Annotated in this window: 190 protein-coding genes, 4 tRNA genes, 1 pseudogene and 1 riboswitch (1 of these 196 cut by a window edge); of the genes and pseudogenes, 87 read left to right on the forward strand and 108 right to left on the reverse strand. The window is 39.0% G+C overall.

From position 1 onward, the window contains the following. A partial coding sequence (locus tag CZ809_RS11475) for a retention module-containing protein (RefSeq protein WP_144396187.1) occupies positions 1–2,218 on the reverse strand: 2,218 nt, incomplete at its 3' end. 363 nt (positions 2,219–2,581) lie between these two features. On the opposite strand from CZ809_RS11475, the gene CZ809_RS11480 reads away from it, so the two are divergent. From CZ809_RS11480 to CZ809_RS11510, 7 genes are all read left to right on the forward strand, one after another. Further along, complete coding sequence (locus tag CZ809_RS11480) at positions 2,582–3,976, forward strand: HlyD family type I secretion periplasmic adaptor subunit (protein ID WP_080157782.1); 1,395 nt, start codon at positions 2,582–2,584, stop codon at positions 3,974–3,976. A gap of 4 nt (positions 3,977–3,980) precedes the next feature. Beyond that, the gene (locus CZ809_RS11485) at positions 3,981–5,291 is read left to right on the forward strand and encodes a TolC family outer membrane protein (protein WP_080157783.1); all 1,311 of its coding nucleotides are present in this window, start codon (positions 3,981–3,983) and stop codon (positions 5,289–5,291) included. 11 nt (positions 5,292–5,302) lie between these two features. Continuing rightward, on the forward strand, positions 5,303–5,893 hold the full coding sequence (locus CZ809_RS11490; protein WP_080157784.1) for an OmpA family protein: 591 nt from the start codon (positions 5,303–5,305) through the stop codon (positions 5,891–5,893). Between the two features lie 24 nt (positions 5,894–5,917). After that, entirely contained in the window at positions 5,918–6,562 is a 645-nt protein-coding gene (locus tag CZ809_RS11495; RefSeq protein ID WP_306341425.1) for a transglutaminase-like cysteine peptidase, read from the forward strand. A gap of 13 nt (positions 6,563–6,575) precedes the next feature. Beyond that, entirely contained in the window at positions 6,576–8,504 is a 1,929-nt protein-coding gene (locus tag CZ809_RS11500) for a bifunctional diguanylate cyclase/phosphodiesterase (protein ID WP_080157785.1), read from the forward strand. Between the two features lies 1 nt (position 8,505). Beyond that, complete coding sequence (locus tag CZ809_RS11505; protein WP_080157786.1) at positions 8,506–10,629, forward strand: type I secretion system permease/ATPase; 2,124 nt, start codon at positions 8,506–8,508, stop codon at positions 10,627–10,629. 102 nt (positions 10,630–10,731) lie between these two features. After that, a complete protein-coding gene (locus CZ809_RS11510; protein WP_080157787.1) occupies positions 10,732–11,211 on the forward strand; it encodes a LabA-like NYN domain-containing protein in 480 nt (159 codons plus the stop codon). Between the two features lie 50 nt (positions 11,212–11,261). On the opposite strand, the gene CZ809_RS11515 is transcribed toward CZ809_RS11510, so the two are convergent. Then, the gene (locus tag CZ809_RS11515) at positions 11,262–11,948 is read right to left on the reverse strand and encodes a cation efflux transmembrane domain-containing protein (RefSeq protein ID WP_080157788.1); all 687 of its coding nucleotides are present in this window, start codon (positions 11,946–11,948) and stop codon (positions 11,262–11,264) included. A 168-nt stretch (positions 11,949–12,116) separates the two neighbouring features. Here CZ809_RS11515 and CZ809_RS11520 point away from each other — a divergent pair, with 168 nt between their 5' ends. Next, a complete protein-coding gene (locus CZ809_RS11520; RefSeq protein WP_080157789.1) occupies positions 12,117–13,001 on the forward strand; it encodes a LysR family transcriptional regulator in 885 nt (294 codons plus the stop codon). A gap of 487 nt (positions 13,002–13,488) precedes the next feature. Next, entirely contained in the window at positions 13,489–14,193 is a 705-nt protein-coding gene (aqpZ, locus tag CZ809_RS11525; RefSeq protein ID WP_199190742.1) for an aquaporin Z, read from the forward strand. A gap of 98 nt (positions 14,194–14,291) precedes the next feature. On the opposite strand, the gene ydiJ is transcribed toward aqpZ, so the two are convergent. Both ydiJ and CZ809_RS11535 read right to left on the reverse strand, forming a co-directional pair. Further along, positions 14,292–17,351 carry a D-2-hydroxyglutarate dehydrogenase YdiJ gene (gene ydiJ, locus CZ809_RS11530; protein ID WP_080157791.1) on the reverse strand — a complete coding sequence of 1,020 codons (3,060 nt, stop codon included), beginning with the start codon at positions 17,349–17,351 and terminating at the stop codon, positions 14,292–14,294. A 241-nt stretch (positions 17,352–17,592) separates the two neighbouring features. Continuing rightward, on the reverse strand, positions 17,593–19,041 hold the full coding sequence (locus CZ809_RS11535; protein ID WP_080157792.1) for an NAD-dependent succinate-semialdehyde dehydrogenase: 1,449 nt from the start codon (positions 19,039–19,041) through the stop codon (positions 17,593–17,595). Between the two features lie 282 nt (positions 19,042–19,323). On the opposite strand from CZ809_RS11535, the gene CZ809_RS11540 reads away from it, so the two are divergent. Then, on the forward strand, positions 19,324–20,163 hold the full coding sequence (locus CZ809_RS11540) for a pirin family protein (protein WP_080157793.1): 840 nt from the start codon (positions 19,324–19,326) through the stop codon (positions 20,161–20,163). Positions 20,164–20,344: 181 nt separating this feature from the next. Next, positions 20,345–21,649 (forward strand): sensor domain-containing diguanylate cyclase, encoded by a 1,305-nt coding sequence (locus tag CZ809_RS11545; protein ID WP_080157794.1) that lies wholly within the window; start codon positions 20,345–20,347, stop codon positions 21,647–21,649. A gap of 52 nt (positions 21,650–21,701) precedes the next feature. Here CZ809_RS11545 and CZ809_RS11550 read toward each other — a convergent pair whose 3' ends face one another. Further along, positions 21,702–22,175 carry a DUF2947 domain-containing protein gene (locus CZ809_RS11550; protein ID WP_080157795.1) on the reverse strand — a complete coding sequence of 158 codons (474 nt, stop codon included), beginning with the start codon at positions 22,173–22,175 and terminating at the stop codon, positions 21,702–21,704. Between the two features lie 151 nt (positions 22,176–22,326). Then, a complete protein-coding gene (locus CZ809_RS11555; RefSeq protein ID WP_080157796.1) occupies positions 22,327–22,545 on the reverse strand; it encodes a hypothetical protein in 219 nt (72 codons plus the stop codon). A 375-nt stretch (positions 22,546–22,920) separates the two neighbouring features. Here CZ809_RS11555 and CZ809_RS11560 point away from each other — a divergent pair, with 375 nt between their 5' ends. Continuing rightward, positions 22,921–23,751 (forward strand): DUF3108 domain-containing protein, encoded by an 831-nt coding sequence (locus CZ809_RS11560; RefSeq protein ID WP_080157797.1) that lies wholly within the window; start codon positions 22,921–22,923, stop codon positions 23,749–23,751. Positions 23,752–23,803: 52 nt separating this feature from the next. Here the strand turns inward: CZ809_RS11560 and CZ809_RS11565 are convergent, their stop codons facing one another. The 5 genes from CZ809_RS11565 to CZ809_RS11585 are packed head-to-tail and all read right to left on the reverse strand — an operon-like array spanning position 23,804 to position 27,069. Continuing rightward, entirely contained in the window at positions 23,804–24,055 is a 252-nt protein-coding gene (locus tag CZ809_RS11565; protein ID WP_080157798.1) for a hypothetical protein, read from the reverse strand. Positions 24,056–24,071: 16 nt separating this feature from the next. Further along, positions 24,072–24,647: a gamma-glutamylcyclotransferase family protein gene (locus tag CZ809_RS11570; protein ID WP_080157799.1), complete on the reverse strand. Its 576-nt coding sequence runs from the start codon at positions 24,645–24,647 to the stop codon at positions 24,072–24,074. A 36-nt stretch (positions 24,648–24,683) separates the two neighbouring features. Beyond that, positions 24,684–25,622, reverse strand: coding sequence for a 5-oxoprolinase subunit C family protein (locus CZ809_RS11575; protein ID WP_080157800.1), 939 nt, complete (start codon positions 25,620–25,622; stop codon positions 24,684–24,686). Beyond that, positions 25,604–26,299 (reverse strand): 5-oxoprolinase subunit B family protein, encoded by a 696-nt coding sequence (locus CZ809_RS11580; RefSeq protein ID WP_080157801.1) that lies wholly within the window; start codon positions 26,297–26,299, stop codon positions 25,604–25,606. Before CZ809_RS11580 ends, CZ809_RS11575 begins: the two co-directional genes overlap by 19 nt. Before the next feature lie 26 nt (positions 26,300–26,325). Further along, positions 26,326–27,069: a 5-oxoprolinase subunit PxpA gene (locus tag CZ809_RS11585; protein ID WP_080157802.1), complete on the reverse strand. Its 744-nt coding sequence runs from the start codon at positions 27,067–27,069 to the stop codon at positions 26,326–26,328. Between the two features lie 156 nt (positions 27,070–27,225). On the opposite strand from CZ809_RS11585, the gene CZ809_RS11590 reads away from it, so the two are divergent. Next, entirely contained in the window at positions 27,226–27,405 is a 180-nt protein-coding gene (locus tag CZ809_RS11590) for a DUF3012 domain-containing protein (RefSeq protein ID WP_080157803.1), read from the forward strand. Between the two features lie 55 nt (positions 27,406–27,460). Here CZ809_RS11590 and CZ809_RS11595 read toward each other — a convergent pair. The 5 genes from CZ809_RS11595 to CZ809_RS11615 all read right to left on the reverse strand — a co-directional run bounded on the left by CZ809_RS11595 (position 27,461) and on the right by CZ809_RS11615 (position 29,160). Next, a tRNA-Leu gene (locus CZ809_RS11595) sits at positions 27,461–27,547 on the reverse strand. A 108-nt stretch (positions 27,548–27,655) separates the two neighbouring features. Next, positions 27,656–27,742, reverse strand: a tRNA-Leu gene (locus CZ809_RS11600). Between the two features lie 173 nt (positions 27,743–27,915). Next, positions 27,916–27,991, reverse strand: a tRNA-Gly gene (locus CZ809_RS11605). Positions 27,992–28,002: 11 nt separating this feature from the next. Further along, positions 28,003–28,076 (reverse strand) — tRNA-Cys (locus tag CZ809_RS11610). Positions 28,077–28,236: 160 nt separating this feature from the next. After that, complete coding sequence (locus tag CZ809_RS11615) at positions 28,237–29,160, reverse strand: PfkB family carbohydrate kinase (protein ID WP_080157804.1); 924 nt, start codon at positions 29,158–29,160, stop codon at positions 28,237–28,239. Between the two features lie 465 nt (positions 29,161–29,625). On the opposite strand from CZ809_RS11615, the gene CZ809_RS11620 reads away from it, so the two are divergent. Beyond that, positions 29,626–31,503, forward strand: coding sequence for a DUF294 nucleotidyltransferase-like domain-containing protein (locus tag CZ809_RS11620; RefSeq protein ID WP_080157805.1), 1,878 nt, complete (start codon positions 29,626–29,628; stop codon positions 31,501–31,503). A gap of 15 nt (positions 31,504–31,518) precedes the next feature. After that, positions 31,519–32,268: a 3'-5' exonuclease gene (locus CZ809_RS11625; protein ID WP_080157806.1), complete on the forward strand. Its 750-nt coding sequence runs from the start codon at positions 31,519–31,521 to the stop codon at positions 32,266–32,268. Between the two features lie 109 nt (positions 32,269–32,377). Here CZ809_RS11625 and CZ809_RS11630 read toward each other — a convergent pair whose 3' ends face one another. From CZ809_RS11630 to CZ809_RS11640, 3 genes are all read right to left on the reverse strand, one after another. Beyond that, on the reverse strand, positions 32,378–33,949 hold the full coding sequence (locus tag CZ809_RS11630; protein WP_080157807.1) for a BCCT family transporter: 1,572 nt from the start codon (positions 33,947–33,949) through the stop codon (positions 32,378–32,380). A 567-nt stretch (positions 33,950–34,516) separates the two neighbouring features. Continuing rightward, positions 34,517–34,723 carry a hypothetical protein gene (locus tag CZ809_RS11635; RefSeq protein ID WP_080157808.1) on the reverse strand — a complete coding sequence of 69 codons (207 nt, stop codon included), beginning with the start codon at positions 34,721–34,723 and terminating at the stop codon, positions 34,517–34,519. A 73-nt stretch (positions 34,724–34,796) separates the two neighbouring features. Beyond that, positions 34,797–35,114 carry a glutaredoxin domain-containing protein gene (locus tag CZ809_RS11640; protein ID WP_080157809.1) on the reverse strand — a complete coding sequence of 106 codons (318 nt, stop codon included), beginning with the start codon at positions 35,112–35,114 and terminating at the stop codon, positions 34,797–34,799. 371 nt (positions 35,115–35,485) lie between these two features. Here CZ809_RS11640 and amrA point away from each other — a divergent pair, with 371 nt between their 5' ends. Continuing rightward, on the forward strand, positions 35,486–36,106 hold the full coding sequence (gene amrA / locus CZ809_RS11645) for an AmmeMemoRadiSam system protein A (RefSeq protein WP_080157810.1): 621 nt from the start codon (positions 35,486–35,488) through the stop codon (positions 36,104–36,106). A gap of 157 nt (positions 36,107–36,263) precedes the next feature. Further along, a complete protein-coding gene (locus CZ809_RS11650) occupies positions 36,264–36,719 on the forward strand; it encodes a DUF2541 family protein (RefSeq protein ID WP_080157811.1) in 456 nt (151 codons plus the stop codon). Positions 36,720–36,760: 41 nt separating this feature from the next. On the opposite strand, the gene CZ809_RS11655 is transcribed toward CZ809_RS11650, so the two are convergent. After that, on the reverse strand, positions 36,761–37,897 hold the full coding sequence (locus CZ809_RS11655; protein WP_306341424.1) for an endonuclease/exonuclease/phosphatase family protein: 1,137 nt from the start codon (positions 37,895–37,897) through the stop codon (positions 36,761–36,763). 103 nt (positions 37,898–38,000) lie between these two features. Then, positions 38,001–38,492: a hypothetical protein gene (locus tag CZ809_RS11660; RefSeq protein ID WP_080157812.1), complete on the reverse strand. Its 492-nt coding sequence runs from the start codon at positions 38,490–38,492 to the stop codon at positions 38,001–38,003. Between the two features lie 267 nt (positions 38,493–38,759). Here CZ809_RS11660 and mobB point away from each other — a divergent pair, with 267 nt between their 5' ends. Continuing rightward, a complete protein-coding gene (gene mobB / locus CZ809_RS11665) occupies positions 38,760–39,284 on the forward strand; it encodes a molybdopterin-guanine dinucleotide biosynthesis protein B (protein ID WP_080157813.1) in 525 nt (174 codons plus the stop codon). A gap of 80 nt (positions 39,285–39,364) precedes the next feature. On the opposite strand, the gene CZ809_RS11670 is transcribed toward mobB, so the two are convergent. Further along, entirely contained in the window at positions 39,365–40,384 is a 1,020-nt protein-coding gene (locus CZ809_RS11670; protein WP_080157814.1) for an META domain-containing protein, read from the reverse strand. A gap of 232 nt (positions 40,385–40,616) precedes the next feature. Between CZ809_RS11670 and CZ809_RS11675 the strand changes: the two genes are divergently transcribed. Further along, a complete protein-coding gene (locus CZ809_RS11675; RefSeq protein WP_080157815.1) occupies positions 40,617–41,945 on the forward strand; it encodes a rhodanese-like domain-containing protein in 1,329 nt (442 codons plus the stop codon). A gap of 66 nt (positions 41,946–42,011) precedes the next feature. Here the strand turns inward: CZ809_RS11675 and CZ809_RS11680 are convergent, their stop codons facing one another. From CZ809_RS11680 to CZ809_RS11690, 3 genes are all read right to left on the reverse strand, one after another. Next, on the reverse strand, positions 42,012–42,920 hold the full coding sequence (locus tag CZ809_RS11680; RefSeq protein WP_080157816.1) for an aldo/keto reductase: 909 nt from the start codon (positions 42,918–42,920) through the stop codon (positions 42,012–42,014). A 144-nt stretch (positions 42,921–43,064) separates the two neighbouring features. Next, positions 43,065–43,991 (reverse strand): M15 family metallopeptidase, encoded by a 927-nt coding sequence (locus tag CZ809_RS11685; RefSeq protein ID WP_370738020.1) that lies wholly within the window; start codon positions 43,989–43,991, stop codon positions 43,065–43,067. A gap of 75 nt (positions 43,992–44,066) precedes the next feature. Further along, positions 44,067–44,519, reverse strand: a complete 453-nt coding sequence (locus CZ809_RS11690) for an RNA-binding S4 domain-containing protein (RefSeq protein WP_080157817.1) — start codon at positions 44,517–44,519, stop codon at positions 44,067–44,069. A gap of 408 nt (positions 44,520–44,927) precedes the next feature. On the opposite strand from CZ809_RS11690, the gene fusA reads away from it, so the two are divergent. Both fusA and CZ809_RS11700 read left to right on the forward strand, forming a co-directional pair. Further along, positions 44,928–47,015, forward strand: a complete 2,088-nt coding sequence (gene fusA / locus CZ809_RS11695) for an elongation factor G (RefSeq protein WP_080157818.1) — start codon at positions 44,928–44,930, stop codon at positions 47,013–47,015. Between the two features lie 189 nt (positions 47,016–47,204). Then, the gene (locus CZ809_RS11700; RefSeq protein WP_080157819.1) at positions 47,205–47,666 is read left to right on the forward strand and encodes a GNAT family N-acetyltransferase; all 462 of its coding nucleotides are present in this window, start codon (positions 47,205–47,207) and stop codon (positions 47,664–47,666) included. A 52-nt stretch (positions 47,667–47,718) separates the two neighbouring features. Here CZ809_RS11700 and torS read toward each other — a convergent pair whose 3' ends face one another. Continuing rightward, positions 47,719–50,634 (reverse strand): TMAO reductase system sensor histidine kinase/response regulator TorS, encoded by a 2,916-nt coding sequence (gene torS, locus CZ809_RS11705; RefSeq protein WP_080157820.1) that lies wholly within the window; start codon positions 50,632–50,634, stop codon positions 47,719–47,721. Between the two features lie 148 nt (positions 50,635–50,782). Between torS and torT the strand changes: the two genes are divergently transcribed. From torT to CZ809_RS11720, 3 genes are all read left to right on the forward strand, one after another. Further along, positions 50,783–51,853 carry a TMAO reductase system periplasmic protein TorT gene (gene torT / locus CZ809_RS11710; protein ID WP_080157821.1) on the forward strand — a complete coding sequence of 357 codons (1,071 nt, stop codon included), beginning with the start codon at positions 50,783–50,785 and terminating at the stop codon, positions 51,851–51,853. A gap of 159 nt (positions 51,854–52,012) precedes the next feature. After that, complete coding sequence (locus CZ809_RS11715; protein ID WP_080157822.1) at positions 52,013–52,471, forward strand: methylglyoxal synthase; 459 nt, start codon at positions 52,013–52,015, stop codon at positions 52,469–52,471. A gap of 133 nt (positions 52,472–52,604) precedes the next feature. Continuing rightward, positions 52,605–53,585: an alcohol dehydrogenase catalytic domain-containing protein gene (locus CZ809_RS11720; RefSeq protein ID WP_080157823.1), complete on the forward strand. Its 981-nt coding sequence runs from the start codon at positions 52,605–52,607 to the stop codon at positions 53,583–53,585. Between the two features lie 73 nt (positions 53,586–53,658). Here CZ809_RS11720 and helD read toward each other — a convergent pair whose 3' ends face one another. Further along, positions 53,659–55,740: a DNA helicase IV gene (gene helD, locus CZ809_RS11725; protein WP_080157824.1), complete on the reverse strand. Its 2,082-nt coding sequence runs from the start codon at positions 55,738–55,740 to the stop codon at positions 53,659–53,661. 313 nt (positions 55,741–56,053) lie between these two features. Between helD and yccS the strand changes: the two genes are divergently transcribed. Next, positions 56,054–58,225, forward strand: a complete 2,172-nt coding sequence (gene yccS, locus CZ809_RS11730; RefSeq protein WP_080157825.1) for a YccS family putative transporter — start codon at positions 56,054–56,056, stop codon at positions 58,223–58,225. 86 nt (positions 58,226–58,311) lie between these two features. Here yccS and torC read toward each other — a convergent pair whose 3' ends face one another. Next, positions 58,312–59,484: a pentaheme c-type cytochrome TorC gene (torC, locus tag CZ809_RS11735; protein WP_080157826.1), complete on the reverse strand. Its 1,173-nt coding sequence runs from the start codon at positions 59,482–59,484 to the stop codon at positions 58,312–58,314. A 577-nt stretch (positions 59,485–60,061) separates the two neighbouring features. On the opposite strand from torC, the gene CZ809_RS11740 reads away from it, so the two are divergent. Beyond that, on the forward strand, positions 60,062–62,701 hold the full coding sequence (locus CZ809_RS11740; RefSeq protein WP_080157827.1) for a molybdopterin-dependent oxidoreductase: 2,640 nt from the start codon (positions 60,062–60,064) through the stop codon (positions 62,699–62,701). A 99-nt stretch (positions 62,702–62,800) separates the two neighbouring features. On the opposite strand, the gene CZ809_RS11745 is transcribed toward CZ809_RS11740, so the two are convergent. Both CZ809_RS11745 and CZ809_RS11750 read right to left on the reverse strand, forming a co-directional pair. After that, positions 62,801–65,062, reverse strand: a complete 2,262-nt coding sequence (locus CZ809_RS11745) for a peptidase U32 family protein (RefSeq protein ID WP_080157828.1) — start codon at positions 65,060–65,062, stop codon at positions 62,801–62,803. Between the two features lie 116 nt (positions 65,063–65,178). Continuing rightward, positions 65,179–66,171, reverse strand: a complete 993-nt coding sequence (locus tag CZ809_RS11750; RefSeq protein ID WP_080157829.1) for a LacI family DNA-binding transcriptional regulator — start codon at positions 66,169–66,171, stop codon at positions 65,179–65,181. A 177-nt stretch (positions 66,172–66,348) separates the two neighbouring features. Here CZ809_RS11750 and nhaC (CZ809_RS11755) point away from each other — a divergent pair, with 177 nt between their 5' ends. The 5 genes from nhaC (CZ809_RS11755) (at position 66,349) to CZ809_RS11775 (ending at position 71,777) form a co-directional block, all read left to right on the forward strand. After that, entirely contained in the window at positions 66,349–67,806 is a 1,458-nt protein-coding gene (gene nhaC / locus CZ809_RS11755) for a Na+/H+ antiporter NhaC (RefSeq protein WP_080157830.1), read from the forward strand. 58 nt (positions 67,807–67,864) lie between these two features. After that, complete coding sequence (locus CZ809_RS11760; RefSeq protein ID WP_080157831.1) at positions 67,865–69,034, forward strand: MalY/PatB family protein; 1,170 nt, start codon at positions 67,865–67,867, stop codon at positions 69,032–69,034. A 167-nt stretch (positions 69,035–69,201) separates the two neighbouring features. Beyond that, complete coding sequence (locus CZ809_RS11765; protein WP_080157832.1) at positions 69,202–69,393, forward strand: hypothetical protein; 192 nt, start codon at positions 69,202–69,204, stop codon at positions 69,391–69,393. A gap of 264 nt (positions 69,394–69,657) precedes the next feature. Beyond that, positions 69,658–70,308: a LysE family translocator gene (locus tag CZ809_RS11770; RefSeq protein WP_080157833.1), complete on the forward strand. Its 651-nt coding sequence runs from the start codon at positions 69,658–69,660 to the stop codon at positions 70,306–70,308. Positions 70,309–70,610: 302 nt separating this feature from the next. Further along, positions 70,611–71,777 carry a Card1-like endonuclease domain-containing protein gene (locus tag CZ809_RS11775; RefSeq protein ID WP_080157834.1) on the forward strand — a complete coding sequence of 389 codons (1,167 nt, stop codon included), beginning with the start codon at positions 70,611–70,613 and terminating at the stop codon, positions 71,775–71,777. A 111-nt stretch (positions 71,778–71,888) separates the two neighbouring features. Here the strand turns inward: CZ809_RS11775 and CZ809_RS11780 are convergent, their stop codons facing one another. The 9 genes from CZ809_RS11780 to CZ809_RS11820 all read right to left on the reverse strand — a co-directional run bounded on the left by CZ809_RS11780 (position 71,889) and on the right by CZ809_RS11820 (position 83,371). Then, a complete protein-coding gene (locus CZ809_RS11780) occupies positions 71,889–72,119 on the reverse strand; it encodes a hypothetical protein (RefSeq protein ID WP_080157835.1) in 231 nt (76 codons plus the stop codon). 193 nt (positions 72,120–72,312) lie between these two features. Next, positions 72,313–73,080, reverse strand: a complete 768-nt coding sequence (gene udp, locus CZ809_RS11785) for a uridine phosphorylase (RefSeq protein ID WP_080157836.1) — start codon at positions 73,078–73,080, stop codon at positions 72,313–72,315. Positions 73,081–73,470: 390 nt separating this feature from the next. After that, positions 73,471–76,041: a zinc/cadmium/mercury/lead-transporting ATPase gene (locus CZ809_RS11790; protein ID WP_080157837.1), complete on the reverse strand. Its 2,571-nt coding sequence runs from the start codon at positions 76,039–76,041 to the stop codon at positions 73,471–73,473. 144 nt (positions 76,042–76,185) lie between these two features. Next, positions 76,186–76,659: a response regulator gene (locus CZ809_RS11795; protein ID WP_080157838.1), complete on the reverse strand. Its 474-nt coding sequence runs from the start codon at positions 76,657–76,659 to the stop codon at positions 76,186–76,188. Positions 76,660–76,671: 12 nt separating this feature from the next. Further along, positions 76,672–77,997 carry an ATP-binding protein gene (locus tag CZ809_RS11800; protein ID WP_080157839.1) on the reverse strand — a complete coding sequence of 442 codons (1,326 nt, stop codon included), beginning with the start codon at positions 77,995–77,997 and terminating at the stop codon, positions 76,672–76,674. A gap of 30 nt (positions 77,998–78,027) precedes the next feature. Continuing rightward, positions 78,028–79,443, reverse strand: coding sequence for an SLC13 family permease (locus tag CZ809_RS11805; protein ID WP_080157840.1), 1,416 nt, complete (start codon positions 79,441–79,443; stop codon positions 78,028–78,030). Positions 79,444–79,766: 323 nt separating this feature from the next. Then, positions 79,767–81,218, reverse strand: coding sequence for an MATE family efflux transporter (locus tag CZ809_RS11810; protein ID WP_080158155.1), 1,452 nt, complete (start codon positions 81,216–81,218; stop codon positions 79,767–79,769). A 169-nt stretch (positions 81,219–81,387) separates the two neighbouring features. After that, positions 81,388–81,804, reverse strand: coding sequence for a CBS domain-containing protein (locus CZ809_RS11815; protein ID WP_080157841.1), 417 nt, complete (start codon positions 81,802–81,804; stop codon positions 81,388–81,390). 250 nt (positions 81,805–82,054) lie between these two features. Beyond that, positions 82,055–83,371, reverse strand: coding sequence for a DUF945 family protein (locus tag CZ809_RS11820; RefSeq protein ID WP_080157842.1), 1,317 nt, complete (start codon positions 83,369–83,371; stop codon positions 82,055–82,057). A 239-nt stretch (positions 83,372–83,610) separates the two neighbouring features. Here CZ809_RS11820 and CZ809_RS11825 point away from each other — a divergent pair, with 239 nt between their 5' ends. Beyond that, positions 83,611–84,603, forward strand: a complete 993-nt coding sequence (locus CZ809_RS11825; protein WP_080157843.1) for a 2-hydroxyacid dehydrogenase — start codon at positions 83,611–83,613, stop codon at positions 84,601–84,603. Between the two features lie 67 nt (positions 84,604–84,670). Here the strand turns inward: CZ809_RS11825 and dsdC are convergent, their stop codons facing one another. After that, positions 84,671–85,579, reverse strand: a complete 909-nt coding sequence (gene dsdC, locus CZ809_RS11830) for a DNA-binding transcriptional regulator DsdC (protein ID WP_080157844.1) — start codon at positions 85,577–85,579, stop codon at positions 84,671–84,673. 103 nt (positions 85,580–85,682) lie between these two features. After that, complete coding sequence (locus tag CZ809_RS11835; RefSeq protein ID WP_080157845.1) at positions 85,683–86,282, reverse strand: TfoX/Sxy family DNA transformation protein; 600 nt, start codon at positions 86,280–86,282, stop codon at positions 85,683–85,685. A 272-nt stretch (positions 86,283–86,554) separates the two neighbouring features. On the opposite strand from CZ809_RS11835, the gene CZ809_RS11840 reads away from it, so the two are divergent. The 3 genes from CZ809_RS11840 to CZ809_RS11850 all read left to right on the forward strand — a co-directional run bounded on the left by CZ809_RS11840 (position 86,555) and on the right by CZ809_RS11850 (position 89,351). Next, on the forward strand, positions 86,555–87,151 hold the full coding sequence (locus CZ809_RS11840) for an LON peptidase substrate-binding domain-containing protein (protein WP_080157846.1): 597 nt from the start codon (positions 86,555–86,557) through the stop codon (positions 87,149–87,151). 114 nt (positions 87,152–87,265) lie between these two features. Further along, the gene (locus CZ809_RS11845) at positions 87,266–88,183 is read left to right on the forward strand and encodes an HDOD domain-containing protein (protein WP_080157847.1); all 918 of its coding nucleotides are present in this window, start codon (positions 87,266–87,268) and stop codon (positions 88,181–88,183) included. 268 nt (positions 88,184–88,451) lie between these two features. Next, positions 88,452–89,351 (forward strand): LysO family transporter, encoded by a 900-nt coding sequence (locus CZ809_RS11850; protein ID WP_080157848.1) that lies wholly within the window; start codon positions 88,452–88,454, stop codon positions 89,349–89,351. A gap of 80 nt (positions 89,352–89,431) precedes the next feature. Here the strand turns inward: CZ809_RS11850 and CZ809_RS11855 are convergent, their stop codons facing one another. The 5 genes from CZ809_RS11855 to CZ809_RS11875 form a co-directional block, all read right to left on the reverse strand. After that, positions 89,432–89,884 carry a YidB family protein gene (locus CZ809_RS11855; protein ID WP_080157849.1) on the reverse strand — a complete coding sequence of 151 codons (453 nt, stop codon included), beginning with the start codon at positions 89,882–89,884 and terminating at the stop codon, positions 89,432–89,434. A gap of 50 nt (positions 89,885–89,934) precedes the next feature. Next, positions 89,935–90,363, reverse strand: a complete 429-nt coding sequence (gene lysM, locus CZ809_RS11860; RefSeq protein WP_080157850.1) for a peptidoglycan-binding protein LysM — start codon at positions 90,361–90,363, stop codon at positions 89,935–89,937. A 374-nt stretch (positions 90,364–90,737) separates the two neighbouring features. Further along, positions 90,738–91,205: an RDD family protein gene (locus CZ809_RS11865; RefSeq protein WP_080157851.1), complete on the reverse strand. Its 468-nt coding sequence runs from the start codon at positions 91,203–91,205 to the stop codon at positions 90,738–90,740. An 8-nt stretch (positions 91,206–91,213) separates the two neighbouring features. After that, positions 91,214–92,833, reverse strand: a complete 1,620-nt coding sequence (locus tag CZ809_RS11870) for a PTS transporter subunit EIIC (RefSeq protein WP_080157852.1) — start codon at positions 92,831–92,833, stop codon at positions 91,214–91,216. An 810-nt stretch (positions 92,834–93,643) separates the two neighbouring features. Then, complete coding sequence (locus CZ809_RS11875) at positions 93,644–95,167, reverse strand: PTS transporter subunit EIIC (protein WP_080157853.1); 1,524 nt, start codon at positions 95,165–95,167, stop codon at positions 93,644–93,646. Positions 95,168–96,032: 865 nt separating this feature from the next. Here CZ809_RS11875 and CZ809_RS11880 point away from each other — a divergent pair. Then, positions 96,033–97,352, forward strand: a complete 1,320-nt coding sequence (locus CZ809_RS11880; protein WP_235865930.1) for a hypothetical protein — start codon at positions 96,033–96,035, stop codon at positions 97,350–97,352. 375 nt (positions 97,353–97,727) lie between these two features. Next, positions 97,728–98,285: a hypothetical protein gene (locus CZ809_RS11885; protein ID WP_080157854.1), complete on the forward strand. Its 558-nt coding sequence runs from the start codon at positions 97,728–97,730 to the stop codon at positions 98,283–98,285. A gap of 91 nt (positions 98,286–98,376) precedes the next feature. Here the strand turns inward: CZ809_RS11885 and CZ809_RS11890 are convergent, their stop codons facing one another. After that, positions 98,377–98,646: a hypothetical protein gene (locus tag CZ809_RS11890; protein ID WP_144396189.1), complete on the reverse strand. Its 270-nt coding sequence runs from the start codon at positions 98,644–98,646 to the stop codon at positions 98,377–98,379. A 291-nt stretch (positions 98,647–98,937) separates the two neighbouring features. Between CZ809_RS11890 and CZ809_RS11895 the strand changes: the two genes are divergently transcribed. Further along, the gene (locus CZ809_RS11895) at positions 98,938–100,593 is read left to right on the forward strand and encodes a hypothetical protein (protein WP_080157856.1); all 1,656 of its coding nucleotides are present in this window, start codon (positions 98,938–98,940) and stop codon (positions 100,591–100,593) included. Positions 100,594–100,888: 295 nt separating this feature from the next. Here the strand turns inward: CZ809_RS11895 and CZ809_RS11900 are convergent, their stop codons facing one another. From CZ809_RS11900 to yceD, 15 genes are all read right to left on the reverse strand, one after another. Then, positions 100,889–101,665: a hypothetical protein gene (locus CZ809_RS11900; RefSeq protein ID WP_080157857.1), complete on the reverse strand. Its 777-nt coding sequence runs from the start codon at positions 101,663–101,665 to the stop codon at positions 100,889–100,891. Continuing rightward, a complete protein-coding gene (locus CZ809_RS11905; RefSeq protein WP_080157858.1) occupies positions 101,658–102,776 on the reverse strand; it encodes an AAA family ATPase in 1,119 nt (372 codons plus the stop codon). The genes CZ809_RS11900 and CZ809_RS11905 overlap by 8 nt, the downstream gene beginning before the upstream one ends. Positions 102,777–103,251: 475 nt before the next feature. Beyond that, on the reverse strand, positions 103,252–104,028 hold the full coding sequence (locus tag CZ809_RS11910; RefSeq protein WP_080157859.1) for a TatD family hydrolase: 777 nt from the start codon (positions 104,026–104,028) through the stop codon (positions 103,252–103,254). A 68-nt stretch (positions 104,029–104,096) separates the two neighbouring features. Further along, positions 104,097–105,059, reverse strand: a complete 963-nt coding sequence (gene holB / locus CZ809_RS11915) for a DNA polymerase III subunit delta' (RefSeq protein ID WP_080157860.1) — start codon at positions 105,057–105,059, stop codon at positions 104,097–104,099. A 2-nt stretch (positions 105,060–105,061) separates the two neighbouring features. Further along, positions 105,062–105,691, reverse strand: a complete 630-nt coding sequence (gene tmk / locus CZ809_RS11920; protein WP_080157861.1) for a dTMP kinase — start codon at positions 105,689–105,691, stop codon at positions 105,062–105,064. Next, entirely contained in the window at positions 105,688–106,704 is a 1,017-nt protein-coding gene (gene mltG / locus CZ809_RS11925; RefSeq protein WP_080157862.1) for an endolytic transglycosylase MltG, read from the reverse strand. Before mltG ends, tmk begins: the two co-directional genes overlap by 4 nt. After that, positions 106,698–107,507, reverse strand: coding sequence for an aminodeoxychorismate lyase (gene pabC / locus CZ809_RS11930; RefSeq protein WP_080157863.1), 810 nt, complete (start codon positions 107,505–107,507; stop codon positions 106,698–106,700). Before pabC ends, mltG begins: the two co-directional genes overlap by 7 nt. Positions 107,508–107,612: 105 nt before the next feature. Beyond that, complete coding sequence (gene fabF, locus CZ809_RS11935) at positions 107,613–108,851, reverse strand: beta-ketoacyl-ACP synthase II (RefSeq protein ID WP_080157864.1); 1,239 nt, start codon at positions 108,849–108,851, stop codon at positions 107,613–107,615. An 88-nt stretch (positions 108,852–108,939) separates the two neighbouring features. Next, positions 108,940–109,173, reverse strand: a complete 234-nt coding sequence (gene acpP / locus CZ809_RS11940; protein WP_027697107.1) for an acyl carrier protein — start codon at positions 109,171–109,173, stop codon at positions 108,940–108,942. Between the two features lie 158 nt (positions 109,174–109,331). Further along, positions 109,332–110,066 carry a 3-oxoacyl-ACP reductase FabG gene (gene fabG / locus CZ809_RS11945; RefSeq protein ID WP_080157865.1) on the reverse strand — a complete coding sequence of 245 codons (735 nt, stop codon included), beginning with the start codon at positions 110,064–110,066 and terminating at the stop codon, positions 109,332–109,334. Positions 110,067–110,089: 23 nt separating this feature from the next. Further along, a complete protein-coding gene (fabD, locus tag CZ809_RS11950) occupies positions 110,090–111,019 on the reverse strand; it encodes an ACP S-malonyltransferase (protein ID WP_080157866.1) in 930 nt (309 codons plus the stop codon). 135 nt (positions 111,020–111,154) lie between these two features. Continuing rightward, complete coding sequence (locus tag CZ809_RS11955; RefSeq protein ID WP_080157867.1) at positions 111,155–112,111, reverse strand: beta-ketoacyl-ACP synthase III; 957 nt, start codon at positions 112,109–112,111, stop codon at positions 111,155–111,157. Between the two features lie 5 nt (positions 112,112–112,116). Continuing rightward, a complete protein-coding gene (plsX, locus tag CZ809_RS11960) occupies positions 112,117–113,142 on the reverse strand; it encodes a phosphate acyltransferase PlsX (protein WP_162494756.1) in 1,026 nt (341 codons plus the stop codon). A gap of 9 nt (positions 113,143–113,151) precedes the next feature. Beyond that, positions 113,152–113,322: a 50S ribosomal protein L32 gene (gene rpmF / locus CZ809_RS11965; protein WP_006231206.1), complete on the reverse strand. Its 171-nt coding sequence runs from the start codon at positions 113,320–113,322 to the stop codon at positions 113,152–113,154. 20 nt (positions 113,323–113,342) lie between these two features. Continuing rightward, a complete protein-coding gene (gene yceD / locus CZ809_RS11970) occupies positions 113,343–113,861 on the reverse strand; it encodes a 23S rRNA accumulation protein YceD (protein ID WP_080157869.1) in 519 nt (172 codons plus the stop codon). A 391-nt stretch (positions 113,862–114,252) separates the two neighbouring features. Here yceD and CZ809_RS11975 point away from each other — a divergent pair, with 391 nt between their 5' ends. Next, positions 114,253–114,834, forward strand: coding sequence for a Maf family protein (locus CZ809_RS11975; protein ID WP_080157870.1), 582 nt, complete (start codon positions 114,253–114,255; stop codon positions 114,832–114,834). A gap of 212 nt (positions 114,835–115,046) precedes the next feature. Here the strand turns inward: CZ809_RS11975 and rluC are convergent, their stop codons facing one another. Beyond that, positions 115,047–115,991: a 23S rRNA pseudouridine(955/2504/2580) synthase RluC gene (gene rluC, locus CZ809_RS11980; protein WP_080157871.1), complete on the reverse strand. Its 945-nt coding sequence runs from the start codon at positions 115,989–115,991 to the stop codon at positions 115,047–115,049. A gap of 439 nt (positions 115,992–116,430) precedes the next feature. On the opposite strand from rluC, the gene rne reads away from it, so the two are divergent. The 4 genes from rne (at position 116,431) to CZ809_RS12000 (ending at position 122,835) form a co-directional block, all read left to right on the forward strand. Next, complete coding sequence (rne, locus tag CZ809_RS11985; protein ID WP_080157872.1) at positions 116,431–119,715, forward strand: ribonuclease E; 3,285 nt, start codon at positions 116,431–116,433, stop codon at positions 119,713–119,715. A gap of 245 nt (positions 119,716–119,960) precedes the next feature. Further along, positions 119,961–121,517, forward strand: coding sequence for a SulP family inorganic anion transporter (locus CZ809_RS11990; RefSeq protein WP_080157873.1), 1,557 nt, complete (start codon positions 119,961–119,963; stop codon positions 121,515–121,517). 122 nt (positions 121,518–121,639) lie between these two features. Beyond that, the gene (gene cobO / locus CZ809_RS11995) at positions 121,640–122,245 is read left to right on the forward strand and encodes a cob(I)yrinic acid a,c-diamide adenosyltransferase (RefSeq protein WP_080157874.1); all 606 of its coding nucleotides are present in this window, start codon (positions 121,640–121,642) and stop codon (positions 122,243–122,245) included. Positions 122,246–122,400: 155 nt separating this feature from the next. Further along, positions 122,401–122,835, forward strand: coding sequence for a phosphate-starvation-inducible protein PsiE (locus CZ809_RS12000; protein WP_080157875.1), 435 nt, complete (start codon positions 122,401–122,403; stop codon positions 122,833–122,835). A 106-nt stretch (positions 122,836–122,941) separates the two neighbouring features. On the opposite strand, the gene CZ809_RS12005 is transcribed toward CZ809_RS12000, so the two are convergent. The 6 genes from CZ809_RS12005 to apbC all read right to left on the reverse strand — a co-directional run bounded on the left by CZ809_RS12005 (position 122,942) and on the right by apbC (position 130,849). Beyond that, a complete protein-coding gene (locus tag CZ809_RS12005; protein ID WP_080157876.1) occupies positions 122,942–124,264 on the reverse strand; it encodes an anaerobic C4-dicarboxylate transporter in 1,323 nt (440 codons plus the stop codon). A gap of 413 nt (positions 124,265–124,677) precedes the next feature. After that, positions 124,678–125,619: an inner membrane protein YhjD gene (gene yhjD, locus CZ809_RS12010; protein WP_235865954.1), complete on the reverse strand. Its 942-nt coding sequence runs from the start codon at positions 125,617–125,619 to the stop codon at positions 124,678–124,680. Positions 125,620–125,865: 246 nt separating this feature from the next. Then, entirely contained in the window at positions 125,866–127,977 is a 2,112-nt protein-coding gene (locus tag CZ809_RS12015) for an AsmA family protein (RefSeq protein WP_080157878.1), read from the reverse strand. A 209-nt stretch (positions 127,978–128,186) separates the two neighbouring features. Continuing rightward, positions 128,187–128,780: a dCTP deaminase gene (dcd, locus tag CZ809_RS12020; RefSeq protein ID WP_080157879.1), complete on the reverse strand. Its 594-nt coding sequence runs from the start codon at positions 128,778–128,780 to the stop codon at positions 128,187–128,189. Between the two features lie 186 nt (positions 128,781–128,966). Beyond that, positions 128,967–129,611, reverse strand: coding sequence for a uridine kinase (gene udk / locus CZ809_RS12025; protein ID WP_080157880.1), 645 nt, complete (start codon positions 129,609–129,611; stop codon positions 128,967–128,969). A gap of 149 nt (positions 129,612–129,760) precedes the next feature. Further along, positions 129,761–130,849 (reverse strand): iron-sulfur cluster carrier protein ApbC, encoded by a 1,089-nt coding sequence (apbC, locus tag CZ809_RS12030; RefSeq protein WP_080157881.1) that lies wholly within the window; start codon positions 130,847–130,849, stop codon positions 129,761–129,763. Positions 130,850–131,108: 259 nt separating this feature from the next. On the opposite strand from apbC, the gene metG reads away from it, so the two are divergent. The 4 genes from metG to CZ809_RS12050 all read left to right on the forward strand — a co-directional run bounded on the left by metG (position 131,109) and on the right by CZ809_RS12050 (position 138,044). Continuing rightward, positions 131,109–133,151: a methionine--tRNA ligase gene (metG, locus tag CZ809_RS12035; RefSeq protein ID WP_080157882.1), complete on the forward strand. Its 2,043-nt coding sequence runs from the start codon at positions 131,109–131,111 to the stop codon at positions 133,149–133,151. A 348-nt stretch (positions 133,152–133,499) separates the two neighbouring features. Continuing rightward, complete coding sequence (locus tag CZ809_RS12040; protein ID WP_080157883.1) at positions 133,500–134,900, forward strand: L-cystine transporter; 1,401 nt, start codon at positions 133,500–133,502, stop codon at positions 134,898–134,900. Between the two features lie 72 nt (positions 134,901–134,972). Further along, complete coding sequence (locus CZ809_RS12045) at positions 134,973–136,301, forward strand: CoA-disulfide reductase (RefSeq protein WP_080157884.1); 1,329 nt, start codon at positions 134,973–134,975, stop codon at positions 136,299–136,301. A 423-nt stretch (positions 136,302–136,724) separates the two neighbouring features. Then, positions 136,725–138,044 (forward strand): dicarboxylate/amino acid:cation symporter, encoded by a 1,320-nt coding sequence (locus tag CZ809_RS12050; RefSeq protein WP_080157885.1) that lies wholly within the window; start codon positions 136,725–136,727, stop codon positions 138,042–138,044. Between the two features lie 170 nt (positions 138,045–138,214). Here CZ809_RS12050 and nadS read toward each other — a convergent pair whose 3' ends face one another. Continuing rightward, the gene (nadS, locus tag CZ809_RS12055) at positions 138,215–138,508 is read right to left on the reverse strand and encodes a NadS family protein (protein ID WP_080158158.1); all 294 of its coding nucleotides are present in this window, start codon (positions 138,506–138,508) and stop codon (positions 138,215–138,217) included. Further along, a complete protein-coding gene (locus CZ809_RS12060) occupies positions 138,501–138,875 on the reverse strand; it encodes a type II toxin-antitoxin system RelE/ParE family toxin (RefSeq protein WP_107274914.1) in 375 nt (124 codons plus the stop codon). Before CZ809_RS12060 ends, nadS begins: the two co-directional genes overlap by 8 nt. Before the next feature lie 266 nt (positions 138,876–139,141). Here CZ809_RS12060 and CZ809_RS12065 point away from each other — a divergent pair, with 266 nt between their 5' ends. Further along, the gene (locus tag CZ809_RS12065) at positions 139,142–140,467 is read left to right on the forward strand and encodes a PIN-like domain-containing protein (protein WP_080157886.1); all 1,326 of its coding nucleotides are present in this window, start codon (positions 139,142–139,144) and stop codon (positions 140,465–140,467) included. Between the two features lie 371 nt (positions 140,468–140,838). Here the strand turns inward: CZ809_RS12065 and CZ809_RS12070 are convergent, their stop codons facing one another. Then, a complete protein-coding gene (locus tag CZ809_RS12070) occupies positions 140,839–141,636 on the reverse strand; it encodes a hypothetical protein (protein ID WP_080157887.1) in 798 nt (265 codons plus the stop codon). A 696-nt stretch (positions 141,637–142,332) separates the two neighbouring features. On the opposite strand from CZ809_RS12070, the gene CZ809_RS12075 reads away from it, so the two are divergent. Then, a complete protein-coding gene (locus CZ809_RS12075; protein WP_080157888.1) occupies positions 142,333–142,890 on the forward strand; it encodes a sugar O-acetyltransferase in 558 nt (185 codons plus the stop codon). An 81-nt stretch (positions 142,891–142,971) separates the two neighbouring features. Here CZ809_RS12075 and CZ809_RS12080 read toward each other — a convergent pair whose 3' ends face one another. The 7 genes and pseudogenes from CZ809_RS12080 to lrp form a co-directional block, all read right to left on the reverse strand. Then, complete coding sequence (locus CZ809_RS12080) at positions 142,972–143,889, reverse strand: DMT family transporter (RefSeq protein WP_080157889.1); 918 nt, start codon at positions 143,887–143,889, stop codon at positions 142,972–142,974. A gap of 366 nt (positions 143,890–144,255) precedes the next feature. Then, positions 144,256–146,028: pseudogene (locus CZ809_RS12085) on the reverse strand (bifunctional metallophosphatase/5'-nucleotidase); the annotation flags it as partial. A gap of 474 nt (positions 146,029–146,502) precedes the next feature. Further along, complete coding sequence (gene serS / locus CZ809_RS12090; protein WP_080157891.1) at positions 146,503–147,810, reverse strand: serine--tRNA ligase; 1,308 nt, start codon at positions 147,808–147,810, stop codon at positions 146,503–146,505. 126 nt (positions 147,811–147,936) lie between these two features. Continuing rightward, the gene (locus tag CZ809_RS12095) at positions 147,937–149,283 is read right to left on the reverse strand and encodes a replication-associated recombination protein A (RefSeq protein WP_304589990.1); all 1,347 of its coding nucleotides are present in this window, start codon (positions 149,281–149,283) and stop codon (positions 147,937–147,939) included. A gap of 67 nt (positions 149,284–149,350) precedes the next feature. Further along, complete coding sequence (lolA, locus tag CZ809_RS12100) at positions 149,351–149,968, reverse strand: outer membrane lipoprotein periplasmic chaperone LolA (protein ID WP_463510155.1); 618 nt, start codon at positions 149,966–149,968, stop codon at positions 149,351–149,353. 107 nt (positions 149,969–150,075) lie between these two features. Further along, positions 150,076–153,162, reverse strand: a complete 3,087-nt coding sequence (locus CZ809_RS12105; protein ID WP_080158159.1) for a DNA translocase FtsK 4TM domain-containing protein — start codon at positions 153,160–153,162, stop codon at positions 150,076–150,078. Between the two features lie 479 nt (positions 153,163–153,641). Further along, positions 153,642–154,136: a leucine-responsive transcriptional regulator Lrp gene (lrp, locus tag CZ809_RS12110; RefSeq protein ID WP_005368765.1), complete on the reverse strand. Its 495-nt coding sequence runs from the start codon at positions 154,134–154,136 to the stop codon at positions 153,642–153,644. Between the two features lie 646 nt (positions 154,137–154,782). On the opposite strand from lrp, the gene trxB reads away from it, so the two are divergent. From trxB to infA, 6 genes are all read left to right on the forward strand, one after another. Beyond that, positions 154,783–155,748: a thioredoxin-disulfide reductase gene (trxB, locus tag CZ809_RS12115; RefSeq protein ID WP_080157894.1), complete on the forward strand. Its 966-nt coding sequence runs from the start codon at positions 154,783–154,785 to the stop codon at positions 155,746–155,748. Positions 155,749–155,858: 110 nt separating this feature from the next. Next, entirely contained in the window at positions 155,859–157,631 is a 1,773-nt protein-coding gene (cydD, locus tag CZ809_RS12120) for a heme ABC transporter permease/ATP-binding protein CydD (RefSeq protein WP_080157895.1), read from the forward strand. Beyond that, entirely contained in the window at positions 157,624–159,348 is a 1,725-nt protein-coding gene (gene cydC, locus CZ809_RS12125; RefSeq protein WP_080157896.1) for a heme ABC transporter ATP-binding protein/permease CydC, read from the forward strand. Before cydD ends, cydC begins: the two co-directional genes overlap by 8 nt. A gap of 127 nt (positions 159,349–159,475) precedes the next feature. Continuing rightward, the gene (gene aat / locus CZ809_RS12130) at positions 159,476–160,180 is read left to right on the forward strand and encodes a leucyl/phenylalanyl-tRNA--protein transferase (protein WP_080157897.1); all 705 of its coding nucleotides are present in this window, start codon (positions 159,476–159,478) and stop codon (positions 160,178–160,180) included. A gap of 11 nt (positions 160,181–160,191) precedes the next feature. Next, positions 160,192–160,893, forward strand: coding sequence for an arginyltransferase (locus CZ809_RS12135; protein WP_080157898.1), 702 nt, complete (start codon positions 160,192–160,194; stop codon positions 160,891–160,893). A gap of 208 nt (positions 160,894–161,101) precedes the next feature. Then, entirely contained in the window at positions 161,102–161,320 is a 219-nt protein-coding gene (gene infA / locus CZ809_RS12140; RefSeq protein WP_005368778.1) for a translation initiation factor IF-1, read from the forward strand. 160 nt (positions 161,321–161,480) lie between these two features. Here infA and clpA read toward each other — a convergent pair whose 3' ends face one another. Together clpA and clpS are read right to left on the reverse strand one after the other, a co-directional pair. Next, positions 161,481–163,751 carry an ATP-dependent Clp protease ATP-binding subunit ClpA gene (clpA, locus tag CZ809_RS12145; RefSeq protein ID WP_080157899.1) on the reverse strand — a complete coding sequence of 757 codons (2,271 nt, stop codon included), beginning with the start codon at positions 163,749–163,751 and terminating at the stop codon, positions 161,481–161,483. 47 nt (positions 163,752–163,798) lie between these two features. Continuing rightward, positions 163,799–164,119 (reverse strand): ATP-dependent Clp protease adapter ClpS, encoded by a 321-nt coding sequence (clpS, locus tag CZ809_RS12150; protein ID WP_080157900.1) that lies wholly within the window; start codon positions 164,117–164,119, stop codon positions 163,799–163,801. Between the two features lie 220 nt (positions 164,120–164,339). On the opposite strand from clpS, the gene cspD reads away from it, so the two are divergent. Beyond that, positions 164,340–164,561 (forward strand): cold shock domain-containing protein CspD, encoded by a 222-nt coding sequence (cspD, locus tag CZ809_RS12155; RefSeq protein ID WP_080157901.1) that lies wholly within the window; start codon positions 164,340–164,342, stop codon positions 164,559–164,561. 522 nt (positions 164,562–165,083) lie between these two features. Here cspD and icd read toward each other — a convergent pair. After that, entirely contained in the window at positions 165,084–166,337 is a 1,254-nt protein-coding gene (gene icd / locus CZ809_RS12160; protein ID WP_080157902.1) for an NADP-dependent isocitrate dehydrogenase, read from the reverse strand. Positions 166,338–166,480: 143 nt separating this feature from the next. Here icd and CZ809_RS12165 point away from each other — a divergent pair, with 143 nt between their 5' ends. The 6 genes from CZ809_RS12165 to CZ809_RS12190 all read left to right on the forward strand — a co-directional run bounded on the left by CZ809_RS12165 (position 166,481) and on the right by CZ809_RS12190 (position 174,328). Further along, entirely contained in the window at positions 166,481–167,131 is a 651-nt protein-coding gene (locus tag CZ809_RS12165; protein WP_080157903.1) for a pseudouridine synthase, read from the forward strand. Positions 167,132–167,508: 377 nt separating this feature from the next. Then, complete coding sequence (gene mnmA, locus CZ809_RS12170) at positions 167,509–168,624, forward strand: tRNA 2-thiouridine(34) synthase MnmA (RefSeq protein ID WP_080157904.1); 1,116 nt, start codon at positions 167,509–167,511, stop codon at positions 168,622–168,624. Between the two features lie 14 nt (positions 168,625–168,638). Then, the gene (hflD, locus tag CZ809_RS12175; RefSeq protein WP_080157905.1) at positions 168,639–169,256 is read left to right on the forward strand and encodes a high frequency lysogenization protein HflD; all 618 of its coding nucleotides are present in this window, start codon (positions 168,639–168,641) and stop codon (positions 169,254–169,256) included. A gap of 88 nt (positions 169,257–169,344) precedes the next feature. Beyond that, positions 169,345–170,712: an adenylosuccinate lyase gene (purB, locus tag CZ809_RS12180; protein ID WP_080157906.1), complete on the forward strand. Its 1,368-nt coding sequence runs from the start codon at positions 169,345–169,347 to the stop codon at positions 170,710–170,712. 447 nt (positions 170,713–171,159) lie between these two features. After that, positions 171,160–172,734: an EAL domain-containing protein gene (locus CZ809_RS12185; RefSeq protein ID WP_235865932.1), complete on the forward strand. Its 1,575-nt coding sequence runs from the start codon at positions 171,160–171,162 to the stop codon at positions 172,732–172,734. A 103-nt stretch (positions 172,735–172,837) separates the two neighbouring features. After that, positions 172,838–174,328: a sensor domain-containing diguanylate cyclase gene (locus tag CZ809_RS12190; protein ID WP_159447950.1), complete on the forward strand. Its 1,491-nt coding sequence runs from the start codon at positions 172,838–172,840 to the stop codon at positions 174,326–174,328. A gap of 40 nt (positions 174,329–174,368) precedes the next feature. Here the strand turns inward: CZ809_RS12190 and oppF are convergent, their stop codons facing one another. The 10 genes from oppF to moaA form a co-directional block, all read right to left on the reverse strand. Continuing rightward, positions 174,369–175,355: a murein tripeptide/oligopeptide ABC transporter ATP binding protein OppF gene (gene oppF / locus CZ809_RS12195; protein WP_080157909.1), complete on the reverse strand. Its 987-nt coding sequence runs from the start codon at positions 175,353–175,355 to the stop codon at positions 174,369–174,371. Continuing rightward, positions 175,352–176,320 (reverse strand): ABC transporter ATP-binding protein, encoded by a 969-nt coding sequence (locus CZ809_RS12200; RefSeq protein ID WP_080157910.1) that lies wholly within the window; start codon positions 176,318–176,320, stop codon positions 175,352–175,354. The genes oppF and CZ809_RS12200 overlap by 4 nt, the downstream gene beginning before the upstream one ends. A gap of 153 nt (positions 176,321–176,473) precedes the next feature. Beyond that, entirely contained in the window at positions 176,474–177,385 is a 912-nt protein-coding gene (oppC, locus tag CZ809_RS12205) for an oligopeptide ABC transporter permease OppC (protein WP_080158160.1), read from the reverse strand. Between the two features lie 16 nt (positions 177,386–177,401). Continuing rightward, the gene (oppB, locus tag CZ809_RS12210) at positions 177,402–178,322 is read right to left on the reverse strand and encodes an oligopeptide ABC transporter permease OppB (RefSeq protein WP_080157911.1); all 921 of its coding nucleotides are present in this window, start codon (positions 178,320–178,322) and stop codon (positions 177,402–177,404) included. A 76-nt stretch (positions 178,323–178,398) separates the two neighbouring features. Next, entirely contained in the window at positions 178,399–180,030 is a 1,632-nt protein-coding gene (locus tag CZ809_RS12215) for an ABC transporter substrate-binding protein (protein WP_080157912.1), read from the reverse strand. A 468-nt stretch (positions 180,031–180,498) separates the two neighbouring features. Next, a complete protein-coding gene (locus tag CZ809_RS21270; protein ID WP_162841603.1) occupies positions 180,499–180,660 on the reverse strand; it encodes a hypothetical protein in 162 nt (53 codons plus the stop codon). 523 nt (positions 180,661–181,183) lie between these two features. Further along, positions 181,184–181,630 carry a molybdopterin synthase catalytic subunit MoaE gene (gene moaE / locus CZ809_RS12220; RefSeq protein ID WP_080157913.1) on the reverse strand — a complete coding sequence of 149 codons (447 nt, stop codon included), beginning with the start codon at positions 181,628–181,630 and terminating at the stop codon, positions 181,184–181,186. A 1-nt stretch (position 181,631) separates the two neighbouring features. Then, positions 181,632–181,877 carry a molybdopterin synthase sulfur carrier subunit gene (gene moaD / locus CZ809_RS12225; protein ID WP_080157914.1) on the reverse strand — a complete coding sequence of 82 codons (246 nt, stop codon included), beginning with the start codon at positions 181,875–181,877 and terminating at the stop codon, positions 181,632–181,634. Next, complete coding sequence (gene moaC, locus CZ809_RS12230) at positions 181,874–182,353, reverse strand: cyclic pyranopterin monophosphate synthase MoaC (protein WP_045027816.1); 480 nt, start codon at positions 182,351–182,353, stop codon at positions 181,874–181,876. The genes moaD and moaC overlap by 4 nt, the downstream gene beginning before the upstream one ends. 91 nt (positions 182,354–182,444) lie before the next feature. After that, on the reverse strand, positions 182,445–183,434 hold the full coding sequence (gene moaA, locus CZ809_RS12235) for a GTP 3',8-cyclase MoaA (protein ID WP_080157915.1): 990 nt from the start codon (positions 183,432–183,434) through the stop codon (positions 182,445–182,447). Then, positions 183,423–183,597: riboswitch (molybdenum cofactor riboswitch) on the reverse strand. It overlaps the preceding gene by 12 nt. A gap of 184 nt (positions 183,598–183,781) precedes the next feature. On the opposite strand from moaA, the gene CZ809_RS12240 reads away from it, so the two are divergent. The 3 genes from CZ809_RS12240 (at position 183,782) to yvcK (ending at position 185,784) form a co-directional block, all read left to right on the forward strand. Next, entirely contained in the window at positions 183,782–184,009 is a 228-nt protein-coding gene (locus CZ809_RS12240) for a hypothetical protein (protein ID WP_080157916.1), read from the forward strand. Positions 184,010–184,202: 193 nt separating this feature from the next. Continuing rightward, positions 184,203–184,781 (forward strand): LON peptidase substrate-binding domain-containing protein, encoded by a 579-nt coding sequence (locus CZ809_RS12245; protein ID WP_080157917.1) that lies wholly within the window; start codon positions 184,203–184,205, stop codon positions 184,779–184,781. Positions 184,782–184,887: 106 nt separating this feature from the next. After that, the gene (yvcK, locus tag CZ809_RS12250) at positions 184,888–185,784 is read left to right on the forward strand and encodes a uridine diphosphate-N-acetylglucosamine-binding protein YvcK (protein ID WP_080157918.1); all 897 of its coding nucleotides are present in this window, start codon (positions 184,888–184,890) and stop codon (positions 185,782–185,784) included. Here the strand turns inward: yvcK and CZ809_RS12255 are convergent. From CZ809_RS12255 to pepE, 4 genes are all read right to left on the reverse strand, one after another. Further along, positions 185,746–186,105 carry an Hpt domain-containing protein gene (locus tag CZ809_RS12255; RefSeq protein ID WP_080157919.1) on the reverse strand — a complete coding sequence of 120 codons (360 nt, stop codon included), beginning with the start codon at positions 186,103–186,105 and terminating at the stop codon, positions 185,746–185,748. The genes yvcK and CZ809_RS12255 overlap by 39 nt on opposite strands. Beyond that, entirely contained in the window at positions 186,105–187,589 is a 1,485-nt protein-coding gene (gene luxO, locus CZ809_RS12260) for a quorum-sensing sigma-54 dependent transcriptional regulator LuxO (RefSeq protein ID WP_080157920.1), read from the reverse strand. Before luxO ends, CZ809_RS12255 begins: the two co-directional genes overlap by 1 nt. A gap of 385 nt (positions 187,590–187,974) precedes the next feature. Then, positions 187,975–190,002 carry an excinuclease ABC subunit UvrB gene (gene uvrB / locus CZ809_RS12265; RefSeq protein ID WP_080157921.1) on the reverse strand — a complete coding sequence of 676 codons (2,028 nt, stop codon included), beginning with the start codon at positions 190,000–190,002 and terminating at the stop codon, positions 187,975–187,977. Between the two features lie 1,102 nt (positions 190,003–191,104). Continuing rightward, complete coding sequence (gene pepE / locus CZ809_RS12270; protein WP_080157922.1) at positions 191,105–191,842, reverse strand: dipeptidase PepE; 738 nt, start codon at positions 191,840–191,842, stop codon at positions 191,105–191,107. 407 nt (positions 191,843–192,249) lie between these two features. On the opposite strand from pepE, the gene rsxA reads away from it, so the two are divergent. The 7 genes from rsxA (at position 192,250) to nth (ending at position 199,138) form a co-directional block, all read left to right on the forward strand. Continuing rightward, a complete protein-coding gene (gene rsxA, locus CZ809_RS12275) occupies positions 192,250–192,831 on the forward strand; it encodes an electron transport complex subunit RsxA (RefSeq protein ID WP_080157923.1) in 582 nt (193 codons plus the stop codon). Further along, positions 192,831–193,415 (forward strand): electron transport complex subunit RsxB, encoded by a 585-nt coding sequence (gene rsxB, locus CZ809_RS12280; RefSeq protein WP_080157924.1) that lies wholly within the window; start codon positions 192,831–192,833, stop codon positions 193,413–193,415. The genes rsxA and rsxB overlap by 1 nt, the downstream gene beginning before the upstream one ends. 2 nt (positions 193,416–193,417) lie before the next feature. Continuing rightward, positions 193,418–195,952 (forward strand): electron transport complex subunit RsxC, encoded by a 2,535-nt coding sequence (rsxC, locus tag CZ809_RS12285; RefSeq protein ID WP_080157925.1) that lies wholly within the window; start codon positions 193,418–193,420, stop codon positions 195,950–195,952. A 2-nt stretch (positions 195,953–195,954) separates the two neighbouring features. Further along, positions 195,955–197,001, forward strand: coding sequence for an electron transport complex subunit RsxD (gene rsxD / locus CZ809_RS12290; protein WP_080157926.1), 1,047 nt, complete (start codon positions 195,955–195,957; stop codon positions 196,999–197,001). Between the two features lie 14 nt (positions 197,002–197,015). Then, entirely contained in the window at positions 197,016–197,648 is a 633-nt protein-coding gene (rsxG, locus tag CZ809_RS12295) for an electron transport complex subunit RsxG (RefSeq protein WP_080158161.1), read from the forward strand. 2 nt (positions 197,649–197,650) lie between these two features. Next, positions 197,651–198,355 carry an electron transport complex subunit E gene (locus CZ809_RS12300; RefSeq protein ID WP_080157927.1) on the forward strand — a complete coding sequence of 235 codons (705 nt, stop codon included), beginning with the start codon at positions 197,651–197,653 and terminating at the stop codon, positions 198,353–198,355. A gap of 147 nt (positions 198,356–198,502) precedes the next feature. Beyond that, positions 198,503–199,138: an endonuclease III gene (gene nth, locus CZ809_RS12305; protein ID WP_080157928.1), complete on the forward strand. Its 636-nt coding sequence runs from the start codon at positions 198,503–198,505 to the stop codon at positions 199,136–199,138. Between the two features lie 79 nt (positions 199,139–199,217). On the opposite strand, the gene CZ809_RS12310 is transcribed toward nth, so the two are convergent. Further along, complete coding sequence (locus CZ809_RS12310; protein WP_080157929.1) at positions 199,218–199,667, reverse strand: hypothetical protein; 450 nt, start codon at positions 199,665–199,667, stop codon at positions 199,218–199,220. 92 nt (positions 199,668–199,759) lie between these two features. Then, positions 199,760–200,656 (reverse strand): flagellar protein MotY, encoded by an 897-nt coding sequence (gene motY / locus CZ809_RS12315; RefSeq protein WP_080157930.1) that lies wholly within the window; start codon positions 200,654–200,656, stop codon positions 199,760–199,762. A 201-nt stretch (positions 200,657–200,857) separates the two neighbouring features. Between motY and rnt the strand changes: the two genes are divergently transcribed. From rnt to CZ809_RS12335, 4 genes are all read left to right on the forward strand, one after another. Beyond that, complete coding sequence (rnt, locus tag CZ809_RS12320; protein ID WP_080157931.1) at positions 200,858–201,520, forward strand: ribonuclease T; 663 nt, start codon at positions 200,858–200,860, stop codon at positions 201,518–201,520. 239 nt (positions 201,521–201,759) lie between these two features. Next, positions 201,760–203,022, forward strand: coding sequence for an outer membrane protein transport protein (locus CZ809_RS12325; RefSeq protein ID WP_080157932.1), 1,263 nt, complete (start codon positions 201,760–201,762; stop codon positions 203,020–203,022). 34 nt (positions 203,023–203,056) lie between these two features. After that, positions 203,057–205,465 carry a VolA/Pla-1 family phospholipase gene (locus tag CZ809_RS12330; protein WP_080157933.1) on the forward strand — a complete coding sequence of 803 codons (2,409 nt, stop codon included), beginning with the start codon at positions 203,057–203,059 and terminating at the stop codon, positions 205,463–205,465. Positions 205,466–205,731: 266 nt separating this feature from the next. Beyond that, positions 205,732–207,054 carry a Na+/H+ antiporter family protein gene (locus tag CZ809_RS12335; protein WP_080157934.1) on the forward strand — a complete coding sequence of 441 codons (1,323 nt, stop codon included), beginning with the start codon at positions 205,732–205,734 and terminating at the stop codon, positions 207,052–207,054. A 91-nt stretch (positions 207,055–207,145) separates the two neighbouring features. Here the strand turns inward: CZ809_RS12335 and CZ809_RS12340 are convergent, their stop codons facing one another. After that, on the reverse strand, positions 207,146–207,484 hold the full coding sequence (locus CZ809_RS12340) for a Grx4 family monothiol glutaredoxin (RefSeq protein WP_080157935.1): 339 nt from the start codon (positions 207,482–207,484) through the stop codon (positions 207,146–207,148). A gap of 330 nt (positions 207,485–207,814) precedes the next feature. Here CZ809_RS12340 and sodB point away from each other — a divergent pair, with 330 nt between their 5' ends. After that, positions 207,815–208,405, forward strand: coding sequence for a superoxide dismutase [Fe] (gene sodB / locus CZ809_RS12345; protein ID WP_080157936.1), 591 nt, complete (start codon positions 207,815–207,817; stop codon positions 208,403–208,405). Between the two features lie 73 nt (positions 208,406–208,478). On the opposite strand, the gene asd is transcribed toward sodB, so the two are convergent. Continuing rightward, positions 208,479–209,594: an aspartate-semialdehyde dehydrogenase gene (gene asd / locus CZ809_RS12350; protein ID WP_144396193.1), complete on the reverse strand. Its 1,116-nt coding sequence runs from the start codon at positions 209,592–209,594 to the stop codon at positions 208,479–208,481. Positions 209,595–210,303: 709 nt separating this feature from the next. Here asd and nhaC (CZ809_RS12355) point away from each other — a divergent pair. The 4 genes from nhaC (CZ809_RS12355) to CZ809_RS12370 all read left to right on the forward strand — a co-directional run bounded on the left by nhaC (CZ809_RS12355) (position 210,304) and on the right by CZ809_RS12370 (position 214,589). Beyond that, positions 210,304–211,755: a Na+/H+ antiporter NhaC gene (gene nhaC / locus CZ809_RS12355; RefSeq protein WP_080157938.1), complete on the forward strand. Its 1,452-nt coding sequence runs from the start codon at positions 210,304–210,306 to the stop codon at positions 211,753–211,755. A 429-nt stretch (positions 211,756–212,184) separates the two neighbouring features. Further along, entirely contained in the window at positions 212,185–212,916 is a 732-nt protein-coding gene (locus tag CZ809_RS12360; protein ID WP_080157939.1) for a nucleoside recognition domain-containing protein, read from the forward strand. Next, on the forward strand, positions 212,916–213,377 hold the full coding sequence (locus CZ809_RS12365) for a YjiG family protein (RefSeq protein WP_080157940.1): 462 nt from the start codon (positions 212,916–212,918) through the stop codon (positions 213,375–213,377). Before CZ809_RS12360 ends, CZ809_RS12365 begins: the two co-directional genes overlap by 1 nt. A gap of 87 nt (positions 213,378–213,464) precedes the next feature. Then, positions 213,465–214,589, forward strand: a complete 1,125-nt coding sequence (locus tag CZ809_RS12370) for a M20 family metallopeptidase (RefSeq protein WP_080157941.1) — start codon at positions 213,465–213,467, stop codon at positions 214,587–214,589. A gap of 143 nt (positions 214,590–214,732) precedes the next feature. On the opposite strand, the gene CZ809_RS12375 is transcribed toward CZ809_RS12370, so the two are convergent. Then, positions 214,733–215,101, reverse strand: a complete 369-nt coding sequence (locus CZ809_RS12375) for a nitrous oxide-stimulated promoter family protein (protein ID WP_080158162.1) — start codon at positions 215,099–215,101, stop codon at positions 214,733–214,735. A 296-nt stretch (positions 215,102–215,397) separates the two neighbouring features. Next, the gene (gene yejK / locus CZ809_RS12380; RefSeq protein WP_080157942.1) at positions 215,398–216,411 is read right to left on the reverse strand and encodes a nucleoid-associated protein YejK; all 1,014 of its coding nucleotides are present in this window, start codon (positions 216,409–216,411) and stop codon (positions 215,398–215,400) included. A gap of 76 nt (positions 216,412–216,487) precedes the next feature. On the opposite strand from yejK, the gene CZ809_RS12385 reads away from it, so the two are divergent. Next, on the forward strand, positions 216,488–216,706 hold the full coding sequence (locus CZ809_RS12385; RefSeq protein ID WP_045027757.1) for a YejL family protein: 219 nt from the start codon (positions 216,488–216,490) through the stop codon (positions 216,704–216,706). A gap of 52 nt (positions 216,707–216,758) precedes the next feature. After that, positions 216,759–218,627, forward strand: coding sequence for a DUF3413 domain-containing protein (locus CZ809_RS12390; RefSeq protein ID WP_080157943.1), 1,869 nt, complete (start codon positions 216,759–216,761; stop codon positions 218,625–218,627). A 62-nt stretch (positions 218,628–218,689) separates the two neighbouring features. Here CZ809_RS12390 and CZ809_RS12395 read toward each other — a convergent pair whose 3' ends face one another. Continuing rightward, positions 218,690–218,947, reverse strand: a complete 258-nt coding sequence (locus CZ809_RS12395; protein ID WP_235865934.1) for a hypothetical protein — start codon at positions 218,945–218,947, stop codon at positions 218,690–218,692. Between the two features lie 306 nt (positions 218,948–219,253). Here CZ809_RS12395 and CZ809_RS12400 point away from each other — a divergent pair, with 306 nt between their 5' ends. The 3 genes from CZ809_RS12400 to CZ809_RS12410 all read left to right on the forward strand — a co-directional run bounded on the left by CZ809_RS12400 (position 219,254) and on the right by CZ809_RS12410 (position 221,757). Continuing rightward, positions 219,254–220,879, forward strand: coding sequence for a GGDEF domain-containing protein (locus CZ809_RS12400; RefSeq protein WP_080157945.1), 1,626 nt, complete (start codon positions 219,254–219,256; stop codon positions 220,877–220,879). 104 nt (positions 220,880–220,983) lie between these two features. Beyond that, positions 220,984–221,532 (forward strand): DUF2975 domain-containing protein, encoded by a 549-nt coding sequence (locus tag CZ809_RS12405; protein WP_080157946.1) that lies wholly within the window; start codon positions 220,984–220,986, stop codon positions 221,530–221,532. 9 nt (positions 221,533–221,541) lie between these two features. Continuing rightward, positions 221,542–221,757 carry a helix-turn-helix domain-containing protein gene (locus CZ809_RS12410; protein WP_065168142.1) on the forward strand — a complete coding sequence of 72 codons (216 nt, stop codon included), beginning with the start codon at positions 221,542–221,544 and terminating at the stop codon, positions 221,755–221,757. Between the two features lie 105 nt (positions 221,758–221,862). Here the strand turns inward: CZ809_RS12410 and CZ809_RS12415 are convergent, their stop codons facing one another. The 5 genes from CZ809_RS12415 to CZ809_RS12435 form a co-directional block, all read right to left on the reverse strand. Continuing rightward, the gene (locus CZ809_RS12415; protein ID WP_080157947.1) at positions 221,863–223,815 is read right to left on the reverse strand and encodes a DNA topoisomerase III; all 1,953 of its coding nucleotides are present in this window, start codon (positions 223,813–223,815) and stop codon (positions 221,863–221,865) included. A gap of 216 nt (positions 223,816–224,031) precedes the next feature. After that, positions 224,032–225,120: a tRNA 2-selenouridine(34) synthase MnmH gene (gene mnmH, locus CZ809_RS12420; protein ID WP_080157948.1), complete on the reverse strand. Its 1,089-nt coding sequence runs from the start codon at positions 225,118–225,120 to the stop codon at positions 224,032–224,034. Next, positions 225,120–226,154, reverse strand: coding sequence for a selenide, water dikinase SelD (selD, locus tag CZ809_RS12425; RefSeq protein WP_080157949.1), 1,035 nt, complete (start codon positions 226,152–226,154; stop codon positions 225,120–225,122). The genes mnmH and selD overlap by 1 nt, the downstream gene beginning before the upstream one ends. Positions 226,155–226,412: 258 nt before the next feature. Then, positions 226,413–226,961 carry an NAD(P)H nitroreductase gene (locus CZ809_RS12430; protein ID WP_080157950.1) on the reverse strand — a complete coding sequence of 183 codons (549 nt, stop codon included), beginning with the start codon at positions 226,959–226,961 and terminating at the stop codon, positions 226,413–226,415. A 76-nt stretch (positions 226,962–227,037) separates the two neighbouring features. Continuing rightward, positions 227,038–229,050, reverse strand: coding sequence for an FAD-dependent oxidoreductase (locus tag CZ809_RS12435; RefSeq protein ID WP_080157951.1), 2,013 nt, complete (start codon positions 229,048–229,050; stop codon positions 227,038–227,040). A gap of 218 nt (positions 229,051–229,268) precedes the next feature. On the opposite strand from CZ809_RS12435, the gene sppA reads away from it, so the two are divergent. After that, positions 229,269–230,686: the 5' portion of a signal peptide peptidase SppA gene (gene sppA, locus CZ809_RS12440; protein ID WP_080157952.1), read on the forward strand. Its footprint extends 430 nt past the window's final position; only the first 1,418 of its 1,848 coding nucleotides appear in the window; its start codon is at positions 229,269–229,271; its stop codon lies beyond the right edge, outside the window.

Genomic DNA, 230,686 nt, shown 5'->3' on the forward strand with positions numbered 1-230,686 from the left:
GACCGCCCACCGTACCGGTGATCGCAATGCTCTGCTGATGGCCTTCTTGTTGAGTAATGACGTTATCGCCAGTGATCTTATCGATATCGATAGTCGCGTTAACATCCACCGTATAATTATGCTCAGCTGTGGCGGTTTTGCTGTTGCCTGCGGTATCAGTGGTGGTCACTGTTGCGCCAACATGATCCGTATTCGCATCCAACAAGGCCTTGCCATCAACAGACAAACGCCATGACTTATCCGCTTGTACTTCGGCGGTGCCTAACGTTTTTCCATCAAGGGTCACTGTTACCCAATCCCCCGCTTTCACATCGCCGCCAACCGTACCGATGATCGCTTGGGACTGTTCAGAATCAGGTCCGGTTACATTATCATCGGTAGCAATCGAGGTAATAGTGATCGTTGCCGCAATGTCAGTATCAACGGTGTAAATATGATCATCTGTCGCAGTAGCGCTATGACCTGCTTCATCATGAGTTGTCACGGTAGCGGTGACATTATCGGTGGTGGCGTTATCTAATACGCTGCCGTCAACCTCTGCCGTCCACGTTAACTTGCCATTGTGATTTTCTACTGTGGCCGTACCTACCGCTTTACCATCTACAGTGATCGTAACGGTATCGCCAACTTTGACATCACCACCAACGGTACCGGTTACAGGCACTTTGCCGTGGGACTCATTCTCATTGATTACATTGTCACCACCAATGGTGGTGATGGTGACACCCGCATTGATGCCAACCTGATAATTTTCTTCACTGTTTGCGGTGTCATTATGTGAACTGTATGACGTTGTGACTGTGGCAGTGGCTTTATCTGCATGCAACACATCCTTGCCCGTGACATTCACTGACCATGTGTTACCCGCCTCAACCTGGGTGTTGTAATCGGTGCCATTGATCGTCACCACGACCTTGTCACCCACTTGCACCTGACCGCCAACCGTACCGGTGATCGCAATGCTCTGCTGATGGCCTTCTTGTTGAGTAATGACGTTATCGCCAGTGATCTTATCGATATCGATAGTTGCGTTAACATCCACCGTATAATTATGCTCAGCCGTGGCGGTTTTGCTGTTGCCTGCGGTATCGGTGGTGGTCACTGTCGCGCCAACATGATCCGTATTCGCATCCAACAAGACCTTGCCATCAACAGACAAACGCCATGACTTATCCGCTTGTACTTCGGCGGTACCTAACGTTTTACCATCAAGGGTCACTGTTACCCAATCCCCTGCTTTTACATCACCGCCAACCGTACCAATAATCGCTTGAGGCTGTTCAGAATCAGGGCCGGTCACCTTATCATCGGTAGCAATAGAGGTAATAGTAATCGCTGCCACAATATCAGTATCAACGGTGTAAATATGATCATCTGTCGCAGTCGCGCTATGGCCCGCTCCATCATGAGTTGTCACGGTGGCGGTGACATTATCGGTGGTGGCGTTATCTAATACGCTGCCGTCAACCTCTGCCGTCCATGTTAACTTGCCATTGTGATTTTCTACTGTGGCCGTACCTACCGCTTTACCATCTACAGTGATCGTAACGGTATCGCCAACTTTGACATCACCACCAACGGTACCGGTTACAGGTACTTTGCCGTGGGATTCATTCTCATTGATCACATTGTCCCCACCAATGGTGGTGATGGTGACACCCGCATCTAACGTAGAGTGCGATATATCACTACTCTCTTCTATATGGCTTTTTTTAATACTTGGCTCGTAAGCAGTATCAAAACCAGCCTTTGCTAGCATTGAATCATTATCATAATTAATTGTGATAAAACTTGCTGTCGCTGACGAACCATTTAATCCCGTACGGCCAGCTGCTAATTCATTACCTGCTGCGGTTGCTTCAAATAATGTAGTCGGATCTTGTCCGGTTAAAATAGCATTATGAATGGCATTAATGTCGTTATCAGAGAACGCAGCATTCTTAATACCATTACTATTAAAATCAATACTATTATCTAAATTAACAACTTTGATTTCATCAACAGATAACATTGAACAAGTGGGCACTGACTGTTCAATAACTTGTTCAATGCCATCTTTTTTAAAAATCATTTTAGTGTTGCTATTTGCAACAATAATTTCATCAGGTTGCAATTGATGATTATCAACAATAGCTAAAACATCCTTATTATTTTTAATAACAAAACAGGTACCATCAATAACCTTTAACTCATTCGTATTATTTTCGATTTTAGCCATAAAAAATCCAACATTTAACCTTACAATTAATAACAATTAACAACCATTAACGTCATTAAATTAGTTATTATCATTAATGCATATTTAACATGTGCATGCCGCTGTATATTCTTACACCGCATTAAACAAAAGATATCACTTTACGTCAATACATTAGATGATTATCATTCACGGATGTGATAATTAATCAACCCATCACGCATAATAATTAGCGATACTTAATATTAAAAATATTAATATAATGAGGAAGGCTATAATATTCATTATTATGATGCATTTTAATAACAACAATTAATAAAGATATCATTCAAAACAAAACATTAACGTTACTACAAGCCTTTATTTTTGAGACATAGGTTTTATATGAGCAAAAAAAACATCTCGATATCAACCAATGATCTCGATTTTATTGATGATAAATCTGCTGCGTTACTATTAAATACCCCGAAGAATGCCAGAGTCATTTTATGGGTAATGGTGTTATTTTTCTTGCTTGCCTTTATTTGGGCTTATTTTGCAAAACTTGATAAAGTTACAACAGGCTCTGGTAAAGTTATTCCATCATCTCAGTTACAAGTAGTACAAAATCTTGAAGGCGGAATTGTTAAACAAATTTTAGTTAAAGAAGGCCAAGCAGTAAAAAAAGGGCAAACTTTATTACTCATTGATGACACTCAGTTTAAATCTGATTTTGAAGAAAAAACACAGAGTCTTGCAGCAACGCATGCGGATTCATTACGTCTTAACGCCTTACTTGCCAGTGTTACCATCAATAAAAACACGAAGAATACCCAATGGAGAAAAAGTGTTAATGTCACTAGATTACCTCCAGTTTTCAGTGCTGAGTTTAAGAAAAAACATACTCAATTAGTACAGCGACAACTTAACCAATTTTCAGGCAAATTAAATAATTTAGAAAACCAACTATCCGTTGCCTCACAACAAGCATCACAAAAAGAACGAGAACTAACAGAAACTCGAGCTCGAGTATCTAATCTTCGTGATAGTTATAATATCGCCTTAAAAGAATACAACATTACTAAGCCATTAGCCGATGAAGGTGTTGTTCCTCGTATTGAATTATTAAAGTTACAGCGATCTCTAAATGATACTAAACGTGATTTAAATTCAGCTAAACTACAAATCCCCGTGACCCAAGCCGCTATTCAAGAAGCTGGATTTAAATATATAGATATTGCTTTGCAATTCCGCTCAGAAATTCAAGCTAAATTGAACGAAACCAGCGATAAATTATCCAGTATGACTGAAACACAGGTGGGTCTAAAAGATCGCGTGAAGCGTACCACTGTCATCTCTCCAGTTAATGGCACCATTCAAAAAATATACGTCAATACCGTTGGTGGCGTTATTCAACCAGGAATGCCACTAATTGAAATAGTGCCCACTGAAGATTCACTATTAATTGAAGCAAAAATAGCCCCACAAGACATTGGTTTTTTAAGGCCGGGGTTACCAACAATCATAAAATTTAGCGCCTATGATTTTACTAATTATGGGGGGCTAAAAGGAACAGTAGAAACAATTAGTGCAGACACAATCCAAGATAAAAAAGGCAATAGTTTCTATCAAGTAAAAATTCGTACCGATGCAAGCAGCCTTAAAGGTCCTAATGGCGAAGCATTACCAATCATTCCTGGAATGACGGCATCAGCAGATATCATTACAGGTAAACGTTCTGTACTTGATTATTTACTAAAACCAATCCTCAAAGCACGTCAAACGGCATTAAGAGAATAAAATAATGACCAAAAAACATGTAGTAAAGAAAATCACTCTATTAATTGGCCTTCAATGTTTGGCAACGCCAGTCATGGCGCAATCTTTAGAGCAAGCTATTGCAGAAACATTATCAACTAACCCTGATATAAAAAGTGCTTACAATGAATTTCAAAGTAAGCATCAATTGATTAATGCGGCCAAAGGCGATTATTTGCCATCCGTAGATCTAGAAGCAGGTATTGGGCATGATGATTACAAAGATAACAGTCCTTCAGGTCAGTACAACCCTCAAAGCGCTCAAATTAATATTCGTCAATTAATTTGGGATGGCTCAATTACGTATAACGATATTCAACGTAATAAATCAGAAACAGAAGCTCAACGCTATCAGTTATTATCTGATGCGCAAGACAAAGCACTTAAAGCAACAGAAGCTTATCTTGATGTTCTACATGCTCAAGATGTATTAACCCTGTCACAATCAAATCTTAAAGTTCATCAGAAAATGTACGTTGATATCAAAAAACGTGCAGATGCAGGTATTGGTTCAACCGCGGATTTAGCGCAAGTAGATGGCCGTTTAGCCAGCTCTAATACTAATTTATTAGCTGCTGAAAGTAATCTTCAAGATAAGATCACCGCTTTTGTTCGAGTTATTGGCGTTTACCCTACCGATTTAGTAAAGCCTGAAGTTGATAGTAATTATCTACCAATATCTTTAGATGATGCATTGGCTAAAGCGAATAAAAGTAATCCGGTGGTTTATATTGCATCAAATGATATTAATGCCGCTGAATATCAATATAAGCAAGCACAAGGTACGTTCTACCCTTCTTTTAGCATTGAAGCATCACAAGAATGGGGACAAGATCTTAACGGTTCAACTGGGGATACAGATGAACTAAAAGCCATGTTAAAAATGCGCTATAACTTATTTAATGGCGGAAGCGACGTCGCTAAATCACGTCGAGCGGCTTACCAAATCAATAAATCCAAAGATATTCGTGATCGCGCCCATCGAATGTTAGAAGAAGGTACTCGCCTTTCATGGAGTGCATTAACATTATCGAAAAAGCAAAAATTATTCTTACAAGAACACGTTGATGCCTCTGCTCGTACCGTTATTGCTTATGAAAAACAATTTAAGATAGGTCAACGTTCTCTACTAGATGTTCTAAACACTGAAAACGAATTATTTGAAGCGCGTAAAGCTTATTTAACAGCGGAGTATGATGGCATATTGGCAAAATACCGCGTGTTAAATGCTACGGGATTAATTCTTAGTGAGATGCGAGTTGAAATACCTCAATCTTGGGCGCAGTCAGTTAAATAAAGGAACAAAATATGAAATACATCGTTATAGGGTTATTTGCACTATCATTATTTGGCTGCTCACTTTCAGTGCCTCAACCACCCATTGCTAAGCAAACCAAAAATTTGTTTGATAACGACAGTGATGGCGTTATCAATCAACGTGATCACTGCCCTAAGACACCACTTGATGCAGTCGTCAATAATGATGGTTGTCCAACCTATGTCGACAGCTCTGAAGAAAATAAAATTCATGTATTGTTTGCTAATGATTCTTCAGCTATTCCGGAAAGCTACATGAAGAACATAAAAGATATGAGTGGATTCTTAACAAAATATCCAAAAACTCATATTGAACTCAAAGGTTATGCAAGCCCAGTGGGTCAAGCTGCTTACAATATTGCTTTATCAGAACGTCGTGCCAACGAAATTCGTCAAGCATTAATCAATGATGGTGTTACACCTTCTCGTATTAAAACAGTTGGCTTTGGCGATAGTGATCCAGTTAAAGCATATGATGTTGAAGAAAGTAATACATTAAGTCGTCGAGTTATTGCACAAGTCATTGGATCTCAGGAAAATGTAGTGAAAGAATGGACGGTATATACCGTTCGTGAAAACTAAACAGAAAACTGCCCATTGAAGAAGATAACTTTTTGGTTACTTTGTTGTTTACTGGCAGCAAATGTTTTTGCTGCCAGTAACACACAACAAATAGAAAAAATAACACAATTTTATGGTGATCGAGCAGGAAAACGAGCAACAGCTTGGCGTCAGCTTATTAATACTTCACAAGATTTGTCTGAATCACAAAAATTAAAGGTTATTAATGATTTTTTTAACCAATTTGTTTTTATCAGTGACCAAAAACTATGGAATCAAGAAGATTATTGGGCTACACCTTATGAATTTGTTGGTATTGGCGCTGGGGACTGTGAAGACTTTAGTATTGCTAAGTATCAGGCACTGCTTGAACTAGGTATTGATGACAATAAACTCAGATTAGTGTATGTAAAAGCGCTTGAACTTAACCAGTTCCATATGGTTGTTACTTATTATCCCACACCATCAGCAATACCTTTGATATTAGATAATCTCAAAGGGAATATTTCACTGGCTACTGAACGTAATGATTTATTACCGATATACAGTTTCAATGGTAGTAAATTATGGCTTATGAAACAAAAAGGACAAGGAGAAATAGCAGGTAATGCTTCACGTTTAAGTCTTTGGAATGATTTACGTAACCGTTCAAAAAAAATAAAACTCAATCACCCACGAAACATTTTTTAATGAGTAAATAACAATGACTCTTTACCGACAACTTCTACTGTGGATGCTAGTTATATTATTTTTACTAACTAGTGCTGTGTTTGCGATTCAATTTAATACCACTAAAAATTATTTAATAGAGCAACAATCAACAGAACTTAATAATGTTGTCAGCTCAATTGGATTTGCATTATCGCCATACATCAAAGCAAAAGATTTTGTTGCTGCAGAGTCCGTTATCAATGCAACTTTTGACTCTGGCTATTACAGCCAAGTAAAACTAACATTATTAGACTCTAACAAAGAGATTATTCGTCATTATCCACAAATCACGAATAATGTTCCTTATTGGTTTCAATCTTTAGTGCATATTAAAAGCATATCTCAAACAAGAACCTTAACCAGTGGTTGGTTACAACTTGCCAATATTTCAGTTACTAGCAGCCCTATATCAGCCTATATCCAATTATGGAATGCAACTATTCAATTAGTGCTTGGATTTATAGCTTGCCTATTATTCGGTGCAATTGTGCTGGCATTCGTTCTCAATAAAGTACTAAAGCCTCTAAAACAAATTCAAAAAAGTGCACAAGAAATGGCGCTTAACCATTTCACAGATCCGCTACCAGAACCTCACACTCGTGAATTAATTGATCTGGTTACCGCTTTTAATTCAATGAATGTTCAGTTGCAGCAGCATTTTGAACAACAAGCCCAAGAAGCCGATTCATTACGAGTTCGTGCCTATCAAGATCCTGTTTCTGGATTAGCTAACCGTAGCTATTTAATCACTAAACTTCAATCATGGTTACTTGGTAAGCCAAGTGGTGGCATCATTTTATTAAAGTCCGACACCATAGAAAATAGTTACCAACAATCAGGTTATGAGTCAGGTGATCAGCTCGTATTAAAACTTGCAGAACGCTTAAAAGAATTGTCAGCGGATGATGTTACGATCGCCCGTTTAAATCAATCTGAGTTTATCCTTATTGCCCCTAATGCTTCTGAAGATGACCTTATGGAAACGGGGCGATGCATGCTCTATATGACATCAGAACTAAACTCAGATCCTCTGGGTATTGCGCCGCTTCAAGCTGCCGTTGGTATTGTCGTTTGCTCTGCTACATTAACTATTACCGCATTACTTGCTCATGCTGACAACGCCCTAAATAAAGCACGCCAACAAGTTAAAGAGCCGATTGCGCTATTAGATAGTAATAAGAACAAAACAATACCAGCAATGGGTAAACAACAATGGAAAACATTAGTTGAAGAAGCGATTGCAAATAACCTACTTCATTTTACGTTCCAAAAAGCTATTGATAGCAATAATAATGTCATTCATAAAGAGATGTTTGCTTACATTAAAAAAGGTCAGCACCGTTTTAATGCCGGGCAATTTTTATCTGCAATAGAAAAACTCAATGAAGGCACTAAATTTGACTGCTATGTCATTGATTCTATTTTTAATCAATTAACCAAACAAACAAAATCAGTCCCTGTCGCCATTAATATTACTCAAAGTAGTATTAATGACACCGGTTTTATTCGTTGGCTTAACCGAAAACTTCAGTCTTACCCACAAATGAAACAATCCATTTTATTTGAATTACCTGAAATTTGTTTTATTAAAAATATCGATAACACTAGCTTACTTTGTGAAATAATTTGCAAAAATGGGTTCCAATTTGGTATCGATAATTATGGTCATAATTTTAGCTCTCTGGGTTATCTCAATAAATTACGTCCTAACTATGTGAAGCTAGATTTTGCGTACACGTCACAATTAGACGATCAAATGAAAACTGATGTTTTAGAGTCAATAACACGTAGTGCCAATAACTTATCAATACTGACAATTGCTTCTCGTGTAGAAACGATTGAACAAAAAGAAAAGTTAACACAACTAAAGATCCAAGGTTTCCAAGGTTATATCACAGCTCAGTTAGTTAATGGGAAATAACATGAAAGATCCATTACTTCAATCACTTGTTTATATTAGTCGTTTCTACGGCCAAGCAAATTCACCAGATGCATTAATTGCAGATCTGCCTCTCACTGACGGATTACTTACTCCATTTTTATTACCTCGAGCAGCAGAAAAAGCCGGTCTTCAAGCCAAACAAACACGGCTAGATCTTACTCAACTATCACCATTACTCTTTCCTATCATTGCATTACTAAAAGGTGGAGATGCTTGTGTCATCCTCAGTATTGATAAAGAAAAAAGAGAAGCTGAAGTTGTATTGCCACAAAATGATGGCTCAGAACAATGGCTTAATATTGATGAATTAAATGCGCAATACAGTGGCCATTTATTCTTAATAAAAAAACGTTTTCGTTACGATGAACGCTCACCCGAGATTCTAAAAACACGTCAAGGCCATTGGTTTTGGAGCACCTTGTGGGAATCACGCAGTATTTATCGTGATGTCTTTATTGCCTCTATTTTAATTAACATGTTCGCCATTGCTGCACCATTATTTACTCGTTTGGTTTATGACAAAATCGTACCCAATCTTGCATTTGATTCTTTATGGGTGCTTGCTATTGGTATTACCATTATTTTTATTTTTGATTTCGTTTTAAAAATATTAAGAAGTTATTTTATTGATTTGGCAGGAAAAAAATCAGATCTTTTAATTTCAGCAAAAATATATAGCAAAGTAATGGGCATCCGTATGGAAGCAAAGCCAGCTTCCGTTGGTGCTTTTGCTCGTCATTTACAAGAATTTGAATCTATTCGTGAATTTTTCACCTCGGCGACGGTTTCATCATTAATCGATTTACCATTTGCACTACTGTTCTTATTTATAATCTATGTTATGGCTGGACCCCTAGCATTAGTTCCACTTATTGCAGTCTTAATCTTGGTTATCTATAGTTATCTTATTCAACGTCCATTACGACGTACAATTGAGGAAGGATCGCGTTTAGCTTCCCAAAAACACGCTAACTTAATTGAAAGTTTATCTGGTTTAGAAACCATCAAAATGTTTGGGGCACAAAGCCAGTTTCAATATCGATGGGAAGAAGCCGTTACCCATATTTCAAACTGGGGACTAAAATCTCGTCGTTTAACAGATTCAGTTCAAAATACCGCAGGATTTTTACAACAATTTGTATCAGTCGCAATGATTGTTGTTGGTGTGTATTTAATCGCTAACGGTGATCTAACCATGGGTGGATTAATAGCATCAACGATGCTAAGTGGTCGTGCTGTTGGTCCGATGGTACAACTCGCACTACTATCAACCCGTTATAATCAAGCTAAATCAGCCATGACCATTATTGAGCAATTAATGGCAATGCCACTAGAGCAAGAAGAAGGTAAACGCTATATTCATCGTCCAATTATTCGAGGAAAAATAGAATTTGATAACGTCACATTTAGTTATCCAAATGCAACCCAAGCGGCATTAAAAAATATCAGTTTCACAATCAACCCTGGTGAAAAAGTGGCCATTATCGGTCGTATTGGTTCAGGAAAAACCAGTCTTGAACGTATATTAATGGGACTATATCAACCTCAACAAGGATCTGTTCGCGTTGATGATACGGATATAAACCAATTACATCATATTGATATTCGACGTAATATTGGTTGTGTGCCACAAGATATTACTCTCTTTTTTGGTTCAATTCGCGATAACATTATACTTGGACGGCCATTAGCAACAGATAAAGAAATTTTACTTGCGGCAGAACGTGCAGGAGTAACCGCATTCACTCAGCATGATGCTGCGGGTTTAGAAAAACAAGTGGGTGAAGGTGGTCATGCCCTTTCCGGCGGCCAACGTCAAGCCATCGCTATAGCGCGTGCATTTCTTAGCCAGCCCCCAGTACTTATTATGGATGAACCAACAAGTAGTATGGATAATCGTTCAGAAATGTACATTAAACAGCAGTTACGTCAAATGAAGCAAGATGATACTTTAATCCTGATCACCCATAAAACAGGAATGCTGGATGTAGTGGATCGATTAATCGTTATGGAACATGGTCATATTGTTGCTGACGGACCGAAAGAACAGGTATTACAAACATTACGCAATGGCAATATTAATCAATCATCAGCCAATAAATAGTGAGAATAGTCATACATATGATTATTTAATTAATAATAGTTGTAATGTATAGCCAGTTTGTCCACCATAACAAACTGGTTATTTAAACTCTTTAGGATTCTCGTGGAAAAAGTTGCTATTTTTGTCGATGTCCAAAACATCTATTACACCGTTAAAGAAAAGTACCACTGTAATTTTGATTACAATGCTTTTTGGGCAGAAGTATCACAAGGCCGCGAAATTATTGCAGCTTATGCTTACGCTATTCATAAAGGTGATGAAAAACAGCGCCAATTCCAAAATATCCTACGGGGAATTGGTTTTGACGTTAAATTAAAGCCATTTATTCAACGCAGTGATGGCTCAGCGAAAGGTGACTGGGATGTTGGAATCACTATTGATGTGTTAGAACATGCTGCAGATGTTGATCGTATTATTTTATTATCTGGCGATGGTGATTTTGATTTATTGGTTGATAAAGTACAGACCAAATACAATACCATCGTAGAAATATATGGAGTGCCTGGTTTAACTGCAACCTCATTAATTAATACAGCACAACATTATCGAGAAATAGAAAATACTCTATTACTGGGACGTTAATATTATAAAAAAGGCCAACAATTATGTTGGCCTTTTTTATTCATCAAATTTTATTTAATATGCTGAGCATGAACAAGATCTGGATGACTATAAATATCCATGAGTTCACTGGTTGCTTGACGTACCATTTTCACAGGAACAATAATGAAATAAATAGACGCTAAAATCACCATTGTAGGATCTGCATAAACAGCTAAATGTGCATATTGAGTCATCATTAAAATTTTCGCGACCACAAAACCCATTAATACAGCAGCACTGATCACGGTATCCATGACCCACTGTTTAGCTTCGGCATCAGCTAATACTGATGAGATATTTTTACTTTTGATTTTGATATAACGATATGTGCCATAACAACCCACAACACTGATCATACCAAAAGCTAAAGCAACACCCGCATTAATATCACGACCACCAGCCAAAATAGCTTCAACAGCTGAATAGAAAGACCAAATACACATTAAAGCAATAACTGAGCCTTTAATCGCAATAACAGCTGGTGCTATCATTGCTACTTGCGAACTATCTTTATTTATTTCAGGTTTATGAAGATAATGCGCGGCACCCAGAGATAACATGGTTAACGCCAAGCTTACTAAAGAATATGCACCATCAAAAATAATCACTAAAGAACCAACAAGTGACCCAAGCACAATCCCTAAAATAGCAAAAGTAAACGATGACACGGTAGACAACAGGAGTAAACCGCGCTCTTGTTGCATTGAACTAGACATATAGACCTCAATCGACAAATTTTTCGTCGTTTTTTGTTTAATTGTGAAACTAATAAGATGATACAACCACTTCTATTAATACTATAATCACTGAGCGTCGAATTTATCGTCGCTAATAAGCGTTATTATACTTCCCATATCACAACATTTATTACATTGGTGCCATCAATGAAAATAGCTCAGATTGAAATGTTTTTATCAACGATAAAAACAGGCTCAATTGCCGAAGCCGCTCGTCGACATGGAAAAAGTCGAACTACAGTCAGTGCAGCATTAAGTTCATTAGAAGATAGTTTAGGCGTTGAATTGTTAAACCGCAGTGGTAACCGCATTACTCCAACCGTTATTGGCGAAGCGACTGTTAATGATTTTGAACGTATTATCTTAATCGCTAGAGATATTCATACACGATGTGAACAATATAATGTAGGAGTAGAAGCCAGTATTCGTATTGCACGCGATGATTCATTACCAGAATCATTATGGCGTCAATTATTACGCCAAATACGCACTCAATTTCCACAAACAAGTGTGTCAATTTATAGTGCGCCAACACAAGAATTAGAAGAGATGGTGGCGCAAAATCTTGTTGATGTCGCTTATGGTTTATTACCTAATACACATCTTTTTTCACGACTACAACAAACAGATCTTGGCCAAATACGGATGATGTCTGTCGCTCACAAAGACCACCCTCTAAGCCAACTTCGAAAAGTAAATGATGCAGATCTCGAGCGTTACACTGAAATTGCTGTCGCTTATTTTGATGAAGAAAGCTTACGTATTGTAACCCCTAAGGCTGGGAAATATATCGCTTTATCTTTTTACGAACACTTACGTGATGCCGTACTTGATCAAACGGGTTGGTCATCTTTACCTGCAATTCTCATTAAGCAACACCTACGAGAAGGCACCCTTCAAGTGATTAAGTATAATAAAGCCATGAATTGGCAATCATATGGTGAAGTTGTTGAAAATGAGTCTCGACGCGGAACAGTTGTAAAATGGTTATCCGAACAATTAGAAAGCTATTTATTTGATGAAGGCGATTAATGTTGAATATTCACATTTATAACAGCAAAATTAATCACATAAATACAACCTAAGCATAGATCTATAAAACACTCACATTTTAAGCATAATATCTAAAATAATGGTAAATATACCTAACAAAAAGCCATTTATTGCTAGACTTATTCCCATCTATAAATAAATTTTCAGAAAAAAACCAACACCTATGAGAATAAATTATTATTTAATAAGATAATTTATAGTTAAATCTTCAACTACAGGCTAGATTGCACAGCGTTTTTAATTCAATATGTGCGCCGCAAATAAGGTCGTCTAACACCAGTGTCATTAATGATACTAAATAACGATTAAAAACGACCTAGCATATATGTAATAACGTAACAATAGCAGTGACGGACTAAGTATAACCATTCAGCCGTTACAAGAGTAAAGAAGAAAGTTATATCATTCGTTGTTTATCTTTTCTAACGTACCCTTAATCGTAATTTAAAAGGAAATAAGCTTTATGATGAGAAAATTAGTTGCTGAATTTATTGGCACCGGTTGGTTAGTACTCGGTGGCTGTGGTAGTGCAGTATTAGCTGCAGCATACCCTGATTTAGGTATTGGCTTTTTAGGTGTTGCTCTAGCATTTGGTTTAACTGTTGTGACAATGGCATACGCAATTGGTCATATCTCAGGTTGTCACTTAAACCCTGCCGTTACTGTTGGTCTATGGGCTGGCGGTCGTTTCCCTTCTGGTGACGTTATTCCTTACATTGCATCACAAGTACTTGGTGGTATTGCTGGTGCTGGTGTGCTTTATATTATTGCAAGTGGTCAAGCTGGTTTTGATCTTGCCAATGGTTTTGCTTCTAACGGTTACGGTGCCCATTCTCCTGGCCATTACTCTTTACTATCAGCATTTGTTACTGAAGTAGTAATGACATTCATGTTCTTATTCGTAATTTTAGGCGCTACACATAAACTTGCTTCACCACAAATGGCTGGCCTTGCTATTGGTCTAGCACTAACACTGATTCACTTAATCAGTATTCCAGTAACAAATACTTCAGTTAACCCTGCTCGTAGTACTGGTCCTGCATTATTTGTAGGTGATTGGGCAACATCACAGCTATGGATGTTCTGGGTAGCTCCTCTTATTGGTGCGGCAATTGCGGGTGTTGTATACCGTTGGTTATGTCCTGACAACGAATACCGTTCAGTAAGCTAAGCTTACGAAGCCAACACTGAATATAAAAAAGCGAGCTTAATCATTAAGCTCGCTTTTTTTATGGCTTATAATTTATACGGTGCTCATCAACTTCACATTTAGAGATCAACCAACTGTAACAACACTTGTACTGGATGTTTAAATTGAATATGTTCTAGTCGCTTAACTTGACTACGGCATGAATAACCAGTCGCCATACAGCGAGTGGGATCATACTGATCAATCTTCTCTTTCCAACTTAAATTAAACACGCTCTTTGACGCTTCTAATTTATCGCTTTCATGACCGAATGTACCCGCCATTCCACAGCATCCCACTGGCACCGATTCCATGACACCACCCAAATGGGTAAAAATAGCCCCCCACTGCTTTTCCGCATTAGGTAGTTTAGTTTTTTCCGTACAATGGGCAAATAGGTACCAGGGCTTATCATTTAATGCTGGCCTTTGAGATACTTGTTGTAATAATGGCAATAACCATTCATGTGCGGTTAAAACTGTAAATTTACCTCGGCCTTGCTGTAGCACTTCAGTGTATTCATCGCGATAACACAGCACTAAAGCAGGATCGACACCTACCATAGGTATATTTAATACCGTTAATTGATTTAAAAAATCAGCCGTTGATGTCGCCGTTTTTGCAAACGCTTTTAAAAACCCTTTTACGTGTTGTGCTTTTCCATTGGGTTTAAATGGCAATAAAATCGGCTTTTTACCCAACTTTTCAATTAAATGGATGAAATCACGTACAACTTGCGCATCATAAAAGCTAGTAAAAGGATCTTGAACTACCAAAACGTAATTTTCTCGCTCATGATCTGATAAAGCTTGTAACCATAACATGTCAAAACATAACACATGATGACCACTTAAACTTTCAGCTAAAGTTGGCACTGACAATAAAGGCATATCAACATAACCAATAGTCTTTAAGGTTAACTTTTTCGACCATTGTGGCCTGATCACACTGTTTACGATGACTGGTGCTTTCGCCATTAGTGGTAAAATATTTTCAACATATGCCACTAAATAATCTTTTACCGGACGTTGATAACGGCTGTAATATATATTCATAAATCGTGAGCGAAAGCTTGGTACATCAACTTTAATCGGACATTGACTAGCACACGCTTTACACGCTAAACAACCATTCATCGCTTCCATGACTTCATGAGAAAAATCATAGCGATGACGATTAGAACCATAGGTATTTTTTAAACGATCAATAATCTGTTTGATTGTTGGAGATGTGGTTAATAACTGTTGTTCTAGTTCATCAGCATTGATTCCCTGCTCAGCTAATTGCCTTAGCCATTCACGTACTAACCCCGCTCGTCCTTTAGGTGAATGGCGACGATCAGCTGAAATCTTCATTGAAGGACACATTGGTGAACTGGTGTCATAGTTAAAACACAAACCATTACCGTTACATTCCATAGCTTGTTTAAAACTATCTCGTGTTGTGACCGCTATTTGACGATCATAAAAACCCCGTTTCACACTATCAACTTTTACTAATTCACTGTCGTTACCAAGTGGTGTACAAATTTTACCTGGGTTCATACGATTATGGGGATCAAACGCCGCTTTAATTCGACGTAGCTCGGTAAATAATTCTTCACCAAAAAAAGCAGGACCATATTCAGAACGGAATCCTTTACCGTGTTCACCCCACATTAGACCACCATATTTAGCGACCAATGTAACCACCTGATCTGATACTTCTTTCATTAACAATTCTTGTTGAGGATCGCACATATCCAATGCAGGACGGACATGTAAGACGCCTGCATCAACATGACCAAACATGCCGTAATTAAGCCCTTTCTCATCCAATAACTGTCTAAACTCAGCAATAAAATCGGCTAAGTTTTCAGGCGGTACACAAGTATCCTCAGCAAATGCTATCGGCTTTTTAGTGCCTTTTGCAGCACCTAATAGACCCACGGCTTTTTTTCGCATGGTATACATTTTTTGAATACTGGCTAAATCATCACAAACTTGATAACCAATAACACCTGCTTGTTGATTTGCTATTAGTTGGTCAAGTCGCTGACACAATGCCGCAACGTGTTGCTGGTTCTCAACAATGTCATTGCTTGCATATTCCACCATGTTAATACCTAACATGGTTTTTCCTTCAACATCGGTTAATAAACTTTCAACAGTATTCCAAACAATATCTTGTTTCGCTAAATTCAAAACTTTGGAATCAATGGTTTCAACAGACAATGCAAGAGCATCTACCATCATAGGAGCATTACGTAATGCCGAATCAAAACTATCATATTTAATATTCACTAAAGTACGAGACTTTGGAATCGGTGTAATATTTAATTTTGCTTCTGCTATAAAAGCTAAAGATCCTTCAGCGCCACATAATAACCGTGCAATATCAAATTTTTGAAGTTGGTCATCATAAACATTTTTCAAATCATAGCCGGTAAGAAACCGATTAAGTTGTGGAAACTTATCAACTACTTGTTGGCGTTTATTTCGACAAATTTGAGCTGTTGTCTGAATCGCATGATCAACCAATGCAGAATTGTCCAATGCTTGTATTTGTTCATCATTCAATGGCTCAGTATTGAGTACAGAGCCATCAACTAATACCGCGGTCAATGCCAAGACATGATCAGACGTTTTGCCATATTTCAATGAGCCTTGACCAGAAGCATCAGTATTAATCATGCCTCCAATAGTGGCACGATTACTGGTTGAAAGATCGGGAGAGAAGAAATAGCCATGTGGTCGTAAAGCATCATTAAGTTGATCTTTAATGACACCACTTTGAACACGTACCCAACCTTCCGTAATATTAATCTCTAATATTTGATTTAAATAACGGGAAAGATCAACCACAATTCCTGATGTTAGTGATTGTCCATTTGTACCCGTGCCGCCACCGCGAGGAGAAAATGTAACACTCTGATAATCATCATGACAACCAACCTTCCCAATAAGAATAAGATCATCAATATTACGAGGTAATACCACAGCTTGAGGTAACTTCTGGTAGACACTATTATCAGTTGCAACCGCTAACCGGCTAGCATAACTTTGTTCAATATCACCTTGAAAACCAGCATCGAATAATGCGGTTAAATACGATAGTACGCTATTATCAATACTACTTTGATAGGTTAATGCAGGTAACATATTTTTTACTCTCCCTTTTCCAGTGATTACGCATTCATGCGTTGCCATATCCAATAGCACTGGATTTACTCTTCATTATTAGTAACTTTAACAATACGTTAAATGTATATAGTTGCACTTTACTCTACCTAGAAACTAAACAAAACAATTTATAACGTGTATATTACTTATACTACGAGTTAATAAAATAAAGCCCTAATAATAGAGCTTTATTTTAATAGGACTTAATGTACAAAGATCCCTAAATGCCGCCCATCAACGTATATTTCATTTCAGTGTATTCTTCTAGCCCTTGGTGTGCGCCTTCACGTCCTAACCCAGACTCTTTAACGCCACCAAAAGGAGCTAATTCTGTAGAAATAAGGCCTTCATTCACACCAACCATGCCATATTCTAATGCTTCACTAACGTTAAATGCGCGCGATAGTGATTGTGTATAAATGTAAGCTGCCAAACCTGAATCAGTATTATTAGCACGCTCAATCACATCTTGATCGTCGTCAAAGCTAAAAATAGCCGCTAATGGTCCGAAAGTTTCTTCCGTCGCAACTAACATGTCATCTCGAACATCACGAATAATCGTCGGCGTAATAAAGCAATCACTTGATGCTTGTTGACTACCTAGCACTAAATGAGCACCTTTTAACATCGCATCATGAATATGACGTTCAACTTTTTCAACCGCCGCTCGATTAATCAATGGACCAATAGTCACACCATCATCAAGTCCATTACCGACCTTTAATAAAGCGACTTGTTGACGTAGCCGATCAATAAATTGATCGTAAATACTATGATGTACATAAATACGATTAGCACAGACACACGTTTGGCCTGCGTTACGAAATTTAGCAATCATCACACCTTCAATGGCGCGATCAATATCAGCATCATCAAAAATAATAAAGGGTGCATTACCGCCTAATTCTAATGACACTTTTTTCACACTTGCCGCAGCTTGCGCCATCAACAATTTACCAATCGCTGTAGAGCCAGTGAAGGAAATCTTCTTAACCTTCTTATTACCCGTAAGCTCTGCACCAATTTTAACCGCATCCCCCGTTACAACACTGAATAAGCCATCAGGAATACCGGCTTCTTGCGCTAATGCTGCAAATGCCAATGCTGTAAAGGGAGTATCAGGTGCAGGTTTCAATACCACGGCACAACCTGCGGCAAATGCAGGGCCACATTTACGCGTGATCATTGCCGCGGGGAAATTCCATGGGGTAATAGCAGCCACAACCCCAACAGGTTGGCGTGAAACCAAAATTCTTGCGTCAGCTTTATGGCTTGGAATTATTTCACCATTCATCCGCTTAGCTTCTTCGGCATACCATTCAACAAAGCTTGCCGCATAGGCTATTTCACCTTTAGCTTCATTCAGTGGTTTACCTTGCTCTAAGGTCAAAATAGTCGCTAATTCAATAGAATGATTGATAATAAGCTCATACCATTGACGTAATACGGTCGCTTTATATTTAGCCGTTGTTTTTGACCAACGTCGATATGCATTATCAGCACAATCTATTGCTACACGTGTTTCTTCAACTCCCATTAAAGGAACATTTCCAATAACCTCACCGGTAGCAGGATTAGTGATAACCGTGTGTTTTCCTGAATATGCGTTTACCCATTCGCCGTTAATAAACGCTTGTTGCTTAAACAAACCACCTAAAGATAATGTCATTACGATACCTTGCTTTATTTTTTCAATGCACGAATAGCCAGAAGAACCCCCGTTAAACTGTACATTGAAATAAATAACTGACTGATTACATTATTATATTACAACCTTACCAATATAACAGCTTAGGAAGCTATTCAGTAACATGTTATCGATAGAAATAAAATCGCAAAAATTAGGCTATTCATCTGCAAATAATTATTATCGCGACTACGCTTTAAATAACATAGATATTAAGAATGAACGATAGCTTTACTTTTATTTTAAAGTGGACATAAATATCTTATGCAGAAAAGTAGACAACTTACTCATATTCGTCATGGCATTAAAAAAGGCATTACTACTTCTTTCATCCATGAACAACATTTTCCTACCACAAATCCATTCGTTTTATGGGAACATTTCACGTCAAAATCCCCCACGAACCATGGTTTGAGTTTTCATGGCCACTCAGGAATAGAAGCTATTAGCTACCCCCTCACTGGCACTATTTTACATCATGATTCAACACAACAGCATCATATCGTGAAAAGTGGTGATATCCATATGATGACGAGCGGTCAAGGTATTATTCATAAATCAACCACATTACCTCAGCAATCAACAACAGAATCATTCCAGTTATGGATGGCATTACCAGCAGCAAATAATAATGAAATGTGCCAACCAAAAAGCCAACTATTTAAGAAACACCACCTTCCCTTAGTAGAAGATAATCATTCAACAACAAAAGTATTGGTTGGTGATTACCAGCAACACACCAGCCCAATTAAAAGTCATTGTGAGTTAATATTGCTCGATATTATTATGACATCTTACAGTACATGGTGCTTTACCCCGCCCCAAGATTATCACTCCTGCTTTATTTACTTAAAATCTGGTATTTCTTATAGTGCTAATAATAAATTAATGCCGTTTCAAATGGGATTTTTCGAATCATCATCAGCACCAATAATAATAACCACAACAGATCATAGTTCACGTTTTTTCATTGCTTGTGCCGTTCCATTAAAACAGCCATTAATAACAAATCAACATTCCGTTCACTCTTGTGAGAATAATATGAGTAAAAGTGAGGTAACAATTAAAAATTTAATGGAAACTATTAAAAATAAAAATGAATAGTTAACTATGATTATATATATATCAATAAAAAATACTTATAAGTTTAATATGCATGATTGCGCTCATACCATGATATTATTTAAAACTATTCCTATACTAAAAATAATGCATTAATGCGTAATAAATAACATGGCTAGTGTTGTAATTGCGCCATCATAATTAATGTCACAAGGTATTTTTTATGCTAACCTTCAAAAGGTTTTCTTCAAATTACTCAATATATATAAAAATAGCATTACAGTTGCTCTTGTTCCTTGCTTCAATTTACATTATTTTTCAAGCACTTATTAAGATTGGCTTCTTTGATAAAGATACTTTGAATGTCATTCACAACCATCATGTAAAATTAAATATCTTACTAATCTGTACTCTTTTTTTTGTTTTTTTCTATATTTTAAACCGTATTAACAAATGGTTTATTAAACCATTACATCAATTAAAAAACACAACCAATAACCAATACAGTATATATAACAATGAAAATATTCATGAGAGTGATATTTTTAAATGTTATCAAGTAATGATTCGTAACGCTACCGAGAAAGATACTAATATAGATTTAGAGATCTCAACTCTGACCAAAGAAAAACAAACAGATATACATCAGCAACAATTAACATCAAGTATATTTAATAACAGCCAAGATGTAATTATCTTTCTTGATAGCAATGGTATCATTACTCGTGTTAACCCTATCTTCTGCCGCCTTATTGGTCTTAATTATGAAAATATCATTCACCAACCTTTGATTAATTTCATTCATACTCCAGCATATGAAAAAATTAAAGCATCCCTTTCTCATGGGCTTAATAACTCACATCAATGGCAGGGTGAATTTAATATTCAACACATGGTAAGCAAAAAGAACATTCCTTTATATGTAAAGGTAAATAAATTAATTGACATTAAAAACAATCATATACAATATTCAATTATCGCAACTGACCTTACAACCATAAAAGAAATTGATCGATTAGTATATATCAATCACCATGACCCATTAACAGAGCTACCCAATAGAATAGCACTGACTAATCGTTTAAATGATGAACTAAAAAATCAACTTACTACCCATCATATATTCGCTGTCCTTTTTATTGATTTAGATAGTTTTAAAATCATTAATGATAATTATGGCCACCAAATAGGTGATAAAGTGTTAAAAATCACAGCCAATAAATTACGTAATGCTGTAAAAAAAAGTGATATGGTTGCGCGTCTTTCTGGTGATGAGTTTATCGCAATAATTAATCCCGCCACAAAACATACCGATGTCATCAAAACATGCAAACGTATACTAAAAATACTTCAACAACCGATAATTATAAATCAACATCATTTAGCCATTAACGCAAGTATCGGATGTTATTATGTGCATCCAAATATGCAACAGACTATTGATGATATTTTATTCCAAGCAGATATTGCGATGTATCAAGCCAAAATGGCCGGCAAGGGATGCCTTGTAGAATGTAATTCGTTTTGATGAAAATGCCGTATCTGCCAGAACAGATACGGCATTTAAAATGAATATCAATTTATGGGCGTGTCGCTAATTGAAAAGTACCATTTGATTGGAACCAAATGGCTTGTTTTTGTTTGCGTCCAAGTAATAAAGGACCGTCATCAAAAAACAAAAAATTCTTCCAGTTGCGTTTAAATACACCCCATTTAGTTTCGATAATATTGTATTTTTCATAACAGAAAAAAATGGTTGTGTTATCTTCCCACTTTATATCAGCCAACAGCTCTGCTGGTAACTCAGGTTCATCACTGTCCCAAGCTTGCTGCCAGTCTATTGCATCCGACCAAATTTTTTTATCAAAGGCCCAATCACCTTTTTCAAAATGATCTGCATCAGGACTCTGACTACTCACGTGTTCACACCACAATTGCGCCGAACGAGCTTGAGTAAATGGTTTTATTTGTACTAAATCAGCTTCAGCCACAGGCATTGAAGCATGAGTGAAAATCCATTTACGCGCGTAACTATCAAATTCGGTATAATTCATTTGTCAGCCTAAAAAAATAAAGACGACGCAATGTACATCAGTGATGATATTTGTTCCAGTATCTCACCCATAATTTTTATATCTATTCTTTCTGATATAAAAAGGTACAACAAAAAATTGCACCCATTTATGGTATTAGAAATGTGTTTATTTACTTATTCTGTCCCCATAAATCACTGACCCAACCACCGATATGATCATCATAATGATTATCTGAAAAAGTCGGCGATGCTTTTATAGGGCCATCATGATGACATTCAAGAAGTTCAGATATATGCCTCGCCATCGGATCATCGGTGGACTGCATTTGCCTTTTTTGGGCAATTTCCTTAATAATCTGTAATCGATATGACGAGTTCATCTTTTTCATCTTTAACTCCTCTAAGTAAAATACACAAATAACAACCAAATAAAAATAGGCTTCTCCAAGGATTACGTCAAATAACCAATATCAAATCGTCATATCACTAGCGCAGAAAAGTTAACTTTAATTACTTAAAAAACAATACCTTAATATTAATCACATTATTTTTAAAAAGGCCCTCACCTGATAATTAATTTAACCATATGATTCTCATGAACTTTTAAATAAATATTTTTTTCTTAATTCTTAATTATTCATACGCTAATCTCATTATTACATCACAATTAGCTACGTTAATTTTATGACACATCTGTTAGACTATTAAACAGCTATAATTAACATCAAGTAACACGGTTATTTGTAATTATTCTAGGAGTATTCGTGCGTTTATTACCTATTATGACTTTTTCTTTAGTGGGCTTACTCAGTATCACTATTAATGCTAACGCAGACACATTGGCACCCTCTTCTACTATTAGCAGTGTGCCAATTCAAAAAAATAATACTCCAACAAATATAGAGAGTAATTTAGAGCAATCATTACCGAGAAAAAACAACCAATGCAACAAGACATTGAACTATAAGGTTTTTTTTGAAGGGCATGATATCGGCAATTATCAACGTAATTTGGTATGGAATGGTACTCAAGCAGATATTTATACAAAGAGTACTGTTAATGTATTAATCACTACAGCAAAATTAAACCAACATTCAAAGCTGCATTGGTCACCACCACGTCATAGTTTTGTGACAGATTCTTTTGAACGTAATATAAAAGGATTAATGACAGGCAACGTTTCTGCTACTTTTACTGATAACGGTGCAAAATCTACCGTGATTGAAGATGGTAAATCACATCAATTTAGTGAAAATTTATTACCAATTCTTGATGGCGATACGATTGGTGCGCAGATGCGATTAGATATTATGCAAGGTAAGAAGAGTTTTGACTTTATACTGCAAAATAGTGACGACACTAGCCATTACTACTTTAAGGTTATCGGAGAAGAAACAATCGCAACTAATTTTGGTGATATAAAAGCAATTAGAGTTGATCAAATAAAGAAAAAAGATCGTAAACTCTCATTGTGGTTTGCACCTTCAATTGACTATCAACTCGTACGAGCAACTTACAAACGTAAATTACTCGATCTAAAAGCAGTATTAGTCAGTAAAAAAATAATCTGTCCTAACCCTGTTCTAATAAAATAACACGACTATTACGGTATTAAACAGTTATGTAATCACTAGCTGTTTATTGCCGTTATTTTGCTACCGCTTTACTGCCAATAATTTTATAGGCTGGTGTGCCACGAACCAATGTTTCACGGCCAAATACCATCTGACATTCAGGACAAACACAGGCTTGCAGAGTAAAATCTTTACTTATTCTCTCTTTAAAACATTTTACTAATGCGCCCTTTCCACCTTTGCGATATTTAAATAATAACGTTTTACAACGGCCACATATTACATCAACCGTTTTAACCGGCCCTTTTTTATTGGGTTTTGCCATTATATTTATATTCTTATTACGATTGATGAGAACGTATTATTGCAAACTTCACCAATTGATCAATAATTAGCCTGTCCTGTTTAAAAACATGTGCTAGATTACCATATTTAGGTTGGTGGCGATCATTTTCATAAGCATGTTGCCACCCCTTTGTCGTTGATATAAATAACTCAGCAAACTGTGGTGAAATCATTAAACACCCAGCAAGCACTGTATCAACATAAGTTTGAATAATCGGTTTTTTAGGACAGGGGGTACAAAAATTATTATTTGTATACACCCAAACAGTACCTTCTCTTTTGAGTGATTGATCGTCGATAAATGTAATATCTTGCCATGCAATCTCTACTCGTTGATAACCATGCTCACGTTTATCAAACTCAACTAATGCCACAGCATCAATTTCAACTAACACACCGTTACATTGGCCTTGTTCTTGAACAACGACTAATGGCGAAATAGGGTAACTCCCTTCTATCTTACCCCAATATCGCTGTAATCCTTCAACTAACACTGGTATTGCAGCACCGGTGTTTCCCGTTCGTTGTCGTGAAAAGGTATTAATTAAACTACCATAACCAAAAATATACATAACACTCCATATTATAATGACGTTATTGATTAAGAGCTAAAACGGTAACGAAAAAAAATCACTAAAATCCATCCACTGCTGTTGATACCACATTAACGATTTATCATCCATAACTCTAAATTGAATCCCATCATTAGGCTTTACTTGAGCAAGACGGCATAAATCCATTCGCGCAATACATCCTAAAATAGGGTATCCCCCTAATGTTTGACGATCATTTAACAATATAATGGGTAATCCATTCGCTGGAATTTGAATCGCGCCAATAGCAATAGGCTGTGAAATCACTCCTGAGATTACACCCTCAATTTTTGTCCCTTGCAAATGACAGCCCATACGATCAGATGCCGGTGTTACTTGATATTGCTGTTGATAAAAAATATTTTTTTGCGAGAGTGAAAAGCATTCAGCTTGATAACCTTCAATAACATGCAATACAACCTCTGTACTGTAATCTGGAATATAGAGACAAGGTACCGTTGAATATGTCGGTAATAATGGTGCAGCATAAGCCTCAAGAATATCGTCTTTAGCCACAGATTGACCAAATTGTAATCCTCCTAAATGCTCTCGCATAACCGTTGATACACTGCCAAGTACTACCGGAACTTTAAAACCGCCACGAATAGCAAGATAAGTGCGTAACCCATATTTAGCCACACCAAATTGTAATCTTTGCCCTTTATGAAGTAAAAAACTTTGCCATGGCGAAATAGGCTGGCCATCAATCGTTGCTGCCATATCCGCTCCGGTTAATGCACACTGGCAATCTTCTAACGCTTCAAAACAAGCTAAACCAACCGTCAATTCTAATTGGGCGGCATTACTATCATTAGCTAATAAATGATTTGCCCAACAAAATGCATGCAAATCCATTGCTCCACCTTGAGTAATACCTTGTTGAGCAACACCATAACGACCAAGATCTTGTATTAAGGATAATATGCCTGAATTTATTACGACCAAGCCGAGCATATTACACCTCCAAGATCCAAAAATTGCGAGCGCTCAATTGGATCAAATTTCACTTTATCGCCGATCTTAAAACAAGATTGTGGATAAGTGTCGGCTTCAAATACCGACTGTGGGCAATTACCAATAATTTGCCACCCACCAGGACTGCATTGTGGATAAATAGCGGTTTGTTGATCAGCTATCCCCACACTACCAGCAGGAATACATTGCCGCGGTGTAGCATGACGAGAAATAGCGATCTTAGGTTCAACAAGAGATAAAAAAGCAAAGCCCGGCGTAAATCCTATCGCCCCAACATCATAAATTTGGCGACTATGTACTTCAATGACAGCCTCTATCGACAAATGTTTTAATGCCGCTAATACAGGTAAATCAGGACCAACTTCAATATCATAATACACCGATAAATGGTGAACCGTTGCAATAGAAGATCGCTGTTGATACTCATAATCTTGAGACCATATCAAAATAGTTTGTTGTAATTGTTCAAAATCACAGGTACCCAATTTATATTGCAACAACACCTTGGTATATGACGGAATAATCTCAATAATATAAGGAGCATATTGCTGCTGAATATAGACAATAAAATCAGCAATACATTGAGTGATTTCTGGTGCAATAACGGCGCTAAATTCAACCATTAGCGTCCCTTCTGAAATCGGGGTAATTTCCATATGTTTCCCCATTATATTAATGATAATCAATTGATTTTTATGAGTGCTGCTAATTTCTTAATGAGCCTCATTGCTTGCGGATTATCGCCATGTACACACACAGTATCAACATCTAATATTAACCATTCTCCAGTATGTGTTTGTACTTTCCCTTGCAGTAATTGTTGCATCTGTTGTTGAACCTCTGCCACCGAACTTAATACTGCCTGTGGTTGATCTCGTGGCATGAGCATACCCGATGCCAAATATGTTCGATCAGCAAAAGCTTCATAGATTAATGTCACGTTATAACGTTTAGCTATCATTTTATAACGGTGATTATCTTTTCGAGAAAGTACCACCAAAGCCAATGGATGAAGACGATTACAATTGAGTTGACTTAATGTCTCTACAATAACAGTAAAGATCTGGTCATCCTTCATCATATCGTGATAAAGCGCACCATGAGGTTTCACGTAATATAAACAAGAATGATGTAATTGACATAAACTGTCTAGCGCACCAATCTGGTATGCAACCAAATTAGCAATTGAGGTTAAAGAGTGAACAATATGGCGTCGACCAAAACCTAACTTATCATCATAGCTAGGATGAGCACCTAACATAACATCATATAAGTTAGCTAAGTGGATAGTTTCAGCCATCGTATCAGGATCGGATGCATGAAACCCACAAGCAATATTTGCCATTGAAATCATAGCCATTACATCACTATCATTGCCCTTTTTCCATGCACCAAAACTTTCTCCCATATCACAATTTAATTTCATTCGCCCTCCTAGCGCCAACACTATAGCTGTAAATATAATGTCGTTATTCCCTACTGAGTGTAGTATTAAATAACACGAATAATGATTTAAATTATCTACGCTATAACCATGATCAAATAATAAAAAGATAAAAATTCACATGAAGAAGGGCTACCAATGAAAACAATGTTAGTTTTAATCAGTATGGTATTTTTATTATCAGCATGCTCACCCACTATAGGTAGTGAAAAATGGTGTAACCAGCTAAAAGAAAAAGCGAAAGGAGAATGGAGTGCGAATGAAGCCGTACAATTCACCCAAAACTGTATTCTTCGTTCAGATGATGATAAGAATTAAGGCAAATATAATAGGCGAAAAAAAAGCTCATCAAATGATGAGCTTTTTTAAAAGATGGTGCCCCGGGCCGGACTTGAACCGGCACAGCGCGAACGCCGAGGGATTTTAAATCCCTTGTGTCTACCAATTCCACCACCAGGGCACGCAATTCAATGCGATGGGTAAGACACCATCTATAGATACCGCTATCTTAGCCATATCTTTTAATTCTGTTGTTACTATTTCATTTGCAAATAAGCAAATAAAAAGATGGTGCCCCGGGCCGGACTTGAACCGGCACAGCGCGAACGCCGAGGGATTTTAAATCCCTTGTGTCTACCAATTCCACCACCAGGGCACGCAATTTAATGCGATGGGTAAGACACCATCTATAAATATCGCTCTTAAGCCATATTTTTTAATTTTTAGCGATACATGAGGTTCCTGATCTTGTAAAATCAGGCGTGACCTCAACCTTGTTGAGTCACCTCTTGTATTGCTGAACACTGACAATGTCAATATTCTTAAAATTGGAGCGACACACGAGGTTCGAACTCGTGACCTCAACCTTGGCAAGGTTGCGCTCTACCAGCTGAGCTAGTGTCGCAAGAGGAAGTATGGAGGCGCGTCCCGGAGTCGAACCGAGGTACACGGATTTGCAATCCGCTGCATAGCCACTCTGCCAACGCGCCATATTTCCTAACCGATGAAACGTTGTTGTTTCGCGGTATGGGGTGCATTCTACGGATTACTGTAGATGAGTCAACTGCATTTTTTGATTTTACGATCGTTTGATTATTTTACATACAAAACAAGCCATTCCGATCACATGCTGCACAATGAATTATCTATCTACATAATATCGCGCATTGAATCAGACGGAATAATCGCATCAGAACATGTTGTTACTCGATGACTGAGTTTTTGTGCCAACAATAATGACTGTGAAATCGATTGTTGGTTAATTCGAGCAGCAAGGTAACCAGCAACAAAAGCATTATCTACTATCTGATCGCCATACTGCACCGCTAGCTTGATACTTGCGACCCGTAATAGTGCATCAGAACGAATCACTAAACTGCACACCGTACATTCTGTTCTATTCGCTTGTTTAAATACAACCTCGCGACAACCCCATTTGATATAACGCTGAGTTAAATAACGTGAGCTTCCCCAAATTCTCATTTCATCATTTAAATCAACAAACGCGATATCAGCATAAGAAAATAGTTTTTCATACCAATACTGTGCTTGTTTCGTTGACCAAAGATCAGCACGGAAACTATTATCTAAGTAAACTTTACCGCCTTCTCTCTTATGTATTTCAAGTAAACTTAATAGCAATGTTTTATCATCATCAGTCAAAGCCGCAATGCTACTACCACTTATATAAATCGCTCCATAATCATTATTCGTCAGGGCTCGATTTAATAATGCTGGGCCATAAGTAAAATAATATCGCATCGCATTATCTTTATTCCAATAATGATGATGTTGCAGACCATGGCTATCTGTTTCAATAAAACATAAATTAGGAAATTTTGTTGCTAAACATTTTACTAAGCTTGTATCAATATTTTCTCGTTGCCAACATTGCAGCATGCTCATTGATATTTTTTCAATACCAATACATGTCGCATAACTAACACTAATAGCACGCGAACCGCCTAATCGAGCCAAATATAAAGCTCGATTAACCACATTACCACCATATGTTTGATATCGAGGTGAATGGTTAAGCTCAACTAATGCTTCCCCAAAAAAAACAATCTTCATATTTTCCCTCGCTAGAGATAGCGATAAATAATAATACGCCGATTAACATTGACTCATTAAAAGCGTAATACATTCCGTTTTATCTCTACCCTCACAATACTCTAGATTTAAGTTTTTTTTAGATGATAATAGGGCTTATTTAATAATAACAAAATATCCCTAATTATTAATATTTTGGCACTATTTTATGCTACTCATTAATGTTTATATTTATGATCAGTATCTCTTAAATCACTAGGGGCTATTGATTGACAATATCAAATAATCATCAATGCTTACTTATCAATAAATATTAGTATTAACAATTACAGCTGTAATCGTTAATACTAACAATATGTGATTTCCACTCTGGCATAGGTTACAATTCCAAGAGTGATAGGCTATTTAAGTACCAATAAGATCTATCGCTCTCTAATTATTATCTGCGGAGCCTTGCTCCTGTTTTTTATTGATATGGACTGAGATATGGAAGCAGAACAAACAGAAATACTTAATTTTATCAGCCAATACCCACCTTTCGACTTGCTACCAGAAGAACAATTGAATGAAATAGCAATCGAAATTGAAGTGGCTTATCACCGCGCAGACAGTATGATTTTAAATCTCGGTGATAGCATTAATGATTTATTTCTTATTCGTAGTGGTGCTGTTGAAGTTTATCGCCGTAAAGGGGAATTATATAACCGTCTAGATGAAGGTGATATTTTTGGGCAAATGGGATTATTAATGAATAATCGCGTAAGAATGCCAGCCAAAGCATTAGAAGACACCCTACTCTATTGCGTGCCAGGTACTCTTTTTACCAAACTCTGTGACGATTATGATAGTTTTGCCGACTTTGTTGAAGTCGATGATGGCTCTCGTCTACGGCATGCAGTATCACGTCAAAATGATGAAAATGACTTAACCACATCAAAAGTGCGCACCCTACTCACACGTGATGCGGTGATCCTTGATCAAAATGCAACCATTCAAGTTGCCGCTCAAACAATGGCAGAAGAAGGGATCTCTGCCCTGCTCATCTGTGATGAAAATATCACTGACGATGATGATGATAATGACTTAATCGTTGGCATTATTACTGATCGTGATTTGTGTACCCGCGTTTTAGCGCTTGGTGTCTCAACCGCCGAGCCTGTTTCGACAGTAATGTCAGCAGAACCAATTACTCTTGATCATAATGCTTATGTGTTTGAAGCCATGTTAACCATGCTACGCTCTAACATCCATCACTTACCCGTCATGCGCAATAAACATCCAGTGGGTATTATTAGTGTCTCTGACATTGTGCGCTATGAATCACAAAATAGCTTATTACTCGTCAGCAGCATTTATCAGCAACAATCAGTAGAAGAATTAGCTGTTCTCTCAACTCAAGTTAAAGATTGTTTTGTACGAATGGTCAATGAAGATGCTAACTCTCATATGATTGGTAGCGCGATGGCTGAAATCGGGCGTAGCTTTAAACAACGTCTACTTGAACTTGCAGAAGAAAAATATGGCCCCCCCCCTGTGCCTTATTGTTTTCTTGCTCTCGGTTCAATGGCACGTGATGAACAACTGATTGTGACCGATCAAGATAACGCTATCATTCTTGATAACAACTTCAATTATGACAAACATAATGCTTATTTTGAGCAACTATCTAAATTTGTTTGTGATGGATTAGCTGAATGTGGCTATACCTATTGTACTGGCGATATTATGGCAACCAACCCAGAATGGCGTAAAACGCGTCAACAATGGGAAGATTGTTTCGCTGAATGGATTGATAACCCTAAGCCAGTCGCATTACTTAACAGCTCAATCTTTTTTGATCTTGGTGGTGTATGGGGCAAAACTAAATGGGCCAAACAATTAAATGGCTTCATTGTTCGTCGAGCACGAAATAGCTCTCGTTTCTTGTCCTGTCTTGCACGTAACGCTTTAAACCGCACCCCTCCATTGGGATTTTTTAAAGATTTTGTTATGGAAAAAGATGGTCGACATAATAACTCAATCAACCTAAAGCGCCGTGGTACGGCACCATTAGCTGATTTAATTCGTGTCCATGCACTTGCGGTCGGTTCTCGTTCACAAAACTCACTTGAACGTCTTGATGATATTATCGATAGCGGTATTTTACCGCCAGGTCGAGCACAAGACTTACGTGATGCAATGGAATACATTTCTTTAGTGCGTATTCGCCACCAAGCATTAGATATTGAAGCAGGTATTGAGCCAGATAACAGCATTGAGCCTGAAAATATGTCTGATTTTGAACGTAGAAATTTAAAAGACGCATTCCAGATATTGAGTAAAGCGCAAAACTTTGTGAAGTTTCGCTATCAATCAGCCCGATAATAAAAAGAGCCGTTCATGTTTCATCACGGATCAAAACAACCTACTTCTGCACACTTTACACGTAATATGCCAGTACCAGACTGGCATTTACGTTTTAAAACATTAGCGCAAGAAGCACAAGATAGCCGCATTAAATCTTATTATGAGACAGGTATTGTCTCTGAAGATACGCCACTGAGTGAGGTGCCTTTTGTTGCTCTCGACTTTGAAACAACAGGACTCAACTCAGAAATAGATGACATTGTTAGTATAGGATTAGTCCCTTTTGACTTACACCGTATTTATTGCCGCCAATCGCAACACTGGGTGGTAAAACCTAAGGTAAAATTAGAAGAAGACTCGGTTGTTATTCATGGTATTACCCACTCTGATGTGCAACAAGCACCTGACTTACGCCGTATCCTTGAATCAGTGCTAGACGCTTTGGCTGGAAAAGTGGTTGTCGTTCATTATAAAAATATTGAACGCCAATTTATGGATCGCGCCTTAGACATTCGTTTAGGCGAAGGAATTCAATTTCCAGTTGTTGATACTTTAGCTATTGAAGCAACCATTCAGCAGCAACAAATTAGTGGTTTGTGGAATAAATTAAAAGGTAAACGCCCAGGTTCAGTACGACTAGGTAAATGCCGTTCCCGTTATGGCCTTCCAGCCTATCAGCCACATCATGCGCTAACCGATTCTTTAGCGACTGCTGAATTACTTCAAGCACAAATCGCTTATCATTTTACACCTGAGACACCTATTGGATACCTTTGGGAATAAACAACACCTTTTCTATTCTCTTTCCATAAAAAAGCAGCCATTCAGTAAATATTCTGAATGGCTGCTTTTTTTATAACATTAACTTTATTACAACGAATGAACGAAAAGGCTATTTACGCTCAGTCCTAAAGCCCATCAATAAACTGACACACATAAGTAATAAAATAAATGTAAACGGTAATGCTGTCGAAATCGTACCGGCTTGTAATGCTTCAATAGCTTGAGTACCACCGACCCATAATAAAGCAATAGCAATAACACCTTCAACGGCTGCCCAGAAAATACGTTGAGCAACAGGGTTATCAACTTTACCACCAGCGGTAATACTATCGATTACCAATGAACCTGAATCTGATGATGTTACAAAGAACACCAGAATTAGAATCACTGAAATGAACGATAAAATAGTACCAAATGGTAATGCGTCGTACATTTCAAACATCGCTAATGGTACTTGAGTAATACCTTTAGTACCTAATGTACCAATATGATCCATAATTTGGTGAATAGCTTGGCCACCAAATACTGACATCCAAACAATCGTTACTACTGTTGGAATAATCAATACTGCAATTAAAAATTCACGAACAGTACGACCTTTTGAGATACGCGCAATGAATGAGCCTACAAATGGTGACCATGAAATCCACCAAGCCCAGTAAACAACCGTCCAAGCATGCATCCATTTTTCATCAGTACGATCATAAGGGTTACTTAGCGGAATAAAGTTTTCAATATAGCCCATTACTGTTTTTGGAATCGTATCAATAGAAATAGCAAAACCAACCAGTGCAACAAATATTAATAAGACAACAGCAACCATCATATTAATGTTACTGAGTAATTTAACACCTGAATCGATACCTTTCGCTACAGAAAAAATAGCGACACAAGTAACTACAATGATAATACCAATTTGCAGTTCTAAACCGCCATGAGTACCAAATACATGATTAATACCACTTGCCGCTTGTTGTGCGCCTAAGCCTAATGACGTAGCTAAACCAAATAGTGTTGCCAATACAGCAAGAATATCGATGATGTGGCCAGCCCAACCCCAAGTGCGATCACCAAGAATAGGATAAAACACAGAGCGAATAGAAAGTGGTAATCCCTTATTGTAAGCAAAATATGCCATTGATAAGGCAACAACACCATAAATAGCCCAAGGGTGGAGACCCCAATGGTACATGGTTGCACCCATCGCGACTTTAAATGCTTCAGGTGTTTCAGGGGTAACGTTCAAAGGTGTTGAACCGCCCCAACCTGTGAAATATGCAGCAGGTTCAGCCACACTCCAAAACATCAAGCCAATACCCATACCTGCGGCAAATAGCATTGATAGCCATGATAATGTTGTATGCTCAGCTTCAGCATCTTTACCGCCGAGACGGATACGTCCATACGGTGAAACAATTAATGCTAAACAAAAGAAGACAAAGAAATTACCAGCCCAAATAAATAAAGAGGCGAATTGGTTAACAATGGCACCTTTTACACTGTCTAATGTTGCTTTTGCGGTGGCTGGATCTGAAATTAAAATCGCAACTAAAAAAATGACTATTAATCCAGCGCTCACACCAAAAACGGCGTTATGTACATCGAATCCCCACTTTTGGACATTATCTTGGCCAATCGTGTAATCCGTATTATTTATACTATATTTATCGTGTTTACTCATTATTACGTCCTGTTAGATATCGCCCCAATCATAATATTTAGTCATGTAAATAAAAATTAAAGCGCCATTATATAACCACTAGTAGACAAGAACTGTCAATAGAGAGACAAAACAACCAAATAGCCTAAAATGGCTGATTTTCAGCCTAAAATAAAGCAATTACATTGACTATTTTTAGTCGCAACAATAGTTTTTTCTTTCGTACTCTAACCATCTATTGCTACAACTTTAGTTCATTTGAAATTTTTAACTACTTTTTATAAGTGATTATAGTAAATTACATTAGGTTTTATTATTTTTAATCAATGAATTAGAAATAATATTTACCAAAAATAAAAGAAACCATTATCAATACAAAGAAACAAAGAATATGGGTGTTAACTTACTATTTTATAAAAATGAAGAAGCCCATAATTGACTAATCGCTTTTGCAGTAAATAATAAAGCTTATTGATAGAAGAAGACGACCTAAAAACAACATATATTTAATTAGTAAGTTTTCAAAAATCAATCAATTTAGGTTATTTTTTGACCAATAAAGACATGAATCACGACGAATATTCGCGATTAAGCAAACTCAAGTGAGATAAAAGTACACCCTTTTAAACAACCAATACCTGGTTTTTCACTCTGTTCAGGTGTAATAAGTACCAATGGTTGTCTGCATTGTTCACAAGCCACAACTTTACCCTGCATCACTTTTTTTATCACCGCATGTTGGTCACTAAATGACTGTTTAGTTTGTTTATTTAATTGCGAAAAATCTAATTTCATCGTCTATTACTCTAAGATTAATATAAAAAGGGGAAGCTTTCTCCCCCTCTTTGATAACTATATGATGGTAATTTTATAACTCAAAATCATCAAAACTAGTCTTATCTACCTGACGCTCAAGAAAGGCAACCAAATCGTCATGCCCGCCAATGTAATGACCATCTAAAATAATTTGTGGCACTGTACGTACGCTAACATTCGCAATATGTTGAATAAAATCCACCATAACGGTTTTTGTTAACTCTTGACCTAATACTAATGTTGAATACTCAGTACCTTGCTGATCCAATAGTAGTTTTGCTTTTACACAATATGGGCAATTAGGCTGAGTAATGATTACATTTTTGTATTCACTTAATTGTTCAATCGTCAAACCATGGTCGCTATTCATAGACTTATCTATCTTCAGTATTAAAAATGGCATTAACGATAAAACAATCTACGTTACGAGTAAAATCTATAAACAGCACAACCCCAAAAACAATCAAAAAAGTACAAATATCACTCAATTATTGCAATTTAATAACACTCAGATAGAAAACTTACAAACAGCATAAGTTTGACAAACAAGTTAACACTTTTTACTTAAGCACATATTGAATAATCAATGAAAATAGATGATATTAATCAGATATAGAAATAAGTTATTGCCTATAAAACATTTTTTATCACTGCCAATATTTTATAAATACACGTTTTCGACATTCATTATTTATATACGGACGTATTGATAATTCATAAGATTCAAAAAGGAGAACACTGGTGGATATTTCAGCTGTCACACATCAAACATACAATAAAGGTGAACTTACGCAGCTATTGGATATTGCCCGTGACGCCATTCGAGGTCATTTTTCAGAAAAAGCAATTTCAACATCAGCACCTAAACTTGAGCACTATACGCGTAAAATGCTGCAACCTGCAGCATGCTTTGTAACATTAGAAGTCAAAGGTCAACTGCAAGGCTGTATTGGCTCTACAATTGCGACTAAACCTTTAATATTAGAAATGCACAATAAAGCCATTGGCAGTGCTTATGAAGATCGCCGCTTTATGCCTCTAGCAGAAGATCAACTTGATGATTTAAGCATTGAGGTAGAGGTACTATCGCCGTTAGTTATACAGCCATTCACTACTGAAGCTGAATTAGCCGAGTATTTATCTCATAACAAGCAAGGTGTACTGCTGACAGATCGACATGTACAAACAATTGTATTACCTAGTGCTTGGCGTCGAGGGTTATCAACCCCTCAATTTATACAATTACTCAAACAAAAAGCCGGTTGGTCTGCTAATTATTGGTCTGACACTATGGTAATTAAAACATTTACTACCTGCGCACTTAAAGAGAATTTCAACACTATCCGCGGTAAATATTTTTAAGCAATCATGTAAAATAGTATCAATATAAAATGACTAAAATATTTAGTCATTTTATCATTGCCATAACATTACACTCATAAAATATGGCATACTTTACGTAAATTCAACTTTAATTAAAAATACACGCTGTATTTTATTATGACTTTAATGGGGTTTTATGCGTAAATTTTTATATCCATTTTTAACCGGATTTATTCTATTAATAACACTAAGTGGCTGTAATAGTACTCCCAAAGAAACCACTAATGGTTGGGTTAAGCTAGCAACTAAAACAGCTAACTTTCAAACAGATACTGATAAAATAACAATCAATTCACTATTTAATTCAAACCATTATGATTCTCTTAAATTAACCTGCACTCAAGGTTCGGTACAAATAGATTCTATTCAAGTTAATTATGCCGATGGCCATGTTCAAAAACTATCGACATTAGGATTACTCACGAGTAATAGTTCTACACGCGCAATGTCTCTTGATCGCGATCAAAATAAAATAAAATCGATTGAATTGACATATAACAGTATCGGTAATGCAACGCTAAATTTAGCGGGTGTAACAAAAAAAGCCAAGCTTGAAATTTGGGCAAAAAAATCGACTGAAACCAATAAATAAAACAGATATAAAGTGGAACAATCGTTATTGTTCCGCTTTTATTATAATGCTGGTTTAGTCAGTTTTATATCTACCCAAACAAGTCGATGGTCAGACCCGGCGGTAGGTTTTTCTCGCCCTTTCTCATCGAGCATTAATTGTCGTAATGGGTGATCTTTTTCAGGCCAAAATACACCGCTTTTAACTACCGTTAAATTAGATGATGGCAAAACATAATCTAAACGCATGCCACCTAAATGCGTCCATTCATTATTACGCCCTTTACGTCGCTGCCATGGGCGATGTTCACATCCACCGACACTTTTAGGTGTCAATGGTCCATGGCTTACCTGTTGATGGATCCGTGGGTGATTAAGCAAGTATTTAATGGGTGTTTTTAAACCATCGCCATCAATAACATCAGCATTTAAATCACCTAACACTACAAACGGCTGCTCAGAATGTAGCCCACCAGCCATGCCTATATCATCTTTTAAATAATCAGCGTCATCAATAATATCGCAAATTAATTGGATCTCATCATGGTTACGTTTAGCATTACGACGTTCAGGTCCATCAAAAACAGGGGGCGTCGGATGACAACATACAAGGTTTATTACTTGTTGCTCGATTTGTATTGGTACACAAAGGTGATTTTTAGACGATAACCGCAATATACTTACCGCTTCAGGACTGTAAAAATCACGCGGAATCAATGCGTTTGGCATAGTGTTCCACAGCAGATGTTGCCATGAACGGACATTATTATCTTGAATAGGGTATTTAGATAATAATACAAAACCAAAATTACCGTGAAAATGTCCAAATCCCATTCCATCAGCTGGCAATGAAATCATACCGTCCTGATTAAGATCAAGCTCTGTTAATAAACCTGTATTGGTTGCTGGGCACAAATGGTATGGGTACTCAATAGGCTCCTGCCCATATTGAGAAACCGCTAAATAATTATCACAGAAGTGAGCCAAAGCACCATCGTCTCCCCCTTCTCCGAGATGATCAAACTCACACAACAATATCACATCAGGTGCGACATGTTGAATAGTGGCTGCGAGACGCTGTAAACGAGTAATATTAGGATTTGCTGTTAATGCTAATATTTTTCCCGGTTCACTGTCTGACATCGAAATATTAAACATTGCCACACGCAGTGATTGATTACGATTAGACGCAGATTTCACTCAAAATTCTCATATACATATGCTTTTATGCTGAGCATTGTAATCGTCATTAACTATACCGCCAATAATAAACACCAAATTTATAAATAAAGCAGATTACCTATTACCTATTACCTATTACCGTATTCAATGCTAACCGAATCTGTTTAGCATCATAACTTGCTCGATGTTTAACGGAACCTTGGCGATCAAGAGCTAATTGAAAACACGCACGATCAATACCATTATGTTGTTTTAACCAACAACAAATTTCTGTCAGCATAAATGACGGCCGCATATGAGCGGCATGATATAGCCGACCTAACCAAAATAAATCCCACTCACTATCACAAAACACCAATTCATACTGCCCTAAAACAGCATTAAGATGCTGGCAAACATCGACAACTTGTTTGCCATCTCGCTCTAGTTCATCGCGTGTAATGCCATGAATGTGTGATTCTGAAAAGGTATCCCAATGCACCCACTCATCACTCGCTGATAATGGATTAATTAATAAACTATTATCAACACCACTTGGTAATGAATAACCTACCTCTATTGGATAAGAAAATTCGGAGAGTCCTGATGCTTCAAAATCTAACGTCGCCCACATTACACACTCCCGCTTAGGAAAGATTATATTAATTGTCGCATTTATGATTTTTGTAGCACTTATTAATGACAATAAACTCAATACAAATTAAATGTAGACAGTTACATAATAATTACCAAAAAATAGGAGTTTTGTTTTTATGCAACTAAGAAAGAATTAAGTTTATTTAAATAAATCCCTTATATATCAATAAATACACTCTGTAGATAGGTGTTCACTTTTGTTAGGTATATAATAGCAAAAGAATCAATATCAACGGGTCTCATAATGATTACATCACCTACACCTATACTTGGTTTCGCTGGTTTTAGTGGTTCAGGAAAGACGACACTTCTTGAACAACTGATCCCTCTTCTTAAACAACACAACTTACAAATAGGGTTACTCAAACACAGCCATCATGATATTGATCCAGACACACCAGGAAAAGATAGCTACCGTTTACGTCATGCGGGTTGTAGTCAAACCTTACTTGCCACTAAATCTCGCCACATGCTGTATTTTGAATACCCACAAGCAGAACGCCAAGATCCTGAATTAAATCATTGTCTAAGCCAACTTAATCATGATCTATTAGATCTTATTTTAATTGAAGGCTTTCGTGACCAACCCTTTCCAAAAATAGAGATTCATCGCCCAAGTTACGGTAAACCTCTGCTCTATCCTACAGACAATACAATTTTAGCCTTTGCCAGTGATCAGCCAGCACCTGCAAACTGTGCATTACCACAGCTAGATTTAAATAACCCTCAGAATATTTGCCAATTTATTATTGAATGGTTGGCACTATAACTATCAACAAATAATATCGATATAAAAATACCGCCACTGAGATATGCTAAATGGCGGTATTTTTGTATTTAATTTATTTTCTAACTGATATTACGACTGTATTTTTTAGCAGCAAAGATCATCACTCCAACATGGTTATCATGCCGATAAGTGAGCGCCAATTTCCCTGCAAAATACGTAAACTGAGTCACATTAGCTAACTGTTCAAAATAACGCTTTTGACGATGTACTGATAAAGGGTCATCACATTTACGATTCGTAATTGCCGCATGTTGTTCTAATACATCAATAAAACCTGGTCGTAATAGTGCGTTCACCGTAACGGTATAATTATTACAATCGACCATACCAACAAAATGGCCATTAATATAACGCAAGCTAATTTTACTGTCGTCAGTGACAGGATCACCATAGCGCCAACTTTCAAGACGCCAATCCGTATTAGCTAATATTGCTGGAGTTAATCTAACAATGGCTTGATTACTCGGAACCTCAACCAATTTATTATGATTTAAATGCCAAATTCGCCGCGCAATATCCCCAGGACAACACGCAGGATCTTGTTTTCCAGCTTGAATAACATCTAAAATTAGAGCGTTATTTTTAATCGTTAAATCTTTAACGCGTACCCTATCGCCCACATATTGAGTCGCAATGTTAACTAATTTACCATGCTGATAAGCCATTATAGCTAAATATAAAAATTGACCACTTCCACCAGGAGAATAATTTAACAGTACTACCGCCATAGGATCTTTATGAGCATCCAATTGACCGATTGCACTTAAATCACCTAATAACATCACTTGTGGCATGACGTTTCCCCCTGGTTGATAAGGATCGCCAGCCCATAAGCCCTGTTGCAAATGAATAGTACTATCAATACCATCTATTCCACGATAATAGGCCTGTTGTAATGCTGATAATGAATAATCGAATGAATGAGCCGTTGCCGTTAAAGAAGATGTTTTTGAAGTTAATATCAAGCTAGAGGAGGCAGGTGAACTTGCATCAGGGGTTATTGTTGTCATCTCTGCTGCCATTAACGTTGAACTATAAATCGTTAATAAGCTTATAAATGCAGAGAGCAAACGTTTCATATGTGTTCCTCATTAATGCTTCAAATCAATGTCTAATAATAAGATCATGTCGTAATACTTTTCTGACATAAAACCTGCGTAATAGTTCCTCACAAATACGGATATAGCACTTCTTTAGCGAGTATTAATCATTAAGTCGCTTAAAAATTAGTGAACTCCAATTGTATTACATTTTGAAGCAGTTAGAATGCACGCTTGTTTTTAACTATCACTGAGGTGATTTGATTTAATTATGCTCATTAAAACAACAGCTATGGTTACACTATTATTGACCTCTGGCTCTCTCTTTGCCGCGCCCTCGATATTATCGCCAACCACAGCAACATTTGAGCAATTAGCTCAACAGCAAGCACATAACACACCATTACAAATTATTGATTGCCGTGACAGTAATTTTTATAACGGCTGGCCTGAACCCCAACAACAGCAAGGTGGCCATATTGTAGGTGCCGTTAATATTGACGCTAGCTGGCTAAAAACATTAGATACCTCTGCATTGCAAGCTCTGCTGCATGAAAAGCACCTTAAATCGACGTTACCGACTTATTTATATTGCGCGACAGATAAAGCCCAACAACTCACGACTGCTTTACAAGCTCAAGGCTATCACTCAATAACAACGATTGATCAGTCACTTAATCACTACCATGGTAAACTTAGTGCTTTACCTAATTTTCAACAATTAGTACCTGCATCATGGCTATATGCGCTAATCAATAATAAACATCCTCGTTATGCACCAAAACATGGTTATAAAGTAGTTGAAGTTGAGTGGGGTCCACCTGCAAAATATTTACTCGATCATATTCCAGGTTCGCTATACGTTAATACCAATACTATTGAATCAGAACCTTGGTGGAATAAAGTCAGTAATACGGCATTAGCCAAAGTCATTGCAAATCTTGGTATTCGTTATGACACCACGGTTATTCTGTATGCACGCAACAATATGTCGGCAGCACGTTTTGCTAACTTCTTAATGTATGCTGGCGTTAAAGACGTACGGTTATTAAATGGCGGTTGGACAGCATGGAGTAATGCGAATTACCCCACAGAGAACTTACCTAATTACAATAAAAAACCAGTGGCATTTGGCAAGCCAATTCCAGCTAATCCTCAATATATAATCGATACGGCTCAAGTAAAATCGTTATTAAAAATGCCAGCAGATAAACAATCCGTTGTCAGTATTCGTACCTGGCCTGAATATATTGGCGAGACCAGTGGCTATGATTATATTAAGCCCAAAGGACGTATTGAGGGCGCAAAATGGGGACACGCAGGTTCTGATTCTTACCATATGCAAGATTTTCTTAACCCAGATCAAACAATGAAAAGCGGTAATGAAATTGCAGCACAATGGGCTAAATGGAATATTAAACCGCATCAAGATGTCACTTTTTTCTGTGGTACTGGCTGGCGAGCATCAGAAGCCTTCTTTTTCGCGCATGTTCTCGGTTGGAAAAATATCAGCGTATACGATGGTGGTTGGTACCAATGGAGTGCCAATAAAAATAACCCTATCGCGGATGGGACGATAACTCCTGCTAACGTGCACTAACAACACCAATGGCAGCAAGCTATCACGATCCTAATTCACGATAGCAGCTGCCATTCTTAAATTCCGTTATGGCACACCGTGACCTTTTGCAGCTACCCATACTCGGTAAAACTGCTCTCGTGACAATGAAAAATCAAGGGCAGCAACAGCCGATCTTACACGTTCAATATTTCCCGAACCTATAATCGCTAACGGCTTTGATGGTAGGCATCTGATCCAAGCATAAATCACTTGATCAAGACTATCAGCACCGATTTCAGCGGCTATTTCACTTAAGGTTTCACGTACACGAACATGTTGCTCAGAGCTACCAGAGAAAATACTCCCTCCAGCTAAGCATGACCATGCCATTGGATGAATGCGCTTCATTTGTAATTGATCAAGCGTACCATCATGTGCTACTTCAAAATTAAGTGGATTAATTTCAACTTGATTGGTAACCAGAGGCTGCTCTAAACGAGATTGCAATAACTCAAATTGAGCAGGTGAAAAATTCGACACTCCAAAATGATTCACTTTTCCTTGTTGTTTTAACTCAGCAAAAGCGAAAGCAACCTCATCAGCATCCATCAGTAGATCTGGGCGATGAATTAATAACACGTCAATATTGTCAACGCGCAAGTTTGCCAATGAATTATTTACAGACTCAACAATATGCTGCTTACTGGTATCGTAATGATTAATACGGCGTTGAGGGTATTTAGCATTACACAGATTAATATCACACTTCGTCACCAACTGTAGCTGCTGACGTAGACTAGGTTTTAATGCTAAAGCTTCACCAAATAACGTCTCGCATTGATAGCCACCATAAATATCAGCGTGATCAACTGTTGTGATCCCTAATTCAAGATGCTGCTCTATAAAGGATAATCGTTGTTGCGCAGTCATACCCCACTCAGCTAAACGCCAATAGCCTTGCACTAACTCTGAAAAATGTAATTGTTGTGCAACCATTGTGACCTGACGAACCATTGAACCATCCTTTGTAAGAGTAAAACGAATTACTCACCATCCTAAGAGCCTCAAATCATTGCCGCAAATGAATTAATTAAAAACAAAGTATGCAGACTAAAAACTATGACTTAGATTACAACTTATCAATAAACCCCTTGCCAACTAACGCTTTACACAAATAGCTGAACGTACAGGCTGAAGTTTAATTGCATCCATTACCCGTTGAGGGTTGGCACTATAGGCTGTATGCAATGACTTAACAGATAACTGATGCTTGAGGTATTCGACGTAATCGTTAAATTTATAGTGGCTATATGCTGTTGGGTACATCTTGCTACAGCTGTCATACCAAGCAACATAACGTTGAAAAAACAATGTTGCTTGAGCTGGCGTCATTTTACTCATGGTTAACGCCATATCTTTGGTCAATTGAAAATGCTGATAATCAATCGGTGAATCCCAAAAGCCACCCCAATATTGAAAACCATGACGAGCAAAGATTGCAATCACAGTTTCAGCCATACCTCGACTGTCAGGTTTACCAAACCGATATTGAGCTCGATTTGCATAACGCGTCCCTTGTACTGGGCTAAATTTAACATTGCCATTACTACCAAAAGTCACAAATGGATTTTGTAATGGATTAATATCGATTGCCGCTCCATAGGCATGCAACGATAAACTATTGCTACCGGCGACCGGGCGGTAATTGAATGCTGAAGTATTATTAGCCGTCATCGAACGGGTATCATCACCATCATACATTTCAATGGGTACCGCTTTATGAATAGGAAACCCTTCTTTATATAATTCATCAAAAATTTTCCCCACATAAGGTGCTACGGCATCCATTACCACTAACTTTCCATTGGTATGTGCTTTACCTGCAAAATCACGGTAATTAAAGGTAACTTTTCTCAATCGTTGACATGGCACAGGCGCGGTTACCGAAATAACGCCAGCCTTAGTCATTAGTTGGCACTCTCCCGTTGATAACGTACTAATTTGAGCAGCATTAACGGGTAATGTCACCGCACCAGCAGAAAACAAAAATAACGAAACCCACATATTACGAGAAGCAGTTATCATCCTAATTCGTCCTATCTCAAAAAATAGTAATAAAAAAGACGTGCAATCGCACGCCTCTGTCATTTAATTCATCATCTAAAAGCTTATTGGCTTACGTCCAGTTGCAGTGTCTGCTTTATTCTCTGTTTTTAGTGCTTCTTTTTTGGTTACAGATCGGTTTTTACTGGTCGCTGGTGCCGATTTATTTTTCTTTGCTTTTGCTGTTGGTACTTTTTTATCTTTTTTAGGCGCTTTTGCTGCAGGGGTTACTTTGGTTGCTTGCTGATCGCGGGGGACGGCTTCTTGTACTGGTTGGTCACAAATAACCACAAAATACTCACCGTTAAACTCAATCACGTCACCATCATAGATTTTACAGCGCTTACGTAATTCAATTTCACCATTAACAGCAACATAACCATCAGAAATGGCATACTTTGCTTCACCACCACCACTCACTAAATTGGCAATCTTTAGCACTTTATACAGTTCAATCGGTTGAACTGAGACTTCCACTTCCAGTGCTTCTACTTCTATTTCTTCAGACATCTTGCACACTCAAATAACAAAACAGGACTTAGTTGAATTCTACCTCACTAACAAACAGAAAGTGAAACAAATGACAAATTCCAACTGACTTACTATTTTTTAACGCCTAACCCGCTAAAAAATCAGTTTTGTCCATTTTTATGGACACCTCATAACAACACATATTCAACATTGTGACCTTAAAATATCACTAAAATATCCTTTAATGGGCTTACAATAATAACTAACCTCGACTAATCTTGGTTTTTATCACCGTTATTTGCTCGGATCTTCGTCAACAGGTATGCTACCTAGGGCAAAAAGCAAGCGAATAACTATTTTATTACACATGACTATGTTCTGATTAGCACAAGTAGTGCTATAATCCGCGACCTCACATGTGACAGTAATTGTTTATAGAGAAAAACAATGACAGATTTATCTAAATACAGAAACATTGGTATTTTCGCGCACGTTGATGCGGGCAAAACTACTACAACAGAGCGTATCCTTAAGCTAACTGGCCAAATCCACAAGATTGGTGAAGTTCATGACGGTGAGTCAACAACTGACTTCATGGAACAGGAAGCTGAGCGCGGTATTACTATCCAGTCTGCAGCAGTAAGCTGTTTCTGGAAAGATCACCGTTTTAACGTTATCGATACTCCGGGACACGTTGACTTCACAGTTGAAGTTTACCGTTCTCTTAAAGTACTTGATGGCGGCATCGGTGTATTCTGTGGTTCTGGTGGTGTTGAACCACAATCAGAAACTAACTGGCGTTACGCGAACGAATCAGAAGTTGCTCGTATCATCTTCGTTAACAAACTAGACCGTATGGGCGCAGATTTCTTCCGCGTTACAGATCAAGTTAAGAAGGTACTAGGCGCTACTCCACTAATCATGACACTTCCAATCGGTCGTGAAGATGATTTCGTTGGTGTTGTTGACGTTCTAAACCGTCAAGCATTCGTATGGGATGACTCAGGTCTTCCAGAAAACTTCGAAGTTCTACCTGTTCCTGAAGACATGGTTGACGACGTTGAAGCTTACCGTGAAGAAATGATCGAAACTGCTCTTGAGCAAGACGATGATCTTCTAGAAGCTTACATGGAAGGTGAAGAGCCTTCTATCGAAGATATCAAGCGTTGTATCCGTGCTGGTACTCGTACTTGTACTTTCTTCCCAACGTTCTGTGGTTCAGCATTCAAAAACAAGGGTATGCAACTTGTTCTTGATGCGGTAATTGATTACCTACCTTCTCCAACAGAAGTAGACCCACAGCCGTTAACTGATCCAGAAACTGGTGAACCAACTGGCGAAGTTGCAACTGTATCTGTTGACGAACCATTCAAAGCGCTAGCATTCAAAATCATGGATGACCGCTTTGGTGCTCTAACATTCGTTCGTATTTACTCTGGTAAGCTAAACAAGGGTGACACCATCCTTAACTCTGCTACAGGTAAAACTGAGCGTATCGGCCGTATGGTTGAGATGCAAGCGAACGACCGTAACGAACTTACTTCAGCACAAGCTGGTGATATCATCGCTATCGTTGGTATGAAGAACGTTCAAACTGGTCACACTCTTTGTGATGTTAAGCACGAGTGTACTCTTGAGCCAATGATCTTCCCAACTCCAGTAATCTCAATTGCTGTAACGCCTAAAGATAAAGGCGGTTCTGAGAAAATGGGTATCGCGATCGGTAAAATGGTTGCAGAAGATCCATCTTTCCAAGTTGAAACTGACGAAGAAACTGGCGAAACAATCCTTAAAGGTATGGGTGAACTTCACCTAGACATTAAGGTTGATATCCTTAAGCGTACATACGGCGTAGACCTAATTGTTGGTCAACCTCAAGTAGCTTACCGTGAAACAATCACGAAGCCAGTTGAAGATAGCTACACGCATAAGAAGCAATCTGGTGGTTCTGGTCAGTTCGGTAAGATCGACTACATCATGAAACCAGGCGAAGTAGGTTCAGGCTTTACGTTCACATCATCAGTAATTGGTGGTAACGTTCCTAAAGAATTCTGGCCTGCAATCGAGAAAGGCTTCAAGGGCATGATGGATACTGGTGTTCTAGCTGGTTTCCCTGTTCTTGACGTTGAAATCGAGCTTCTTGATGGTGCATTCCACGCAGTCGATTCATCTGCAGTAGCATTTGAAATCGCAGCGAAAGGCGCATTCCGTCAATCTATGCCTAAAGCTGGTGCGCAACTTCTTGAGCCAATCATGAACGTTGACGTATTTACTCCAGAAGATCACGTTGGTGATGTTATCGGTGACCTTAACCGTCGTCGTGGCATGATCAAAGACCAGATCGCTGGCGTAACTGGTTCTCGTATTAAAGCTGACGTACCACTTTCAGAAATGTTTGGTTACATCGGTACTCTACGTACTATGACTTCTGGTCGTGGTCAGTTCTCTATGGAGTTCTCACACTACGCACCATGTCCTGCTAACGTTTCTGAAAAAGTTATCGCTGAGCAGAAAGAACGTAACGCTAAGAAGTAATTTTTAAATTACTCTAAGTGATACATTAACCCCGAGGACTTTGTTCTCGGGGTTATTTTTTATCTGTCCTCTGCTCTACTACACCCGTAACATGCTTTTTTGCATTATAACGATCGTAATTACCGCTAAAATAACTAGATAACCCCCCTATTTAAACGTAAAGTACTGCTTTTATTAATGACAATATACATGAATATTATTATTGATGATTTGCAAGGACACGCCATACAAGCGTTATTACAAGCACACTTGATAGACATGAATTCTACCGCTCCAGCAGAGAGCGTTCATGCCTTAGATCTAACCGAACTGCAACAACAGAGTGTGACTTTTTGGTCTATATGGCATCAAAATCAATTGGCAGGATGCGGCGCAATAAAGTGCTTAAATACAACCACAGCTGAAATAAAATCAATGCGAACCGCTGATACATTTCGCGGCCAAGGTGTGGCATCACAATTACTCCAACATATTATTTCTTATGCCAAAACACAGGGCTATCAACAATTAAGTTTAGAAACAGGTTCTATGGACTTCTTTGCTGCGTCACGCGCTCTTTATGCAAAGCATGGGTTTATCGAATGCCCGCCCTTTGCTGATTATCAACCCGATCCTCATAGCACTTTTATGACATTGGATCTGCAGGCATAAAAAAAGAACGCCGAAGCGTTCTTTTTTATTATAACGACTACATTACTAACCATTAATCATTAAGAAAAGTCGTTGCTAACGCCGCGACAGAATCATCAAACACTTGCTGTAATGGTGCAACCTCAAGCCCCTCAATAGAGCCTTCTTGGGCTGCTTTCTCAAACGTTAAACATAATTGATGTAACTGCATTAACCCCATCGTACCAGCAGCACCTTTCAATGTATGAGCTTGCTTAGCGATATCCGGTAAATCATTATCAGCAATAGCTTGATGCAACATGGCAAGTGTCTTACTGGCAGAATCACCAAATAAATTAATCAGTTGTTTTACTTGCGCTTCGCCTAGTACTTGTAAATCACTGCCTAAAACAGATTCTTTCACTAATGGAAATAACTCATCATTCTCAACAAATTGCGGTTTTTCCTCACCCGCCCCTTTCTCAATAACCACGCGTTTATCTCCTTTTAAAATACTGCTTATCGTATCAATTAATTGTTGCTCAACTAAAGGCTTAGGTAAGAAACCTGCAAACCCTGCATTTAAGTAAATTTCCACTTCTTCTCTAAACACATGCGCAGAAAAGGCGACCATCGGCGTTGGTTCTTGCCATGTATCTTTACGATGACTATCAATACGGCGTAATTGATGTAATAGCGTTACACCATCGGTATCGGGTAAATTAATATCAAGTAACGCTAAATCAAACTGTTCATTTTGATAAAGCCGTTCAGCTTGAGCCCCATCTTCTGCAATAACAACACTATGTCCTAGCCGTTTAAGAAACCCTTCCGCAACCATGCTATTTACAGGATTATCTTCAACTAATAGAATGTGCGCAGCAGGAACTAATACTTGATCAACATCAGTATTTAATCTCACTTGCCCATGTTCTAGCGGTAATGAAAACCAGAAACAACTCCCAGTGCCAACAACTGAATCAACACCGATTTCACCATCCATTGCAGCAACAATGTGCTTACTAATAGCCAAGCCTAAACCAGTACCTTCAATTGATTTACGGCCAGCTTCCGCTTGTTGGAAGGCACTAAATAGCAGTGACTGTTCGTTGTCATCAATGCCAATCCCCGTATCTTGCACTGAAAATAGTATTTCATCAGGCATATCAGGATGAAGTTGAACATTAATAGTGACTTTACCTTTATCAGTAAATTTAATCGCATTCCCAACCAAGTTGACTAACACTTGTCGAATACGGCTTTCATCGCCAAACCAAATCGCATCCGCATTAGGTTCAATATAATATTCAAACCCGATCCGTTTCGCCATAGCACGACCTTGAAGCATATTAAATACATCAACAACCATACGTTTTAAAGCAAAGTCATTCGGTCTTATATCCAAGTGTCCCGCTTCTATTTTAGAGTAATCTAGAATGTCATTTAAAATATCCAATAATGTTTCACCACTGCGATTAATCACATCTAAATAGCGTTTTTGTTGTGTACTTAACGCAGTATCAGCCAATAATGACGCCGTACCTAACACACCATTCATTGGGGTTCTAATCTCATGACTCATGGTTGCTAAGAATGCAGACTTCGCACGGTTTGCTTTTTCTGCTTCATCGCGTGCTTTATAGTGGTTATAGACTTCTTCATTGAGGCGACTATTGATACTCTCTAGCTCACCCGTTCGTTTAGCAACCAACCGTTCTAAACTTGCTTTGTGTTGCTGTAATTCCTGGCGAATTTTAGCTTCAGCTTGTGCTAATCGATGCCGTTCACTCGCGGTATCACGTGCCACTAAAATAGCCCGACCCATTTGTGCTAATTCATCATCACCATCAACATCTAATTGAATACATAAGTCACCACGCGCCAGTGATAACAAAGCACGACTGTAGTGATTAATACGGCAAATAACGCGAACATAAACAATACGCCACATAATTAACACTAAGGCGAGTAATCCAATACCTGAAATCACAATCAGTGTATTACGCGCAACAGTCAATGTTTGATCGACCTGCTTAACGGCTTGTTGAGTATTGGCATTAGCCGCTGCAATAATATTATCAACCGTGCTGTTTAACTCTTGAAATAAGACCAAGTTCTGTTGATCTAATCGCTGTACATCTTGTTTTGCATAAATGAGCTGTTCACTAACACCAAACAATACATTGCCGCGCTCAAGTTTCGCCGTTTGTTTCATTAATTGTGCTGAACGACTCGGATCTTCAACAGACTTTACACGATGACTAATAATATTAACCGCATTATTAAACCGTTTTTTTAGCGCCACCAGCGATTTAATATCCATGATACGTTCAGAATCATCGAGCATATTAATCACTTGTAATGATAGGAAACGTAACTCAAATAAACGCTCGGATAAGTCCATATCAACTTCAACCAAGCTATCTAACGCGTTATAGACCGCAGGTTTATTATTTTCAGCTACAAGATCATAAATGCGAGACACGTTTGCGACGGCAATGGTATTCGCATTCGCCACTTGAGATTGTGACAAACTGTCAATTTGATGTGTGGCTTTGGTCATCGCTGCAATTATTTCATCGAGTTGACTTTGCAAATCGATTTGTCGACCAACAAGTAATCCAAGTAGGGCTAAATTATCAACAATACGTTTTACATCATCTTCTAATTTCAACATTAGCGGTTGATCAAACGAATATTGCTCAAGTGCATGCAGGCTACGGGTTAAAGCCTCAATATGCACAGTCAATGCTCGCCCTTGCTGCATTCGTTCTGATTCAAGTTTCGATTTAGCAAGAACTTGAGCATTAAAGATAATACGTGAGCTTAAATCTGATAATTTTCGCGCTTCAGCTAATGAAGGTACCGCAGAATTAATAACAGTACGCTCGGTTTTAGCAACTAACGAAAAGCCTGCTACACCAATCATCACCGCAATGATCATCAAACCAGCCATGGCAGAAAAGGCTAATAACAGTTTGGCTCCGATACCTTTTCGGGTAAACGTCATAAATAGTCTCTATCTCAAAAATCTTGTTTAGAACAGTTCATAATCAGCATAAATATGCCTTGTTCGATACTGGCTATTTCACCAGACACAATAAAACGGTACTATTTTGCCAGCGATATGGCTTTAGACCTAAATAATGTTGGTAATAATGCGCATTTTATTTTTTATATTAATGATTTTCTCTACTCAATCCGCGTTTGCGCTTGAGGTGATTTCATATCAACCCCCTTTTCAAACGGATAAAAAACCGACAAAAATTCAATATTCTTTTTTAACCTCGGTTTCTAAACCGTGGAAAGTATGTGCAGTGTACCCACATTTAAAAGATTCTTATTGGTTATCGATCAATTATGGAATGGTTGAACAAGCAAAAAAGCTGGGTATTACATTAAAAGTGCTTGAAGCTGGCGGCTATAGCAACCTTGATAAACAACAAAGCCAACTCGTTGCTTGTCGTCATTGGGGGGCAGATGCCATTATTTTAGGCACCGTCGATGCTCAAGCTTATAATGGTAAACTATCTAAATTAATCGGTAATATTCCCGTCTTTTTGATGACCAATGACATCGATTTTTCTGATCCTGATATTCGTCAACATGTAAAAGCAAAAGTTGGTGTCGATTGGTATGAAATGGGCAAAGCTGCGGGAGCCTACCTCGCAAAACACCACCCTAAAGGCTCTGGTAAAGTCCGCATTGCTTGGCTACCAGGGCCACAGTTACGTGGTGGAACTAAACCTGTTACTAAAGGTTTTAAAGCTGCTATTGCCAATAGTGATGTCGAAATTATAACGACCTTATGGGGTGATAACAGTAAAGAACTCCAACGTAACCTATTACAACAATTATTTACCGACTATAAAAACATTGATTATATTGTCGGTGGCGCAGTCGCAGCTGAAGTTGCCATCAGTGAATTACGCACCAACCATATTACCGACATAAAAATAGTCTCAACCTATCTTAGTCATGGTGTTTATCGTGGTTTACGTCGCCATAAAATTCTATTTGCACCAACCGATAAAATGGCAGAACAAGCACGACTTTCAATAGATCAAACTGTACGTTATCTAGAGAAGAAACCTGTTGTTCTTGATATTTCACCATTAATTGTTGATTTAACACCACAGCATTTACCAGCAGTAGTTATTGGTAACTCGTTATCACCAGCAGAATTTAGACCTTCATTCTACGTTAATAATCATCATATCAGTAGATAAGCCATACTTAAATGGTGCCTATAAAGATGAAGGTCAATAATTTATGGGCTACCACAAATTTTTAGTCTAATTTGATTTACACTATGCCCAGTCTTTGTTACTTATAAACATCGTCACCATGTTTTATCAAGATGAATTTGAGAGATAAAAAGGAAGAGCATGATCACTACAACACGCAAAATGGCAGCGAAGAAAAATATCGCTTTAGTTGCTCATGATAATTGCAAAACAGCTTTACTGCGTTGGGTGAAAGAACACCAACATAAGTTAGCAAATCATGCACTCTATGCAACCGGTACTACTGGGCACCTACTCACCAAAGAAACTGGCTTACCCATCACTTGTTTAATCAGTGGCCCTATGGGTGGCGATCAACAATTGGGCGCTTTAATTTCAGAAAGCAAAATTGATATCATGATCTTCTTTTGGGATCCACTTAATGCGGTACCACATGACCCTGATGTAAAAGCATTATTGCGTATATCTGCTGTTTGGAATATTCCCGTTGCGACTAACCGTGCAAGTGCTAACTTTATTGTTACGTCACCATTACTTGATAAAGAAATTGATATTGAAATTCCAGACTATGATGCTTACCTTAAAGAACGTCTTGATTAAGCATCAATAGCTTTTGTTATTTCAATCATAAGCCTTCGTCATTATCGAAGGCTTTTTATTATTTAGACATAATATTTAAGGCAAAAAAAATAATTCATTATATGGTTATAAGTAGTACCTCAAGGAGTCGCCTATGCAAGCGTGGATTTTACAACAGCCAGATGGGCTTCAAGCCTTATCACTCACAACTACCAATAAACCAGTACCAACCGCAGATGAAATGTGCGTCAAAGTTGCCGCCGTTGGATTAAACCCTATTGATTACAAACTAACTGACTGGGGGTATGCAACATGGCATTATCCACAGATTATCGGATTAGATGTTACCGGTAGCATTGAAAGTGTTGGTGAAAATGTTCACCACTTTAATATAAACGATAGAGTTATGTTTTTTGCCGATCCCCGCACAGCAGGTGGATTTGCAGAATATATATGTGTAAAAGCTATTGCTGTTAGCCGTATTCCCGTTACATTATCGTTTACCGATGCCGCAGCTCTGCCCTGTGCTGGGTACAGTGCATGGATAGCAGTACATGATAAGTTACAGATTACAGCAGGACAGCACATTGCAATCACAGGAGCAGGAGGTGGCGTTGGTGGATTTGCGGCACAATTAGCCAAACTTGCAGGCGCGCATGTCTATGCCATTGCTGAACGACAACACCATGCTCGATTACTCAGCTATGGTATTGATGCGGTTATTTGCCCGCAACAAAATGTGGCACTTGAGCTTATAAACCTGACAGAAGATAGATTATTGCATGGTGTGATTGATTGTATCTCAGCCAAATCAGGTAGCATAATGAGTGCATTGATTCGTTATAATGGCCATATTGTTATGGTTGCGAATCAGTTTGACCAAGTACCGATGCTTGCCACAACTAAAGCCCTCAGTATTCACGAAGTCGCCCTTCATGGCACCTATGCCCATGGCGCTCCTGAACACATTTCTCATCTAGCCGATATTGGAAACAACCTCAGCGAGTGGGTCGCTAATGGTCGTTTACACAGCATGGTCGAAAAAATCGTTCCCTTTGATAAACTTGCCGTTGCCCTAGCAGAACTAAAAAACAATACCCATTCAGGTAAAATCGTCGTTCACGTCGGCTCATAAGGTGAAAATTGAGCAACAAAAAGCCCTGTACTATTTATTGCTATAATAACAGGGCTTCAATAACTAATAATATTTACTTAGTCCGTTTGATTTTATTATTGACGGGGTATTTATCTTCAATTAATTCATTAATAAACGGTGAAGTTTTATCAGGATCAGCACATACCCACACATGCTTTTTAGCACGCGTTAATGCAACATAGAATAAACGGCGTTCTTCTGCGTCATTATATGTTTCAGTACGCGATTGCATGATAGCGGCTAACCCTGTTTCACGATCGGGTGATGGGAAAATACCTTTATTCACATCAACGATAAACACATAGTCAGCCTCACGGCCCTTACTTGAATGACACGTCATGTATTCCAAGTTAAGCTGCGGCCACTGATTTTTCCACGTTTCAAATTTTTCAGGTTTTTGCTTATTATTACGCCCAAGAATAAGTACTTTTGTCGCCTTTTTCTCGTAATGTTTGCTCAACCGAATTAACTCTTGTGGTAACAAATCTGTCGCCAATAAGGTAACTGCTTTTTTACTCTGCTTAGTAAAACTGGTTAATTGCTTTTTAACTTGGAATGGATTTTGTTGTATAAATACATTCGCCACTTCACCAATCATACTATTAAAGCGGTATGTGGTTGAAAGCTCAGTAATACGACTATTACTAAAACGGCTTTCAAAATCAGTCGTTAAATTAACATCAGCACCAGCAAAATGGTAAATGGCTTGCCAATCATCGCCAACAGCAAATAATGTCGGTGTTGCATGTCCGGCAATTTTTTGATGACATAAGGCTTCAATCAATGCTAATCGTTGTGGCGAAATATCTTGGTATTCATCGACCATAACATAACGCCATGGTGAGATAAATTTACCCGTTTTAACATACTCAGTGGCCACTTCAATCATACTGTTGAAGTCAATTTGCTTCTTCACTTTTAAGTGCTGCAAATAGGCCTGATAACAAGGCCATAACAATGTTAACTCACTTTTCATACGTGGTCGCATTGCGGGATTATTATTATTTTGAATGGCCTCAAGCAGCGATTCTTTATTCATCCCTGATTGACCTAACAACTCAATATGACGCCATACCCAAGCTTGTAATTGTTCATTTTCAGCTTGTTGTTCCATTGAGTTTTCTTTACTAAAACCAGGAACTCGCCACTGTGTAAGATGACGCTGCCACTTATTTGCTGACGTTGAATTATTCCATTGCTCAATTAACATACGAGCAAGCCATGCACTACGGGCACGCGTGTCTAAGGTAATCGAAGCCACATTGGGTTTATCAAGTTCAACATCACGAATAATCTGCGAACCCAAGCTATGGAACGTCGCTACTTTGACGCGATCACTGACTTTAGCTTTCAGTCTATCAGACATCTCATCGGCTGCTTTACGTCCAAACGATAGCATAAGAATATCTTCAGGTACCGCCGCTTGACTCGCAATTAAGTAACCTGCACGTGCGATTAAGACACTAGTTTTACCCGTACCCGCCCCGGCAAGAACCAAATTATAATCTTGGTTAATTAAGCTAGCTAAACGTTGTGATTCGTTTAACGGTGATTTTTCAAAACTATCAAACCACGAACCCCATTTTTGGGTTTGTTGTGTTAACCATTGCTGGTTATGCTCTTCAACCCAGGCTTGATGCTCACCAAGCCAAGGTGATATTTTTTCAAAGCTACGCGGTCTAAATGTCGCTGCAAGTTCTGGTGTTAAGTCTGAATCAGTTAAACCATCATTAAGAAACTGATGTAATTCATGATGTTCAGAATGACGTAAATACCCAGATTTATTAGAAAATAATGCTATACGTTGCAGCATTTCTGGCAACATAGCATCTAATTTATCAACACGGCTTTGCGCCCAATCTTGATAACTGCGGACTAAAAATGCCGCGAAAGATTTACATTCGTGCCAAGGTAAACCATGAACTGTCCAACAGTATTGTTGATTTGAAGACGTAAGCTCAAGCGCACCCCATAATACACCGCGATGGATTTCAATCGAACCATCCCAATCATCAAAAGAGATAACATCAGAAGAAGTCTGACTATCTAATACCAAGCTATTACCGTCTAAAGCGATACTGTAATAATCACCTTGAACTAGCCATTGTGCTAGTCGACTGGCACTTAATTGCATTGTGATTCCACCAATTGTTCCATGCTTTAATTAGGCTGTAACACTCATTACCGGCTGATAACTATTGTCATCAACCTCAATTGAATCATTACTTGTCACCCGCTTATCGGGATAATGTTGCTTAGAGTATCAATAACTCTCGTGTAGCCATAGTATTGAAACGTCTATTTGACTAAATATTATTCCACGAGCTAAAAGTTTATTTTTTTGATCGGCAATAACAAGATATCTGTTATCTTTAGTCACGTTTTTATAACGTTAGTTGATTCTATCGTTTTCTCCATTCCTTATTATCAGAAGATTGTTAATATCCATGCAAACTAAAGAGTTACATGTAAAATTCCGCAAATACTGGGTTAATGACCGAATCAATTATTCAATTCGAGTATTGATTGCTTTAGTTGGTGTTGTATTACCCTGTTGGTATCTTGGCGCTAATCATGCCGTAACCCCACTTGTACTTGGTATTATTGCAGCAGCACTGGCTGAATCTGATGATAATTTAACGGGCCGAATTAAAGGCTTAACCATTACTTTAATTTGTTTTTTGATTGCTTCTCTTTCTATAGAAATTCTATTTGATTACCCCATTTTATTTGCAATCGGCTTATTTAGTTCAACCTTTGGCTTTATTATGTTGGGGGCAATGGGCCCACGTTATGCCAACATCGCTTTTGCCTCATTATTATTAGCGGTTTACACTATGCTTGGTGCAAATAGTAGTGCCGATCTTTGGTATCAACCGATGTTACTTTTAGCGGGTGCTTGTTGGTATGGGATCTTATCATTGCTATGGCATATTTTATGGCCCAATCAACCAGTTCAACAAGGATTAGCCAATGTATTCACTGAGTTTGGTTACTACCTTGATAATAAAAGTAAGTTATTTGAGCCAGTGGTTGATCTCACTTCACATCCATTTCGAATTCAAGCAGCCAAACAAAATGCGAAAGTCGTTAATGCGTTAAATGCGGTTAAAATGACATTGCTACATCGTGCTGGTCGCGGACAAAGTGATAAATTCCTTAAAATTTATTTTATGGCGCAAGATATCCATGAACGTGCCAGTTCATCACATTATCGTTATCGAGAACTGGCGCAGGCCTTTCAACGCAGTGATGTCTTGTTTCGCTTTCAACGCTTATTACATGTACAAGCACAGGCTTGTCACGGCATTGCTGATGCGTTAAAACAAGGTAAGCCCTATCATCATGGTTCTGATTCCATCAGTGCGTTAGATGAACTGCAACAATCACTGAATTACCTCAAACAACAAAACAACCCGCAATGGCGTTTGCTGCTGAATCAATTGGATTATTTATTTAATAATTTAGCAACAGTAGAACGTCAACTACAAAATATTAATAATCCAGATGCAGAACACATTGAACAACAAATTGATATTGAGTTAGTGGACACTGAAGCGCACAGCATCAAAGAAATGTGGAAGCGTATTAGCAGTCAACTTAATACTGATTCAATGCTATTTCGTCATGCCATCCGCTTAGGGATTGCATTAATAGTAGGCTATGGCTTTATTCAAGCTCTGGATCTACAACGCGGATACTGGATCTTATTAACAACCCTCTTTGTATGCCAACCAAACTACAGTGCAACCCGTCAAAAGCTTGTGCAGCGTGTTATTGGGACATTGGGGGGCTTGCTGGCAGGCATACCGCTGCTGTATTTATTTCCCGGCCAAGAAGGCCAATTGGTATTAATGGTTATAATGGGCGTACTGTTCTTTGCCTTTCGAGCAGTTAAATATGACTGGGCAACGGCTTTTATCACACTATTAGTGCTGTTTTGTTTTAACCAATTAGGTGAAGGATTTGCGGTTATTTTACCGCGCTTAGGCGATACATTACTTGGCTGTCTGTTAGCAGTATTAGCCGTTAGTTTCATCTTACCTGATTGGGAATCTAAACGATTACATAAAGTAATGGCTGAAGCCACGTTAGCAAATAAAGATTATTTAGCGCAAATTATTGCTCAATACCGTATTGGTAAACGCGATAATATGAATTATCGTATTGCACGTCGTGAAGCCCATAATAAAGATGCGCAGCTAAGTACAGCTATCAATAATATGTTAGCAGAGCCGGATAAATACCAAATAGATACGGATAAAAGCTTTCGTTTTTTGACATTAAACCATGCCATGTTGAGCTATATCTCTGCACTGGGTGCGCATCGTACTCAACTTGAAGATAATCAAACCCATCAGTTAGTATCAGAAGCTCATCGTATTATTCACAATCATTTAGAGTGTATATCATCACAACTAAATGGTTCTCTGATTGAGACATCACAACCATTAAACCTCAATCTAGAACAACGTCTAGGCCAATGGCGAGATGAAGATTGCACCTCAACTCGAATGGTATTACAACAACTGCATTTGATTCATTGCATGCTACCAGAACTTCATGCGTTGGGTGATAATCTTTCACCGCAAACACATGCAATTACTGTCACTAAATAAAAGAAAGTAGAAACAATTACGTACAAAAAAGCCTGCGCTAAACGCAGGCTTTTTATTACTCAATAATAGCGTTTATATCTCAATAATTATTGAGCTACTTGAGATGACGCAGCGGGTGCATCTTTCGCATTATCTTGAAGATACTTAAGTAACGTACGTTCTTCATCTTTATTAAGCATGTAGTATTGTTGCATCGCTTTAAGACCCTGAACCCAACCATTTGCTGTTAGGTGTTTTGGATCTGGAATAGCGTGACATTGATTACAACTTGCATCTAAGATCTCTTTACCGTAAGCCCAAATAGGCTTCATGCTTGCTAGCATATTACGCTGAGTGATCCACGCTGATACTTGCTCTTGCTGCCATGTCTGACCATCTTCAGCTTTTACTGTATTAAGAATAGTTGCTGACTTTTGTAGATCTGCATTTAGAGAAACAGTTTGAATTTGTTTCGCCATGTCTTGTACTAACATACCTGTTGTTGAGCCTTGTTGCTGCCAACCTGTAATTTGTACTTTGATCATGTCGCCACTAGTACCTAACACTTCAACTTTTGATGCTGGGTATAGTTGACCTTGTGCATCACCTGATGCTGAGTCAGTGGTATACAATTTTTTAGATGCTAATGTATAAAGAGTCTTAGCCGTAGGTGCTTCACCAGCATTAACTGTTAATTGCTTGAACGTTGCTTGGAAGTCGTTATTGATATGTGGCAACTGGTGCGCAATACCTTTATGACATTCAATACAGTTCATATTTTTTGCAGCTGCTGTCGTCATTGCCGCTGCTGCTGCTGGAGATTGCTTCGCGTGATCCATTGCAGTGTATGAGTGACAGCTCTTACATGTTGCTGAATTTGTTTCAGCCATCATACGCCATACGTTTTGAGCCATACGTAAACGGTTTGCTTCAAACTTAGCTGGAGTATCAATATCTTTACTAATAAATTCGCTGTAGATATCGCCAACACCGCCTAGTTTTGCTTTCATGAAAGCAATCGGATCATTTTCTGGAATATGACAATCACGACATTCAGCACGTACACCGTATGCGTTTTTGTAGTGGATGCTAGTTTTATATTCGTTGTAGTTTTCTTTCATTGTGTGACATGAAGTACAAAACTCAGTAGTCGAACTAAACTTTATCGATTCGTGAAAGGTAAATACGCCTGCCAATGTTATGATCACACAGACAACTGCAATCGCTAATACTGAATAACGACTACTTGGCTTTACTAAAAAACGCCATAGTTTCTTCATGGATGGTCCAAAATGAATTAAACGTCAAAACAACGTTAAAAAAAGAGTTGCGCACAAACTAACATTTGAATATTAACAGGGCAACGTCATTGATTCATATAAATAAATATTCCAAACACAACTGAACATATAATTGTGTTACAATTTGTAAAAATCATTATTTCATTAGATCTCTAATTATATTTAATCTGTAAATAATGTTTTTCTTTAAATACCATAATGTCTACTTTATAAAATCACAACCAAGCAAACCAATATAAATCAATAAGTTAACTATTTATAATACCGACATTCATACGGTAAGCAAGCTTTGTGATCATTCCTATCGAGAATAGTTATCAATCACTTTTTAGTTGCAGTGCTAAGTGTTTTTTATTTATATAGAGCATTAAACATTACTTATTATAGTGTCTTTTTGTGGTAACTTATTTTCCATTTAGCAGCCTAATATATTTTATATTTCCGTGTAGCCTATCAAGAAATAAGTCAAATAATAGATCACTATACCGATTAATATTAAAATGCTTATTATGTCATTTAAATGCTTACTTATTCGGTTTGTCTTCGGAATATAAACATGACCCTATCACGTCGTAACTTTTTAAAAGGTTCAGTAGCAACGGCCATCGCTGCTAACGGACTCACCCTTTTTCCTGCTGGAAAAGTATTTGCTTCAGATACAATTACCATTCCATCAGCTACTCACTATGGTCCGTTTAAAGCAGTCGTTAAAGGCGGTACATTAATTGGTGTTCAACCGATTAATGATGTCGACCCTTTCCCAACAGAAATGTTAACCAAAGGTGTATTAAGTCGTACTTATAGTGATACACGTATCAAATATCCAATGGTACGTAAGTCATTGTTAGAAGATCCATTGGGCGATCACAACCCACATCTTCGTGGTAAAGAACCTTTTGTTCGCGTTGATTGGGACACAGCAATCGCATTAACCGCATTCTGCATCGCGCGTACTGTTGAAAAACACGGTAACGAAGCTGTATTCAGTTCATCATACGGTGGTTGGTCACACTGTGGTGTTAACCGCCCTCAAACATTACAAGGTCGCTTCTTTAACCTTATTGGTGGCCAAAGTATTTGTGCTGGTGACTACTCTGCTGGTGCTTCTGAAGTTATTCTTCCGCATGTTATCGGTGATATGGAAGTATATTCACCACAAACTGCATGGGAAATTGTTGAAAAAAACACTGAAGTTGTTCTTTTCATCGGTTGTGATCCATGGAAAACCAACCGTGTAGAATTCCGTGTTGCTGATCACTCTATGCAAAAACACTGGGAAGCGTTTAAGGAAAAAGGGATTAAGTTTGTCTCTATAAACCCTCAACAAACCCAAACAGATAAAGCAGTTGGTAGTGAAATGATCAATATCCGTCCTAATACGGATACGGCTTTATTTACTGCAATGTCTTATCATTTGTATAAAACAGGTCAACACGACAAAGCTTACATCGATAAATACACAGTTGGCTTTGATAAATACCTAGCTTACTTAATCGGTGATGAAGATGGTGTTGTTAAAACACCTGAGTGGGCTGAAGAAATCACAGGTTTACCTGCAGCTAAAATTAAAGAACTTGCTGAACTTTGTGTGACTAAACGTACCCAAATTGCAGCGGGTTGGGCACTACAACGTGCTGACCATGGTGAAATGATTCACTGGTCTATCATCAACTTTGCTGCAATCGCAGGTAAAATTGGTAAGCCAGGTGAAGGTGCAGGCTTTAGTTGGCACTATGGTAATGGCGGTATGCCTGCATCTGGTAAGCGCATGCCTATCGGTTTATCACAAGGTCGTAACCCTATCACTAAGACATGCCCTGTGGTTATGGTTTCAGATATGCTGAAAAACCCAGGTAAAGCTTATACTCGTGATGGTTCAAACCTTACGCTACCAAAAGCAAAACTTATCTATAACGCAGGTAATAACTTACTGTCTCACCAACAAGACACTAACGAATTAATCAAAGCGCTTAACGATAATATCGATACCATCATCTGTCACGAACCGTGGTGGTGTGCAACAGCGAAATATTCCGATATCGTTCTGCCAACAACCACCACACTTGAGCGTGATGATATTTCATCTGGCGGTACTTACAGCAACAATAAAATCTACGCAATGCGTCAGGTTATTGAGCCTGTTGGTGAAAGTCTTGATGACTACGAAATCTTCTCACGCCTTGCTTTCATGTTTAACGTACATAAAGAATTTACCGAAGGTAAAACTATGTACCAACATGTTAAAGCCTCTTATGAAGCATCTGATGCAACGGATGATTTCAAAACATTCTGGCAAAATGGTATCGCTCACGTATCAACACCTGCGGCAGCAAATAGCTTTGTACGTCATGGTGATTTCTACGCTGATCCGATTAAGAACCCACTGCATACACCAAGTGGTAAAATCGAATTATATAGCTCAACTATTGCTGGATTTAAAGCCAATAGTTGCCCACCAATGCCACAATGGATTCCACCATTTGAATGGCTAGGTAATGCTAAGAAAGGCCAAGTACACGTATTAAGCCCACACCCATGGATGCGTTTGCACTCACAAATGGCGAATGCGGATGTAAACAGCTACGAATCTGTTGATGGTCGTCAAATCGTACTTATCAATAAGAAAGACGCTGAAGAACGTGGCGTAAAAGATGGCGATGTAGTTGAAGTTTACAATGATCGTGGCGTACTACTAGCTGGTGCTCGTATCACTGATGAAGCAATGCCGGGTGTTATTTACATCCACGAAGGCGCATGGCTACAACTTGATAGCAAAGGCCGTTGTAACTCAGGCTCAATCAACATGTTAACAAGTAGCCAACCAACCAGTGGTTTAGCCCAAGCAACCAGTGCGAACACTTGTTTGGCTTACTTTAAGAAATGTACTGACGTAGAAACACCAAACCAGGCTTACACACCACCAAAAATTGTTAAGACTGATTATCAAGTTGATATCTGGTCGCTACAATTAGGTAAACGCTTAAAAGCCGTTGCAGCAGAGCAAGGTCCAGAGCAATCTCCTGGTGAGAAATTATTCTACGGTAGCTGCACCCTTTGTCACGCAGCACCACACCCAAGTGACTTCACTTACAAGCAGTGGAAAGGTATTACTAACAGTATGTTCCCACGTGCAGGTCTAAATGCGACAGACCGTAAACTTGTACTTGATTTCCTACAAGAAAATGCTAAAAAATAATTAATAGTCCGCTATTATTTAAATAACAAAAAGCCCCGCTGGTTAATCTCCTGCGGGGCTTTGTTATAGCAATGCGTTGCTTTTATTTACTGCTCGCTGTTACAAGCCTTTGGTGTATTGATTACAGGTATTACCAATAATAACCGCTTCAATTTCACTACGCGTAAGTTCATTATTACCCGTAACATACTGATTAAATAACGCCGTTAATTCCGCTTTAGTTACTGTCACTTGGGTGTCAGTTTTAATGTCGCGCAAATCAACCATAAACCCTGAGAACTTATTCTTAATCTCATCAACAATATCAAGATTTAAGAAGTTCTTCGGGTTATATAACGCATTATGATCACCGCGCTGTTTATCCACCACAAATGACGCTTCAGTAAGATTAATGATCGATGCTGACTTATCACATTTACGTAAGCACTTATCATCAAAACGCTTTTTCTTACAACCTACTGTTTGATGGAATAAGCATTGACGGCTCATTAATAGCATCATCGGGTGATAAATGCTGTAATACAATTCAAATCCAGCAGGTGCTGCAATGGGTTTAATTTGTGAACGTTTGATCTCATTAGAAATAAACGCCCCAACACAACCAAACTCTTGCTGTAAGCATTCAAGGCTCAAACTGTTACTGATATTCATTTGAGGGCCAGCCACCCACGCTAAACCTAATTGATGCGCCGCATAACCGACACCGCTATTATTGGTTACAATACGTGACGGCTTAACGTGTTCAAGGAACGTCACTGCTGCTTGATAATTATCGCCAATTAAAATCGCAGGGAACCAAGGAATAAGCTGTGGATTTTCTTGGAACAGACTAACTAATTTTAACCCTTCCATTGCCATCGCTTCTGGCAATTGATAATACACTGCGGTATCTGGCTGGCTCACAGCTTCAATATCTGCAGGATTAGCAATTAATACTGATAACCGTGGCATCATCGCAGCGAGAGGCTTACGGACAGCTTTAGGTAACTCAACCGGCTCAACTAATGGTTGATCACCGTTTAACACACGGGCAATTTGATCTCGCATGATAGTTAATTCTTTAAACGGCACCACTACGTCTGTCACGAGTTGACTCAAATCTATTGGTGCTAATAAATACTCACCATTATTTAAACTACGGAAGCGTTTATCAAAACAATCGCTATCAAGCACTGTATTATCTGATCGACGTAATAACGAGGTTGATGTGACTTCAAACTGTTGTAACGGTGTCGTTACTTGAATAATTAGCGGCTGTCCAACCTGACCGATAATCGTCAGCTCTAATGCTAATAAACTAATGTCTAAATCTGCAATTCGTTCTTCAACGGTTTGGATAATAGTGGTTTTATCATCATATAACTTTCGTTTAACCGCTTGAATTTCTGTCTCAGATTTAGCATCAGCAATTTGTGCAAAGTGATCGACAGAGTTATCACGTGGATTGTCGATAAACATCGCTTTATTAATATCACCCATTAAATATGAGTTAGAGAAATCGCGATTAAAGACAGTATATAACTCACGTGTATCCGCTAATAATGGCTTTTGATTACAATAGTTATCTAATTGACGACTCCAATTATCTACCACGGTATAAACGTAATGTGATTTTTTGATGCGTCCTTCTACTTTTAATGAATACACCCCAGCATCCGCTAAGGCTTCTAAATTTGAAAACGCAGAATTGTCTTTCATATTGAGCGGATAATCTTTACCAACGGCGGTAGTTTGGTATTGATCTCGACAAGGCTGACTACAACGACCACGGTTACCTGAGTTACCATTTTTAGCCGAACTGATATAACACAAACCGGAAAAACCAATGCAGTATGAGCCATGGACAAACACTTCCATTAACACATTATGTTGATGTCCAAACTGTGCTAAATGTTTTATCTCTTTGATATTAAGTTCACGCGATAAATTCACACGGCTCGCATTAAGCTGCCCCATAAATAAAATTTGGCCTTCATTGTGACTATTAACTTGAGTTGATGCATGCACATCAAGGGTTGGAAAATGCTGTTTAATAAGATGAAACAGCCCTAAATCTTGCAGGATCACACCATCAATTTTAGTGTTAACTAATTTATTTAATAATCGAATAACCGCTGGAATTTCACTTTCAAGGATCATGATATTAAGCGTAAGAAAAATCTTACAATCGCGTTGATGGGCAACACGGACAATGCCATTTAAATCTTCAAAAGTAATATTGGTTGCACGATTACGGGCATTAAAATTATCTAAGCCGCAATAAATAGCATCCGCACCCGCAACGATAGCCGCTTTAATCGACTCTATATCGCCACCTGGAGCTAACAACTCAAAATTACTTCTCATCGCGTTATTACCCATTTATAACCGTGCCTTAAAAAAACGTACCAATATTGTGAGCGGCTATTCTACTCATGAGGGCGATTAAGTCCAATTTTGGAAGATAAATCACAGCTTATATTACTCGTTGAATACCATTACTCAAATGGCGCTTGTACCGAATCACGCTTAATTAGCAACGGATGAAAGGCGTTTGATACTGGTAAATTTTCACCTTCTAAAGATAACCTTGCCGCATTAATAGCCATACTCTCAATTGGATTACGAATTGTTGTGAGCTTAGGACTAAAATAACATTGTGGTAAAACGTCATCAAAACCGACAATAGATAACCGTTGTGGGATTTCAATACCGTGTTCTTTAAATACTTGCATCGCAGCGGCCGCATAAAAATCATTAAATGCCACTAAAGCTGTCACTGGCAACCCTTTATTGAGTAAGTTAATTGCCGCTTCAGCCCCCCCTGGTTCACCAAAAGGAACTTCTTCTATCCAATCATGGTTAAGCTCAATGCCCGCTTCTATTAATGCTTGTTGATAACCATTAAAACGATCAAATTTATCATCTACCTCCATCTCGCACGAAAGATAAGCAATTTTACAATGCCCTTGTTCAATCAAATGTTTAGTTGCTAAATAGGTTCCAGCGCTGTTATCTAACCACACACACTGAGATTCTATTTCACTAACATGGCGATTAATCATGATGATTCCTGAATGCTGTTTTGCATAATGGATCAACATATCATCAGTCATCGCTTTACTATGTAAAACAATATTACGGCAACCTTTACTTAAAATAAATTTAAGCGCTTCCTCTTCACACTCCATATCATAATTACCACTCGCAACAATCAGTTTACGGCCATGCTTTTTAGCCACTTTTTCAACGCCTTGCGTTAATAAACCATAAAAAGAGGAGTGAAAGCGGCTAACAATCAACCCAATCGTATCTTGCCCTTGGTTTATCGTAAGCCTTTGATTATCTTTTATTTGATAGCCAATCTCAGCCATTACCATTTCAACTTTAGCCACTGTTTCTGGCAGCACACTATTCGATTTATTAATAACACGAGAAACGGTTGCAGTTGAGACATTTGCCGCTTTTGCTACATCTTTAATTGTTGCCATATGAGGTAGAGATCCCACTTTTTAACCATGTAATTTACATATGATACTAATATGTTACATCAGTGAATTCCATCACAGAATGATAGATATTTAGTATTTATCCTAAGAATGTGAATCAAAACAGATAAAAATAATTAATAACCCTTGCCCTTTAAATGACGTGTGGATGTAAATTACATGAAAAATAAATCTATAACGACACCACCAGTAGGATTAGCCCTGCTGCCATTAATCGCAATGATCGGATTATTAGTCATTGGATATGGAGTGTATGGCCTTCCAATTGAAAGTCTTTTATTAACATCAGCAATCATTGCCGCAGTTGTAGCATGGAAAATTGGCTATAGCTGGAATGATATTCAAAATGCCATTATCGAACGTTTAGCAAAAACTCTACCGGCTATATTTATTCTGGTATTAGTTGGCGGTTTAATCGGCAGTTGGATGGTCGGTGGTACTATCCCAATGTTGGTTTACTATGGCCTGAAAATTATTAGCCCTGAATACTTAGTACTGACTTCATTTTTAGTAACCTGCATGATCTCACTTTGTACTGGTACCTCATGGGGCGCGGCGGGTACCATTGGTGTTGCTCTAATGGGTATAGCAACGGGTATGGACGCAAACCTTGCAGCGGTTGCAGGTGCTGTTGTTTCTGGAGCCTATTTTGGTGATAAGATTTCACCATTATCGGACTCAACTAACTTTGCCCCCGTGGTTGCGGGAACAGATCTCTACTCACATATTCAACATATGCTATGGACGACTGTTCCAGCATTTATCCTATCCTGTGTCGTGTTTTTCTTTGTTGGTAACCATGAAGTAACAGCCGCTACACCAGAAAAAGTTATTGCTATGTTGGCAAATATTGAACAATTATTTTCACTTAACGTTTTCTTATTACTCCCACCAGCTCTAATTTTATGGGGTGCTATCCGTAAACTACCAACGATTCCTTTAATGCTCTTAGCCATCATTATTGGCATTTTTAACTCAGTAGTATTCCAAGGCTTTAGCTTAGTGACGGCGTTAAATGCAATGCTTAATGGCTTCAATGCGAGCATGTTTGCTGATGCAGGTTTAGGCAACATTACTGTTGTTAGTGATGTTCTAACATTAGTCAATCGTGGCGGCATGACATCCATGATGGGTGTCGTATTATTGGTTTTCTGTGCTTTCTCATTTGCAGGAGCATTAGCACTCACTGGCGCACTTAATGTTCTGGTAGATTTACTTAGCAAAGGCATTAAAGGAACAGCAAGCCTTATAGGTGCAACAATTATCACGACGATTACCGTGGTATGTACCACCTCTGATGGTAAATTAGCACTGCTTATTCCATCTGAGTTATTCCGTGATACTTATAAGAAAATGCAGTTAGATCCTAAAAACTTATCTCGTACAATCGAAGATGCTGGCACCATTATTGAGCCTCTCGTTCCTTGGACTAATGCTGGTGTATTTATGGCTGCTACATTAGGAGTATCAACACTTGACTATATGCCTTGGGCAATTCAAAACTATTCTGCCATTTTCTTTGCCATGCTATGGGCAGTAACCGGCATTGGTATTGCTAAAGCAGTAAAAGATGTAAAACAAACAAAAACAACCACTCAAAATAAAGTAACAATCTAAATAAACTATTTTTGGAAAGTCCGTCAATTTGGGGCTTTCCTGCCTACGAGAGGAAATTATGGCACACGAACTTGATACAATTATTAATCGCTATGGTACAGACAGCTTAAAATGGGATTATATGGAAAAATGGCTTGGTGTTCCGAAAGGAGAAGCTTTACCAAGTTGGGTCTCAGACTGGGATTTTAAAGCCCCTACATTTATTACTGATGCGCTACAAGCGCGCTTAGATCATGGCATTTTTGGTTATTCTGAGCGCGGTGATGAATACTTTAATTCTGTCATTGATTGGTGGGCTGAACGTCATCAAGTGACATTACAAAAAGAATGGTTCCATACAACACCAGGTAGCCTACCCGCTATAGCAATGCTAGTAGAACAATGGTGTCATGTGGGTGATAAAGTCTTGGTTTTAAGCCCTGTGTATCATGCTTTTTATCGTACTATTGAAAATACAGGCCGCACTATTGCTGAATCCAGTTTAATTAATAATGACGGTTACTACACCATTGACTTTACTGATCTTGAAACGCAATTTCAAAGTGGCGTCAAGATTATGATTTTCTGTAATCCACATAACCCAGGAGGCAGAGTCTGGACAGAACAAGAAGTCAATAAGGTCTGCCAACTTTGTCATCAATATGGTGTGTATCTTATCTCTGATGAGATTTGGGCTGATATCGTCTTCACTGGCAGTAAGTTTTACAGCTGTTTGCGCGTAGACTCTAAATATTTTGATAAATTAGCAGTATGTATCGCTGGCACAAAGACATTTGGCTTACCGTCAATGCGCTTAACAAATACCATGATCCCAAATGAGAAAGAAGCCCAAGCATTAAAAACTAAATTACTTGCCTATGGTATCGATGTGTATAGCGCATTTAGCATTATTGCCAATCAAGCAGCATACCGTAATGGTCACGCATGGGTAGATGAAACAGTTAAGTATTTAGAAGAGAATAACAAAATTCTTGAAGCCTTTGTCCGTAATGAGCTTAAGCAAGTAACCTATCGAGTTCAAGAATCGACTTACTTAGCATGGCTAGATTGTCGAGCAATGGGATTAGATGATCAAACCCTAGAAAATACACTACATCAAGCAGGTGTTATTCCAACAATGGGATATGGCTTTGGCCGAGATGGTAGTGGATTTATTCGTCTAAATCTTGGTTGTCCAACATCTATTTTAGAAGAAAAAATTAATCGACTACGTACCGTACTAAAGTAAAAAGCACACCAGATACATCCTCAAAATATGCATTAGGGTAAGTCTTATAACCCTAATGCATTATGCTTACCCCATAAAAGTAATCTCTAATTACAATCATTTCAGTCGTAAAATATTAACGATATAATAAAAATTAATCATATCGTTATATTTCAAGGAAACACACCATGACAACTCAACAAACGCAACTAACAGAAGCACAAAAATCCGCCATCGAAGAAATGGTTATCAACCGTGTAAATGCAATGAATAATGATGCTGTACTGTGCGATGCGATTGATAATAAAGTTCACAATATGGAAGAGCATCTAAAAGCTTACTTTCATGAGCGTTTTCATTTCCACAGCAAGAAAGCATAATCAACGTTAGTCAAAAATAGACCAACAAAGCCAATCATTCACTGATCACATCAACGGTATTTTTTATTGTTAGTGATCAGTCCTATACCTAGCTTCATTTCCAAAAAAACCATCACCATTAACAACTCAATAACGTAAAACAGACGATTAACATACATAATCAAGTCAAAGCAGTAAAAAACACCCTCTATTGCTTGTAACTCATGGATTGGAACTATTTATTGTGTAAAATATAGACTTCTACACTATAACGTTGTTTTTACCATGATTGATTTAAATGTATTACCTCTTTACCTCACCGCTGTGATTGCTCTACTACTCATTCCAGGACCTGACATGCTACTTATTGCCAGCTCAAGCTTAACTTACGGTCGCAAAGTCGGTATTTATGCAAGTTTAGGTAATGCAACCTCTGGTATTTTATTAACTATTTTAGCGGCTCTTGGTGTCTCTGCGCTTATAGCAATGAATCCAATCGCTTTACATGTTTTACGTTTAGTTGGCGGCGCGTATTTATTGAAAATGGGTTGGGATTGCATGCGCACTCATCCAGATGACGCCCCTCAAGAATTAGAGCATTCAAATAAAATGGCATCGACACTTTATCGTCGAGCTGTTTTTACTAATCTACTTAATCCTAAAGCACTCATTTTCTTTGTTTTGTTTTTACCGCAATTTGTTTCAACCCATGTTACAACATCATCGGGGGAACAAATGTTAGTACTTGGATTATTACTTAATGTCTTAGGGTTATTATTTAATTTATTTCTCGTGACGACCATTGGCGTATTCGGCCAGTCATTGCTTAAAAATGAAAAATTCCGAAATAACCAACATAAATTTATGGGTTTAATCTTCTTCATACTGGCTATTTGGCTATTAGCCTCGCAATTACCAACCCCACCAAGCATGTAATTTAATATTGGTAACTATGTTTTCAACAAAAAAAACGCCATTAATAATGATGGCGTTTTAGAAATTATCGATATTTAAGTAAAAAAAACGATTAAAAATAGACTATTAGACAAAATAACTGAATAAGTAATATTTTCGCCTTATATGTGAATTCTTAGCCTTTAAATTTTGACTTGAATTTCACACTAAAAAACCTCATATACTTACCTTATAGATGTGTGCGCACGCTTACTTTTGCATTTCTTTTATTTAATGCGCATCACAACATTACGCCCAGTATGTCGGGCGCATTAAGGATTATTATGATTACTCACGTTGGCATTATTGATCAGGATCCAGTCCGCCTGATCACTCCATTATTAGACGAAGCCGTACCTGCCGATAAAATGATATTTATTGGTACTGAAAAACAACAAGAACAATATGATCGACTCGCTTCTATTTTAACTTCACGTAATATTATTGTTGAATTTTTCATTATTCCCGACATTATCAATGTCACTCAAATTAGACAACGTTTGAACCAACTTGCCGACCAATTAAAACAAGACAGCCGTGATGTTTGGTTTAATGCAAGTTGTGGTTTACGTCACCGTTTATTATCCGCTTATGAAGTTTTCCGCTCTTTTCATTGGCCAATCTATGTCATTGAACCATTCAGTGATGAAATGTGCTGGTTATTCCCCAATGATCGAGAACAACAACAAGTACAAGATCGTATTCAAATTTCTGATTATTTAACTATTTTTGGTGCGCGTTGTGAGTTATCTGATAATCCAATGCCAGAATCTCTTAACGATCAGTTATGGGAACTGGGCCAACGTTGGGCGAGTTCTGCATTAGAATTAGGCCCAGGCTTAGCAACGCTTAACTACCTAGCAACTACATGTCGTAAAGAACAAGTGCTAACTGTTGAGTTAAGTGAAAAACAGCAAGGTTATAAAGAACTTGGTACACTTCTAACCGATCTCGAAGAAACAGGCCTTGCAACATATCACGATGGTATTTTGACATTTAAACATGAAGAGGCACGTCGATTTGCTAATGGCGAGTGGTTAGAAAGCCTTGTTCACAGTACAGTTCGTGCGATTCAAAATGAGTTACCCACTATTCAAGATCACTCTTTAGGTGTGCAGGTTTACCGTAAAATTGGTGAGCGTGAAGTACGTAATGAACTTGATGTAGCAACTATCGTCAATAATAAACTGCACATCATTGAATGTAAGACCAAAGGTATGCGCGATGATGGCGATGATACCTTGTACAAACTAGAATCTTTACGTGACTTGCTAGGTGGCCTACAAGCACGTGCAATGCTAGTAAGCTTCCGTCCTTTACGTCACCATGACCTCGTTCGAGCTCAAGATTTAGGATTAGCGATCATTGGTCCAGATCAACTAGGAGAGTTATACACTCATCTACATGATTGGCTTAAAGGTGCTGGTGGTCAAGCTCATAACCCAGCCTAAATCGCGAGCCATCTTGCATTAGTAAAAAAGAGTAACGATCAAAAAAGGCCTTCTTAAAGGCCTTTTTATTTCATCAAATTTTGAGAATCGCTTAATGCTGTTTGGCGTGAATTATCCAAGTCGATTAAAAACAATTCCTGCAGCTTGTGGCTTCTGTGTATGGTGCTGACCCTCATCTAAGACAAGTGTTACCGTGGTCATATTTTCCCCTACAGTTGCAATAATATCTCTTACAACAAACACATCATCTAAGTAAGCAATCTTCATCTGTAATACAGGAGAGATAGGTAATGCTATGGTCGCTTGATGTCCATTTGGAAATATAATTTTATAATCAATCATGTTTATAACTTCACTAAGCTCAACGAAATACTATTCTACAACAAAAACAACCTAATGGTTAAACTCCCCCACTGACTCATAGCATTATCGTATTGTTTTCATTATACCTGTGTGCTTTTAATGCAAAAAAGCCGACAGTAATCTATCGGCTTTCTAATATACATATTAAATAAATCGCGTTATTGAAAACGGATTATTTAGTTAGCATCTGACGTGCAGCTTCAACAACAATCTTAATTGAGCGCGCTTCAGTTGCTTTTAATGTTGCGTGATCAGGAATTTCTTTTTGAGTACGGTTAATAATAACGCCCGCAACACAACCTGCACGTAAACCAGAACTTGCACACATAGTTAATAGTGTTGCAGATTCCATTTCAAAGTTCAGCACACCCATTTCCTGCCACTCTTTCATAGAGCCTTGGAAACGACGTACTACACGGCCTGAGAATGTGTCGTAACGCTCTTGACCTGGGTAGAAAGTATCGCTAGAAGCGGTAACGCCAGTATGCACTGTCGCACCAGCATCATCACATGCTTGCTTCATTGCTGTTGCAACAGTGAAATCAGCAACCGCAGGGAATTCCATTGGTGCAAAGTGAAGGCTTGCACCATCAAGACGTACAGAACCCGTAGTTACAATCATATCACCAGGGTTAATGTTTGGTTGAATAGCACCTGTTGTACCTACACGAAGGAAAGTATTAACACCCAATTGTGCTAACTCTTCAACAGCGATAGATGTTGATGGGCCACCAATACCAGTAGAACAAATAACAACTGGCTTACCATCTAACTGCGCGCGGTATACTGTGTATTCACGTGCACTTGCTAGGAATTCAGGGTTTTCCATTAGGTTGGCAATTTTTTCTACACGAGCAGGATCACCAGGAATAATTGCTAACTCAGCACCGTTAAGATCCGCTTTATTAACACCTAGGTGGAACACTTTATTGTCAGACATAATGATACCCTTTAAATTTAATCGCTCTGATTGTAGGAACAGAGATGGATAATTATCGTTAATTATTGTGTTTTTTGACAGCAAACGTAATACGCAACATAACAACAACGTCTGTCAAAATCTAATGTAAAGATAACGGAAGCTGAGACTGTTTTTAGTGAGTTAAATCACATTAAACAAAAGCAATATAATTTTTAGTTACAAAATAATTGAACCGATATCACAACAAAACGTTTTCCTATCGAGCCCATCACAAAAAAAATCGTAACTTCAGCATAACGTTTACCGCTTTTATTGGTATTCAATAATAACCATAAATAAAAAAGCAGAATGGTGTTGAAACCATTCTGCTCTTCGTTATTCAGCGAATAATATTATTTATTCACCCAATTATTGCTTAGGTTTAAAACGTAATAAGCGTAACGCATTTAAAGTCACTAATGCTGTTGCACCACTATCCGCTAATACCGCGACCCACAGTCCTGTTACACCCAATATCGTTGTGACAAGGAAAACACCTTTAAGCCCAAGAGCAAGGCCAATGTTCTGACGAATATTATTTAACGTTGCACGTGACAGCTCAATCATTATAGGTAATTCAGCCAAACGATTATGCGTAATCGCTGCATCAGCAGTTTCCAGTGCAACATCAGTACCGCCGCCCATCGCAATACCGATAGTTGCAGTTTTCATTGCCGGCGCATCATTAATACCATCACCAATCATGGCAACACTATGTTCGTCATTCAATTTACGAATTTCAGTGACTTTATCAGCAGGTAATAAGCTGGCACGAAAATCAATATTGATCTCTTTCGCAATTGCAGCGGCAGCCCGAGTATTATCACCCGTTAGCATTACGGATTTAATACCAAGCTGTTTAAGTTTTTCAATCGCAACTAATGCATCGTCACGTAAATTATCTCGCCATGCAACAAGACCAACAGCTTGTGCATTACGCACCGCAACCACCAACGTTTTGCCTTCATTTTCTAACGCTGTTGCTTGTTGCTGTTGAGCCGGTGTTAAAACAATAGCCACGGGCAAACGATCAGCGGCACATAATAAGAACTTATCACCTTCGGTAATACCTTGAATACCGCGACCTACTAAGGTTTCACGTTCGGTCGCTTCAACTACTGATAACTGCTTTTCTTTAGCACGATTAACCACCGCTTTTGCTAATGGGTGCAATGATCCCGCTTCAATAGCAGCAGCTTGACGTAATAATTTCTCGTCGTCGTTATCCCAACAAATCATATCGGTTACAACAGGTTTACCTTCAGTCAGCGTACCTGTTTTATCAAACGCAACCACTTCAATATGACCCAGTTGTTCTAACGCCGCTCCCCCTTTAATTAATGCACCACGACGTGCCGCCGCAGCCAAACCTGATGTAATCGCAGCGGGAGTAGAGATAACTAGTGCGCACGGACAAGCAATCAATAATAACGCTAACCCTTTGTAAATCCATTCATCCCAAGATTGACCAAATACCAGTGGTGGAATAATAACCACCAGCGCAGCCAATAAAATCATACTTGGCGTATACCAACGGCTGAATTTATCCAAGAAACGTTCTAATGGTGCTTTACGTGATTCAGCATCTTCAATCATATGCAAAATACGATCGATGGCATTATCGCCTTGCGCTGAAATAATGGTTAATCGCACCACTTTATCGGATGCCATGCTACCCGCCATGACTTTTTCGCCCGGTGTACGTTCAACAGGCACGGACTCCCCTGTTAACGCACTTTCATCAAAACTGGCGATAACATCCAACACTTGACCATCTGCGGGTAAACGTTCACCCGGTACCACTTCAATCACATCACCGGGTTTTAACTCCGCTGCTGATCGTTTGGTTTTAGTACCATCAGCCAAAATAACAGTGGCTTCTTCTGGTACTAAATCCATTAATGCTTTGACGCCACTACGCGCACGAGAAGCCGCATAACCTTCAAGTTGTTCGCCAATAAGGAACAAAAAGATAACCATTGCCGCTTCTGCAGTTTCACCAAGGTACAAAGCGCCAATAGCGGCAACCGACATTAATGTTTCAATTGAAAACGGTGTTCCTGATTTAGTTAAAATAATCGCTTTTTTCAAAATAGGGAATAAACCAACAATGGTCGTCAACGTAAACGCTAACAACCCTGCTTCTGCCGAAACCGTTTTATTTAAAATAAAGGCAATCACCATCATCATTGCAATAACGATCACAGAGAGATGTTGATGTAAAAAAGATTGAGTAGGTAAATCTGCGGTTTTTGTAGCAGTAGAAACTAAGGTAAAACCTGTCTGTTGTGATTTATTTTCGATCTCAGATTTTAAGCTTTCAATATCTGCTTGTTGATTATCATGAATATTTACAATCAACTTTTCAGTCGCAAACATCACTTTAGCCGTGTCGACTGAAGTTAATGACATAATGGACTTTTCAAGCTTAGCTGCGCAACTAGGGCAATCCATGCCTAGTACTTTCCAGCTAAAGGTCTTGCCATGAGCGCTATTGGTTAGAGAGGCTTCTAACGCTAATTCTTGTTCTTTACTCATCGCTGGTGTTGAACAACACTGTTTCGTATGAACATGTTCGCTATGATCATGAGTATCATGGTGGTGCGTACGCGTGGCATCTACACCATGATCATGGTGTGTATTATTTTGGGCAGGCTTATCACAATCAGAAATATGCGTACCTGTAATGGTAAAGCGGTTTTTCTTGGCTACCGGATGGATCGCATCATGTGTTGTCGCTGAACAACAACCACCTGCCGCAGGACCTTCAGTGTCATTATCACCATACCCTTCAGAATCTTTATTGGTCGAGCAACAATCAGCACTGACACTGGAACAGCAATCCGTTGTTGCTGCAACCATAGTAACCGTTGCTTTATTTGCAACGGTTGATTTTGCAGTATGAATATGATCTTTTTTATTATTACATTGAGCACACATCATCGTTCTCCTTGGGTGCTATTCGATTTTACTATTTTTGATTATAAACCTTTGAGTTAAGACCAAGGTCAAGCAACTCATCACAGTTAAGTGATAATAATTATCATAAATAAGTAAAAATACTGTTGCACCCTTAGAGATAAATTAACGTAAACGACGTAAAACTATTGTATTATCAAGCACATCACCCCAAAGTGTATAATCTAACCCCATATCAAAAATATATTCTGTCACTAATGTTCGTACACAGTTAACCAATACCTCTGTGTCCCATGGCTTTTCAAAATAGCTTTCAATACGGGCTTTATTGATCGCGGCAATAGTATCTTGATGGGTTGCTTGACCGGTTAATAACACCTTTTTAGTATGAATAAAGCGGTTATCGTTAGCCACTGCGGTTAACAATTCAACGCCACTTTTACCGGGCATAACATGGTCAGAAATAATTACCCCAATAAACTGACCGTCAGCATCCAGTTCATCCATCAACGCTAATGCTTCATCGGCTGATTCACACTCTTCCAATAAAAAAGATGGCTCAAATTCAGCTAAATCTTTTAATACTGCACTTAACACTTCACGTTGATCATCAACGCAAATAATAGTGATTTTTTCCATAATAACCGTCCCTTACGTTATCGGTAGCTTAATTCTAAATGTCGTATGTTGGTGATCACTTTTAACAACTATTGTGCCGCCATAGCTATTCACAATACGTTGAACAATGGCCAATCCCAATCCTAATCCAAATGATAATCCACCCTTTTTGGTACTAAAATTGGGATTAAATATTTTACGTCGTGTGGCTTCATCGATTATTGGTCCATTATTAGTGATTGTAACTAACAACTTATTCTTTACACTTCGAGTCGCGATTTCAATTTGTGGATTGTTAGTGTGCTCCATTGCATCGCATGCATTCTTAATCAAGTTAACCCAGATCTGCACCAACTCAGTAACGCTTGCGGTTACTGGTGGTAAAATTGCAGGTCTAAGCACAACCTCCACCGCTCGCAAATTACTTTGTAATAACGCTAATGATTTATGAAGCGTATCATTGATATCAACATTAGGTATGCGGGCATGATCACCGCCACCAAGTTGTTTTACCGAACGTACAATACTTGCGGCATGGCGAGCCGCCAATCGAATATCACGTAAATCACGTCCCGTGTCCCAACATTCAAGTGCGGCATTAATATCTACAAGCCAATTAGCAGGTACATCCCCACTCGGTAATGCTCGAGCAAGGATACGTGCTTGTTCTCGGCTCAAATGATATTGCTGCTGTAAAACCTTGGTACGCTCACGAACTTCTGCCGAGCTTATACTTTGACCATGATCGATACCATGTTGTAAAAATGGCATCATTTGTGGCTGGTTATCACCAACAAACTGACTAATCGCGGTTTGGATATTTTCCGTTTTACTGCTAATAACACCAATAGCATTATTAAGTTCATGGGCAATACCAGCGGCTAATTGCCCTAAAGTCGTCATTTGTTCAGTGGCATACAGTTTCTGCAACGCTTTTTCTTTTTCTAGTGCTGCAATTCCCGTTAGCATTTGCCGCATTGCCAATTCATGCACCATCACTGGCATAAATTGTTCCGCTAATGGGCCATAATGTTCAGGTTCAATCGCTTGAGTTGATAAATCAATCCAAGCAATTTCACTGTCTTTTTCTGCAACAACTGTCGTTGAAGCGACACGTGTTTGTGCAAAGAAACTGTGAACACCAAAAAACATCCCTTCCTTCACGACAAACACTTGGGCACTTAAATCATTTTCTTCACTTTTTAAATACCCCGATAGCTCACCTTGTTTTACCCAATATAAGCGATCGTTATACCCATCTTGGCGTAACACCTCTGTGCCCGCGACAACAGCCATAGTCATGGTTGGATCTTGAAAATAGGTATCGATGATTCGGCGCAATGCTTTTGGTTGATTCATGCCAGCATCCTTGAATTAAGTTCATTATCCTTAAATATGATCGATGACCTGTAGTCCCCAAATCATCACAAAACTCAATAACACCCCCACAACACCAATAATAACGCCAACGCGAGCCATCTGATTACTTTCAACATGCCCTGTAGCATGCGCTAACGCATTCGGCGGTGTACTTATAGGTAATGACATACCAAGCGATGCTGCAAAAGTAACCACTAAAATCAATGTCACTTCACCACCTAAAGGCGTTAACGACACCATCGATGTTCCTAATGCCGCCATAATTGGCATTAATAAGTTTGCCGTTGCGGTATGTGACATAAAGTTAGCCATCAATAAACACAATATCGCCGCCCCAAGCAAGACCACATAAGGAGAGAAAATATCAAATGGAATACTATGTACGACTAATTTTGCTAAACCGGTTTTATCCAAGGCTAAACCAAGCGCAATACCCCCTGATACCAGCCATAGAACATCCCATGATATTTTCTTAAGATCTTCTTTATTGATGATCCCCGTTAACGAGAAAATAGCTACTGGAATTAATGCAACAGTATAAGAGTTCATGCCATGCATTGAACCCATTAACCATAGAATAATGGTGACAGCAAATGTCACATAAACCGTGATCGCTTTTGGCGTTTTAAGAAACTTACCTTGAATAGTCAGTTCAATTGATTGCTGAGTGGCAGGATAAAGTTTATTAATCAACCACCATGCAAATACCAATAACACCGCTACAAATGGCACACCAAAGAACATCCATTCACCAAAAGTAATCAGATTTTCTCCGGTCAGGTATTTCAACGCAATCGCATTTGGAGGAGTACCAATAGGCGTGCCAATACCACCAATATTAGCCGCAACTGGAATACATAAAGCAAACGCTATTTTGCCTGGGTCTTTCGCACCAAACAACGTAATAACTGGTGCTAAAATAGAAAGCATCATCGCTGTTGTTGCGGTGTTTGACATAAACATAGAGAAGATAGCTGTGATCAGCATTAAGCCAAACATGACATATTTAGGTTGGTGCCCAAAGGGTTTTAATAACACTCGCGCTAAGTTGACATCTAAACGGTATTTCGTTGCCGCCATGGCTAAAAAGAAACCGCCTAAAAATAACATAATAATAGGACTCGCAAAGGTCGCCATTATTTCGCTATAACTCATTAAATTGCCAAAATGAGGCTGTCCTTGATCAAGCCGAAACAGATACAAGCTTTTATCTGACAGTAATAATAATTCCAGCACAATAATCACAACAGACGTTGCATAAATAGGAATCGGCTCCATTACCCAACACAATGCAGCTAATAAAAAAATAGCAATAACACGTTGTTGAATAACCGTTAACCCTTCAAGAGGAAAGGCAGATGCGGGCAACAATAAAATCAGTAATGGAATTAAAATAGGTATGATATAGCGAAGATTTTGACGCATAGAGCATTATTCCCTTAAACAATAAATACGCCATCACCTTTATTTTCCTTAACCTAAAGGTGAAGTGTAATGGCTAAACTAACATTACTGACAATGGCAAATAGCGGCAGTCGCTATAAACATTCATCTACAAGCTAATAATTGTTAGTATTATTATTGTCGCTGGCTATAGCTCTTATTTCATCGAGTTAGATCAATAAAGTGATGAAATAATCACTCATTAGATAAAACAATGATCACATTTCGACAAAAAAATATCCTATCTCTATCAAAAACATAGCTGCATGTGAGCCACTTCACACAACCTATATCACCTCAATTACCTACTTTTTTAGCTCAGTGGTATTACGACTATGATCAATATCAGCCGCTAATACTTCTTCTAACACATCTTCCGTTCCCATGTAGGTGCGTGAAGAACAAAACGCCGTAACAGGAACCGATGGGGTCAGAATATCATTGTCATCCAATAGTTGTTGTTCGTGTGTCAGTCCCATCTTCTTAACTTGATGAATAACCAAACCAAAACCGATAATACCAAACACTACCGAACCAACAGCCTGCCCCATTAATACCCCCCCCGCACCCGCCAAATGTCCGCCAATTAACACAAAAGGTATGGTTCCTAAGGTTGCTTTTCCCATATTTAATGCTGTTGACCATGTTGGACGATTAAGATTATTAAAGGCGGCATTTGCCACAAATAATGCACCATTAAAAATGAAGGTCACGGCAATAAAGCTACAGAATATACCGACAATTTCAGCCGCATCACCCGTCAGGCTAAACATCGCAATTAATATATCTTGTCCAAACCAAAGTAACAGCGAAACACCAACGCAATAAACCGCCGTAAATAACATTGCATCACGTAAGATTTGATTAATTCTACCCCACCGTTCAGCACCAAAATTTTGACCAATAATCGGCCCAACAGCACCAGATAAAGAGAAAACCAACGCAAAACAAACTGGCATAATGCGCCCAATAACCGCATAACCTGCGACAAAACTTTCACCAAAATGGGCTATATTACTGGTCACAACAGCGTTACCAATAGGGGTTGCAGTGTTGGTAAGTATTGCCGGCAAGGCTATTTTAGCCACTGTTGGTAATGCCAGTTTAAAGCTCGTAAGATCAGGTTTGGCTATTAATTGATGCTTATAGACCACGGCATACAAGGAAAAACACATAACAGCTAATCGTGCAAATACAGATGCAATTGCAGCACCTTGCATGCCCATTGATAAACCGAAAATAAACAGAGGATCTAAGACCGCATTAACGCCCCCGCCAATAAGTGTTGCGATCATTGAACGTCGAGCATCGCCAACCCCGCGTAATGCCGCCCCCGCAGACATAGAAATCGCAATAAATGGTGCGCTGGGCAATAGAATCACTAAATATTGAGTAGCGGCTTCAGCTACAGCCCCTTTCGCGCCAATTAAATCAAGCAAGAGCGGCAACTGCCATAGCATCAAGCTCACGACAGTAATGCTGATAATAACGGCAAAAATCATTACATTGCTGGCCATCATACGTGCTTGTTGACGATCATTTTTACCTAATGCACGTGAGACTAATGCCCCCGCAGCAATCGATGTACCGATAGAAATAGAAGTAGAAAAAAACACCAAGGTTCCAGCAAAGCCAATGGCAGCAGCAAGTTCAATTTGCCCCAACATGCTAATAAAAAACATATCGAGCAAATCAACTAAAAACAATGCCATTAAGCCAATCGCACCCGTTCCTGACATCACCACAATGTGGCGCATAATAGAACCAGTTAAAAATTTAGCTTGGCTATTCTCTGCTGTATTTTCTTTGTTCACAACATCTCCAAATCGGCATTATGACACTCGAAAATAAGGCCATAACAATCAAAAAGAAAGGCGCTCTGAGCGCCTTTTTTGTTACTAATCTACAAATATGTTTATATATTGATCACAATGGATGCTTAAAGCAAGCCCCAATCTGATTACTAATTGCTGTTAGCACATCACGACGTGTGATAACCCCCACTAACCGACCATCATCAACAACAGGGTATATTTTAGGTTTTTGCCCAGTCATGGTTTCAGCTAATACAATGATTGTGTCATCCCCAGACACGGTTAACACATCAACGCGCATACACTCACTAACAGTATGACTATCTTGGCAGTGATAACCTACTTTAAGGAGTTTATGGATCATATCTTGTTCCGATATAAAACCGACCACTTGCTTATGCTCATTAACAACCGGTCCACCAATCTGTTTCGCTGTTAGTAATTTATCTAGTGCTGCGGATAACGACATACCTTCAGTAAATGTAACCGGACGAATATTCATATAGTCTTTTACTTTTAGTGATTCCATAGCTTCCCCCCACCATACTGTATCCTGCTGTGGATCAGATTTAATCCTTTGATATGCTGTTTAAAATAAACCTGTACCTATAACATTAAGTTAAGTCTAAATATCTGGTTTTACTAAATATCAATGTTCCATTTTAAACATATTTATCAAAAAAAATGGTAACAACATGATAATTAACACTTTTACACATCAAAAAAAACGCTTACTCAAAAGGTAAGCGTTTTATTATCTCTAACCCACCCAAATTAAATTAGTGCAGGAATAATGCCATCATTGCTAATGGTAGTTTTGCACCAGAAGAAAACTCCAATTGATCAGCAATAATTTTTACCTGTAACTGATAATTACCATCTTTCTTAGTGACAATTTTTTGATTCACTAATACAGGCAATTTCGCCGCTAATAACGGCTCTTTAGCCACAAGTGCTGCAGGAATTACTATATTGATATTACCGCTCACTTGATCAGTCACTGCCGTCAAATTGGTCGACGCATGTTCTAACCCTGATTTAATATTAAGCAGCAATTGTGCATTAACCGTGCCTTCTGGCGTTTTTACACTTAGTTGTGATAAATCAACTGTTGCACCATGAGCGATCAATAAATCTAACGCTACCATTGCTTGCTTAATCTGTGCTGGATCTTGAGCTGCTTGTGGAGATTGCTCCATCGCAGCTAACTGACTAATGGCTTTATAATTTAAATCTTTTAACGCTAACTTAAAGGCAATGTCTTGATAATGTTGGCCATCAAGCGTCGTTAATGTTGCCACTTGGATGGTATTAGTATTGGTAACTTGTTGGGTATCTTCTGTTGGTGTCTTTTCACCGCTTGGCTGACTTAAGGCGTTATTCATTGCAACATTAACACCATTAATAGCAATAAACTGGTTTTGATCAGCAGCGGTAAATTTGGCATGTTCTAAACTAAAGGTTTGATGTCCAATCCAAAAATTACCTTGCATTTGGCCTTTGCCTTCACCATTAATACCTTTGACGACCATACTTTCTTTATCAGGGGTCGCTATGGTTAATTGTGGTAAATTATAGCTAAATTGACTCTTACCATTTTCAGGGTCAAATTCACCTTTCACCAGTAATGTTTTACTGATCGCCGTCATACCGCCATCATGGGTGTAATCCATTGGATTAATTGTCATCACAAAATGGGTTGTCCCCGTAAAACCGGAGTCTGTGACAATTTGCATTGGTGCAACATTCTTGCCCCAAATTTTGTTAACTAACGGTGCTAACTGCTTATCGATCACGAATTCACTGGTTGATTTAACGCCTAAAAAGCCATTATCAATATGATGACTAACTAACCATACAGTCGGTAAACCTTGTTCTGCAAACTCCGCTTTTAATTGATTTTTAAGCTCAATACGCGATACCGCATTTGACGATAAGTAGCCTCGTTCAAAACTTTTATTGGTAATAGACAGATAAGGGCTATGGTAGTTTTCAACCGCCCCCATGTAGATACTCTGCCCGATTTGACCTGTTGCCAATGGGCCACATGCAATGATCGCAACAGCGCCTGCACTGGCAAGAATTTTTTTCAACATATTGAATCCCAAAAATAAAGTAAGTTGCAACGAACAATCTAAATCATAACATGAACCACTTCGTCACAGCAGCATAACCATAACCGTTATTTTAGTACGGTTATTTTGTCATACAAATGATTTGCTATTTACAACAGAGTTGTTATCTTGATCACATAATAACCGTGTAAGTTAGTCAGATATTAAGACTTTATACTTAATAATGACTGAATAACAGACTGTGTTTTTGGAGTGATATTATGAAAATAGCTGTGTTTAGCACCAAAGGGTATGACCAAAAATCATTTGCTCATACTAATAAACAATTCCATCAACAGCTCACTTATTTTGAATTTCAACTCAATCATCACACGGCAAAAATGGCTGAAGGTTTTGATGCTATTTGTGCTTTTGTTAATGACGACCTAAGCGAGCCTATTCTCAAAATATTAGCCGAGCAAGGGGTGAAAATTATCGCGATGCGTTGTGCAGGCTTTGATCGCGTTGATCTTGAAGCCGCAAAAGCACTCAATTTACAGGTCGTTACTGTTCCCGCTTACTCTCCAGAATCCATTGCCGAGCATACCCTCGGACTGATGTTAAGCCTTAACCGTCGTATTCACCGAGCTTATCAGCGAACGCGTGACGCCAATTTCTCATTAGAAGGCTTAACGGGTTACAATTTCCATGGTCGTACTGTTGGTGTTATTGGTACAGGAAGAATTGGTATTGCGACAATTCGTATTTTAAAAGGTTTAGGCATGAATATTCTTGCTTATGACCCTTACCCAAATCCCATTGCACTAGAGCTAGGCGTTACCTACTGCACGCTTGATGAAATTTACGCGCAAGCAAATGTAATCACCCTTCATTGCCCAATGAGTAAAGAAAACTATCACATGCTAAACCGTAAAGCGTTTGCAAAAATGCGTCGAGGAATGATGATAATTAATACCAGTCGTGGTGGTTTGCTCAATTCTAGTGATGCAGTTGAAGCATTAAAAAGTGGTATTATTAGTTCATTAGGTGTTGATGTTTACGAAAATGAAAAAGATTTATTCTTCCAAGACAAATCAAATGACATTATTCAAGATGATGTTTTCCGTCGTTTATCATCGTGCCACAATGTGCTATTCACTGGCCACCAAGCCTTTTTAACCGAAGAAGCACTGGGCAGTATTGCGCAAACAACATTAGAAAGCTTATCTAGCTTTGAAAAAGGTGAGCTATCAGGTAACGAGCTCATTAAATAAAAAATAAAGAATATGTTTCACCCCAAAGGCGCACCATGCGCCTTTTTTGATCATGGTGATTAGAATATTAGCTATTAATCTCACTAAATAACCAATCTTTAAATGCTTTTATCTTGGACGAAGTTTGCATCTCTTTGCGGCAAACAACATAGTAGCTATGGGCTGAGTTCATCGTCATATCAAAAGGTGACACTAAACGAGATGTAGCAAGTTGTTCGGCAACAAATGATTGTCTTGCCATTGCCACCCCCATCCCCGTAGTTGCTGCTTTAATCGCTAAATCTGCGCGATCAAACGTACAATTATTATCAGGTAATGCGACATTGAAATATTGAGCCCAAAATTGCCACTCATCATTTCTACCCGCCCTCGCCCATGGCGCAGCATCGTGTAATAATAAGCAATGCATCAAATTCTCAGGCTGGTCATACAGTTTATTTTTTAAGGCGTAATCATGACTACACACAGGGAACATGGTCTCTTCAAGTAACTTATCTACCGCGAGATTAGGATAAATACCATTACCAAAATAAATCGCACAATCATAACTTTCGATCTGAAAATCAACTAAATCATTTCTCGTACGTAAATGAATACGTAAGTTTGGGTATTTTTCAATAAAAGACGTTAAACGAGGCACTAACCATGTTTGGGCAAAAGTCGGAGGAGCTGAAACGGTTAAATCGCCACATAGCTCCGTACTTTTTAAATCACGAATTTCATGAATAATATTGCCAAAATTAGACGCTAAAACTTGCTTTAATCGCTGACCTTCATCGGTCAAGACTAATTTTCGATGCTGTCGAATAAATAACTGAACATCTAAACTGTCTTCAAGATTCTTAATCTTATGACTGACTGCACTTTGCGTTAAACACAAAATTTCAGCAGCACGAGTAAAACTCATTTGATCTGCTGCAATCAAAAAACAATGTAATCCAGAAAGAACAGAACCTGACAACTTAGATAATTGCATACTTTAGCCACGACAACATAATTGTTGCAAGCATAGCAAAAAAATCACTGATTCTCAGCTACATCATCTTAAATAGACTTACATTATCAATTAGCTATCTCTATTAATGTGTTTGTTGACGATATTCATCAAGTAAGCGTCGCTTATGATCTTCGCTTAATAGCTGCCAGTGACCACCTTGAATAGCACCTGCAAATATCCATAACAGTTTATGATCTAATTCTTGGCCATTATGTTCGCACACACGCCTAAACACATTAACGGCACCCGCATTAAAAAAAGTATCTACATCCAAAACACCAGCCTTTTTTACCATTCGCTCTAGTGTTAAGCGCATATTAGGTAAATCACGCAAACGACGATTTGATTCAGAAGATCTGAAATTTTTATCTCGACAAGAAAAAGCAATTGATTCTTCGACAAATGAATCACATTGAGATTGATCCGTTAAAAATAGGGTTTTAATTTCATAATAATTAACGGTAGCTGTTTTACTTTTTTTTATATGTCTAAACTTTTCGCAACCAGATTTAATTAATTTCTCGTCAAGGTCATTCCCTCCACGAATATACATTGACGTCGGTGTAACAATGGCAAACATGGCACTATTAATAAAAATACCCGTACCACCAAACATTGATCTTTTTTCTTGTTGGCCAAATTTAGATAAATAATTCAAGTAATCATCTTTTATTGACGTCATAACTTATGCTCCAGATATTATCCATAACAACTAAAAACACACCAAATATTTACCATTAACAATGTCAATCATTTGACGAGCTATTTTATGCTCATAGCAACAACAGATGATACAACTAGCATTCGAATATGAGATTGCTCCCATATTTTTAGTCGAAAATTTATGAAACAAATTAACAATTAATCATTTTTTATACTTACTCTCAGTTAAATATATAGTGCTAACCTTAATAAGGTTTCTTGTAAGCGACATAAAGACGACAAGGATAAACTATGAATACCATCGCATTATTACCTCATAATGGACATTTATTACCCGGAGGACGGTTAAAAATTATTATTTCAAGAGTCTGTGATATTCGAATGGTAACCGAGGCAATCGCAAATAATGAGGCATTCGCCTTAGGGATGATAGACCGAAATACCGCACCAGAAACAGTGACTAATATTCCAGCTATTGCAACAACGGCAATAATTCGAGATTTTAATACGGTAGCTGGAGGATTCTTGGAAATAATCGTTGAAGGTACGAATAAAATATCAATTTTAGATCTTACAATGGCACATGATAATTTACTAACAGCAACCTATGAACCTCATTATAATTGGCCAAGTATTAGAATAAATGCCGAGAACCAAATACTCACTGACAAGCTAAAATTGTTGTTTCTATCAATGCCAGAAATAAGCCAATGTTATCCACAACCTAACTATCAAGATGCAACTTGGGTTTGCCAACGTTGGTTAGAAATATTACCAATCGGAATAAAACAAAAGCAAACGTTAATCCATCATCCAACCGCAGAGATTACAATTAACTTCTTATTACAGCTGCTACAAAACCATGACTTAATTAATAATTTAAAATAACACCTTTATTAAATGAGCCAAGCGTTAACTGTGTCAAAAAAATAGCAGCTTATACTTTGTACATGAAGTAACAATGCGTACACTCATAACACCTCTTTCCACTGTAATATTTCAATGTCACATTTATCTTTTTTTTGGCTAGAAGCTAATAACCAGCATTATATTCGTGCTATTCAGTCAGATCTTTGCCATTCAATAAAAAAAGCAGCACGTTATAACAAGTTAACTTTACCATCCATTCCTGATACGCTATTAAAATTGAATATATTGTGTAAAGATCCCGAAACAACAGTCCATGATGTTGCTACCTTATTACTGGACGATCCTGTACTAACTGCAAACATTATTCGAACCGCAAACTCCGCAATATTTAATCGTCGTAATATTATTTGCCACGATATTCTCACGGCAGTATCCCGCTTAGGTATTATTCGAATTAGAGATATTATTACAGCTCAAATAATTTATTCTTTAAAAAATACCTCTATAGAAAATATTGAATGTAATTTATTGCTTAAAAATAGTGCTTTCCATTCACGTCAATTCGCTGCAACGATGGCGCTTATTTGCCAAAAGATGCATCTATACAGTAGTAAGCCCTTTAAACTTGAACCCGATAAAGCATTATTGACAGGTTTGCTAGCCGACATTGGCTTATTTGGCTTGATTAATGAATACTCACAATTTATTAAACAAGGTAATTATCTTGATTTTAATATTGCTAAATATATCTTCCAAGATAACTGTGCATTAACCAGTAAAATCGTCCTCAAACAATGGGGATTTGATGAAGATTATATTGCGGTCGCAACCAATACCATATCTCCTCATCATGATAGTAAGATCAATTATTTAACTATCGCTCGAATGGCACATCACTTATTACTGTTTAAAACCAATGATGCCGCTATCAATGAGCATGAAATAGAATTAGATCTTACTGGGGCTGAAGTGATGTATGAGTTAACCAATATGCCTGAAATTGAATTTGAAAAGCAGCTGCAACAAATAACCCATAGCAGCGGTATTTAACACGTTTAACAGAACCCCCTATCACTTCTCTACGTTCGTCTAATCTTCCTATTAGACGATACGTTTTGACACATATACATACACTTTTAAGATAATTTCACTAGTTCTTTCCTGTTGAAATATATACTCTTTCTATTCTTCTATGTTATATTCGTCACAAAATAAACGCTTAATCTTTAATCACTTATTATGATGTTGTTACAACAATCTTGTATTAAGATATTCAGCGAGTCACTTTCAGCGCAGTTTTATACATATAAGGATGAATATGTTATCGGGGATCCTACTCATTTTTTTACCTTTGGTCTTGGGATATTTAATTCCTATAAAAAAAGCCAATATTCTTGAGTTTATCAACACACAAACAAGCCGTTTGGTATTGGTGATTCTCGCGTTAATGGGATTAAGTTTAGCCGGACTCGATAACCTCAGTCAGAATTTAGGTCAGATTCTGCTGTATACCTTTACTTTTTTTATCTCTATTTCAGTCTGTAACCTACTCGCTTTACCATGGCTCGACCGTTTATGGCCAACACCCACATCACATATACATCGAAAGTTACCGCTAACAAAAATGATGCTTGAATCAGGAAAATTAGTTGTGGTGGTGGCGCTTGGTTTAATTGTTGGATTGTTATTAAACCTTGATCTGTCATGGGTAGAACAAGCCAGCGAACACATTTTATTATTACTGTTATTTTTTGTTGGTATTCAACTTCGTAATAGCGGCATGACACTGCGACAAATTATCCTCAATAAAAAAGGCGTTATCATTGCTGCGGTCATTCTCGTGACATCCTTATTAGGCGGTATTATCGCCGCACTGTTACTTGGCATTCCAATTAATAACGGCTTAGCAATGGCATCAGGCTTTGGTTGGTATTCATTAGCTGGAATATTAATTGGTGACGGTTTAGGCAGTATTTATGGTGGGGCGGCATTCTTAAATGAGCTTCTACGTGAAATGTTAGCGTTAATAATGATTCCACTACTTATTAACCGTTATCCAAACACCGCAATTGGTTATGCTGGCGCAACAGCTATGGACTTTACCTTACCTGTTATTCAGAACTGTGGTGGCATTCGTTGTGTGCCTATCGCCATTGTTAGCGGGTTTATTCTAAGTATGTTGGTGCCTATTTTAATTCTCTTTTTCCTATCACTATAAAAATAAAAACCTCAGCCAATTAAGCTGAGGTTTTATATCAAAGTGCTCATTATCAATCACAGTGATTGAGTTAATTTAGCTTATTTTTTACCGAATAAACTTGCAGCCATATTGAACAAACCAGACACACCACCAACGGCATTTAATAGTTCACCGGCAACTTCACCAGCAGGGCTCGCGTTATCAACCATAGCAGGCAGCGCTTCACTTAGGCCGGTTTTAGCCTCTTGTTCTGGAATATTCAATTCATTCGCAAAATCAGACAGCTGAGAACCTGAAAAAATATTACCAATATCATCGGCTGAAATCGCACTGTTCTCACCATTGCCAAGCCAGCTCTGCAATACATTAGCAAGACCGGCACCATCAATAGATGACAATAGTTGTCCTAAATTTGCACCTTGACCGTTCTCATCACCACCAAGTAAACGAGACAGTGCTGAGACAATAGAACCTTGGCTTAATCCACCGGTATTTGCTTGTGACTGACTAAATAACTGTGCACCAATTTCTAATATTTTTGCAATATCCATGTATATCCTCATTTACTTATTAATGTGAAGTGACAAATGTTTATGCTTTATTATGCCTGAGTAATACGCAGCTTTTGTCCAGCGAAAATCAAATCTGGGTTTTGAATAACTTCTTTGTTTTCTTCAAAAATTTGCTCGTACTTAGCACCATTGCCTAGTGTTTTCTCGGCGATTTTCCATAAGCTATCACCCTCTTCAACAACATAATAAGTTACATTGCTTGTCTCTTCTGGCGCTGAAATATTATCAACAACACTTGCAATACCTTGAGTGTTACCTGCCATTAAAATAGCTTTTTCGCGTGCAGCAGCTGAATCAGCAGCGCCCGACAAGGTAGCAACGCCATCTTCCACACTTACCTGTAGATCACTGATACCCGGATTATTATCTTCAATATGTTGAGTAATTTTTGTTGGTGCTTCATCTTCATTAGAAAATAATTTATGGCCAATATCACGAGCAAAATCTAATAAACCCATTTTTTTCTTCCTTTATTAACTGCTTTATTTTTAATGCAGATTATTTGTATAGACGCTAAAAGAGTAATGACCCAACCTATTAAAAGATAGCACTCAGCAGTGCAAGCTATCTTTCCAATAATGAAAAATAGACGATATTTAATAAACAAACAGAACTATTTACTCAAAAATCACGCGCAAACATCAATTAATGAGCAAAAAACAATCAATCAAACACAGGCATAATCAAACAAAAATATAAAACACTGTTTAAATAAAGCGCCAATAATTGCTTAAAAAAACAACGTTATTATACCTATCAACAACTGTAGATTAAAAAATGCAAAAAAAAAGCCACAGCGTAATGCTGTGGCTTTCGTATTTATGGTGATAACTTAATGCAATACAACAGTCGTATGGTTGGTACGATCATGCCAAGGCAAATGTGAGAAAGCTAAATATTGAGCTCCACAATAGAGTGGATATAACCCTAACGTTGCGACACAAAGGTAAATTTTATTAAACTCACGCTTTAAGTAACGTTGCTTCGTCAACGGTTGATCATCTGTCGTTACAACCTGAACGCTTAATAAGTAACGTGATAGTGACGTTCCTAATAAACGGTAACAGATCCATTGATAGCCCATAAAGACACCAATAAATAACAGCATTAATCCCATAAACAATAACAATAATGCGGGTAATGCCATGGTATCGTTTAACGAAAGCGTCGCGCCAGTACCATTGGAGATATATGCAATAATACTAAGGTAGATGTTACGACCAACCATCGCGAACATCTGCACAATTGCCATATCTATCATGAAGGTACCAATACGTCGGTATTTCAATTTAAAGCTCATTAGCGTTCTTACTTACCTAGTTTCGCGTTAATCTGTGCTTTAAAGCCAGCAGCTTGTGCACCATAGATAGCTTGAATACCTGTATTACCAATCTTCACTAAACCCTTTGCACCTAAATGCTCAGTCCAATATTGATTGTCTTTTACTAAATCACCATCTTTAACAGTGATACGTAAACGAGTGATACATGCATCTACATCAACGATATTATCTTTACCGCCAAGTGCATCAATCATCTCATCAGCTTGAACGTCATTTTCGCCACCCGCTGCTTTTGATGCGTGGTAATCTTTCTTACGTACAACGGCAACAGCACTACCCTTACGACCAGGTGTTTTCACATCAAACTTCAGAATAAACCAACGGAACAAGAAGAAGTATACAGGGCCGTAAATTAGACCTAGTAATGGAATGTAGTACCAATGGTTTTCAGTACCTGTAAGACCTGGCAACATACCAAATAAAGCGAAGTCAATGAAACCACCACTGAATGTCATGCCCACTTTAACCTGTAGCAAGTCCATGATCATAAATGATAGGCCGGCTAGTGGCACGTGGATAAAGTAGTAAAGTGGCGCAGATAAGAATAGGAATGTAAATTCGATTGGCTCAGTAATACCGGTTAGGAACGCTGTTAGCGCAACAGAAAACAGTAGACCACCAACCGCGGTTTTATTTTCTTTATCTGCAACAGTGTACATAGCGTAAGCGGCTGCTGGTAAACCAAACATCATGAATGGGAATTTACCCGTCATAAAGTTAGTTGAAGAGAACTGTGAGTAATCACCATTCGCTAAAGAACCAAAGAAAATGTTTTGCGTACCCTTAAATACTTGACCTGCGATTTCAGCCGTACCACCAATTTCTGTCTGCCATAATGGAAGATAGAACACATGGTGTAGACCAACAGGAATCAATGCACGCTCAATAATACCGAAGATAAACGAAGCAATGTAACCATGACCAGACGCAGTCATTTCACCTAGCGTTGCACCGATAGAACCAAATGCAGCACCGATGTAAGGCCAAACAAATACTAATGCGATACCGTAAAATAATGCAGAGAATGCACTAATAATTGGTACGAAACGTGCGCCACCGAAGAAGCCTAAGAATTCAGGTAACTTAATAGCGTGGTATTTATTGTGAAGCACAACAGTAATACCACCAGCAATAAGACCACCAAATACACCCATACTGAGTGTATTATGAATACCAAGCACATCAGCAAGTACGCCAGCATAATGGGTACCCATTAATATCACTGTGTTGTTGGTAGTATCAACCATACCTGCAACAGTCAGTGTTTTTGCAATCGCAACGTTCATTACAAGGTATGCAATAGTAGCAGCAAGTGCTGCTGCACCCTTTTCTGCACGCGCAAAACCGATAGCAATAGCAAGTGCGAACATTAATGGTAAGTTTGCGAAGACGATACCGCCAGCTGCGGTCATAACCTGTAGGAAACTATTTAAAAGTGTTCCGTCTTGCAAAATACCGATTTGGTACGCTTCAATCATACTTTGGTTAGTAAAACTACCACCAAGCCCCAGCATAATACCAGCGGCTGGTAGCAAGGCTATCGGTAGCATTACTGCTTGGGATAACTTACTGAAAAAGGCTTTCATTACCTTGTCTCCTCGAGATGGACTCTACACTTGTCGATGAAATAAATATAAGACTTTAATTACGTCTCTTTTTCTAAATCATTTTCAAAAACAAATAAGCAGGTGATGAACACTTTCGCAGTTAGAGACCAGCTCCAATTACCATCGGTAATTGCGTTAGTGAACATTGTTTGCTCCTGAGTATATTTATTTTGAAATAACACTAAGCACTAGCGACATACCCCCGTAGTCATTTGCTAATACTTATTCAGTACTATTTCAGGCATTAGTATAAAATGCGTCGAATAATATAACTTGATGACTATCAAAATTACTAATAAGCAATAAAGTATAATTCCAAACTATAATGCAGATCACAATGAAACAAATGCAATTAAACGCCACCAATAAATCGCAACATAATGATTCTAAAGGTTAAACAATCACAAAAAACGCCTTTTTCAACAAATTTCACCCTCTCCAATAAGTAACCTTTGTAACCTATGTAACATGAATAATAAGTAATATTTGTTAAAAGTTTGTCATATAACTCATTTTTCAACTGTCGCATAATAATTCACACAAAACTCGATAGCACATTTATAAATCATATAAGAGCCATAAATCTCACCTTTAATTAAGCTACCTTGCCATCATATCGCTAGCATGCGCAGAAAATAATATTCAAAAATATCGTCAATGGCTAAATTCTATCTATTTTATAAATAAAAAAAATCCCGCGACTTTCATCGCGGGATTTTCATAGAGAGGCGAGCTAATATACCTCTCTGTTCATTCTATAGTACAAAGAGTAGCTAATCGCAATTAGGCCTATTCTTTATGCTCTGCTTTTTCTTCTGCTGTACGATAATCAAAGATGAAAATCAGTACCATTGGCACAACAAAAGCAACAGCGATTGATACTGCGTAAACCCACATTGGGTGGAACACAGGAATGGTTAATAGTGATGTAAATGCAAACGCTTGAGTTTTAACACTACCGTACATAGAACCAAGAATCGCAAGTGTTACACCACCAGCAAGACAACCAGGAAGTAAACGTGAGTAAACTTTCTTAAAGCGTAAGTGGATACCATATAGTGATGGTTCTGAAATACCACCAAATAGACCAGCAGCTAACGCACCAGAAGCAGTTTGACGCATAGTGGCATCTTTTTCACGAAGCGAAATCAACAATACACCCGCTGTTGCGCCGAAACATGCAAAGTTCCACACACCCATTGGGCCTTGAATGAAGTCATAACCTAATGTTTGAATATTCATTAACATTAGTGCGTTTAGAGGCCAGTGTAGACCCAATGGAACAAGGAATGGGTATAATAGCGGGATTAGAATCGCGAACACAAACGGTGCATTCGTATTTAGCCAAGCTAAACCAAGACCTAAGTAAGTACCAATCCACACACCTAGAGGACCAATCAAGAACGCAGTTAGCGGAATCATGATGATCAAAGAAAGGAATGGTACAAATACCATGTGTAGGTTGTCAGGAATGATTTTCTTTAAGAAGCGGTATACAAGCGCTAATACAGCAACCATGATCAATGGAACGAACACGTTACCAGAGTAATCATTAAGCTGCATTGGTAAACCAAACACGTGTGCAACGTGAGAGACAGTACCTAATGTTGTATCTTTAATCGATGTTGTTGACGCTAATGACGTTAGCTTTTGGAAATCAGGCGTCATTAATGCGCCCATGATTGCCGCACCTAACCAAGGGTCAACCTTCAGTTTTTTAGACGCATTATAAGCAACCATAATTGGCAAGAAGTAGAATACAGAATGCCACATTGAATCGACAAAGATCCAACCCGCAGACTTATCACCTCTAAAATCAACAATGTGTAAGGCATCTAATACTGCACATAATGCAATAATTAACGATGCACCAAGTAAAATACCTAAAATGGGACGGAACGAATCTGAAAGGTATTCAAAGAAACCATCAACCCAAGCAACTTTGCCACGAACACCACCTGAACGCAGTGATGCTTTCACATCATCATTAGATGCCACAGCTTCAGTTTTAGTATTAGTGTTAGTGTTAGTGTTATCAGCACCACCGCTTGCTTTACTATCTTCAATTAACTGTTGCAGTGCGCTATGCATCGTTGCAACACCGCCACCAACAACAATTTGGTAGCGCTCGCCACTTTGAGGAACACAACCCATTACATCAGGAATAGCATCTAATGCGGCTTTATCTACAATTGAGTTATCGTTTAATTCAAAACGTAAACGCGTTGCACAGCACGTTAAAAACTTAATGTTAGCAGCACCACCAATCCCTTCAAGGATTCTCTCTGCTGATGATTTATTGCCATTCGACATGATTTTTACCTTTGATATCCAGACCAATACCAATGAGGATAGCATCCCTCACTGGCATGTACTTAATAACTCATTAATTTTATTAATATAATTAAGGGTTATATACAATATTTATCTACTTTAATAAATTTAGTTTTAGCTCTTTAGAATAATAAATTGATTAAAGCATTCTTAACAAGTATAACCCAGCGAAGATATTGCTCGTTTTTGACCGATATTTCCAGAATATACTTAAATAACATGCTAAATATAAAACATAGATCACACGGATTGCATTACGAGCCGTAAATTACTGATAATAAAACCAAAAAAACGTAATTCTAATAAAACTTTTATTACAGAATTGATACCTAAGTAACACAATGTAACACAAACAACACAAAATAAAGGTTCTGCCGTATAAGTTGGGAGCTTAATTAGCGGTACCCGCTAAAAATATGTGTTTTTAAGATCATTTAGAGTCACTCATTGATTTCACTAGCGACCAACCCCCCTTCTGAGGTCATTCTTCAAGCGGTACGTTATTACGTATAATACAAACTCAGCACGCGTGATATTAAAGATATTTTTACGGAGCACAGTAGTGCTATTGATTGTTTCACAATCAACCGTTGGATTATTACTTTTACTCCAATAATTAAGCACAATGCTCATCAATTAAAACGTAAACTATCGTGATATATGGATGAAAAAGCAGCACAAACTTTTCTACATAAGGCTATAAACAAGAATGGCTTAGCTGAGAAAGTCATTATCAACAAGATCGATACAAAAAAATCAAGCACTTCATTATAATTTTGCGACAGAGACGACTATCCTTGATATTATATTATGCATCTATTTTTAATGACTCAAAGAACATCATATGAGATACATTTCAGTACCAATAGTTATAGCTGCCATACTCAATCTATCAATTTTTAATATAGCTTATGCTGATTCAATTCAATATCTGAATATACATAGAGTCGACCTTAAAGGCGATCAGAATATAAATTATCCTCAAGTCTGCATTCGAGTTAATCGTAGCGCTAATAGAATTCCTATCATGGAAAAATTTCAAGAAATAAGAAGTGAATCTCCTAATGATAACTTTGATCAATTCATGGGAAAAGTTACTAAATGGGCTGATTCTGGAATTGTTGGCCATACATGGATTAATCTTTTTTATAAAGATGATAATGGAGAAATTAAGTCTAAAGGTTATGGGTTTGGAAGTAATGGTAATCAATCTTCTAGAGAATTTAGTTTCCAAAAATGTGTCAATATACAAAACAAAACTCATCAAGAAATTGAAAATGATATTGCGCTAAAATCGTCAGATCTTTACAAAAAAAGCATTAATATTGCAAAAGATTTCTTAAACGTCGGATATGATTGGGCAGGTGGCAGATATACAATGTATACAAACTGCGCATGGTTTGGCGGAAAGTTATTTAATGCTATTGTACCTAAAAATGAACAAATTTCTTATTCTCAACCATTTGACTACAGTACAATAGTACCAAAATCATTTCCAATGAGTAAATATCGAGATTTACCTGATCCTGGATATATTGCAGAAAGTATTTCAAAAGTAATGAGTTATTCAGGATGGTATAGTAATTATAATATAGGTTATGGTGCTTTAACAAATAACACAGCCGTAACTGTCAATAGAGATGGTTTAACACTTCAACCAAGATCTTTATTAGCTTTTTACCCTCAACTTACTAACTATGTGAAATTCATTTATTCTGGCTATTTTTCTGAATCTGAAAATAAAATGTATTTATTTACAAATGGATTGGCTAATGAAAAAGAATTTATTCTAACTCCGTTTACAAGCTATCTAGCAATTAAACCTCTAGATACAAAAATAAAAATAATTGCGGCCTTTCATCATCCTTACGATGATAAAGTTGGTTTAATTATTTCAAATAAAGGTGAAATATTCACAACTAATAATTGGGAAAATACTGGAAAAACAGCATTAAAGCCTTATATGAAAGATATTACGTCTGCTGCAAACTATTTTGAATCTGGAAGAATAATGATTTTATTAAGACCCGATGATAAACAAACAAGCGCTAATAAATCTGATGGGGTTAGATTCATTGTATATGATTACGACCAAGATAAAGTAATAACAGCACCAAAATTATTTGAAAAAGAACACGGCTTTAATTTCTTAAAATTACAATAATAATTTAGTGGTTAGGAATTTCAATTCCTAACCACTTTATATTCTATCGTAAATATTTGAAAAGTGACTGGGTAAATATCAGATACATCATTAACTGGTCACGAGAAGTTCTATATTCATTTCTGCCTATCTATGAGTAAGTTTTCGACTCAGTTATTGTGCTCACCAACGACTCTGTCATAACAAATATTACTAATATCTTTATAATCAATAACTGTTAATTAAAAAACCTTAGACATAGCTCTAAAAAGATAATACAAAACATTGAGATTATATTATAACTTTGAGAAATAACTCGAAAAAGAAAAACAATATATATATGGAAATAACTTTATAAAATAAAATTATTTCCACGTTCAATGATTATTCTATTCTATGAAACAACTACTATTATTTTATATTTTTATGCTTTCACTTAATATATGGACAACGTCTACATTATCTAACTTAGATAACGTTTGGCTTAAATTAGGCCTTTCTTCAAGATTTACAAATAATGCTAAAATAGATCAAATTACAAAGTTAGATAAAATACCAAATTTAAAAGATCGAGGAGATGACTTACTCGGTATTGACTCTGATAACAATGGAATTAGAGATGATATTGATACTTTCATTCAACTTAACTATCCAAATGTGACTCAAAAAAAAGCGGTTGAACAATTAGCTAGAGGACTCCAGAAAACATTAATTGCTGACATTAATAATAAACTTAAAGTCAAACAAATAAACAAGCTTAACTCTAGAGCTATTAATTGCATATTCTCTAAATTCAATAGTACAAAGGAAAATGCAATATACCCAGCTCGTGTCGCTTCAGAGCTGGAATCAATAACGACCAAGACTAAAAAACGACTATTAGCCTATCTTAAATTTAATAAAGCTCTAGATGGAACAACTTGGTCTCTTCCTGTCGGTGATTCTTGTGAATAAATTAAAAAACCAATAATCTTTAATATATTACAACGATCAAACAGACTATCTTTAACCACCCTCGCTATTGTTGCTCTACTACACCCTACTTCTACTGTCTGTGAGTAACTATACCTAAGGCTTGTAATGATTCATTTACACGGTGACAACGGTACTTACCTTCGGCCTTTGCTTTTGCTTTTGCTTTTGCTTTCGCAATACCTTGAGCTTGATGTTTGTACCTAGCCTCATAGCCATTACGCACCATATCTGAGCCTAGACCTAATATGTGTCCGGTTGAAACCAAGATAATATTGTTTTGTTGAACATTTTGTTCGGTAGTTAACAGACGAAGATCAGCAAAGATAAGTATTATCATCACCTATTGGTTCAATTTAAGTTGGTTTTCTTAATCAGTTTGTTATGGATGGTTTCTTAAATACTACAATGCGGGTTGAGGGGTAATGTGAACTGGTTTCGTTAGCGTATACCTAAAAATTGCACATCGTTATATCAGCATATTTATGATCTAAACTATCTTAGAGTAACATTCTTAGTTATCAAAAATTGACCTGATTTACCTAATGCCACATTATGTGTTTAGTTGATTAATACTCTACATTCTCCATGAATAAGTAACGGTGGTTCATCCACCTCCTGATAGGCGTAAGTGATGTCAATTTCTAGAAATAATGAACAATCAATCAAATCATTACAGGTTAATCAGGCTAACGTATTTTACAATTACTCTATTGGCTTTGATTGTTCAAAAATTGATTTGCTAAAAACAGGAGCGAGACTATTAAAATCAGGAGTAGCAACGTCAATTTTTTATTCAGATTTTAAGTGCATATATATAGATAATTTAGGTAACACCCAAATTGAAGTACTTAGACCTGAAGGACGTAATTGGGATTCTAATTGGAAAATAGAATTTAGTGAGAATATTCCCAAACAGATTGCTATTGAATTAACAAACTCTTGCGAAATCGCGTTTCATGAAAATCATTTTCACAATGAATGTAGATCTTACTTACGAACAAGTTTACCACCAATTGTTCTTGTACATGAAGACTATCAACTTCCGATCTTCACTTCTGTAAAAATTTTTTCTGATGGAATTGCAATACTCAGTTTTCAACTAGATGCTACTTGGGAAAAACTAGAAGAAAGCCTTTTCATATCTGATGTGGTTAATATTTTTAAATGTTACTTTAAATCAATATGGATTGATTCTAAACTGCAATATCTTGATGCAAAGGTAGTATTAGATAATGCATTCGAGGACAATTTCACTATTGGTGGAGAGTTGTTTACTGGACTGAAAATTAGGCGACTCATAAATAAAATGAAGCGCGACAGTCAAGTGGTCTTAGATGACGCTCTAAAGGTAAAAGGACATTCTTTTCATCTTGGAGGTTGTGATTGGGAGTTGCATCAAATTGCAGGCACAGCGGATAGTGATTTATGGGAATCAACTATTGAACAGTGTCGATCTATATACAGCAATAGCATCAGTACTCTCATAGTTAGTTCTAATAAAGTAGAGAAGGAACCATCAATTAGCTTTATGTGGCAAGGACGACCATCAATTTCATTACTTCGTTATGAAGACCAACCCCAGACCAAGGTTGAACTGTACAATAATTTCTCTTCTTCGATATCTAAAATTCTACTAAGGTCTGAAGGTATCGTTAATTTACCTGAATTACCGCCTGATTTAAGGCTTTTTGATGACTTTTCCTTACATGCCAATAGAGCTGTTTTACTATGGACATGGTTAAAATCTAAGCACGATCCTGAAAGTGCTTGGGATGACCCAAATACTTGTACGAAAGTCTTTGAAAATCAAGCAAGAACAGAGCAAATTGAATATCACAATTTGAAGATAGCTAGAGCCTGCTCATGGGCACAGAGACCAATCAATAGTAACTATTTACTCAATGCTTATGAAACACTTGCTAGTTCAAACTCTCTGATACACCACAGTAGCAACTCAGGAGAAGTAACAGAAGCACTGTCTTACTTAATTAATGCTTTTGGTACAGCTTCATTAGTTGAGCCTAGTAAAGAAGCTGCCAGATACCATCTTGATGAACTAAAGTACATCTCAGATAGAGCGAGAAATCGGAGCGATAGTTGGCTAACTTTCATTTTTGGTCTAGTTGGGACAACAAGCCTTGCTGATTTCGCCATCGAGCCTTTTATTAAAGATCTATGGCCAACATTAAGTAATATTCAAAGCCCTATCGTATCTTTCTGCGTTTCAGGAAGTTTAATCCTACTGATAGCATTAGTCATTTGGTTAATAAACCGTAAAAAATGCTAACTTCCCCATTAATTACCTTTTCAAATTTAAGCGATAAAACCTAGGGAAAGTGACGAAACGCGTCTTTGTCCATTTATGAGTTATACTTTTTACTCATTAATACCCTGTTAATACGTATTTTTCCTAATAAAAAATACCCGAAAGTGGCGTTCGGTCAGCCTGGCGAAAGATTCCTCTTCATTTAGCAAGCTAAACCTCTTAGCTTCTCAGTAACCTGTTGATTATAAATTGAATGGTTGAATGAAAGACGGCATCATAGCTGAAGAGAAAGCGGCTTTTAGCCGCCTAAATAGCGTTAAACTGCTAGTCCTTCACTCATAAATTTGTCAAACAATTCAGAACCATAAAACTCATGTAGCATTAATGGAAATGAACTTAGGACAGTAACCTCTTGATTTGGTATATTTTTATCTTTTTGAGCTCTGAATATATCAAACGGTTGTGCGGGCTCTATCGGTCTAACAACTTCATCATTGAGTAAAAAGTTAGCTCGAAGTAAGTTAACATTACTTATCTCTTCCCATGTAGTTAGATTATAGAGTCCCCAGTTTTGGTACTTGCTGTCCAAACTACCATTCCTAATTTCTTCATTTACCCAGTTCTTGTACTCGCAGAGGTTTCCCGTTGAATGAACTTCATATTCGTAGGCTACTCCTTTCTGGTGACGAATGGCTTCAACCATAGGGTAACTAATGTGTAACAGTCCATTTTCTTGAGAATTATTAAAAGTACTTAGCATTTCTTCTAACTTATCATCATCTGCATTGGAACAGTGGCAATCGTAGTCAAAAAATAGATAGATATCACTTATCTTACTAAAGTCTTGAATGTCGATAACAGCTTGATCTTCTGCTGTTTTGCGCTCTCTTTTATTTAGCTCTTCAACAATTATTTCATATAAATCTAGCCCTTGATCATTATTTAGAGCTTCATGAAGCTTGTAGATATTAAAGCCATAGGAGGCTTTTAATAATCTATTTCCATTTTCGTTTAAGAAAAAGTTACTCAGATTATTTGTTATGTTTGGTTCTGTAACCCTTCCTTCAAAGATAAAAAGGACAATACTACTCATTAAAAGCACCTGAACGATACATTTTTTCAAGGTTGTGAGCTTTTCTTAACTCTCTATCACTCAACTTATATAGTGGTTTGATTTTTTTGTTTTTAATCTCAAAGTAACAGTCTGGCCTCAAGATATTGTTTGTCATTATACTAGTGTTGTGCGTAGAAAGGACTGTTTGTAATGGTAGCTTTGAAATGTTAGAAGCTATCTTTTTTGCTAACTTGTGATGGTAAAATGCGTCAAATTCATCGACATAAGCAAATGAAACCTCTTGGTTTTTCATTTTTTCCAGCCATACAAATAGTATAACTAGAGCAAAAGTACCGCTAGAAGCAATAGAGAAAAAGTCAATTGGCTTGTTTCCTGAAATGTCGGCGATTTTATTACCGTCTACACTTTCATATGTTTCTAGTTTGCACTTGATACCATTCTCAATTAAAAATGCTTCAAGTGCTTCCACACCATACTCGTTTATGATTTGCTCACTAATGCTTTTGTGTTTATATGGCATTGCACCAGCAAATTGATTAACATTGCTCATGGTTTTAAAGAAAACCATCTTTCCTACAAAATTAGTGAACTGTAAAAATAAGCTGTTATTCTCCGATTCAGATAGAGAGGCATTATTTATAACATAACTAACAAGTGATGTTATATTATCACTTAATTCTTTATTTAGTGACTCAGCCCCCTCCAATTCAATTTTTGCAAGATTAGAAACAGCTTTGTTCCATTCTAGAAGAACTTTATCTTCCACCATGAATTTTTCATAGACAATATCGGCAGACTCATCTTTTCCATATGAGTAAGACACCAATTTATTATTGAACTTAAAAATATACTCAAACTCTGCTAAATCTGATTCGTTCTGAGAGTTCAGATATGAATTTTCGTATGTAGGATACTTAACTTTTTTCTGGCTCACATGGCTAATAATTTCGAGTAGAGCACAACCTATGTTTGTTTTACCCTCACCATTCTCACCGTACAGCATCGCATGCTGTATTATTTCTTTTGATACTGCATTTTCATTAAATTCATATTTTTTATCTGAAATGAAGTCAAAGTTTGTCCATTCATTAAAACATCTAAAGTTTTTTACTGAAAAGCTGGTGATCATATGTCATTTCCATTGGCAATTTATTTTGTCAGTATAGTACCGTAAAAAAATCACGGCAACATATGGACGGAAAAAAGTCGTATAACAAATATGGATTAAGTGTTGAACAAGCCCGAAGCTACTAATTGAACGGCACTATCAATACTGGAAAGTGAGCCAAGCGACTTTGCCATACCTCCGTTAACTCATGTATTGCTAATTTAGAATAACCACTGACACGTTTATGTCCAATAATGAGATGGCTCTTTAGCTAACTCGTTTTGATCACCAAGCAATTCTGTCACAACCAACTTAATCAATATCATTCCGTATCAGCGAACTTAACCACCCATTTCACATAACATCTGTTATATGTCCCATAGAGAATTGTATATGTTGCACCATTTAGAAATGTCACATCACCACCAGCCTCTTTCCAGCGACCAAAAAAAAGAGAAGCCAAAGCTTCTCTTTAATATCAGATAAAAACTGCGTTTTACTGTTTTGCTAATGAAAACAACGTGAAGAAGTTTTTAGTGGTGGCTTGTTCCACTTCCTCAACAGATATGCCTTTTAATAGCGCAATATATTGAGCTACTTCGCGCGTGTAAGCTGGTTGGTTTTGCTTACCACGGTATGGAATTGGCGCTAAGAATGGAGAATCGGTTTCAACCAATAACCGATCTAACGGTAACTTACTCACCACATTTTTTAAGTCGCTCGCAGTATTGAACGTCACAATGCCAGAGATTGAGATATAAAAGCCTAGCTCAATCGCAGCCAATGCCATATCCAAATCTTCAGTAAAGCAATGTAATACACCGCCACACTTTTCTGCGCCTTCTTCACGTAAAATACGCATAGTATCTTCACGTGCCATACGAGTATGGATAATTAGCGGCTTATTCAATTCAACCGCCACACGTGCTTGCTCACGGAACAATTTTTGCTGTAATTCCGCAGTCTCAGGCTGATAGTGATAATCAAGCCCAGTTTCACCAATCGCAACCACTTTTTCATGGCGTGCATAGGCTTTAAATTGCTCAGAGTCATACCCTGACTCTACATCTAATGGGTGAATACCACAGGATGCAAACACGTTATCGTAAGGTGCGATCATTTCCATCATTTTAGGAAAAGCCGCTAATGTCACCCCTACTGATAGAAAATATTCAACGCCACGTTCCTTGGCCTTATTTAATACATCATCAATCCCTGTATGTAATTTATTGTAATCAAGTTTATCAAGATGACAATGTGAATCGACTAACACAGGCTTTCCTCTTGTTTATTCTTATACTTCATTTCATAACGGTGCTGGTAAAGCATTAATTGTGAAAATTACTTACCAATAAATCCGCTTAACCACTCAACCACTAACAACTCAATATTTAGCCCTGTATGTTTGGCTAATTGACGATGTAAGTTGTTAAGATTGCGCACTTGTTCTAATAATAATGCCGTTGGTATCGTAGTCGCGACGGCTTCAACTGCGGGTAGCGATTCTTGATGAACAAGATATTGCGTTGCCCCTTGTTGCCATTTTAAACAATCCACCAGAAAGTAACTGAGCAATTGTAATGTCACAATACCATCAGCAGTACACATTGCCGCGACATCATAAATACCAATATGCGGCGGTTGTACAAATTCAGTAAACGCTTTAACTAAATGGCCGTAACGAATATCTAATCCACTTTCAATGAAAGACAACGTTGCTAATGGCGCACCATTATTAAGCCGTACACTTTCTAAAAAGATAGATTGTTGAAGTTGGCTTTCAACCCAACTTTTCACACTGAGTTCATTCGGTGGGTTTAAACGCCATTTATTACATCGACTCACGACGGTTGACAATAAGCGATCAAGGCTTTGTGCGGTTAAGATAAATTGGCATCCAGCTGGCGGTTCTTCTAATGTTTTTAATATCGCATTCGCACCCGCTTCACCCAATGCATCTGCCTCTTCAATTAAAATAACCCGCTGTCCATTTAAATGTGAGGTCTCAACAGCCCAGCGATTACATTGCCGTACCGCATCAACACCAATTTGCTTACCTTCTTGTTCAGGCTTAATTACATGAAAGTCAGGATGGTTTTCAGCATCAAATAATTGGCAGCTATGACAAACACCACAAGGCTCGGTTTGTGAGTTTTGACAAAGTACGGTTTTAGATAATTGTCGAGTTAATACACCACGTCCACTGCCCTTTGCCGCTAATAACAAAATAGCATGGTGTAAACGTCGTTGCTCAAGCAACTGCTGCCAGTTGTGCCACAAAGTTTGTTGCCATGGATAGATCATTATTATTGTTGCTCCAACCAAGACTGTAATGCTTGGGTTAAATCAGCAGTAACCTGTTCTAAAGTTTGGCTCGCATCAATAATAATCACATTAGGCTGATTGTGACATAATGCTAAAAAACGCTCACGAGCACGTTCAAAGAAACTGATATCCATTTGTTCAATACGATCAAGCTCACCACGGCCACGTGCACGCTGTAAGCCTAATACAGGATCAATATCCATATAGATAGTCAGATCAGGACGAAAATCCCCTAGAACGGTATCACGCAGGTTTTCCATCAATGCTTGATCAAAACCACGACCACCGCCTTGATAAGCCTGTGATGACATATCATGGCGATCACCCACCACCCACCGTCCTTCAGCTAGAGCAGGTTTAATTACATTATCAACCAATTGAATACGCGCCGCATACAGCAGTAATAACTCTGCCATATCCGTTAAAGGCTCATCAGGATGACCTTGTTTAACTAAGGCGCGCATTTGCTCTGCCAACGGAGTGCCACCAGGTTCACGTGTTGATTGTGGGTTTGTAATACCATGCTGCGCTAATGTTGCTATAACTTGTGCAATAGCTGTACTTTTACCAGCCCCTTCAAGGCCTTCGATGACAATAAATTTACCGATCATTTCTGTGTTCTTAATATTTTAAGGTAGGCACGAACCGCGCGGTTGTGCTCGACTAATGTAGTTGAAAACTTGTGACCCCCTTTACCATCAGCAACAAAATAATAAAAGTCACTGTTATCGGGATCAACGGCAGCCATGATAGATGCCTTACTTGGCATTGCTATTGGCGTTGGCGGTAAACCACGCATGGTGTAGGTGTTGTAAGCAGTTGGTGTGCGTAGGTCTTTTTTCGTAATGTTGCCGTTATACTTATCGCCCATGCCATAAATAACCGTAGGATCAGTTTGTAATGGCATATTGGCGCGTAAACGATTCATAAAGACAGATGCCACTAAACCACGCTCACTGGCCACGGCTGTTTCTTTTTCAATAATAGATGCCATGATCAACGCTTGGTACGGCGTTTTTAAAGGTAAATCTGACGCGCGTTGCTGCCATGCAAGATCTAATTCTTTCATCATTGCACTATGTGCACGCTTTAAAATACTGATATCACTCGTGCCCGCAGTAAAGTGATATGTATTCGGCAGAAAATAACCTTCAATTTTATCATTATCGATACCAACCGCAGCGCTAATTTGCGCTTGGGTCATATCATCGGTGGTATGAGCTAAATGAGGATCAGCTTGTAACAACTCACGCCATTCACTAAAACGTTCACCATCCACCAGCGTGATCGCATATTGATATTCTTTACCTTCGGTGATCATGGTTAAGACAGAATATAAAGACGCTTGCGGTTTGATAGCATACGTACCTGCTTTAATGTCTGTTAATGCTGGTTCCAAATACCCAACCCAACGTAACCATGGTGATATTGTTATTAGCTTATCATTACTTAATTGCGTTAATAGCCCGCGGAAAGATGTCCCCGTCTTAACGGTAATAAATGTTTGTTGTTCCGTCAGTACTGGTTTATCAAGCGTTGATTTAACTTGAAAATATCCCCAACCAGCCGCGCTTGCTATTAATAATAGCAATATAAAAATCACAGTAATCAACTTCTTTAGCACGAATGTAACCTCTTCCATAGTATTTTGAACACTGTACGTTCACTATATTGTGTTGTTTGTATTTGATTTATAGGTACTAACGTCATCAATGCGTTAGTAATAAAAACTTCATCCGCAGTCAGTACAGCTTCAAGGGCAAAGTCACCCACTTGATAGTCATAATTTAATTCATTAAGCATATCAAGCACCCGTTGACGCATAACCCCTGCAACACCTGTACGTTGCAGCGCTGGAGTATATACAGTATTACCTTTACGCCAAAATAGATTCGCAACAGTTGTTTCAATAACGCGGCCATCGCTATCTAATGCAACTGCATCAACCCAACCCGTTTTTTCAATTTCTTGTTTCAATAATACTTGTTCAAGCCGATTTAGGTGCTTCATTCCTGCGAGCATTGGGCTATTACCCATTCGTAGCTGGCATACACCTAATGTAATTCCTTGTTGTTGCCACTGTTGATAATGCAATGGCCATTCAAAATGGGTGATGATCACTTGAGTATCATGACACCCAGCTGGATTATAGCCACGGCCACCACTGCCACGACTAATTAAAATTTTGATACCGCCTTGATGTGGATATTTTAATGCAAGGGCAGCAACGTCAGTATATACCTGCAGCCAATCAGGTGCAGCTATTGCTAATCTTTCAAGGCTTACTTTAAAACGCGCTAAATGCAATGACCATAATTGAACCTGCTGATGTTCAACCAGCATTGTTGTAAAGCAACCATCACCATATTGAGTCGCGCGATCGGTAATAGCAAGTTGCTGTTGTTCACAACTGTTCACTAGGGCCATTAAGTATTCCTTTGTACAGATAAAAAAATAGCCTGATATCGAAATATCAGGCTACTTAATCATATCAGGTTATGGCACTTATTGCTCAACACGCAAATAAGTGAATTAAATTTTCTTAAACAATAACGAACCGTTAGTGCCGCCAAAACCGAATGAGTTACATAATGCGTATTCTAGGTTAGCTTGACGTGCTTCACCTGGAACATAATCAAGATCACAACCTTCACCTGGATTATCCAAGTTAATTGTTGGTGGTACTACTTGATCAATCAAACTTAAAATAGTGATGATTGATTCAACAGAGCCAGCAGCACCTAACAAGTGACCAGTCATTGATTTAGTTGATGAAACCATAACACTATCCGCAGCAGCACCTAGCGCGCGTTTAATGCCTAATGTTTCAGTCTTATCACCCGCAGGCGTTGATGTGCCGTGTGCGTTAATGTAGCCAATCTTGTCAGCATTGATACCCGCATCACGAATACAAGCTTCCATAGCTAATGCACCACCAGAACCGTCTGCACTTGGTGACGTCATGTGGTAAGCATCACCACTCATGCCAAAGCCAACAAGCTCTGCATAAATTTTTGCGCCACGTGCTTTGGCATGTTCGTACTCTTCAAGCACAATCACACCAGCACCATCGCCTAATACGAAACCATCACGATCTTTGTCCCATGGACGAGAAGCCGCTTGAGGATCATCATTACGTGTTGATAATGCTTTTGCAGCAGCAAAGCCTGCCATGCCTAGCTCTGTTGATGCTTTTTCTGCACCACCCGCTAGCATCGCATCAGCATCGCCGTATGCAATCATACGTGCAGCATGGCCAATGTTATGAAGGCCCGTCGTACACGCAGTAGAAATCGCGATATTTGGACCACGTAGACCGTACATGATAGACATGTGGCCTGCGATCATATTAACAATTGTTGATGGTACAAAGAACGGACTGATTTTACGCGGTCCTTTGTCAATCAATGTTTGATGGCCAGCTTCAATTAAACCAAGACCACCAATACCAGAACCAATAGCGACACCGATACGTGGTGCGTTTTCTTCAGTAACTTCAATACCAGAATCTTTGAATGCTTGTACGCCAGCTGCAACGCCGTACTGGATAAATAAATCCATTTTGCGTGCATCTTTCTTAGACATGTAATCTTCACAATTGAAGTCTTTGATCATTCCGGCAAATTGAGTAGCAAATGCGCTTGCATCAAAATGTTGAATGGTACTGATACCACTAGTGCCAGATTGTAAAGCTTTCCAAGAAGATTCAACAGAATTACCAACCGGGGTAAGCATACCCATGCCAGTTACAACTACACGACGCTTAGACACGATTAATTTCTCCGGGAATTGAGGATAAAACAGGAAGTGAAAAAAAACAGGCGGTCATAATGACCGCCTGGGAATATTCATTTTTATATTACTGTGCGCTGTTTACGTAGTCGATTGCAGCTTGAACAGTAGTAATTTTTTCAGCTTCTTCGTCAGGGATTTCTGTATCGAATTCTTCTTCAAGAGCCATTACTAGTTCAACTGTATCTAGAGAATCAGCACCTAGATCGTCAACGAAAGATGCTTCGTTTTTAACTTCTGCTTCGTCTACGCCTAGTTGCTCAACGATGATTTTTCTTACGCGTTCTTCGATGTTGCTCATACTAATATATTTCCTTTAACAAGAATTCGCTAATGCGATTTGTTGTAGTTTATTCATTACAGCAAAAGTTGCAACACTCATAATGCTGGTCAAACCACGATTTAACCAGAAAAATAGTTCAATTTGACTTGAATCATGAAGTATTACAACAAATTTGCTTAAATCATATACATGCCGCCGTTAACGTGCAATGTTTCGCCTGTTATATAAGCAGCTTCATCAGAGGCTAAAAAAGCAACAGCCGCTGCTATTTCGCGCGGATCGCCTAAACGACCAGCAGGAACATTTGCTAACGTTGCAGCGCGTTGATCATCATTTAACGCTTTTGTCATATCCGTTTCAATGAAACCGGGTGCAACTGCGTTAACGGTGATTCCACGAGAAGCAACTTCGCGTGCCATCGATTTTGTAAAACCAAGCAAACCTGCTTTAGCAGCTGCGTAGTTTGTCTGACCTGCGTTGCCCATAGTGCCAACAACAGAACCAATGCTAATGATACGACCATTACGTTTTTTCATCATAGCACGTAGCACGGCTTTAGACAGACGGAAAACCGACGTTAGGTTGGTATCCATGATATCTTGCCATTCGTCGTCTTTCATACGCATAAGTAGATTATCACGAGTAATACCAGCGTTATTCACTAAAATGTCAATATCGCCATATTGTTCTTTAATTTGCTTTAATGTTACTTCAATTGACTCTGGTGAGGTTACGTTTAACGCAAAACCTTTACCGTGATCGCCAAGATACGCACTAATCGCATCAGCACCGCTCTCAGAGGTTGCTGTACCGATTACTGTCGCGCCACGCTCAACTAAGATTTCAGCGATAGCACGACCAATACCACGACTCGCACCTGTAACTAGTGCAATTTTACCTTCCAGACTCATTGTAAATCCTCTTTTAAGCTTAATTACTTCGCTAGTGCTGCGGTTAATGATGCAACATCATTGACTGCTGCGCCGCCAAGTGCACGATCAATACGTTTAGTCAGACCGGTTAATACTTTACCCGGTCCCATTTCTAGCAATTCTTCAACGCCTTCAGCCGCCATACGCTCAACAGACTCAGTCCAACGTACTGGATTATATAGTTGCTTAACAAGTGCCAGCTTAATCGCAACAGGATCAGTCTCAGTCGCTACATCAGCATTATTGATTACAGGCACAGTCGGTGCACTAAATGCTAAGCCTTCCAATGCGATAGCTAATTTGTCAGCCGCAGGCTTCATTAACGCACAGTGTGAAGGAACTGAAACTGGTAATGGCAATGCACGCTTAGCACCGGCTTCTTTACACAATACATTGGCACGTTCTACTGCTTCTTTGTTACCCGCAATAACCACTTGGCCTGGCGAGTTAAAGTTAACAGGAGAACACACTTGATCTTCTGCTGCTTGCGCACAAGCGGCTGCAATAGCGTCGTTATCTAAGCCGATAATTGCAGACATTGCACCCACACCAGCTGGTACAGCTTCTTGCATTAGCTTACCGCGTAGCTCAACTAACTTAACTGCCGCTTGGAAATCAATCACACCCGCACAAACAAGTGCAGAGTATTCACCTAAGCTATGACCAGCTAAAACAACAGGTTGTTCACCACCTTGCTGCTGCCATACACGCCAAATTGCTACAGATGCAGTTAATAACGCAGGTTGTGTACGCTGAGTTTGGTTAAGATCTTCAACAGGACCATTTTGAACTAACGCCCATAGATCGTAACCTAACGCATCAGAGGCTTCAGCAAACGTCTGCTTAACCACATCAAATTGCTCTGCTAAATCAGCAAGCATGCCAACAGTTTGAGAACCCTGTCCAGGGAAAACAATCGCGAACTTAGACATTTGAGAATCCTTATTCTTTATATACTGATCGTTCAGTAAATTAATAGGCTAATAAGACAGCGTTAACTATATTCAACCTTCTGCCTTATCGCAAAATTCTTTTAACGCGTAAAACTAAACCGATTTTGATTTAGTTTAAAATTTCACTAGTGCAGAGCCCCAAGTGAAACCGCCGCCAAACGCTTCTAATAATAACGTTTGACCACGTTGAATACGGCCATCACGTACCGCTTCATCTAATGCTGTCGGTACTGTTGCCGCCGACGTATTACCATGACGATCCAGTGTAACCACCACTTGATCCATCGACATTGATAATTTTTTCGCTGTTGCTGAAATAATACGCATGTTCGCTTGATGTGGTACTAACCAATCAAGTTCAGATTTATCCATATTATTGGCAGTAAGCGTATTTTTAACCAAATTAGACAGTTGTGTTACAGCAACTTTAAATACTTCGTTACCTGCCATGTAAAGCCAAGTATTTGCATCAAAGTCTTTATCATGTTCTGGTACAGCAAGGCTTAGCAAACCACCAAAATGACCATCAGCATATAAATGCGTTGAAATGATACCTTGCTCTTCACTTGCGCCAAGAACAACCGCACCTGCCGCATCACCAAATAAGATAATGGTTGAGCGATCTTGTGGATCACAATGATGAGAAAGTGCATCAGACCCAATCACTAATACATTTTTCGCCATGCCCGTTTTAATATGCTGATCAGCAACACTTAATGCATAAACAAAGCCTGTACATGCCGCAGATAAATCAAAAGCAGGACAACCTTTAATATCTAACATGCCTTGTACTTGGCAAGCCGCAGAGGGAAATGAGTGACTTGCACTAGACGTAGCAACAATAATAAGATCGATATCTTCTTTATCAATGCCAGCCATTTCAATCGCGTTTAAAGAAGCATGATAACCCATCACTGCCACTGTTTCGTCAGCCGATGCAATGCGACGCTCACGAATACCAGTACGAGCAACGATCCATTCATCGCTGGTGTCTATCGTTTTTTCTAAATCCGCATTGGTGCGAACTTGTGTTGGCAAATAGCTGCCAGTTCCTAAAATTTTGCTATACATGAAGACTAATAATGCCTCTCTAATAAGACCTCTTCCAGACGGTCACTGATTTTCATCGGTATTTGGCGTTTAATCTCATAAACCGCTTGGCTTATGGCATTCTCCAAAGCTGTGGTGTCGGCACTTCCATGGCTTTTAACGACAATACCGCGTAATCCTAACAGACTTGCGCCATTATACTGGTCGGGGTTCAATTGCTGTAAGCTATCAAACAGTTCACGAAATAGCCATTTAGCAATCAATCGCTTAAATGGATTACGACCAATATTACGCTTAATACAATCAATGAATAGGTTTGCTACCCCTTCACTGGTTTTTAAACTCACATTCCCGACAAAGCCATCACATACAATCACATCCGCTTTATCGGAATACAATTGATGACCTTCAATATAGCCAATGTAATTAATATCGGAAGATTGACTCAACATTTCAGCACAACGTTTAACCAGATCATTGCCTTTAATGGCTTCTTCGCCAATATTAAGTAATGCCACGCGAGGTGGTGAACCTAATGTTTGTTCCGCAACCACAGATCCCATAACGGCAAATTGGAACAAAGTATCTGCATCGCAGGAAACATTGGCACCGAGATCTAATAACCAAGTATGGTTAGCGTGACGATTAGGAATTTCTGAAATTAAAGCGGGACGTTCAACACCAGGAAGCTGTTTAAGCACATAACGGGATAAAGCCATTAATGCACCGGTGTTGCCAGCACTCACACAGGCATCTGCATCACCTGCGGCAACAGCATCTAGAGCCATGCGCATTGAAGAGCCTTTACTATGGCGTAATGCTTGTGATGGACGTGTTTCATTGGCTATAACGTTATCGCAATGCACGATAGACAATCGAGGATGATTGAGCTTATTAAGAAGAGTTAGCTGGGTAGTGATAGCACTTATATCACCAAATAGAATGAGTTTGAGCTCAGGCGAATGCAACAGTGCCTGCACGGCGGCAGGCACTGTTACTTGAGGACCGAAATCCCCGCCCATTGCATCAAGTGCAACGGTAAGACCCATCAAGGTTCAACCTTACTTGTTGATAACCTTACGGCCACGGTAGAAACCGTCAGCTGTCACGTGGTGACGTAGGTGAGTTTCACCTGATGCTGAATCTACAGATACTGCTGCTGTAGTTAGCGCATCATGTGAACGACGCATACCACGTGCTGCACGTGATTTTTTGCTCTTTTGTACGGCCATTAACCCTACTCCTGTTAAATTTAACTTTTAAGATTTTTCAATACTGCAAACGGATTCGGACGCTCATCAGCAACGGGGATCTCACCAAAAGACAAGTTATGTGTGCCGATCTTACAATCGTCATCATCATGTCTTGCGACTTGTGGTAATTCTAACATCAATTCATCTTCGATGAGTTCAATTAGGTTAATCTCGCCATTTTCATCGACAATTGTCGGCTCATAGGCTTCCGGTAACTTATCAATAGCCTCTTCATCACGAACCGGACTATAACAGAATTCAACACTAATTGTGTGTGGAAATTCTTCCTGACATCTCTGACAGGTCAACATCACATCTACACTTGCGTTTCCGCGCATGAAAGGAATACGACGTTGGTCAAGGTCAAAAGACAAGTTGACGTTTGCATCACTTATTACGCTCTGGGTTGAGCCAGCTAAACGAGACAGAAGATCAGCTTTGATGATGCCATCATAGTCGAGTCTTTTCTGTGCAGTGCGTACTGGATCTACCTTTATCGGCAATTTTACCTTTTGCATAGGGCGCGAATATTAGCCTTATAGTCTGGTTGAGTCAAAGGAAATGTGCCGGAATTAACAGCTTTTGAACAATTCTCGTGCTGCCATGAAAATTCGTTCAACATTCATTCCCCCTCCTCATTAAAAAGTTTTTATTTCTTCATCACTCAATCACTTGACGATTGCTGATAAAATGACGAAAGATCACTCAATCATTGTTTAAATGCTAGCCAATACTGGCTTTAGTGGAATTTAAATCAATAATTGCGCCTTATAATAGCATTGTGCTGTAACGATAACATCGTCTGTCTGCATTGAAATCAAAACAATCAATAAATAAAGCTCACTGGCTTTGAATCACAGCGATGAGTACACTCAGGGGATTACTTCATTTAGATAACTAAAATAGCCTATGAACCAGTCACTTGTTCTTGCATCTACTTCACCATTCCGTAAAAGTTTGCTTGAAAAACTACAGCTTCCTTTTACAACAGCTAACCCCAATGTAAATGAAGCCATGTTAGACAATGAGTCAGCTACAGCTTTAGTGATGCGATTAGCACAAGCTAAAGCGCTCGCTTGTGCAGAATCTCACCCTAGCCATCTTATTATAGGTTCAGACCAAGTATGTGTCATTGACGGGGAAATTTTAGGAAAACCGCATACTGAAGCGAATGCTTGTGCTCAGCTACGTGCGGCCAGTGGCAAAGTCATCACCTTCTATACTGGCTTATGCTTATATAATTCACGCACACAAACGACACAAGTGATTTGTGAACCGTTCCATGTCCACTTCAGAACCTTAACCGATAATGAAATTGCACATTATGTCGCTCAGGAACAACCCCTTTATTGCGCAGGCAGTTTTAAAAGTGAAGGATTGGGCATTGCATTATTTGATCGATTAGAAGGACGAGATCCAAATACACTGGTTGGATTACCGCTAATTGCCTTACGAGAAATGCTTGCCAATGAGCATCTGGCGGTTTTATAAGCCAGCTGCGGTATTATCCCCATTACAATAAGTGTCATTCTCGTTTCCTAGGCTCTTGTGTCATTTCCAACCATAAAGGTTCACGAGGGAGATAAGGAATCAAATACTGTGAAAGATGACCTCTTAATTTATGGGATTGGTATTACAAAAATAAAAAATCATAAAAATAAAAAAGGCGAGCACAATGCTCGCCTTACGATTTTTTAACATCATTAAAAGGTGCGAAGTTTGGCAAGACAGCGTTCTAACACTGGCTCCATCGGCGCACTAATATCCATTAACTCATCAGTATGTGGATGGGTAAATTTAATGTTCGCCGCATGCAAAAATAAGCGTCCTAATCCTGTTTTCTTAGTGTAAGCATCAAAACGTGGGTCGCCATAACGATCATCCCAAGCAATAGGATGGCCCTCGTATTGACAATGTACACGAATTTGGTGAGTACGCCCGGTCACTGGACTTGCTTGTACCAGTGTCGCTTGAGAAAAACGTTCTAATACTTTAAAGCGAGTATCTGAAGCTTTACCTTGCGGATTAACACGTACAATGCTGTTAACTTCATTTTTCAATAACGGTGCATTTACTCTCTTACAGTTTGCCTTCCATTCCCCCATCACTAAGGCAAAATAATATTTCTGAACCGTTTTTTCTCTAAATTGTTCTTGTAGTTTACGTAACGCAGAACGTTTCTTTGCTACCAACAAAATGCCAGAAGTATCTCGGTCAATACGGTGTACTAACTCAAGGTATCGAGCATCAGGTCGTAATGCACGTAACGCTTCAATCGCACCAAACTTCAAGCCACTACCGCCATGAACAGCTGTGCCTGATGGCTTATTCAAAATCAATACATGATCATCTTCATAGATAATGCATGATTCAAGTTCGGCCACTTTATTCAATTTGGTACTAATCGGTGCTTGTTCGTCTTTCTCAGGAACAAAAACCGGTGGGACGCGTACGAGATCACCATCCTGCAATTTATATTCAGGTTTAATACGTTTTTTGTTTACTCGCACCTCGCCTTTACGCAAAATACGGTAAATCATACTTTTTGGTACATTTTTAAGCCTAGCACGGAGAAAATTATCGATCCGTTGGCCAGCAAAATCATCAGTAATATCGATGAATTGCACTTTAGGTTTATCTTCTGTCATAAGTTTGATTGTACCATGCAAATAAAGCAGATTGCCGCAAAAAAGTGAGCCTGCTATGATTGCATTCTAGAATAAGTTTTTTTGCTTATTTTACTGACAAGGTGAGCATGCTCTCACCATTTCGGCTATTTTATATACAACTCAGGTGATAAACGCAGCACGTGGCGTAAGACGTTATGGTTACCGGAGTTTTTTTTAGCGCGTCAGATTACAGATTTTTTTGATGTAACAGATACAACCACACCTCGATGTGGTGATACCAGCTGTGTGTTTCAGATCTAACCATCTCGACACAGTTGGCTAATACGTGTGGCCATAGAGCACTCCTGCATTCCAACCGTGAGGTTGCACCCGTACATCAGACTTGGAGTCAGGCACCATCAAAAAATTGATGTAATTAGCGGCGCTAATACACAACGACAATAATGAGTACAATATAATGAAAAGAATGTTGATTAACGCAACTCAGAAGGAAGAGTTGCGCGTCGCATTAGTTGATGGCCAAAAGCTATTTGATCTTGATATCGAAAGCCCTGGTCACGAATCTAAAAAAGCAAATATCTACAAAGGCCGCATCACACGTATCGAACCAAGCCTGGAAGCTGCGTTCGTTGATTACGGTGCAGAACGCCATGGCTTCCTCCCTTTAAAAGAAGTCGCTAAAGATTACTTCCCATCAAACTATTCTTACCAAGGTCGTCCTAACATTAAGGAAGTCTTGAAAGAAGGCCAAGAAGTTATCGTTCAAGTTGATAAAGAAGAGCGTGGCAACAAAGGTGCCGCACTTACAACCTTTATCTCATTAGCGGGTAGTTACTTGGTGTTAATGCCTAATAACCCTCGTGCTGGCGGTATTTCTCGTCGTATCGAAGGTGAAGAGCGTACACAACTTAAAGCTGCATTAAGCACATTAGAACTGCCTCACGGTATGGGTCTAATTGTTCGTACTGCAGGTGTAGGTAAATCAGGTGAAGAGCTTGAGTGGGATTTAAATGTTCTTCTTAATCACTGGAATGCAGTGAAAGAAGCCGCTGAATCTCAAGCTGCTCCATTCTTGATCCACCAAGAAAGTAATGTTATTGCTCGTGCTATTCGAGATTATCTACGTCGTGATATCGGTGAAATTCTTATCGATAGCCCACAGATTTTTGAACGTGCACGCGATCATATTAAATTAATTCGCCCTGATTTCTTATCGCGTATTAAGCGTTATGAAGGTGAAGTTCCACTATTTAGTCACTACCAAATTGAAAGCCAAATTGACTCTGCGTTCCAGCGTGAAGTTCGTTTACCTTCAGGTGGCTCAGTTGTTATTGACCCAACAGAAGCACTAACATCTATTGATATCAACTCCGCTCGTGCAACAAAAGGCGGCGATATCGAAGAAACAGCATTACAAACTAACCTAGAAGCCGCTGATGAAATTGCTCGTCAATTACGTCTACGCGATCTTGGTGGTCTTGTGGTTATCGACTTCATTGATATGACGCCAGTTCGTCACCAACGTGAAGTAGAAAACCGTTTACGTGAAGCTGTTCGTGTTGACCGAGCGCGTGTACAAATTGGTCGTATATCTCGCTTTGGTTTGCTAGAAATGTCACGCCAACGTTTAAGCCCATCTTTAGCTGAAGCAAGCCATCACGTTTGTCCACGTTGTACAGGTACGGGTGTTGTTCGTGATAATGAGTCACTATCACTTTCTATCTTGCGTTTAATCGAAGAAGAAGCATTAAAAGATAACAGCTCACAAGTACTTGCAATTGTACCTGTGCCTGTTGCTTCTTACCTATTGAACGAAAAGCGTCCTGCGGTACAGCACATTGAGAAATATCACAATGTGCATGTTGTTATCGTGCCAAACGCCAACATGGAAACGCCACACTTTGAAGTGTTACGTATTCGTGAAGGTGAAGAGCAAGAGACACTTTCATACCATCTTCCTAATGCGATTGATGCACTGAAAGAAGCAGAAGCGACTGAAGCTCCTCAACAAGAGCGCAGTACAAGAAAACGTGAAGAACCTGTTCTACACGGCTTTGCAGCACCAAAACAACCAGCGCCAGTGGTAGCGACACCAGAAGCACAACCGGCAACTAAACCACAAACGATTATTGCTCAAGCGCCTAGTATCTTTAGCCGCATTTTTGCTGCAATTTCTTCATTCTTCAATAACGGTACTGAGCAGAAAACCGAGATTAAGCAAGAAGTAGAAGCACCAGCAAAAGAACAAACAAATAATAATCGTCGTAACAACAATAACCGTCGTCCTGATAACCGTCGTAATGACCGTCAAGGTAACCGTGACAACACTCGCCGTAATGGCAATCAAGAGAGTGATCAAGACAACAAAGCTGAACAGCAAGATCGCAACAACGAGCAGCGTCAATCTCGTCGTCGCAATGAGCGCACGGACAAAAACCGTCAGCCTCAAGCCGAACGTCCAGTTAAGCAACCGCGTCAACCTCGTTCTGAAGAAGCGAAAGAGCAGCAACGCCAGTCTCGTAAAGAAGAGATTCAAGCGCAGAAGCAACAACGCCAACAAGCAAACGAAGTTAAAGCAAAAGCGACTCAAAACGTTGTCGTTGAAGAGCAAGTGGAAGCCGAAGACAAAAATGTTGTTAAGGTAAAACAGCGTCGTCAACGTCGTCAGTTACAGAAGAAAATTCGTATTACTGACAAAACAGCACCGGTTGTTGAAGAACAAGCTATTGTTGAAACTGCAGCGATCACTACCCCATCACCATTAATGGAAATGGGTACAACGATTGCTAAAGAAGCGCAAACAACGTCGACTCAAGATCACGCTATTGTTGATGAGCAATCAGAAACAAATGAGCAAGACAACAATCAACGTCGTAACCGTCGTTCACCACGTCATCTACGCGCTAGCGGTCAACGCCGTCGTCGTATTCGTGATACACGTAGTGAAAAACAAGATTACGAGCAGCATGAAGATCCAAGCTGTTACAACGTTGCTGATGCAGTTGAACACGCCGTTGTTGAAGCAACAGACACTATTAGCGATATGGTAAATGTTGTTTCTATTGTTGAGAAACCAAAAGCACCCCGCCAAACATCAGGTGTAGCAACACCAGAAATGGCAATGGGCAAAGTATGGTCTCGCATTAAGCCAACAATTGAAGCTCCTGTAGCTGCGGTTGAAACTGTTGTTGAAACTAACGATGATCTTATCATTGCTAATCATTCAGCAATCGCGAAAGCATTACCTGAAGTTGAGTCAAAACCTGCTTTAGGCGGTGTTGCGATGCCTGAACTTGCAATGGGTAAAGCATTCCCATTACGTGCAGCGTCAATTGTTGAAACGCCTGTTGTTGAAACGCCTGTTGTTGAAACGCCTGTTGTTGAAACGCCTGTTGTTGAAACGCCTGTTGTTGAAGCACCTGTTGTTGAAGCACCTGTTGTTGAAGCGCCAGTTGTTGAAGCACCTGTCGTTGAAGCGCCAGTTGTTGAAGCACTAGTTGTTAACACAGCATCAGCACCAATGACGAAAATCGTTACTGAAGCTGTCGCGGTTACGGCAACATCTCCACGTGGTTTCCATGCGGTAGCAGCAATGACTAAAGCGCCAGCACCTGTTGAAACAACAGTAAAAGTGCATGTTGAAGCGGCACCACTACGAGAGCTTGCAACAACACGCTCTGCGGGTAGCCAAACAGCAACCAACTCAGCAGCAGCACCAATGACTAAGCCATCTTTTGACTAAGTTAGTGTAAACTGCCAATAAAAAGCCATGCATCTGCATGGCTTTTTTATTACTCCACTTTTGAGTCAAAAATAACCATCTTTTTTAACAATCAGCGGGTTTGACTTCATTAACATGGTAAAAAAGCATATCTTTACATCATTTAACGTCGTAAGTTGAAGCGTTGTAAATCTTTCGGTAACATTCTGTTACTCAATACATTTAAATAATCCATTCATTTTAGCGAAGAGAAGAACGCCTAATATATGCCTGAATTTCCTCAAGTCTCACAACAATCAGTCAAAAATGATATCCTTTCTGGATTAACTGTAGCACTTGCTCTAGTACCAGAAGCGGTTGCTTTTGCGTTTGTTGCTGGTGTCGATCCTATGGTTGGTCTGTACGCCGCATTTATTGTTGGTTTAATTACAGCCATCTTTGGTGGTCGTCCTGGCATGATCTCTGGTGCAACAGGCGCAATGGCTGTTGTCATGGTTAGCCTTGTTGCTCAACACGGTATTCAATACCTGTTTGCCGCAGTAATGTTAGCGGGTGTATTTCAAATACTGGCTGGCGTATTCCGCCTCGGTAAATTTATTCGTATGGTCCCGCATCCCGTCATGATTGGTTTCGTGAATGGTCTTGCGATAGTTATCTTCTTAGCACAACTTGGTCAGTTTAAAGTTCCTTCTACAACAGGTGGCTTAGAATGGATGCAAGGTACTCAGCTTTACATTATGCTGGGCTTAGTGTTGTTAACCATGGCTATCATTTACTTCTTACCTAAACTCACCAAAGCGGTCCCTTCTTCGTTAGTTGCCATTTTAACCGTAACAGCACTGGTGCATGTATTAGGTCTAGATTCACGTACTGTTGTGGATTTTGTGCGTACAATGAGTGGTGACGCTAATGCAACATTGGCAGGCTCACTACCCACTTTTGCCCTACCCGATGTTGGCTTTAATCTAGCAACCCTTAAAATCATTCTGCCTTATTCTTTGATTTTAGCCGCGGTAGGTTTAATCGAATCATTACTGACACTGACTGTTATTGATGAAATGACCAATACCCGTGGTCACGGTAACCGTGAATGTGTCGGTCAAGGTATGGCAAACATCACCTGTTCTGTTTTTGGTGCTATGGGTGGTTGTGCGATGATTGGTCAATCAATGATCAACATTAACTCTGGTGGTCGTGGCCGTTTATCAGGTATTACTGCTGCTATTGGTCTACTGGTGTTTATTCTATTTGGATCTGCCTTTATTGAAATGATCCCACTGGCTGCATTAGTTGGTGTGATGTTTATGGTGGTTATTGGTACCTTTGAATGGGCAAGTTTACGTATGATGCGTAAAGTGCCAAAACATGACTTCTTCACCATTATTCTGGTTACCTGTGTAACGGTAGCTGCGGATCTGGCTGTTGCGGTGTTCGTTGGTGTTATTTATTCAGCACTTGTGTTTGCATGGAATCATGCCAAGCAAATTTATGCGAGTTCGCACATTGATAACAATGGAGCCAAAGTTTACCAAGTGAATGGTCCATTGTTTTTTGGCTCAGCGTCTCATTTCCTAGAGCTATTTGATGCGCCTAACGATCCACAAACAGTGATTATTGATTTTGCCCATTCACGTGTAGCCGATCACTCTGCGATTGAAGCGATTGATACCCTTGCAGAACGTTATGCAAATCGTAACAAAAACCTTCATATTCGACATTTAAGTCCTGAATGTCGTCGATTACTACAAAAAGCAGGTAACTTAGTAGAGGTCGATATGATTGAAGATCCAACCTACAAAGTTGCGACTGATGTTCTAGGTTAATCATTGTTAATATCAAAATAAAGCCCGTGTAGTCCTGTGACTACGCGGGCTTTCGTTTATAATCACCAATGCGTTATGATTGTATTTATGATAAATACAGCAATGTTACCAAAGAGGAAATTATGGTTGATTCAACCACCAAGGATGAACGTCACCAAGCCCGTCAACAACGTTTAAAAGAACAGGTTGATAATAAAATTAATGCTGCCCAACAAGAACGAGGTTTAGTGCTGGTTATTACGGGGAACGGTAAAGGAAAATCAACCTCAGGTTTTGGCATGATTGCGCGCGCCGTTGGTCATGGTCAACAATGTGGTGTTGGTCAATTTATCAAAGGCACGTGGGATTGTGGCGAGCGTAACTTGCTACAACAACATGGCGTAATATTTTCAGTCATGGCGACAGGCTTTACATGGGAAACCCAAAATAAAGCAGCAGATACCCTTGCCGCTCAAGCGACATGGTCTGATTGTAAAGCGATGTTAGCGGATAGTACATTAGATGTGGTATTGCTAGATGAGCTCACTTACATGGTGACTTATGACTACGTCGATTTAGATGAAATTATTAACGCAATCAACGCCAGACCGTCACACCAAACCGTTATTATTACAGGACGTGCAGCTCACCGCCGTTTGATTGATATTGCAGATACAGTTTCTGAAGTGCGTAATGTCAAACATGCTTTTGAACAAGGAATAAAAGCCCGCAAAGGTGTTGATTGGTAAAGATAACAGCTTCAAGCGTTCTAAAAAAAAGCAATGTGAACAATAAACTAACACTCATTTACATTGAATGATATTTTACTATTAGAATAAGCGTTACATTTTATAATACAAAAATGCCTATTAAAATTATAAACAGCGTAATAGCTGGAGAAAATATGCCGTCTCATTTACCTCGCTCATTTAGTAAACCGTTTCTAAAAGTCTTTCATATTTTAGAAGCTATATTATTAATCGCTATCACCCTAGCAACCGTTGTTGCAATGGTGAATGAATTTATCCATGTGTTTGTTAACCGTAATATTCAATTAACCGACATATTATTAATGTTTATCTATCTTGAAATCCTCGCTATGGTGCAGCAATTTGTGGCTCACGGTAAGATTCCAGTACGATATCCACTGTATATCGCCATAATGGCCATTGCTCGTTATATCACTCTTGGTATGAAAGAGCTCGATGGTACATTTATTATTTGGTTATCACTGGCAGCATTTATTCTTGCCGCGGCGACTGTTTTAATTCGAATTGGTCATCACTATTGGCCTTACGAAGAACCAGAAGAGCCAGGTAAGAAACAATCTGACGATTAATTGTCAGATTTAAAATACACCACACATTAAATTTAATAGGGCGAATCTAATGATTCGCCCTTTATTATTTAAAAACTATTCACAACAAAGTGATACAAATTACGGCTTAAATGATCATTTGAGCGAGCACGTAACCAATACAACAGGCAGAGATAACCCCGATTAAACCTGGCATCATAAAACTATGATTGAAGTACCACTTACCAATTTTAGTGGTCCCCGTAACATCAAAGTTAACCGTTGCAATATCTGACGGATAATTAGGAATGAAAAAATAACCGTATGTCGCTGGCATTAAGCCAATTAACAACGCAGGGTTTAATCCCATAGCCAAACCAACAGGTAGCATCATTCGCGCGGTTGCTGCTTGTGAATTAACTACCACAGAAACAGTAAATAGCGCCAATGCAAAGGTCCACGGGTAATCTTGTACCATGGCTGTGATGCCCGATTTAAACGATGGCATTGCATATTGGAAATAGGTGTCACTCATCCAAGCAATACCAAAAATAGCAATCGCAGCAACCATACCCGATTTAAACACTACCCCTTCAGGGACTTTCTGCACATTAGTGCGTGTCACTAAAAGAATTAAGCCACCAAAACCTAGCATCATCATTTGAATAATTAATGACATCGAAATAGGTTTAGCATCACCAATGGTACGAATTTCTGGCACCATCGCCACAATCACAATCGTTACCAACGCCAACACAAACAACAATACGGCATGCATAGCAGAGCGTGGTAATTGCTCATTAAGTGAGGTTTTAGTGGTATGAAGAATTTGATCTCGCCAGACAGGATCTTGTAGTCGACGTTGATATTCAGGATCATCAGCCAGCTCTTTACCACGACGTAAACTGTACAATGATAATAATAATGTACCGCCTAATGTTGCAGGAACTGTCACCATCAAAATGGATAATAAATGAATAGAGTCAGTGATCGTAGACAGTTGAGCAAGGTAATAAACAACAGCAGCAGAAATAGGACTAGCGGTAATCGCAAGTTGAGAGGCAACAGAGGAAGCCGCCATTGGGCGCTCTGGACGAATACCATTTTTAAGGGCAACATCACCAATGATTGGCATAATTGAATACACCGCATGGCCGGTACCCAACATAAATGTCATCACGTAAGTCACTAACGGACCGACAATAGTGACGCGCTTAGGATTACTCCGCAAAATACGTTCTGCTATTTGCAGCATGTATTTTAAGCCGCCCGCCGCTTCCAGAATTGACGCACATGTCACAACGGCAAGGATAATCAACATCACGGTAATCGGTGGTGACGTCGGTGGCATACGGAAGATAAACACTTCCACCAGCAAACCTAATCCTGAAACAACCCCAAGTCCAATACCGCCAAAGCGACTACCTGCATATAACACTAACAACAGGAATAAAAATTCCAAATACAACATGACTTATCTCCCTATATATCATTGATACTCTGTTAACCAAAGTACCGATTATTAGGAGCAAAATGCCTCTTCTACTCATCAGCCATATTGATAAATATCAAACTACTTAATAGCAATAGACGCTAAATTTCACTTATGAGAACTATCACAAATAACTGTCGCCACAGAAAAACAACTTTATCACTAAAGTGGTTACATATAATCACAAATACGTCACCATAAAGTAACCACCACCCCGCTAGCGATGATAAATGGATCACTACGATTATTTATACAGCGACAGCAATACTCATCAATTTGCATTCAATATCCGTATATAAACAGTATTAATACGTATTATTCGTAACAAAAGTGTAAAAAAAAGACAGCACCAACGCTGTCTTTTGATTTATAAACTTAGTTTATTGTTATTGCTACAACTGTTCTTCACTATCACCATCTGCAGTAACAGAAGTTTCTGTAACACCATAACCTGGACGGTTTTCTTTTGCGGTTGCTATCCAAGCAGCACAGAACAACGTTAAGCGCGCAAAGAAATAAAAGAAAGCCATTAAACCAATGATAGAGCCAAACGCAGCACCTGAGGGTGAACTTGCCAATTTAGGTAGTAAGAACGTCATGGCAAACTTAATCGCTTCAAAACCAATGGCAGCGAGTAATGTTCCCTGCATTAATGTTTTACGGTTAAAACGGCGACGAGGCAACATCCAAAATATCCATAAGAACATCAAATAGTTCGCTAGGATAGAAATAGTCAGTGCGATAGTGGTAAGTACTGGGCGTAACCAACTGATTCCACCTAACCCTAGCGCATCAACAATTGTCGCTTGTGCTGAACCGGCAACAGAGGTTAACACCACAGTAAAAATCAACGCAGCAACTAACCCTGTTAAACCAATAAGATCTTTACAGTATTGTAGAAGAATATGTTCTTTGTCTTCCGGTTTACGTTCCCACACATCACGAGTCTGTGCGCGAACTGCTTCACGTAAGTTGCCCATCCAACTAATGCCCGAATAAAGCGCAATCGCCAAACCACTCAAACCCACAGTTGTACGTTGGTTAATCGCCGTTTGTACCATTTGCTTAAGCGTATTAGCTAAATTGGGATCCGTTACACCGGCAACAATTTTATCAATAATATTGGTCAGCAACACTTGGTTGGACGCTAACACAAAACCAGCTGCAGCAAACAGCACCATTAAAATGGGTATCAATGATAAAAAAGAAAAATAGGTAATTGCTGCACCGAACTGACTGCCTAGACGATCATTAAAACGATCCGCTGCGCGAATGAAATGATCAATCGGAGGTAATGCTTTAATCGCATTGCCAATAATAGTAAACACTCCCATAATTTTAGAGAGTAATGTCGATTTTTCAGAAGATATTGTTTTATTAGTCATAATTTGATTGGGTGTGTCATAAAAAAATACTCAACAATATTAGCAATGGATAAAAACAAACCCAATCTAATAATAACAAGTCATTCACTGCCTGTTACGCAATTGATTATATAATTAAAAAATAAAGGCTTGCCAATAACGGCAAACCTTTTCGACCATAATTTACATTAACTATACCACTTCACTAATGGCGGATTAATTAAATAACCCTTTCAAAAGCTTATCTGCGACATTTTTAATGTTTTCATCTTTCGCTTTATCGCCAAGCAATTTCTCTAAACCACGATTAATTTCTTTCTTGGCTTTACTTTCTAGTGCTGCATTATTTTTAAATAAGTCTTTAATATTTAAATTATATTTAGGTTGTTGCCAAGTACCACTTACATGAATAGGCACAGCAATACCTTTAATTTCATCCAGCCCTTTACCACTCGCCACAATTTCAGAATTAATCATCAGATCAATACTTTCATTAACAAGGCTGGTATTACCTTGACCTGTGATTGCCACTAATGGTGATGCCAACTTAAAATTATCTGTTGATGCAGTGCCATTATGTAACTTTAACGTTGTTGTTAAGGCTGAAAAGTCAGTTTTCTTCGCCGTATCAGTACCCGTATCGGCCTGACCTTTGAATTTAGCTTTCGCATTACGCAATAGATCAGGAATATTCACGCCATACACTGCGCCATCAGACACATTGACCTTAATGGAACCAGTAATGTTATGACGAATATTCGCTTCAGATAGCCCCTGACCTCTTAGATCTGTCGTAATATTAGCTTTACCTGCAAGCAAGTTATTATTCGCAACCGCTTTTAGTAACGGTAAAAGATCTACGTTAGAAATAGTATTTTTCAAACGATAACTTGGTAATGCACTATTTACATCAATAGCCGCACTGCCTGTGACCTTACCGCCATATAAATTAGCTTCAAACCGATTAATGGTCGCCACCCCCTGCTTAATCGATGTCACCACTTTAACATTTGTCACATTAGCGTGATCAACGGTTAATTGCTTAATCGCGATCATACCCGCAAGGTTGATATTTTTTAAGGCACTCAGATCAGGTTCTGCGGTTGAAGTCTTCGCATTATTTTCAGTAGCGACTGGTGCATTCATCGCGGCAGCGCCTGCGGCAGTCGTACTATTGTTAGTATTAGCTACGGCTGTTTTTGCTGGTAACCAGCTATCAAGATTAATATTATCACTTGATAAAGCAAAACGAATATCAGGAATAGCAGTGGCTAAATATGAACCAGAACCCGAAGCCTGAGTACCATCAGCATTAATGGAAAGCTGACTTACTAAGGTTAATTTTTGGCTAATATCATACGTTGCATCCGCATCAACCACTAAGTTTATCGTTGGTCGTGGTAATGTTTTACCCACTAAATCATTAGTTACTTTTAGTCCTTGAACAGTAATAACATTATGATCTGTTGATAATTTTACTTTAGCTGTGCCATGAGTATCAAAATTTAGATTAGGTACTTTACCATTAACGGAGAAAGTCATATTTGACCATTGACCAAGGTTAAATTGATCCAGTCCTAATTGTGCATTTTTGATCTCAGTTTTGCCGTCGGTCATGTTCATTGTTGCTGATAATGCTTTCAATCGCACATTCTTATAATCAGCAGCAAGATTAATCTCAGTACTACCTTGAGCACTAAAGGTTAATGCGTTGACATTACCCTGCACATCAAAAGTGGCTTTGGTCCATGTTTGGGGCTGAAAGCTATCAAGTGTAAAATTAATGTGATTAAGTTGCGCGACCATCTTGGTTTTATCATTGCGTACTTCTGCACTGGCATTTACTAATTTAATGCCTGCGACAGAAACATTCCAATGCGTATTTTTCTCACCATGTGTCACGGTATTACCCGTTGTTGTTTCAGCAACAGCGGTCTTATCTGTTAAACCATCAAGGTTGGTCGCACCATTATTTAAAGTTTGAATAAAAACATGTGCGCCATCTAACCGCATTTCACCGATATCAAGATGTTGAGATAGCAACGGTAAAACCGACACGGATAAATCAGCTTGCTTAAATTGAATCAAATTAGGTTCAGCAAACCCTGCTGGATTTCGAAATTCAGTATCACCAACACTTAATCCTAATGTTGGAAAGAATCGCCAGCTAATATCACCATTAATAACTAAGTCACGGCCTGTCATTTTCTTAACTTGCTCAGTCAGCAACGGCTTAAACTGATTAGGGTTAACAAAGGTAACTAGTGCGCCAATACCAATCACGACTAATAAAATCAGCCCGAGTAATATATACAGTATTTTTTTCATTACGCCCTCGGATATGCATATAGCGTCACAATAAATCGTGTGCTATACAAAAATAATTGGTTGAGAATTAACCCTATAAATCAATGTCATTAAGACCACCAACCCCAAGATTAGTTCATCATAAATAGAATAGCTAAACAAAAGGCAACCCGAGGGCTGCCTTTAATAATTTATTGAATGATGGCAATAACAATTAGCATCTAAACAGATTAACTTTGTTTGTCATCTTCATTGATACGACTTGCCACTGCACCTTGCTGATTTTTATATTTCGCATCAATACGCTTGTTATACGGTTTTTCCGCAGGACCAGATAAGGTCTCAAAACTTAGCGCACCAATTGGCATATGGGGACGTAGTGCTAATGGTAGGCGACCTGAATTATAAAATTCAAGCACAATACGTCCTGACCAACCGGGATCAATACGATGTGCAGTCACATGCACCATTAAGCCTAAACGGGCTAATGATGAACGACCATCTAACCAACCAACAATATTATCGGGAAGCGTAACAGACTCATGGGTCACGGCTAAAGCCAATTGACCAGGGTGAAGAAAAAATGCATCTTCTTCCGCAACCACAATCTCATCACTCATCACTTTATCAAGCTGAGTAGCTACATCTTCTTTTTTACCCGATAAATCGATAAATGGCGCACCGTGATCATTAAAGACGCGGAAATTATTTCCAAGACTTACATCAATCGTTAAACCACTAATACAATCATCTGATGGTCGAGGCTCAATGCTGATTTTACCTTCATCAAGGTAAGCCCTGATATCTCTATCACAAAGTCTCATTTAAACTCTCTCCTGCATAATACACACTCTATCCTGTCATGCTCAACACATGCGAGTGGTATACCAAAACACATCAATAAGACTCAGTGTCGTTGATGGGTCAGCAAAGGGTAATAGGGTTATACCCAACAATCATAGCCATAAAAATAAGGCTGACATATTGTCAGCCTTATTCATTTTAAATCATTACGAACGCAGCAATTTAGCAATGTGTGCTTTTAACACATCGATTGCAATACGGTTCTTACCACCACGAGGGACAATAATATCCGCATATTGTTTTGAAGGCTCGATAAACTGCATGAACATTGGACGTACCGTTTTTTGGTATTGCACCAGCACTGACTCCATTGTACGACCACGTTCAGCAACATCACGTTGCAGACGGCGTAGCAAACAGATATCCAGTGGTGTATCCATAAAGATACTAGCGTGCATAATGTCACGCAAACGAGGATCAGTTAACAATAAAATACCTTCTAAGATAATCACTTTTTTCGGTGTCATCGTGGTACTTTCTTGTAAACGAGTATGCTCGCTGTAGCTATATTGTGGTACTTCTACTGCTTCACCTTTCATTAACTGCTCTAAATGATCACATAATAAATTGTGATCTAGCGCGCTTGGATGATCGTAGTTAGTTTTAACTCGCTCATCCATAGTCAGGTGACTTTGATCGTTATAGTAACAATCTTCCGTGATTACACCGATCTGATGATCGCCGACTTTTTCTTTTAACTCTTTGTAAACTGTACTGGCAATCAGACTTTTACCGGAAGCAGAAGCGCCTGCAATACCGATAATAACGCATTGGTGTGAAGTTTCAGACATATCAGAAAGTACCTATTAGACCACGTAGCAAGGCGAATATGGATAAATTAAACCCTCCGATTATAAGCAGTTGCAATGACAGATACCAGCAAAAATGAGGCCTCTGTCATATCTGATTATAATCTCGGCGTTTTTTGATTACCAAACAACTACATTGTACGAATAGTAATCTGCTCAGCCACAGTTTCACCTTGCCAATATAATCGGCTGGCTATATTTGCAGCTAATATAATGTATGCGCCTGCTTGTTCTGACTCAGGAGCAGCAATAACCGTTGGCTTACCGTTATCAATATCTTCACGAATTTTGATATCTAGTGGTAATTGCGCCAATAATGGCACCGCATAGTCTTGTGCCATTTTAGCTGCACCACCCGTACCAAAAATATGCTCTTGATGACCACAATTGCTACAAATGTGATAACTCATATTTTCAACAATACCCAGCACAGGCACATCAACTTTATTAAACATGCTGATACCTTTAATCGCATCAGCTAAAGCAAGATCTTGTGGCGTAGTTACGACAATCGCTCCTGTTACAGGAATTTGCTGTGATAGCGTTAACTGAATATCACCCGTACCTGGTGGCATATCAATCACAAGGTAATCCAGATCTGGCCACCATGTTTCACTGATAATTTGCGCCAGTGCTTTTGATGCCATAGGACCACGCCAGATAGTGGCACTTTCTGCTGGTACTAAATAACCGACAGAGTTGGTGTATAAACCATGAGCCTCAATCGGTAACATCATTTTGCCATCAGGCGATTGTGGCTTAGCATCCATTGTGCCTAACATCATAGGTACTGAAGGACCATAAATGTCAGCATCAAGTAACCCCACTTTTGCGCCTTGCTGCTGTAAACCTAACGCTAAATTAACCGACGTTGTTGATTTACCCACACCGCCTTTTGCAGAACTCACAACAATGATGTTTTTAACACCTTTAAGAGGCTGCTTTTCTGCAACAGCTAACGTTGCCACTCGACAGCGAACGTCAAAATTTAGCGCAGCATTTACAATTCCTTGTTGCTGTTGCTCTGCAATCCATTGACGCAATTGTTGCGCTAATTCGTTGGCGGCAAATGGAATCGTGATAACGATAACACCCTCGGCCGATACCGAGACAAAGTGTGGCACATCAGCCCATTCCGCACTCAAAAGTGGATGTTCAAATTGATTTAGCCATTGACTGATATCACCAACGCTATCGAAATGGTTTGTTTCTATTGCCATAAATTAGCACTCCACATAAATGTCATAGCTTATTAGCAACATCTACGTCACAGTATTAGTATAGAAAACAACCAGTAACGTTGATGCTGCGGGGTAATATTCTCCCCTTTTTCCTAATGCTACCACCAAAGTACCCTTTCTGCCCGATTTCCCCCGTCCTAAAACAGATAAATCAGTATCCGATGCTAGTCAATATGCTGTCCATCAGGTAGTATTTATGGCTATGTTTTTCTACCCATCATGAGCGAAAGAAGTAATTATGGCTGCTAATCCAAGAAAAATTCTGGTGACCTGCGCCCTGCCGTACGCTAACGGTTCTATCCACTTAGGTCACATGCTAGAGCATGTTCAAGCGGATATTTGGGTGCGCTACCAGCGCCTTCGCGGCAACGAAGTTCATTTTATCTGTGCAGATGACGCACACGGTACTCCAATCATGCTTAAGGCCCAGCAGATGGGTATGGAACCTGAGCAAATGATTGCAGAAGTGAGCAAAGAGCACCAAGCTGACTTCGCCGGTTTCGATATTGACTTTAGTAACTACCACAGCACGCACTCACCTGAAAACCGTGAGCTTGCTTCTTTTGTTTACACCCAGTTAAAAGATAAAGGCTTTATTACTAGCCGCACTATTTCTCAGTTATTTGACCCCGAGAAAGAAATGTTCTTACCTGATCGCTTTGTAAAAGGCACTTGCCCTAAGTGTAAAGCTGAAGATCAATACGGTGATAACTGTGACAACTGTGGTGAAACTTACAGCCCGACAGATCTGATCAATCCAAAATCAGCTGTGTCTGGTGCTACACCAATCATGAAAGACTCAGAGCACTTCTTCTTTGATCTGCCACAGTTTGAAGACATGCTAAAAGCATGGACTAAATCTGGCGCACTTCAAGATGAAACATCAAACAAGATGCAAGAGTGGTTCGAGTCAGGCCTACAACAGTGGGATATCTCTCGTGATGCACCTTACTTCGGTTTTGAGATCCCTGGCGAACCTGGCAAATACTTCTACGTATGGCTAGATGCACCAATCGGCTACATGGGTTCATTTAAAAACCTTTGTGACAAGCGTGATGATCTTGATTTTGACGAATTCTGGAATAAAGACAGTTCAACTGAGCTTTACCACTTCATCGGTAAAGACATTGTTTACTTCCACAGCCTATTCTGGCCTGCAATGCTAGATGGCGCAGGTTTCCGTAAGCCAAATAACGTGTTCGTACATGGTTACGTAACCGTGAATGGCGCGAAGATGTCAAAATCTAAAGGCACATTCATTAAGGCAGGTACTTACTTAAACCACCTTGATCCTGAATGCCTACGTTACTACTACGCAGCAAAACTAAACAACCGTATTGATGATCTCGACCTTAATCTTGAAGATTTCACTCAACGCGTAAACAGCGATGTTGTGAACAAGATTGTTAACCTAGCATCACGTAACGCAGGCTTTATTGCTAAGCGTTTTGACGGCATGTTATCTGAGAAATTTGCAGAACCAGAGCTTTATGCTGAGTTCGTTGCAGCAGCAGCACGCATTGGTGATCTTTATGAGAGCCGTGAATACAGCCGCGCAATTCGTGAAATCACCGCGCTAGCTGACAAAGCTAACCAGTATGTTGACGAAAAAGCACCTTGGGTTGTTGCTAAGCAAGAAGGTAAAGATCAAGAGCTACAGGAAATCTGTACTGTTGGTATCAACCTATTCCGCGTGTTAATGGCTTACCTAAAACCTGTAATGCCAAAACTTGCAGAGCGTACTGAAGGCTTCCTAAACGAAACATTAACGTGGGAAGGCATCGAAACACCACTAACAAACCATGAAGTCACTAAGTTCAAGGCATTGTTTAATCGTATCGATCCTGTGCATGTTGCTGCAATGGTTGAAGCATCAAAAGAAGAAGCGGCGGCTGATAAAGCTGCACTTGAAGCTGCTCAACCAAAAAGCCCATTAACAGAAGAGCCAATTGAAGCTGAAATCGAATTTGATGATTTCGCTAAGATTGATATGCGTATTGCGAAGATTGTTTCTTGTGAAGCCGTGCCAAAAGCAGACAAACTATTGAAATTCCAATTGGATATCGGTGGTGAAATGCGTCAAGTATTCTCTGGTATTAAATCAGCTTACACACCAGAAGAACTTGTTGGCAAACTAACAGTAATGGTTGCTAACCTAAAACCGCGTAAAATGAAATTTGGTATGTCTGAAGGTATGATCCTTGCAGCTGGCCCTGGTGGTAAAGATCTTTGGATTTTAGAACCCCATGAAGGTGCTCAACCAGGTATGCGTGTAATGTAATTTACACTACATTTTAATACTGAATACCGATAACTCAGTTGTCGGTATTTTTTTGTCTTTTTTTTATACATTTTCCTTCTTATATCGCATCAAATACATCAACTTATTTGTCATTGTTAATAGGTTGTTGAATATTGATCTAGCTCCGCTGCGAACTCTAATTTTATAAACAAATATTCATCTCTCGTTCATAATTAGCGATCTTGATCGTTTTCCCTTCTGACAATATCACTTACATTTATTGCGTTAATTTGCTTGTAATTAATTATAAAACCAGCAAAATTTAACCCTAAATAGATAGGAACAATAAAAATACCCTACTTTTTTATTTGATATGAAGGATTCATGATGACTTTAGGTATTGTAACGAACCTCGCCATATTTGTTGGCTTGATAGCATTTTTATATCATATGCAAAATAAACACTACAGTTTTACTAAACGTGTGTTTGCCGGTTTAGGATTAGGTATTGCTTTTGGTGCTGCGCTACAAGTTTTTTATGGTGCTGGCTCTGAGGTCATCAAAACATCGATTGAGTATTTTGACATTGTCGGCGTAGGCTATGTACGCCTATTACAAATGATCATTATTCCATTAGTAATGGTGTCTATTATTTCCGCCATTTTAAAGCTTAACGGTGGCACCTCACTTGGTAAAATCAGTAGCCTGACTCTTGGGGTTCTGATTGTTACTACCATGATTGCCGCTTGTGTCGGTATTCTAATGGCTAACCTTTTTGGTCTTACCGCAGAAGGACTAACATCAGGTGCGGCTGAAATGGCACGTGCTAAAAGTCTTGAATCAACCCTTTCTAATGTAGAAGCAATGTCGTTTGCTAAATTAATAATTGAGTTTATTCCTGCCAACCCATTCTTAGATATGACAGGTGCACGTCGTACTTCAACTATCGCAGTGGTTATCTTCTCTATTTTCATTGGCTTATCAGCAACAGGTATTGCTAAGAAAAAACCTGAAATTTTCGCACAATTTGAAGGCTTCATTAAAGTTGCCCAAGCGATTATTATGCGTATGGTAACGTTAGTATTACGTCTAACACCATTTGGCGTATTAGCACTAATGACCAAGGTAATTTCAGGCTCAAACTACACTGATATTGTGAATCTTGCCAACTTCGTTTTTGCTTCTTATGCCGCATTAATTCTGATGTTTATGATTCACTTAGCACTTGTTGCGCTTGTTGGTATTAACCCACTACGCCACTTGAAAAAAATCATTCCAGTACTGGCTTTTGCTTTCACATCTCGCACCAGTGCTGGTTCAATTCCAATGAACGTGCAAACCCAAGAAAAATGCCTTGGTATTCCATCTGGTATTGCTAACTTTGCCGCTTCGTTTGGTTCAACTATCGGTCAAAATGGTTGCGCAGGAATCTACCCAGCCATGCTGGCAGTAATGATTGCACCAACCGTGGGTATAAACCCAATGGATATCGGCTTTCTATGTACTTTAGTTGCGATTATCACTGTGAGCTCTTTTGGTGTTGCGGGTATTGGTGGCGGTGCAACATTTGCGGCATTAATTGTACTTTCAGCAATGGATATGCCAGTGGCTCTTGCCGGTCTTTTGATCTCAATTGAACCACTTATTGATATGGGTCGTACTGCACTTAACGTATCAGGTTCAATCACCGCAGGCACAATCACCAGTAAAGTGATGGGCGAAACAGATATGGCTATTTTTAATAGCGATGACGTTGTTAACTTAGACGGCGAAGAATCAGCGGCTTAATCAACATTTAACACTCGTTTTAAGGGAGGTTGATTGCCTCCCTTCTCCATTTTTTAAGGAAGAGATAATAGTATGAAAATTATCATTATTGGTGGTGAAGCCGCTGGCATGAGCGCAGCAGCAAAAGCAAAACGCATTAACCCAACCGCTGAGATTGTTGTTTATGAAGCGTCTAATGTGATCTCTTTTGGCGCTTGTGGCCTACCTTATTATATTGGTGATGAATTTTCTGACGCTAATTTCATGGCGGAATTTACCCCAGCACAATTTGCAGAAAAAGGGATTCAGGTCTTAACTCAACATCGTGTTATTGGTCTCGACCCACAACAGCAGCAACTCACCGTTGAACATCAAGGGGAAACACTCGTTACCCATTATGATCGTTTAATGATTGCAACAGGGGCCAAAGAAATATTACCCCCAATAGCTGGCCTTGAAAAACATGGGGTTTATTCACTACGTCGTATGCAAGATGGCCTTGATATTAAAACCGCCCTTGCCGATCCACTATGCCAACATGTCACGATTATTGGCTCTGGTTTTATTGGCTTAGAAGTGGCTGAAGCGATGATCCATCAAGGTAAAACAGTACGCTTAATTGAACGTGCCGCCTGCTTAATTCCCGATGCCTTTGATACTGAAATCAGCCAACATATTCAACCTGAACTTGAACAAGCTGGCGTACAGATTCACCTTAGAGAATCAGTGAGTGAGATTATTGGTGATGATCGTGTTACTAGTATTAAAACCGATAAAGACATTTATGCGACTGATCTAGTGATCTGCTGTACTGGTGTGAAGCCCAATACAGATTTTATTGCAGCAACAGGCATTGAACGTTTAGCCAATGGCGCAATAATCATTGATCAACAAGGGAAAACATCACTAGATAATATTTGGGCGGCTGGCGATTGCGCCACTATTTGGCATGCACAGTTACAACAACCTGTTTATATTCCACTCGCAACAGGCGCCAATAAAATGGGCCGTTTAGTCGGTGAAAATATCGCTGGCAAAAACCTCAGTTATGACGGCACATTAGGCACCAGTTGTGTCAAAGTTTTAGGCTTAGAAGCCGCTCGCACCGGACTCTCAGAGCGTGAAGCTCAACAAGCGAATATTGATTACAGCACCGTATATATCAGTGATAAATGCCACACCAACTACTGTGAAGGTCAATCACCACTTTATATTAAATTGGTTTACCGCTCTGATAATAAAAAATTACTTGGTGGACAAATGATTGGTAATAAAGGTGCTGTTCACCGTGTTGATGCCCTTGCCGTAGCCATCAGCCTTGGCGCAACAACTGAACAATTAGGTATGATGGATTTTGCCTATGCGCCGCCATTTTCCCGTACTTGGGATATCATGAATGTCGCGGGTAATGTGGCGAAATAATTACCAGTTTTAATTGCATTAACATGTAGCCCCACAGTCACGTATTTTTGATAAATCCTCCAACAAACACTACGTGACTGTCTTCTCTTTCCTCTTTTTATCATCCTTTTTTGATCGCCAGACTCACTGACGAGTCACTCGCCATTTTTACCACTAATCGTTACGCCTCGAAAATCCCGACTATACACCTCGAAAAAACAACGTTTTATTAAAATAATATACATTCAAATCGCAATTTTCGTTAAATATTAGTTAAAAATAGATTTTATAAACATTAAATCGGTATAAAATTTGTGACTTAACGCAAATTTTAGCGGTTAATAACAATTATTACTTCGCGTTAACAGATGAATAACTGCTACTCTCCGAACGCACTCTGATAATCGATGGACAGAGAGAAATAAACATTAAGGATAACTTCTAATGACGACAGAAAAGAAAAAAATGTCACTAACTGGCCGAGTGATCCTCGGTATGATTTTAGGTATTCTGACAGGATTTATGATCCGTTCCCTTTTTGCTGATGTCGCTTTTATTCATGACTATATCGTAAATGGCCTGTTTGATGTCGGTGGTAAAATCTTTATTGCCAGCTTAAAAATGTTAGTTGTGCCTCTGGTATTTGTATCGCTGGTTTGTGGTACTAGCTCATTAAAAGATTTAGCAACACTGGGTCGTTTAGGCGGAAAAACCTTAGCGTTTTATCTAACCACGACAGCCTTAGCCATTACCCTTGCACTGACCATGGCAAATATCTTCCAGCCAGGTGCCGGTGCTGATTTAAGTGCAGCAACAACATTTGCATCAAAAGAAGCGCCATCACTAGGCAGTGTTATTGTGGGTATGTTCCCAACTAACCCTATTAGCGCAATGGCAAGTGGTAACACGCTTCAAATTATTGTCTTTGCGGTTTTATTTGGTATTGCAATCAGTGCCGCAGGTAAACCGGGCGAGCGTCTGGCAGCAGTCTTTGCTGATTTAAATGAAGTGATCATGAAGCTGGTAGCATTATTGATGAACATTGCCCCATACGGTGTGTTCTTTTTAATGGCGAAATTGTTCACAGGATTAGGTCTTGACGCTATCTATAGCTTAATTAACTACTTCCTTGTTTTAGTAGCTGCACTATTACTGCATGCATTGGTCACTTACAGCGTGATGCTAAAAGCATTTACTGGTTTAAGCCCAATTACCTTCCTCAAGAAAATGGAAGATGCAGTGATGTTTGCGTTCTCAACCGCATCATCAAATGCCACCATTCCTGTAACGATGGAAACGGCGACTAAGCGTTTAGGCGTTAACAATAAAATTGCCTCATTTACTGTACCACTTGGCGCAACCATTAATATGGACGGCACCGCCATCATGCAAGGTGTGGCAACAGTATTTATTGCCCAAGCGTTTAATATCGACCTTACAATGACTGATTACATAATGGTTATTCTAACCGCAACACTAGCCTCAGTAGGTACGGCAGGTGTTCCGGGCGTTGGTCTCATTATGCTGGCGATGGTACTTAACCAAGTCGGTCTACCGGTTGAAGGTATCGCACTGATTATGGGTGTTGACCGTCTGCTTGATATGGTACGCACCGCCGTTAACATCACAGGTGATAGCGTCGTAACCTGTATTGTTGCTAAATCAGAAGGTGAAATGGATGTGGAACGTTTCAATGATCCACTAGCAGCAACAGAAGATGAAGCGGTTCGTTTCCATTCAAACCCTCAAGCACAGAAATCATAACAGCGAGTAAAAACTTGCGAACACAACATAACTCAAGGGCACTTTTCGTGCCCTTTTTTTGGTTGGGATATAGGGTTGTAGGGACGAGGAACAGCTACCACCTAATTGACTATTGCGCTTCTGATGTTAAATACCGCCTATAGAGACGGTATTTAACATCACAGGTTTTATTATTGAGCAGTAGAAAATTTTGAAAATAATTCAGGCTCTTTATCTAACAAACAAAGAACTTTACTCGCTAATCCAGTAGGATTACGACGTTTTTGCTCCCAACTTTTTACCGTATCAACACTAACAGAAAAAGCTATAGCCATCTCTTTTTGACTAACATTTAATTTTTTTCTAATCGCTTTAACATCAGCAACTTCGATTCGAATTACGTTCGCAGGACTTAACTCACCTTTTGCGATACTTTCTGCTTGTTTCAAAGAAGTATATAAATCATCAAAAATACTGTCATTCATGATCATGTTCTCTCTTAATCGACTGAGATATTTGTTTTAACACTTTTTTTTCATTGTCGGTTAAAGTGTCTTTTTTACCTTTCTTATAGAGCAAAAGGAAATAAACGGTATCAGGATTGATCAGCAAATAAATAGACCGATAACCACCACTTTTTCCTGACCCACTTCCGGCTAATCGGATCTTTCGTAAGCCGCCAGTCCCTACAATTAACTGCCCAATATCAGGGCTAACAATAATATCTGACTGTAAGGCTCGATATTCATCATCACTAATTAGCTCCTTACGTAGAGACTCAAATAATGGCGTCTCTATAAACTCAATTGCGCTGTTGATTTCCAGTTCCTCTATCTCAACATAGGAGTACATTGTACACCTAGTCAAATATTTTAAGCAAGAGAGCTGATAATAAGCACTAAAGTAGATTTATTTTAAATCCACATCACATACAAAAATACCGCCTCAAATTGGGCGGTATTTAACAGTATGTCTATTTATGCGTACTAAAAGATGTGCAGTAACACTCAGATACAAAAAACGCAGCTATGGGCACTTTTAACGTTAATCTTTTATACGCACACAGGTTAGTATGAATGATTAACCAATTAAACTAACCATAGAACAGCGAGAACAGAGTGAAATCCACATTCAAAAGTTTTTATAAACCCCAAGAAAGTGAACTACAAGAGCTTTGGGAGAATGCAACATTTGTATTTGATACAAATATATTAACTAATTTATATCGTTATCAATCTGAAACAACTAAGGACTTCCTTGATATTCTCAATAAAATCCAAAACAAAATTTGGATACCTCATCATGTAGCCCTTGAATATCAAAGAAATAGATTAGGGGTAATTGAAGAGCAGCATAAAAAATTTGCTGAGACAAAAAACACAATCAACTCTATGGTTAATGAACTTCAAAAGAAATTAGATCAATTACAACTGAGAACTAGACATAGTCATATAGATCCAGATCCATTAACAAAGGGAATAGAGGCTTTAAAAGACGATTTTTTTAATAATTTAGATACATTAGAAAAAAATAGTATTCAGGTAAGTTCTAAAGATGATATTCGCGAAAAATTAGATAATTTATTTGAAGGTAAAGTTGGTAAAGCCCCTACCCAAGGTGAGATTGATAAACTAGAAAAAGATGGTGAAGCACGTTTTAACTCAAAAGTACCGCCGGGCTATGAAGATCAGAATAAAAATGGGTCATTCTCATTTAAAGGCGTGAGATATCAAAATAAATTTGGCGATTTTTTCATTTGGAATCAAATCATTGAACACTCAAATGCGTTTGATATTGAGCACTTAATTTTTGTGACTGACGATACAAAAGAAGATTGGTGGGAAATAGTTAAAGGTAAAAAAGTCGGTTTAAGAACCGAATTGATTGATGAAATATACAGTGAGTCAAAAGTTAAACTAATTAATGTTTATCAAGCGCATACGTTCTTAAAATATGCATCCCAACACCTAGAAACCCAAACATCAGATAATTCAATTCAAGATGTAAGATTAGTATCTGAAAGTAAAAACACAAAAAAATGTATAGATCTTGTTAATAACCCTGAATTATCTGAACAGCTTGGACTCATTAAGAATGCAAGGGTATCTGAACAACTAGAACAACTTGGACTCATTAAGAATACAAGGGTATCTGAACGATTAGAACAAATGGAACAACTAAGAATTTTTAAGAATAAAAGGGAATCTGAACAATTAGAACAAATGGAACAAATGGAACGACTAGAACAGCTTGGACTCATTGAGAATGCAAGGGTATCTGAACAATTAGAACAAATGGAACGACTAGAACAGCTTGGACTCATTAAGAATGCAAGGGTATCTGAACAATTAAAACAGATGGAACAAATTAACAACAATAGTTTGATAAGACTTAGAGAACACATGCGCAATCAAAAAAACACCAAAGATATCAATGAAGAATAGCGACACTCAACACTATACATGTTATTTGACCTAATATGTGACAACAACAAAGGTCGCCATTAGCGACCTTATGCCTAAATTAGATTTAAAATAAATCTAATTTAGGCAATCAATCTCGGCATAAATCGCTTATCAGTCTGATACGACCCAAATACCCGTCAAATCGCCCCTAAAAACGATTCTAAGACCACAAATACCTATCATTCAGCTCGTAGTATGACTTTGCGCTAAAAACAGCCCTATTTAACTTAATGGATCTAATGCGATCCGATACGCTGTAACGTCCAGATACAACAAAGGCCGCCTAAGCGACCTTCTGAAATTCATGTAACGGGTATTATGCTCAATCAAAACACATAGAACGCTTATTGTTAGGGGGACTTTGCAAACTCCCTTTGCCTTGCGCTTTCATTCAATACATTTACAACATTCTTAGCAACGACAATCAGCTCTTGCAGAACATCCAAAGCTGGTTTGGAAATATCTAGATCATTAAGCACAATGTCAACTGGCACATCTAGTTCTTCCTCTATGAGGTTAGAAGGCGGTATTTTTATTTTTGATTTCCTTCTTTGCGTCCAGGTCATAGGCTTAACATGCCAAACTACATCTCTGCGGCAGTTACCGAATCCACAATTCATTATACCAGAAGGAAAATCAGGTATCTGTTTCTGCAACATAAGACTAGTGATTTTTGTAAAGTTACCCGTTGGAATTAACAGCTTATGCTTATCCATTACGTCTAGGTCGTGAATAGCGCAGAGTAGCTTATTACCATTTTCTCGGTATGGCTTCAAAGAAGCTAATCCTTCTGAAAATGACTCCGAAACCCTTTTAGGTAAACCTGGCAGTGTGGATTTTTTCAATGCGTCTTCATTCGAAGTTATTGGAAACTGAATATTCCTCTTTTCACCCTCAGACTTTGCAAAATCGGATGTGCAGCTCCAATAACTATGATCAATAGCTGCTCTTAGGTTATGAATTAAATCTCCAATAATGATGGCTGCTTCGTTAACCACCGCAACATCCCTCTTTGCAAATGTTGCTCGCTGCCCTGTTTTAAAGTTAGTTTCTAAAAAGTATTTAAAAGGTTTCTTCTTATCAAATAGAGCATAGAGTTCACTATAGTGTTTCTCAGCTCTTTGAATTTTCAAATGTGCGCTATCCATACATACCCCTAACACTTATACAACGAAAAATAGCATAACTCATATAATACCAGACTCATACAAGAGCCGTTTACACCATTCATCACACTTATCCTTGTGATTACAAATTCTGCAGCAGAACTCTAAGTGCCTATTATGTTGCTATCTGAACGCCCATAAGACCGTTGTGTGTATTTCTCACCTCAACCTAAGCCGATTAATCGAAAACACGATTGAAAATTTATTACCGATTCAGGACCTATTTGAAACGATTTCAATATTCGTTAGCAATGAAAGGCCTATTTAACAGTATGCATCTAATCCGTACTATACGATCTCTATTCATATAAAAAGTATCGCTTAGGTCTTGTTTTGATAAGTTTTCTTCAAAATAATTAGCCTAAACATGGTGTATTTAATTTGTTACTCATGTTAACAACAATGAAAACACCTAATTGGCGATACTTAACAGTCATAATCCCTAAAATAGATAAAATTAACCCTACAACACGTGAGTAGTAGATTCCCTATCGCCCTCGCGGGCATTCGCTGTAGGGAATGACGGGGTTAGGTTTGGCATTCACTCCTACTCTTTTCGAATAAATAGCAAAAATATGACTCACTGTCTCATCTATAATATCGAGTGATAAATAAATAACATCACCAGTGATAGAATTATCGTTAAATAAACCCATACAAAATAAGTTGAGAGGCAACATGACTGAATTTGAAAAGATGCTTGCAGGCGAAGATTTTGATGCGGGCTCAGATTGTATTGAAAATATTCGTCAAAATGCATTAAATCTATTGCAGGCTATTAACCAAAATATAGATAGCTCTCAGCGTGATGAACTGTTTCAACAGCTAATGGGGAATATTTCGCCATCCAGTATTGTGCGCTCACCGTTTTATTGTGAATTTGGTAAAACAATTTCGATTGGAGAAAACACCTACATCAACATGAATGTCACTATGTTAGATGGGGCTAAAATCACTATTGGTAATAATGTCTTAATTGGTCCAAACACACAATTTTACTGCGCTAGTCATGACTTAAATTATCGTAATCGCCGTAATTGGAAAACCATTTGGAATACAATTACGATTGAAGATGATGTATGGGTTGGTGGCAACGTGGTAATCAATCAAGGTGTGACCATTGGCGCACGCTCTGTTATTGCCGCAAATTCTGTGGTTAATTGCGATGTACCCGCCGATTCTCTTTATGGTGGTACACCTGCAAAATTAATTAGAGTTATTCACGAAAACCAATAATCAAGAGGCATAGACAACAAATAGCTGTCTATGCCAATAACAAGCTTTTCACCCTTTGGTGGCTGCAATAGAAAATCAATATTAATGACTATTCACTGTTTTTAAAGCTCGACGCTGCTTGAAAACACCCTTAGGTACTTTAGTCAATAAAATACCCGCAAGAAGAGGCAGCATCATTATCAAGGATTGTTGAGACAACGCTTCTCCATTGATATAACTAGAAATAAATAGCGCAACTACAGGGAAAATTAGAAAACAAATAGACGCTTTAAAAGGAGTTGATACCTGCACCAGTTTGAAATACGCAACAATACCGCCAACACTCGCCACCAAACCAAGATAAACAACCGCTGAAATTGAATCCCAACTAAAGACTGCAACATTTACATTTTCAGTCACAGCTGAAACCGCAAACAAAAATAGAGCAGCAATGAAGCTCGGTAGCGCATTATAGGTTAGCACTTCAATATCTTTACAGTATTTTTGCACCAATACATACATAGTTGCGTGCATAGCAACAGCAACGCCTAAACAAACAGTACCAACGAGATAATCATCGCTTCCCATCTGCATTTCATTTGCAAGAATTAGGCATAAGCTCACAACGGCTGTAATTAGCCCAAATATTTGGTGCTTTGCCAATCTTAAACTGAGGAACAGACCTGACATCAGCATTACTGCAACGGGCATATTGGCAAAGATTATTGATGCTAAACCAGATGAAATATATTGCTCACCAAAGATCATCAACGTAAATGGAATCGCGAAGTACATCAGTGCAACAATAAATAACCACCGACGCTTACCTTTTGGAAATAGCAATGGTTGATTGAAGATCTTTGTCAACACTACCAGTAGAGGTGCCGCCACTAAAAAACGTAGCGCGGTGGCAAAAATAGGTGGAATAGAATTCAATGCAACTTCCATCGCAAACCAAGTCGTACCCCAAATTAAACAAACAGAGATAAAAAGAAAAATAGTAAGTAGCTTTGAATTCATAATATTCCCTTATTAATAATAATTTAGATCATCATCTGTAGCGCGATAATCATGCATTACAGTATAGGGACGTAATCAGGGAAATAAATTTCATTTACATCTACAACTAAAACAATTTATAGAAAATTATTCCATTTATAATAAATAAGTTGTAAATATTTTCTATAAAAATCAAAAACAATAAAGACATTATTCTTTATAAGGTCTATTGGACGGTATTAAATATCGATGAAATGATGGGACTTATAGAAGAAAGACAGCAACATAGAAATAATAAATCAAGGGCACATGATGTGCCCTTTTATAGCGTACTTAATACAATACAACCAATAACTATCGTTGATAAAATTAGTGCGTATTACGGGTTAAATCAGCTGCTGTTAATGCCGCAGTATTGGTGTAACGACCATTATCAATACTTGGTAATGCAACCTTGCCGCTATTAACCAGTTTAGCGATACGTTGTTGATCAGCTTTAGAGGTTGATAAGCCAATAACCGACCAATCATTTTCAGTTTTACCTGTAATATGGCCTTTTTTAACATCACGAATATAACGCATGGTTAATTGACGAACGGTGCCAGCTTCAGTGCCGTAATGGGCTTTTGAATCAAACAGCACCTTAAATTTATGGCCTTCAAGTACCCCACCTTTTTTCGTTAAATGTCCCATACGGTAGCTATTCATGCCTAAATTAATAGTTTGTGCATCCGTAATCGGTTTACCGTTCATTTTAAGGTTGGTAATACGATGACCTGCGGCTTTGGTTAAATCAATTTGGTAAGTAACGCCACCGAAAATGTCGTGGGTACTGTATTTTGATGAACGACGTTTAGCATCAAAGCTGTAGGTTAGATCAGTCGGCTTCACACTATTAAAATACCCCGCTGACCATTCCATATAGGTTTTTAAATCTTTTCCCGTCATTTCATAAACTGTGTATTCACCACCAGCATATTCGTAGTTAAAGTTAATATCTTTAACTTTAATATCGCCGACAGGTAACGATGGATTCATATTATCAAGGTGGACCGCAATCACATTGGCTTGCGGAGCAAAATAAAAACCAACTTCTTGGAAAAGTGACGTTAATCCAGTGTCGTGTAATTGGCTATCTGGAATGCCTGTAATGGTATTTTGCGGCACCAGATCTTGACCATCTAATTGACCAATAACTTTATTCGCATCTTGCTGAAGCTTATGATGATAAGGCTTAAAGATAGTTTCCATCGTTGGGTCTGATGGTAATTTATTCATATTATAAGTGAAGCTATCTTTATTGATTAGGGTGTATTTACCCTGCGCATCTTTTTTGAAATTTAAATCAATGCGAGATAACGCGCGACCATATTTATACGGTTCAGTAATAATAACCCCATTGATCATCGCCTTATCTACTTTAACGTGCATATGGCCCGCAACAATGGCGGCTAACTCTGGGTTTGCACGCGCAATATCACCTACGCCAGTATCGGCAATGTTATTTTCGTTATCAATACCCATATGCGCCACTAAAATGATGGCATCAGTTTTATCTTTAATTTGGGTAATAACTTTTTTAACTTCCAGACTTGGGTTACTAAAGGTCAGATCTTGCAAGCGATCACTGCCATTAGCAAAAGCGGCGATCATTGGCGTATCCATACCAATGATGCCAATTTTGACCCCCTTACGTTCAACAATTTTATAAGACGGTAAAAAAGGAGAGGTTGCATTATGGAAAATATTACCGGCGAGTGGCGTTCCGTTAAAGGTTGTAATGGTATTTTTAAGTACCTTTAAACCAAAATCAAATTCATGATTACCCAATACATAGGCGTCATATTTTAATTGGTTAAAGCCTAACATCATCGGGCTGATAGGATCGTTTTTAAAGGTTTCGATATTATTACCCTGAATCGCATCACCCGCATCGACTAAGATAATCTCAGGATCTTGCTTTCTTAGCTCGCCAACTTTGGTCGCGATTTGGCTTAAACTGCCGGATAAGTTAGGTTTATCGGTGGTGTAATCCCAAGGAATAAATCGCCCATGAAGATCTGATGTACCTAAAATTGTAATATCGACTTGCTCTGCATAAACAGATTGTGAACTAACTAAAAAGGAAAATAATACTGTTTTATAAATGTTCTTATTCATTACTTGAATGACTCATCCGTTGATTTAAACCACCTATGGCATAAGAGCACAATTATACACAATCAACATATTAATATTCCTGAGATGCATAACAATTATGTGATTTATATTTAGAAATGAGGAAAGACAACAAACCGCAAGGAATAATACAAGGCACGAGGTATCAGGGCCGAGGGAAAAGCAATAAACGGCATCGTCTTTAATCTCGATAGTCACCTTTTCGAAATATCGAAACCTATAACAAAGGTCGCTTTAAATAAGCTAAAAACAAACGTTATCCGCACGAAAAAAAACATACCAACAATACATTCACAATGAATCCTGTTTAAAATAAAGGCACGAGGTAAAGCACTTTATCTCGATACTCGCGACCTAGAAACCTCATCCCTAAAATCCTCTCTACCTTTCTTTCATAAAAAAACCCAGCCTTATCGACTGGGTTTTTAAGCTACATGCTTAGTGCAGTATCAGTGATTAACCGATGTGCGTCGCGTTACGCATGTACTTACGTAGTACTTCAGGGATCATAATACGGCCATCTGCTTCTTGGTTATTTTCAAGAATAGCAACCATAGTACGACCAACAGCAAGACCAGAACCGTTTAGTGTGTGTAGTAACTCAGGCTTCTTCTCGCCTTTACGACGGAAACGCGCTTGCATACGACGTGCTTGGAAATCCCACATGTTTGAACATGAAGAAATCTCACGGTAAGTTTCTTGAGCAGGAACCCACACTTCTAAGTCGTAAGTTTTGCAAGAACCAAAGCCCATATCGCCAGTACAAAGTACCACTTTACGGTAAGGTAGCTCTAGAAGTTGTAGCACTTTCTCAGCATGACCTGTTAGTTCTTCAAGTGCTGCCATTGAATCTTCAGGGCGAGTGATCTGAACTAGCTCAACTTTGTCGAACTGGTGCATACGGATAAGACCACGAGTATCACGACCGTAAGAACCCGCTTCTGAACGGAAACATGGCGTGTGTGCAGTCATCTTGATTGGCAAATCTGCTTCATCAGTAATGGTGTCACGCATCATGTTTGTTACAGGCACTTCTGCTGTTGGAATTAATGAAAGCACGCGAGGCTCTTCATCATTCACTTTTTCAGTTAGCGGTTGAGTGTGGAATAGATCTTCACCAAATTTAGGTAATTGACCTGTACCAAATAGGCTGTCAGCGTTCACTAGGTACGGTACGTACATTTCTGTGTAACCGTGCTCTTCAGTGTGAAGATCTAGCATGAACTGTGCAATTGCGCGGTGTAGACGAGCAAATTGACCTTTCATTACGATGAAACGTGCGCCAGTAATTTTTACAGCACTTGCGAAATCTAGACCACCAGCCATTTCACCAAGATCAACATGATCTTTCACTTCGAAGTCATACGCTTTTGGCTGACCCCAACGTGAAACTTCAACGTTTTCTGACTCATCTTTACCTGTTGGTACTGACTCATCAGCGATGTTTGGTAGCATTTGAGTGATAGTATCAAGTTGAGTTTGAAGCTCAGCTAATGCTGTTTTTGCTTCATCAAGCTCAGAACCTAGGTTGCCGACTTCCGCCATAATACGCTCAGCTTCAGCGTGATCACCTTTTGCTTTTGCCTGACCAATCGACTTCGATCGCGAGTTACGCTGTGCTTGAAGCTCTTCTGTTTTTACTTGAAGAGACTTACGTTGCTCTTCTAAGTTGCGTAAAGTTTCTACATCAAGGTTAAAACCACGACGCGCGAGTTTTGCAGCTGTTTCATCCAGCTCAGTTCGAAGTAATTTAGAATCTAGCATGCTAATCCTGTGCTCTTAATAGTCTGAAATGCGCGTTATTTAGGCATTTCTTATTAAAATAGTTGTAGTTGGGAGGCAACCATAACAAATTGTTGCCAATCACTTAACGATACCCAAAAAGCCTTATTATTGGTAGCGCTTTAGCGGGCTTTTTGCATCTAAAGAAGCAAGATAATCCAACTTTTCTGATATTTTTATCTCTAAGCCCCGTTTTGAAGGCTGATAATAAACTCGATCACGAATTTCGCGCGGTAAATACACTTCACCAGGAGCATAAGCACCTGGTTCATCATGAGCATAACGATAACCTTCACCATAGCCCAATTCTTTCATCAGTTTGGTTGGTGCATTACGTAAATGTGGCGGCACTTCAAAATCAGGAAATTCACGCGCATCGGCTTTAGCAAGGTTGAACGCAACATACACCGCATTACTTTTAGCAGCACAGGCTAAATAGACAATGGCTTGGGCTATCGCTCGTTCACCTTCATAAGCGCCAACGCGGGTATAACAATCCCATGCCGACACAGCGACTTGCATCGCACGAGGATCAGCATTACCAATATCTTCTGATGCAATGGCTAATAATCGACGCGCAACATACAGTGGATCACACCCTGCTTGCAGCATTCTCGCAAACCAATACAGCGCACCATCGGCATTAGAACCACGAATAGATTTATGTACAGCAGAAATCATGTCATACCAAAGATCGCCTTTGTTATCAAACCGAGCAACTTTTTCACCCGTGACTTCAGCTAATAACTCTACCGTGATTTGTTTGATGCCCTGCTTATCTTCTTCAGCCATATCTATTAACTGTTCAAGATAATTAAGTGACATTCGTGCATCACCACGTACAAATTCAGCCAATTGCTGTTTTACTTCACCTACAAACTCAAAATTGGTTTCGCTAATACCACGTTCTTTATCTGTTAACGCTTGTTCAATCACTTCAAGAATTTCATCATCTTCAAGGGATTTTAATTTATACACCCGCGCACGGGATAACAGAGCGTTATTAAGCTCAAACGAAGGATTTTCAGTGGTCGCGCCAATAAAGGTCACGGTGCCATCTTCGATATGTGGCAAAAATGCATCTTGCTGGCTTTTATTGAACCGATGTACTTCATCAACAAATAAAATAGTACGTCTGCCTGCCATTTTATTATCACGCGCTTTATCTATTGCTGCGCGAATATCTTTAATGCCTGAGGTAACTGCAGAAACGCGTTCAACTTCAGCATTGGCATAATTGGCAGCCACTTCGGCTAAGGTTGTTTTACCTGTTCCTGGTGGTCCCCACAAAATCATCGAGTGCAATTGACCCGCTTTTAATGCTCGACGCAGTGGTTTTCCTTCACCAAGAATATGTTGTTGACCAATGTATTCCTCTACCGTTCGTGGCCGCATTCTTGCTGCCAAAGGTCTAAAATCCGAGGAAAAATCTAGGCTGAAATTATTCAATATAATGACTCCCCTAAGACAGAAAAAGGTGGCTCATTCGCCACCTTCTCATAATAATTAATTAGAATAACAATTAGTTACGTTGGTCATCTAACTCCACACCTTTTGGCGGTGTAAAGGTAAATAAACTGGCTGCAGGTGTTGTGCGTTTAAAATCGCTCAAGACATACTGACTACGTTGCCCATCAGTTTCAATGACTGAGAAATTACGGACATCACCTGCTTTTGATACCGTGACCACGAATTTATCCATTGATGATGTTTTATCTTTTGGAGTTAAGGTAAAGGTATCCACTAACTGAGCGACATTATACTTCGACCAATCACTTGCACTATTACGGGTTAATAATACAAACGGCGTTTGCTCTGTCGCATCTTTAAGCCACATTGCTGTTACTTGCTCAACAAACGGGCTGTAATACCATACGGTTTTACCATCAGAAACCAATAAACTTTCATCAGGTGTCACGGTTTTCCAACGAAATAAATTAGGGCGTTTAATCGATAAATCGCCAGTACCATTTACTAAAACTTCACCATCAGGGCTGGTGACTTTTTGAGTAAAGTTAGCGCTAAATGCATTCACTTTATCAAGACGGCTACTTAGTGCTTGTTGCGGTGTTGCAGCCCATGCACTTGACGCAACCAACATTGGTGCGGCAACTAACATGCTCATTACGAGTTTCTTCATCATATTCGCTAACCTCTTTAGTATTAAACCGCTGTGACAATCTCTATCACAGCGGTTTTATTTACACTTTAGTGCTTACAGCATACGTAGCTATTTATCGCTAGCCATTAATCGAGATGCTGTACTGGTGGCGGCGCTAATACTTCACGGTTAGCATTATGCCCCGGAGCACTCACGATGCCATGTGCTTGTAATTGATCAACAATACGAGCGGCGCGGTTATAACCGATCTTAAATCGACGCTGTACGCCTGAAATAGATGCTCGACGCGTTTCTGCTACAAAAGCAGCCACCTCATCAAATAGCTGGTCTAAATCATCGTCACCCGATGGTGCTTCACCCGGAAGCAAACTATCGGCACCTTGATCTGTGTTTAAAATGCTATCGATATATTGAGGTCTACCACGTGCTTTCCAATCGTTAACCACGTTATGCACGTCATCATCAGATGCAAATGCACCATGAACACGAATGGTATGACTTTGACCTGACGGTAAGTACAACATATCACCCATGCCTAACAATGTTTCTGCACCACCTTGATCAAGAATAGTGCGTGAGTCAGTTTTAGTTGATACGGTAAATGCCATTCGCGTTGGAATATTAGCTTTAATCAAGCCTGTAATTACATCAACAGAAGGACGCTGAGTGGCTAATACAAGGTGAATACCTGCTGCTCGAGCTTTTTGAGCCAAACGAGCAATTAGTTCTTCTACTTTTTTACCCACAACCATCATTAAATCAGCAAATTCATCGACAATCACCACAATACTTGGCATTTTTTCCAATAACGGTGGGTACTCATCCATGGTATCACCCGGTTTCCATAATGGATCATGAATTGGGTGACCAGCTTCTGCTGCTTCTTTAAGTTTAGCGTTATAACCTGCAAGGTTACGTACACCACAAGCCGCTAACACTTTATAACGACGTTCCATTTCACCGACACACCAACGAAGCGCATTACCAGCATCTTTCATGTCAGTAACTACTTCGGTTAATAGATGTGGAATACCTTCATAGATTGATAGTTCCAACATTTTCGGGTCAATCATAATGAAGCGACAATCTTCTGGTTTACATTTGTAAAGTAAGCTCAGAATCATGACATTCACACCAACTGATTTACCAGAACCGGTGGTACCTGCAACCAATAAGTGTGGCATTTTACTTAAATCAGCCACAACAGCATCGCCCGCAATATCGTTACCTAAAACGATAGGCAGTGCACCACCAACATGCTGGAATTGCTCACTCGCAACCACTTCCGACATATAAACCGTTTCACGGCTCTTATTGGGCAGCTCTAAACCAATGTAAGGTTTACCTGGAATCACTTCAACCACACGTACTGATGTGGTTGATAATGCACGCGCTAAATCTTTTGATAGCCCAGAAATACGACTCACTTTTACGCCAGGGGCAAGGTCAAGCTCATAGCGTGTAATAACCGGGCCAGGATAAATACCTTTAACTTGTACTTTGATTTTATAATCAGCAAGTTTTGATTCAATTAGTGCCGCTGTCGCTTGTAACTCTTCATCAGATGCTTTTTCAACCGTTTTACGTGCTGGCTGTAGTAAATCTAATGTTGGCATTGGTGATGTTGGAACCGGAAGATCAGGCTCTTTTTGCATTAAGAAAGGATTATCTAATCCTGCAAGGTGTGCTTGTTCTTTTTGTTTATCACGAATACGTTTTAGGAAAATTTCCTCGTCTGTTAATCCCTCTTCTGAAGTATCAACAGCCGCTGTCGGTGCAAAAGACGCCGCAACAGGTTCAGCATAGACTTGTGATGCAGTAGGTTGCTCACTAACGACAGCATTAATTACATGCTGTGTTTGCTCATCAACCGCAACAGTAAAATCTTCATCTTTTTCAAGCTCGCGCTCAAGTGCTGAAACAGATAAACCTTGTATCGGTGCTACTTGTTCTACTGGTGCAACATAGGCTTGAGGTTCAACATACGGTGCAGCCTGTTCAACTGGCGCAACATAGGCTTGAGGTTCAACATATGGTGCTACCTCTTCAACTGGCGCAACATAAGCTTGAGGTTCAACTTGTGGTGCTGCCTCTTCAACTGGCGCAACGTAAGCTTGAGGTTCAACATATGGTGCAGCCTGTTCTACTGGCGCAACATAAGCTTGAGGTTCAACTTGTGGTGCAGCCTGTTCTACTGGCGCAACATAAGCTTGAGGTTCAACATACGGTGCTGCCTGTTCTACTGGCGCAACATAAGCTTGAGGTTCAACATACGGTGCAGCCTGTTCTACTGGCGCAACATAAGCTTGAGGTTCAACATACGGTGCTGCCTGTTCTACTGGCGCAACATAAGCTTGAGGTTCAACTTGTGGTGCTGCGATATCCATTAATGGATCAGCGGCAACAGCAGCGGTTGAATGAATAATCGGTGTTTGCTGTGCTGCGTTATAAACCGGGACTTTACGCTCAAAAGAGTGACCAGCAGACGCTTCTTCATGAGCTGAATTCGCATAAGACGACAATAGTGGATCATCATGCTCGTCATTAACATCATGCAGATGCTTGGCATAAGGCATATCTGCTTCGGCTGCAATTTCAGTGGCAAACGGACGCATCATTTCATGTTTATCTGAACGTAACTTATTCAATATCCATGTTAAGCTTGATAGTGTTTTTTCACCCAATTGATCAACAATGGTTGTCCACGAAACACCCGTAAAGAGCGTAAAGCCAATCGCCCATGCAAACATGAGGAGTAAGGTTGCACCTAGTACATTGAGTAATGGTAACGATACGTTGGCAACAACATCACCAATAACACCGCCTGATGAGAAATACCAAATATCATCAAAGTTAAGATCGGCTAAACCACAACTGCTTAAGATTAATAAAATCAATCCCAACCAACGAGTGCCGTAAACCATATAATCCAATGACAGCATTTTGGTTCGACGCTGAAAAACAAACCAGCCTAATGACACTAAAATAATCGGAATAACGTAAGCCAGTGATCCAAAAATAAAGAACAGAGTATCTGCGACTAACGCGCCAAATGAGCCTGCTTTATTCTGAACAACACCTTCCCAAGCAGTCTGCGACCAAGATGGGTCTGCCGGATTAAATGTGACTAGCGCTACCATCATATAAATGGCGACTAAAATACTGATGATCAAAAAACCTTCAATAATGCGTTGCCCACCCGATAAACGCATTTTGGGCAGTTTTTTACCTTTAAACTTCCTCAAGAATAACTCCGGTGTTTCTATCAAATTCAAATGTTTTGCCAACAAGCTGATATTTTCAGCGACTAAAGTGGCGCCTTTGCTGCTAATAACAACACTACATCCAATACCCAGCCACGTTGTTGGCAAACTCACAAATATAAAGTAAATGTTTTAATGCCATCATTCTATACTAAAAGACCACATTGTCTGTGTTCGTCGCCCTTTAAAATAAAATTATTTTCAAATAGTAAGCAATAAAAGCTAATTATCTCAAACGGCTAGTCGTTACTTATTTTAGACGGTCTGCCGTCAAATAAATTCATCATTATGTCAATTTGTAGATCCGTTTGGATGATTAATCACCAATTATTATTTTTATAGCGTATAAACAAATACACCCTGAATAACAATCACGTTATTCAGGGTGTATATATATCTCAATCTTCGATTGCTTAAAGCACGAATATCTAGCGTGTTTTAATAACCAAGTTGTTGCTTTGCTTAACTTCTTCCATAACAACATAGGTACGAGTATCGTTAACACCAGGAAGACGTAGCAAAGTTTCACCAAGCAATTTACGGTAAGCCGACATATCTGATACACGTGTTTTCAACAAATAGTCAAAATCACCAGAAACTAAATGACATTCCTGAATATCTTCTAGCTCTTGTACCGACTTATTAAACTGCTCAAAAACATCTGGCGCACCACGGTTGAGAGTGATCTCAACAAACACAAGTAGTGATGCATCAAGAAACTGTGGGTTTAATAGTGCAGTATAACCGCTGATATAGCCTTGGCGCTCTAATCGACGTACACGCTCTAAACAAGGTGTCGGTGATAAGCCAACACGCTTAGAAAGCTCGACGTTTGAAATTCGACCGTCTTTTTGAAGTTCATTCAAAATATTACGGTCTATGCGATCCAATTCCTTGGATGGTTTCTTTTTGGTATCTACCATTTTTTATTCCACCTTCTCACTTCCTTGCAAAAAAATATACTACATCTTATCTATTTTTAGAATCAAATACTCTAATAGTCAAACAATCCGTGATAAATATCAGACGATCATGCTATTTAGTTACGATATTGTTGGATTTTATTTCTACCTATGACTATAACCATCCTCAAATACTGAAGGATTTTACTAGCAGCTGCTCATCAAAAACAAATATTTAACTATGTTGTACCAAAACAAAACGGATTATCAAAGTAAATTAATCATATCAACACAAATACATTAACATAATTTAACAACTGTGAGTTTTAATCATCTATCTGTCTATTACAGCAATAGTTATACAATCATTATTCAAAAAATTAAAATAACGAATATCATGTATTTTTTTTAATGAAATTTGTGCTAGATCAAAAAAACACGATCTGACTTTTCACATTTAACTCTTCAAAAAAGCCTATTACTACGGTATTTTTGTCGTCAATCTAGCTTCTTTTTTTTATTAAAGTTGAGACGCTATTAAACGTTTGTCGCCCGAATTCAATAGGGCAAGCAAATAATTGATTGTCTTACATCCTCTTCCTTTACGACTGCAATTTACCTACAATCAGTCTTCCATAATAATAATATTATTCAGCCTGGAGAAAAAATGAGTAACGTAAAACATTGTGAACTACTCATCCTTGGTTCTGGACCAGCGGGTTATACTGCTGCTGTCTATGCTGCACGTGCAAACCTCTCACCAGTAATGATCACAGGTATGCAGCAAGGTGGTCAACTTACGACTACTACTGAAATTGAAAACTGGCCTGGCGATGCTGATGAGCTAACAGGCCCAGCACTTATGGACCGCATGAAAGCCCATGCAGAGAAATTTGAAACTGAAATTATCACTGACTTTATTAGTGAAACTGATTTCAGCCAGCGCCCTTTCCGCTTAAAAGGCGAAAACAGTGAATACACCTGTGATGCGCTTATTATCTCAACCGGTGCTTCTGCAAAATACATTGGTTTAGACTCAGAAGAAGCATTTAAAGGCCGTGGCGTATCTGCTTGTGCGACTTGTGATGGTTTCTTTTACCGTAACCAAAAAGTTGCCGTTATCGGTGGTGGTAACACCGCTGTTGAAGAAGCGTTATATCTGTCAAATATTGCCGCAGAAGTACACCTTGTTCACCGTCGCGATAGCTTCCGTTCTGAGAAAATTCTAATCAATCGTCTGATGGAAAAAGTCGCCAACGGCAATATCATTTTGCACACTGATAGTACCCTTGATGAAGTCTTAGGGGATGACATGGGTGTAACAGGTTTACGTCTTAAAGATACCCAATCAGATGCAACTGAAGAACTTGATGTAATGGGTGTGTTTATTGCTATTGGCCACCAGCCAAATACCACTATTTTCAATGGTCAATTAGATATGGAAAATGGCTATATTAAAGTCCAATCTGGTATCCACGGTAATGCTACTCAAACCAGTGTTGAGGGTATTTTTGCTGCGGGTGACGTAATGGATCATAGCTACCGCCAAGCTATCACTTCTGCTGGAACAGGCTGTATGGCCGCATTGGATGCTGAGCGTTATTTAGACGCTCTCGCAGATCAAAATAAGTAACATCAAGCCTCTGTTTATACAGCAGCTTTTTTCCTTACAGCAGCATAAATTTCAATTTTTGTTGTTGTAAGAGCGACTTACCATAAATACCGTAATGAAACCTTATTTATATGGATAAACAATTACAACGCGATTTGACCAAATGGTTAAAATCCCAAAGTAAACTCGCCAAACGTTGGATGATGTTCAGTATTGGCTTAGGGTTTATTTCGGGATTATTGCTTGTCGGGCAAGCAGCTTTATTAGCCAATATTTTGCATCAATTGATCATGGAGCATACCGATAAATACCAACTTATTAATCAGTTTGTTGGTCTTATTGTTATCGTTGGTTTACGTGCATTATGTAGCTGGGGACGAGAGGTTTGTGGTTACCGTTGCGGTGAACAAATTCGACTCCATATTCGCCAATTAATTCTCAACCGCTTACAAAATCTCGGTCCTGCTTATATCAAGGGTAAACCGGCTGGCGTATGGGCAAGTTTAGTGCTTGAGCAAGTCGAAGAAATGCAAGATTTCTTTGCGCGCTACTTACCACAAATGTCACTGGCGGTATTAATTCCGGTGGTGATTTTAGTCGTGGTATTCCCGCTTAACTGGGCTGCAGGCTTAATCTTCCTTATTACTGCACCGTTAGTTCCATTTTTTATGGCATTAGTCGGTTTAGGTGCAGCAGATGCTAACCGTCGTAACTTTAAAGCGTTACAACGTTTATCTGGTCACTTCTATGACCGTTTACAAGGTTTATCAACCCTACGATTATTTAATCGCGTTGATGCTGAAGCTGAAAATTTAGATGCCGCTTCACACGTCCTACGTAAACGCACCATGGAAGTGCTGCGATTAGCCTTTTTATCATCAGCTGTATTAGAATTCTTCTCAGCAATTTCTGTTGCTATTGTTGCAGTCTATTTTGGTTTTGCTTTCATCGGCGAACTGAACTTTGGTAACTATGGTGTACCTCTTTCGCTATTTACAGGTTTATTTGTATTAGTGCTCGCACCTGAGTTTTATCAACCACTGCGAGATCTTGGTACCTTCTACCATGCTAAAGCGCAAGCCATCGGTGCTGCTGAATCAATTGTTGAATTTTTAAACATTGAAGCAGATGAAATGAGTAACGGTGACACACCATTACCCACCCCAGATGCTATTCATATAACAGTAACCGATCTTGAAGTGCTAAGCCCTGAAGGTAAAATACTGGCAGGTCCTCTAAGCTTTACCATTAATACCAAAGAACATGTGGCATTAATTGGTCCAAGTGGCGCGGGTAAAACCAGTTTACTCAATGCCCTACTCGGCTTTTTACCTTACCGTGGCAGTATCAAAATAAACGATGTTGAACTGAATCAACTTAGGCATGATCAATGGCGTCAAGCGATCAGTTGGGTCGGTCAGAATCCATTATTAGTCCATGGTTCTGTACGCGATAACATTACGCTCGGTAATCCAAATGCCACGAATAATGATATCGAACAAGTCACTCGCCAAGCCTATGCTGATGAATTTATTCAACGTCTTGAAAAAGGCTATGAACACCATGTAGGTGATCGCTCCGGTGGTTTGTCTGTCGGCCAAGCACAACGTATTGCCGTAGCGCGTGCAATGTTACAAAACGGCGCTTTTTGGCTACTTGATGAACCCACGGCAAGCCTTGATGCTAACAGTGAGCGCTTAGTGCTAGAAAGTTTAGCTATGGCAGTTACTGATCGCACCACACTGATGGTGAGTCACCGTCTAGATCAACTGCATGCTATGGACCGCATTCTGGTTATGGATAACGGTAAATTAGTTCAAAACGGGGCTTTTGATACCATCAGTCATCAAGGTTTATTAGCTGACATGCTTACATCTACAGATAAGAGGGATCTCGATGCGTGATTTAATCCCTTACCTTAAACTCTACCGTAAACACTGGTTTGGTTTAACCTTAGGCATGATTTTAGGATTATTGACACTATTATCAGCCATTAGCCTATTAACGTTATCCGGTTGGTTCATTGCCGCTTCTGCCGTGGCAGGTCTAACCTTAATTAGTAGTCAAACGTTTAATTACATGGTACCTGGTGCTGGTGTACGTGGCTTTTCTATGGCACGTACAGCAGGACGGTGGGCAGAACGGGTTGTTAGTCATAACGCGACCTTTAAACTACTCGCTGATTTACGGTTATTCTTTTTTCGAAAACTGACACCATTGATTCCAGGTCGTCATGCAAATTTACGTGATGCCGACTTACTCAATCGCTTAGTGGCAGATGTTGATGCAATGGATCACGTCTATCTGCGTTTAGTTAGCCCACTGATTATCGGTGTGCTAGGTATTGTTATTGTGACGGGCTTTTTAGCTTGGTTTGATCCCACTATTGGTTTTACTCTTGGTGGCATATTATTAGCATTAATGATTATTTTACCGATTGTTTTTTATCGTTTAGGTAAGCGCAATGGTGAAACATTAACTCACGCTAAAGCAAACTACCGCATTACGTTATTAGATTGGATTCAAGGTCACGCTGAATTATTGCTGTTTAATGCAGAAGAACGTTACCGTCAACAAGCAGAAGCAGAACAAGATAAATTACTTGATGCTCAGCGAAAAATGGCAGGGTTAACCGGCATTGCTAATGGCTTATTAATGGCAGCTACAGGCTGGACGTTAGTGATTATCCTGTGGATTGCAGCCAACGGTATTGCAGGTCATGCACCCGATCCTTTTGTAGCAATGGTGGCTTTTACTACCATGGCAAGTTTTGAAATGATGATGCCAGTAGCGGGTGCATTTCAGTATTTAGGCCAAACATTATCATCGGCAAAGCGTCTTAATGAAATTATTGAAGCAACGCCTGATACTGTGTTTGATCCTCAAGGTTATAACGCAGTAGCCCATGGTGATATTTGTTTTAATGACATCAGCTACACCTATTACGGCAGTGATAAACCCGTTGTTAAACACTTATCACTGAATATTAAGCAAGGTGAAAAATTAGCCTTACTTGGCCGTACTGGTTGTGGTAAATCAACTTTATTACAATTACTCACCCGCAGCTGGGATCCACAACAAGGATCGATTGCCATTGATGGTGTACCACTGCCAACATGGAGTGAACCTGCATTACGTAATGCCATTACGGTTGTTAGCCAACGCGTCGATATATTTAATGGCTCACTACGTGAAAACCTTGTCTTAGCTAAACCAAATGCGACTGAGCAACAATTTGTGGATGTACTCAATAAAGTCGGTTTAAGCAGTCTGCTTGATGACAATGGTTTAGATACATGGCTTGGTGACGGTGGTCGTCATATTTCCGGTGGTGAACGTCGTCGAATCGGTATTGCACGCGCATTACTTCATGATGCTCCAATTCTGTTATTAGATGAACCGACCGAAGGGCTTGATCGTCGAACTGAGCAGCAAATATTAAGTTTATTGCTTGAATTTGCCAAAGACAAAACAGTGTTATTTATTACTCACCGTTTAGTTGGGCTCGATAGCATGGATCAAATTTGCTTAATGGATGAAGGTGAGATCATTGAACGCGGTCAGCATCAACAATTGCTGGCTCAAAATGGTCGTTATGCTGAATTATGTCACCGAATTTAATCAAGCATTAACCCTCTAAAACGCAGTTAACGCCAATAATCCCCGCTGATTATTGGCGTTTTTTTTATCCGTCGTTAAATGTTATATTGCCATTAGTAGCCTTTGACTTGCATGTTGTTGATAATAAATGACGATTTATATACCTGAAATTGATCCTTCATCATTACTATTTCCAGATCCAACAACAGCCCTTGCTGATCCTAATGGGCTACTGGCTTTTGGTGGTGATCTTAGCCCACAACGTTTACGTCAAGCTTACCGTCACGGCATTTTTCCGTGGTATTCACAAGGCGAACCTATTTTATGGTGGAGCCCAACCCCTCGTGGGATCTTTATTCCACAACAATTTACACCCAGTAAAAGCGTACGCAAATTTATGCGAAAAGCCCCTTATACCATCACCTTAAATCATGCCTGCCATGCGGTGATCCGCCACTGTGCAGAGTCTCGTGGTCCTGAACACACATGGATCACGGAAGCAATGATCGCGGCTTATCAGAAATTACATGATGAGGGTGACTGTCACTCGGTAGAAGTATGGCAAGATCAGCAATTAGTCGGTGGCTTTTACGGGGTTTCCGTGGGAAGTGTTTTTTGTGGAGAATCGATGTTTTCCCTTGCTGATAATGCCTCAAAAATTGCGTTATGGTATTTCTGTCACCATTTTTCAAGCCACGGTGGTACTCTCATTGATTGCCAAATGATGAATCCCCATCTAGCCTCTTTAGGTGCCTGTGAATTAAACCGCCCTGCTTTTCTAACGCAATTACATCAACAACGAGATAGTGCATTACCTACGGCCTGTTATCACCCTCAAACTTTAGTGTTATAAATGAATTAATGATGAAAGAATTATCCTTACAACTAGGTTTAACACCTGAAAGTGATTGTAATTACCTACCACAACAACGTGATCAGCTTGGTATTGTAATGGATCAACCGTGGTTAAACCCTAATGGTTATGATCTATTAATTAGTTCTGGTTATCGTCGCAGCGGTAGTGTTATTTATAAGCCAATGTGTAAAAACTGTAATGCTTGTACTCCGTTGCGGATTAATTGCACTGAATTTACACCATCAAAAAGCCAGAAACGGCAGCAAAACCAACTCAAAAAGCTGCAATGGGAATTTAAACAACAACTCGATCCTAATTGGTTTGAGCTTTATGAGCGTTATATTAATGTTCGTCATGCCAGTGGCTCAATGTTTCCTGCCAATAAACAGCAATTTTTTGATTTTGTTAGTGCTTCGTGGATGAACACGGCATTTTTACATCTCTATCAAGATAATCAATTAATTGCTATCGCAGTTACGGATGTTTTTCCTGATTCACTCAGTGCGGTTTACAGTTTTTTTGAACCTGAACATAAACTCTCACTTGGAACATTATGTGTCCTATTACAAGTTGAAGTCTGCAACCAAACACAACGCCAATGGCTCTATCCCGGTTATCAAATCGACCAATGCCGTGAGATGAACTATAAAATTCGCTTCATGCCGCATCAGAAATTAATCAATGGTGAATGGATTTCTTCGTTATTATAAAAAAAACAAAGCGGTTAAAATAACCGCAACAACCGTTGTTTTACATCTGCTTTTGTTAATTAGCTGAGAAAAAATGGATTAATCGCGAACAAAAGCTGACAAAAACAGCTAGCGAGGGTAAAATTACGTCCTAAACTTTACACTCAAACAGTTTCAAGGCATTATCCAGCCCGATCAAGATGAATGGCTGGTAGCCTAAGAGGATTCAATGGCAAAAGAAGACGTAATTGAAATGGCTGGTACTGTACTAGATACACTACCAAATACTATGTTCCGTGTTGAGCTGGAAAACGGTCACGTTGTTACTGCTCACATCTCTGGTAAGATGCGTAAAAACTACATCCGTATCCTTACTGGTGACAAAGTAACAGTGGAACTGACTCCTTACGATCTAACTAAAGGTCGCATCGTCTTCCGCGCACGTTAATCTTTCTCTAAAAGATTAGTGCTGCAAATAAAACCCAGCCTATTTGCTGGGTTTTATTTTAGCGAATGATGGTAACAAGAGTCATAATATAAAAACGCCGCAGATAGTTGTTACTATCTACGGCGTTTTTGTTTATGCAACATACCCTAACAAGATTCTGTTAGTGGGCAGCTTCCATTTCACTACTGAATTGGAAATCAAGTTCACCATTAATGTAGTCAACACGAACAGAACCACCATTAACCAATGAACCGAACAACAATTCATTCGCAAGTGGCTTTTTAAGGTTCTCTTGAATCACACGCGCCATTGGGCGAGCACCCATCGCCTTGTCATAGCCTTTATCTGACATCCACTCACGTGCACGTTCAGAGACTTCCATTGATACGCCACGCGCATCTAGCTGTGCTTGTAATTCCACAATAAACTTATCAACCACTTGGCCAATAATGTCTTTTTCAAGATGATTAAACCAAATAATATTATCAAGACGGTTACGGAATTCTGGTGTAAATACGCGTTTGATCTCAGCCATCGCATCATGGCTATGATCCTGCTGAATAAGACCAATCGATTTACGTACTGTTTCCGTCACACCGGCGTTAGTTGTCATCACAAAAATAACATTACGGAAATCCGCTTTACGACCGTTATTGTCGGTAAGCGTACCGTTATCCATTATTTGTAACAGTAAATTGAACACATCAGGATGCGCTTTTTCAATTTCATCAAGTAAAACAACGGAGTGAGGATTTTTAATGACGGCATCTGTTAATAATCCACCTTGGTCATAACCCACATAACCAGGAGGTGCACCAATTAAGCGGCTTACTGTATGACGTTCCATGTACTCAGACATATCAAAACGTAGCAGCTCAATGCCCATTGTACGTGCTAACTGGACTGTTACTTCCGTTTTACCGACACCAGTAGGACCGGCAAATAAGAATGAACCAACAGGCTTATTATCAGCACTGAGTCCTGCACGGCTAAGTTTGATAGCTTCCGTTAATACATCAATCGCACTATCTTGACCAAAGACCAACATTTTTAATCGGCGATCAAGGCTTTGAAGTACATCACGATCACTGCTTGAAATTGATTTTTCAGGAATACGAGCCATACGAGCGATCATCGACTCAATATCACCGACATTCACCGTTTTTTTACGACGGCTTGCCGGGGCTAAACGACAACGCGCACCCGCTTCATCAATCACATCAATCGCTTTATCAGGTAAGTGACGTTCGTTAATGTATTTGGCTGATAACTCAACCGCAGCACGAATCGCTTTATTGGTAAAACGAACTTCATGGTGCGCTTCATATTTAGATTTCAACCCCATCAAGATTTTAGTGGTGTCATCCAATGAAGGTTCAACCACATCAATTTTTTGGAAACGACGCGATAAGGCACGCTCTTTCTCAAAAATATTGCTGTATTCTTGATAGGTTGTTGACCCCATGCAGCGAAGCTTACCACTACTCAATAATGGTTTTAGTAAGTTAGCAGCATCAACTTGGCCGCCAGAGGCAGCACCTGCGCCAATGATGGTATGGATTTCATCAATAAATAAAATCGCATGTTCTTCTTTTTCAAGCTGCTTCAAAATACCTTTGAAACGTTTTTCAAAGTCACCACGGTATTTTGTGCCCGCTAAAAGAGAACCAATATCGAGCGAGTAAATAATACAGTCTTGAATAATTTCGGGCACTTGACCTTCAACAATACGCCATGCCAGACCTTCAGCAATTGCGGTTTTACCCACACCTGCTTCACCCACTAATAACGGGTTGTTTTTTCGACGGCGGCACAGCACTTGAATCGTACGCTCAAGTTCTTTATCTCGACCAATTAGAGGATCAATACCACCCGATTTGGCAAGTTGATTGAGGTTGGTAGCAAAATTCTCAAGTTTGTCTTCTGAGCTTGCTTGTTCGGTACGTTGTTCTTCGTTATTGCCAATCTCTGACGGATTCACATCATCATTATCACTGCCTTTCACAGTGCCATGAGAAATAAAGTTCACCACATCAAGACGACTAATATCACTTTTCTTAAGCAAATATGCTGCGTGTGATTCTTGCTCACTAAAAATAGCAACCAATACATTCGCACCAGTAACTTCACTGCGACCAGAGGATTGGACATGGAACACGGCACGTTGTAACACCCGTTGAAAACTCAATGTTGGTTGGGTTTCTCGGCTCTCATCATCCATTGGAATTAAGGGTGTTGTTTGTTCAATGAAAGAATCTAGCTCTTTACGCAACTGGTCAAGATCAGCACGACATGCTAATAACGCCTCTTGTGTGGCTACATTGTCTAACAGTGCCATCAATAAATGTTCTACCGTCATAAATTCATGACGCTTTTCCCTTGCTCGTGCAAATGCACCGTTCAGGCTTGCTTCAAGTTCTTTATTTAGCATAAGGCACCTCCCCTAAAAACCACTCAATATGGCGTGCCGGAAAAAGATTATGCTTTTTCCATCGTACACAACAACGGGTGTTCATTTTCCCGCGCGTACATCATTACTTGCGCAACTTTTGTTTCTGCTACTTCGGCAGTGAAAGTGCCACAAATGGCTTTACCTTCATAATGCACCGCAAGCATCAACTGAGAAGCTTTTTCCAGATCCATGGAAAAAAATGTTTGTAACACATCAATCACAAAATCCATCGGCGTATAGTCATCATTATTTAGCACTACTTTATACATCGATGGCGGCTTAACTTGGATTTCTTCTTTATCTAAGACATCAGATTCAGGATTCATCCATTCGTATAACTTACTCATAGTTTTATCTTAGTTCATTAATTCGTGAGCTGGCTATAGCCAAGTTAACAAAAGATTTTATCAAAATGTTACAAACAATACTTGACTGACTAGTTAATTTTACTACATTGTAAAATATAGTAGATATAATCTGCATCAAAATCGCATTAGTATGCAATCAAACATTACTCGATAAGCAACTAATGTCAAATGGAACTTGAATGCAAAAAGGATGTATAGCATGGCAACAGGTACAGTGAAATGGTTCAATAACGCTAAAGGATTTGGTTTCATCTGCCCTGAAGAAGGTGAGGATGATATTTTTGCCCACTATTCAACAATTCAGATGGATGGTTACCGCACACTTAAAGCCGGTCAGCAAGTGAACTATGAAGTTCAAACAGGTCCTAAAGGTTACCATGCCAGCGCTATTATTCCCGCCCAAGGCGATGAAGCCAAATAAATGGATCCCGTATTACTTGCACATTAAGAGGTGAGTTATCTCACCTTTTATTCGTTAACTCGAAACCAAATTTCTACTATCTAGTACAATATACCAATTACACTTCGACTTCGACAGTCATCTGGTGTTATTAATCCTTCGTATATGTTTTTATGCTGAAAAATTCAACAACCATGTGAACTCACTGTTTATTGAACACTCATAAATTGAATAAAATACGCATAAAAACGTAGCGTTGCTTTAAGTATTAAAATTAAGATTTAAACATCACAATACTTAACAAATAATACACATATAGCCTATTGCATTTCTATCCTATGCCAATTTTAATGAGCTGCCTATACTGACCGACTTTCCTTATTCTCTGTTTGAGAGTTAGCGCACGAGAGTATGATATATGTAATCTCGTTACTGATCGTCTATCGGTATAACACTTAATACATCTCACCGATAACAACACGCAACAGCCATAAAAAAAGCCCAGCCAATGCTGAGCTTTATGTATTTTAAATACGGTAATGGTTACATTTGCTCAATCATATCATCAGCAAATTCTGAACATTTACGCAGGTTAGCGCCATCCATTAGACGTTCAAAATCATAGGTTACGGTCTTATTACTGATCGCCGCTTCCATTGAACTAATAATCAAATCAGCAGCTTCTGTCCAACCCATATGACGTAACATCATTTCAGCAGACAGAATCAATGAACCAGGGTTAACCTTATCTTGGCCTGCATACTTAGGTGCTGTACCGTGAGTCGCTTCAAACAGCGCCACACCATCACCAATATTGGCACCCGGTGCAATACCAATGCCACCCACTTGAGCTGCTAAAGCATCCGAAATGTAATCACCATTAAGGTTCATGGTTGCAATAACATCGTACTCTTCAGGGCGCAGTAAAATCTGCTGTAAGAAAGCATCAGCAATACAATCTTTGATCACAATCTCTTTGCCTGTCTTTGGATTCTTTAACGTCATCCAAGGGCCGCCATCAAGTAATTCTGCACCAAATTCTTGTAGAGCTACATCATAGCCCCAATCTTTAAACGCGCCTTCGGTAAATTTCATGATGTTACCTTTGTGTACTAAGGTTAACGAGTCACGATCATTATCAATGGTGTATTGAATTGCAGCACGTACTAGACGTTTAGTGCCCGCCTCTGATACGGGTTTAATACCAATACCACATTGCTGTGGGAATCGAATTTTTGTTGCACCCATTTCTTGCTGTAAAAATTGAATAACTTTATCAGCTTCAGGTGTACCCGCTTGGTATTCAACCCCCGCATAAATATCTTCTGAGTTTTCGCGGTAGATAACCATATCGGTTAATTGTGGACGTTTAACTGGGCTTGGAACACCATCAAAATAACGAACAGGTCGAACACAAATATAGAGATCAAGCTCTTGACGTAATGCGACGTTCAGGGAACGAATACCGCCACCAACGGGGGTTGTTAATGGGCCTTTAATAGCCACTTTGTATTCACGAATAAAATCAAGGGTTTCTTGTGGAAGCCATGCGTCATCGCCGTATACTTGGGTCGATTTTTCACCCGTGTAGATTTCCATCCACTCAATCTTTCGATCGCCGGCGTACGCTTTTTTAACTGCGGCATCAACAACTTTAATCATTGCAGGACTTACATCGATCCCGATACCGTCACCTTCGATGTACGGAATAATCGGGGTACTAGGAACAATCAATTTACCTTCAGCATCTACTGTGATTTTCTGACCCGCTGTCGGTATAATTACTTTACTATCCATTTTAAATCTCCTGGCATCCATTTGTTATCATTTTGTAAGAAGCGAGCAAATCATACTTTAAATTTTATCAATACGTCAATTGTGTAATTTTTCACGTATAATAAGCCTGTCCAACTCATCAACTCTTACAACAACGCGTATTTATGAAGCCAAACACCACAAATCGTCAACCTCTTCGTGCCAATAATGAGCGTAGAGCGTCAAGAAAAATAAATAAACCCAAGCGTCCTCGTGGCCCACAAAAAGTTATTTTATTTAACAAACCTTATAACACTTTGACCCAATTTTCAGGTGAACCTGGTGATAGCACCTTAGCGGATTTTATTCCGGTTAAAGATGTTTATCCTGCTGGACGGTTGGATAAAGACAGTGAAGGATTACTGGTATTAACTAATGACGGTATTTTGCAAGCGCGATTAACCCAACCACAATCAAAGCAAGCCAAAGTCTATTGGGTGCAGGTTGAAGGCGCACCAACAGCTGCAGATTTACAGCAGTTACGTGATGGCGTGACATTAAAAGATGGCCCAACGCTACCCGCTGGCGTTGAAGTGATCGAATCACCACAAATATGGGATCGTACGCCACCTATTCGTGAGCGTAAAAATATTCCCACAACCTGGCTTGCTATTACGTTACGTGAAGGTCGTAATCGCCAAGTTCGTCGCATGACGGCGCATATCGGTTTTCCAACATTACGTTTAATTCGCTATCAAATGGCGCAATGGACGGTGGCAGATTTAGCGCCGGGTGAATGGAAAGAAATTACGCTTCCAAGTCCAAATCTAGCGTAGTTTTCTATTCGCACTATTCGCGCTCTATGTCTGACCGCCCTCTGTCTGACATTGGAGCGCATTATTCCCATCAATACCTGAAAACTATTTTCCTCAACAAAAAACTACACATTTTTAGTTACATCTACTATGATTGCGACAAATAGCAAACGTTTGCTATTTAATAGTATCAAGATCGTAATAATAAGGAATCATGGCCTTTTTTTATCTATACCTCCGTTTTTAAATGTTTTTTTTTATTACCTTGAGTTTTATTTATACCGTTACTATCGTTAATCACTATTTATTGAAGTGTGATTCTGCTCTCGATCTGTTTCAGGCGCAGGGTTTCTGTTAGAATTACGCTCTTAACACTAAATTAGCGACAGTAGAGAAATATGTCTGATAACAGCCAAAAGAAAGTCATTGTCGGCATGTCCGGCGGCGTAGATTCATCGGTATCCGCTTACCTGCTCCTTCAACAAGGTTATCAAGTTGAAGGCTTGTTTATGAAAAACTGGGAAGAAGACGATAACGACGAATATTGCTCTGCTGCAGAAGATCTCGCTGATGCACAAGCGGTATGTGACAAACTTGGTATTACGCTGCATACCATTAACTTTGCAGCGGAATACTGGGATAACGTGTTTGAATACTTCCTTGCTGAATATAAAGCGGGTCGTACGCCAAACCCAGATATTCTGTGCAACAAAGAAATCAAATTTAAAGCCTTCCTCGAATTTGCTGATGAAGTGCTAGCAGCTGACTATATTGCAATGGGTCACTATACCCGTCGTAGTTTCCCAACAGTTGAAGGTGAAAAACCTCAAATGTTGCGTGGTGTCGATAACAACAAAGATCAAAGCTACTTCCTATACACGTTAGGTTATGAGCAAATTGCACGCAGTTTATTCCCTGTTGGTGAGCTCGAAAAACCGGAAGTACGTCGTATTGCCGAAGAGCAAGGCTTGATCACGGCAAAGAAAAAAGATTCAACTGGCATTTGTTTTATTGGTGAGCGTAAATTTACTGAGTTTTTAGGTAAATACCTACCCGCTCAACCGGGTAAAATTGAAGTTGCAGATACAGGCCTTGTTATCGGTGAACATCAAGGCTTGATGTACCACACATTAGGTCAACGTAAAGGCTTACATATTGGTGGTCAAAAAGGCGGTAATGGCCTTGAAGATGCATGGTATGTCGTTGATAAAGATCTAGAGCGTAATGTGCTAATTGTTGGTCAAGGTAAAGATCACCCTCGTTTAAAATCAAACGGTTTGATTGCCTCTCAGTTGCATTGGGTTGATCGTCAACCTATTCGCGAGACCATGGCATGTACGGTAAAAACCCGTTACCGTCAGCAAGATCTTCCTTGTACTATCATCCCAATGGATGATGAAACTATTAAAGTAATTTTTGATGAGCCTCAAATTGCAGTCACACCTGGACAATCAGCCGTGTTCTATAACGGTGAAATCTGTCTTGGTGGCGGCATTATTGAAGAGCGAATTTAAAGGAGTTTTTGCGCGTGGCTTACTCTATTTATGATCGAACGATTGCGTTTGCAGGTATGTGCCAAGCAGTCAAATTAGTTCAAGATGTTGCCCGTAATGGCAATTGCGATTCAGCAGCATTAAGCACAATGCTCAATAGCATTATGGCAACAGATCCAGCCAACACCGTCGGTGTCTACGGCAGCGAAGCTGATCTACGTATTGGCTTAGAAGCTATGGTGCGTGATATTGATGGTTCATCATCTGGCAGTGAAATAACACGATACCTTGTAGGTGTTATGGCACTGGAACGTAAACTATCGGCTCGTCGCGATAGCATGGCACAACTGAGTGATCGTGTTGACACATTGAAACGCCAAACGGTCCATTTTGAACTACTTGACGAACAAATGTTGAGTAATATTGCCAGTATTTATTTGGATATTATCAGCCCATTAGGACCTCGTATTCAAGTATCTGGTACGCCAGCGCAATTACAATTGCCTCATGTTCAGCATCGTGTTCGTGCATTATTACTTGCAGCCGTTCGTAGTGCTGTTCTTTGGAGCCAAGTCGGTGGTAAACGCCGTCATTTATTATTTGGTCGTAAGCAAATGCTAGAACAAGCAAAAATTTTGCTCGCTCGAAACTAAGTTAACGCATTGCTAACTTCAATTCAGCCTGATAAATCAGGCTGAATATTAATTTTGTTTTAACCCTCATAAACCAGGAGAGATCAACATGGAACTGTCAGCACTGACAGCTGTTTCCCCAGTAGACGGCCGCTACGGAAGCAAAACAAGCGTATTACGCAGTATTTTTAGTGAGTTCGGTTTACTAAAATACCGTACTATCGTTGAGATCCGTTGGTTACAAAAATTAGCCGCTACTGATGCTATCGTGGAAGTTCCTGCATTCAGCGCTGAAGCAAATGCATTCTTAGATCGTATTGCAGCTGAGTTTAGTGAACAAGATGCACTACGTATTAAAACGATTGAGCGTACAACAAACCACGATGTAAAAGCGGTTGAATACTTTCTAAAAGAAAAAGTAGCTGAATTACCTGAGCTCCATGCGGTTAATGAATTCATCCACTTTGCATGTACTTCAGAAGATATCAATAACCTTTCTCATGCGCTGATGCTGACTGAAGCTCGTGAAAAAGTAATGCTACCAGAAGTACGTAACGTTATTGATGCGATTAAAGCGCTTGCTAATCAATTCCGTGATGTTCCAATGCTTACCCGTACTCACGGCCAGCCAGCTTCTCCATCAACAATGGGTAAAGAAATGGCAAACGTGGCGTACCGCATGGAGCGTCAATATAAGCAAATCGAAAACGTTGAAATTCTAGGTAAGATCAATGGTGCCGTAGGTAACTACAACGCTCACCTATCTGCTTACCCTGATATCGATTGGCATCAATACAGCGAAGAGTTTGTGACGGCATTAGGGATTACTTTCAACCCTTACACCACACAAATCGAACCGCATGATTACATTGCAGAATTATTTGATGCGTTTGCTCGCTTCAATACTATCTTGCTTGACTTCGATCGTGACATTTGGGGTTATATTGCTTTAGGTCACTTTAAGCAAAAAACCATTGCTGGCGAAATTGGTTCTTCTACCATGCCACACAAAGTTAACCCAATCGATTTTGAAAACTCAGAAGGTAACCTTGGCCTAGCTAATGCTATCTTTGGTCACTTAGCACAGAAGCTACCAGTTTCTCGTTGGCAGCGTGACCTAACAGACTCTACTGTTTTACGTAACCTAGGTGTAGGTTGTGGCTATGCAATCATTGCATACACATCAACACTTAAAGGTATTAGTAAGCTTGAACTTAACCAAGATGCACTTGCTGCTGAGTTAGACCGTAATTGGGAAGTGCTTGCAGAGCCAGTTCAAACAGTTATGCGTCGTTACGGCATTGAAAAACCTTACGAGAAGCTAAAAGAGTTGACTCGTGGTAAGCGTGTTGATGGCGAAGGTATGCGCACATTCATTGATGGTTTAGAATTACCTGAGCATGAAAAAGCACGTCTTAAAATGTTAACCCCTGCTAACTATATTGGTGATGCAGTTAAATTAACAGATAAGCTATAAATTACCGCTATTACAAATAGAGTTAATAATATAAGGACGTTATTTGATAACGTCCTTTTTATTAACGCTACACTGATAATTTATTGACGGTTTGTTGACGATATCACTATTATCTTAGCTTATACTTCTCTGCGTTAATTAATAGTAATAGTTATGATGAACATTTGTATGACTATTATTTATAAATAACAATAAGGAATATAAAATAATAATAACAGCAATGAAAATTCCTACAAAATATAATATTAACGCATTCGCAATGTGCATACCTACCTAAGTTCATATTCATTGAACGATAAAACAATACCTTAGTGTTATATAAAAAATAATAAATAATGCATAGTTTATGTTTTTATTGTTTTCATAACTCTTCAGGAGCATCTTGGATCTGTTTTTGCTATTTTGCTTATGATAATTAAAATATAAAAATAGTGGAGTTCTTTCATCGTGACTATCAGACGTCCTTCAATCTCGTTATATAGCATTGTATTAATAATGTTATTTCTCGCTATAGGTTTCGTGACGTTAGCACTTACTTCACAATCAGTTGGTCGCCAATTATTTAAATATAATCTTGAATCATTTGAATATAAGCGAAGTAATAACTACTTACAAAGCATTCAATCCACTGCTATTCTACTTGATAATCTACAATATCATCTGTCTTATACCTGTGATAATGAAGATATATCAGAGCTTGAACGAGCAAGCTATTATTCATCAAATATTCGTAATATTAGCCTTACCACTAATTCAGGTAAAATCTGTGGCGATCGGACCAATTTAAGTCAGATGTATGGTTCTCCAATCAAAAAGATTCAATTGAATAATGATCTTGCCATGGTAGCAAATGCAAATAATAGTGAATCAATTCTTCAATATAGTAAAAAGGTTGTTGGTGGCGTAATTACTGTTGATATTGAAAAACAACCTATCGATGCTTTATTAGTTAATACTTGTGATAATTGTTGGGTCCAAACGATAGAGCATGATGGTATTACGTTGTATACCAGTAATACTGAAAATGCATCAAAAGCTCTGTTCAAACAACCAGCAGTAAATGATCAGCAACTAAAAAACGCAATGGAACCTATTATATCGAGGCCTTTTTATAAAAAGGCATCAATAACATATTATATTACACCTCAAGTAATTACAGACTATCGTGCACGCATAAAACCATTTTTATTGCTGGTATTAAGCGGGTTAATTTTTATTGTCTTAATAATGTTATATCGTCGCTATCGCAGCACAAGTATTATTAAATACTTGATACTCAATGCGATTAAACAAAATCATTTAGTACCTTACTATCAGCCCATTATTGATGCAGAAAAGCATTTAACATGTGGCTATGAAGTCTTAATTCGTTGGGAGACTAAAAAAGGTAAAGTTATTCTACCTGATGAATTTATTCCTCAATGTGAAACGAACGGTGTCATTACACCGCTAACTTTTCAATTAATTAATACTGTTGCGCGTGATATTCATAAGCTAGAAGCCTTACATGGCAAAACACTGCCTTACTACTTCAGCATTAATATCAGCGCCAGTGTACTACAAGATCCAGAGCTCATTGATATTACGCGTTCAGCTCTGGCTCACTACCACATTGCACCTCATAACATTGCTTTTGAGCTCACAGAACGCTCTCCAATTGATAATATTGAGCAAGCAGAAAAAAACTGTCAGAAACTCAATGCTATGGGAGTTCAAATTAAGCTTGATGATGTCGGTAATGGCCACTGTGACTTGTTGTCTCTACAAAGATTACAAGCGACAACCATTAAAATTGATAAAGTATTTATTGCTGATATTGGTTCATCAAACGCAAATACTATTATTAAATCATTAGCTGCATTTGCGGAACAAGCAGAAGTAGAAATAATTGCAGAAGGGATTGAAACACAACAGCAGGCTGAAATTTTACTTGATATTGGCATTCGTTATCATCAAGGTTTTTTATATAGCAAACCAATGCCATTTGACTTGTTAATTAACGATAAACACTTCAATGTCTAAAATAGAACATCATATATTTAAAAAAAACGATTCTGAACGGAAGTTTAACCACTTTATTTTCGAAAATAAATTCGTCAAAAAAATAGTTATTATTTTATGTAATATGTTGATACTGGCAGGTTTAGTTACTATCAGTATCCGTAATGATATTCATGAAACACAGCTATACGTGCAAGAAAATTTGAATCAAATAAAAAATGCAATGAATACGTTAGCATTTCGAAATCAACGTTATGCCAGTACGGTAACAAAAGCTATTAACGACCTAAAAAACCAACAATTACAGGCTTTAGTTACAATACATTATTACCCAAAATTAAAAGAATTTGGCTTCAATCGGGGTATTTATCCCGATAATCTGCTTAATGGCACGTTACTTGGTCCAGGGAAGCCAAATAAGCACATTCAAAATGATACCCATATTTTTGCTCTGCTTGATGATCTATGGGCTGAGCAACAACATCATTCGATCACCTATAATTACTATTATATTTCTCATACATTGGAATATTTTTATCTATCATCAAAATCCAATGCTATTAATTTTAATGCCACAAGAGAATTTTTCTCGTCGCCAAAATATAAAGATCAGCGTTCTGAATCTCAACCTGTAACATCACTATATAATGGCTTTTATTATACGGCGCCTTACCTTGATTTTTTCTCTAACCGAATGGTTATTACGATTAAATCACCCGTTTATAATAAAGATCAGGTCGTCGGTGATATTGGGGTTGATATTCCAGTTAAATCATTACTATCGTCAATCACCTTACCTAATAAATTAAAATCTTCATTAAATTTATATCTTTATGATGTTAATAAGAAAAAGAGGATTGATATTTTTAAGGGATATAACCATACACTATTACCATCAATACAGGTCTACACCCGTTTAAGTAATAATATTCTGATACACGCGAATATCTCATCAACAATTTTTATTACTTTTGCTGTTCAAATTCTGACTTTCGGGTTACTTATTTTGATCGCACTTAATTATATGAATGCCACATTAAGAAAATACAAATCTCAAAAACAGTATTATCAATTAGAGGCATATACAGATCAATTAACGGGATTATTTAACCGTCGAATTCTTGATACTGTTATCAAAAAAACACTAGAAGAAAATAGAGCAATCGATAAACCAATTTCAATGATTGTTTTTGATGCCAATGATTTTAAAACAATTAATGATACTTATGGACATGATATTGGTGACTTAGCACTGAAACATATTTCATCAACCATTGATGATATGACACGAGACAGTGATATTTGTATTCGACTCGGGGGTGATGAATTTTGTATTATTTTGCCCAATGCCGATTTAGAACAAGCATTATTAATGGCAGATCGCTTAGAATTAGCTATTTTTAGCGGCTATTTTTGTCATTATCATATAAAAGTAGCGATTTCTACTGGTTGTACGGTAATTAAGCCAAATGAAAATTTACATGATGCTTTAATTCGAGCTGATAAAACTTTGTATAAAAATAAAGAAAATAAAGCTGAAAATAGAAAAGCACTGCAACAGCAGCTAAATAATTATGTATTTAAATCTCCACCGTCTTTTCAAAAAAAAGAGTAACGCTCAATAAATAATTGAAACGTTACTCATCTTTTAGCCATTAAATCTGTAGGCACGAAACTGCATGTTGGTGAGTACCTACTAATACCGGTTTTTCTTTCGCACAATGGGCAACAGCTTTAGGGCAACGGGTACGGAAGACACAGCCTGATGGTGGGTTCATCGGTGATGGTAAATCGCCTTCTAACAGCTCAATATGTTTATTACGCTCTAACTGTGGATCAGGGATCGGCACCGCCGACATTAAGGCCTTAGTATAAGGATGCTGAGGGTTAGCAAACAGAGCTTTACTGTCTCCCATCTCAACCGCATTACCTAGATACATTACCAATACTCGATCAGAAATATGTTTAACAACCGACAAATCATGGGCGATAAATATTAAACTTAGTCCCATTTCTTTTTGCAACGACTTAAGTAAATTCACCACTTGCGCTTGAATAGAAACATCAAGGGCTGATACTGGCTCATCACAAATAATCATTTTAGGCTTTAAAATCAACGCACGTGCAATACCAATTCGTTGACATTGTCCGCCAGAAAATTCATGAGGATAACGATTGATTACGTTCGGTAATAGTCCGACTTTGGTCATCATTGCTTGTACTTGTTGTTTGATTTCTTCAGCTGATAATTGGCTGTAAAATGCTTTTAATGGCTCGGCAATAATTTCGCCAACGGTCATACGCGGATTTAATGATGCTAATGGATCTTGAAAAATCATCTGAATCTGTTTGCGAGTTTCACGTCGAGCGCTGTGATTTAACTTTGTAAGATCTTGTCCTAGCCATACGACTTGACCATCCGTCGCTTCGACCAAACCAATAATCGCGCGAGCAAATGTTGATTTACCACAACCTGATTCGCCAACAACACCTAACGTTTCACCTTCATAAACACTAACATTAATACCATCAACCGCTTTTAATTTGGTTGGTTGACTCCAAGGCCATGCTAATTTAGACGCAATACTAAAATGGACTTTAAGATTGGTAATATCCAATAATAATTTCTTTTCCGTCTTCATGACTGTGCTCCCATATCAGCAAAACAAGCACGTAATCTATCGTGTGCAAATGGCATTAATATTGGTGATTCTTGCTTACAACGCGGCAATACACGATGGCAACGTTCTTGATATGGACATCCAACAGGCAAGGATAATAAGTTAGGTGGGTTCCCCGGAATCGTTGGTAAATCGTCACCTTCGGTATCCAAACGAGGAATGGCGCGTAACAACCCTTCGGTATATGGATGGCTCGGACGATAAAAAATATCATTGATATCACCATATTCCATCGTCCGTCCGGCATACATCACTAACACTTTGTCACAGCTGCCAGCGACCACACCAAGATCATGGGTGATCATAATGATCGAGGTATTAAAATCAGATTTGAGATCGTTTAATAATGTCATAATCTGAGCTTGAACGGTTACATCAAGTGCTGTTGTCGGTTCATCAGCAATCAACAACTTAGGACGACATAATAACGCCATTGCAATCATAACCCGTTGACGCATACCACCAGAAAACTCATGGGGATACATAGTAATACGCTGACGCGCTTCTGGAATTTTAACTGCATCCAACATTCTTACGGATTCTTCAAACGCTTGAGATCTGCTCATGCCTTTATGCAGCATTAGTACTTCCATTAACTGTTCACTAACCTTCATATAAGGATTTAATGACGTCATTGGATCTTGGAAAATCATTGCTATTTGTTCTGCTCGAATACGATTTAATTCTTTTTCGGGTAAATTTAAAATCTCGCGACCTTCAAATTTAGCGCTGCCACTGATAATGCCGTTCTTGGCTAATAAACCCATGATTGCAAATACAGTTTGGCTTTTACCTGAACCTGATTCACCTACAATACCTAAGGTTTGACCTTGCTCTAATGAAAAATTAAGATCATTTACCGCAGTAACATTGCCATCTGGCGTGGTAAATTCTACTCGTAAATCTTTAATTTCTAACAAACTCATACTACTTCCTTGTTATCAACAATAAGCACCGTACATTCGCTTCGGTTATTATTTATTATCAAGTGAATGATATTGGCGATACCTACTTTATTAGCTTCATAGTACTGTTCAATCACCGCTGCTATGATTAATAAAATAGGTCGCTGCTTATTTTTATCTATCTTTAGGATCTAACGCGTCACGTAAACCATCACCAACATAGTTAAAACAGAACAAGGTGATCACCATAAATCCCGCGGGGAATAAGAGCTGCCAAATAGCGACTTCCATTGTTTGTGAGCCTTCATTTAATAATGCCCCCCAGCTGGTCATCGGTTCTTGCACCCCAAGTCCGAGGAAACTTAAGAACGATTCGGTCAAAATCATAGCGGGTACTAATAATGTTGAATAAACGGCGACAATACCGAGCACGTTTGGCACAATATGACGGGTTATAATTCTCCAGCGGCTAACACCACAAACATGTGCAGCCTCAATAAACTCTTTACCTCGTAATGACAACGTCTGACCACGTACAATACGCGCCATATCCAGCCAAGAAATGGCACCAATAGCGATAAAGATCAGCATGATGTTACGACCAAAAAAGGTCACTAATACAATCACAAAAAACATAAACGGAATCGAATACAATATTTCCAAAATACGCATCATGACCCGATCAGTTTTACCACCAATAAACCCTGATGCGGCACCATAAAGCGTACCAATAATCACCGCAACTAAAGCACCTAATAGTCCTACCATCAGTGAAATACGACCACCAACTAAAGTACGTGTATAAAGATCACGCCCCAGACTATCCGTTCCAAAAAAATGTCCTTCAGCCCCTAATGATGGCGCAGCATGCAACGCATACCAATCGGTATCATCAAACGCATATTGACTGACCATCGGACCAAAAATTACCGCCAGTGTAATTAAACCTAAAATCACTAATGAGACCATTGCTGCCTTGTTACGAAAGAAACGTGAGCGAGCATCTTGCCATAAGCTACGGCCTTCTATTTCAAGGTTTTCAGAAAATTTCTCAAGAGCCTCGACATTATCTTTTTTTGTTAAAATCATAATTATCAGCCTCTTAATAACGAATTTTAGGATCGATCATCGCTAACACGATATCAACAATGGCATTGAAGATAATCGTTAACGAACCAATCAAAATCGTAACCCCTAGCACTAATGAATAATCACGATTAAAAGCTGCATTAACAAACAACTTACCAATACCAGGCAAACCAAAAATCGTTTCAATCACAACCGAGCCTGTAATAATACCGACAAAGGCCGGCCCCATGTATGACACCACGGGCAACAATGCTGGACGTAATGCATGCTTTAAAATAATGTGGCGATAGCTCAATCCCTTCGCACGTGCAGTACGAATAAAATTACTGTTTAAGGTTTCAATCATACTGCCACGCGTAATACGCGCGAAGGTTGCTACATACAATAGCGCCATACCTAGCATTGGCAGAATAACGAACTTAAACGATCCATCTTGCCAGCCACCAGCAGGTAACCATTGTAAATTAATGGCAAAGATATAAATCAAAACAGGAGCGAGAATAAAGGAAGGCATCACTACCCCCGCCATTGCGGTGGACATAATGGTGTAATCAAGCCATGTATTCTGTTTTAACGCAGCCAGAGTACCAACAGATACCCCCATAACTAATGCAAAAATAAAAGCAAAAAAGCCTATTTTTGCTGATACAGGTAACGCTTTAGACACTAATTCGTTAACTGTAAAATCTTTATATTTGAATGATGGACCAAAGTCACCTTGAACAATATTGCCTAAATATGTCGTATATTGTTCAAATACAGGTTTATCTAGACCATATTTTGCTTCGATATTAGCAAGAACTTCCGGCGGTAAAGGGCGATCTGAAGTAAAGGGGTTACCGGGAGCGAAGCGCATTAAAAAAAATGAGATAGTGATCAATACCAACAGTGTCGGTATCGCTTCAAAAATCCTTTTAGCAATGAATTTAATCATATAAAGCTACCGTATTAGTTGTGCAAGCGAAGGCTGCCTTTATTATCAAAGGCAGCTAATTATTATTATGAAAAAATTATTTAGCGATGAAATACAGATCTTTAGAGTAGATATTATCTTCTGCATTCTTCATTGGATAACCGCCTAATTGTGGATTCACTAATCGCGCATTAACGTAGTGATAAATAGGCATAATTGGCATATCTTGCGCTAAACTTGCTTCTGCACGTTTATAATCTGCTGCACGCTCAGCCGCTGTTGGGGCAAGAATGGCATCATCAATCGCTTTGTCATAATCAACGCTAGCATATTTAGGGTAGTTCTGTGAGTGGCCTGTACGCATAATCGCTAAGAAGGTTGAGGCTTCATTATAATCGCCACACCAACCCGCACGAGAAACATCAAAGTTGCCTTGGCGTTTACTGTCTAAATAACTTTTCCACTCTTGGTTTTCAAGTTGTGCTTCAACACCCAATCCTTTTTTCCACATTGATGCAATCGCAACAGCAATCTTTTTATGGTTCTCAGAAGTGTTATATAACACTTTAAATGTCAGTGGATTATTCTGGTTATAGCCCGCAGCTGCTAATAATGCTTTGGCTTTTTCTAGGCGTTGCTTTTGATTTAATTTAGCGTAATCCGGCATCTCAACATCAAGGCCATTAGTTGCTAATGGCGTAAAGTTATATGCAGGTGTTTCTCCTTTACCCACGATAAATTTCGCCAATACATCACGGTCAATGGCGTACGATAACGCTTTACGTACATCGCCATTATCAAACGGCTTACGTGCAGTATTGAACTCATAATAATAAGAGCATAAATAAGGGGTTACTTTAACATCTTGCGGATAATCTTTGGTTAAACGCTTGAAATGCTCATTGGGCATTTCGTAAGTCATATCGACTTCACCAGCAAGGAAACGGTTCATTGCAGCAACTTGGTTTTCAATCGGTAAAAATGTAACTTGGTTAATTACCGTCTCTTTATTATTCCAATAATTATTATTGCGGGTTAATACAATACGCTCGTTTACAACCCACTGATCTAACTGATAAGCACCATTTGATACGTAGTTACCCACTTTCGTCCACTGATCACCAAATTTTTCAACTGCCTTTTTATTAACAGGTTTCATTGAGGTATGCACAAGCATTGATGCAAAATAAGATAATGGCTTATCTAGCGTTACTTTTAAGGTATGAGCATCAACAGCTTCAACACCTAATGTTGCGGGTAATTTCTTACCTGCAATAATATCTGTCGCATTTGCCATGGTCGTCATATCAAGATACGACGCATAAGGTGATGCCGTTTTAGGATCTGCAAGACGACGCCATGTATAGACAAAATCGTCAGCGGTTACGGGATCACCATTTGACCATTTAGCATCGTCGCGTAGATTAAAAATCCAAGTTTTGTTATCCGTTGTCTGCCATGATTTTGCGACACCAGCAACCAGATTACCATCGGCATCTTGATTAACTAACCCTTCAAGTAAATCACGAATAACATTTGATTCAGGAACACCTGATACTTTTTGTGGATCAAGAGATTCAGGTTCAGTGCCATTCGCACGAACTAACTCTTGTGTATCGGCCAATTTAACTTCAGTGGGAACTTGTGCTGCAAAAATTGAAAAAGAAGGAAGGGCAACAGCGAGGCCAGCACCAAGTAACAAAGCTTGGGTAATTTTATTCTTATACATGCATTAACTCCAATACATCAATTTATAACGTCCATGACATTTTCAGCCGGTCATATTGATTACTGACAAAATAGTTATTCTCAATCCTAGAGAACAACTATCAAACCGAAGAATTGTCTAAAACATTAACAGGAGTTATATTAATTTGCCACAAACAGACAAATAAAACACATTTCATACTACACATTTGGTTAACAACCACCAACATTAACTAGATCAATCTCACATTTATAGTTTATTACACCTATAATCATTAAGGTTAAAGCTATTAATATTAGTAAAAATGGCTCATTTGGCCTTTTTTAAGGTTATAATTTGTACATCAATTCAGAATCAGAATAAAAAACCACTGAAACCCAGCATTACCGAGCATAAAACAAACACTAGCATTACAAACTAAAGACAAAAAGAAACATAAAAAAAGGCACTACCTAAGTAATGCCTTTCTATAATAATACCGCATAATATTTACTTATTTTGACTGTCTAGTTCAATCAGCTGCTTGTCTTGACTCACGGCTTGTTCTTTTTGTTCGAGTAATAACGGCTCTTCGTTATCGTGGTTATTATCATCCATGCCAATATCAGCCATCATCTGCTTGATTCTTTTACAAGGTATACGTTTATGCATTATTAACCTCTCCGCTGTTAAATGATGCTAGTAGACCGTTACTGCCTCTTCACTGCTTGGTCTTATACCAGCCAAAAACTCTTACGCTTAATCTTCACCTTTTAAATATGGCACATAAATAGCAACTTCACTGGCTAATTTACCTTATTGTTGCTTATTTATAACAAAAGGATCTTAAAAAGATAACAGATAGATTATTTTAGCAAACAACATCATAAGCTGGTAAGGATCCTATAATTTAGCCAATAAGCCCGCTACTATTTAGCCACTAAGAAATATATCCTGTACCAACGTCAATTTCTTAGTAATACCTCTGTCATTTCATACGGTGAGAATAAGAGTAAAATTATGAGACCTACAGGCTGCATTTCACGACCAAGTCCATCCCGTTTTCGCACGAGTTACGTTCCAACTACCACGGCAAATCGAGATAAGAATAAAAATAAAAAATAATCTTTTTCGTTAATATCTACCTATAAAAAAAGGAGCTAAAATTAGCTCCTTTTCTATATCAATCAAAATCTTATTCTGACCATCTATCAGCGGCAGAATTGTCAGTTTCTCGCGCATCTACCCAACGACTTTCTAATGGTGTTTGCTCTTTTTTCCAAAACGGTGCTTTGGTTTTCAAGTAATCCATAATAAATTCGCAAGCTTCAAATGCAGCACCACGGTGAGCGCTTGTTACACCAACAAAGACAATTTGATCACCCAAATCAAGATCACCCACACGGTGAATCACACGTGTTTGTAATAATGGCCAACGGCTACGTGCTTGCACAATAATTTCTTGGAGGGCTTTTTCTGTCATACCAGGATAATGTTCTAAAGATAACCCAGTAACAGCATCGCCTTGGTTAAAGTCACGTACTTTACCAATAAACGTAACAACTGCCCCAGCTTCATTACCTTCAGCTAGTTTGGCGTACTCATCAGCAACAGAAAAATCATCGTGTTGTACTGAAATCATATTAACCCCCAGTAACGGGTGGAAAGAAAGCGACTTCATCACCATCTTTTATCGCAGTATCTAAGTGACAAATTGTTTGATTAACTGCAACCAATAATTTGCCTGATTCTAATGCTAACTGCCATTTGTCACCACGACTTAACAAGGCTTGACGTAAATCATCTGCTGTTGCAAATTCCGCAGCAACTTCAATCTTATCAACACCCACTAACTCTTTAATTTGAGCGAAAAACAATACATTAATCATGCTTCTGCCTTAAAGTGACCAGATTTACCGCCCGTTTTTTCAAGTAATCGTACTTGACTAATAACCATGTCTTTTTGAACCGCTTTACACATATCATAAATGGTTAATGCAGCAACAGATGCTGCCGTTAATGCTTCCATTTCGACACCCGTTTTACCTGCAAGCTTACAGCAAGATTCAATGCGAACTTTATTTTCAGCCGGTATCGCTTGCAACTGGACTTCAACTTTCGTCAGTAATAGCGGGTGACATAATGGAATTAAATCCCAGGTTTTTTTTGCCGCTTGAATACCGGCAATACGTGCTGTCGCAAACACATCACCCTTATGATGTTGGCCTGAAACAATCAATGCTAATGTTGCAGGAGCCATGTGTACAAAGGCTTCTGCACGCGCTTCTCGTACTGTTTCAGCTTTTGCCGAAACATCAACCATGTTAGCTTCACCTGAAGCATTAATATGGGTAAACTGATTCATTCTATATTCCCAATAAAAGCAATAACTTAAATGCAATTAAAATTCTTATTTCGATTGCTTATTTATTATTTATAATCATTCTTCGTACTATCTAGCCACCAATAGACGCCAAATTAGGTGTCATACCCGTCTTACCTTCATCAAGGAAGTGGCTCACCGCTTTTGTGTTTAAACTGGTTTGAATACGCTCAATAAGTTGTGGCTGCTGGCTATCGTCTGCCAACAAATCGCGTAATTCAACACCATCTTCACCAAAGAGACACAGGTGTAATTTACCTTTAGCTGAAATACGAAGACGATTACAGCTTTCACAAAAGTTCTTTTCATACGGCATGATAAGGCCAATTTCACCGATATAATCAGGGTGATAAAAAACTTGTGCAGGGCCATCATTATTATCTTTTACTTTTAGTAACCACCCATTAGCGATGAGATGATTACGAATACTCACACCAGAAACATGATGTTTACTAAAAAGACTGTCCATTTCACCGGTTTGCATTAACTCGATAAAACGTAATTGAATTGGGCGAGTTTTGATCCATTCTAAAAACTTTGGCAGTTCTTGAGAGTTAAGATCTTTTAGTAATACCGTATTGATTTTTACCTGTTCAAAACCAGCATCAAAAGCTGCATCAATGCCTTCCATTACTTGATGAAACATATTTTCACCCGTAATTTGGTAGAACATTTTAGGATCTAAGCTATCAACACTCACATTGATATGAGTTAATCCAGCTTTACGCCATTCATGAACATGTTTTGCCATGCGGTAGCCATTGGTGGTGGTTGCCACCTTTGTGATACCCGGCTGACTCGCGACAGTACGAATAATATCGGTAAAATCACGACGCAAACTCGGTTCACCACCCGTGATACGCACTTTAGTGGTACCACAGTCAGCAAAAGCCGCTGTCACTCGATGAATTTCGTCCAGCGTTAAAAAAGAAGGTTTCTTCTGATCCTTAGGCTGGTAGCCATCTGGCAAGCAATAGGTACATTTGAAGTTACATACATCTGTAACTGAGAGTCGTAAGTAATAAAATTTACGATTAAAACTATCTTCTAATTGTTTAGCCACGGAACACCTTTCCAAATGCGGGAGGCCAGTTCATTTCTAAACCAACCCTGGTGACATTATGTCACTGGCGTTAATCACTTATTGACTATTGATTATTTCCTTTATGGATCAATCAAACAGCACGTAGCAACTTAGTGAAAAAAGCTCGGAGTTATGGCAGTTGTGCCCATCAGTCGTTGATTAACTATTAATGTCACACAACGGCATTTCTTATTTAAAAGTATCAGAGTTTTTCGAAAATTGACAAATAACTGAAAAAAACAGGCTGACATTCTACCTTTCGAGCAGAAACACGACAATACTAGTTAGGTATTTAACGCTAAAATCATGTCAATTGTGGAGGATTTATGTTCAATATAATGGAATCAGCAACACTGGATGATATTGCACTTTATCTGCAACGAGAAGAAAGCCTTGATTCAGATTCTGCTCGTGCAGCAGCCCAGCAAGTATTAGGTAATTTTATTGAAATGCGCAATAAAGGTCTAATAAAAGGATGGTACTTTGATGAATTTGGCCATTTAGAGTTGCTACCGACCGACAGTGTTCAATCATGGATCGATCAAACAAAATAAACCGCCACAGGCACAATGGTTTTTATTTTGCTTACCAATAAAACCCAATATTAATAAGTGGTATTTTAACATAAACACCTGATGGTTATTTTTGCTTAACAATCAATCACTTTAGTTGTCGACGTGTGTTTTTATAACTTCGGCACCAGACTTGCTTGCCTATAAAAAAAGACATCTCATCAATGGTGTAATCATGGCAACGCTACATATACCGCTCTTATTTCAAAAACGTCATATCCTGCCGACAGGACGGATGCAGCTTTATTTATCGACCATTACTGATGCAACAACACTAAAAATTATATTATCATCAAAAACAGGCATTGGTATCTGCATGTTTAGCGATAAAAAAAACCAACAACGCTTATGCCATATAGGCACACGAGTCACGGTTGAAGACTTTAACCATGAACCTAACAAACAACGGATTAAATTAAACATCTATGGCGAAGATCTGTTTAAAATAGCAAAAATAGAGCAAGGTGAAAATAATGTCATATGGGGGAATTGTCAGCAATTACCACTCTGGCCCCAACGTGAACTCACCCTAGAACAACAATTGTTATCGACTCGATTACAGTCAATGTTTAATAAACATCCCGATTTACACAAATTACATCATCAGCAAGAATTCCATAATCTAAGCTGGTTGTGTCAACGTTGGCTTGAAATCCTACCCGTACCGACACAAGAAAAGCAGACCCTACTCAACCGCCCTGATTGTCTTTATGCTTGCGACTACCTCATGAGCATGATCCAAACCCACCATTAATTTTTAAATAATATGATCCATATCGAAATCAGCATTAACCAATAAATGCACGAACGCATATCCTTTGTTAAAATATACTCATAATATAATAATTAGAACGAACATTATGTCTACAGAGAGTACAGCAGTAACACGTATTGTTGCCATTGGCGGCGGTCACGGACTAGGTCGAGTATTATCATCATTATCTGATTATGGCTCACAGGTTACAGGCGTCGTCACTACAACAGATAACGGGGGCTCTACAGGTCGTATCCGTGCCTGCCAAGGTGGTATTGCATGGGGCGATATGCGTAATTGTATTAATCAATTAATTACTGAGCCGTCTATTGGTTCTATGATTTTTGAATACCGCTTCCGTGGTAATGGCGAACTTAATGGGCATAATTTAGGTAACTTAATGCTAACTGCATTAGATAACCTTTGTATTCGTCCTCTTGATGCGATTAATTTAATTCGCGATATGCTCAAAGTTAAGCCTTTCATCATTCCAATGTCTGAACACCCTTCTGATTTAGCAGCTATTACCCATGACGGTCAAATCATTAATGGTGAAACCAGTGTTGATGAATTAGCTGAAATTCCCAAACGCCTCTACTTAGAACCCGCAGTACCTGCAACAAAAGAAGCCGTAAATGCCATTATGGAAGCAGATATTATTCTATTAGGACCCGGCAGCTTTCTAACAAGTATTATGCCCGTATTACTACTGCGGGATATCGAACAGGCTCTAAAAATCAGCACGGCTAAAATTGCTTTTATTACTAATATAGATAAAGAAAAAGGCCCAGCTGGAGAGATGAGCCTTAAAACGATGCTACATTGGTGTGAACGCGCAATGGCAGGAAGAAAGATTGATACCATCATCACAGATGTACATCAACCACTACTCAATCCTAAGTATCAGCAGATGGTACTGGATTTAGCGTCAAATAATCATGAATGGCGTCATGATCGTAACAAATTAAAACATGCGGTTGATAGACTCATTGCTTCCCGCTAGTTGTTTATATTCAATTGCCATTCCTGCGACCATTTGCCTAAATTGAGGTAAATGGTCAATCATCCAATCATCTTGACCTTGCCTAACACGGTATTCACATTCTTGTGCCATTAATGCTAAATCATCAGCACCAAAACTTGCGGCACTGCTTTTAATCGCATGGCTAATATCACCAATTTGATTTATTGAAGGTTGGCTTGACAGCTTTTGACAGTACTGTTCAAGCTCATCACTAAAAACATTAAGCAAGATTGCGACCGTGTCTGCCCCGACTTCATCTGCTAATTTTTTTAATGTTTCTGCATTTATATTAATTGCCATTAATCAATCTCCCGACTACCCGCCGTCTCTTGCCAAGTTTGTAATTTACGATAAATTGTTGATGGACTCACTTCTAATAACCCTGCAGCACGAGGAATATTTCCATCACAAGCATCAATAGCCCATTGAATAGCACGTTTTTCTACTATCCATAGAGGTTCAATTTTATCTTTTTGTATTTCGTCAACAAATGATGTATTTGACGTATTTATCGTTGGTGTCAATGTCGTATTTATCGTTGGTGTCAATGTCGTATTTAGTTGTGGATAGACTGATTCGGGAGATGCAATTTCCGCACCAAAAATAGCATTAATCGGTGGCGGCACCATTTCTTTCGTTACTTCTTCAGCGGTATTTAGCACAACAATATTACGAATAATATTTTGTAGTTCACGCACATTTCCCGGCCAAGAATAAGATTCAAATAACTGCAATACTTCTTTAGAAAAACGGCTAAAATTCTTACCTTCTTCTAATGACATTAATCCTAATAATGCATGAGCAATTTCAATAACATCATCACCACGATCACGTAATGGTGGTAAGGTGATCGGAATCACATGGAGTCGATAATAAAGGTCTTCTCGAAAACGACCTTCTTGCACTTCTTGCCATGGATTTCTATTGGTCGCGCACACAAAACGAACATCAACATGGCATGTTTTAGATGAACCGACTTTTTGATAAGTGCCGGTTTGGATAAAACGCAATAATTTGCTTTGTAAATCCAAATCCATCTCACAAAGCTCATCTAACATTAAGGTGCCATTATGTGCTATCTCAACAGCTCCTTGACGTTCAGTTGATGCCCCCGTAAAAGCACCTTTTACATGACCAAATAATTCACTTTCAATCAGTTCTTTAGGAATTGCGGCACAGTTTAAAGCAATAAACGGTTTATCATGACGTGGGCTTGCTGCATGGATAGCTTCAGCACAGACTTCTTTTCCCGTTCCACTTTCACCGGTTATAAATACTGTTGCTTTACTTGATGCCGCAGATTCAATAACGCGATAAACAGCTTGCATAGGTAAGCTATTACCAATGAAGCCTTGATATTGTGCGCCATCAGATTGTTTTGAGGGGGTATTAGATAATGATTTAGTATTACCTTTAAATACATTATTGACCGTTATTCGTAACCGATCTGCCTCACAAGGCTTAATTAGAAAATCTTGAGCCCCCTGTCGAATCGCATCAACAGCAATATCGATAGAGCCATGAGCTGTCATAATAACAACAGGAATATTACCGTGATCTTGTCGAACTAACTGTAAGACTTCCATGCCAGTCATATCAGGTAAGCGAAGATCTAATAAGATTAAATCTGGAATAACACCTTTGATAAACTGCAATGCTTCTTCACCGGTACCCACAATACTTACATTGAGTCCGAGAGGATTTAAGTAAGATTTATATAAGGCAGCCACTGACGCGGTATCTTCAACCATTAATACTTGGCGTTGTCGTGTAATGCTTTCCATCGCTCCTCCAAAAACGAACTCCTTAATCTAATTGTAATCAATACAATTGAAAGTGGGATCCTAATTTACTTTTTTTATATTATGCCAGATTCAATTGCAGAATGGTTTGCATTTTGCGAATACCATTCGTTTTATGCGCATCAATAATGAAAAATAAAGACACTCAATCACTAGAAACAGACAAAAAAAGCCGATAGATGCTATAAAAAAAAGTTGGCATGGGGTATGCAACTATAACAATGACTCTTATCTTAGGGGTCAACCTAGCCAACTGACGTTGTTGTGGATTCTTTCACTTAACAATGAAGCCAACCGAACCTTTTTCTCGGCTGGCTTTTTTTTTATCTGCATATTTCAATAAATATACACTATTAGCTACAAGCAATTAACTGTTAGCAATAAATTGCTGCCTTAATTGATGAATTTTATCCCGCGTTTCAGCAGCTTGCTCAAACTCTAAGTTTTGTGCAAAATCATACATTTGTTTTTCTAAACGCTGAATTTCAAGCTCTAATTGTTGCGGTGTTAATACCGAATAAGTCCCTTTTGATTCCGCCACTTTATGTAGCTCAGCGGCTTTATTTCGAGATTTAGTTCTTCCACTCGGCGCACCCAGTTCTAATAAATCACCAATTTTCTTATTCAATTTTTGAGGAACAATATTGTGCTCAAGGTTATATATAATCTGTTTTTCACGGCGACGTTGGGTTTCATTAATAGCCCGTTCCATAGAACCAGTAATACGATCACCATATAAAATAGCCTTACCTTCAATATTACGTGCAGCTCGTCCCATGGTTTGAATCAAGGATCGTTCTGAACGTAAAAAACCCTCTTTATCCGCATCTAAAATAGCCACCAATGAGACTTCAGGAATATCGAGTCCTTCTCGAAGTAAGTTAATCCCAACTAACACATCAAATTTACCTAACCGTAAATCACGAATAATTTCAACCCGTTCAACCGTATCGATATCAGAGTGAAGATAACGTACTTTAACACCATGTTCAGTTAGATATTCAGTAAGATCTTCTGACATCCGCTTAGTTAACGTCGTCACTAACACTCGCTCTTGTTTAGCAGATCTTATGTGGATTTCAGAAAGTAAATCATCAACTTGTGTTGCTACAGGTCGAACTTCTATTTCAGGATCAAGCAAACCTGTCGGACGTACCACTTGCTCAGCAATATCACCTGCTGATTTTTCAATTTCATAAGTACCTGGTGTCGCTGAAACGTAAATTGTCTGAGGTGCTAGAGATTCAAACTCTTCAAACTTCATTGGACGATTGTCTAGCGCTGACGGTAATCGAAAACCATATTCCACCAGATTTTCTTTACGAGAGCGATCGCCACGGAACATAGCCCCTATTTGAGACACAGTAACGTGTGATTCATCAATAATTAATAAACCATCGGCAGGAAGATAATCAAATAATGTTGGTGGCGGCTCACCCTCAGCACGACCACTGAGATAACGTGAATAGTTTTCGATACCAGAACAAAAACCAAGCTCGTTCATCATTTCGATATCAAATTGCGTTCGCTGTGAAATACGCTGTTCTTCAACCAATTTATTATTATCTAACAATTGTTGCTTACGCTGGGTTAACTCTAATTTAATCCCTTCGATGGCTTCAAGAATTTTCTCTCTGGGTGTCACGTAGTGTGTTTTAGGATAAATCGTCGTACGGGCTAAATTACGTTGAATAATGGCGCCAGTTAAGGGATCAAATGATGAAATAACTTCAACTTCATCATCAAATAATTCTAATCGAATCGCTTCTTTTTCTGATTCGGCTGGAAAAATATCAATCACTTCCCCTCGAACTCGAAACGTACCTCGCTCAAAGACAGCATCATTACGTTTATATTGCAGTTCAGCTAAGCGACGAAGAATGTCACGTTGATTGAGTACATCACCACGACGTACATGTAACATCATTTTTAAATAAGATTCCGGATCACCCAAACCATAAATAGCCGATACTGATGCGATAATAATAACGTCGCGCCGTTCCATTAATGCTTTGGTTGCTGACAACCGCATTTGTTCAATATGGGCATTAACGGAGGCGTCTTTTTCAATAAATGTATCCGTGGTAGGTACATAAGCCTCAGGCTGGTAATAATCGTAGTAAGAAACAAAATACTCTACGGCATTATCAGGAAAAAAATCTCTCATCTCACCATATAACTGAGCTGCTAAGGTTTTATTGGGGGCCATAATAAGCGTGGGACGATTAGCTTGAGCAATCACATTAGCTATCGTAAAAGTTTTACCCGAGCCTGTAACCCCAAGTAGCGTTTGCTGTGCAAGACCAGAATCAAGCCCATCCATCAATTGTGCAATGGCCGTGGGTTGATCGCCCGCTGGTGAATAATCAGATACAAGACTGAACAGCTTACTCATTACATCTACCCGTAATAACAATACTGAGTATCATTGTGAGCACCTACCCAATAATGTCAATACTGGTGTAGTGAAGTTCAATAATTGTGGTGGTAGCAGGAAAAGGATAAAAATAGCTTCAGTAATAAAACATTACTTATTAAAATTTGAACACCAAACCCAATTTTAACAGCAAAAGCCGCAACCTAGTTATTAACATGGTTGTTAACGCTAGGCCCCCTTTGGACTTTACGTTTTATTACTGAAGCAAATCAACGAATGTTGAATTAAAAATAAAACAGATATTTACACATATAATCATTTTTGGATTAAGTATCTCACCTCTTTCTAGTTTTTACGTAGAAAGATAGAAAACAATAATGAATATGGAAATACTTAATACCTCAAAATAATAAGTAAAAAAACAAGAACAATAAATACCTACTAATGAATATATCGCCTCATATAAATAACCACAATTAATGAATGGTGATGTAATTTATCAAGCGAGCATATGCACAATGTTAATAAACAATAAAAAACGTTAAATATCAATAAAGTAAATAAATATCAGCTAAATTATAATTATAATTAAAATCAGCAATTATAATATATGAAAAAATTATTCATCAAATTTTATGTCTTTTTACTCTAGACGACTCTTTAATTATATTATCTTATTTATACCCTATGGCTATCATTGAAATTACCGTTAATAAACGCTTTATTTTCCATCAATTCTATAACCATACTATAAACGGAGTGATCACTAACCATTCAAACTTAAATACTCTCCACCGCTTTTCCAAACATGCTTGCTTTCAATATCATCACACTATTTTTTATATTTCTTCATTATTTATAATATTTACATCTCTATTTCTTTCTCGTTATTCCTTATCATCATTATTATGACAATAGAGCCCCTCATTACATTTCTTATCAACATCAATCAAAATAACCCCCTAACATCAACATAGTTATCCACAGAAATTGTGGACAACCACCAAAAAGCCAAGTGGTTAGGCACTTCTTAAAAATCAAGTCTTTTTTTTATCCCATAAAAAAAGCTAACCTAAATGGCTAGCTCCTTATTAATGTATTAACTATAACAACAATAATATTAGTAATTAAGATCCATCAAAAACTGTACGTCATCACCGGGTTGATAATAAACAGGCTCATTACCGTAGCTAAAGAATTTTAGCGGCTTCCCGTTAGCTGCATGATAACTAATCTTATTATCTGTAACTGCTAACCAGGTACCTTCAGGAATACCAATAACAGGTTCATGTTTATTGATTTCAAGGAACTCTTGAATACGCTCATCACGCGTCTCACCCATATGACCTTCAACAGAGGCTTCTAAGTAATGCGGATTAATTTGGAAAGGCACGAAATTTAATGAAGATAGAATTGCACCAGTTACTATCGGCATATCGTTAGTTGTACGAATAGTTGGGCAACCGATGTTAGTCCCAGCACTCCAACCAATATAAGCCGTTCCTTTTTTTAGTACTGCTTTACGAATTGGACCAACTAAACCTAAATCATGTAAGGTTTTATTAAGTACCCAAGTATTACCACCACTAACAATAATACCATCAGCTTGTTCGATAGCCGTAACAGGATCTTCAGCACGGTGTAAGCCTGTTGCAACACAATCCAAACCCAGTTTATCAAATGTCGCTTGAACTAATGCTACACGATCATCATGACTTGAACGAATAACAGCGTATGGGATCACGACAAAATGCTTCGCTCCAGTACGCTTTACCTGCTCAACAATTGCATCAGCAGCAAATTCCATTACATGCGTGTTACCAGCAATTTTACCATTACTGAGTAATAAAATATCCATTGTTCCATCCTATCGCTTATGTTTATTCGTTATACGTGTAATCACGAACATTATTTATATTAAACTCAGTTATATCAAACGCAGAATTCGCTAATTTTACAACCGCTACAATCACAATTTACAAAAACACTCAGAAAAAACAGCTAAATTTTCATAACAGTTAGCAACATGTTCACTATTTAAAAACACCACCAGCACAATTAAAATTCAAAAACAACGTATTTTATTAACAACCAAACACAAGCTATTCGCTTAAAAGAAGAAATTTATTGCACTAAAAACTTATATTTCAAACAACTACTCAAATTTAAGGCCATTAATAGATAAAACCCTACCCTTGAGGAGTTGTTATAGCGCTCACAAAATCAGATAATGTTGAGATCTCTTGCAATGATAATGAACTCGGTATGACTGAATACCTTTTACTCCTGATCGGAACAGTGTTGGTAAACAACTTTGTTCTCGTTAAATTCTTAGGTTTATGTCCTTTTATGGGTGTATCTAAGAAACTAGAAACCGCTATCGGTATGGGCTTAGCAACTACATTTGTGCTAACGCTTGCTTCTGTGTGCGCATATCTTGTTGAAACCTACATCTTGGAACCATTAGGTATCCAATACTTACGCACGCTTAGTTTTATACTCGTGATTGCCGTTGTGGTGCAATTTACGGAAATGGTCGTGCATAAAACTAGCCCAACGTTGTATCGATTATTAGGTATTTTCCTACCGTTAATCACAACCAACTGTGCGGTATTAGGTGTCGCTTTACTCAATACCAATGAGCACCATAACTTCATTCAATCTGTTATTTATGGCTTTGGTGCGGCAGTGGGTTTCTCATTGGTATTAGTATTGTTTGCTTCTATGCGTGAACGAATTGCAGCGGCCGATGTACCTGCTCCTTTTAAAGGCGCTTCGATTGCAATGATCACCGCAGGCCTTATGTCTCTTGCCTTTATGGGCTTTACTGGATTGGTGAAATTGTAATGAGCGGGATCTTAATTGCTGCCATTGTAATTGCTGTTTTAGCTGCAATATTTGGCCTTATTTTAGGTTTTGCTTCAGTGCGTTTTAAAGTTGAAGCAGATCCTATTGTTGAACAAATTGATGCTATTTTGCCGCAAACTCAATGTGGTCAATGTGGTTTTCCCGGTTGTCGTCCCTATGCTGAAGCAATAGCAAATGGCGAAGTCATTAATAAATGCCCACCCGGTGGTCAAGCTACCATTGAAAAACTTGCCGATTTAATGGGTGTCGAAGTGCCTCAGGCTTCGAATGAAGTAACTAATAGTATTAAGAAAGTCGCTTTTATTCATGAAGATATGTGTATTGGTTGTACCAAATGTATTCAAGCGTGCCCTGTAGACGCCATTGTTGGCGGCACTAAATCAATGCACACCGTAATAAAAGACGAATGTACAGGCTGTGACCTTTGTGTTTCTCCTTGTCCTACAGACTGTATTGAAATGATCCCAGTTAAAGAAACACCAGATAACTGGAAATGGCAACTCAACCAAATACCGGTTGTTAATATTGCTGCGACAGCGAATGCAGAAAAGGTTAAGCCATAGTCATGCTATCGATTATTGAACAAATTAAACAAGGTAAATTGTGGGATTTCCACGGTGGTATTCACCCTGCGGAAAATAAAACATTATCAAATACGCAGCCAATTAAAACTGCGGGCATTCCTAACGAATTAGTGTTGCCACTAAAACAACACATTGGTTCTCGCGGTGATATTATCGTCAATATTGGCGATCACGTTCTCAAAGGCCAACCACTCACGCAAGGTGATATTGCGATGTGTGTGCCTATTCATGCTCCAAGCTCTGGCACTATCACGGCGATTGAGCAACGAACAACCGCCCATCCTTCTGGCTTAACCGATTTATGTATCGTAATTGCAACCGATAACCAAGATACTTGGTGTCATGCAACGCAATACCCTGATTATCAAGATCGCGATCCAGCTGAACTGATTGAAGCTATTCGTCTTGCGGGTATAGCAGGCCTTGGCGGTGCCGGTTTTCCAACCGCACGTAAACTTCAAGGTGGTTTAGGTAACGTTGATATACTGATCATCAATGCTGCTGAATGTGAACCCTATATCACTGCCGATGACCGTCTCATGCAAGATTATGCGGATGAAGTTATCGAGGGCGTGCGTATTTTACGTCATATTATTGCGCCAAAATTAACTTTAATTGGTATCGAAGACAACAAACCTGAAGCAATCAAAGCATTAGAAGCCTGTATTAGTGAAGACGATAATATTATTATTCGTGTTATTCCAACCAAATACCCTTCAGGCAGCTCTAAACAACTGGTTAAGCTATTAACAGGCCGAGAAGTACCTAGCCAAGCACGCTCAACCTCAATCGGGGTTATTATGCAGAACGTAGGTACCGCTTTTGCAATTAAGCGCGCTATTGTTAACGGTGAGCCATTAATTGAACGCGTAGTGACCTTAACAGGTGAAGCCTTTAAACAACGCGGTAATGTGTTTGCCTTATTAGGAACACCAATCGCTTATCTACTTGAAAAATTTGGTTATCAAGCCGATAAAAAACACCCTCGCGTCATTATTGGTGGCTCGCTGATGGGCTTTACATTGCCACATGCCAATGTACCAATTACCAAAATTACCAACTGTATTTTAACGCCTAAGCGTAAAGAGTTACCGCTGCATACTTACGAAATGGCCTGTATTCGTTGTTCTGCTTGTGCTGATGTTTGCCCATCGTCATTATTACCACAACAGTTACAATGGTATGCAAAAGACAAAAACTACGACAAATGTGAAGAATATAATTTAAGCGACTGTATTGAATGCGGTGCTTGTGCTTATGTTTGTCCAAGTGAAATTCCATTGGTACAGTATTATCGCCAAGCCAAAGCTGAAATTTGGGAACGCCAACAAGATGAAATGAGTGCCGAACGTGCACGTCAACGTTTTGAAGCCAAACAGCAGCGCATGGAACGCGATAAAGCTGAACGTGAAAACCGCTTTGCTAAAGCAGCAACGGATCGTCGTCAAAATATGGCAGCATCTGGTGGCGATGATGCTGTTGCAGCAGCTATTGCGCGAGTGAAAGCGAAACAAGCAGCTGCGGCAACAGAAACAACAGCACCAACCATTAAACCTGCAGTTGCTGCCGCTATTGCTAAAGCAAAAGCCAGACAAGCCGCTTCAGTATCAGAAACGCATGCTGAGCCTGATAACAGTGAAATGGCAGCCTTACGTAAGCAGCGTAAACTTCAAGCTCGCGAGCAAAAAGCAGCCAAACATGCTGAATTAATACAACAACAGCAAGCCGACTCAGATCAATCACCAGCACAAAATACAGATAAGAAAGATGCAGTTGCTGCCGCTGTTGCGCGTGCAAAAGCCCGTAAAGCGGCGCAACAAGCACCTGTTAACGATACAACAACAGATACGGCGCCTGTTGCCGAAACAAACACCGACGCTGCAGTCGATCCTAAAAAAGCAGCGGTTGCAGCTGCCGTTGCACGAGCGAAAGCCCGTAAAGCAGCACAACAAGCACCTGTTAACGACGTAACAACAGATACGGCGCCTGTTGCCGAAACCAACACTGACGTTGCAGTCGATCCTAAAAAAGCGGCAGTTGCTGCTGCCGTTGCACGAGCGAAAGCCCGTAAAGCAGCACAACAAGCACCTGTTAACGACGTAACAACAGACACGACGCCTGTTGCCGAAACAAACACTGACGTTGCAGTCGATCCTAAAAAAGCTGCAGTTGCTGCTGCCGTTGCACGTGCAAAAGCCCGTAAAGCGGCGCAACAAGCACCTGTTAACGATACAACAACAGATACGGCGCCTGTTGCCGAAACAAACACTGACGTTGCAGTCGATCCTAAAAAAGCGGCGGTTGCTGCTGCCGTTGCACGTGCAAAAGCCCGTAAAGCAGCACAACAAGCACCTGTTAACGACGTAACAACAGACACGGCGCCTGTTGCCGAAACAAACACTGACGTTGCAGTCGATCCTAAAAAAGCGGCAGTTGCTGCTGCCGTTGCACGAGCGAAAGCCCGTAAAGCAGCACAACAAGCAAATAAAGTACAACCCAACATTGAGGAAGAATAATCGTGGCTTTTAATATTGCCAGCTCACCCCATGCACATAACCGTCGCAGCACAAGTACCATTATGCGAACGGTTATTTTATGTGCGATTTTTGGTGTTATTGCTCAATGCTATTTTTTTGGTTTGGGAACACTTATCCAAATTGTTTTTGCATCTCTGTGTGCTCTTGCATTTGAAGCCATTGTACTTAAATTACGCCAACGTCCATTAGCACCTTATTTACGTGATAATACTGCACTATTAACCGGGGTATTAATTGGTATTTCTATTCCACCACTGGCACCGTGGTGGATCACCGTCATTGGTGTATTCTTTGCGATTGTTGTCGCAAAACATCTCTATGGCGGTATGGGACAAAACCTATTTAACCCAGCAATGGTTGCTTATGTAGTGCTATTGATTTCATTCCCTGTTCAAATGACAACATGGTTACCACCAGCATCTTTAAGTGCTAACCCTGTGACATTTATGGATAGCCTGTCTGCAATCTTTACTGGTTACACCCCTGATGGCTTTAGTATTCAACAACTCAAAATGTCAGTTGATGGCTACACAATGGCAACGCCATTAGACACCCTAAAGACATCATTAAAAACCGGAATGACGATTGCAGAAGCAATGAAAAAACCAGTTTACGGCACACTAGCAGGTATTGGTTGGGAGTGGGTTAACATTGGTTTCTTATTAGGTGGTTTGCTACTGCTTAAATTACGTATTATTCAATGGCATATTCCGGTTGCAATGCTAACGTCATTACTGGTTATTAGTAGCATTATGCATGTGCTTGATCCAAGTGTCGCAGCTTCGCCGCTATTACATATGTTCTCTGGCGCAACAATGCTTGGCGCATTCTTCATCGCCACCGATCCAGTAACGGCCTCAACAACGGTAAAAGGTCGACTGATCTTTGGTGCTTTTATTGGCATAATGATCTATCTCATTCGTACTTGGGGTGGTTTCCCTGATGGGGTCGCCTTTGCAGTGCTACTCGCCAATTTATGTGTGCCAATCATCGATTACTACACTCGTCCACGCACTTATGGACACTAATAATGAGTATGCCCATGTTTAAATCCATGAAAAAAAATGGTCTAATTCTGGCTATTTTTGCCTTATTGTCGACAGCATTAGTCTCTCTAACTCACTATTTAACGGCTGATCGTATTTTTGAACAGCAGCAACAGCAATTACTGAATACACTTAACCAAGTTATTCCTGTCGCAAGCCATGACAACTTACTTTATAAGAGTTGTACGCTAGTTAAAGATCTACGCTATATCGGCACCAAAACACCGATGCCAGCTTATATTGCGACTCAAGCAGGTAAACCAACAGGGATTGCGATTGAAGGAATTGCACCGGATGGATACAGTGGCGCAATCAAATTAATTGTAGGCCTTGATACCAAAGGGGTTATCACTGGCGTTCGTATTTTAGAACAGCATGAAACGCCAGGACTGGGTGATAAAATTGAAACCACTGTCAGTGATTGGATCTATAGTTTCACAGGTAAGCGAGTCAATGGCGCTAACGATCCTAAATTCCATGTCCGTAAAGATGGCGGTGAATTTGATCAGTTTACTGGCGCAACCATTACTCCACGCGCAGTGGTTAAAGCGGTAAAAAATATCTCGTTGTACTGGCAAAATAATCAACAGCAGATTCTGAACCAGCCACTAGACTGTCCGAGTGAATAATTATGACAACATCTTATAAAGAGTTGATGAAAAATGGCTTATGGTACAACAACCCAACTGTCGTGCAGCTGTTAGGTTTATGTCCATTATTAGCGGTATCATCAACAGCAACCAATGCGCTCGGATTAGGTCTTGCAACGACCATGGTTTTGGTAATGTCTAACTTTACTATTTCCATCATTCGAAAATGGGTACCATCAGAAATTCGAATTCCTGTGTTTGTGATGATCATTGCATCATTGGTAACCTGTGTTCAGTTATTAATGAATGCCTATGTCTATGGCTTATATAAGTCATTAGGTATCTTTATTCCATTGATTGTAACTAACTGTATTATTATCGGTCGAGCAGAAGCCTTTGCCTCAAAAAATAAGCCATTACCTGCGGTATTAGATGGTTTATGGATGGGTCTAGGTATGACATCAGCGCTATTTTTACTGGGTGCTATGCGTGAAATTTTAAGTAAAGGCTCATTATTTGATGGTGCCAACCGCTTATTAGGTGATTGGGCGTCGGTGCTGCATGTTCAAATATTTCATTTTGACAGTAGCTTTTTACTCGCGATGCTACCACCAGGCGCATTTATTGGCGTGGGTTTCATGATCGCTCTAAAAAATATCATTGATAAATATAAAGAAAATAAACAATCAACCCAAGAACAACAACAACCGAAAGTGGAACGTGCACGTATTACTGATGTTAAGTAATACCGTATTTGTGACTTTTCAGAACTAAAACTGGCTTTTAAGCCAGTTTTACTCTTGCTATGAATATGCTCAAATATGCCAACTATCCCTATAGGTGCTCACCCTTGATCATGGTGATATTGGCATTATATTGCGTCAGGAAAGACTATGAATAATCAGAAACGGGTTCAAATATTAGAACGATTACAAGCCGAAAACCCACACCCACAAACTGAGCTACATTGGACGACACCGTTTGAGTTGTTAATTTCAGTTTTACTGTCAGCACAAGCAACAGATGTTAGTGTCAATAAAGCAATGGATAAGCTTTACCCTATCGCTAATACACCCCAAGCTATTTTTGATCTTGGTGTTGATGGCGTAAAACAATATATAAAAACCATTGGTTTATTTAATTCTAAAGCTGAAAACGTCATCAAAACATGCCGTATTCTATTAGATAAACATAATGGAGAAATTCCTGAAAATCGCGAAGCATTAGAAGCCTTACCGGGAGTGGGGCGTAAAACAGCAAATGTCGTCCTTAACACAGCATTTGGTTGGCCGACTATTGCAGTTGATACTCATATTTTTCGAGTCTGTAATCGCACCAAGTTCGCTATTGGAAAAAATGTTGAAGAAGTAGAACAAAAGCTACTAAAAGTGGTGCCTGCTGCATTTAAAGTCGATGTCCACCACTGGCTTATTTTACAGGGCCGTTATACCTGTGTTGCACGCAAGCCCCGTTGTGGTAGCTGTATTATTGAAGACCTTTGTGAATATAAAGATAAAATTGACATTTAAAAGTCGACATTTGAACATCATAGCGCTATAAAAAAAGGAGCATCAATATGCTCCTTTTTTGTTATTCATCACTGTTTAATTACAATGGTTGACAGTCTTTAGTAAAGCCATTTTGTTGACGTTTAGCCGCTAACTCTGCCGCCCCTTTATCAAGCGTATCAAATAACTTTTCACGCTGTTGAGGTGACATTTTTTTACCGCCCGCATCTAACGATTGTTGTAATTCTACTTCCGCTTTTTGCTTGTCGCCTTGAAGATAACTGTCTTGTGCTAGTGCAATATAAGCCATGCTTCGCGCTAAAGGTTGCCCTTCATGACCTAACGCTTGTAATTCCGTGGCTGCACCTGATTGACATAATTGTTGATTTTTTATTGCTTCAGCAACCGGTTTTAAATTGGCTTTAACAACTTTTTTTACGGTTTCTTTAGTCGTCACAGGAGCTGTTTTTTCAACACTCGTTGTGTATGTTTTAATTCCAATAATGGCCGCAATAATAATCACGATACCAATGAGTAGACGCTTCTTCATACCCAAGTCCTTATATGATAATTAACACCACTATCATAAAATATATTCAAGTAAGCAATGTCAACGCTAGATTAACATTGCACAAGAGCGTCTTATGCTTCACTTCTACCTAATGAAATCACCACTCGGCGATTTTGATTACGGCCAACAGGAGTCGAATTATCAGCAATCGGTCGTCTTTTTCCATATGCTTCCACCTGAATTCTATTTTCAGGTAAACCTAGCCCTTTAAAATAACTTTCAATTTTTGCAGCGCGCTGTTCTGATAAACGTTGCCCTTCAACGGTACCAAGAGCAGCATCGCTATACGCAGCCACCAGCACTAAATCAATATCATCGGAATAACGAACATAATCAGCAATTTGTGCCAATCGTTTTTGCGACATATTATCCAGCTTATCACTGTCATTATTATAATGCAGAATAGTGAAGGCAATATCATCAAAGCTAAATGGCATTAAGTTATTTAAACAATGACTAAAATCTTGATATGACTTATTAAAATTCACCGCAGACAAACCAACTTCCAATTGTCGTTGCTGCTGTACGGGCCATGTTTTATAACTAAATGTTGGATTACGCCCATCTTCTAATTCCGCTAACATTTGCCACGCAGTATTTCCGCCAATATACCCATCAAATTGTTTAAAAAACTTCAAATTTGTCATCGCATAAGCCGCATCACCCGGCATCCATGACGGTGGCATCGATGTAAGCTTAACATTACGCGTCGCCCCCAATTGACGATTCATTTTTAACTCAAAATGAAGATTCATTTGTTTGCTAGAACGTGCCGAAAATTGCGCACTACCATAACCCGGAATATCATGATTTAGACGACATTCTAAGGGAGTATCAACAATCACTTGCCATTGTGATTGGCTAGGTTGCGCTAAATAATTTTTAGCCATGGCTGCTGGCATAAAGAAAAAAACACTCATGATCAATCCAATTCGCAGCCAAGGTGTTAATAATTCAATTAAATTCATTTCATAACCAAATTAGAAGAAAATAATACAGCAACAATGACAACAGTATGCCTCTATATCGGCACCCATGACGTGAGCTTTAGCCTTGTCTTACTGTATAGAAATATCAATGCATTCAATTCGAGAACGATCGCGAACAGCAATGAAATTAAGCTATTAATCTGCCATAATACCTGATTCTATTATTTTGACAGCAGTGCTATGAGCCAAGATAACCAATTCAATACCCTAAAAAGTCGCTTTCGCGGCTACTTTCCTGTCGTCATTGACGTTGAAACTGCAGGTTTTAATTCAAAAACTGATGCCTTATTAGAAATTTGTGCTGTCACTCTACAAATGGATGAAGATGGTTGGTTAAAACCTGCAACAACCCTTCATTTCCATGTTGCACCTTTTGAGGGCGCGATTTTACATAAAGAAGCCTTAGAATTTAATGGTATTCGCGACCCATTTAGCCCATTACGTGGTGCAGTATCAGAAGAAGTGGCACTGAAAGAAATTTATAAGCAAATCAGAAAAGAACAAAAACACACTGATTGCACACGAGCGATCATGGTGGCGCATAACGCAACGTTTGATCATAGTTTTGTAATGGCGGCATCAGAGCGCGCAAAACTAAAACGTAATCCATTCCATCCTTTTGCGACCTTTGATACTGCGGCGCTAAGTGGTTTAGCATATGGACAAACAGTGCTAGCTAAAGCTTGTCAAACTGCAGAAATTCCATTTGATAACCGTGAAGCACACTCAGCGTTATACGATACCGAACGCACCGCTGAACTGTTTTGTAAAATAGTCAATAAATGGAAACAATTAGGTGGGTGGCCGCTATGCACTCCCACAGAAGAGCCATCAGTAGAGTAAATCTCAATCATTCAGCAGCTCTTGATTAAGCCCATCTTAGTATGGGTTTTTTTATGCCCCGCAACACTCCATCACTAGTTACCTTCACACCTTTCATTGAAAATAATCATCAAAATTAATAATTAGCTCGCATAATTTAACAAATATACAACATTACTCTTATACTAAATCTGTAATGCGTTTTGTTTTTCCTCATGGATGAATAAAAAATGAAATAATGATCGTTGAGAGGCAGAATAATGTCCGTAAATATACGTTATATTTCCCTTGCTCTTTGTAGCAGTCTTACCGCCACCTCCGCCTTTGCTGCGGGGTTTCAAGTATCAGAACAATCAGCATCAGGTTTAGGCCGAGCCTTTGCTGGAGAAGCCGCCATCGCCGATAATCCAGCGGTTATTTCTCGAAACCCTGCTGCAATGACGCACTTTGAAACAATGGCGGTTTCAGTCGTCGGCAGTATTGTTGCACCAGATATTGATATTACCGCCCATGACGCTCCCAATGGTGTCCAAACTGCTAAAAATGTTGCACCAATGGCTTTTGTACCTGCTAGTTACTTTGTGATGCCCATCAATGATCGTCTCTCTTGGGGGGTCGCTTTATTTTCAGGTTATGGCGTAACCACCGATTACCCTGCTGATTTTTATGATGGCACTTCAGCGGGAAAAACCTCATTAGTTGCCATTAATTTAAACCCCAGTGTCGCTTATAAAGTCACCGAGCAATTAAGCCTTGGCGTGGGAGTCAATGCCGTTTATGCCTCAGCTGAACTCTACCGTCACTATGGTCAGAATGCGTTGCCTTTTTATCCTGCAATTAAGCCCAGTGATAAAACAATCAACATGGAAGGTGATACTTGGAGTTGGGGCTGGAATATCGGTGCATTTTATGAGGTAAACGACAATAATCGTTTTGGTATTGCTTATCGTTCTAAAGTCGATCTCGATTTTAAAGGCGATTTTACTGACTACTCTGGACTTGTGCTTGGCAGTAGCAATAGAGGTAACACCATCAAAGGCAAACTGCCCGTCGTACTTCCCGCAACCGCTGAGTTATCAGGCTTTCATCAACTCAACCATCAAATAGCGATTCATTACAGCCTGTTTTGGACCCAATGGAGCAGCTTTAAAGAGTTACGTGCCACTAATTCACAATGTAACTTTGGCGGCCAAATGCCCGGGGTGTGTTTATTAAAAGATGAAGATTACAAAGATGCATTCCGATGGGCGATTGGCACGACTTATACTCTACATCCCAACGTAACGTTACGGGCTGGGTTTGCCTATGACGAACAAGGCGGCAAAGCCACACTCAGTATTCCTGATACCGATCGTTTTTGGTACTCGGCCGGCGCAACTTATCACTATAACTCTCAATTAAGCATTGATGTTGGTTTTAGCTACGTCTATGGCAAAGAGAGTGATTTTATTGAAAATAACGACCGTTTTACGGCCAGCAGCGTTGCTTATATTGGTGCAGCACAACTTAACTACGCCTTTTAGCCCCCATGGATAACAACATTTAATAAGGGAATATATGAATAAGTATATTTTAACGATACTGACAACAAGTTTAGGGTTAATCGGTTGTGGTGGTGATAGCAAGATTGAAGGAGCACCCACCCTTGATCCCACTATTACCGAGAGTGTAAACGCAGCCACTAAAATTAATTTTGATTTAATCAGCGATCCACAAAACCCTATTCTCGTTCAACCGACGTATTTATTAATGGATAGCCGTGATGGCACCTTAAATACCGAAGCCGCAGCCGTCGATCCAAATAATAGTAGTGATCCATTAGTCGCCATGGGACAAACGGATGGTTGGAGTACGAGTCAACCGCTACAATTGCAATTCGTCGGTGTGGATCTTGATACAACAACCTTAAATAATAGTTTTTATTTAATTGAATCAATTAATCCGACCAATGATGCCGACACAACAACGCCAATAAAACTCACTCAAGCTAACGGCGACTTTGCACTCTCTGCATCAGGCACCACTTTAACGGTAGTGCTATTAAAACCATTAAAACCAGCCCATAATTATATGTTTGCTGTCACCAATGATCTGCAAGACAGTAATGGTGACAAGGTTGGTATGAGCAACACTTATGCAGTATTAAAAGCGCAAGCAACAGCTCCCACTCCAGCCTTAATTCCCGCTCAAACAATCACGCACAAAACAGAAACCGAGTTTGAAAAAATAGGCGTCAATAAAGACAGCATTATTTTCTCCAGTTGGTTCACCACCGCCGCTGTTGGCGATGTATTGTTTAGTGTTAAAGCAGCCACAGCACTTGCCATTCAACAAGGAGCAAACACAGTATGGAAAGGTAGTGCTGTTGCCGATAACGTGACAACCTCTGATTTACGTAACCTATTTAGCTTCTCTAACCTCACTGACACAAAAACACAGACGCCAGCTGGAAAAGGAGAAATTTACACAGGTACCGTTGCATTGCCCTATTTTTTAAATAATAGCGCCGACAACTTTGCAACCACACCTTGGCAGAGCGGTATGCCAAGCATCGCCATTATCAGCTCAGTACTCGCCAGCGGAAGTGATGCTGATAAAGCCACAATTATTGCGCAATTGGCAACACTTAATATCACCTCAGCAGATATTGCAGCCGCGGCAGATCCTCAAGTTCAAAGCAAACTCTTGGTTGCATTAGCGGGGGCTACGCTGACTTTATCGAATGGTGAACAACTTGATCCACAGCGCCTGATCACCCGTTTTAGTCCATTACCAAAATTACAATCAGTACAATATATTGATTACACTTTAATTTTACCCACAGCCGCCAAGTGTGACGATATAGGGAAAAATAGCACCACTATTTATTTACATGGTATTACCAGCCACAGAGGCACAGTAATCGCACTTGCCGACAATATTATTAATGATCATTGTCAGGCTATTTTTGCGATTGACCATCCTCTACATGGAAGCCGCACTATTGATGGTGTTCCCGGCAGTGCCAGTGATGGTCATCCTGAATATTATTTAAATTTATCAGCACTTACCGTCGCCCGTGATAATTTACGCCAAAGCACTACGGATATTATTAATTTACGAGCAACCATTGGCAAAATCCTAACAACAATTATTGAAGGTGACAGTTCTACAATCAATAAATTAGGACATTTAAAAACCTTAAATCCAACCCAAGGCATCACTTTCATTGGCCACTCTTTAGGTGCCATTACCGGGGTTAGTGTCGCAAATATTGCTAATCGTAGCCTAGGATCACCACCAATAGATGCCGCTTACTTTAATATCAATGCACTTGCATTCGCCAATCCTGGCGGCGAAATTCCTTATCTACTGCTGAATTCAGGTAGCTTTGGTGATTTTGTTAAAGGTAACTTAATGCTCAGTAGCAATGCTGAATTTAAAGCGTTTTGTGACCAACAATCATTAACGGCTGCGGCGTGTTTTAATGCTTATCAAACACAGTTAATATCACAAGGCGATCCCACATCACTCGCCACATTAGCCGCTATTTATACCACCTTTAACCGCTTTGCTTATGCTGCTCAAACTGTATTAGATACCATAGATCCCACCAATCATGCGCCACAAGTTAGTTCAAATACGGCATTATATTTAGCACAAGTAAAAGATGATGCGACAATTCCTAATATGACACCACTAGGGGCAACCGTTGAGGAGACGGATATCTTACAGCCCTATTCTCCTTTTACGGGCACGACCCCTTTAATTGCCGGACTTAACCTCACAGTAACCAATCAATCCATTACTGATCAGTTAATTCAAGCTGCGGTATTATTTAATCAAGGTGGTCATTCGTCATTACTCGATCCAACCCTAAGCCCTGCAGTCACACAAGAAATGCAACAGGAGATAGCGTCATTTGTAAATACAATGGGTAAAAACATCACCATTAACGATAAAAGTGTAATTACGGCAGTACCTTAAAATTTTATTTGGTAAAACTAACCATAATAAAAGCGGGTTAAATACTCGCTTTTTTTTATCATATAAAACAATATGATATTTTCATATGACCGTTGTTAGATATAAATATCAGCATAAAATTAGTGCTCGACAAATGCTGAAAATCAAGCACACTGTGAGATATGAGATCAAAGTCTCATATATAACAATTAAATCGCGTGTTGCAGTGATTATCACTGACAAACAAACGAAGTAATAATGCAAACAACGGATGGAACTCACGTTTTATGAACCCTGTAATTATCGCCGTATGCATCATGCTGGTACTCGCTTTAATGCGTGTCAATGTCGTGGTTGCGCTTACATTTAGTGCCATTATTGGTGGCCTCATCGGAGGATTATCCCTTACCGATGCTATTTCTGCCTTTGAAGGTGGTTTAGGCGGAGGAGCAACAACAGCCCTAAGTTATGCCATGCTAGGTGCTTTTGCCGTCGCTATTTCACGATCAGGCATTACCGATGTCCTTGCTCAAAAAGTGATTAAGCACATTAGTGGCCATGAAAATATCGCCGCCGCTACTGGTGTGAAATATAGCGTTCTTATCATTTTAGTGTTACTTGCCATTTCTTCTCAGAACGTTATTCCAGTCCATATAGCCTTTATTCCGATTGTTATTCCACCGCTATTGCATGTATTTGCCAAACTTAAACTTGATCGACGCTTAATTGCCTGTGTTTTAACGTTTGGTTTAGTCACGCCTTATATGGTACTTCCTATTGGTTTTGGCGGTATTTTTCTAAATAATATTCTGCTGAAAAATTTACATGATAACGGGTTAGATGTTGTAGCAAGCCAAGTGCCCATTGCCATGATATTGCCCGCTTGTGGCATGTTATTTGGTTTATTAACCGCTATTTTTGTAAGCTACCGTAAACCACGTGAATACTCAGTAGAAAAAATTCTTGCCAGTGAGCCAGAGAAAAAAGTCATTGATATGCGCCATGTTTATATTGCTGTTGGTGCTATTTTTGCCGCATTAGGTGCACAACTTTATAGTGGTTCAATGATTGTCGGGGGTTTAGTTGGCTTTATGGTGTTTACCTTTACTGGTGTTATCAAGTGGAAAGAAACCCACGATGTATTCACTAAAGGTGTCCATATGATGGCAATGATCGGTTTTATTATGATTGCAGCGGCAGGTTTTGCGGCAGTAATGAAAGCGACAGGTGGCGTTGAAACCTTAGTTAACTCATTAGAAGGTGTTATTGGCAATAACAAACCACTGGCAGCATTGTTAATGCTTGTGGTGGGTTTATTGGTCACTATGGGTATTGGCTCATCGTTCTCTACCATTCCAATTCTAGCGACAATCTATGTTCCTTTATGTTTGTCTTTTGGTTTCTCACCAATGGCAACGATTGCTATCGTAGGTACTGCAGCAGCACTTGGTGATGCAGGCTCTCCAGCTTCTGATTCAACCTTAGGTCCAACATCGGGTTTGAATGCCGATGGACAGCATGACCATATTTGGGATTCTGTCGTACCGACCTTTATTCACTACAACTTGCCACTGATAGCCTTTGGTTGGATAGCATCAATGATACTGTAGTGATCCAATACTAAGTATTAAATACAAAAAAACCGCCATAATAGTTGGCGGTTTTTTTATCAGTGCAAAACAACACACTTAACAAACTAACTTATTCAGCCGCTTGTGCATCACGACGTGCAGCAGACTCTTTAATTAGTGTTTGTAATTCACCTTTTTGGAACATTTCCAAAATGATGTCACAACCACCAATTAGCTCACCGTCAATCCATAATTGTGGGAATGTTGGCCACTGTGCGTAAACAGGTAGTTCAGCACGAATATCAGGGTTTTGAAGAATATCTACAAACGCAAATTTTTCACCACAGTTCATTAACGCTTGTGATGCTTGTGATGAGAAGCCACAGCTTGGTAATTTTGGAGAGCCTTTCATGTACAACAAAATAGCGTTATCTGCGATTTGTTGCTTAATTTTATCGATAGTTTCCATAGCTTCCTCGTACAAATTTAATAATCATTTATTATAAACCCTACCATTCTACTTGGTTATCGTCACCAATAAAAATACTTTCAAATTATGTTTCGGTTCTCTTTTCAATAATAAAGCGTAATCTTAGTTATATTGATATCTATTAAGTGGTTATTGACCTTACCAATAACGAGGTATAGGGTATTTTTTTAAGCATAATGCTTTTAATAAACTAAAAACTTGCTAAAATAAAACGGTCAGATTCAAATAATAAGTAGGCGCCAACGTCTACTAGAAGTAATGTCGTGGGCATTAAGCCCAATAACTAAAATTAAAATGGAGAATTGAGCAATGGCATTTGAACTACCAGCTCTACCGTACGCTATCAACGCTCTTGAGCCACATATCTCTCAAGAAACGCTAGAATACCACTACGGTAAACACCACAACACTTACGTTGTTAAGCTAAACGGTCTTGTTGAAGGTACTGACCTTGCTGAAAAATCTCTTGAAGAAATCGTACAGACTTCTACTGGTGGTGTTTTCAACAACGCAGCTCAAGTATGGAACCATACATTCTACTGGCATTGCCTAAGTCCAAATGGCGGCGGCGAGCCAACTGGCGAATTAGCAGATGCTATTGTTAAAGCATTTGGTTCTTTCGCAGAATTCAAAGCTAAATTCACAGATTCAGCAATCAACAACTTTGGTTCAGGCTGGACATGGTTAGTTAAAACTGAAGATGGCGCATTAGAAATCGTTAACACGTCAAACGCAGGTTGCCCTATTGCAGAAGAAGGTCTGAAAATGACACCACTTCTAACTGTTGATGTTTGGGAGCATGCTTACTACATCGATTACCGTAATCTACGTCCAAGCTACATGGACGCATTCTGGGCATTAGTTAACTGGGATTTCGCAGCTAAAAATCTAGCAGCTTAATTTACAGTAATGCAAAGACTAAAAACCCGCCTATTTTAAGCGGGTTTTTTATTATTTTAATTTATTATAACAACTAAGCTTTAGCGGCTAACAAAATTCGTAATGTACGTCGTAATGGCTCAGCAGCGCCCCAAAGCAACTGATCACCCACCGTAAATGCATTTAAATAATCATCACCCATTGCAAGTTTACGCAAACGACCCACAGGCACTGATAATGTCCCTGTTACTTTTGCAGGGCTCAATTCTTGCACCGTAATATCACGCTCATTTGGAATCACTTTAACCCAATCATTATGGGATGCAATGATAGCTTCCACTTCATCAAGCGGTACATTTTTCTTAAGCTTTAATGTTAATGCTTGGCTATGACAACGCATTGCGCCAATACGCACACACGTACCATCAATCGGAATCGGGCTATCTTGAAGACCTAAAATTTTATTGGTCTCAACCGATGCTTTCCACTCTTCTTTGCTTTGACCATTATCACGCTTAACATCAATCCATGGAATCAATGAACCCGCTAATGGCGCACCAAATTGTTGAGCTGGAAAATCTGCCGCACGCAGTGTTTGCGCAACTTTACGATCAATATCTAAAATTGACGACGCTGGATTCGCTAACTCACTAGCAACGGAATCATTAACCACACCCATTTGGCTGATTAACTCACGCATATTCTTGGCACCAGCACCCGATGCAGCTTGATAAGTCTGTGATGTCATCCACTCAACCAATCCCGCTTTATATAAGCCACCCACAGCCATTAGCATCAAACTAACCGTACAATTGCCGCCAACATAAGTATTAATACCACTATGAATACCTTGTTGAATCTGATCAAAGTTAACCGGATCTAATGTAATGATTGAGTCAGGCTGCATCCGTAATGTTGATGCCGCATCAATCCAATAGCCTTTCCAACCGGCTTGACGTAATGCGGGATACACTTTCTCTGTATAACTACCACCTTGGCAGGTAATCACCACATCAAGTCGCTTTAACGCTTCAAGATCAAACGCATCTTGTAATACACCAGCATCTTTTCCAAAATTAGGCGCCGCTAAACCCACTTGTGATGTAGTAAAAAAGACCGGATCAATAACCGCAAAGTCACCTTCCTCGACCATGCGCTGCATTAATACAGAGCCAACCATGCCACGCCAACCCACTAAACCTACTGTCATCATTTGCAACTACACTCCCTGTTGTATTGAAATTTCTTTATCCATCTATAGAGATTTACATGATTAAAAACAAGTATAATTTTCAATTATAAATAAAATATATCTGTGTTTAAGATAAGCATATTTTACTGTTTTCTTATCATTTGAGTTTCTTATTAGTCATATTAGGTTTTATTATCAGCAATAAAAAATCAAAAAAACGCATAAAAACCAACCGTAATTAACCTAAAAACAAGCTTTTATGTATATTTAAAGAGCTTATTCCTAACTTATGCAATCAACTTAATAAAAAGTGACTATTGTCATATCTTTGAAAAAAATGCCTTTCCCTGATAATCTTCAGCGCTGTGATTAAGTAGCTAGATAGTTCATAACCCTTATAGTTAATAGCTTTTTATACTTTATCTCTCGCTTTTTGTGCGATTTTTATAGATACACTACGACTTTATAATAAACATAAAACACAACATAAGAACCATCAATTAACACTAAAAGAACAACTAAAGTCAGTGTTTTACTAAAGATCGGCACCAAAAAGACTTAGATCACAGAAAGAAACATTATTTATCACGATGATAAATCAATTTGATAGAGTAGCGCCGATTCAAGCGCCGTCTTTTTCAATCCGATTTAAAAACCAATGATAAATAGTATTGATTGGTTGGGTTGGACCCAATTTCAACAAGCTCGATAAAACAAGGTTAGAAGTATGGAAAAACAGACAATCGTGAAACTACCGTCAGTAATGCAAGTCATTATTGCCCTCGGTATTTTCCTTGCCCTTGCATTCTCTTTTACCTCAAAATTGAATTTGCCAATCCAACTAGCATTATATATTGGTTGGTTTGTGATTATTGCATTAGGTATTAAACTCGGACACGATTACAAATCGTTAGAAAAAGCAGCCACTAAGGGCATCGCTAACGGTTTAGGTGCAGTATTAATATTACTAGCCGTTGGCTCGTTAGTAGGTACTTGGATTGCTGGTGGTATTGTGCCAACCATTATCTATTACGGACTTGAAGCGATTCACCCTTCCATTTTCTTGCTAGCGACAATGATCATTTGTTCATTGACGGCATTAGCAACAGGTACATCTTGGGGCGCAGCAGGTACCGCGGGTATTGCAATGATGGGTATTGGCCAAGGCTTAGGTATTCCCGCACCAATGACTGCGGGTGCCGTACTTTCTGGCTGCTATTTTGGTGATAAAATGTCACCACTATCAGATTCAGTGATCCTGGCCTCTTCAATGTCTAACGTTGAGATCATGGAACACATCAAAGGCATGTTACCTATTGCACTGATCAGCTATATCATCACTGGCATTCTATTTACCGCGGTAGGTTTTCACTACGCAGGTAGTGTTGATATGTCACAAGTTGATTCTGTGATTGCAGCGATGGATAAACAATTTGTTATTTCACCATTATCCTTTATTCCAGTCATTATCGTGTTGGTGCTGTTAGCGTTCCGTTTACCGTCTTTCCCTGTTATTTCATTTGGTTCACTGCTAGGTATTGCATGGGCTGTTATGGTTCAGGGTATGGATCCGCTTAAAGCGATTAATGCAGCTTGGGCGCCATTCTCTATCAGTTCTGGGGTTGAATTTATTGACGCAATCCTAAACCGTGGCGGCATGTCATCCATGCTTGGTTCTGTGGCTGTTATTATCTTTGGCTTAGGTTTTGGTGGCTTACTTGATAAAGTTGGCGTACTACAAACAATTGCCCGTTTATTTGAACGTAAAGTAAATTCAGCAGGCAGTCTTGCAGTATCAACCATTGCAACGGCTTTCCTCGGTAACGTCTTTGGTTCTGCAATGTACGTATCATTAATTCTAACGCCAAAGATTTGTGCTAAGAACTATGACCGTTTAGGTTACCAACGTAAGAACTTATCACGTAATGCTGAATTTGGTGGCACACTTACCTCCGGCATGGTGCCTTGGAGTGATAATGGTATCTACATGGCGAGTATTTTAGGTGTCGCTACCTTCTCTTACGCGCCATTCATGTGGTTAAGCTTTGTGTGTATTATTGTGACGATTGTGACGTCTTACATGGGCTGGTTTGTGGATCGCTGTCCACCAGCAAGTGCAGAGCAATTAGCTGAAGATGACGAAGATGAATTAATGACAGTGAAGCGTTTAACGTCATAAGCTGCATTGCATCATCACAATAACATTAACGCACCTCTTTTATAGGTGCGTTTTTTTTATTAAAACAAAGATAGAAAACCACACTTCCCAGCCAATAAATCATCGTACAACCAATTGATACCTAAAAGGTATTTATTTAAAACCCCCTTCTATTCCGTATTCCTCCCAGTCGCAACACTCCCCGTTATTGACCCAACAGTCAGCACCTTTATAGAGCCAGTTCACAAATATAAGAACCACATTTCATCAAACTTACTTTTCAATCCAACACCTTGACCCTAGTCAATATTTCAAATTCATTTTTAATGAAAATACCGTTATTACCGAATTAACCACTAAATACAACATTTGAAAACGTAGCCATAAAAATAATTATCGGTGTTTATTTGGTAAACCATTTTTTATTTTACGTTTTATAAGGATATATCTATGAGTAACAACGCAATAGAAGGTCGTAAAGTTACCATTGGCAGTTATATTGCCCTCGCTTTTGCCGTCATTTTCTTTTCAGGAGCATTACAATCTAATCAATGGTATGGCGTATTTGACTTCACAACCTTAAATGGCTCATTTGGTAATGTGGTTTATTCAGTTAACGATACTGCAGAAGGCGTGGAAGCGGCTTCAACATCATTTAGAGGTAAAGGTGGTAGCGGTGCGCGTGATGGCTTTATTTTTGCGTTAACGTTAATTCCAACAGTGATGTTTGCTTTAGGTATGATCAATGTACTTGAGCATTACGGTGCGCTCGATGCTGCTCGTAAATTATTAACCCCTCTACTACGTCCATTAATGGGTATTCCGGGTAACTCAGGTTTGGCTTTAATTGCCTCACTACAAAGTACTGATGCTGGCGCAGCGATGACTCGTCAATTACAGGATGAGGGTCACTTAACCAAACGAGAAACAGATATTTTTACCATGTTCCAGTTTTCTGCTGGTGCCGCGATTGTTAACTTCTTCTCATCAGGGGCAGTGCTATTTACCTTAACCACAGCATCAGGTGAACCCGCTGTTACTTCTTCTATCGGCCTTGCGGTTGCGATTATGTTTATCTTCAAATTTGTGGGTGCGAATATTTTCCGTATCTACTTAAACATCACTGAAGGCAAAGACAACAAAGATACTAAACCAACAACAGTAAGCACGGAGAACGCATAATGACGACTGCAAAAAAACCTATGGTTACTGATATTTTTGTTGAAGGCGCTAAAAAAGGCTGGGTAATTGCAACCACTTCAACAGTGCCTAACGTATTAATGGCGTTCGTGATCATCAAAGCGCTGCAAATCACCGGCGCACTAGAAGTAATGGGAACATTATTCTCACCTATCATGGCTATTTTTGGTCTTCCTGGTGAAGCGGCGGCGGTATTGATAGGCGCATGGATGTCAATGGGCGGCGCAGTAGGTGTGGTTATTACCTTATTTGACCAAGGTATTTTAAATGGCGAGCACATTGCGATTCTTGCTCCTGCTATTTATTTGATGGGCTCACAGGTGCAATACATGGGCCGAATTATGGGACCAATTCGTACCGAAGGTCGCTATATTCCAATCATGATTGCCATTTCGGTATTAAATGCCTTTGCTGCAATGTTTGTGATGAACGTTTTAGTGTAATTGCTGAGCGCACTGAAGCCATTTAATCTTTAGTGCGTTTTCTCTCTTTTATTACCGATAAGCCATCAATGGCTCGGAGCCTTTACTATGTCTTTTTCTCTGAATAATTATCTCGAAGAGCTACGCCCTCTTATTAATATTGATTGCGGTACATTAACCGTTGATGGTATCGATGTGGTTGCAACCATCATGGCGCAAAAATACCTTGATTTAGGTTGGCATGTTAAACGCATTGATTGTGGTATTGCAGGTACTGGCTTAGAAGTACGTAATAAGCCTGACGCTGATCATATTGATGTGATGTTAATTGGCCATATGGATACCGTCTTCCCAGCAGGCACTGCTGCCGCTCGCCCAATGACCCACGATGATGAGCGCGCTTATGGCCCTGGTGTCTCTGACATGAAATCTGGCTTGTTAAGTGTGGTTTATGCCTTACGTGATCTCGATCCTACTGCACTTGATGCATTATCAATTTGTGTGTGCATGAACCCAGATGAAGAAATTGGTTCACTACACTCAGAAGCATGGCTCAAGAGCGTTGCTATTAACGCTAACCATGTTTTAGTTGCAGAAGCTGCACGTGCTGATGGTTCATTGGTTAAAGCGCGTAAAGGCATGGCGCGTTATCGTTTAAGTTTCCACGGTAAAGCAGCGCACGCAGGTAATGAACCTCAAAATGGTCGCAGTGCAATCACTGAAATGGCACATTGGATTCTAGCCATTAACACCATGACCAATTTTGAGTCAGGCACAACCTTAAACGCTGGCGTTGTCAGTGGTGGCGCTGGCGCGAACATTGTGCCAGATTTCGCAGAAGTGGTGGTTGATGTTCGTTTCTGGGATAACGATGAGTATGCGGCGGTTGATGCTCAAATTCGTACACTAACAGAAACACCGTTTGTTGATGGGGTTACGATTACAGTTGAGCGAGAAGCACACAAACCATCAATGGTGCCAAGCCCACAAACTGAAGTGTTAATGGCGCAAGTGGAAGCGGTCGGTAAAGAGCTAGGCATTGATATTACGTGGCAAGCAGTTGGTGGTGGTTCTGATGCTAACCTAACCGCAGTCTTAGGTATTCCAACCTTAGATGGTTTAGGTCCAATTGGTGCAGGTTTCCACAGTGCAGATGAATGGTTAGATTTGGCTTCAATTGAGCCACGTATTCGCTTATTGCAGCAAGTACTTGTGAAAATTGCGCAACAATAACCTATAAAAAAACATTAAAAAAGGCTGCATTTCTGCAGCCTTTTTTCTTTGTAAATAATCCACATTGGCATGATTTACAAAGAGGTACAATCTTTTCAGTTGTTAGGTTAAATCAATATCGGTTCAACAAAATCAATATGGATTTAACTCGTTTTTGCGATAATATCGGCTTTTGCGGCTGACATTTGGACACTACGTAAATTGTCTAACTTAAAGTGTATAGCCCTAAATGGGTGACGCCAAAAATAATGTGGATAACTCCAACGTAAAACGTGGATCATCTGAAGACGCTTGGCAGATTGATAGCAATGCCCAATACAATGCATACAACTTGGCTTTTCTTCGCCAAGACGACAACCTGTTACTCTCTCCTCAACATACTCGATAAGACTTTCACATTCAGAGCACATTACTGCTCCACGGTGCAACGTTTTACAATATAGGCGAATCATCGCTTTCACTGTATTCAGTTCACGCTGCGAACGAACTGAATGATTGTTAATAACTATCATAGTTGTGCCATTATCCATCCATCCCCTGCAGTGCCAATGATAAAAATCAAATTTATGCAAAAATCAGAACCTAATGGGCAAAAATCATAACCAAAATTAGACCGATGGTTATTTATTAAACTTTAATACATTGTTCGAATAAATTGCGAACAATGTACAAATATAAAAAAACATCATCGATGTTCAAGATTGACGCTTTAAATAGCAAAAAACCACTGTGATATATGCAAATATTAGTGAGTGCATACTTCACAGTGGCTTTATTTATTACTAACAGTGCTGCATAACAGTCGTTATTAATTATCGCTATTTAAACGACGTAATAACTGATCTTTCAAATTAGGCGGCGTGCCTTTGATGGTTAATGTATCGGTTTCTGCATCATAAAAAATACGTTCACCTAATAACATACTGTCAAAGTTAAGCGTCATACCACCGCCTGAGCCAACAAATTTGGTCAATTTACGCATTGCAGTACGATCGGCAGGGAAACTTTCTTCTAACTCGTAACCTTGCTTTGAAGTAAAATCGTAAAAATTAGTACCATCATCTGCCGCAGGTAACTCACCGGATAGCTCTTTTACGGTAACTTCATCACCCGCTTGCAGCTGACCATTACAGTAATCATAAACTTGTTTACGATATTGCTGCTTTTCTTCTTTATCTAGACGAGAATCCGCACAAAAATCCTCTACCGCTTGCATCAAGACTTGGTTTTGAACTTTAACGTCTAAACCTACTTCTGCTTGCATAAAATCAAGGAAGAAATCAGCGATCTTACGCCCTACGCGACCTTTAGCAAAAGTAAGATAGCGGGTTGATTCTGGGTTAGTTTCCCATGATGACAAATCAATACGTGCAACGATATCCATCTTATTAATATCAAGATAGTCAGTCGCACTGATACCTAATTGATCAGTGACTTTCATGCTATGACACGTCGGTAACATACCAATAAACAAATAGTCTGTTGCCAATGACTGGTATTCAGCCATCACTAAAGTACCCGCTTCAGAAAACGGATATTTCGCTAATTCAACCTGTAAACGTTGCACTGATTGATTTGAAAACGTCAGGAAATCTAACTCTCCTTGACGAAATTGTTTCAACCAATGAGCAAACTCACTATCAGCAGCAAAATGCGCGAAGCCTTTTGTTCCTTTGCTACTATAAATTCGATGTAATTCAGCAACAAGATCTTCTGTCGCAGAATCATTATCAAGGGTTTGATTTCTAAGATGAATTTCTAAATCATCTTGGTCGTTTTTTACTAATTGATGTAGAATGACGTTCGAAAGTGTAAGACTCATAATGGAAAAGGTTTTCAGGAAAACTGAACTCTAGGTTATCATAAGTCGTTATCCTAAACATTAAACAAGATTTCTTATGCCAATCACTTCAAAATATAGCACTAAAAAAGTTGAACAAATCATTGATGACGTGTTCGATGTTCTAGACAAACATAAAACATCACCAGAATTAGCCCTAATGGTTGTAGGTGATATTGCTACTAACATTATCAATGCCAATGTACCTGTTGCACAACGTGAAGTTCTTGCACAAAAATTTGCAAAAGCACTACAGGCCTCAATTAAAAAAGATTAAGTTTAGCTTGAGAGTTAAACATAGCATTGAAGACTGAGAAGAATTGACATTTATGGTCGCCAGCACATACAAAGACAAAGTTTCCCAGCTAATTAGTTGGGGACACTGGTTTAGCTTTTTCAATATCATCGCTGCCATGCTATTGGGCACGCGTTATATTATTTATTCAGAATGGCCGACAACAACGATCGGACAACTGTATCTAGGATTAAGCTGGATCGGGCATTTTGGTTTCCTTGTCTTTGGTATTTATATACTGATCCTCTTTCCTGCAAGTTTTCTTATTCCCTCACAGCGTTTAATGCGTGTGTTTGCGGTATTAGTTTCAACGGTAGGATTGACCGCATTACTGCTTGATACCTATGCTTATCAAAGTGTCGACTTACATTTAAGTCCGCTGGTATGGGATTTGTTATTAAGCGGTGAAAAAACAGAGCTAAATACGCGCTGGCAATACCTATTTATTGTCGTTCCAGTCATATTCCTGATCGAGATGATATTCTCAGAATGGATTTGGCGTAAACTTAGAAAGCTAACCCGTAAAAACGTCGGTGGCCCCATTGCCATCATGTTCGGTCTATGCTTTCTAAGTAGCCACATTATTTATATCTGGGCGGATGCTAACCTTTACCGTCCAGTCACAATGCAACGTTCAAATTTCCCACTGTCATACCCAATGACAGCGAAAACGTTCATGGAAAAACATGGCCTTTTAGATCGCCAAGAATATGTTAAACGCCAAGCACAACAAGGCATTAATAACAGTGAAATGATGCGTTATCCAATCGATAAAATTAATTTCATCGATAAAGGTACCAAGCAAAACTTACTGATTATTATGGTCGATAGTTTACGCAGTGACATGGTTAATACCACAACAATGCCTAATCTAACGGCTTTTGCTGATAACAATATTAACTATACTGATAACTACAGTACCAGTAATAATAATAGCGGCGTATTTGGCTTACTTTATGGTTTACCAAGTGGTTATGCCAACAGTATTCGTGCAGAAGGCAAATCACCACTGCTGCTTGATACGCTACAAAATCGTGGTTATCACTTTGGTCTATTCAGTGGTGAAGGGTTTGAACAACCTATTTATCGCGATGCTATTTTCTCTAAAACTCAGCTTGCAACTATAGATAACCTTGATAATGGAAAGCGCACGCCAAGTGATCGTTTAGCCTTTAATGATTGGCACCGTTGGCTAGAGAAGCAAAAAGCTGATGAGCCGTGGTTTAGTCTGCTTGAATTAACTTCAGTTGATCAATATGAAGAAAGTAGTGATTATCAAACTAAATTTACGCCATCTTTAGGCAGTAATTTACTTCATGATAAAAAAGTAGATTCTAATGTATTACTTAAAAATAGCTACCGTAACGCGGCTTATCATATTGATACGATTTTAGGTAAAGTGTTTGCGCAATTAAAAGCACAATCAATGTTAGATAATACTATCGTGGTTGTTACCTCAAACCATGGTACTGAGTTTAATGAAACAGGTAATAATACTTGGGGCTCTGATAGCAATTACAGCCAATATCAGATCAAAGTACCAATGATCATTCATTGGCCACTGCACCCACCTCAAGTTGTTACCCGTCCAACCAGTAACCTTGATTTAGTGCCAACCTTGATGGAGTCACTGTTTAATGTGGCGTCTAATCCATCAAATTACAGCTCAGGTATCAGCCTGTTTGATAATAACAGTGATCGTCGTTGGATATTAGCGGGTGATAATAATGATATTGTGGTGATTCAAAAAGGCACCACCACTGTTGTCGATAAATACGGTAACTATCGTGTTTATAATGATAATTATCAGCTAATGGATCAGGATAAACCTAAACTATCGACACTGATGCAAGTTATGCATGAGTTAAAACGGTTTTATATTCCTAATGACCTTAATAATTAACATTATATAACACTAAAAAAGCAGCTTTCGAGCTGCTTTTTTTATACGATTAGCGGCAGTAGTTAGAGATAATCCGTTCGATTATCCGCGTAACAATGTTCAAATCCATCTTGCCAGCCATTACGGTATTTTAATATTGTTGCCATTCGTTCAGGATCACGTCGAAAACCATCAAGATACGTATTACCCGCAACTGAACGGCTATAACAACCATCCTGATACCCATCAAGATAGGCTCGTTCAAACCCCAACTCAGCTAACTGCTGATGACGGCTACTACTGCAACCATTTAATACACTCAAGCTTATAATACTTATCATATTTATCAATAATAGCCGCTTCATCTCGTTAACCTTTTACTTATATAAGTATCCAATAACGTTAATAACAACATTCATTATTTTTTAATATTATATTTTTACTAGCATGGCTTAAAAATAGATAGTAACGGCTGATTTAGTTGTAATATAAATAAGAATAAGTGTGACAAAAGGATGAATTAGATCTCACTTTTTAGTGTAAAACAGAATATATCGCTAACTTGTGGCATATATCCTGCTAATTTCGCAGATAATAGTTAACAATAACACCGTCACTCACTAACTGACTCATGGAATAGAGTATTAATGAACGCGCAGATTTCATCTTTCTATCAAACAGTTACTAAACAATGCAGTAATGCTCATAGCCTTAGAACTATTTGTGAATTAGTCTGCCGTAATCTTATTCAAAGTTTTTCAATTAATCATCTGCAACTTATTATTAAATCAAATAACGAGTGGAAATTATTATTAGAGCTAAACAGTAAAGGTATACAATATTATTTTCCACCAACAATAATACCGACAGCAAATGAATATTATTATAAAAACATTCATTACTATGCTAATAAAACTGAAGCATCAATTGATATATTTAAAAATTATCGTTATATATTAGTTCCATTAAAATACCATGCAAAGATTATTGGTCATTTAACTATTGCAGCACCATTAACCTCAACACTACAACCGAAACACCTCACGATATTAACCGCATTATTAGCCACAGAAATTACCGCTGGCTTAATAAAGCAAACGACAAAAAGCCATAGTCTCAGCCGTAAACACGCTGAAAAAGAATTACTTTCAAGTAAAGAACAACAACAATCATTATTAAACTACCTACAGGGTATGCATGAAATTTCTTTTCAATTATGGCGTAGTAACATAATGAAAGACATGCTGTTTATTGCTGTTGATGAAGGAAAAAAACGACTTAATATCGATAGAATGGCGATTTTTCTATTTGATGAACAACAAAAAATGCACGGTACTTTCGGCACTGATATTCAAGGGAATACTGTCGATGAGTTTTATTTTCATTCCGATATTCCTAATCAATGGTTTGCATCTAAGACATTAAAAGATAAAGAATATATCGCATTTCAAGAAAACACCCCACTCTACCATGATTTACAACAAATTGGCTTTGGTTGGAGTGCTTATATTGCGCTATGGGATGAAGATACGCCTATCGGATGGATTGCTTGTGATAATTTACTTACAGGACAACCATTGCGTAATTATCACCATCAATTGTTGAAACAATATGGTTTTATTGTTTCACAACATATTTTACGACTACAAGCAGCAGATACACTTATCAAGCTCAATCATGATCTCGAACAACGAGTACAAAGCCGAACCAAAGCGCTCAATAAAGCCAATGAACAGCTGCAGAAATTATCTAGAATTGATGCACTTACAAATATTGCTAATCGCCGAGTCTATGATGAAACGGTAATGACTGAATGGCGTCGAGCAAATAGGCTCGGTTTACCACTATCATTACTCATCTTAGATATTGATAATTTCAAAACTTATAACGATAAACTCGGTCATGCCGCTGGTGATCAATGCTTAAAAACTATTGCCGCGGTGCTGTCTAAAGTTGAACGTCGAGCTGGAACGTTATTTGCCCGTTATGGTGGCGAAGAGTTTGTACTGTTATTACCAGGACAAGACCAACAAGCCGCGGTCAATAATGCGCAACGCTTACTTAATGCAATGCATAAAATAGCGTTGCCATTTCCATGTCTTGAATTAAATAATAACGTTCCAGCTATTGTCACAATCAGTATTGGTGTCAGTACTATTATTCCATCGCAAACAACAACCTATGATGCATTTTTCAAACATGTTGATACCGCACTATATCAAGCAAAAGCCGAAGGGAAAGATTGCTTCAGAGTGCTATCACCTACTTTATAAACAAACATTAACAATAAAAAATTATCGAATAACAATAATTTTTTATTGCAAAGCATTTTATTGTGCCATATTCTAGCTTCATCAACTGAATGAGGAACAATCATATGTCAAAAATTCAACAACAAAGTCGCAGAGTAAAAATCCTATTCCAGCTATTTTTTATTCTAACGCCAATTTTAGTCTGTTATTTTTGGTTAACAGTAGCAACACCTTATGACTTTTTAAGAAATACCGGCATAGTACAAACATCTTTTGATATTAATCAGCTAACAGAAACACCATTAACATTGACCACCCGTTTACTCGCGCTCGTAACAAGCTTAATTTACTGTTCGATTATTATGTATGCCTTAAAAATTCTTATTCGGTTATTTGGTAACTATGAAAACAAACACATCTTTACTTTAGAAAATGCCAACTGCTATCAAAAGCTTGGTTATAGTGTATTTTATTGGGTCGGCGGTTCACTTTTTTACCAACCATTAATGACGTTAATACTAACCTTTAATAATCCTCCCAATCACCGCATGATTATGATTAGCTTTGTAGGTATCGATTTTTTAACCCTATTAATAGGCGCTATTATTGTTATAATTTCATGGGTTATGAAAGAAGGCTATCACCTCGCCGATGAACAAAATTACACAATTTAAGAGTTTATTATGACTATTGTTATTAATTTAGATGTAATAATGGCGAAACGAAAAATACGGTTAAAAACATTAGCGCAAGCAATGGATATGACAGAAGCTAATTTATCAATACTAAAAAATGGTAAAGCAAAAGCTGTTCGATTTTCGACACTTGATAAACTTTGCGAACAACTTGATTGCCAGCCAGCAGATATTCTTGAATTTCAAAAAAACGATGATAATTAGCGTTTCGTTTATGGCGATAACTATTTTTAAAAAATATAAATAACAAAAAAGCAGCATGTTGATGCTGCTTTTTTGTAAGCTATCAGTCAGTAATTAAATCATCCACTACGATTTACGCTTTGGTGCAGCCTTAGGTTTGGCCGACGTCGATTTTTTGGCATAACTGCGTTTTTTAGCACGAGGCTTAAATTCAGGTGAAGTCAACGAACGTAAACTTGGTGGCACATCACTCACTTTTACCTGCTCCATTAAGGTTGTTACTTGTTGTTCTAATGCAGCCATAAATGGTTGATATGCACATTTTCTATCTGCCATATCATGCAGTTGATGCTCCCAATGCGCAGTCATATCAGGATATGTTGATGTATCGGGTAAAGCGTAAATTAAACCTTTCCCCGCCTCAGAAGCATGAATAGCTTTACCTTGGCGCTGCAATAACTGGCGTTTAAACAACATTTCTAAAATACCTGCTCGCGTTGCTTCGGTACCTAAACCATCAGTATCACGCAGGATTTTCTTTAATGAAGCATCAGATACAAACCGCGCAATACCCGTCATCGCTTGTAATAATGTCGCTTCGGTAAATGCTTTTGGTGGCTCGGTCATCTTATCTTTGATTTCACCATCATGGCAGACCAATACCGTACCTTTATCTAGGGGTGGCACCTTATCGGCTAAATCACTGTCTTCTTTTTTATCATCACGCCCTAATAGCGCTCGCCAACCTGGTGACATTAACTGACGACCTTTAGCAATAAAGAGCCCATTAGCAATAGTGAATACTAACTTAGCATCAGCATATTCAGCTGCTGGATAAAATTGCATTAAGTACTGGCGAGCAATTAATTGATATATTTTCGCTTCATAACCCGTTAATACTGATGAAGATTTAGGGGTAGGAATAATCGCATGGTGAGCATCCACTTTTTTGTCATTCCATGCTTTTGATTTTAATGCTGTATTCGCATTATCCACTGCAGAAGCTAACTGATTATCCGTTGTCGCAATCGCACGACACACATCATTCGCTTGTTTCAAATGATCCAATGGTAGATGGCGACTGTCAGAACGAGGGTAAGTGATCACTTTATGTTTTTCATATAATGACTGACAAGTCGATAATACATCAGTCGCACTCATGCCAAACCGTTTCGCCGCATCAATCTGTAACGCGGATAATGAGTATGGTAACGGTGGCGCTTGTTTAGTTTGCTTACGCTCAGATTCGGTTACTTCTGCAGCTTGGCCTTTAATCCGTGCCACCACGTTTTCACATAACTTACGATTAAGCACTCGCCCTTCTGAATCTTGGTGAGGTTCACATGATTTACTTGGCTGCCACTTGGCATAAATCGTTTGTTCACCGTAAGTGATTAATGCCAATACTTCATAAAACGGTTTGGCGACAAAATTAGCAATCTCATCATCACGTCGAACAACCAGCCCTAAGATCGGTGTTTGCACTCGACCGACCGATAATACGCCGCGATAACCGCCCTTTTGCCCCAACAAAGTATAAGCACGGGTCATATTCATGCCATATAACCAATCAGCACGCGAACGTGCAAGGGCTGAAACTGATAACGGAATAAAATCACGGTTACTGCGCATTGTGGCTAAAGCTTTTTTAACTGCTGCTGGGTTTAAATCTGAAATAAGCAGTCGTTGTGCCGCTTCTTTTTTGGTTTTGGATATTTTGACGTAATCAATCACTTCATCCACCAGCAACTGTCCTTCTCGATCGGGATCGCCAGCATGTACCACTGCAGTTGCTGTTTTCGCCAATTTTTTGATCACCGCTAATTGTTGCTTAGCGGCTTTTCGAGGAATTAATTGCCATTGCTGAGGCACAATCGGCAAGTCTTCCAAGTGCCACTTTTTATAGCGTTCATCATAAGCATCAGGCTCGACTTGTTCTAATAAATGCCCAATACACCAAGTGACAATATCGCCATTCCCTACTTCAATATAGCCGGTATTATTTTTATGAGGGCGAGGTAATACAGCAGCGATTGCTCGGCCTAAGCTTGGTTTTTCAGCTATATATAAGCAACTCATGGGGATCTTTATCTGAAAGGATTAATAGTAAGACTGTACCGAAAATGGATGCTAACAGCAACATAACACTGGATATTAAACCAGTAGTTATCTGTTTGTTTTTTGCAATTGATCTTGCAAGATCATCGAGGTTGACATGACTAGCTAATAAAAAAGCCAAACACATCATATTAATAGATATATTTGGCTTTCATTTAATCTGTAGATATCAATAAACTATCGAGCGGCTAACCAATCTTGTACTTGGTGATAATCACCTCTAAATACAATACGATCTGCTTTTTTGCTTAATTGATAAGTATACATTGGATCATAATACTGCTCTAGCAAAGGCGCTAACCAAGCATCATGCTCAGTTAATGAGCCGTTAGATTGCATCATTTTCACTGCATGTTGCTGTGATTTCAGCATTACTTCATAACGTTCCAAACCTAAACGTTTACGAATATTGAACATGCCTTTTTCTAAATACTCAGCAAATAAAATCCAACCTTGTTCCTCACCGTAATGAGCCACATAATCACGTTGCATTTTAACGACATAATCATCTAATAGACGTGCTAAACGTACATCTACTGGATCATCAATAACAGCAATATCAGCTTCTTGCATTGCACGATTGATTGATAAAGGCACAGTAACACAACCAATGTTTTTACCTTCATCTTCAAACACGAAGTGTTCAATGCCACGATCTAATTTTTTAACCATCTGTACAGCAAGATCACTCTCAAATGCAATTTGAGTTCGTTGCGGCGTAACATAACGACCAAACGATGAACCACGGTGGTGTGCTGCACCTTCTAAATCAAGGCCATTAGCAAGAACATTGACCATAATTGTCTTACCGCTACCCGTATTACCGGCAACAATAGACATTGGTTTAGCAGCAACTTCATCAATAGTATCAACTAAATAACGACGTAATGCTTTATAGCCACCAGTGATAAACGGATAATCTATACCCGCTTCTTTAAGCCATTGTTGAGTAATTTGAGAGCGTAAACCACCACGGAAACAATAAAGATAACCGTCAGGATTTGCTTCACAAAATGCTTTCCATTGCGCTACACGTTCTGCTTTAACGTCACCATTAACCAGCTTATGACCAAGATCAATAGCTGCATCTTGTCCTTTATTTTTATAACACGTACCAACAGCTGCACGTTCATCATCCGTCATTAACGGACGACTATGAGAAGTTGGGAATGCACCTTGAGTAAATTCAACCGGTGCACGCATATCCATTAATGGTGTATCGTTCACAAACAGATGACGGAAATCTTCGCAATTGGGACGCGACATTAGCAAACCTCAATAAAGGTATCGCCATCCATCGGCACAAGTTCACCAATCGCTTCCAGCAAGATGTTATGTTTTTTAGCAATGGCTTGTACTTCAGCTTCGCTACTTGGATCAACGGCTAATAATAGGCCGCCTGATGTTTGAGGATCACATAATAATGCTTTTTGTTGATCCGTCATTTGACCCACTTTGTGGCCATAACTCATAAAGTTACGCTCTGTACCACCAGGAACACAACCTTGAGCGATGTAATCATACACACCCGGTAATGTTGGAATCTTATCAAACCAAAGTTTTGCTTTTAGGTTACTGCCTTCACAAATCTCAGTTAAGTGACCCATTAGGCCAAAACCTGTTACGTCAGTTAGCGCTTTTACGCCTTCAACATCAGCAAAGTCTGCACCAGGTTTATTTAGCTTACACATCCAATCGCGTGCCAAACCTTTATGCTCATCAGCCAACTTAGATTGTTTTTCAGCCGTTGTTAATACGCCGATACCTAATGGTTTAGTTAGGTATAAATGACAACCCGCTTCTGCACTGTCATTACGTTTAACACGATCAGTACTTACTAATCCTGTTACAGCAAGGCCAAAAATTGGCTCAGGAGCATCAATAGAGTGACCACCAGCAAGAGAAATACCTGCCTCACGACACACTGAACGGCCACCATCAATCACTTTTTGCGCAATTTCAGGTGACAATACATTTACAGGCCAGCCTAAAATAGCAATCGCCATGATAGGTTTGCCACCCATAGCGTAAATATCACTGATCGCGTTAGTCGCAGCAATACGACCAAAATCAAACGGGTCATCAACGATTGGCATAAAGAAGTCAGTGGTACTGATCACTGCTTGACCATTACCGATATCATAAACGGCAGCGTCATCTTTACTTTCATTACCAACCAGTAAATTAGGATCAGCAAAAGGTGCTAATTGAGTACGAAGAATAGTATCAAGTACTTGGGGAGAAATTTTACAACCACATCCGGCACCGTGGCTGTATTGTGTTAGGCGAACATTTTCCATGACACGCTCCAAAATATAGAAAGAACCAGCGATTCTACTCCTGCCCTCGACAACTGTCATCTTTCCAACTAAAAAGCGACCATTTTCTATTAAAACAAATCCACATTGGCAGTAATAGTCATCAATAAGGAATAAAAAAGGTGATGCTATTCACGGTTTAACACCGAAAAATAGCTATCACCTTCCATTTTTAACCCTGCAGTCACATCAGTGAAGAGTTAAATGCGAGTTAATGTTACATCTGTTGTATATCAGTAATTACAAATATTCAACGTATTGAGCAAGATCGCGTTCATGGACTTTCGCTTCACGGCAACCAATTGAACCGAGGTATAAAAAACCAACAATCATGTCTTCGCCCGTAACACCTAATGCTTCACGAACCACGGGATGATATGCCCAAGAACCTGTACGCCAAAAACCAGAGTATCCTTGTGCTACTGCTGCCATTTGCATTGCTTGTGCAGCACAACCAGCAGATAAATGTTGTTCTATAACTGGGACTTTATGGCCAGAGGTCACTTTACTAACAACAGTGATCACCATCGGTGCACGAAAAGGTGCTTTTGAGGCTTTTTCAATTACAAAATCATCGAGATGATCCGCTTTCGCTGCCGCAACTAAAATATTTGCTAGCGTGGTTAAACCTTCACCTTGAGAAACAATAAAGCGCCACGGCGTTAAGCCACCATGATCAGGAGCACGTAATCCTGCACGAAAGATATTCTCAAGAACATCACCTGCAGGTGCTGGCTCAACTAATTTTGGTAATGAGCGACGATTAAGCAGAAGTGATAGCGCGTCCATAACAACCTCAAAATGAAAATAATTATTGTTTCTCATATAATAAGGCAGTTAAAGCGCAGAACACAAGCCATCATAATTATAACTTAGCAGCTAATTCAACCCCTTGACGGATCACCCGTTTTGCATCGACTTCACTAGCATCTTCTGCACCACCAATCACATGCACTGACACACCTTGCTGGATTAACTGTTGCGATAAATTATCGACCGATGTTTGACCGGTACAAATAACAATATTATCGACATCTAATGTCTGTGGTTGCCCATCAATAATAAGGTGCAAGCCTTCATCATCGATAGCTTGATAATGCACTCCCGCCCATAGTTTAACGCCGCGTTTTTCTAATGTACGGCGGTGGATCCACCCCGTTGTGCGTCCAGGGCCTTTGCCTACTTTTCCTGGTCGACGTTGTAATAACCATACTTGTCGTGGACTAATATAATCGTCTGAAGGTAATAAACCGCCACTATGGCATAGACTTTTATCAATATCCCATTCACTCAACCAGCTATCAAGATCATACTCACTTGGTTCTGTCAGCATGGTAGCGACATCAACCCCTATGCCACCCGCACCAATGATAGCGACTTTTTCCCCTACAACTTTTTGCTGCCGAATTAAAGTTTGGTAATCAATCACCTTCAAATGATCAATCCCCGTGATTGGCGGTATTCGAGGTTGTACTCCCGTAGCAATAATAACCTCATCATAATCAAGCAACTGCTCGACATTTGCTTCAACGCCTAACCGTACCACAACACCCGTTTGCTCTAAGCGCCGAGTAAAATAGCGGATGGTTTCTTTAAATTCTTCTTTACCGGGGATCTGCATCGCTAGATTAAACTGCCCACCAACATCGGTGTTTTTTTCAAATAAATCGACTTTAAATCCGCGCTCTGCAGCAGCAACAGCGCACGCCATTCCCGCAGGACCACCACCAATAACCGCCACTTTTCGCGACTTAACGACCATCGTTAACACCAATTCTGTCTCATAACATGCGTGAGGATTAACTAAACAACTGGCGCGTTTACCAACAAAAGCATGATCTAAACATGCCTGATTACAACCAATACAGGTATTAATATCATTGGCTCGGTTTTGCTCTGCTTTTAAGACAAATTCAGGATCGGCTAAAAATGGTCTCGCCATCGACACCATATCGGCTTGCCCTTGAGCCAAAATATTTTCAGCAACTTGCGGCGTATTAATGCGATTACAGGTCACTATTGGAATAGAGACTTGTTGTTTAATTTTCTCAGTAACCCAAGCAAATGCAGCTCGTGGCACTTGAGTGGCAATGGTAGGAACCCGTGCTTCATGCCAGCCAATACCAGTATTTAAAATAGTGACACCTGCCGCTTCTAATTCAAGCGCTAACTGCACCACCTCATCGTAAGTGCTCCCTTGTTCAACTAAGTCCAACATTGATAATCGAAAGATAATAATAAAATCATCGCCCACACGCGTTCGTACAGCGCGAACAATTTCAATGGCAAAACGAATTCGATTGTCATAACTGCCCCCCCAGTCATCGTAACGTTGGTTTGAACGCTGGCAAATAAACTGATTAATGAGATAGCCTTCAGAACCCATTAACTCAACCCCATCATAACCCGCTTCGCGCGCAAGCTCGGCACTGTGTGCAAAATCATTAATGGTATTATTAATTTGGCGATGACTCATTTTGCTTGGGGTGAATTTAGAGATAGGAGAACGAATAGCAGAGGCACTTACCGCAAACGGTGACATTGCATAACGCCCAGCATGCAATAACTGTAACGCAATCTTCCCCCCTTGCTGATGCACTGCAGTGGTAATATTGCGGTGTTTACGCACATGGCGATTGTTACTAAATTCAGCACTAAACGGATGTAATCGACCACGAAAATTAGGAGAAAAACCGCCCGTAACAATAAGCCCAACCCCAGCTTTTGCTCTAATGGCATAAAACGTCGCGAGTTTATGAAAGCCTCCCCGTTCTTCTTCTAATCCGGTGTGCATTGAGCCCATTAAGACTCGATTACGTAATTGAGTAAAACCCAGATCCAGCGGCGTCAATAAATGAGGAAACGGTTTATCATTCATAAGCAGCTCCTAATCATCATGGTCAGACCAGTATATTTGAGCTTAGACCGCAATATCAACCCAAATTAACAAAAAAGCAACATTTACATGATGCGCCTCACTATTTATAATCAATCACGTACGTTTATTTTACTATTAATAACAATTACACCGTAAAAACACTGTAATTCAGCAGTGACTACGCTACGATATCGCTATCACCATTATCAGGAATTTTCATGAAAGCCATATTCTCAAGGATTGGAAAATTCTTCCTCGCTATCGGGAAGTTGATTAACTTTACTCGCAAATTTGTCCTCAACCTTTTATTCGTTCTAATTATTGGCGCGATAATTTTTGCATTAACCGATGAAGATAAGACCACCGATACTACCGAACCCTCAGCGTTAGTGCTCAACCTCTCAGGTCCAATTGTTGAACAAAGTAATTATGACAATCCACTTGATAGTGTAATGAGTGAGGCGTTAGGTAAGCCTGATGTAAAACAAAATGTATTATTTGATATTGTTGAAGCGATTCGCGCAGCAGCAACAGATAAAGACATCACAGGTTTGGTGCTTAACCTTAAAGACATGTCTGAAACCAGCTTAACCAAAATGCGTTATATCGCAAAAGCCATTGAAGAATTTAAAGCATCAGGCAAACCTGTTTATGCTTATGGTGACAATTACACCCAAAGCCAGTACTACCTCGCCAGTTATGCAGATAAAGTCTTTTTATCGCCAGACGGTGGCGTAATGCTAACAGGTTATGGCACTTACACTCTATATTATAAGAGCTTACTGGCTAAACTAGATGTAACCACCCATGTGTTCCGCGTAGGTACTTATAAGTCATTCGTTGAACCTTATATTCGTGATGGCATGTCAGCCGCAGCCAAAGAAGCTAATACCGTATGGTTAACCCAGTTATGGGGCGCATTCAGTGACGATGTCGCAAAGAACCGCAAAATAAAACCGCAAACATTAACACCCAATATCGATGAGTTTATTACTCAACTGAAATCTGTTAATGGCGACTTTGCTCAATTGAGTAAAAAATTAGGTTTAGTTGATTCACTCGTCACTCGTGATCAAATGACCCAATATTTAATAGATACTTTTGGTGCTAACGACAAACATAGCTTTAAACAGATTAGCTATTACGATTACCTACCATTACTGGTTGATGATCAACAACCATCACCAAATAAAGTGGCCGTTGTTATCGTAAACGGTGCCATTGTTGATGGTAAAAGTAGCCAAGGTTCTGCTGGCGGTGACACTATTGCCTCACTATTAAACCAAGCACGCTTTGATAAACAAGTGAAATCAGTAATCTTACGGGTTGATAGCCCAGGGGGTAGCGCTTTCGCCTCAGAGGTTATTCGTAATGCCGTTGATGCTCTCAAAAGAGCGGGCAAACCAGTTGTAGTCTCAATGTCGAGTGTTGCAGCCTCTGGCGGTTATTGGATCTCCTCCAGTGCCGACGAGATCATTGCTCAACCAACAACAATCACCGGCTCTATTGGTATCTTTGCAATCTTAACCACCTTTGAAAAAGGCTTAGAAAAACTGGGCGTTTACAGTGATGGGGTTGGTACAACACCATTCTCTGGTGTGGGTGTTACGCGTGCGCTACCTGACGGTGTTGCAAA

It is taken from the genome of Photobacterium piscicola (assembly GCF_900166965.1).
Taxonomy (GTDB): domain Bacteria; phylum Pseudomonadota; class Gammaproteobacteria; order Enterobacterales; family Vibrionaceae; genus Photobacterium; species Photobacterium piscicola.

Excerpts from the sequence above, each read along its gene's own strand:
- CZ809_RS12165 (WP_080157903.1), top strand. The coding sequence starts at position 166,481 with ATGAAGCCAAACACCACAAATCGTCAACCTCTTCGTGCCAATAATGAG.
- CZ809_RS11680 (WP_080157816.1), bottom strand. The coding sequence starts at position 42,920 with ATGGTTCGTCAGGTCACAATGGTTGCACAACAATTACATTTTTCAGAG.
- rpmF (WP_006231206.1), bottom strand. The coding sequence starts at position 113,322 with ATGGCCGTACAAAAGAGCAAAAAATCACGTGCAGCACGTGGTATGCGT.
- CZ809_RS11685 (WP_370738020.1), bottom strand. The coding sequence starts at position 43,991 with ATGATAACTGCTTCTCGTAATATGTGGGTTTCGTTATTTTTGTTTTCT.
- CZ809_RS11740 (WP_080157827.1), top strand. The coding sequence starts at position 60,062 with ATGACCCTATCACGTCGTAACTTTTTAAAAGGTTCAGTAGCAACGGCC.
- CZ809_RS11545 (WP_080157794.1), top strand. The coding sequence starts at position 20,345 with ATGCTAACCTTCAAAAGGTTTTCTTCAAATTACTCAATATATATAAAA.
- CZ809_RS12240 (WP_080157916.1), top strand. The coding sequence starts at position 183,782 with ATGTTCAATATAATGGAATCAGCAACACTGGATGATATTGCACTTTAT.
- yceD (WP_080157869.1), bottom strand. The coding sequence starts at position 113,861 with ATGCAAAAGGTAAAATTGCCGATAAAGGTAGATCCAGTACGCACTGCA.
- holB (WP_080157860.1), bottom strand. The coding sequence starts at position 105,059 with ATGATCTATCCATGGCAACAAACTTTGTGGCACAACTGGCAGCAGTTG.
- CZ809_RS12325 (WP_080157932.1), top strand. The coding sequence starts at position 201,760 with ATGTCCGTAAATATACGTTATATTTCCCTTGCTCTTTGTAGCAGTCTT.
- CZ809_RS11675 (WP_080157815.1), top strand. The coding sequence starts at position 40,617 with ATGCTCATTAAAACAACAGCTATGGTTACACTATTATTGACCTCTGGC.
- CZ809_RS12410 (WP_065168142.1), top strand. The coding sequence starts at position 221,542 with ATGACTATTGTTATTAATTTAGATGTAATAATGGCGAAACGAAAAATA.
- CZ809_RS11515 (WP_080157788.1), bottom strand. The coding sequence starts at position 11,948 with ATGTCTAGTTCAATGCAACAAGAGCGCGGTTTACTCCTGTTGTCTACC.
- CZ809_RS11565 (WP_080157798.1), bottom strand. The coding sequence starts at position 24,055 with ATGGCAAAACCCAATAAAAAAGGGCCGGTTAAAACGGTTGATGTAATA.
- CZ809_RS12310 (WP_080157929.1), bottom strand. The coding sequence starts at position 199,667 with ATGAAGAAGCGTCTACTCATTGGTATCGTGATTATTATTGCGGCCATT.
- serS (WP_080157891.1), bottom strand. The coding sequence starts at position 147,810 with ATGCTAGATTCTAAATTACTTCGAACTGAGCTGGATGAAACAGCTGCA.
- acpP (WP_027697107.1), bottom strand. The coding sequence starts at position 109,173 with ATGAGCAACATCGAAGAACGCGTAAGAAAAATCATCGTTGAGCAACTA.
- CZ809_RS11570 (WP_080157799.1), bottom strand. The coding sequence starts at position 24,647 with ATGTATATTTTTGGTTATGGTAGTTTAATTAATACCTTTTCACGACAA.
- CZ809_RS11845 (WP_080157847.1), top strand. The coding sequence starts at position 87,266 with ATGTCACATTTATCTTTTTTTTGGCTAGAAGCTAATAACCAGCATTAT.
- purB (WP_080157906.1), top strand. The coding sequence starts at position 169,345 with ATGGAACTGTCAGCACTGACAGCTGTTTCCCCAGTAGACGGCCGCTAC.
- CZ809_RS11575 (WP_080157800.1), bottom strand. The coding sequence starts at position 25,622 with ATGCTCGGCTTGGTCGTAATAAATTCAGGCATATTATCCTTAATACAA.
- fabG (WP_080157865.1), bottom strand. The coding sequence starts at position 110,066 with ATGAGTCTGGAAGGTAAAATTGCACTAGTTACAGGTGCGAGTCGTGGT.
- rluC (WP_080157871.1), bottom strand. The coding sequence starts at position 115,991 with ATGACAGAAGATAAACCTAAAGTGCAATTCATCGATATTACTGATGAT.
- CZ809_RS11745 (WP_080157828.1), bottom strand. The coding sequence starts at position 65,062 with ATGGGTAATAACGCGATGAGAAGTAATTTTGAGTTGTTAGCTCCAGGT.
- CZ809_RS12335 (WP_080157934.1), top strand. The coding sequence starts at position 205,732 with ATGAACCCTGTAATTATCGCCGTATGCATCATGCTGGTACTCGCTTTA.
- nhaC (WP_080157830.1), top strand. The coding sequence starts at position 66,349 with ATGAAAAATAAATCTATAACGACACCACCAGTAGGATTAGCCCTGCTG.
- CZ809_RS12370 (WP_080157941.1), top strand. The coding sequence starts at position 213,465 with ATGTCTTTTTCTCTGAATAATTATCTCGAAGAGCTACGCCCTCTTATT.
- CZ809_RS11535 (WP_080157792.1), bottom strand. The coding sequence starts at position 19,041 with ATGACATTATCTTTAGGTGGTTTGTTTAAGCAACAAGCGTTTATTAAC.
- CZ809_RS12040 (WP_080157883.1), top strand. The coding sequence starts at position 133,500 with ATGACTTTAGGTATTGTAACGAACCTCGCCATATTTGTTGGCTTGATA.
- mobB (WP_080157813.1), top strand. The coding sequence starts at position 38,760 with ATGATTACATCACCTACACCTATACTTGGTTTCGCTGGTTTTAGTGGT.
- CZ809_RS11765 (WP_080157832.1), top strand. The coding sequence starts at position 69,202 with ATGACAACTCAACAAACGCAACTAACAGAAGCACAAAAATCCGCCATC.
- CZ809_RS11790 (WP_080157837.1), bottom strand. The coding sequence starts at position 76,041 with ATGTGTGCTCAATGTAATAATAAAAAAGATCATATTCATACTGCAAAA.
- selD (WP_080157949.1), bottom strand. The coding sequence starts at position 226,154 with ATGGAAAATGTTCGCCTAACACAATACAGCCACGGTGCCGGATGTGGT.
- clpA (WP_080157899.1), bottom strand. The coding sequence starts at position 163,751 with ATGCTAAATAAAGAACTTGAAGCAAGCCTGAACGGTGCATTTGCACGA.
- CZ809_RS11800 (WP_080157839.1), bottom strand. The coding sequence starts at position 77,997 with ATGAATCAACCAAAAGCATTGCGCCGAATCATCGATACCTATTTTCAA.
- dsdC (WP_080157844.1), bottom strand. The coding sequence starts at position 85,579 with ATGCAATTATCTAAGTTGTCAGGTTCTGTTCTTTCTGGATTACATTGT.
- CZ809_RS11720 (WP_080157823.1), top strand. The coding sequence starts at position 52,605 with ATGCAAGCGTGGATTTTACAACAGCCAGATGGGCTTCAAGCCTTATCA.
- CZ809_RS11865 (WP_080157851.1), bottom strand. The coding sequence starts at position 91,205 with ATGAGCTTTAAATTGAAATACCGACGTATTGGTACCTTCATGATAGAT.
- moaE (WP_080157913.1), bottom strand. The coding sequence starts at position 181,630 with ATGATTTCAGTACAACACGATGATTTTTCTGTTGCTGATGAGTACGCC.
- infA (WP_005368778.1), top strand. The coding sequence starts at position 161,102 with ATGGCAAAAGAAGACGTAATTGAAATGGCTGGTACTGTACTAGATACA.
- CZ809_RS11640 (WP_080157809.1), bottom strand. The coding sequence starts at position 35,114 with ATGAATAGCGACCATGGTTTGACGATTGAACAATTAAGTGAATACAAA.
- CZ809_RS11825 (WP_080157843.1), top strand. The coding sequence starts at position 83,611 with ATGAAAATAGCTGTGTTTAGCACCAAAGGGTATGACCAAAAATCATTT.
- CZ809_RS11635 (WP_080157808.1), bottom strand. The coding sequence starts at position 34,723 with ATGAAATTAGATTTTTCGCAATTAAATAAACAAACTAAACAGTCATTT.
- udk (WP_080157880.1), bottom strand. The coding sequence starts at position 129,611 with ATGTCTGAAACTTCACACCAATGCGTTATTATCGGTATTGCAGGCGCT.
- helD (WP_080157824.1), bottom strand. The coding sequence starts at position 55,740 with ATGCAATTAAGTGCCAGTCGACTAGCACAATGGCTAGTTCAAGGTGAT.
- CZ809_RS11500 (WP_080157785.1), top strand. The coding sequence starts at position 6,576 with ATGACTCTTTACCGACAACTTCTACTGTGGATGCTAGTTATATTATTT.
- rsxG (WP_080158161.1), top strand. The coding sequence starts at position 197,016 with ATGTTTAAATCCATGAAAAAAAATGGTCTAATTCTGGCTATTTTTGCC.
- nhaC (WP_080157938.1), top strand. The coding sequence starts at position 210,304 with ATGGAAAAACAGACAATCGTGAAACTACCGTCAGTAATGCAAGTCATT.
- CZ809_RS12360 (WP_080157939.1), top strand. The coding sequence starts at position 212,185 with ATGAGTAACAACGCAATAGAAGGTCGTAAAGTTACCATTGGCAGTTAT.
- CZ809_RS11620 (WP_080157805.1), top strand. The coding sequence starts at position 29,626 with ATGGAAGCAGAACAAACAGAAATACTTAATTTTATCAGCCAATACCCA.
- moaD (WP_080157914.1), bottom strand. The coding sequence starts at position 181,877 with ATGATTAATGTATTGTTTTTCGCTCAAATTAAAGAGTTAGTGGGTGTT.
- CZ809_RS12070 (WP_080157887.1), bottom strand. The coding sequence starts at position 141,636 with ATGGATAGCGCACATTTGAAAATTCAAAGAGCTGAGAAACACTATAGT.
- CZ809_RS12060 (WP_107274914.1), bottom strand. The coding sequence starts at position 138,875 with ATGTACTCCTATGTTGAGATAGAGGAACTGGAAATCAACAGCGCAATT.
- CZ809_RS12395 (WP_235865934.1), bottom strand. The coding sequence starts at position 218,947 with ATGATAAGTATTATAAGCTTGAGTGTATTAAATGGTTGCAGTAGTAGC.
- CZ809_RS11540 (WP_080157793.1), top strand. The coding sequence starts at position 19,324 with ATGCAGAAAAGTAGACAACTTACTCATATTCGTCATGGCATTAAAAAA.
- nadS (WP_080158158.1), bottom strand. The coding sequence starts at position 138,508 with ATGAATGACAGTATTTTTGATGATTTATATACTTCTTTGAAACAAGCA.
- CZ809_RS11805 (WP_080157840.1), bottom strand. The coding sequence starts at position 79,443 with ATGCGTCAAAATCTTCGCTATATCATACCTATTTTAATTCCATTACTG.
- aat (WP_080157897.1), top strand. The coding sequence starts at position 159,476 with ATGACGATTTATATACCTGAAATTGATCCTTCATCATTACTATTTCCA.
- clpS (WP_080157900.1), bottom strand. The coding sequence starts at position 164,119 with ATGAGTAAGTTATACGAATGGATGAATCCTGAATCTGATGTCTTAGAT.
- luxO (WP_080157920.1), bottom strand. The coding sequence starts at position 187,589 with ATGGAAAGCATTACACGACAACGCCAAGTATTAATGGTTGAAGATACC.
- trxB (WP_080157894.1), top strand. The coding sequence starts at position 154,783 with ATGAGTAACGTAAAACATTGTGAACTACTCATCCTTGGTTCTGGACCA.
- CZ809_RS11690 (WP_080157817.1), bottom strand. The coding sequence starts at position 44,519 with ATGTCTGAAGAAATAGAAGTAGAAGCACTGGAAGTGGAAGTCTCAGTT.
- CZ809_RS12385 (WP_045027757.1), top strand. The coding sequence starts at position 216,488 with ATGCCAATCACTTCAAAATATAGCACTAAAAAAGTTGAACAAATCATT.
- asd (WP_144396193.1), bottom strand. The coding sequence starts at position 209,594 with ATGACAGTAGGTTTAGTGGGTTGGCGTGGCATGGTTGGCTCTGTATTA.
- CZ809_RS11550 (WP_080157795.1), bottom strand. The coding sequence starts at position 22,175 with ATGAATTATACCGAATTTGATAGTTACGCGCGTAAATGGATTTTCACT.
- CZ809_RS11700 (WP_080157819.1), top strand. The coding sequence starts at position 47,205 with ATGAATATTATTATTGATGATTTGCAAGGACACGCCATACAAGCGTTA.
- CZ809_RS11905 (WP_080157858.1), bottom strand. The coding sequence starts at position 102,776 with ATGATCACCAGCTTTTCAGTAAAAAACTTTAGATGTTTTAATGAATGG.
- CZ809_RS11875 (WP_080157853.1), bottom strand. The coding sequence starts at position 95,167 with ATGTCGAATGGCAATAAATCATCAGCAGAGAGAATCCTTGAAGGGATT.
- CZ809_RS12430 (WP_080157950.1), bottom strand. The coding sequence starts at position 226,961 with ATGGACGCGCTATCACTTCTGCTTAATCGTCGCTCATTACCAAAATTA.
- CZ809_RS12255 (WP_080157919.1), bottom strand. The coding sequence starts at position 186,105 with ATGGCAATTAATATAAATGCAGAAACATTAAAAAAATTAGCAGATGAA.
- CZ809_RS11880 (WP_235865930.1), top strand. The coding sequence starts at position 96,033 with ATGAGATACATTTCAGTACCAATAGTTATAGCTGCCATACTCAATCTA.
- pabC (WP_080157863.1), bottom strand. The coding sequence starts at position 107,507 with ATGGCCCTAGTGAACAGTTGTGAACAACAGCAACTTGCTATTACCGAT.
- CZ809_RS11835 (WP_080157845.1), bottom strand. The coding sequence starts at position 86,282 with ATGACGTCAATAAAAGATGATTACTTGAATTATTTATCTAAATTTGGC.
- CZ809_RS12215 (WP_080157912.1), bottom strand. The coding sequence starts at position 180,030 with ATGTATAAGAATAAAATTACCCAAGCTTTGTTACTTGGTGCTGGCCTC.
- CZ809_RS11555 (WP_080157796.1), bottom strand. The coding sequence starts at position 22,545 with ATGAAAAAGATGAACTCGTCATATCGATTACAGATTATTAAGGAAATT.
- udp (WP_080157836.1), bottom strand. The coding sequence starts at position 73,080 with ATGTCTGACAATAAAGTGTTCCACCTAGGTGTTAATAAAGCGGATCTT.
- rsxA (WP_080157923.1), top strand. The coding sequence starts at position 192,250 with ATGACTGAATACCTTTTACTCCTGATCGGAACAGTGTTGGTAAACAAC.
- motY (WP_080157930.1), bottom strand. The coding sequence starts at position 200,656 with ATGAATTTAATTGAATTATTAACACCTTGGCTGCGAATTGGATTGATC.
- CZ809_RS12330 (WP_080157933.1), top strand. The coding sequence starts at position 203,057 with ATGAATAAGTATATTTTAACGATACTGACAACAAGTTTAGGGTTAATC.
- ydiJ (WP_080157791.1), bottom strand. The coding sequence starts at position 17,351 with ATGTTACCTGCATTAACCTATCAAAGTAGTATTGATAATAGCGTACTA.
- CZ809_RS11855 (WP_080157849.1), bottom strand. The coding sequence starts at position 89,884 with ATGGATATTGCAAAAATATTAGAAATTGGTGCACAGTTATTTAGTCAG.
- CZ809_RS12200 (WP_080157910.1), bottom strand. The coding sequence starts at position 176,320 with ATGAGTTTGTTAGAAATTAAAGATTTACGAGTAGAATTTACCACGCCA.
- CZ809_RS11650 (WP_080157811.1), top strand. The coding sequence starts at position 36,264 with ATGCGTAAATTTTTATATCCATTTTTAACCGGATTTATTCTATTAATA.
- CZ809_RS11760 (WP_080157831.1), top strand. The coding sequence starts at position 67,865 with ATGGCACACGAACTTGATACAATTATTAATCGCTATGGTACAGACAGC.
- icd (WP_080157902.1), bottom strand. The coding sequence starts at position 166,337 with ATGGATAGTAAAGTAATTATACCGACAGCGGGTCAGAAAATCACAGTA.
- CZ809_RS12105 (WP_080158159.1), bottom strand. The coding sequence starts at position 153,162 with ATGCGTTTATCGGGTGGGCAACGCATTATTGAAGGTTTTTTGATCATC.
- CZ809_RS11615 (WP_080157804.1), bottom strand. The coding sequence starts at position 29,160 with ATGAAGATTGTTTTTTTTGGGGAAGCATTAGTTGAGCTTAACCATTCA.
- pepE (WP_080157922.1), bottom strand. The coding sequence starts at position 191,842 with ATGGATATTTTATTACTCAGTAATGGTAAAATTGCTGGTAACACGCAT.
- metG (WP_080157882.1), top strand. The coding sequence starts at position 131,109 with ATGGCTGCTAATCCAAGAAAAATTCTGGTGACCTGCGCCCTGCCGTAC.
- CZ809_RS12045 (WP_080157884.1), top strand. The coding sequence starts at position 134,973 with ATGAAAATTATCATTATTGGTGGTGAAGCCGCTGGCATGAGCGCAGCA.
- mnmH (WP_080157948.1), bottom strand. The coding sequence starts at position 225,120 with ATGTCGCGTCCCAATTGCGAAGATTTCCGTCATCTGTTTGTGAACGAT.
- CZ809_RS11990 (WP_080157873.1), top strand. The coding sequence starts at position 119,961 with ATGCCTGAATTTCCTCAAGTCTCACAACAATCAGTCAAAAATGATATC.
- CZ809_RS11795 (WP_080157838.1), bottom strand. The coding sequence starts at position 76,659 with ATGGAAAAAATCACTATTATTTGCGTTGATGATCAACGTGAAGTGTTA.
- CZ809_RS11580 (WP_080157801.1), bottom strand. The coding sequence starts at position 26,299 with ATGGAAATTACCCCGATTTCAGAAGGGACGCTAATGGTTGAATTTAGC.
- lolA (WP_463510155.1), bottom strand. The coding sequence starts at position 149,968 with ATGAAGAAACTCGTAATGAGCATGTTAGTTGCCGCACCAATGTTGGTT.
- moaC (WP_045027816.1), bottom strand. The coding sequence starts at position 182,353 with ATGAATCAGTTTACCCATATTAATGCTTCAGGTGAAGCTAACATGGTT.
- CZ809_RS12190 (WP_159447950.1), top strand. The coding sequence starts at position 172,838 with ATGTTGATACTGGCAGGTTTAGTTACTATCAGTATCCGTAATGATATT.
- CZ809_RS11870 (WP_080157852.1), bottom strand. The coding sequence starts at position 92,833 with ATGAAAGCCTTTTTCAGTAAGTTATCCCAAGCAGTAATGCTACCGATA.
- fabD (WP_080157866.1), bottom strand. The coding sequence starts at position 111,019 with ATGTCTAAGTTCGCGATTGTTTTCCCTGGACAGGGTTCTCAAACTGTT.
- CZ809_RS12005 (WP_080157876.1), bottom strand. The coding sequence starts at position 124,264 with ATGTTGTATTTGGAATTTTTATTCCTGTTGTTAGTGTTATATGCAGGT.
- yvcK (WP_080157918.1), top strand. The coding sequence starts at position 184,888 with ATGTCTACAGAGAGTACAGCAGTAACACGTATTGTTGCCATTGGCGGC.
- CZ809_RS11480 (WP_080157782.1), top strand. The coding sequence starts at position 2,582 with ATGAGCAAAAAAAACATCTCGATATCAACCAATGATCTCGATTTTATT.
- cydD (WP_080157895.1), top strand. The coding sequence starts at position 155,859 with ATGGATAAACAATTACAACGCGATTTGACCAAATGGTTAAAATCCCAA.
- nth (WP_080157928.1), top strand. The coding sequence starts at position 198,503 with ATGAATAATCAGAAACGGGTTCAAATATTAGAACGATTACAAGCCGAA.
- CZ809_RS11850 (WP_080157848.1), top strand. The coding sequence starts at position 88,452 with ATGTTATCGGGGATCCTACTCATTTTTTTACCTTTGGTCTTGGGATAT.
- yejK (WP_080157942.1), bottom strand. The coding sequence starts at position 216,411 with ATGAGTCTTACACTTTCGAACGTCATTCTACATCAATTAGTAAAAAAC.
- CZ809_RS11840 (WP_080157846.1), top strand. The coding sequence starts at position 86,555 with ATGAATACCATCGCATTATTACCTCATAATGGACATTTATTACCCGGA.
- CZ809_RS12405 (WP_080157946.1), top strand. The coding sequence starts at position 220,984 with ATGTCAAAAATTCAACAACAAAGTCGCAGAGTAAAAATCCTATTCCAG.
- CZ809_RS11585 (WP_080157802.1), bottom strand. The coding sequence starts at position 27,069 with ATGAAATTAAATTGTGATATGGGAGAAAGTTTTGGTGCATGGAAAAAG.
- torT (WP_080157821.1), top strand. The coding sequence starts at position 50,783 with ATGCGCATTTTATTTTTTATATTAATGATTTTCTCTACTCAATCCGCG.
- CZ809_RS11630 (WP_080157807.1), bottom strand. The coding sequence starts at position 33,949 with ATGAGTAAACACGATAAATATAGTATAAATAATACGGATTACACGATT.
- CZ809_RS11780 (WP_080157835.1), bottom strand. The coding sequence starts at position 72,119 with ATGATTGATTATAAAATTATATTTCCAAATGGACATCAAGCGACCATA.
- lrp (WP_005368765.1), bottom strand. The coding sequence starts at position 154,136 with ATGGTAGATACCAAAAAGAAACCATCCAAGGAATTGGATCGCATAGAC.
- CZ809_RS11505 (WP_080157786.1), top strand. The coding sequence starts at position 8,506 with ATGAAAGATCCATTACTTCAATCACTTGTTTATATTAGTCGTTTCTAC.
- CZ809_RS11590 (WP_080157803.1), top strand. The coding sequence starts at position 27,226 with ATGAAAACAATGTTAGTTTTAATCAGTATGGTATTTTTATTATCAGCA.
- cspD (WP_080157901.1), top strand. The coding sequence starts at position 164,340 with ATGGCAACAGGTACAGTGAAATGGTTCAATAACGCTAAAGGATTTGGT.
- oppF (WP_080157909.1), bottom strand. The coding sequence starts at position 175,355 with ATGAAGACGGAAAAGAAATTATTATTGGATATTACCAATCTTAAAGTC.
- rne (WP_080157872.1), top strand. The coding sequence starts at position 116,431 with ATGAAAAGAATGTTGATTAACGCAACTCAGAAGGAAGAGTTGCGCGTC.
- CZ809_RS12400 (WP_080157945.1), top strand. The coding sequence starts at position 219,254 with ATGAACGCGCAGATTTCATCTTTCTATCAAACAGTTACTAAACAATGC.
- CZ809_RS12245 (WP_080157917.1), top strand. The coding sequence starts at position 184,203 with ATGGCAACGCTACATATACCGCTCTTATTTCAAAAACGTCATATCCTG.
- CZ809_RS11815 (WP_080157841.1), bottom strand. The coding sequence starts at position 81,804 with ATGGAATCACTAAAAGTAAAAGACTATATGAATATTCGTCCGGTTACA.
- sodB (WP_080157936.1), top strand. The coding sequence starts at position 207,815 with ATGGCATTTGAACTACCAGCTCTACCGTACGCTATCAACGCTCTTGAG.
- uvrB (WP_080157921.1), bottom strand. The coding sequence starts at position 190,002 with ATGAGTAAGCTGTTCAGTCTTGTATCTGATTATTCACCAGCGGGCGAT.
- CZ809_RS12415 (WP_080157947.1), bottom strand. The coding sequence starts at position 223,815 with ATGAGTTGCTTATATATAGCTGAAAAACCAAGCTTAGGCCGAGCAATC.
- CZ809_RS11625 (WP_080157806.1), top strand. The coding sequence starts at position 31,519 with ATGTTTCATCACGGATCAAAACAACCTACTTCTGCACACTTTACACGT.
- CZ809_RS12365 (WP_080157940.1), top strand. The coding sequence starts at position 212,916 with ATGACGACTGCAAAAAAACCTATGGTTACTGATATTTTTGTTGAAGGC.
- CZ809_RS11820 (WP_080157842.1), bottom strand. The coding sequence starts at position 83,371 with ATGTTGAAAAAAATTCTTGCCAGTGCAGGCGCTGTTGCGATCATTGCA.
- lysM (WP_080157850.1), bottom strand. The coding sequence starts at position 90,363 with ATGGGTTTATTAGATTTTGCTCGTGATATTGGCCATAAATTATTTTCT.
- CZ809_RS11900 (WP_080157857.1), bottom strand. The coding sequence starts at position 101,665 with ATGAGTAGTATTGTCCTTTTTATCTTTGAAGGAAGGGTTACAGAACCA.
- mnmA (WP_080157904.1), top strand. The coding sequence starts at position 167,509 with ATGTCTGATAACAGCCAAAAGAAAGTCATTGTCGGCATGTCCGGCGGC.
- yhjD (WP_235865954.1), bottom strand. The coding sequence starts at position 125,619 with ATGGGAGTGTTTACTATTATTGGCAATGCGATTAAAGCATTACCTCCG.
- cobO (WP_080157874.1), top strand. The coding sequence starts at position 121,640 with ATGGTTGATTCAACCACCAAGGATGAACGTCACCAAGCCCGTCAACAA.
- CZ809_RS11520 (WP_080157789.1), top strand. The coding sequence starts at position 12,117 with ATGAAAATAGCTCAGATTGAAATGTTTTTATCAACGATAAAAACAGGC.
- CZ809_RS12375 (WP_080158162.1), bottom strand. The coding sequence starts at position 215,101 with ATGATAGTTATTAACAATCATTCAGTTCGTTCGCAGCGTGAACTGAAT.
- CZ809_RS12080 (WP_080157889.1), bottom strand. The coding sequence starts at position 143,889 with ATGAATTCAAAGCTACTTACTATTTTTCTTTTTATCTCTGTTTGTTTA.
- apbC (WP_080157881.1), bottom strand. The coding sequence starts at position 130,849 with ATGGCAATAGAAACAAACCATTTCGATAGCGTTGGTGATATCAGTCAA.
- rsxC (WP_080157925.1), top strand. The coding sequence starts at position 193,418 with ATGCTATCGATTATTGAACAAATTAAACAAGGTAAATTGTGGGATTTC.
- dcd (WP_080157879.1), bottom strand. The coding sequence starts at position 128,780 with ATGAGACTTTGTGATAGAGATATCAGGGCTTACCTTGATGAAGGTAAA.
- CZ809_RS11750 (WP_080157829.1), bottom strand. The coding sequence starts at position 66,171 with ATGGCAACAATTAAAGATGTAGCAAAAGCGGCAAATGTCTCAACTGCA.
- CZ809_RS11670 (WP_080157814.1), bottom strand. The coding sequence starts at position 40,384 with ATGAAACGTTTGCTCTCTGCATTTATAAGCTTATTAACGATTTATAGT.
- CZ809_RS11775 (WP_080157834.1), top strand. The coding sequence starts at position 70,611 with ATGATTACTCACGTTGGCATTATTGATCAGGATCCAGTCCGCCTGATC.
- CZ809_RS11485 (WP_080157783.1), top strand. The coding sequence starts at position 3,981 with ATGACCAAAAAACATGTAGTAAAGAAAATCACTCTATTAATTGGCCTT.
- tmk (WP_080157861.1), bottom strand. The coding sequence starts at position 105,691 with ATGATCGGTAAATTTATTGTCATCGAAGGCCTTGAAGGGGCTGGTAAA.
- CZ809_RS11810 (WP_080158155.1), bottom strand. The coding sequence starts at position 81,218 with ATGCGCCACATTGTGGTGATGTCAGGAACGGGTGCGATTGGCTTAATG.
- CZ809_RS11660 (WP_080157812.1), bottom strand. The coding sequence starts at position 38,492 with ATGTGGGCGACGTTAGATTTTGAAGCATCAGGACTCTCCGAATTTTCT.
- CZ809_RS11490 (WP_080157784.1), top strand. The coding sequence starts at position 5,303 with ATGAAATACATCGTTATAGGGTTATTTGCACTATCATTATTTGGCTGC.
- CZ809_RS11975 (WP_080157870.1), top strand. The coding sequence starts at position 114,253 with ATGAACCAGTCACTTGTTCTTGCATCTACTTCACCATTCCGTAAAAGT.
- CZ809_RS12300 (WP_080157927.1), top strand. The coding sequence starts at position 197,651 with ATGACAACATCTTATAAAGAGTTGATGAAAAATGGCTTATGGTACAAC.
- aqpZ (WP_199190742.1), top strand. The coding sequence starts at position 13,489 with ATGAGAAAATTAGTTGCTGAATTTATTGGCACCGGTTGGTTAGTACTC.
- CZ809_RS11955 (WP_080157867.1), bottom strand. The coding sequence starts at position 112,111 with ATGTATAGCAAAATTTTAGGAACTGGCAGCTATTTGCCAACACAAGTT.
- oppB (WP_080157911.1), bottom strand. The coding sequence starts at position 178,322 with ATGATTAAATTCATTGCTAAAAGGATTTTTGAAGCGATACCGACACTG.
- CZ809_RS12050 (WP_080157885.1), top strand. The coding sequence starts at position 136,725 with ATGACGACAGAAAAGAAAAAAATGTCACTAACTGGCCGAGTGATCCTC.
- CZ809_RS11885 (WP_080157854.1), top strand. The coding sequence starts at position 97,728 with ATGAAACAACTACTATTATTTTATATTTTTATGCTTTCACTTAATATA.
- cydC (WP_080157896.1), top strand. The coding sequence starts at position 157,624 with ATGCGTGATTTAATCCCTTACCTTAAACTCTACCGTAAACACTGGTTT.
- CZ809_RS12135 (WP_080157898.1), top strand. The coding sequence starts at position 160,192 with ATGAAAGAATTATCCTTACAACTAGGTTTAACACCTGAAAGTGATTGT.
- rnt (WP_080157931.1), top strand. The coding sequence starts at position 200,858 with ATGAGCCAAGATAACCAATTCAATACCCTAAAAAGTCGCTTTCGCGGC.
- CZ809_RS11770 (WP_080157833.1), top strand. The coding sequence starts at position 69,658 with ATGATTGATTTAAATGTATTACCTCTTTACCTCACCGCTGTGATTGCT.
- CZ809_RS11715 (WP_080157822.1), top strand. The coding sequence starts at position 52,013 with ATGATCACTACAACACGCAAAATGGCAGCGAAGAAAAATATCGCTTTA.
- CZ809_RS12000 (WP_080157875.1), top strand. The coding sequence starts at position 122,401 with ATGCCGTCTCATTTACCTCGCTCATTTAGTAAACCGTTTCTAAAAGTC.
- fusA (WP_080157818.1), top strand. The coding sequence starts at position 44,928 with ATGACAGATTTATCTAAATACAGAAACATTGGTATTTTCGCGCACGTT.
- torC (WP_080157826.1), bottom strand. The coding sequence starts at position 59,484 with ATGAAGAAACTATGGCGTTTTTTAGTAAAGCCAAGTAGTCGTTATTCA.
- CZ809_RS21270 (WP_162841603.1), bottom strand. The coding sequence starts at position 180,660 with ATGCATAAACGTATACCTTGTAAAAGAATCAAGCAGATGATGGCTGAT.
- CZ809_RS12435 (WP_080157951.1), bottom strand. The coding sequence starts at position 229,050 with ATGAATGATAAACCGTTTCCTCATTTATTGACGCCGCTGGATCTGGGT.
- CZ809_RS12075 (WP_080157888.1), top strand. The coding sequence starts at position 142,333 with ATGACTGAATTTGAAAAGATGCTTGCAGGCGAAGATTTTGATGCGGGC.
- torS (WP_080157820.1), bottom strand. The coding sequence starts at position 50,634 with ATGACGTTTACCCGAAAAGGTATCGGAGCCAAACTGTTATTAGCCTTT.
- CZ809_RS11895 (WP_080157856.1), top strand. The coding sequence starts at position 98,938 with ATGTCAATTTCTAGAAATAATGAACAATCAATCAAATCATTACAGGTT.
- yccS (WP_080157825.1), top strand. The coding sequence starts at position 56,054 with ATGCAAACTAAAGAGTTACATGTAAAATTCCGCAAATACTGGGTTAAT.
- CZ809_RS12340 (WP_080157935.1), bottom strand. The coding sequence starts at position 207,484 with ATGGAAACTATCGATAAAATTAAGCAACAAATCGCAGATAACGCTATT.
- rsxB (WP_080157924.1), top strand. The coding sequence starts at position 192,831 with ATGAGCGGGATCTTAATTGCTGCCATTGTAATTGCTGTTTTAGCTGCA.
- CZ809_RS12015 (WP_080157878.1), bottom strand. The coding sequence starts at position 127,977 with ATGAAAAAAATACTGTATATATTACTCGGGCTGATTTTATTAGTCGTG.
- CZ809_RS12390 (WP_080157943.1), top strand. The coding sequence starts at position 216,759 with ATGGTCGCCAGCACATACAAAGACAAAGTTTCCCAGCTAATTAGTTGG.